This window comes from Brevibacillus borstelensis, assembly GCF_036700025.1.
Classification (GTDB): domain Bacteria; phylum Bacillota; class Bacilli; order Brevibacillales; family Brevibacillaceae; genus Brevibacillus; species Brevibacillus borstelensis.
Window position 1 is genome coordinate 3415363 of sequence record NZ_CP144922.1, and the last position, 229792, is coordinate 3645154.

Sequence of the window (229792 nt, forward strand, 5' to 3'; positions counted from 1 at the left end):
AATCGGGATAGCAGACAGAAGCGCTTGTGTATATGGGTGAAGCGGCTTTTCATACAGCTTGTCACTCTCTGCAAGCTCTACCATTTTTCCGAGGTACATAACTGCTACACGGTCGGAAATGTATTTAACCATCGACAAATCGTGGGCAATAAACATGTAGGTAAGGCCCATTTTTTCCTGCAGCTGCTCCAGGAGGTTTACGACCTGCGCTTGTACGGAAACGTCGAGGGCAGAGATCGGTTCGTCACAAACGATGAACTTGGGCTCTACCGCCAGTGCACGGGCAATACCAATCCGCTGGCGTTGACCACCGGAAAACTCATGCGGAAAGCGGTTCATATGCTCCGGATTCAAGCTGACCAGCGAAAGCAGCTCCTGGATACGCTCTTTGCGCTTTTGTCCGGCGGCAAGACCGTGGATATCCAGAGCTTCTCCGATAATATCCCCGACTGTCATCCGCGGGTTCAAGGAAGCATACGGGTCCTGGAAGATCATCTGCATGTTGCGGCGCATGGCTTTCATCTCTTGGTTGTTCAGCTTCATGATGCTTTTGCCTTCAAACAAGACGTCCCCTGCGGTAGCATCATACAAGCGGAGAATGGTCCGCCCGGCTGTCGATTTTCCGCAGCCGGACTCGCCTACCACACCGAGAGTTTCTCCACGCTTGATCTCGAACGAAATGTCGTTCACGGCTTTCAACGTATTGTCGCCGATTTTGAAGAATTTTTTCAGGTTGCGAACTTCTAACAATGTATCACGATTATCCACTTGTCTTCTCCCCCCTCTTACGATCCTGCGCGATTCTGTGCCAACGGGTGCTGGAGCCAGCAAGCAGCCCGCTGTGTCGAGCTAATGTCATTCAATTCAGGATCGTACTCCTGGCAGACGCGCATCGCTGATTCACAACGCGCGGTAAAGCCGCATCCAACCGGCGGACGAAGCAGATCCGGCGGCGTACCAAAGATCGGAGTGAGCGGTTCGTCGCGGTTCAGGTCCAGTCGAGGTACCGAGCGCAGCAGGCCTTTTGTGTAAGGGTGCTGCGGGTTGTAGAAGATATCGTCTACGGTACCGGTCTCGATTACCTTGCCTGCGTACATAACGATGACGCGATCGCACATTTCAGCCACGACGCCAAGGTCATGCGTAATCAGGATAATCGACGTATTCATTTTCTTTTGCAGCTCTTTCATCAGATCCAGAATTTGCGCCTGAATCGTCACGTCGAGCGCTGTTGTCGGCTCGTCAGCGATCAGAAGCTGCGGAGAGCAAGCCAGCGCGATCGCAATCATCGCACGCTGGCGCATCCCGCCGGAGAATTCGTGCGGATATTGATCGACACGTTTTTCCGGTTGCGGAATTCCTACCAACGTCAGCAGTTCGATGGCACGATTGCGGGCATCGGAACGCGACATGTTCTGGTGCTTGATCAAACCCTCCATGATCTGGTTGCCGATCGTTAAAGTCGGGTTCAATGAAGTCATCGGGTCCTGGAAAATCATCCCGATATCTTTACCGCGGATAGATTCCATTTCCTTGTTTGATTTATTGACAAGGTTGACTCCGTTAAAGAGAATTTCGCCTTTTTTGATCTCGCCTGGCGGCATCGGGATAAGCTTCATCAAGGTTTGGGCGGTTACAGACTTGCCGCAGCCGGACTCCCCTACGATCGCAACAGCTTCTCCGCGCTTCACGTGAAAATTGACGCCGCGTACAGCTTTGACTTCCCCCGCATAGGTATGGAAGGAGACGTGCAGGTCTTTTACTTCGAGAATGCGTTCTTCCATGACTGTGATCCCTCCTATTTCCGCAAGCGTGGGTCTACGGCGTCACGCAGACCGTCGCCAAGCAAGTTAAATGCCAACATCGTTATCGAGATGAACAGAGCCGGGAACATCAAGCGCCACGGGTAGTATTTCATCGCCGACAAACCTTCGTTGGACATCGTTCCCCAAGATGCTACCGGAGCGGATACCCCAAGACCAATAAAGGAGAGGAACGACTCGGCAAAAATGGCAGATGGAACAGTCAAGCTGAGCGTTACGATGATCGGACCCAAAGCGTTCGGGATCAAGTGTTTGAAGATCAGACGGTTGTTGTCAGCACCGAGAGAGCGGGCTGCCAATACAAACTCCTGCGCTTTCAACTGGAGAATCTGACCGCGGACGATCCGCGCCATCCCAATCCAGCCCGTTATCGTTAAGGCGATAATAATCGTCCCGACCCCGGGCTCTAAGACGACCATGAGCAAAATAACCACCAGAAGATAAGGAATCGCATACAGAATATCGGCAATACGCATCATGATTTCATCGACTTTACCGCCGTAGAAACCAGCAAGACCGCCCCAAATTACGCCGATGATCAGGTCGATAAACGCTGCGGCGAAGCCTACTTCCAAAGAAATGCGTGCCCCGTACCATACGCGGACGAAGACGTCGCGACCCAGGTCATCGGTACCAAACCAGTGTTCAGCAGAAGGTTTTTTGTTCTTACCTGCCAAATCAGTCGTAAAATAGTCATTGGAGCTAAGGATCGGAATCAGGATCGCACAAGCGACCAAAATCAAGATAAAGACAAGGGACGCCATCGCTACCTTGTTCATTTTCAATCGGCGCCATACGTCCGCCCAGAAGGAAAGGCTCGGGCGCTTAATGGATTCTGCCTGGCGAAGGTCGACAGAAATCGGCTCAAAATGCTCTTTCGTCAGTTGCATGTATCATTACTCCCTTCCTGCATCGCTTAGCTTGATCCGCGGGTCAACCAGCGTATAAGCGATATCAACCAGCAAAATTCCTACAACCAGAATGATCGCATAGAACACCGTGGTCCCCATAATAACGGTGTAGTCACGGTTTGTAATCGAGATAACGAACTCGCGACCCAAACCAGGGATACCGAAGATTCGCTCGATTACGAATGCACCGGTGAGGATGTTTGCAAGCAGCGGCCCGAGATAAGTAATAACAGGCAGAAGAGCGTTGCGAATAGCGTGTTTGACAGTAATCGTCACTGTATTCAAGCCTTTGGCTTTAGCCGTTTTGATGTAGTCTTGCCCGAGAACCTCCAGCATGTTGGAACGAGTCAGACGGGCGATGAAAGCGATCGGCATCGCGGCGAGAGCCAAGGAAGGCAGTACGGTATATTCAAAACCTTCCCACTTTGCAATGGGAAAGATGCCCCATTTGATTGCAAAGAAATATTGATAAAATGATGCCAAAATAAATCCAGGGACGGACAGGCCGAGAACGGCGATAAGCATGGCTGAGTAGTCCTGCCATTTATTGTGCTTGAGCGCTGCGACAACGCCTAGCGTGATCCCTCCGAAGATCGCGAGCAGCAAGGCCTGTGCTCCTAAATGGGCGGATACGGGGAAGCCCCGGCTGATCATGTCATTTACTGTGGAAGACTTCTCAACAAAGGATGGGCCCAAATCCCACGTAATGACACCCTTCAGATAGTCCAGATACTGCTCGTGGAGCGGCAGGTTCAATTTGTACTTTGCTTCCAGAGCTGCCTTGATTTCATCTGGTACGTTCTTTTCGGAAGTGAATGGACCGCCCGGCACCGCTTTCATAATGAAGAAGGTGGCCGTTACGATCAAGAAAAGCGAAAGAATCATGAAGATGATACGCTTACCAAGATAACGGATCAACAAACTTACCCCCTTACAATTTTTTTGCTTTCACGTCCCATCTTTACACTGCAGCATTCTGGATCCAGTGCAAAAATCGACTGTGTAAATAATTCCCCGTTGTTCGAATCTCTTGCGGATTTCTCTCTCTTTTTCTGTTGGCTATGCGCCATCTTTATATATATCGGAACGGTCGGCATAAGATAAGGTATATGGACGACCATATACCCTATCTCTGCAAACCGATTTCCTTTATGCCAATGCGGAAAACAAAATTACTCTACCGAAGCCCATTTCCAGTCGACATCGCCCAGACCGCCGATTACGACGCCTTTGACGTTTTCCTTTTGCACCCAGGAGTTTGTATAGAAGTAGATCGGCATGATCGGCATTTCATCCATGAGGATTTGCTCCGCTTCTGCCAGAATCTTCTTGCGTGCTTCCGGATCGCTTTCCGTGTTGGATTTGATCAACAGTTCCTTGTACTTTGGATGCTCCCAACGCGTGTCGTTGTTTCCGCCATCCTTGTCTCTGTACAGCTCGAGGAAGTTGATAGGGTCGTTAAAGTCACCCAGCCATCCCATACGGCCAACCTGGAAGTTTCCTTGGTGCATGTCTTCGAGGTAGACTTTCCATTCTTTGTTTTCCAGCTTCACTTCTACGCCGAGATTTTTCTTCCACTGGTCTTGAATCGCCGCAGCGATTTTTTGGTGGGCCTCAGACGTATTGTAGGACAGAGTGATTGGCGGAAGCTTGGAAATGCCGAGCTCCTTCATGCCTTCTTCCAACAGCTTTTTCGCTGTTTCAACATCATTGTCCTTGAAGTAGCCATCAGGTTTCAGCGCCATGGACGGCGGGACTGCACCTGTGGCAGGAATTTGGCCAGTTTGCAGGATATTGTCAATCAGGGACTGACGATCGATAGCATACGCGAACGCCTTGCGAATTTTCACATTATTAAACGGCGGTTTTTCTACGTTGAATTTATACCAGTACGTACCCGCGATTGGCTGAGTCGTAATTTTGTTCTGCTCTTTCAGAGCCGGGATGGCATCCGTCGGCAATGCGCTTGTCGGAGCACCAGCCCAATCGATTTCGCCGTTTTCAAACATGGACAGCTCGGTGTTCTCGTCTTCTACCATGGCAAACTCGATGCGATCAAGTTTTACAGAATCTTTGTCCCAGTAATTTTCGTTTTTGACGAGCACTAGCTTGCTCTTATGCTCCCAGCTCTCCATCTTGAAGGGGCCGTTGCCCAAGTGAGTCTTTGCTTCCCCTGCCCACTTCGGATTGGATTCAAGGAGGGCTTTGTTAACAGGGAAATAGGTTGGGAATGCAGTCAGCTCCAGGAAGAATGGAGTCGGGTTTTCCAGTTTTACTTCCAATGTTTTGTCGTCAAGTGCTTTCACACCGACTTCGTCGCGGCTTGCTTTGCCTTTGTTGTAGGCTTCACCATTCTTTACATAGTATAGCTGATAAGCGTAGTTGGATGCCGTATTTGGATCCAAAGCGCGTTTCCATGCGTATTCGAAGTCATGTGCCGTCAACGGTTCACCGTTTGCCCATTTGGTATCACGCAGCTTGAACGTATACGTCAACATGTCCTCGGAAAGCTCGTAGCTTTCAGCCACAGACGGCTGCGGCTTGTTATCCGGACCGATGCGGGTGAGACCGTCAAAGGTAGCGCGGATAATCGCGGCAGATGTCGTATCTTCGGAGAGTCCCGGATCTGCCGTTGGTGGTTCCGAATGGAGATTCAGTTTCAGCACTTGTGGCTTTTTCTCCGCAGGCGCCGCTGCTGGCTGTTGGGTCTGGCCTGTGTTCTCAGCCGGCTTCTGTTCTGTGGTAGTAGCCTGTTGGCCTCCACCGCAACCAGCCAATGCTGTACCGAGAACGGCAACGGAACTGACAAGAGCAAATACGCTTTTTTTCAACGCAATAACCCCCAATGTCATTGTCTTTTTTGTCTGTTTCTTTTTTTGTATGTTTTCAGAAAATTAGGAAAGAAAAAACCGTTTTTTCCCTCTTTGTTACCGGCGCTTACCAACCCCTTTCCTTATATGGCCACATCTTCATCACGAACGAACGAGAAGGAATCTTTATATTGTTTTAGCTCCAGCGACACATCCGCCGCCAGAATTCCTTCACATTGTGAGAGACGTTCGTTGACAAAGGTGATCAATTCTTCATTATTATGGAAACACGCTTGAATGATCAAGTCGTGCTTACCGCTGAATGCACCTACAAAGCGTACCTCCGGAAATTTGCTCAGTTCCTCAGCGACGCTGTTTTGCAGCCCGAGCTTGGTGGTCAATCCGATGATCGCCTGTACATGTAAGCCCAGCTTTTCTGGGTCAGGGTGAATAACAAACTGAAACACTCCATCTTGTAACAGGCGTGTAATCCGTGAACGGATGGTCCCTTCGCTCAAGCCAAGTTGATGAGCAATATCGGTGTATGCTCGTCTGCCGTCTTCTTGTAAAATTTGCAAGATCTGCATATCAACATGGTCTAGCTTTTTCATAAATACGATTTTTTAAGAACCTCCATTGGTTTTTTACGAAATTCGCAAAAATCTTTTACAATTTGCCTGTCACTTTAAACATAATCCGAAATGATAGCGGTGTCAACGAAATTTGACAAGTAGAATTATAAAAAATTATAAAGTGAATCCGAACAATAAATAATTTTTTAACATTTCACACTTACTATCTTTTACTCTATTGAACCGCAATTCAGTTGATTAATCAATAAAAATTTATCGAGAAAGACGTATTTTTTATCGAATGCTAGCATATTTATTTCCGAACGATGCCTTTTTTCGAGGCCTGCTCTTCGAAATGCGCATAAACCAGTGTCTTCACTCGATTTTCCAAAGTTTGGGAAAGCGTTTTCAGCAAATCTCCTGGAGAACAAACGCCGGACATTTCGTCCGACGTTATTTGTTTTACAGGAAACCTATTCGGTTATGATTTTGTAAATTAATGGTTGATCGATCAATGACTCGCTATCATAAGTATATGCGCCTTTCAACTCTTCTACCGCTTGCTTGAGCAATATCTCGTCATTGGCATGTACGGTAGCCAGTACATCGCCCTTGCGCACTTGATCGCCCCGCTTCTTGGCCAGCACGATGCCGACAGCCAGATCAATCGGCATTTCCTTGGTCAGTCTGCCCGCCCCCAACACTACCGACGCATGCCCGACTGTCTCCGCATCAATTGCAGAGATATAACCGTCCTGGCTCGCTTTCACCTCGGCTGTCAAAGACGCCTTGGGCAGTCGGTCAGGGTTGTATACATCCTCTTTGTTACCACCCTGGGCCTCGATCATCTGGGCGAGCTTTTCCACGGCTTTCCCGCTGTCCATAATCTCTTCCAGGCGCTTTCGGCCCTCTTCGACGTCTGCCACGAGCTCGCCGAGTACGAGCATATGCGCTCCGATCGCAAGCGCCAGCTCGGTCAAATCCTTCGGTCCTCTTCCAGCGAGTGTGTCAATCGCTTCTTTGACCTCTAATGCGTTGCCCACAGCAAAGCCGAGAGGTTGATTCATATCACTGATGACTGCGACCGTCCTTCTTCCTACCTGCGTGCCGATTTGGACCATGGCTGATGCAAGCGTTTCCGCCTGTTCCAGCGTCTTCATGAAAGCGCCTTTGCCGACCTTTACGTCCAGCAGGATCGCATCGGCCCCGGCCGCTATTTTTTTGGACATGATGGAGCTCGCGATCAGCGGAACCGCTTCTACCGTTGCGGTCACGTCCCGCAAGGCATATAGCTTCTTGTCTGCCGGGGTCAGATTCCCCGATTGGCCGATCACCGATACGCCGATTTCCCGTACTTGCTGCAAAAATTGTTCTCTCGTCCGTTCCACCTGGAAGCCGGCAAACGACTCCAGCTTGTCAATCGTCCCTCCGGAGTGCCCCAGGCCTCGTCCTGACATTTTGGCAACGGGAATCCCGGCCGCGGCAACGAGAGGAGCCACAACAAGCGTCGTTTTATCACCAACGCCGCCTGTACTGTGCTTGTCAACTTTGATTCCTTTCAGAGAGGACAAATCAAGCTGCTCGCCCGAACCCGCCATAGCCAGCGTCAGGTCGCCCGTTTCACGCGGAGTCATGCCGCGCAGCAGGACTGCCATCGCCCAAGCGGACATCTGATAATCCGGAATGCTTCCGTCTGTATAACCGCTAACCAGGAATTGAATTTCCTCGCTGGAAAGCTCCAGGCCATCTCTTTTTTTCGCAATGATATCGACCATGCGCATGATTATTCACCTCGTAGACAGTCTTTCCCCAAGCCCAGGGAGCAACAGGAAAGAAGGGTATGAAGCATGAACATACCCTCCTTTCCACCGCTCTTACAGCTTTGCGACAATGCCGTTAACCAGCGACAGGAACTGCGCTTTCACTTTTTCCGTCGTTTCCATGACTTCCTCGTGAGACAGCGGTTGCTCCAGAATTCCGGCAGCCATGTTGCTGATGCAGGAGATGCCGAGAACGTTCATTTTCATGTGTTTCGCCACAATCACTTCCGGTACTGTCGACATTCCGACCGCATCTCCGCCGAGAATGCGCAGCATGCGGATTTCTGCCGGAGTCTCGTAGGATGGGCCGAGCAGTCCGACATAGACCCCTTCCTGAAGCTCGATGCCTTGCTCGGCAGCTACCTCTTTTGCCAATCCGCGCAGCGCCTTCGAATACGCCTCTGACATATCCGGGAAGCGCGCTCCCAATTGCTCGTCGTTTGGTCCGATGAGCGGGTTGCGGAACGTCATATTGATATGATCGGCAATCAGCATCAGGTTTCCGGGCTGGTAGTTTTCATTAATGCCCCCTGCGGCATTCGTAACAATAATCGTTTCAACACCGAGCATTTTCATGACGCGGATCGGGAAGACGACCGCATCAAGCCCGTGTCCCTCGTAGTAATGGAAGCGGCCCTGCATCGCGACCACTTGTTTGCCCTGCAGCTTGCCGATGACAAGCTGGCCTTTGTGTCCGACGACGGTAGAAACCGTGAAGCCAGGAATCTCATGATACGGAATGATCACCGGATTTTCGATCTCGTCTGCCAGTACGCCCAGACCAGACCCGAGAACAAGCCCAATGGTAGGCTTCTCGCTCAGCTTTGGTTCGATGTAGCGGATTGCGTCTTGATATGTTGTCATCTGTCAAACTCCTCTCATACTATCGAAATGATTGCGTATTGCATGCCCGCATTTACAGTTTGGAAAGAAAGCTTTCCCCAATGGCTGGCGGCTGGACGCCAAAATTGTCCGCGATGGTTGCGCCGATGTCGGCAAATGTGCTGCGAATGCCCAAATGGCTGCCTGTGGCTATCCCTTTGTGGTAAACGAGCAGCGGAACGTATTCGCGCGTATGGTCGGTTCCGTGATGAACCGGATCATTTCCGTGATCGGCAGTGATGATCAGCAGATCTTCCTCACTCAGGGAAGAGATAAGCTCAGGGATGCGTGCGTCAAATTCCATCAGCGCCTTGCCATACCCTTCCGGATCGCGGCGATGTCCGAATTTCGCATCGAAGTCGACCAGGTTTACGAAGCTGAGGCCGGTAAACGACTCTTTCATCGTACCCAGCAATTGATCGACCCCATCCATATTGTCCTTGGTCCGAATCGCTTTCGTAACCCCTTCATCTGCGTAAATATCACTGATTTTACCGATCGCAATAGAAGCCAGTCCCGCATCCTGGAGCCGGTTCATCACTGTCGGCGCGAACGGCTTAACGGAGTAATCATGCCGATTGGCTGTACGGACAAAGGAGCCGGGCTGGCCTACGAACGGGCGGGCGATGACGCGGGTGACGGCAAACTCGTCACGCAAAGTCAGCTCCCGGGCAACCTGACAGATGCGATACAATTCTTCCAGCGGGACCACTTCCTCGTGGGCTGCCACCTGGAACACACTGTCCGCAGAAGTGTAGACAATGACGTTGCCAGTCCGCATATGCTCTTCGCCCAGCTCATCGAGAATGTCTGTGCCGGAAGCGACCTTGTTGCCCAGCACCTTGCGTCCGATCCTCTCTTCGAACTCGTGGATCAGCTCGGTCGGAAAACCATCCGGGTATGTGCGGAACGGTGTGGATACGTGCAGACCCATAATTTCCCAATGCCCTGTCGTTGTGTCCTTTCCGATAGAAACTTCATTCATTTTCCCATAATGGGCTTTTGGCTGCTGCGCAGCAGGGACATTGGCCAAAGGAGCGATATTCCCCAGGCCCAGTGCTTGCAAATGCGGAAGAGCAAAGCCTTCTACTCGTTCGGCAATATGGCCGAGCGTATGGGCACCCTCGTCTTGAAAACGGGGGGCGTCAGGCAATTCGCCGATCCCGACGCTGTCCATCACAATCAAGAAAACACGAGAAAAACGTGGCAAAAAAACCGCCTCCTACAAGTAAGTATGAAGAATGCACCCAGGTGTAAGGATAGTCGTCAGACGTCTGACGAGGAAAAAAAGAGAGACTATGCTCTCGGGTGGGTTTTTGCGTAAATATCCTTAATCCGGGTTCTGGTCACGTGCGTGTAAATCTGGGTCGTAGAAATGTCTGCATGGCCGAGCATTTCCTGCACGGAACGGAGATCTGCACCGTTCTCGAGCAGATGCGTGGCAAAGGAATGGCGCAGGGTATGCGGAGTAATTTCTGCTCTGACATTTGCTTTTTGCGCATATCGCTTAATAATTTTCCAAAAGCCCTGCCTGGTAATCTGCTTGCCCACATGGTTCAGGAACAGCGCAGTCTCCCCCTGCTCTTTTACAAGCCGGGGCCGCCCTGCCTGCAAATAATGCCGTACCATTTGAATGGCGACCGAACCGAGCGGGATGATGCGTTCCTTTGACCCTTTGCCCATGCATTTGACAAACCCCATCTCCAGATTCACATCCAAGACGCTGAGATTCACCAATTCCGACACGCGGATGCCTGTCGCGTACAGAAGCTCCAGCATCGCTTTGTCGCGTAGACCTGCGGGATGATTCATGGGCGGGCTGTCGAGCAGACGCTCCACCTCTTCCACCGATAATACCTTGGGCAGCCTTTTTTCAATTTTAGGCGTTTCCAAATGGATCGACGGGTCTTTGTCGATAAACTTGTCGCGTACGAGAAATTGATAAAAGGCCCGTATCGAAGCCATATTACGGGAAAGTGTCGCCGTAGCCCTGCCTTTTTCCTGCAAACTCATCAAATACCCGATGATCTGTGTCCGGGTAGAGTCTTCTATCCGGGTGATTCCCTGCTCCCGCAGATAGTTGGTATAGGCAACCATATCCCGTTGATATGATTCCAGTGTATTTGGTGAAAGCCCCTTTTCGACGGAAAGAAAATGGATAAAATGATCAATCAGCATGTCCATGAAGTTGTCCCCTTCAGGTGAAAAGTATCTCGTATTGCTTTCCACACGAAAAGGAAAAGTCCTCTTTTTTGGAGGAAAAATGCCCCTCTATTCCCCTGTCAGATAGAACAGCTGCAGCCTCGCCATATATCCGTCCAAATCCTTTGGAGCAGATGTATTGACGAGCTTCACGACTTTTACCGCATTGCCGTTTGGCTCCCGGTATTGGTTCCCGGACCACAGTTTATCGGTAAGCAGAGAGATAATCCCGTACGAAATCAATGTGCAGGTGACAAACAGGAGAAAAAAGCGCAAGATCTCCATGAATCGTCGAACCGGTATTCGCATGTGCCGACTTCCTCCCTGTTATCGTTCCTTCCATATATATGCGCCATTGAAAAATCCATTCAGCCCGCTTATGTGGGAAGGTCTTGGAGGACGTCGTCAAGCGGTACAAAGGGAACGTTCAAGGATCTGGCTACTGCTTCATACACGACGTGGCCGTTGAGCACATTGACCCCGCGAGCGAGCGCCCGGCTTTGGGCGATAGCAGTGCGGTACCCTTTGTTGGCAATCATCAGCCCGTAGGGAATGGTGACATTGGTCAAGGCGATGGTTGAGGTGCGGGGAACCGCTCCAGGCATGTTGGCAACCGCATAATGGACGACTCCATGCTTTACGTAGGTCGGATCGCTGTGGGTCGTAATCCGGTCGATTGTCTCGATCGATCCCCCCTGGTCAATCGCCACATCCACGATGACGGAACCGGGAGCCATCGATTTTACCATTTCCTCCGTGACCAGTTTGGGAGCCCTTGCTCCCGGAATCAGGACCGCACCGATCAAAAGGTCCGCTGATTGTACAGCCTCGGCAATATTGTAGTGATTGGACATGAGCGTATGCAGACGCCCCCGGAACAGGTCATCCAGCTCACGCAGCCTGCCTGCATGAATATCAAGCAGCGTTACCCTTGCCCCCATTCCGACAGCCATTCTGGCCGCATTCGTCCCGACAATGCCGCCACCGACAATGACTACGTGCGCCGGCGGAACACCTGGCACCCCTCCCAAAAGGATGCCCTTTCCGCCGTGAGGCTTCTCCAAAAATTGGGCGCCGATCTGTACAGACATCCGTCCTGCCACCTCGCTCATCGGCATGAGCAGCGGCAGCGACCCGTCATCGGTCTGGATCGTTTCATAAGCGATCGCCACCACTTTTTTGGCGCACAGCTCTGCTGTCAGCTCTCTTTCCGGTGCGAGATGCAAATATGTAAACAGGATCAGATTTTCCCGAAAATATGCGTATTCCTCCGGCAACGGTTCCTTTACCTTGCAGATCATCTCTGCATGCTGCCAAACTTCCCTGGCGCTGCTGAAGATTTCCGCACCGGCCGCGAGATAGTCCTCATCAAAAAAGCCAGAGCCCGCTCCAGCCAGTGTCTCCACGAGTACCCGATGTCCCGCCTGCCTGTAGGCGCTTACGCCTGCCGGGGTCAATCCTACCCTGTTTTCGTTGTTCTTCAGCTCTTTTGGGACTCCAATAATCACGCTTTTGCCGCCTCCTTCACTTGGCATTCACTTTCCTTATGATGCCTCCCGAAGTGAATCTCTAACAGCCAAAAGCGTCAAAACAAGAAAAACTTCTCCTTTTGAAAGAGAAGTTTTTTACTTGAAGTCCTCCACGTTGACCTTGTCGATACAGCGGCTGCAAATGCCGTAGAATGACAGGCGGTGATCGGTAATATAAAAGTTGTAAACATTCTTTACCTTTTCTTCTGCGGATACAAGGAGGTCCTCAAAAATTTCATCTACCGAGCCACAGTTGTTGCAGATCAAGTGATGATGGTGATACTCAGAATTATCGTCACGCAGGTCGTACCTGGCGACTCCGTCTCCAAAGTTCATCTTGTGGATGATCTTCAACTCACTCAGCAATTCCAGCGTACGATAGACCGTAGCCAAGCCTATTTCAGGGGCTTTTTCTTTCACGAGCAGATAGACGTCTTCCGCACTCAGATGATCTTCCTCGTTCTCCAGCAACACGCGAACAGTGGCTTCACGTTGTGGCGTCAGTTTATAGTTTTGGGAATGAAGTTGCTGCTTGATCTTCTCTAACTTTTCTTCCAACATGCTTGCCCCTCCCCGCTCACATGAAACCTGCTCCTATTATAGTAGAGGGGCATCCTAGAAGTCAAATACATAAGTTCTTACTTGAGAATAATTATTGATTGAGCACGATCTGCATCAGCTTCGGCGAGACAAAGGTTTCAAACATCGCCGCAATCGTCAGAACCGCCAGCATCGCAAGCACGAGCAAGGAATACCCCATGAAATGAGGCATGATCACATCTCGTTTGGATAACAACCTCGTTCTGATCAACCTGAGTGAAAAAGAAATCCCGCTTACTCCCACGATCATCAAGGCCGGAACAACCAACAGATTTTGCGGCAATACGCCCATCAGCGCAAAGGTGACTCCTTGCCATTGCAGCTGGTTGACGAGAAAACCGACCGTAAAGCCGATGACTACGCCTTTTAAAAACAGAAGGAGCAAAATCATCGGCAGGCCGATTATGGACAACCCCAGCACCCACATGATCCCGACTGTTTTTGCATAGTAGCCGAACGACTGCTGAAAATGCATGTTCGGTTCGGGAATGCCCTTTTCCCCGATACTGCTGAAAAAAAACTGGAGAAATCCGAACAGCTCTTGCCTTTGCGCGAGCGGCAGTGAATTGACGATAACCGCGCCAAAAATAATTCCCATCGTAAACAGAACGATCGTAAACCAGTAGAGTGATTGGTGCTCTTTCGCATATACGTGGATTGTTTGTCCAATTCGCGACCGCACAGCAGCTCGCCTCCCGCTTCGCTGATTCTTATACAGCTTATGCGGACGGGCTGTCGCCTATGACTTGTCCTCGCGCAAAGGGAGGATCTTGCCATACGTGCCGGCCCCACCTGCTTTTACCACCAGCCGCCCCTCTCTGGCCAAAACGATCAGCTCTGCAATACGGTCTCCTGTAATGCTCGCGAGCTCCTCCTGCCTTGTCCGATGCAAGATGGACATTTCCGTTCCAAAGCGCTCATAGAGTTTTTCCCGCAGCTTCGGACCTACTCCAGGGATAAACTCCAGCGGGACCTGCTCTATATACGGCGGCCGAAACGGAGGATGCACTCCTGCAGGCGCATCTGCCAGTTGGGCGATCCGGTCGTATACACCTCGAACCACACGCTTGAATCCGCATTGCGGACAGCGTCCCTGCTCGTTCGCCGGCTGTGTCGATTGGCACGATTGACAGGCAGTCTGATGGTACTTCCCGAGCTGGGGATGAAGGCCATAGTTTACGCTGACCCCGCGCCCTTCTTCCCTGCGCAGCGCCTTCACCCATTCCAGGAACGAGCGTTCACCCAGTGCAATGGATTGGTACTCCCTGCCGATTTTCGCCAAGGAATGTGCATCGGAATTGGTCAAAAACGTCTTTTCATGCAGCTCCAGCAAGCGATCCGCCATTTCCGAATTGGCGCTAAGCCCCAATTCCACCGCATAAATCAGGCTCGGATCCATCAATTCAGCCAGCGAATCCGTACAGCTTCCGTATAAGCCTTTATGCGGGGTGAAAATATGTGCGGGAACAACGACTCCGCCCCAATCGGCAATCACCTGCTGCAGCTCCCGCAATGTCGTACGAATGCGCTGCGAGCTGAGCTGCACATTTTTGCAGCGCTGGGAAAGCCATTTCGTAAACAGCCTCATCCTTGCCAGATCGGGCAGATAGCAGAGAAAATGCGCTTCTCCTCTGGCTGTCTCCTTGATCTCCACCTCACAGCCTAGGATCAGCATGGTCTGTTTGTACAGCACGCCTCCATCCTTGTGCTCTGCTGCATGTCCTTGGTCGATGAGATGCTGGAGCTCCTCCTGCACCTCCGGCGAATGGGCGTCGATAATCCCGATCATGTCCATGCCTTTTCGCTCCGACGCCTCTTCCAGGATTCTCGTCAAAGTCATTTGCCGCGAAGCCGTGATTTTGACGGGCTTTCCGGTCCATGTCCCCCCGACGTGGATATGCATGTCACAAAAAAACTCCGGCAGCGCGCTCTGCTTATTTTTTGCCATGCAACAACCGATTTTCCCACGCGAACAATGCCGCTACTGTTTTTGCATCCCGAATCTCCCCGAGTCGATGAAGCTCGTGGGCCTCTTCCAATGTAAGCTCCAAAACCTCTACAAACTCGTCTTCATCGGGTTGACTCTCTCCCTTTGTCAGTCCGGTTGCCAGGTAGAGGTGGAGAATTTCATTGGCAAACCCTGGAGAGGTGTAAAAAGAACTGAGAAGGGTATAATCTTTGGCCTGGTACCCCGTCTCCTCCTGCAATTCGCGCTTGGCACATGCAAGCGGCTCCTCGCCGGGCTCAAGCTTTCCAGCAGGAAGCTCGACGATCACTTGCTCCAGCGGCTTGCGGAACTGGCGGACCGCTACCAATTTTCCTTCATCGGTCAAAGCCATAACGGCAACGGCCCCCTGATGGGTGACAATCTCCCGCTTCGCTGTATGGCCGTTGGGCAGCAGCACTTCATCCACTTTCAACGTAATGACCTTGCCTTCATAAATCGTCTGGCTGGAAATCGTTTTCTCGTACAAATGCTGTGTATCCTTCATCGGTTCATCACCCTTTGCGTTTGGCTGGTTCTAAACAGGAATGTCTCTCCATATGCTTTGAGCAAGACACTTGTCCAATCCATATTGTATAGGAGGAGAGAGAGGATGAAAACCTATGTGGACGAAAAGCAGATTCGGATGGTAGGAAAAGCGTGGGAAATTCGCGCTACACTCCGCTCCTGGTCAAAAAAAGACCTAACCTTGCAAGAATATCTCGCCCGACGCAGCAATTCGTCGCGTCGCTAATGCTGTCTTTTATGTAGGGAATGCTCTTTGCCGCAAGCACCCCGGCCAAAGCAGCTGTCTGAAACGGTGCCGGGTCTTGCCGCCAGCCTCGGCCCATCGTGGAAAAGTGCAGGTCATACATGCGCTCCAGCTCATCCAATTCTTCCTCTGCTGGTGCGGCTGCACGCAGGACAAGATGGTCTGTCTGTTGGCAGATGCCGTCCATTTGCCTCGCGATACGGCTATCGCGTTCGTCATCCCATACGGGGACGGGTACGATGGCTGGACGAAGCGCAAACCTCTTCAGCACCGTAATCGTGTGATGGCTTACGCCCAGATGCCGCTCCCTAGGGTCGGAAAAACTGATGCGCGGTATAAAAAACGGGACGCCTCCAAGCAGGCTGACAGCATGCATTACTTCAGCCAACTGCATTCCTGAAAAGCCGAATGTAGTGGCCGTCCCTGCCACACCGGGCCCCAAGATGCATAGAATGATGTCAGCTTGTGCTACGTGACGGGCAGCTAATAAACCGTTGTGAATCGAAACGGTTTCCAAATCTCCGCCCCACGCATGTCCGGTCGTGACCGTGCTGCCAAGCAGCCCTTTCCGCTTTAAATGGTCTGCCTGTTGGCTCAAGCCGATTGGCAATGAAGCCGCATCGGGCATGACATAGACAACTCTCAGGTCTGAGTCGGTTTGATTGATTGCTGACGCCACTGCCGGCAGCAGACTGTGAAGCTCTCCGATCAATACAGGGGTCCCCTCCAATGAGACCTGTTCATTGTTGAACAGCGCGTGATAGGGGCTATGCTGCTCTTCCACGCTATCCACAGCTAATTGCCACGGAGCATACCGCATTTTCATGACGTGGCCCCACGTGCTCGGATATACATCGACCGGATTTTTCTCTGCCGATTTTCCTACTACAATGTGATACCCTCCCGTACCCAATTGGAGTCGAATGGCTGTCGTATTTATCAGGAGCTCCTCGCCTTCCTCGTAATGCTCCTGCGAGTATGAAATAGCGTGTTCGGTTTGGCTGGTTTCAGGCAAAAAAACCTCCAGAACCTGCATGCCTTGTCTTTTGAGCAGAACCTGCTTCACAACCCCCGATTCCAGGCGAAGCACTGCACATCCCCCCGCTTTCGCCAGCTTCCTTGATCAAAACACCAATTCGGCAAAGACCAGTACCTTTTTGATAAATTATGGGAATCAGGCAAAAAAAAGAACCAGGTCTCCCCATGGAAGACCCGGCACTTCGCGTTGTGCTTCTTCATTTTAATTGTATCGTTTTCGCTTTACTCAAGAACTTCTGCAATAACCGCCAACACGAGTTCGGACGCTTTGTTGAGCTCAGCAATCGGCATCCGCTCGTTCTTGGTATGGATGTCTTCGTAGCCGATCGCAAAGTTTACGCTCGGGATGTTGTAGCCGTTAAAGACGTTGCCGTCGCTGCCGCCACCGCTCGATACCAGCTCGGGATTGCGGCCGATGCGCTTCACTGCGCCAATCGCTTTTTGAACAACAGGCGTTTCTTCATTAAACTTGTAGCCGTGATACATAAAAATGACATCGTTTTCGCACTTCCCGCCCATTTCCGCAGCTGCCTCTTCAAAAGCGGTAGTCATGCTTTTTACCTGCGCCTCCAGCTTATCCATTACAAGGCTGCGCGCTTCCGACCATACCTCTACATAGTCCGTCACGATGTTGTATGCCTTGCCGCCTTCAAATCGGCCGATATTGGCCGTCGTATCGGCGTCAATGCGACCCAGGGACATGCGGGAAATGGCTTTGCTGGCAATCGTGATCGCACTGATTCCGTCTTCCGGATTTACCCCTGCGTGAGCGGCTTTTCCGTGAATTTTGGTCACGATACGATACTGTCCAGCCCCTGCTACCGTAATCGCTCCGACCGGACCTTCCGAATCGAGGATGAAGCCCATCTCGGCCTTCAGCAGGCTGGAATCCATGGCGCGTGAACCGACGAGACCGGATTCTTCACCGACAGTCAGGACAACCTGGATAGTCGGATGCGGCAGATTTTTTTCCTTCAGTGTCCGAATCGCTTCAAAAATCGCTGCGATCCCGGCTTTGTCGTCCGCACCCAAAATCGTAGTCCCGTCGGAGTAGACGTAGCCGTCACGAACTTGCGGTTTGACGCCGTTGCCTGGAACGACCGTATCCATGTGGCTGCTGAACAGAATAGCCGGACCTTTGGCATTTCCCTCCAGCGTGGCAATGAGGTTGTTTCCGCCGTGGCCCGTCTTGGCCGCTGCGTCGTCTTCCTCAACGGTGAAGCCCATTTCAATCAGCTTGTCCTTCAGCACTTTGTTGATTTGCGCTTCGTTTTTGGTTTCACTGTCGATTTGAACGAGCTCCAAAAACTCGTTTAGCAATCGCTCCTGGTTGATCACGACAATTCCTCCCGAATAAAGCCCCCGCAGGGCCAATACGGCAACCCGCGGGGCTTGTCTAATGAAAATGCCAGATGATAGCATTGTCTACCTGTTACAAGTATACAGCAAAAAAATTTTTTCTACCATGTCGTGCCAGCCTTTTTCTGCTTGTTTACAGGGGGATATTTCCGTGTTTCTTGGAAGGACGGCGCTCTTCTTTGTTTCTCAGCATTTCCAGCGACCGTTTTAAATATTTGCGGGTTTCCCGCGGATCGATCACGTCATCCACCATTCCGTTTTCTGCTGCCACATACGGATTGGCAAAGCGCTCGCGATACTCGGCAATCTTGGCCTGGCGGGTAGCCACCGGATCAGCGCTCTGTTCGATGTCGCGGGCAAAGATCACGTTGGCCGCTCCTTCCGGGCCCATGACCGCGATCTCGGCATTCGGCCAGGCATAGACGACGTCTGCACCGATGGCCTTGGAATTGAGGGCCACGTAAGCACCGCCGTACGCTTTTCGCGTAATGACACTGATTTTCGGCACTGTCGCCTCGGAGTAAGCAAACAATATTTTTGCACCATGCCTGATGATCCCGCCGTGTTCCTGGTTAATGCCGGGGAAAAAGCCGGTCACATCGACGAATGTAATCAACGGAATGTTGTAGCAGTCACATGTCCGGATAAACCGTGCCAGCTTGTCGGATGAGTCGATATCCAAACCGCCTGCCATCACCTTTGGCTGGTTGGCGATCAGCCCCACGCTTTGTCCGTCGATACGCCCAAAGCCGACCACGATATTGCGGGCGAAATCCGGCTGTACTTCTAAAAACTCTCCATGATCCACAATCTTTTCCAGCACTTTTTTTACGTCATACACCTTGGTGCCCGCTACCGGGACCAGGTCGATCAGCTCTTCCAGCCAGTCCCCCTCATCCCCGCTATATGCTTTTACCGGCGGTTCTTCCCGGTAATTTTGCGGCAGGAAGCTCAGCAGGTTGCGCACTTGCAGCAACACCTCTTCTTCTGTTGCGGCGGTAAAATGCGCGTTTCCACTGATGGCAGAGTGGACAGAAGCGCCGCCCAGATCTTCGCTGGATATTTTTTCGCCCGTTACCGTTTCAATGACTTTCGGTCCCGTAATAAACATCTGTGACGTCTTTTCCACCATAAAAACGAAATCGGTAATCGCCGGGGAATAGACTGCCCCGCCCGCGCAAGGTCCCAGAATGACGGAGATTTGCGGAATCACGCCTGAATAGATCGAGTTCCGGTAGAAGATATGCCCGTAACCGTCGAGGGAGACGACCCCCTCCTGAATCCGCGCCCCGCCTGAGTCGTTAAGACCAATGACAGGTGCGCCGTTTTTGGCCGCGAGATCCATAATGTTGGCGATTTTTTTGGCATGCATTTCCCCAAGCGCTCCACCAAAAACCGTAAAGTCCTGGGCGAACAGATAGACGAGCCGGCCGTTGATTTTGCCGTAGCCTGTCACTACCCCTTCGCCTGGAGCGTCGAGTTTGTCCATCCCGAAGTTGGTCGCCCGGTGTTTGACAAATGGCTGCAGCTCGACAAACGTGTCCGGATCGAGCAGAAGCGAGATACGCTCCCGTGCCGTCAGCTTGCCGCGATTGTGCTGGGCAGCGATGCGCTCGTCTCCGCCGCCCATCTCGACTTTCCGTTTTCGCTCGTACATCTCGTCGATTTTTTCGAACATCGCTTCACTCATCGTTGCCTTCCTCCTTACCTGCAGATGTATCCGGATACTCACACAATTCGAACAGAACTCCGCCAGCCGCCTTTGGATGGATAAAGGCGATTTGCGCGCCATGCGCTCCCGGCTTGGGCACTTCATTTATAAGCGGAATGCCGTTTGCCTGCAAATGGTGCAGACGCTCCGCCACGTTCTCGACATCAAAGGCGATATGGTGAATGCCTTCGCCGCGCTTGTCAATAAATTTGGCGATCGGACTGTCCGCACTCATCGGCTCCAACAGTTCGATCCGGCTTTCTCCGACCCCGAGGAAAGCGACACGAACCTGCTCGCTCTCCACCGCTTCTGTCCCGAGCAGGTTAAGCCCAAGCTGCTCGGTGTAAAATGGCAGAGCCTTATCGAGATTTTTCACAGCTATGCCGATATGGGCAATCTTTTTCGGGGCTTTTTGAAAGGTCAACTGCTTTCTTTTCACATGGGCACGGATAAAGTCAGCGGTCACACTGGTAGGCGTGCCTGGCGTGAAAACTTCCGCTACTCCGTGTTCTTTCAAGTAGGGGATATCTTCCTGTGGAATTACGCCTCCCCCAACGACCAAGATGTCATCCGCTCCCTGTTCCCTGAGCAGACGGACAACCTCTGGAAAGAGCTCATTGTGAGCCCCTGAAAGACAGGAGAGTCCCACGCAATCGACATCCTCCTGTATCGCAGCTGCGGCGATCTGGGCCGGTGTCTGACGGAGCCCCGTGTACACTACTTCCATCCCTTCGTCGCGAAGGGCCTGCGCCACTACCAATGCACCCCGATCGTGTCCGTCGAGCCCTGGTTTGGCAACCAGTACGCGAATCCTCTGTTCCATCAATAGCTCCCCCTTGTCACTAGAACCTTCCTGTTTGCTGACTAAACCGCCCGGTACTCGCCAAATACGCTTCGCAATACGCCGCAGACCTCTCCAATCGTGGCATAATGGCGGACGCATTCGATAATGTACGGCATCAGGTTGTCTTTGCCCTGTGCTGCTTCGCGCAACTGATTGAGCGTTTGTTCAACTGATTGCTGATTCCTTTTTGCCCGCAGTGCATCTAGCCGCTCTTTTTGTTTCCTGCCAAGCTCAGGGTCTACGCGAAGCAGCTCCGGCTGTGGCTCGTTTTCAAGCTGAAAGCAGTTCATTCCCACTACCTTTTCCTCGCCGGATTCTATTTTTCGCTGCGTTTCATAGGCTTGCTTGTGAATCTCCCGCTGCATATAGCCCGCTTCCACAGCAGCTACAGCGCCTCCCATTTGCTCGATTTTCTCCAAGTAGGAAAGAGCTTTGGCCTCTATCTGGTCTGTCAAATACTCCACAAAGTAGGAACCCGCCATAGGGTCGACTGTATCCGTTACTCCGCTTTCAAACGCGATGATCTGTTGTGTCCGAAGCGCGATACGGGCAGATTCTTCCGTCGGCAAGGCGAGCGCCTCGTCGCGGGAATTCGTATGCAGGCTTTGCGTGCCGCCAAGGACTGCTGCCAGTGCCTGCAGGGTGACGCGAACGATGTTATTGTCAGGCTGCTGCGCCGTCAGCGTGGAACCGCCCGTTTGGGTATGAACGCGAAATTGCCACGACTTCGGATTTTTTGCTCCGTATCTCTCTTTCATCAAGCGAGCCCACATTCTCCGGGCTGCACGGAATTTGGCAATCTCTTCGAAAAAGTGATTGTGTCCGTTGAAGAAAAACGATAGCTGTGGAGCAAAACGGTCAATGTCGAGACCGGCCTGGAGCGCAGCTTCCACGTATGCGATGCCGTCCGCGATCGTAAACGCGACTTCCTGAACGGCAGTCGACCCGGCTTCCCGAATGTGATAGCCGCTGATGGAAATGGTGTTCCATTTGGGCACGTTCTCTGCACAGTAGGCAAAGATGTCCGTAATCAAACGCATGGACGGCTGCGGCGGAAAAATATATGTGCCCCGGGCAATGTATTCCTTCAATATGTCATTTTGAATCGTACCTGACAGCTTCTCTGCCGGTACGCCCTGTTTTTCTCCTACTACGATATACATGGCAAGCAAAACAGATGCTGGTGCATTGATCGTCATCGAGGTGCTTACCTTGTCGAGCGGTATGCCGTTCAGCAGCACTTCCATGTCCTCCAGCGAATCGATGGCTACACCGACCTTCCCGACTTCGCCTGTTGCCATCGGGTCATCCGAGTCGTAGCCGATCTGTGTCGGCAGGTCAAAGGCAACGCTCAGCCCGGTCTGCCCCTGTTCAAGAAGATAGCGGAACCGCTTATTCGTTTCCTCGGCAGAACCAAAGCCGGCGTATTGCCGCATCGTCCACAGTCTTCCTCGATACATATTGGGTTGAACGCCCCGCGTATACGGATACTCTCCCGGGAATCCGACATTTTCCATATAAGCATCATCGATCTGATCCGGCACATACAGCGGATCGATCTCGATCGCGGACGAGGTGGCAAACTGCTGTTTTCTTTCGGGCGACTTGGCCAGCCGTTCATTCAGCTCTTGTTGCCACTTTCGGTACAGTTCGGTACAATCTTTAGTAGTCACCTGCAAACACCTCGTTTTCCATGTAATGACCGATCGTCTAAACGAAGGAAGGAACTTCTCCTCCTTCCAATAATTCTAGCACAGCGAGTTACACAATAACGCGACAATTTCCACTTTTCGTGCAGTAAATTTTTCAATCGCGCTATTCAGGAGGTTCGATATGCCGAAACATTCAACACTGGTAAAAATCATGGTCTTTATTATGATTGCCGCTCTCGTGGTTCCAACGTTCTTTTACTTCCGATGATCAGAGGCCCTCTGGGCAGCCAGACGGTTCATCATAAGAAAAACCCCTCCCGACCGGGAAGGGTTTTTTGCTGTTCATTGATAGACGAATACGCTGGATGTTTTGGCATCCCAGCCTACTTTGTAGCCCAGATTGTCGGTTACAAAGCGGATCGGAACCATCGGCATTCCGTTTTTCAACGCAACTGGCGCTGGCAGGGTAAATTCCTGACTTCCTACGTATGCCTTGTTGGAGTCAACTGTAAAACGGACCACTGTTCTGCCTTTAATGATCGCTACCGTCTGGTTGTTCCATTGGGTAGTCAACGCCATGGCTTCCTTGAAGAACTGAGCTGGCACCATTGTTGTATTTCCGTTCGCCAGATAAGGAGCTTCCTGCAACGGATATACTTTTCCATGCAACGTAAACGATTTGTTGTTTACTTTAAACAGTGCAGCGTTCGCCGGGACTGCTGTCTGCGGCTGTTGCGGCTGCTGCGGAGCCGGTTGAGCTGGCTGCGCCGGTTGAGGCACGCCCACTCCAACTGCACGTCCAAACAGCAAGCCTTTTTCCTCAGAGCTGAAGACATTGATCGTGTACGTGTTTTTCGCCGCAGGGTTCACGATGTTGGCTGCTGCCCCGATCACGATGTTGGCTCCAGTTCCTGCAGCGATGTCTTGAGCCGGGTAAACCAGCACGTTTTGTCCGCGAACGGCAACAAAGCTGGCGGCAACGCCGTTTACAGAAACGCTTGCCGGTGCGATGTATGCTGGCACCTTGTACCCAACCGGGAATACGACTTCAATGAAATCGCGCTGTTTCACCAGCGGAGCGCCAAATGCTTTCACGGCGATGTTGACGCCAGTTTGCTTCCCTACCGCTGTGTTGGTCAAGGTGATTGTTGCCGTGCTGTTGTTTGCCGGTGCAGGAGTGCCAGGTGTCGTTGGCGTTGGAGTTGGCGTTGGTGTCGGCGTTACCGCCCCTGCACCATTGATCCGGAACGTTTTGGACGTTGCCGTTTTGCCGTCAACCGTCATCTTGAGCGTATAATCGCCCGCAGCTTTCGGGTTGGTAATCCAAGCGTTGTAGTCGATATCTACTTTTACATTTTTGCTGGAAGAAAAGTTGGACGGCGCAGTCAATGCAATACTGTTTCCGGCAAAACCGACTCTTTTAGGCGTCTTTCCGTTGATTTTGAAATCATCTGGATTCAAATACCCTGGAATCATACCAGACGATGGGAACTCGATAATGACATCACTGTCCGCCTTCAATTCTGTCTTTCCGAAGTCAGCTTCGAAGCTGAAGCTGGTGCGAGCACCTGCTGAACTGTCAGAAAGGGATACAGTAAAATCACTCGCAGTGGAGGAGCTGGAAGAAGAACCAGATTTTTTAATGTCAAACTTCTTAGATGTATAGGTTGTTCCATCCCATTTCACATCAATGGTATATTTATCGCCAGCAGATGGGTTAGTGATTCGTGCGCTTTTGTAAAACTTAAGCGTCAGTTCTTTTTTTCCGTCTGCTTTAGACGGAACCTTGATCTCTACTTTTTTGCCGGAGACGCTTACAGAATCAGGTGTGTATTCATTAATATCGATGTCATCCTTGGAAATCTTGCTTGGCAGCATATCCGAGCTTGGGAACGTAACAGTGATATAGTCGCCTTTGGTCAATTTGTCTTTCAGCTTGATTGGACCGATTTCATACTCGGTTTCTTTCTTTTCGGTTTTGTCGTCGATATCGACAGAGTAGTCATCGGAGCTTCCTTTGCTACTGCTGCTTCCACTTGTAATTTTCACATCCTCAGACTCTTCGCTCTCAGCCGAAGTGCTGATGTCGATAGAGTATGTACCCTTTTTATCGGGGTTCGTAATTCCGTCCGTGATTTTTATCCTTAGGTCCGAGCCTTTACTAAGTTCTTCGTCGACCTTGATTGTAATTTCTCTCCCGCTGACACTAACGCTTTTCACTTCAAAATCAGCATCGATATCGTCTTCGTCCATGCTGCTGTCGACATCAAAGCCTTTTGGGAACGTGATATAAATTTTGTCTCCGGAATCCAAAGCTTTTTCAATCGTAAAGTCAATCGTATATTTGCTGTCCGCACCTTCCTCGTCATCGTCTGGATCAATCGAGATATCGGTGATTGCACTAGCGGACTGCGGAGCGATGACAAACGGCGTCGTTGCCAAGGCTGTAGCCAGCATAATTGGAAGTGCTTTTTTGCTCTTCTCCATGTTCTTCCTCCCATACTTCTCTTGAAATCGATCAAACTTTTCTTGTCGAAACGCTATCAGTTTACCATATTTACGAAATAGAGGGAATCTATTCGCATAAAAATGATAGGCATGACAGCATTCATATGGTATGACGAAGCAACATGGCAAAAGGTTACAAAGCAGTTACACGAAAAAATAAAAAGCCAGCAGCAAGAGAGAAGTCCATCCCTCCTGCTGCTGGCACAGCGTTGTTTTTGTCGATCAGTACAGCTTTGTATCCGGCCCGATCGCCTCCAGCTTTTGCTTGACGCTTTGCAGGAAACGGCCGCACACCAGTCCGTCGAGAACCCGGTGATCCAGCGAGAGGCACAGGTTCACCATCGAGCGGACGGCAATCATGTCATCGATCACGACAGGCCGCTTCACGATCGACTCGACGCTGAGGATCGCCGCCTGCGGCGAATTGATGATCGGCATCGACAGGACCGAGCCAAACGAGCCCGTATTGTTTACCGTAAACGTCCCTCCGGACATGTCATCTACGGACAATTTGCCTGCCCTCGTCTTCGCCGCCAAATCTTCGATCGACTTGGCGATGCCGAGAATCGACTTCTGATCCGCGTCCTTGATGACCGGAACGAACAGAGCATCCTCTGTCGCCACGGCGATCGAGATGTTGATGTTTTTCTTGACGATGATTTTATCCCCAGCCCAGGTGGAATTGATCATCGGGTACTCCTTCAGCGCTTCGACTACCGCCTTGATAAAGAACGGCAGGAAGGTGAGGTTTACTCCTTCTTTGCGTTTAAATTCGTCTTTTACCTGATTGCGGAAAGCGACGAGCTTGGTCACGTCTACTTCTACCATCGTCCACGCATGGGGTGCCTCGTGTTTGCTCTGCACCATGCGGTTTGCGATCGTCTTGCGAATGGGCGTGACCGGGATGATCTGATCGCCTGCGGCTGCGGGAACTTCCCTTGCTGCTGCCTGGACGGGCTGCGGGCTTTGCCCCACTGCCGCGGAAGTCGGCACCCCTACTGGCGTATTCACAACCGGCGCTGCCTCTGGGGCTGCCGCAGCCGGCTGTCCGCCGTTGTCAATGATCGCTTGAATATCCTTGCGCGTCACGCGCCCTTCCATCCCCGTTCCCTGCACGCGGGACAGATCAATTCCATGCTCCTGGGCAAGCCTCATCACGGCTGGGGAAAAGCGTTGTTTTCCGCGCTGGGCCTGTTGACCGTTCGTGTCCGGACCTACTCCGGAAACAGCCTGCCCTGCTGCAGCTGGAGCAGCATTGGCCGCCAGATTGGCCGAAACAGCCGCCCTGCCTTCTGCCGCTTGAGCAGGAACCGTTTTTGCCTGCTGGCTGGTGTCAGCACTGTTGACAGCGGGGGTATTTTGTGGCTGATCGGCCCCTCCCCCCTCTTCTTCGATGTACAAGATCAAGGTACCGATCGCAACCGTGTCACCTTCGGGCACAACGATCTCCGTCACGCGGCCGGCAACCGTGGAAGGCACTTCCGCATTTACCTTGTCCGTGGAGACTTCAGCAAGCGGATCGTATTTTTTGACCTGATCTCCCACTTTCACCAGCCACTTGGTAATGGTGCCCTCTGTCACACTTTCTCCCAGTTGGGGCATTAGCACTTTTGTCGCCATGTTCGATGGTCCTCCTTGGTTTTAAAAGTGGGCCAGGTCCCGCATTGCTTCCAGCACTTTGTCCGGATTCAACATAAAGTATTTTTCCATTGGCGGACTGTATGGCATGGCCGGCACATCAGGACCGCACAGACGTTTGATCGGAGCATCGAGGTCAAACAGGCAATGCTCCGCAATGATCGCAGCCACTTCACCGCCTACGCCGCCCTCTTTGTTGTCCTCGTGAACAATCAATACTTTTCCGGTCTTGGAAGCGGCTTCGACGATAGCTTCCTTGTCGAGCGGGTACAGTGTCCGCAAGTCGAGTACATGCGCGCTGATGCCTTCCTGAGCCAGCTTTTCAGCGGCCTGCAAGCAAAAATGCAGCGTCAGGCCGTAGGAGATGACTGTAATGTCCGTTCCTTCCCGTTTGACATCCGCCTTGCCGATCGGCAGCACGTAATCTTCTTCCGGCACTTCTCCTTTTATCAAGCGATAGCAGCGCTTGTGCTCGAAAAAGAGGACGGGATCGTTATCGCGGATGGCCGCCTTCAGCAGGCCTTTTGCATCGTACGGCGTAGAAGGCGCCACTACCTTTAGCCCGGGTACATTCGTAAACATCGCTTCCACCGATTGGGAATGGTACAGTGCACCGTGCACCCCGCCTCCAAATGGAGCGCGGATGGTAATCGGGCAGGTCCAGTCGCCATTGGAGCGGTAGCGCATTTTCGCCGCTTCGCTGACGATCTGGTTGACAGCAGGCATGATAAAATCAGCAAACTGAATTTCGGCGATCGGACGCATCCCGTATGCGGCAGCGCCAATTCCAACACCGACAATTGCCGACTCGGCGAGCGGCGTGTCAATCACGCGTTCTTCGCCGAATTCCTCGATCAGTCCCACTGTGGCCCGAAAGACGCCACCCCGAACGCCGACGTCTTCCCCCAGGACAAACACACCCGGATCGCGGCGCATTTCCTCACGCATCGCCATAGTGATCGCATCAATAAATGAGATGACTGCCATTTGGATTCCCCCTTATTCCCCGTATACGTGGGTAAGCGTAGATTCAGGTGTCGGATAAGGCGCCTGTTCGGCATAATCTGTAGCCTCGTCGACTTCCTTCTGAACACGGGACAGCAGCTCCTGTTCCTTGGCATCATCGAGAAGTCCTACCTCTTTCAGATAGTTGCCAAATACGAGGATCGGGTCCTTTTTCTTCGCTTCTTCCACTTCTTCCCGCGTGCGATAGGTGCGATCATCGTCATCGCTGGAATGAGGGACCAGACGGTACATGACTGCTTCGATCAGAGTCGGGCCCTGGCCGGAACGAGCTCGCTCCACCGCTTCCTTCGTGACGCGGTAGACCTCGATCGGATCATTGCCGTCGACGCTGACACCAGGGAAGCCGTAGCCGATCGCACGGTCAGCCACACTTTCGCAGCCCAACTGCTTTTTCAGCGGAACGGAAATGGCGTATTTGTTATTCTCACAGAAAAAGATGACGGGAAGCTTGTGCACACCCGCAAAGTTTGCTCCTTCGTGAAAATCCCCCTGGTTGCTGGAGCCTTCTCCGAACGAGGTGTAGACAACGTGGTCTTTCTTTTGCATTTTGCCGGCCAGTGCGATTCCGACTGCATGAGGTACCTGCGTGGTCACAGGGCTCGAGCCTGTCAGGATATTCCATTTTTTGCCACCGAAGTGACCTGGCATCTGCCGGCCGCCGCTGTTCGGGTCCTCGGCTTTGGCAAATGCGGAAAGCATGCAATCTCTTGCTGATTGACCAAATACCAGGACTAATCCGAGATCACGGTAGTAAGGACACAGGTAGTCCTTCCCTTTTTCCAGCGCAAACGCAGCGCCAACCTGTGCAGCCTCCTGCCCCTGGCAGGAAATGACGAATGGCACTTTTCCCGCCCGGTTCAACAGCCACTGACGCTCATCGATTTTGCGAGCCAGCAGCATGTAATAATACATTTCCAGCACTTGCGCGTCAGTCAAGCCTACTTCTTCATGCCGTTTGCTTGTCATGTTCGGATACCCTCCTTATCATTTTCGCTAGCTGTGAATTGCCTTTCCGTCTACTGCCAAAGCAGCCTCCATGATGGCTTCCGACAAAGTCGGATGGGGATGTATGGTATGTCCGATTTCCCATGGCGTCGCGTCCAGCACGCGTGCCAGCCCGGCCTCGGAAATCATGTCGGTGACATGCGGACCGATCATGTGCACGCCGAGCAAATCGTTTGTCTTCGCATCGGCTATGATTTTGACAAAGCCGTCGTTTTCACCGTGCACCAGCGCTTTTCCGAGCGGCTTGAAACTGAATTTGCCCACTTTTACGTCAAAGCCCTGACTGCGGGCCTCCGCCTCGGTCAAGCCGACATTCGCAACTTCGGGCCTGCCGTACGTGCATTTCGGCACCTTGGTGTAATCAAGCGGCTCGACAGCTAGACCTGCCATGTGCTCGACGGCGAGAATCCCTTCGTGCGATGCCACATGAGCGAGCTGCAGACCGCCGATCACATCGCCGATCGCGTAAATATGGGACTCGGCGGTCTGGAAGTATTCGTTCACGCTGATAAAGCCGTTTTCCACCTTGATTTCTGTCGCTTCCAGGCCGATATTTTCCACGTTGGCCTGTCTGCCAACGGACACGAGCAGTTTTTCGGCAGAAAAGCTCTGCACGCCGCCTGCGGTTTCAGCTTGAATGGCTACCTTTCCCTCTGATGTTTCCAGTGATTCCGGCAGCACCCTGGCTCCTGTCACGATGTTTATTTTCCGTTTCTTCAGCAGACGTGCCATTTCCTTGCTGATTTCCTCATCTTCGGTCGGCAAAATCCTGTCTGCGTACTCGACGACTGTGACCTCAACGCCGAAATCATTCAGCATCGAGGCCCATTCGATCCCGATGACACCACCGCCGACAATGGCCACCGAAGAGGGCAGCTGCTCCCATTGCAGCGCTTCGTCGCTGGTCACAACTTGCTTTCCGTCGATCGTCAGCCCTGGAAGCGTACGGGGTCTCGAACCGGTAGCGAGAAGCAAAAAGCGCGGCACCAGCATTTCCTGTTCGCCAGACGGCGTTTCGATCCGGACTGCGCCTGCCTGCGGCGAAAAGATAGAGGGACCCATGACGCGGCCAAATCCCTCGATTACCGTAATGTTGCCTTTTTTCATCAAATACTGGATGCCTTTGTGCAATTGCTCGACGATTCCCTCTTTGCGAGCTTGAACGCGCGCAAAATCAAGGCCGATCTTTTCAGCCGTGACTCCGTATTTGTCTCCCTCTTTCAGCGTAGCAAATACTTCCGCACTTCTAAGCAGCGCCTTGGAGGGAATGCAGCCGCGATGAAGGCAGGTGCCACCCATTTTGCCCTTTTCCACGACAGCTACCTTCATTCCCAGCTGTGAGGCACGGATTGCTGCTACGTAGCCGCCCGTTCCTCCTCCCAACACGACGAGATCATATTCCTGCGACATGTTTTTCTTCCCCCTCTGATGGCAAACTGCATTGCTTGTGAACGCGCCATGACCGTCAGTGGCTTGCTGGACGATCAGTAAATGGCTGCTCATATGACTAGATCATAATAACAGGTACAAGTAGGTTATGTATACCGGAACCGCCTGCTTTGCGAGCAGGTGCGGCCCCGGAAATAAGTACTTTTTATACGATCAGCTTACCGATGGTAAACCGATTTTCCATTTTGCAAAAAGGTGCTGCGCGATTTGGCCAGGCTGGCGATGCGTTCTTCGGCCATGCGGTCTGCCGCTTTGTAGGAAGGCACCCCGTCGCGTTCAGCGATTTCAAATACTTTCAGGATGTTGTCGTAAATCGTCTCTACCTTTTTCAGTGCGCGCTCGCGGTTGTAGCCTTGCAGCTCGTCGGCTACATTGATCACGCCGCCGGCATTGATGATGTAATCGGGTGCGTAGATGATGCCCATCTCATGAATCATATCGCCATGTCTTTCTTCTTTCAACTGATTGTTGGCCGCTCCTGCAATTACTTTCGCCTTCAAAAGCGGGATCGTGTCGTCGTTGACGATGGCTCCCAGGGCGCATGGAGAGAAAATATCGCAGTCCACGCCGAAAATTTCGTCCACGCCTACTGCTTTGGCGCCAAAATCGTTGACAGCGCGGTTTACGTTTTCTTCATTGATGTCGGTAACAATCAGGTGTGCGCCTTCTTCGTGCAGATGGCGGCAGAGGTTGTAGGCTACGTTCCCCACGCCCTGAACCGCTACTACGCGGCCAGACAGGTCGTCGCTGCCATACGCGAGCTTGGCAGCGGCTTTCATCCCGCGGTACACGCCGTAGGCAGTCACAGGAGAAGGGTTGCCGCTGGAGCCAAAGGCTGGAGATACGCCTGTTACATAATCAGTCTCAAGGTGGATCATATCCATATCGGCAACAGTCGTACCTACGTCTTCGGCTGTAATGTAGCGGCCATTCAAGCCTTGAATGTAACGGCCAAAGGCACGGAACAGCTCTTCGCTCTTGTCTTTGCGCGGATCGCCGATGATGACCGCTTTTCCGCCGCCGATGTTCAGGCCGGCTCCGGCATTTTTATAGGTCATGCCGCGAGCCAAGCGGAGCACGTCGATAATCGCTTCCTCTTCCGTTTTGTACGGCCACATGCGGGTGCCGCCCAATGCAGGCCCCAATGTTGTATCGTGAATGCAGATGATTGCTTTCAGTCCGGAATTCTCATCCTGGCAAAAAACAAGCTGTTCGTAGTCGTACTTTTGCATGTAGTCAAAGATGTTCATGAAGAAACCTCCCTAGTTTGTTCATTTGCGTCGATCGTGCTGCTTGTCTGAGGTCTCCTATTGGAGAATTTCCCAGCAATGTACCACGTTGCAATTATCATGCCAAAAAATCCCCAGTTTGAAAGCGCTTCATTTTTCTACAGTTGTTTTTTGGGCCTGCCCTCTATTCTGCACATTTTTGCAGGATCAAGCAATGTTTTGCATGCAAAAAATTGCAGTTATGTCTCTGTTCAGCCCGATTGCTCACAATTTGATCACGGATATTCGCCTGCACTTATTGTTCATTACGGCTGTTCATCAGATATGCCGCACTTGTCCAGCTTGTAGTAAAGACTGCGGATCGAAATCCCGAGCCTCTTCGCCGCCAGCGTCCGGTTTCCCTTTGCTGCGGCAAGCTCTCGCAAAATATGTGCCCGCTCCGCTTCATCCATCGCTTCCTTCAATGTCTTGCCGGAAGCCTGTTCCATCTGCAAATGCGGTGTCAAAGCGGCGGACTGTACGCTCCTTCTCTCCAAGGGGGGCAAGTGCTCTGGCAGAATGACTCGCTCGCCGAACTTCATGTGGATCATGGCCCGCCCCAGCACATTTTCCAGCTCCCTGACGTTGCCCGGCCACTGGTAGGCAAGCAGCATTTGCAAAGTGCCTGCCGCGATGTCCTCCACATTTCTTCCGTATTCCTGGTTGTATTTTCGCACCAGATGCTTGGCCAGCGGCTGGATGTCCTCCAATCGCTGACGGAGCGGCGGTATGTAAATGGGGACGACATGAAGCCGGTAGTACAAATCCTCGCGAAAACGGCCGGACGAAATCGCAGATTCCAAATTGACATGTGTAGCCGCGATGACCCTCACATCGATTTCAACCGCCTTCGTACCACCAACCCTGACTACTTCCCGCTCCTGGAGAACGCGCAGCAGCTTTACCTGCATGCTCATCGACAGCTCGCCGATCTCATCAAGGAAAATGGTCCCGCCGCTGGCCTCCTCGAACAATCCGCGCTTGCCGCCTCGTTTGGCTCCGGTAAATGCGCCCTCTTCGTATCCGAACAGCTCGCTTTCCAAAAGATTCTCGGAAATGGCTGCGCAGTTGACGCGAATAAACTGTTTATACTTGCGGCTGCTCGCATTGTGGATGGCGTGGGCAAACAGCTCCTTGCCCGTGCCGGATTCGCCGCGCAGCAGCACTGTGGCAGGTGTCAATGCCGCTTTTTGCGCTTGCTCGAGCGCCGCCTGCATCGGCTCGCTGTACCCGATGATGTCTTCAAAGCTGTACTTCGCTTCCAGCGTCCTGATGATCCGGTGGGCCGTCTCCAGTTCTTCGGTCAAACGCTTAATCTCCGAGACGTCATGGATGACCCCGACGCTTCCCTTTAATTCTCCGTCTACCATGACTGGAGCGACGTTTACCACCACGTCTCTGCTCTTCGGTCCCAGCTTCATATGTACGCCGCGCACAGGCTTCTTTGTTTTCAGCACCTGCATGTGCATGCTGTCGCCTTCGGAAATGTCGACAGTGGCTGGCTTGCCGATCACGTCCTGATGAGTCAAACCGGTAATCCGCGTGTACGCCGGGTTGATCAAAAGGCCGTTTCCTTTTGCATCCACAACGGAAATGGCCTCATCCGAAGAATTGATGATCGCCTGAAGCATGCTTTTCAATTCCTTCAGATCGGTTACTTCCTCGGCCAGCGCCATGATATCGGTAATATCCCGGAAGATCGCGACTGCTCCCGCCACCTCGCCCCGTTCGTTTCGAACAGGTACCCGGTTGGTGATGATCCGCGTCTGATTCGGCAGGATCTGCTCCTGGTTCAACTCTGGCTGTCCCGTCTCTAATACAATATGTAATCGGGTATTGGGTATGCGCTCGGAAACTGCCGTTCCCAATACAGCGTGGGCTTCAATGCCCATCAGGCGTTCTGCCGCTCTGTTGAAAAGAGTGACGATCCCTTCCCTGTTGACCGCGATGATCGCGTCATGGGTAGAGTTCAGCATGATTTCCCGCTCGCGCTGGTTTTGCGTCAAGGCTGCAATCAATTCGTCCCGTTCACTTATCAATTTCATGATGATAGCTGTAAATGTTCCGGGGATTAACACCGTTTTTTCCTGTTTGAGACGCAAAATTTCTTCGAATGCCGCAGAGTCTCCGGTCGCCTCCAGTATCACGTCGATGTCGCTCGACAAATACGGACGAAAGTCAGTTCCCACTTCAATTCCCAAAGAGCGGGCGAGGACAAGTCCTGGCGCATCCGCCCGCTCATCCACGACGGCCACGATTTTCATCCGCTCCATATTGCTAAGCATTTTCAAGAGCGCTGTTCCTCCCTGGCCGGCTCCAACGATGAGCAGCTTGTGCATGCAAACAATCCCTCTTTCCAGTGAATCAAACTGTTTCCATTGTAACTCAACCCGGCTGGAATGCACAGGAGATGTTGGACAAGGAGCTACCCATCCGATATGATGGAAAGGTAGCATGATGGAAAGGGGAGAAACACCCTTGATCGGTCAGAAACTGGTAGCTCTGTTGATCATGGTCGTCCCGGCACTGATCGCCATGTTTGGGATAAAGCTCATCCGCGATGCATTTTTCTACTCGGTATCATCGGAGACCGGATTTCTCTGGGGACAGTTCGTCTTGGGCGTGTTGTTGTTTGTCGTTCCGGTCCTGTTCATCGCCGGCTTTGTCCTGCATCACGACCGCAAGCGCAACCGCGTCCAACCCCGGTTTATGAAGCGTGAGCCGGAAGAAGATTAGGATATGATCGAGCAACAGACCAAACGTCAGAAACCGGGTATGCTTCCCGTTTTTTTTATTTTGTCTCCGCAGATCTTCCCCACTCATCCAATCGATTGAGCCAGCGCGTGTTTTCGATCACCCGGGAAAACGAAACGAACTCGGCCAAAAGGTGCAGCCCTGCGAAAAATAGCAAAAGCGCCAGCTGTCCACCGAACGGAACGCTTGTCACGAGCGCAAAGCCCGCAACAAACCCGAGATAATTGGCTCCCGTGTCCCCTTGCATCAAGCAAGCCTGTGCATCGTACGGAAACAAGAGGACACTTGCGGTCAAGACCGGCAATATCCAGATCCAGCAAGCTGCAGCAGCCGCGGACATCGGCATGCACAAGGCAGCTGCGGCGATCAAAAGCCAAAACACCTTAATCGCCCGGGCTGGCCTGACGTCAAACAGGTTTAACAGGTTGGGGGAAAGCGCCAAAAGACCGGTTCCGACGATAATCCCCGGTATGCCGGTAAAAAGGAACAGGCTGACGGCCAAAGCGGTCCCGCCTCCCCCGAATGCCTTCCACATGCCGCTCGTCATTCGCCGTTCCCGCCAGAGAACCCCCAGATGCCCGCGAAAGCCTTTCGGCGCTTTATCTGCCGAACAGTCGTCAAGCCAGCCGCATAATGCCACGGCGAGAGATCCGAAGAAAAGCAGCAGCCCGGATTCAAGCATTTGGTAGCTCCAGCCCGAAGCCGCTCCCCAGGCCAACAGGGCAAATTGGATTAATCCCGCATACCCAGCCAGTATCACTCCTCCAGCCGTAACCACTTGTTCGCCTCTGTAGTTGGTTCTGGTGATAGCGGCATTATGCAGCTTTTCCCATGCGGCGCGAAAATAGAACCGGTGCAACAAAAAAGGCCCTGCCACTCCCAGGACCCAGGCGCTTGTCAGGTTCGTGTCCAACGCACTCCCTCCCACCATTTTCTCCCCAATGCCTTTCCGATTTCGACGAATTCCTTTCCCCGATGCCGATAGCCTGTCCAATCATTTTCCGTCTGCCGGTGCGTAAAAGGTACAGGAACTTCGGTCAAGCGGTACCCGCAGCGGAGCGCTTCGATGGTCAGTCCCACTTCGATTCCAAAGCCTCCTTCCAATTGGCCAATGCGTTCCAGCACCTGTCGTTTCACTGCCCGTTGACCGGATAGCGGCGCCTCCGAAGAAAATCCGGTGAGTGCCCGTATCCCCCCTCGGGCCAATCCCTTTGCCAGGCCCAAGCCGACCTTCCGCCGCAGCGCCGGCAGCACGGCGACAGCCATGTCGCATTCATCGTTTATGACCGGGGCAAGCAGCAGGTTGGCTTCCCCCGCGCTCTCTTTCAAATCTCCGTCCAAAAACAAAAGCACCTCGCCGCTGGACTGTCTCCAGCCGGTTTGCAGAGCCGCCCCTTTTCCCAGATTGACCGGATGCCGGATGACGCGGTCTGCCCACTCCTCGGCCAGTAACGCAGTCTGATCCGCGCTCCCGTCATCGACAACGATCACCTCGTCGCAAACAAGGCGCTGCCGTATCGCCGCCAGAGTCGGGACAATCCACTCTGCCTCATTGTAAGCCGGGACGATGACACTAACTCTTTTCACGTTCCACTCTCATCTCCGCCATCAGTTTTTGCACCCGATCCAACAGCCCCCATTGCTGGGAGAAGGTCTCTGGCACCTTGTCCACAAATAACCAGCGGCATTCGCCCGGAAGCTGTTCCAACCAGTCTGGCTTCGTTTTCCCCAGCGCGAGAATCGGTCCATCCAACGGAACACTGCCTTGACCGTACGGAACGATCTCAACGCCGACCTGCTCAAACAACCGCAGTAGTCTGCCGATTTGGAGCTCCGGGGACTGCCAGACATACACCTTGTTGCCCTGCATGGCGTCAGCGTAACGGACTGCCATCAGATGGGCAGCCTCTTCATTGTTTCGCTCCATCTCGATCAAAAGCCGATTTAACTGCTGCTTCAGTTCATTGTTGCTTTTGAGAGCCTGGCTATACCTCGTCTCCATTTTGCTGAGCACAGCCTGCTCCTCGACGGAAAACCACGAGTGGCCTGTCATTCCTCCGAGCAAAATGCCAATCCCGAGACTAAAGAATACGGCCACAAGCGAAATCAGGTGATGACGAAAAGGAATCATGCCTACCCTCCTAAAAATGCCCAGCTCCTCCACTGCATCCACCACAACTGCATGACATGCCGGGTGATGGGATGAAGCGAGAGAACCGCCATGACCGGCACGAGTGTGGCCGCTACCAGCCACCCGGTCCAATTCCATGACCAGCGCGGCTGATACAATTGGCTGACGCCTTTGGCATCGATCAGCCTGGAACCGATTTTGGTCCTTACCAGCAGCGTGCTCGCCATGCCCTTTCTCCCTTTTTCGAGAAAATCGATCATCGTGGAATGTGTACCGATCGTAACAATCAATTTGGCTTTTTCCTCAAAGGCGAGCAGCATGGCAATGTCTTCGCTCGTCCCCGGCGCGGGCAGCAAATGGCAGCTGATCCCCAGCCTCTCCACTCTTGCCTTCCCGGGAGCCTGCCCGTCTTGAAAAGCGTGCACGACTATCTCTGCACCTGACAGCAATGCTTGATCTGTGACACTATCCATATCCCCTACGATCATATCGGGGATGTAGCCGTTTTCCAGCAAAGCATCCGCTCCCCCGTCCACCGCAATCAAAACAGGATTGTAATCGCGAATGTAAGAGGAAAGCATCCGCAAATCTTCCCGATAATGCCGGCCTCTGACGACCACGACGACATGGCGGTCAGAAAGCCTCGTACGCAGCGGGAGTTTTTTCAGCGGGCGCAAAAACCACTCTTTTTCTGCACTCGCGTATCTCAACGTATTGTCGATAAAAGCGGACAGGACGTCATCCAATCGCTCATTTGCTTCTTGCCATCGCTGGCCGATCTCCTTTGTGGTCAGCCGTCTCAGCTCAGCTTGACGAAACCAGCCCTTGTCAGAGCAAACCCACAGTTGTTCTTTCCATACAGCCCCGGGTCTGCCATCTGCTTGATCCAATATGCTTTTGTCTGCGCTGGCTGTTTCATAGAGAGGGATGCCAGCCTCCAACAGGCGTCTGGCGCCTTCAGCCGGGTATGTCCCTGTCAAAAACGGTGAGAGGTTTATGACGGCTCGCACATTCGCTCTCACAAGTGCCAGAGCGGCAATCTCATCCATATCCGGGTGATCGACGACAGCAATGTCTGAAGGATTGATCCGGTTGCAAAGGTTCTTCGTTTTCCGGTCTGCCGCAATCTTCCCGACGTATGAAAACCTGTGAGGCCATCGCTGCTTGCCCACCTGTCCCACCTCCATCCTTATTATGCGAAAAATGGAGGATGGCCATGCAGGTTTTTCCAGAAAATGAAAAAGAGACTGTGCGAGCATGCGCACAGTCTCTTGAACATATGTATCCTCCGGCTTTACGCGCCTTTCGTTGCAAAGTAAATGATCAAGCCATCTGCAAAGAGGAATACGGCGAGGGCAATGATTCCAAAGCCAACCGCGAATTTATTTTTCGCCCGGATCGAACGGAAAACACCCATCGCGATGAAGAACGTGAACACGAACATGAGAAAATCAAACAGAGTTACTTTCATGAACTACACAACTCCTTTGGCAAAAAGTAAAACGTACGGGAAGAGAATAGCACCTTCATTATATAGAATACCCCAGACGTATACAAGTCGAATCAGGAATTGTGACAGACGATTTCACAATTATGCCATTTATCCCTTTACTCCCCTCCAAATGGTCCAGCGATCCTGTTCGACGATCGGCAGCAGACCGCCCAGCTTCTCTTTGACGAAGGAGATGAGCTTTTCCAGTTCGTCATCATTCAGCTCGTGGAGGATCGAGCGTCCAGTCCTTTTTCGAAGATCGCTTTCCAGCTCCGTCCAAGTGCTGTATCTCTTCCGAATCTCCCACATCTGGCTTGTATGTACAGAGAAGAAGCCCGCATTTTTCAAAGCTGCTTGCACCTCGGTCAAAGACGGGCGGCGCTTTTCCTCCTTCTGCAGCAGACGGGGAAACGCTTCAAAGAAATACCCTCGCAAATGCTCTGTCGACCCGGGGACGGATACATCATCCATCGTCCGATCCTGAATGATGCACATCCCCCCCGGCGCCAAAATCCGGTTCACCTCGGCCACAAAGCTGTCTACACTGTCCAGGTGGTGGATCAAGGCACGGGCGAAGACAATATCTGCACAGCCGGCGGCAAGACCAGTCTGACAAGCATCCCCCCAATGAAAGGAGACTTGAGGCAAATGAGCGGTGTTCTCCCGTGCGGTTTCCAGCATGACTTGAGAAAAGTCGACTCCCATGACGCGCTCTGCTCCCAGCTCAGCCCAGCCTGCCGTATAAATGCCGCCGCCACAACCGATATCGATCACGTTCTTGCCGACAGGGTTGACGATTTCCGCCATCGCTTTCAGCCAGCCTTTGTCGGCTGAACGGCCGATATACGAGCTTCGATTTTCGGATGCATGGAAATCAATGCTCATTCTGTCGTCACCTCCATAAACTCCAGCCTGTTGCCGAAGGGATCATCTGCAAAAAAGCGAATGACACCCGGAATTTCTTCTCCCTGCTTTATCGTCACCCCCGCCTCGAGCAAACGATGGCGCAATCCCTCGATATTTTTTACAAGGAAGGCCGGATGCGCTTTTTTCGCTGGGGTGAACCCCTCCTCTGCCCCGATGTGAATGGTCTGCGGCCCGCATTGAAACCAGACCCCTCCCCGTTTGCGCAGTGCTTCCGGCTTGGGCACCTCTTTCATTCCCAATATCCCGCTGAAAAAGCTTCGCGCCTCTTCCTCACATCCGACCGGCGCTGCCAATTGTACATGATCCAATCCCAACCATGTGTGCATCTCGCATCTCTCCTCGTTTTTCCTTAGACTTCCTTTTTGCAGACTGCCATCCATTCATCGATCTCATGCCCGGCTACGCGCCCATCGATTAACGTCACACCCATATAGTCGTGAATGTCCTTGGAAGCATGTATGAGCAACTGTTCAACGGCTTTTTCCTGCTCCCGCGATTCAGACGTCCGTGCTACCCACTCGGGAAAGGAAAACCGTTTTTTTCGCTGCCGCTCCCTTTGGACCGACAGACCTGCTTGTTCCACCAGGCTGATCCATTCCGTGCGGGAGAGACAGCGGACGTGACTCGGGTCTCGCATCGCCTCAAAACGGTTGATGAAGCTGCTTATTTCCTCTGAATCGGGAACGATATTATCTATGAAGACAAACACGCCGCCGGGTCGAAGTACACGTGCTGCCTCCTGGACAAAAGCTCCCGGGTTGGGAAAGTGATGGGCGGCAATTCGGCACAAGACAGCGTCAAAGGAGTCCGCGAGAAAAGGCAGGCGTTCGGCGTCAGCCACCGTATAGCCGATGTTTCTCAACCCCGCTGCTTGATGAGCCGCCCTCGCTGCTTCCAGCATCGGTCCAGTCAGATCGGTAGCAACTACCCATTTGCAGTGAGGAGCCAATGTCTTGGCTACATGTCCTCCCCCAGTCGCGACATCCAGCACCACCCATTCCGGTTGAGGCTGCGTCCATTCGATGATGAGCGGAAGATCCTCCCCTTTTGCGTGCGTCTCGCTCGTTACATAGGCATTGGCGTTTTTGCCGAACTGCTCTTGGACTTGTCGCTTGATTTTCGCTTCTTTCTCCACGAAGACCACCTCCTGCATCCATAATATTCCCTTTTTTCAGCCATTTGTTATAGAATATCGATAGCAGGTTATCGAGAAATCAGATAACCAATCATTCTGCGGGAGGAAGCCGTATGGATCTGGACAGTCTGGAGATTTTTTTGGCAATTGCCCGGCACGGCTCGCTGAATCGAGCAGCCCACGCACTCTTTTTGGCGCAGTCTACGGTAACGCACAGGCTGAAGCAATTGGAGAGACAGGTAGGAACTCCCTTGTTCACCCGTACAAGCACCGGGGTAAGCCTGACAGCTGAAGGACGACGCCTGTTGCCTGTTGCCGCGACCGTAGTGGAACAGCTTCGCGCCTTTTCGACTCATCGCGAAGAACGTCAGTCCCTCACCGTAGTTGCCGGAAAAGCGTTTGCCTCCTACGAACTGCCCCGCCTGCTCGGGCAGTATCGCAAGGAGCATCCGCATTTTACCTGCTACGTCCGCTCTACCCTCTACGAGGAATCCATCTCTTCCCTGTTGACTGGTACGGCAGACATCGCCTTCCTCGGCCACGAAGTCTACCATCCCCACATACACCAGGAATTTTTGCCGAGCGATCGCGTCATGCTGGTCACCTCACCCGAACATCCATGGGCGGACACATTTCCCGGATTTGGGCGCTGGGGTTCGGAGCCCGTCATCGCATTTGGCAGTCAAAGCGCTCCTTTTCGCCAGCGCGTCGATCGGTTCCTCGCTCAGCATGGCGTCTTTCCCAATGTGATTATGGAGCTGGACAGCTTTAGCGCCGTCATCAAAATGGTGCAGCAGCAGTTGGGCGTGACGATGCTTCCCGAGCGGACGGTTCAGGATGAGGTGCGTGCAGGCAGACTTGCTGCACTCGATATCTCTCACGGCGAATTTACCCGCCCCACGCTAATTGCTTATCTGCATGCAAAAAAAGAGGACGAGGCATTCATGCCATTCGTCCAATGGATCAAGCAAGTCTATTAAACAAGAGTGAGTACAGTAATTTCCGGCCGGCAGAAAAGTCTTACCGGCAATATCGTCGTACCGATTCCCCGATTGATATACACCGGCAGCTTGCCATCTCCCGCGTGTTGCAGTCCCTGCACAAATTTTTGTCCCATGGGGGGCGTAATGACATGTCCCAGGAGCGGCAGCCTCACCTGCCCGCCATGGCTGTGGCCGGAAAGCTGCAGGGCAAAAGGGTGCTTGGCTGCTTCTTCCGCGAAATCAGGCTCGTGGACGAGCAAAATCACCGTATCTCCCTCAGCTATTCCGTCCAGAGCCTTCCGCGGATCGGGAACGCCGTGCAGCACGTTGTCCATCCCCGCTACAAAAAGTGCGTCGCCTTCTTTTTGTAGCTTGATGTGCTCATTGATCAGAACCGAAAATCCTGAATCCAGAAGAGCTTGACGGACGATTCCCTGTTCTCCGTATCGCCAATCGTGATTTCCGAGAACAGCAAATTTGCCGAGAGGCGCGTGCAGCCGAGCCAGGATCGGGATCGCGGTAGACAGCAATCTAGTGCTTTTGTCTACCAAATCTCCGGTAAAACAGATCAGATCCGGCTGTTGTTCATTAATCCGGTCAACAACCTTTTCAAGTTCTTCAACGCCCAGGTAGTGTCCCAAATGCAAATCGCTGAAATGAACGATACGCACGCCCTTCCATTGCTCCGGAAGATCCGGAATGGCAACCGGTTGACTGACTACCTCGAGCCTGTGTCTCTCTACACCATAGGCGTAACCAGTCGTCGCTATTCCCAGCCCAATTGCCCCAAAAAACCAGCGTGCCGCTTTTTGCATAAAGGTTCTGCGCGTAACATGCGAAGCGTTGGAATTACTTAACCGGGGTTGCCAGTTCATATCCATCTACTACCCGATCCAGTCTGCCTGTAACCGGATCGATCAAGAGGCCGTGAACCGGAACCTCTTTTGGCAGCAGCGGATGGTTTTTAATCACTTCCACACTTTGTTTCACACTATCCTCCACGTGGTCAAAGCCGCGCAGCCAGGAGTGCAGGCGGAAGCCAGAATGTTTGATGATATTGAAGGTTTCCTCTGTGATCCCTCTTGCTTTCATTTTCGCCATCATATTGTCGGCATTGATCACGCTCATCCCGCAATCGTAGTGACCTACCACGACCACTTCTTCAGCGTTCAGCTCGTAGATCGCAACCAAAATACTCCGCATGATACTGCCGAACGGATGAGAAACGACAGCTCCCGCACTTTTTACGTGCTTGAAATCGCCGTTTCGCAAATTCATTGCCTTTGGAAGCAATTCTTCCAGCCGGGTATCCATGCAGGACAGCACGACTAATCGCTTGTCAGGGAATTTCGTTGTCTGATATTTCTCGTATTCCTTGTTCTCGATAAATGCCCGGTTATGCGCCAGAATTTCGTCAATGATGTTCACTGGTCGGCACCTGCCTTTCCCGTTTTTCTCATTTTTATTTTACATGGTTCTTCCCGGTGTGCAACTGTATTGAGCATATTCATCCCGATTGCTCGAAGGATATTCCCTTTTCATTCTTCATTCGTTCAGCCGTTTTTTTGCACGATCGCCATCTGCTGTAAGAAAATCACTTTCATTCATGATGAAGCCGTTTGTATCAATTTCTTATAATCGTTGTACGGATAACGAGCCAATCTGAGAGCGTATTCATACGCTTCCACGTCCGGCATTTTCAATGCTTTTGCGGTGGCAAGCGCTTTTTCGATGTCGTAGGCAACTCTTCTGAGTTGAACGGCAATGTCCCTTTTGTTAAAGTCCACAATGGCGTAGCTTGCTCGATTATCGCCATCAAACGGCAGGCCGACACTCCCGCAATTGACGATCAATCTTCCCTTTCCCTGACGCGCATACGCATGGTGTACATGTCCAAACAGGACAAGCCTGGTATGCTCACTCCGGTTTAATATGTCCATTTCATCCAGGCTTGCCCACGGATAGACGACATTGACCAGCGAATCGGGTCCAGCATGATACATCTCCGTAGGGACGTCTTCAAATGTCCAGGCTCGCTCCACAGGAAGGTTTGCCAACCATTCCTGATCATCGTGCGCAATCCGTTTACAGTCGTACTCGTAGGCCCGCAAGACCAGCTCTTCCTTGTCGTTGCTTGGGACCCACCCAGGTGCTGGGAATCGGGTAAACATATCGTCATAATTTCCGCGAATAACGGCTAGAGGCTCCAATGACCTTATCATGTGTATACATTCGCTTGGCTGAGGTCCCCGCATGACGATATCTCCGAGAAATACGATGGCATCGGGGCTTTGACTGTTTAAGTCTTGGATAACGGCTTCAAAAGCAATTGCATTTCCATGTGTATCTGACAGGACAGCCAGTCTCATGTGGAACCTCCAGAAAGTGGGATAGTCTTGGCTTACGCCTTTACTCTCATCCTCCAGAACAGTAAATCTTAAGATTTGGATCGACACGATACACAATGTGTTATATTGGGATTGCGCGGACCATTTACACTGTGAAGGAGAATCTACTGTGCTTATTGAAGAACGTTTTAGCGATTTATCAAAAATATTCCTAAAGGTTTGGTCGATTGAATCTAGTTCAAAATGGTCCTCCCAAAACCCTGCCAATGGACAATGTGGAGTAACTGCACTGGTTGTAAACGATCTTTTTGGTGGAGAAATCTTGAAAACGAAAACCCCTGAAGGATGGCATTATTACAACAAAATTGACGGAATACGTTGTGATTTTACAGAATCTCAATTTTCTGAAATACCTCACTACCAAGACATTCCTTCCAATCGAGAGGAAGCATTCTGTGATACCAATGATAAACAGTACAGCTATTTAAAAACACAGGTACTTGAAAAACTTAATCGCTGAAAACTGGTTTATCATAGTAAGCAGTTGGTAAATACAAACTTTTCTACTTGTTTTTTCTTGGTTCTGTCTTTCATTGGCTGTCATCTTCCTCGCCCTTTCTTTAAGAAAGACGAAATAGCATGCAATCGCCCCAAGTTCGATAAAAAGCCCCGTATCAGGTCCGTTTGTACTGCAAGGCCACAGATATGCCTTCGTACGTTACGGACACCCATACGGGGTCTTCAATCGCGCAAAGCCTTCCGGTCGGCACGCCATCAAATACCATACATTTCCCGGTAACGGTTTAGCGGAATCCTCGCAATGCTCAACATAAAAGTTGCGCCAAACAGCGGAAGGCTTGCGGTCATTACCTTTTGTAATATCGCAATTATGAGATCTTCGCCTCAATCCGCAGCTTGTCCGCCACCATGGCGATAAATTCACTATTCGTCGGCTTCGCCTTGGTGTTGGAAATCGTATAGCCGAACAGGCTGGAGATGGAATCCAGATTTCCGCGGGACCAGGCCACCTCGATCGCATGACGGATGGCACGCTCTACACGGCTTGCAGTCGTATTAAACTTCTTGGCGATATCAGGGTACAGCACTTTCGTGATGGACCCCAGCAATTCCACGTCGTTGTACACCATCGTGATCGCTTCCCGCAGATACAGATATCCTTTAATATGCGCTGGAACCCCGATCTCGTGGATAATGCTGGTGATGCTGGCGTCAAGATTGCGCCCTCTGATCTGCAATGGGTTTTGCGACTTGACAGCGGTCACAAAAGAGCTTGAAGGCTTGCTATTCGTCATCTGACGGATTCGCTGTGCCAAGACCTCCATGTCAAAAGGCTTCAGGATGTAATAGGCGGCCCCCAATTCGACTGCCTTTTTGGTGATTTCCTCTTGCCCGAATGCCGTCAGCATAATAATTTTTGGTTGAGGAGTGAGTCTCATGGCTTGGATTTGTTCCAATACGGCCAATCCATCCAGATGAGGCATGATAATATCCAAAATAAGGACATCCGGAATGCGTTCTTGGAGCAGGCGAATGACATCATTTCCGTTATACGCCACACCGATCACGTTCATATCATGCTGGCTGCTTATGTACTCTTCCAGCAGGTTCACAAATTCCCGATTGTCATCCGCCAACAACACTTCAATCTTGCTCAAGGTCGTTCCTCCTTACAATCAACGGTCTGTTTGGGAAAAAAGGTGGAAGTATTCTCAGAAGTAATGAATCCCTCAACATATGCCCATACCATCTTTTCACTCCAAAAATAATTCGACAATGCCAGTGGCATTCCTGCCAATGACGAAAGATTGAATGATTTTTCCGATATTTCGACAATGATTTCCACGTTTTGCTCAAAAAGTGAAAGGCCGGCTCACCTTTTGGCGAGACGACCTCGTCTTTGCTTACGCTGCACTTCCGGACGGTTTGGATTGCTGTCCCGGACGAACCTGCAATCCTGCATCCTGCAGCATCCATTCGATATAGCAACCATAGCCGGAGGTCGGATCATTCACAAATACATGGGTAACCGCACCGACCATCTTTCCATCCTGGATAATCGGGCTTCCGCTCATTCCCTGTACGATCCCACCGGTTTTTTCGAGCAATCGCTTATCTGTCACCTTGATGATCATGCCTTTCGTGGCAGGGAAATGCTGCTTCACGACATTCACGATCTCAATGGAGTACTCTTCTACCTTTTGACCTTCTACCACGGTAAGGATTTTGGCTGGTCCCTCTTTTACCTGTTCGGCCAGAGCGATGGGAATGGGCTCGGGATAAAAGCTTCTTTTTGGCTCCTCGTTCATTTTCCCGAATATGCCAAACGGCGAATTTTTCGTAATGTTGCCCAACACTTCGCTTTCATTGTAAAAACGGGCAAACTTTTCTCCAGGATTCCCGCTCTGCCCTTTTTCAATCGAGGTCACACTCGCCCGTACGATTTGACCGTCGCCGACAACAATGGCCTGTCCAGTGTCCACGTCGGAGATGACATGGCCCAATGCTCCGTAAGCTTTCGAATTCGGCTCGTAAAAAGTAAGCGTACCGACACCTGCAGCCGAATCACGAATGTATAAACCCATCCGGTACTCCTCATCCTTCTTGTCTTTAGCAGGCCTCAGCGTCACATTTACTTTCTCTTTGCCCCGGACGATGAGGAGCTGCAAAGGTGTCTGCTTTTCGCCGGCTTCACTTACCAGCTTTTTGACATCGTTCATGTCATTGATGTACAAGTCATTCATTTTAATGATACTGTCCCCGACATGTACACCCGCTTGTTCCCCTGGTGAGACTTTTTCTTTTCCTGTGTCAACCAGATGATGACCAACGACAAGAACGCCAGCAGTCTGCAATTTGACGCCGATAGACTGACCGCCCGGAATCACCCGCAAATCAGGCAGCACATTTACCTTGACCGCTTTCAGCGGGATGTTGCGCCACTTTACCTGCAAATTGGCTTCTCCCGCCCTCTTCGGTTCTACCGAAACTGGCTGACTCAGATCCACAGAAACTTCCCGGGCTTCCGTTCCATTGACATGCAGAATTTCCGGGTTGCTGTTGACCAACGTACCCATGACGGGCATAGAGACGCGCAGTTGCTTCAAGGAGCCTTCCATCAGGCGTAATTCATGGGGAAAAGAAGACAGGTCGTGGAACGGGGTGGAACTCACGACAAGCGCCGTGATAAGGAGAAGGAGACTTCCCATCCATTTTCTTCTGTTGTGACGGATCACCAGCAATCACTCCTACCGTTCCCTACCTACACCTACAGATAACACCTCCACCTTGTGTAGTTATACTATTGCCTGCGCGGCAATGGATTATGTCAGGAAAATCTAACACCAGTCGCAAGAATACAGCACTGAAAACCTCGGTGGACAGGGAGCTGTCAATGGGTGTATCAATTGCTATTTGCTGCGTAAACCTTACCTGAAACGCTCCGCATTCGGTACAACAGCAAACAAAAAAGCTGCCCGGTTACTTGGCAGCTTTTCGTTGTCGCCCGAGCGTGATCATCTCGCGCGCGTGCTCTTCTGTTTTTGCTGTAACCTCGGCTCCGCTCAGCATGCGGGCCAGCTCGGTGACCCGCTCCTCCTCGCGTAAGCTGTGAACGAGCGTCATTGTTTCGTTCTCGCTCATCTCCTTTTGAATCAGGAAATGGGCATCCGCGAGAGAAGCTACCTGCGGAAGGTGTGTGATGCACAACACCTGACGCTGGAGCGCGACACGTGCAAGCTTTTCAGCAATGGCTTGGGCAGCCCTTCCGCTTACCCCTGTATCGACCTCGTCGAAAATCAAGGTCTGCACCTGGTCGGTACCGGCCAAAATCGTCTTGATCGCCAGCATGACCCGCGAAAGCTCACCGCCGGAAGCGATTTTGGCCAAAGGGCGCAGCGGCTCTCCCGGATTGGGCGAAATTAAAAACTCGACGGTATCGATTCCGTTGGCATCGACGCGCCATTTGGCTCCCTCGATTTCCACCCCGTTTTCATCGGGAATTTGCCGGACATCGATGGCGAAGCGGGCGCGCTCCATATGTAATTCGCGAAGCTGCTGCTCAATTTCCTTGGCAAGCCTTTCTGCACAGCTGCGGCGGATCATGGACAGCTCCAGTGCCTCGACGGCGAGATCGGCAGCCAGCTCAACCAGCCGTTTTTCCAGTTGCTGCAGACGGTCATCGTAATGATGCATTTCGTCCAATTCATCCTGAATCGTTGCCGCATATTCCAGAATATCGTCTACATTTTTCCCGTATTTTCTCTTCAGCGTCTGGATCAAATCCAGCCTTCTCTCTACTTCCTGAAGCTGCTCCGGTTCAAAATCGAGCCGGTCGGAGAGCTGTCTGAGCTGGTGCACTGCATCTTCTACCTGATAGTATGCGCTTTGGACCGTCTCGAGTATCGGTCCCAACTGATCATCATAGGAGACAATTCGTTCCAGCTCGCTCATGGCATGTCCAAGCCACTCGCTTCCGCGCTGGTCGCCGTGCAGGGCCCGGTAGGCGTCCTGGATGCCTGCAAATACCTTCTCAATGTTCATCCATTTCTTTCTCTGCTGAAGCAGCTTTTCGTCCTCTCCGGGCGCCAGGGATGCTGCCTCGATTTCGTTTAACTGGTATTGCAGCAGATCGATCCGCTGAACGAGCTCCCGTTCGTTTTTGGACATCCGTTCCAGATCCTGTCTCGTCTTTGAATAGAGGCCAAACAACTGTGCATACTCCTGTTTGGCCGATCCCATTTCTTTTTCGCCGTAGGAATCGAGCCAGTGTATGTGCTTGTCCGCCTGCATCAGCATATGAGTGTCATGCTGTCCGTGGACGGTCACCAGCCAGGGGCCCAGCTCCCTGAGCATGGCAAGGGTGACAAGCTGTCCGTTGATGCGGATGATGCTTTTTCCCTGACTGGAAATATCGCGCCTGACGACAAGCGTGTTGTCCTGCTCTACCTGAACACCGAAGCTCTCGCAAACCGAAAAGGCCGGATGGCCGCTGGGCAGCTCAAACAGACCCTCGACTTCTGCCCGCGTTTCCCCGTACCGGACAAAATCAGTCGAGGCCCGGCCTCCCAGCAGCAGGCCGAGCGCATCAATAATAATCGATTTTCCCGCACCGGTCTCCCCGGTCAAAATGTTTAAGCCTTTTTGAAAAGAAATGGTTACGGATTTGATGATCGCAAAATTGCGTATGGAAAGCTCCAGCAGCATACTGTTTCCCCACTCCTTACAGCATTTCCATGAGCCGCTTGGTCACTTCTTCAGAGTTTTCCTTGGAGCGGCAAATAATCAAAATGGTATTGTCGCCGCTGATGGTGCCCATGATTTCTTCCCAAGGCAAATTGTCGATCAGCTCCGCTACTGCATTGGCATGCCCGGACAGCGTCTTCAGCAGGATAAAGTGATCGGCGTGATCCATGCTGACAAACGAATCAACCAGCATGCGGCGCAGCTTCTGGATCGGATTGAACTTCTGCTCGACAGGGAGCGAGTATTTGTAGCGGCCATCCGGCAACGGAACCTTCACCAGATGAAGCTCCTTGATGTCTCGGGAGACTGTCGCCTGGGTCACGTTAAAACCCGCTTCGCGCAAACGGTCTACCAACTCATCCTGCGTCTCCACCTCGTTATTTCCGATAATTTCACGAATGCGAATATGCCTTTGTCCTTTATTCATGCGATTACTCCCATTCCCCTTGTAATTTGGTGCGAATTGTTTCAAAAAAGCCGCCTTTTTTCCATTTGACCAATGGGGTCACATATGGCGACTTGCGGATGAAAATCTGATCGCCACCCTCCAGCTTGTATCCGAATTGCCCATCTATAGACAAGCCCATTTCGTGATGAATGGCATCCACCTCAATCCGAATAACCTGATTGGGCGATAGCACCATCGGGCGGGCAGTCAAAGAATGCGGCGCTACAGGCGTCAGCAGCAGCATATCGACATTCGGCGCCACAATCGGACCGCCGGCAGATAGAGAATACGCTGTAGAGCCTGTCGGACTCGATACGATCACCCCATCGCCGCTGAAGGTTGCCACATACACATCGTCCAAATAAACCGCACATTGAATAATGCGGCAGAACGACCCTTTGGCAATCCCGATGTCATTCATCGCCGTATAGCGGGCAAGCGTGGATTTGTTTCGGACCAGCTCTGCCTCCAGCATGGAGCGTTCTTCAATGTAGTATTGTCCAGAAAGCAGATTGTCGACGGCGTGGGGCAAATGCTCCGGGTCGGCTTCCGAGAGAAACCCGAGCGTTCCCAGATTGATGCCCAAAATCGGCAAGGAGCGTCCTGCCAAGCGGCGCGCGATGCCAAGCAAGGTGCCGTCTCCGCCCAGGACACACAAAAGCTGAGCTTCAGAGCCGATCGCTTCCAGGCTTGTCCCGATATCCCCTCTGCCTACGTAAGAAGCCATCTGTTCATCCAGAAGGACTCTGGCTCCTTTTTCCTCCAGCAAATATACCAATTCTCTGGCCACAATGCGGGCCTCAGGTTTTCCTTTATTCGCTACGATACCAAACGTCTTCAACATGGCCCACCCCAAAACTTCGTCGGTTGGAAATCCTTATACAAGTATACAACTTTTCATGCATACAAAAAAAGCCTCGACTTCCCGCATCGAGGCTTTTTGTCCTACTTTCACTTCAATTCGCGGTGAGCGATAGCCACAGTCTCACTCACCTTTTTCAGCCATTCCTCCGAAGCGAAGCCTCCGCCTGCCTTTTTTGCGTGCAGCAAAAACTCGATGTTTCCTTCTCCTCCGGTAATGGGCGAGTAAGAAAGACCGTGCAACGAAAAGCCGATTTGCATCGCGGCTTGTCCAATGTCGATCAACACAGCCTCGTGAATGTCCGGGTCACGAACAATGCCGTTTTTCCCGACGTTTTCCTTGCCTGCCTCGAACTGTGGCTTTACGAGGGCAACGACGTCGCCGCCTTGTTCCAAAAAACGATACAAGACCGGCAATATCAGTTTCAACGAAATGAAGGACACATCAATGGAAGCGACTTCCGGCCGCTCATCTTCAAAGCTGTCGGGGTCCATGTGACGGAAATTCGTTCGTTCCATCACCACGACCCGCTCGTCCTTCCTCAGCGACCAGGCGAGCTGATTGTAGCCAACATCAATCGCATACACTTTTCTCGCGCCATTTTGCAGTGCGCAATCCGTAAATCCGCCTGTTGAGGAACCGATATCCATCATGACTTTGCCGTCTATGACGAGGTCGAATATGTTCAATGCTTTTTCCAGCTTTAATCCGCCGCGGCTCACATACGGGTGAACCTCGCCCTTTACCGTGATGGCAATATCCTCGGGAAATTTGGTGCCCGGCTTGTCGCACCGCTCCCCTTTCACCTGTACGAGACCGGCCATTACTGCCGCTTTTGCCTTTTCTCTGGTGTCATACAATCCGCGTTCTACCAGCAGAACGTCCAGCCGTTCCTTTTTCATGCCTCGACAACGCCTTTCGATACGGGCAAAAATGCGCGGACACAGGCGACGATTTGCTCAGCCGTCAATCCGACCTCCAGCCGTTGTTCTTTCACGCTGCCATGCTCGACGAAATAGTCGGGAACGCCTATTGTTTTGACTCGGATATGATGGTACCCCGCTTCAGCCAAAAACTCGCGGACAGCACTTCCAAAGCCGCCCATCTCGGAGCCTTCCTCAACTGTAATGAGGTCATAGCCTTCCCGTGCCAGCCTGGTCAGCAGCTCCGCATCAAGCGGCTTGCAGAAGCGGGCATTTACCAGCATCGGATGGATCCCTTCGCGGCTGAGCTGTTCCACCGCGTGTTCCGCGATTTCGAAAATATGACCAAATGACAGGATCGCGACGTCTCTTCCTTCGCGGACGATTTCAGCCTTTCCGATCGGAAGCGGCTTCATCTCGTCATCGATCTTTACGCCTCGGACGCTTAGGCGGGGATAGCGGAAGGATATCGGACCGTCCTCGTACGCGACCGCCGTTTTCATCATATGGCGCAGCTCGTTTTCATCCTTCGGCGCCATGATGACCATATTCGGGATGGCCCTCATAAATGCGATGTCATACACGCCCTGATGCGTCTCCCCGTCAGCACCGACCAGGCCTGCCCGGTCAACGGCAAAGATCACGTTCAGCTTTTGCCGGGCCACGTCGTGAATCAACTGGTCGTAGGCCCGCTGCAGGAATGTCGAGTAAACCGCGAAGACAGGCTTCAAGCCTTGTGTTGCCAAGCCTGCGGCAAACGTGCATGCGTGCTGCTCTGCAATCCCTACGTCAAACAGCCGATCCGGGAAGCGCTCGCCAAACGGGATCAGACCGGAGCCCGCGGGCATAGCCGGTGTTACCGCCACGATCCGCTCGTCCTCTTCGGCCAGACTGATCATCGTGTCCGCGAACACCTTCGTATACATAGGTGCCGATTTCGGGGTATCGCCAGACTCGATTTTGTACGTGCCGATACCGTGCCATTTGACCGAATCCGCTTCTGCAGGCGCGTAGCCTTTGCCTTTTTTGGTGATGGCATGGATCAGCACCGGCCCCTTCGTCTGTTTCGCCGTTTTCAGGGTGTCGAGCATGAGCTCCATGTTGTGTCCATCAATCGGACCGATATAGGTAAAGCCCAGTTCCTCAAACAAGATGCCGGAGACGAGCAAATACTTCATGCTGTCCTTGAATCGCTCCGCCATATGGGCAAGCCTTCCGCCTACCGCCGGAATCGATTTCAGCAAATGCTCAAGCTCTTCCTTTGCTCGTTTGTAATTGGTCGCGGAGCGCAATTTGCCCAAATAATTGTGCAGGGCACCCACGTTTGGCGCGATGGACATTTCATTGTCGTTGAGCACAACGATGACATTTTTGCCTTCATGGCCGATGTGGTTCATCGCTTCCAGCGCCATACCGCCAGTCAGGGCACCGTCGCCGATGATCGCCACGACGTGGTTCTTTTCCTTTTTCAAATCGCGTGCGGTTGCCATTCCCATAGCGGCGGACAGGGACGTACTGCTGTGCCCTGTTTCCCAGACGTCATGCGGGCTTTCGCACATTTTCGGAAAGCCGCACAATCCTTTATACTGGCGAAGCGTCGGAAACATTTCGCGCCGGCCCGTCAAAATTTTATGTACATAGGCTTGATGTCCTACGTCCCAAATCAACTTATCTACCGGGCTGTTAAATACATAGTGTAGGGCGAGCGTCAATTCCACTACACCAAGATTAGGTGCCAGATGGCCGCCCGTTTTGGACAGGTTTTCCACAAGGAACTGTCGGATCTCGTCTGCCAGTGCGTATAGCTCAGGCAATGAGCATTTCTTCAGATCTTGAGGATTGTTGATGCTAGTTAGCAGCATTACTATTCCTCACTTTCACTCATTCTTGGGTCATTGGGTATGCTGCAATCCGAATCACTTTCGGACAACCTTGGTTCATTTAGCTTGCTTCATTATAACGGTTTCTTCATAAAAACTCCACTTTCATCTGTTTTCAAGAGAAATCGCGTCCAGCTTCTGGTAAAATAAAATCAATCCATCAAACCTTTTATGGGAGGGTTTCGTCCATGAGCACAGCAGTACCTTTTTCACAAATCAACTATGAACGCATCCCGCTGGCAGCGATCGAAGCCCGATTTGAAGAGCAGCTTGCTGCCTTCCAGCGGGCGTCCACCTGGCAGGAGCAAGACGAGGCGATGCTCCGCATCCAGGAGATCCGTCAGGAGGTAGAGTCTGCACGTGAAATTTCTCACATCAGACACACGATCGACACAACCGATTCGTTTTACAAGGACGAACAGGATTATTGGGATGAAGCAGGACCACAGTATCAAGGATTGGTGACAAAGTATTATGAGGCGATTGTCCAGTCCCGTTTCCGCAAGGAGCTGGAGGCCAAATGGGGAGCGCAGCTCTTCCGCATCGCCGAAACCAAGATTCGCACCTTTTCTCCCGAGGTCGTTCTCGACTTGCAGGAGGAAAACCGGCTAAGCAGCCAATACATGGCTTTGATCGCTTCGGCCCGCATTCAGTTCGAGGGCGAAGAGCGGACACTGCCGCAATTGATCCCGTTCCAGACATCTATCGACCGGCAGATGAGAAAGAGAGCGCACGAGGCTCGCTACAGCTTTTTCCGCGAGCATGGCGAAGAGCTTGATCGCATCTATGACGAGCTTGTGAAGGTGCGTACCCGAATCGCCCGCAAGCTCGGCTATCAAAGCTTTACAGAGCTGGCCTATGCCCGTCTGAATCGGACGGATTACAATGCAGAAATGGTGGCCGTCTTCCGCAAACAGGTGCTGGAGCATATCGTTCCTGTCGCCAGCAGCTTGTATGAAAGACAGCGTGAAAGAATTGGCGTGGAGACTTTGCGCTACTATGACAAGCCGTTCCAGTTCGCTACCGGAAATCCTACGCCCAAGGGCTCTCCCGAATGGATCGTGGAAAACGGCAAGCGAATGTACAATGAGCTTTCCAAGGAAACCGGGGAGTTCTACTCTTTCATGCTTGAGAACGATTGCATGGATCTGTTGAGCAAGAAGGGCAAAGCGACAGGCGGTTATTGCACGTACATCAGCCAATACCGACTCCCTTATATCTTTGCCAATTTCAACGGCACTTCCGGCGACATCGATGTCTTGACACACGAGGCCGGACACGCTTTTCAGGTTTACATGAGCAGGGACTTCGCCGTTCCGGAGTACCATTTCCCTACCTATGAGGCTTGTGAAATTCACTCCATGAGCATGGAGTTTTTGACCTGGCCGTGGATGGAGCTGTTTTTTCAGGAAGATACGGAAAAGTACAAGTTTTCCCATCTCGCCGATGCGCTTCAGTTCATCCCTTACGGCGTAACGGTTGACGAATTCCAGCACGCCATCTATGAAAATCCGGATATGACTCCCGCGCAGCGGAAACAGACATGGCGCGAAATCGAGCGCAAGTATCTGCCTCATCTCAATTATGAAGACAATGATTTCCTCGAAAACGGAGGGTACTGGCAACAGCAGGGCCATATTTTCATGGACCCCTTCTATTACATCGATTATACGCTTGCGCAAATCTGCGCCTTCCAATTCTGGAAGCGGGCCCAGCATAATCCGGCAGAGGCGTGGGACGATTACCTTACCCTTTGCAAGGAGGGCGGCAGCAAGTCGTTTACCGAGCTGGTAAAAGTAGCGAAGCTGGATTCGCCGTTTGAGGACGGCTGTGTGTCTTCCGTGATCGGGGATATCAAAAAATGGTTGGACGGCGTGGATGACAAGGCTTTGTAGGTGTAACAACCTTGTCAATCTAATGACGAAAAAAAGACGCGGAAGCAACTGCTCCGCGTCTTTTACTTTTTCCGTTCCATGACGTAATCAGCCAGTGGCATGAGGGCCGAGTGATCCATTCCAGCGCTTCTCAACACTTGCTTGGCTTCGGCGACAAGCTGCAGCAAACGCGCCTTTGATTCGTCCATGCCGATCAGCGCCGGATAGGTAGCCTTTTGCCGATCCGCATCGCTTCCGACGGCTTTGCCGAGCTGGGAGGAATCTCCTTCTACATTCAAAATATCGTCCTGGATTTGGAAGGCCAGTCCGATATTTCTTCCGTATTGGGTCAAAGCATCCATCTGCTTCTCTGTCGCTTCCGCCAAATAGCCGCCGCCCCGCAGCGCAGCAATCAGCAAATCACCTGTCTTATGCTTGTGGATGTACTCCAGTTCAGCCAGACTCAGCTGTTTGCCTTCGCCCTCAATATCAGCCATCTGGCCGCCGACCATGCCGGTTGCTCCCGCCCGTTTTCCAAGCTCCGCAACCAGTCTTACCACCGTCTCCGACTTTACGTCGGGATGGTTCAGGTACCGCTCGGCAACCAATCCGAAGGCGCGCGTCAGCAAGGCGTCGCCGGCCAGGATTGCCGTTGCTTCGCCGAACACTTTGTGATTGGTCGGTTTGCCTCTCCTCAGATCGTCATCGTCCATCGCAGGCAAATCATCGTGAATGAGCGAATACGTATGTATCATTTCCAAAGCAGCCGCATAGGGGATGCCGCGCTCCACAGGCTTGTCCAGGGCTTCCAGAACGGCCAGGACCAGCATCGGGCGCAGGCGTTTTCCCCCTGCCATCAGCGAATACGCCATGGATTCGTACAGTGTAGCCGGAACACCCTCCCGCTCCAACAGCGATGTCAGATGCTGCTCGATGAAGCTTGTCTTTTCTTCCAGATAGGATTGGAGGGATACGGCCATCAGATTTCACCCTCCACACGAAACGGCTTTTGCTTCAGCTGGCCGTCTTCTTCGATCAGCTGTGTGATTTTGGCTTCGATCGCATCCAGCTTTTGACTGCAGATTCGGGAGAGCGTAACGCCTTCCTGATAAAGCTGGATCGCTTCCTCCAGAGGAATCTCGCCTTCCTCCAGCCGATTCACCACTTCTTCAAGCCGTTTCATCGCTTCTTCAAACTGAATGTCAGCCTCTTGGTCCGTCTTTTTCCGTGCCATCTCGCTTCTCCTCCCGGTAAATCTGTTCCACGCGTGCAGTAGCACTTCCATCCTTTAATCGTAACATGAGTTCTTCGCCTGGAGCAAATTGCTCAACCGATTTTACCAGTTGTCCGGAAGCGTACACGAGCGAAAATCCGCGCTGCATGACTTTCAGCGGGCTTAATGCATCCAGCTGCGCAACGGATGAAGCAAAAGACATCCTGCTCTTGACCAGACGCTGCTTCATCAACTCGTCAAGCCGGGCACGGCTCAGCCCAATCGCCTTTTTCTGTCGTTCGACCACATCTGTAAGCCGATACCGCCTGACCCGATCGGACAGCTGATTGTACCGATCCCTGCGTCCTTTCATCAGGTGTTTGACCGCTTGACCCAGCCGCAGGGAAACCTCATCGAGCCGTTGCTGCGCTTCTTCCACCCGTCTCTGTGGTCGCCGCATCGCATAGGATTGGGCAAGTCCCTCCAGACGCTTTCGCTCCGAGGCCAGCCGTCCATGCAGCGCTCGACTCATCCGGGTGTCCAGCTGCTTCACCCGCTCCAGCCATTCGAGGTAATGGGGAACAGCAAGCTCGGCTGCCGCTGTAGGCGTCGCAGCGCGAACATCTGCTACAAAATCGGCGATTGTGACATCGGTTTCATGCCCGACTGCGGAAATGACGGGAATCGAGGAAGCTGCAATGGCACGGGCGACCTGCTCCTCGTTAAACGCCCACAGCTCCTCGATCGACCCGCCTCCACGTCCGACGATGAGAACATCGATGTCTGGCTGACTGTTCATAATCCGAATCGCTGCAACGATGGAAGCAGGCGCTTCTGTCCCTTGGACGACAGCCGGGGACAAGACGATTTCCGCCTGTGGATAGCGGCGCCTGATCGTCGTGCAAATGTCGCGGATGGCCGCTCCGGTAGGCGACGTGACTACCCCGACTCTTCTCGGAAAGGCTGGCAGCGGACGTTTTCTCTCTGCGGCAAACAACCCTTCTCCCGCAAGCTTTGCTTTTAATTGCTCAAAGGCAAGATAAAGAGAACCGATTCCGTCCGGCTGCATTTCCTTGGCATAAAATTGATAAGCGCCGTCCCGTTCATAGGCAGAAATGGAACCGCGCACGATCACCTTGGTTCCATCCTTGGGCAGAAAGCGAAGAAAACGATTGTAGCCGGCGAACATGACCACCTTGACCCGCGACTGGCTGTCCTTTAAGGTAAAGTACATGTGACCGCTTGTATGATGAACAAAGTTGGAGATTTCACCGCGCACCCAAATGTCCTGCAAGCGGACATCCTGCTCCAACACCTGCTTAATGCAGCGGTTCAGGTCGCTGACTGAAAAAATTTGACGACTCGTCATGCGTACCTCCCGTTTTGGTAAGTTTCATCACGGACGCAAAAATCGCTCGCCTGAACCGTTTTTTCTGCATGCTTCGTGGTAGCTGTACCTGTAATCGTCTGCAGAAACTACCTGGCGAGATTTCTGGCCGCTTCAATTGTATTTTTCAGCAGCATTGTAATCGTCATCGGACCGACACCGCCCGGAACGGGTGTGAGGTAGCTCGCTACTTCCTTTACTTCATCAAAGCGGACATCTCCGACGAGCTTGCCGCTCTCAATGCGGTTTACCCCGACGTCAATCACCACTGCTCCCGGTTTCACGTCCTCTTTTCCGATCATGTGCGCCTTGCCGGCCGCGACGATCAAAATATCTGCCTGACGTGTGTAGGACGGCAAATCAACAGTCCGCGAGTGGCACATCGTCACCGTCGCATTTTCTCGCTGCAATAAATACGATACCGGTTTTCCGACGATGTTGCTGCGGCCGATGACGACTGCGTGTTTGCCTTCGATCGTCATGCCAGTGCGCTTGATCAGCTCGACTACACCGTTGGCTGTACAAGGCAGCAAAGAATCGTATCCGATCATCATGTTCCCGACATTGACCGGGTGGAACCCGTCGACGTCTTTTTCCGAACTTATCGCCTCGATGACTGCCTTTTCAGAGATATGAGCCGGAAGCGGCAACTGTACCAAAATGCCGTGAACGTTCGGATTTTCATTCAATTGATAGACGATCTCCAACAATTCCTTTTCGGTGATGGATACGTCCTTATAAATGATTTCCGAGCGGATTCCCACTTCTTCACAACCGCGAGCTTTCCCTCTGACATAGGAATGCGAAGCGGGATCATCTCCCACAAGAACGACGGTCAATCCCGGCACGATTCCATTTTGCTTCAGTTCTGCAACTTCGCCAGCCAATTGTTCCCGAATATCTTTTGCAATTTCCTTGCCATACAAAATAGTTGCTGCCATGGCGAAGAACCCTCCTTCGTTTGGATCACTACGTTAAGTGTACCGATTCAAGGAGATGATGTAAAGCCGAATTTTATAAAGTTAATAATTGTTTAATGTTCGTGTTTTAGTTTTTGCCAGCCCAACATGGCCACTCCGTACGCATTGTCTCCAGAATAGACTGGATCGCAAAAGTACAAGCGCGCCTTGACGGCAGGATGTTCCAAACGCTTGGTCAACCGCTCTCGTATGTACTGATTTGCCGCTACACCGCCAACGATCAGAATTTCCCGAGGAAGACCCTCCTCTACGGCATGACGGAGCACTTTTTCCAGCGTGCTTGCTATACATTGCTCCGTCGCCCTGGCAATCTCTGCGGCCGGTACGCTTCCGCCCTCAATCGCCCGCAACAGTGCCGCTTCCGGTCCAGAGAAGCTGAATGATTTCCCCTGCACTGAGGAGGAGACGCGAAAATCTCCGGACGCCTGCAAGGCGAGCTTTTCCAACTGTGGTCCGGCCGGGAAAGACATCCCCAGCGCCACGCCGATCCGATCAACCAGTTGACCTGCGTGCAGATCTGTCGTTCCGCCCACTTTCTCGATCTGGTATCCGTCTTCCTTTCTTTCGCACAAGAGCAGTTCGCTCGTTCCCCCAGACAAATGAACCGCGAGAAACCGGTTTTCACGCGGCCGCTCTGCTGCGGTATACTCGCCCGCTGCGATATGCCCCTCCTGATGAGTCGTCAAAAAGGCGGGTACCTTCATGTAGGCTGACAGTGACTTCGCCAAGCCTTCCCCCACTTTAAACACCGGCATGTACGAGCCATCCACCGGACGCGGCTTTTCGCTTGCACAGACGGCAACGATATCGTATTCGGTCCATCTCATCTCATTGCTCAGCTCGGGGAGGTTCATCACATGCTGAAAGACGGCTTCTGATTGCTGCAGACCACGCTTGCCTTCTTTTACTCGAAGAAGTCGTTTCGCTTCTGCCACAATCCGGCCGTCTTCCGCTGCCAAGCACAACGATGTCCGGTAGTTGCTCGTATCAATTCCCAACAATACCTTTGTCATGCTGCTTCACCCATCTCTACGCGTTCGCAGTTTGGCGAGCTTTCAAATAACTGGACAAAACGCCGTTAATATACCGATAAGATTGTTCGTCGCTGAACAGTTTGGCAATCTCGATCGCCTCATTCAACGCCACTTTATCCGGAATGTCCTCTTCAAACATGATTTCAAAAAATGCAAGACGAAGGATGGCCCGGTCTACATTGGCGATTCGCTCCAGACGCCAGCCGCGAAGATATTTTTGGATCTCGGCATCGATCTCTTGCAGACGATCAAGTACGCCCTTTACCAGAAAATGAAGGTAAGAGGCGTCTTCTTCGCTATCTTCCATAACCAGTTCGAGGGCAGCTTCCATACTTACATCTGCCATGTCGATCTGAAACAAGCATTGAACTGCTTTTTCTCGTGCTGTCCTACGTTTCATCACGTTCACCTACTCATAAAATTGAGGTCCCTGCCCCGCTTAGCGAAACTTCCCAGGGAGGATACGATCAAGAATTTCGCGCAAATCCTCTTTGTGATCCAGTTTGCGTCCAATGTAATAACCGGTGGAGACAAAGACGACAAACACCAGTGTATCCCAAAAACCGACGAGAAGGTAGATGATGCCGAAAAAAAGTCCGGCGGCTACCCCCAGTAGTTTCCCCTTGTGTTCCCACAACAACTCCCATATCATGACTTTCACCTACTATTCCACTCGTTTGCGAGCCGCGTAATTCTCATGCTGGGCTACTTCCGTCACAACGACCGCCACCTCGGAGATGATGACGCCGGCAATACCCTCCACCTGCTCCTTGATATCGGTCTGCAGCTTCTGGGTCAGCTCCGGCAAGGGCGTCTCTCCGTCGACAGAGACGCGGACTGTGATCGTGTTTCCGCTTTCCAGCGCCCGTACGACAGTCTTTAAATCGCGGACCCCCTTCACTCTTCTGGCCGCCCTCTCGGCGATTGTCTGAATGGTTTGCAGGGTTATGTTTACTTCACCCAAGTCGCTGCGCTGGCGAATGCCCTTCTCCGTTTTCGGTTTCTTGGAGCGGCGGAAAGAACTGAAAAAGAACCGCAAGCTGACAATTAAAAAAATCACCGCCGTGATCAGATAGGCAGGCTGGAAACCGCCAAGCAGCTGCTCTAAATAGGGGCGTATGTATTCAGCTGGGATCAGTCCGCTCGAGGCTCCGATCACGCCGACAGAGAGGACGATCAGCGCAAAACTGTACAAAGTCAGGATAAAGCGGTCAAACAAATTCACAAGCATCTCTCCTTTGGTGCAAAGGTAACAAGGAGGCCGTTACTCTTAGATGAGGAAAAATGCCCCCTGAGGCATAGGGGGCATCCAAACTTGCTGATGAACTAGCGGACGCGCTGGAAATCTTCCACGGCAGCCGGCGCTTTTTCTTCGGGCTTCAGCTCTACGTCCACAATATGTACGTTTACTTCCACGACCGACAGACCCGTCATGCTTTCGATGGCGTTGCGCACACTATCTTGAATATTTCGAGCGACATCCGGGATACGGTGTCCATATTTTACGATAATCGATACATCAACTGCCGCTTCGCGCGAGCCTACCTCTACGCGTACGCCGCGAGCTATATTTTTACGGCCGAGCCGTTCGACAATCTCACCTACGAAACCACCGCTCATTTGTGCTACACCCTCTACCTCAGAGGCAGCCATACCGGCGATTACTTCCAGGACTTCGGGAGCGATCTGCACCTTACCAAGCTCTGTTCTTTCTAGATCCGGTGTAAACTCTTCCACGCTTCGCACCTCCCTATGGTTTTGTAACCCATTATAACAAGCAGCTTCCACTTTTACAAATCAAGCTTCGTCCAGATTCAGTTCATGAATCTCCAGGAATTTCGTGTCAAACTGACCGCTGGCGAACACTTCGTGGTCAAGCACCTTGAGATGGAACGGAATCGTCGTGTGCACACCCTCCACGACAAACTCGCCGAGCGCCCGCTTCATGCGTTCGATCGCTTCCGTGCGGTCTTTGCCCCAGACGATCAGCTTCGCGATCATCGAGTCGTAATAAGGCGGGATGACATAGCCGGTATAAGCGGCGCTGTCGACGCGCACACCGAATCCGCCCGGAGCGAGATACGTCGTGATTTTCCCAGGGGATGGCATGAAATTCTTGACCGGATTTTCCGCATTGATCCGGCATTCGATGGCCCAGCCATTCAGCTTGATGTCGTCCTGTGTAAACGACAGCGGCTGGCCTGCAGCTACCGTGAGCTGTTCTTTAATCAAATCAAATCCGGTTACAAGCTCTGTCACCGGATGTTCAACCTGAATGCGGGTGTTCATCTCCATAAAGTAGAACTTCCCGTGTTTGTCCAAAAGGAATTCAACCGTTCCTGCGCCGTGGTAATTTACCGCTTTGGCTGCAGCTACGGCCGCTTCCCCCATCTCTCTCCGCAGTTCCTCGCTCAGGGCGGGAGATGGCGCTTCCTCAATCAATTTTTGATGGCGTCGCTGAATGGAACAGTCGCGCTCACCCAAATACACGACATTGCCGTGCTTATCTGCCATGATCTGAATTTCGACGTGGCGCGGTCCTTCGACGAATTTTTCGAGATAAACGCCCGGGTTGCCAAAGGCAGTTTTCGCCTCGTTTTGCGCTTGACGGATCGCCTTTTCCAGATCCTCATCGTCTACAGCAACGCGCATCCCGCGGCCTCCGCCGCCGGCGGTTGCCTTTACCATCACCGGATAGCCGATTTCATTGGCCGTCTTGATCGCATCGGCGATATCCTCGACAAGGCCATCTGTTCCCGGAACAGTCGGTACACCGGCTGATTTCATCGTATCCTTGGCGGTGGATTTATCGCCCATCTTGACGATGGCCTCCGGGTCAGGCCCGATAAATGTGATGTTGCAAGCGGCACAAATCTCGGCAAAGTCGGCGTTCTCTGCCAAAAACCCGTAGCCGGGATGGATGGCGTCTGCCCCAACCTTGGTGGCTACACTCATGATGCTCGCAATGTTGAGGTAGCTTTCTTTCGATGCTGTGGGTCCAATGCAGTAAGCTTCGTCAGCCAATTTTACGTGCAGCGCTTCGCGATCTGCTTCGGAGTACACAGCTACCGTACGAATGCCCAACTCGCGGCAGGCGCGAATGACACGGACAGCAATTTCGCCCCGGTTGGCAATCAATACTTTTTGAAACATTACGCTCTCCTCCAACCTATTCTGGCTTCACCAAAAACAGCGGCTGGCCGTATTCCACCAGCTGACCATCCTCAACCAGCACTTTCACGATCTCCCCGGATACTTCTGCCTCGATCTCGTTGAACAGCTTCATCGCTTCCACGATGCAAACAACCTTGTTCGGGGTCACCTTGTCGCCCGCTTGGACGTAGGCAGGCTTGCCCGGCTCAGGGGAACGGTAGAATGTTCCCACCATCGGGGACACGATTTTGTGCAGGTTCGACTCATCTACGGCTGCTGCTGCCGGCTTCGGAGCCTCAACCGGCGCCGCAGGAGCTTCTGCCACTGCCGGTGCAGCTGCTACGGGAGCCGCTGCTTGGGCGACCGGAGCCACTGGAGCCTGTACGACCGGTTGCGAAACGTAGACGGTTTCCCCGGCCGATTTTTTCATTGTTACCTTTGCTCCATCGATTTCAAGCTCGAATTCGTTAATGGACGACTGATCAATCAACTTGATAATTTCACGGATTTCATGAATTTTGAACACAGGTAAGCACTCCTTCATTTCGAAAGATAACCAGGGAGTATGGTATGTATCGAGGTCTAACAATCATGGTAGCTTGTCACCACCCCAACGTCAAGAAAGGATTTCCCCTCATTTCCAGCGAAAAACGAGGAGAAACCCTTACCAGCATGCCCGTTTTCAATGATCCTTAGTACCTCGTCAGGAAGCTTTGAATTGTACGGTGATATTGGTTGCCGGGACGTTCAGATGCTGTTTTACATTGGAGATGATGTCCACCACTTCATCTGCGCCCAGTTTGTCTTTTTGCACGATTACTGTCACCTTGTCATTTTGCGTGAACACGACAGCGTCTTTGTAGCCGCTTGTTTTCAGCATTTCTTCTACGGCCATTGTGGCGCTCTCCATCGTAGAGAGCTCTTCGTACTTCGCTTTCGCCTCTGCTACTGCCTGCGGGGTCGCATCCGGGCTGCCCATGATGCTCATCTGCTCGTCTTTTTGCTGCTGGAGTTGGGCTTCCCGCTTCATTTTGTACCCGGTGAAAATTTCGCTCGGGGTATCAGCCAGCGTCGCCGTTTCCTTGGTATCTGTCTGCTGCTCCTTGTTGGCATTTGCCGTATCTGCTGCCGCAGGTTCCGTTTTTGGCTTGCCCTCGACAGGAGCTGCGTCAGTGGCTGGCGTCTCTGTCTGTTTGCTCTCAACCACGACACCAGAAAGCGAGTCCTGCTCAGGCTGCAGCTGCTGCAACTGTTGCTGCCCCAGCGTCGACACTTGACTGTCCGGCCCTTTGACCAAATAGTAGCCCGAGAGGACCACCATCACGGCCAGCATTGTCAACAACCATACCGTTTGCTTGCGAAGCATCATTTGTCATTACCTCCTAACCTTTTTTAGGCAATATCGAAATTTTGTAGGCAGGCACATCCAATACTTTTTGAACCGCTTCGGTGATCCACGCTTTGACTTGTATGTTGTCGGCGCCTTTTGCCACCACCAAAACCCCTCTTACCTTTGGCTTTAGCGTTTTGAGGATAACGGGCTGATCCTGTTTGCCTCCCTGGACCACGACCACTTGTTCATCGCGGGATTGGTCATTTTGATTCCGCGTGGCTCGCTCCTTGTCCGTTTCCTGATTGGTAGAGGAACGGGTATTGGTGTTTTTCCCGACGACCAGCTCCGGCGTCGAATCCAGATTGACCATGACTTCAACCTCTCCCACACCGACTACGCTGGCCAATATTTCCTTCAGCTGCGTTTGATACATGTTTTCGTATTCTGCGATGATGTCGGGCGGATTGGCTCCTCCGAGCACCGGCGCCGACTGTTCGGTTCCAGGCGGTCCGGTCGGTTCATTGCCTCCAATCCCGAAACCCATCGGCTGATCGCGTTCAACATTCAGGAAATCGGTCAAAATCATGATGGCCATCCCGATTCCCAATATGACGATAAAATAGTGGATCGGCTTCAGCTTCTTTTTATCTGAATCTGCGGCCAACCATTGCTTCAGCTTCCCAAACACCCCTGCTCACCTCACCTTGAACGACTGCATGTCACCGCTTCTCAATCTTGTCCTGATCCCTGGTAACGACTACCATATCCTCGCTTAAGCCCCATTGCGCTGCCAGATCACTGGCAATCCGTTTGGACAAGGCATCTTTCTGCTTTGCAGCAGCCGGCAGCTCCTTTTCTTCTTGCCCCTGGCTTTGACTGTTTACCTCGATGCGTATCGGTTCGATCGGTTCGACCGGCTTGATCGCGCTTGCTGTTTCCCCGCTGCTCCCTTCTGGGGCGATCGCTACCTCGATGCGCTGCAATTTTGCCTGGTCTGCATTCTTGTTGTCCAACAGAACCTTGACTGCCGTTACCTCCACTCCGTGATCCTCCTTGAGCTTCGTTCGAATGGATGCCTCCACCTGACTTTGCACGTAGGCGTCTATTTGCTTTTCCTGCTTTCCGGCCAGCCTCTCGGCGATGCGCTTCCACTCGGTGTCGGAGGGCCGGTTCATCTGCTCCTGGTAGCGGTCCAGCTTAAGCGCCAGATCATCCTGAGAGAGCTGAAACAGGGCGAACACAGGGGAGATGATCGTCATCAAAATAATCAGTCCCATCACCATTTTGACGTAGCGCTGCATGCTGGTATTGGGCAAAATGAGGTCGAGGAACGCAGCCAGGAGAACAAGTAAGATGATCTTTTTCAGCCAGAGCGTAAGCCATGTCATCTGCTTCACCTACCGAACCATCATGGAGATATTGCCCGCCGCAATGATAATGGTGATGGCCAAAAAGAACATCAGCCCTACCGTGGCCAAAGCCGCAAAGACAAAGATTAGATTTTTCCCGATCGCTCCGAGTGCCGCGATGATCGGACTATTGCCCAAAGGCTGCAGGACGGCGGAGGAAAGATTGTAGATCATGGCCAAAATCAGGATCTTGAGGGCCGGGAATGCGCACAGGAGGAGCAGAATCAGGACCCCTGCCAATCCGACTGCGTTCTTGACCAGAAGAGAAGCATTGAGCACTGTGTCTGCCGCATCTGAGAACATCCTGCCGACAATCGGGATGAAATTGCCGGTAATGTATTTGGCCGTCCTCAGGGTTACCCCGTCAGCTACTGCCGACGTAGCCCCCTGGATGGAGATGATCGCCAGAAATATGGTAAGAAAGGACCCGAGCGCTCCCATTGCAATATTGCGCAAGAGGGAAGCAAGCTGCGTGACCTGGTATCTTTCCGAAAAGAGGCTTGCGATCGACAGCATGGCGGACAGAAACAGGAGCGGAAATATGACGTAGGAAATGAGTATCCCGCTGGTATTGATGAGAAAGATGATGAGCGGGTGAAACATCGTCGCTGACGCCAAATTTCCTACAGAAGCGAGCAGAGCGATGACCAGAGGAATCATGGCCAGCATAAAGTCGGACATGTCGCTGATCGCTTCTTTGGCGTACGTGATGGCCACATGGAAGCTGTTAATGGCGAGCACCATCAGCACGAGATAGGCAATCGAATAGGCTACCGTCGTCACGGCGTTGCGTTCAAAGGCGTTTTGCATCGTCTCCAGAATCATGGCAAAAACCGTAATAATGATGATCGAGCTGAGCAGTTTGCCATTCATCAAAATTTCATGGAAAACAAATTTGCCGAAGCCCTTGAGAAACCCGGAGAGACTAAAGTCCCCCTGCTGCATCAACAACTGGAGAAAACCGGGAGCCTGCAGATCAGGAAGATACCCTTTGTAATCGCGCTGCAGCTCTGTCCAAAACCTTTCGACCCGGTCAACCTGCAAATCGTCTACCTGCTGCTTGATCAGGTAATCGACAGAAGGTGCTGGTGTCGTCACGGCAGCCGAGAGAGAGGTTGACGGCAGGAAGACAAACAGCAGAAACAAGAAGAGCGACCAGCCCGCACGAGTCACTTGCACCCCTCCCCCAACTACGCCGGCAACAGGTCTATGACCGTTTCGATAATGATCTGAATGATCGGAACGGCCATGATCAGAATCAACACTTTCCCAGCCAGCTCGATTTTGGAAGCGATGGCTCCCTGACCGGCGTCTCTGGTCATTTGTGCCCCGAATTCAGCGATATAGGCAATTCCGATGATTTTCAAGATGGTTTCCAAAAATACGAGATTGAGGTCAGCTTGTACCGCCAGACGCTCCAGAATCCTGATGACCTCCGCTATTTTACCGATCAGAAAGTAAAAGATGACAACGCCGCTCGCGATGGCCAGCAGGTAGGCGAACATCGGTTTTTGTTCCTTGATGACCAGCGCGAGAATCGTAGCCACCAATCCCAGTCCGACGATTTGTACGATCTCCATTCGCCTTCCCTCCTCAATTAAACAGGAAGACGCGTTTTACCTCGGAAAACAGGTCGCCGACATAGTGAGCTACCATGTACAGCACGATGATAAACCCCACCAGCGTCGCCCAGTGTGCGATGTCCTCCTTGCCAGCCTGCTTCAGAACCGTGTGCAGAATGGCTGTAATAAATCCCACCGCCCCGATCTGAAAAACAGGTGTCAAATCAAAATCCACAGTGAACACCTCGCCTTTAGAACATCAGGATGACGACCAACAACCCGCACAGGAAGCCGAGGCTTTTGTACATTTTCTCGTACCTGTTTTGTTCCGCTCGCGCCTCTTCCTCCAACCCGCGAAGGTGTGTAACGGCGAGACGCAAATGCTTTTGCTGGTCTTCCCGATCAGATGATCCGAGCACCTGTCCCAGACTGGTCAACACATCCCGCTCTTGCTTGCGAAGCGACGTTTGCTGCCAGTGTCTATCGATGGCCAGTCTGAGCGCTTCGTCGGCGTTCTGTGCCCGCTCCTCGCGAAGGCTGCCCGCAGCAGTCTGGAACAGCTGTCCAATCTCTGTCGGCAGCCGGTTTCCCACTTTGAGCAGGGCAGGCTGCAACGGGGTCAGGCCGTACACGATCTCCGTCTCCAGCATCTGCAGCCCTACGAGAAGGGCTCTAAGCTGCACGGGACGATACGCATAAAACCGACCAATTTGCCACCCTACCATGGAAGCCGAGAACAGGATCAGCACGGCTCCGATCAGCTTAACCATGCGACCTCCCCCTTATCGACCGGTTCGAGACTCCGGTCGTAGACGCCTTGAATCGTCCCTACGCCCTTCGAGCGGCTCAGAACAAAATAGCGGGAGAAGACGCCGCTTTGAATCAATTTTCCCAGTGCCGGACGCCTCGCCACCTCTTCGATCTCTGCGCCGTGCGCAGAACAGATTACGGAAACACCGGCATGGACGGCTTCCCATACGGCTTCGCCGTCTTCCGGCCGCCCCACCTCATCCACGATCAGGACATCGGGTGACATCGAACGGATCAGCATCATCATTCCTGCTGCTTTTGGGCAAGCATCCAGCACGTCCGTTCTCGGGCCGACATCCCGCTGCGGAACACCGTTCAAGCAGCCGGCAAGCTCGGAACGCTCGTCCACAATGCCCACTTTGCGGCTGGAGGACCATTCGTTCCCATAGCTGATGGAGCGGGCAATATCTCGCAGGAGCGTTGTTTTTCCGCACTGTGGAGGCGAGATGATCAGGGCATTCAGGATTCGTCCGTTTTCGAACAGATAGGGCAGGACCTTCTGTGCCGTCCCTTTTTTCTCGCGAGCGATCCGGATGTTAAAGCTGGTAACGTCGCGAATCCCTTTTACTTCTCCCCGTTCCAGGACGACCTTGCCGGCAATGCCGATCCGGTGTCCCCCTGTAACAGTGATGTAGCCGCGTTTCAGCTCTTCTTCCAGAGTGTACAGAGAGTGCTGGCTGACCAGGTTCAACAGCTTGACCGACTGTTCTTCAGTGAAGGTCCACCCTTGTCTGGCATTGGCTGTCAGCTGTCCTGCGGCTGTCACGTAGCTCGACTGCTGCCCAAATCTTATTTCCAGCGGCTGATTTTGCCGTAGGCGGATTTCCTCCAGATGCTCTCTGACGGCGGAGGGCAATGCAGTCAGAATGCTGCGGATGGTCGCCGGCAAAATCGCCATGATCTCGTTCACGACTTATCCCTCCTTCGTGTCTTTGACACTTCAGCCTTTGTCCACGTCGACTTACCTCCATCCTATGCGGGTCTGGACGAGTTTTATGCCAAGAAAACGCCAGAGAAACGCTTGCTAGCGAAAGTCGCGGGAACCGCACGAGTACTACGCGTATCAACGCAATCATTTCTCAAACAAAAAAACCGGCTTCCATACCGGTCGGTCCGGATGAAAGCCAGTTCACCATTTGTTCGCTCGATGTTTTTCAGGTGGCATTGATCGGTTCATATTGCCTGTCCTGCGGATAGGGTTCGATGATGTAATGATGGTACCCTTCATCATCCTCCCCCTCTTGAAAGAACATGATCTCATGGCACGAGGGACACTCGATTTCATAAGAGGCTATCACATTGTCGTCAGAATCCAGCTCGTAAGTGGAGGCATCCTCGTCGTCCTGATCCGCAAATTTATCATAGAGGACGCTGTCGTCGTCTTCGTCACAGTCATCCACCATCTCGTACAGATCATCCTCATCGCCGAAAAGGTACAACTCCACATCGTCGAGATCATCGTCAATTGCCTCTACGTAATCTTCGGTTTCCTCGATCCTGGCGTGCAATTCCCTGAACTGACCGTACATTTCGTCCAGTACCTCAATTACTTCCGACAGTACCTTTCCCTCATTGCTGTTCTGTGTCAGGTCCAACCCATCTGCCAAGCCGCGCAGATACGAAATTCGATTAGCCAATGATTCAAGCACGAGGAACCCTCCTTTATCCGTTTACTTTCGCTATTGTTCCCGAAAGTCGGGAGGGTTACTAATGCCAAATCGTATCCGTCATTTTCTGACCCCGATGAATATACAGACGATGCCCGCAAATATCCACATGATTTTTGCGAAGCTGATCCGGTCCGACATGCCGATCAGTCCGATTGTCGTAGTCGACAGCAGTACAAGCGGACCTACAATGGCAAGTCCCGAATTGATCAGCAGCGCCTTCTCCACCTCGTTTACTTTTAAAATAAACAGGGCCGCCAGCACTTCAATGGTACCAGACATCACTCTTAGTGTAGCCATCCCTATGATCGCTTTTTCCCACATCACTCCTCGCCCTCCTCCCTATCACTCTATGCTCGTCCCGGGCAGATTCATCACTGAAAGCTGGGCAATCGCCTATAGGCTTGCGGCTCACTCCCAACCTCACCCGCACATAGACTAAAAGCAAACGCCTAGAAGAAATGAGGAAAACAGCCATGTTTAACCGCGATCTTCCCTTCTGGCCCGATGGATGGTCGGACCCGTCCCGGCGAAGACAACCCAAACCACGCGCGACCGGATTAACCATGGTCATCGATAAAGGAATGGGTCGCGCAGCATTTTACGACCTGATGGAGCTGGCTGCCCCTTACATCGACATTTACAAGCTGGGCTTTGGTACATCCGTCCTCTACCCCGGCAAATTTCTGCAACAAAAAGTGGAAGAGGCCAAAACATGGAATCTGCACATCATGCCAGGCGGAACCCTTTTTGAAATTGCCCTTTGCCAATCCACTCTGGAGGCATATATCGAACAAGTGAAAGCAATCGGGTTTAATGCGGTCGAAATCTCCGACGGAACCTTCCCCCTCCCCGCCGACCTCAGAAAAAGGGCGATCAGTACGGCGGCAGATGCCGGGCTGATCGTCTACTCGGAATTTGGCAAAAAATCGGCAGATTTCCGTGCCGAGCAAGACGAGCTGCTGCGTACACTGGAGGCTGATCTTCTAGCAGGCGCCAGCTACGTGATCGTAGAAGCCCGCGAGAGTGGGACGGTAGGCGTATTTGATGGGAAAGGAAAAGTGGAGACCAGCTTTTTGCTGGATATTCATAAGGCCGCCGGCTCCCTGGCAGACCGGCTAATCTGGGAAGCTCCCCAAAAGGAACAGCAGGTCGCCTTGATTCAGACGCTGGGCGCCAGTGTAAATCTCGGGAATATTGCTGGTGCCGACGTATTAGCCGTCGAGACGCTGCGAAGGGGGCTGAGGGGTGACACTGCCGCGATGATGGCCGAAAGGAGGGCCGCTACGTGCGAATAGATGTCGTTCCCACCGTTGAAGAAATTCGCTACGATCAGATCGGCAACCGCGTCGTCATCGTCATCGATGTACTGCGTGCGTCTAGTTCGATCGTGACCGCGCTGGGAACCGGCTTTTCGGTTGTCGTTCCCGTAGAGACCATCGGGCAGGCCAACGCGCTGCGGACAGAAAACTGCTTTCTTGCCGGTGAAAGACATTGTCGGAAAATCCCTGACTTCGACTACAACAACTCTCCTACCGAACTGGCTGGCCACTCGCAAAAAGGGAGCGTTCTTATCCTCACTACCACGAATGGAACACGTGCGATCCAAAAAGCGGAACGTGCCTCCTCCCTGTTGATCGGCTGTTTTCTCAACGCAACCGCTTGTATCCAGTACGCACTGTCAAAACGTCTGGACATCACCCTGTACTGCGCCGGAACACGATCCGAATTTGCTCTCGAAGACGGTCTGGCTGCTGGCCTCATGATTCACAGAGCAAAGCTGCTGCAGCCGCAGGTTCAACTCTGCGATTTGGGAGAAGCGCTCCGGGCCAGCTATTTGCATCTGTCGGACCGATTGCCGCAGCTTTTGCCCCACACGACGACGGGCAGAAGACTGGTCCAGCATCATTTTGCCGATGATCTTGCCTTTTGTGCACAGATTGACCACTATCGCCTGGTCCCGATTGTACGAGAGAAGCGAATACTTCCCCACCTTGTCTCATAAAGTGAAAGAAGACTAGGGACGTGGACAGGGGTTTTGATGCCGATGGTATCAGGGGAAATCATGCTTGTCATCTTGATCGTCATAGGCTTGATCGGGCGATCGCCAATTATTGCGACTGCAGCGAGCATTCTGCTTGTTTTGAAGCTGACCGCACTCGAACGCCTGTTTCCTGTAGTTGAGCGGCGGGGGCTTGAGCTGGGTCTTTTGTTTTTGACGATCTCCGTACTTGTTCCGTTCGCCAGCGAAAAAATATCGTGGCGTGACATTACTCCGCTCTTCACGACGGTGATCGGAATGATGGCACTCGCCGGAGGGGCAATCGCCACCTGGATGAACGGAAAGGGACTCGATTTGCTTCGAACTGAGCCGTCCATCATCGTTGGTTTGGTCATTGGGTCGATCATTGGAATTGTCTTTTTGCGCGGAATTCCCGTCGGCCCGCTAATGGCCGCCGGCATTACCGCCTTTGTCTTGAAGCTGTGGGAATGGTTTGGCGGACGCTGAGCGGCGGACGCTTCGTCTTGACGCAAGGTTCCCAAGAGAAACGGAAAGAGCCGTACCCATGGCAGGTACGGCTCGTTTCCGTCGCTCGCTATTCGTTCTCTCGTCTTTATGCGCGAGATACGTATGCTTCGGTACGCGTATCGATGATCAACTTGTCTCCTTGTTCTACGAAAAGAGGCACGTTTACCACAAAACCCGTTTCCAGGGTTGCTTTTTTCGTAACGTTGGAGGCAGTATCTCCTTTTACGCCCGGCTCACATTCAGTAACAGTCAGTTCAACTGTATTCGGCAATTGCACCCCGAGGGTTTCGCCGTTGTACTGCATGATTTGCACGTTCATGTTTTCTTTCAGGAAGTTAAGCTCGCGCTCGATCTGCTTGCTTGTAAAGGTGAGCTGCTCATACGTTTCTGTGTTCATAAAGGTATGCTCATCGCCGCTGGCATACAGATATTGCATGGTAGAGGTTTCGATGCGGGCAGGACTTACTTTTTCACCGCCGCGGAACGTCATCTCTGCCACGTTGCCGTTACGCAGGTTGCGCAGTTTGGAACGAACAAAGGCTGCACCTTTTCCTGGTTTCACGTGTTGGAATTCGAGCACTTGGTAGATATTGCCATCCACTTCGATGGTCAGGCCGGTACGAAAATCATTAACAGAGATCATGTTAGTCCTCCCAAATCAACAAATAACACAAATAGTATAAATTAGACGGGCAAAATGAGCAACTCTTTCGTGGATTGGGTCAAGACATCATGACCATCCGCCGTAATCAATACGTCGTCCTCGATCCGAACGCCGCCCAAGCCGCTGATGTAAATGCCTGGTTCCATCGTGACCAGCATTCCCGGCTCAAGGATAAACGGACTTGCAGTCGACAAGTTTGGCAGTTCGTGAACGTCCATGCCAAGGCCATGTCCCGCACTGTGTCCGTACGCATCTCCATAGCCGGCAGCCGTGATGATATCGCGGGTAACCGCATCGGCTTCTTTACCCGAAATTCCCGGTCTTAACGCTTCGACACCAGCGATCTGAGCCTTGAGGACAATCTCGTAAATTTCTTTCATGCGAGGATGGGGCTCCCCGACAGAGACCGTCCGGGTAATATCGGAGTTGTAGCCCTGATAGGCCGCGCCAAAATCGAGCGTCACCATTTCACCGGCTGCAATCACCTTTTCGCTCGCTCTTCCATGCGGCAGCGCACCGCGGTGGCCTGAAGCGACGATAATGTCAAACGCGGAAGCAGACGCCCCCTGTCTTCTCATGAAAAACTCCAGCTCCAGCGCCACTTCGATTTCCGTCACGCCAGGCCTGATATATCCGAGAATGTGCTCAAAGGCATCTTCGGCGATTTTCACCGCCTGTCTGATCACCTGCACTTCGGACTCTTCCTTGTACATCCGCAGCTTTTCCATAAAGCCGCTGGTCGGAACCAGCTCGACACCTTCAAAGCTCTTGCTCCAATTGGAATAGGTTCCGAAAGACAGGCTGCTTTCAAAAGCAAGCCGTTTGACGCCGGCCTTTTTCAGGACTTGCGCGATCGCTTCCAGAGGCTTGCGCTCATTGTTGACCACGGTAAAGTGCGGGCACTCCTCCTGGGCTTGATCGACATAGCGGAAATCCGTTACCAAAAACGCTTCTTTTTCGGTGACGATAACCCATCCCGTCGAGCCGGTAAAACCGCTCAGATAACGACGGTTCACCGTTTCTTCCGTAATCAGTGCGTCAGCCCCGATCTGTGCCAAGGCATCGCGCAATTTGCTCAAGCGATTGTTCATTTTCCTCTCCCTTTCTTTGTCTGCCGTTCAACCGATCTGTCGCTTCCCGAACAGACCGGCTCACTTGCCCGGTTCCGTTCATTTCTTGCCGATTTTGTTTGCCAGCGATCTCAGCGCCCACTCATAACCGTCGATGCCAAGACCGACGATTTGACCGATAACAACAGGAGCAATGACTGAATGGTGCCGGAATGATTCGCGCGCGTGTACATTGGAAATATGGACTTCAATCGTCGGCAATTCCACGGCTGAGATCGCATCCCGAATCGCATAGCTGTAATGCGTAAATGCACCCGGATTGATGATGATGCCGTCATGCACGCCTTTTGCCCGGTGAATGGCATCGATGAGAACGCCTTCATGATTGGACTGGCAATGCTCGAGGCGACCGTTCCACTCTTCCATGACCTTTTCGAGCCGAGCGACAACGTCTTGAAGTGTCTCTCTTCCATACACATCGGGCTCCCTTTGCCCCAGCAGGTTGAGGTTGGGGCCATTGAGCAACAGGACGGATAGCACGGTTCATTCCTCCCTTATGACACTTCCGCTTCCCTTTTTGTAAAAACATTTTTACTAGAGAATAATTTTACCATAAGGGAGAAGAGCTTGAATAGCTTCAAGCCTCGTCATGGCTCTCCAGCGTGATGGTCATGCCCACGAACATCCCGAAGGAGAGAAACCAGGCCGCTTCCGTGGCAAGCGTCGCCACGTCCCAATTGCCCATGCGAAAGAAGAAACCTGCCACTACTAACAGCATCAGGCCGTAGAGCAAGCCGCTCCACCACATTTTGCTCCTTTGGAACAGCAGAGAGTAGAAAAACACTGCGATCACACTTTCAAAAAACAGCAGGATCACTCCCAGGCCAGTGGCAGACCAGGAGTCCTCATCTGCCTCCCAGAGAAAGGGACGGGCATAGGCTCCCAAACCGTAAGGCGTAAAATTGAGAAAGTGTGCAGCCAGCCTGACGATTCCCCAAAATACCGTTCCCCAAAAAGCAATTTCAACCAGCTTTGCAAAAGGCAGCGTCTTCGCTTTGCCAGGCACATCGGCACGGGCAGTTCTTCTTTCCTCTGTAAACCTGCCCCGCAGGTGCCCTCTTGTCTTTGTCAAACCCATCGTCATCACCCCGTATCTAGTATGTGCCGAACCTATTATTTTCACTTACGGTTGACATTTTGACGGGGATTGGAACTGCCAGTAGCCTCCGCGCTCCGTTTCCGTTAGAATATGTAATAAGGATGGTGATAGGATTGGCGCAACAAAACGTACCTAGCTACGGCGGTCAAGCCGTCATAGAAGGCGTCATGTTTGGCGGTAAGCAGGTAACCGTCACAGCGATACGCAGAAAAAACCAAGAGATTGAATACTTCGAAGCTCCGCGGAACGAGATCCCGTGGGTCAAGGCACTGAAGAAAATTCCTTTCCTGCGGGGAATCGTCGGCCTGATTGAAGCAAGCGCCAACGGAGCAAAGCACCTTAACTTCGCCTCCGACCGATACAGCATGGAATCAGATGAAGAGGTTTCGGCTGGTCCATCCAGACTGCAGATGATTTTGGGTGTGGCCGTCGTGGGTATTTTGTCGTTTCTATTCGGGAAATTTGTATTCACCCTGGTACCCGTGTTCCTCGCCGATTTTCTGTTCGGGAAGTGGATCACCAATCAATACGCCCAAAACATCTTGGAAGGCGTAATCAAGCTGATTCTGCTCCTGGGCTATATCACCGCGATCGCGCAGGCTCCGCTCATTAAACGGCTGTTCCAATACCACGGAGCTGAGCATAAGGTGATTAACGCCTATGAATCAGGGGTAGACTTAACCGTAGAGAATGTGCAAAAATTTTCCACCCTGCACTACCGTTGCGGAAGCAGCTTTTTGATCTTCACCGTGATCATCGGTGTCGTGATCTATTCATTCTTCTCGTATGACAGCTTATGGGAGCGAGTGGTTCAGCGGATCGTGCTCCTGCCCGTTGTACTCGGTGTATCCTATGAGGTCCTGCAATTTACCAACAAATTGCGTGACACGCCCGTACTGCGGTTTCTCGGTTATCCGGGGTTGTGGCTGCAAAAAATCACAACACGGGAACCTGATGACAGCCAGGTGGAGGTGGCGATTGCCGCATTTAACAAAATGCGCGAACGCGACCATGAGATGACCAATCCAGGGTTGGTTTCTGCCGGTTAAGCATTTAGATAACGATGAGGTGAGGCGCTATGTTTCCCCGGATTCCCCCAATCATCTTGATCATCTTGTTGTTTGCTGTATACGGTCTGTTGAATCGGATCATTGAGAAGCCTCTGCAAACCTTGGTCATCATCGGTTTGTCTGTCCTTTTGTTCGTGGTGGTCAGAAACTATTTGAGGAGCGGCAAATTCCTTCCCGGAGCTCCCAAGCAGCAAAAACAGGCAAAACCGAAAACGCCGGTTTCGAGAGCTCCCCTGAAAAAGAATGCACAACAGGCAAGGCGAAACCATCCGTTCCGGGTGATTGACGGAAACAAAGGCAAATCGAAGGAAAATCAAGGCGACCAAGATCCTCATAATCATATTTCGCAATAAAGAAAACAGGCTGCCTATACAAGGTAGCCTGTTTTGTCTGTCGGGGGTGTACCTTTTTGGAATACCTCTACGTATTGTTCAAAGCTCCACTGTTCCAAAAAGCGGGTTGCGGATTGCAGTCCGGACTCGTACAGTCGATTCCGAAGTTCTTTTGAGAGCTGGAACTGCGTCGTCCGCACTCCCAATGTATTGATGAACACGGTGCGGAGAGCTTGGGCCCGATCGACGTAAAGCCGGTCATGGGCATCCAGCATAGTAGCGATCAACTGCTTGGAGAATGAAAACAATCCCCTGATCCGGTAGGCCTCCCGATCCACCTTGCTGTCATGGAGCCGGAAGCCGATGGTCGGCCAGAGGGGAACCCCCGGCACATCGAACAGCCAGACCGGATAATTGCTCAAAAGCGCTCCATCCACGATCAAATGGACTTCACCGTCTTTGGTCAAACGGGTCGGCTGAAAAAAGAAGGGGATCGATGACGACATGCGAACAGCGCGTGCGATGGAAAATCGTTCGGGGACAATATCGAAATGGCTCAAGTCCTCCGGCAATATCAGCATCTTTCCGCCCGTAATGTCAGAAGCGATGATGCGGAGCTTATCCTTTGGCAAGTCTCCAAAGGTCCGAATCCCCTTTTGGCGAAGCAAATCATCGATAAATCTCTCCAGCCTGTCAGTCCGGTATATCCCTTCACGGAATAGCAATTCGTATAAGGGTCCGACTATCGGCAGACGTCCCAATCCTCTCCGTTCAAGAAAAAACAAGTAGTCCAGCTTTTCAAAAATGGGACGCAATTCCCTGCTTGTGTAGCCGGCACTGAGCAATGCCGCCACGATGGACCCGGCCGAAGTCCCCGCCAACCTTTCCCAGACAAAGCCGTGCTCTTCCATCACCTGCAAGGCGCCAATAAAGGCTATGCCCTTTACTCCGCCTCCTTCAAACACTGCATCCGCCTTCATCCTGATTCCTCCTCGGACCTTCACTGCCCCCCTTTTACCAATATATAGACGAAGTGCTTGTCGAATGCGATTCGAAAGCTGGTTATGCATGCGCTATTTGGCGATACCTTGAACACATCCGTAAGTCATCACCGGATTTCGACTGTTCGTTCACAGAAAAAACGCAAGCCCGAAGGCCTGCGTTTCTAGGACAACTCTTCTTCTTTTTGTTCCTCTTCCTGCTGGATCCGGCGAAGATCCTCGACACGCTTCGGATCCTCCTGAAAGTAGCGGACCAGATACTCAAAGCACGAGATTGACTCCCAGCTCAGATGGTGTTCGATTCCTTCCACATCTTTATAAATATGTTCTTCGTCTACGCCGATCAAACGCATGAACTCCTCCAGGAGACTGTGGCGATCGACAAGCCGTTTTCCGATTTTCTTACCCTTTGGCGTAAGAATCAGACCGCGATATTTCTCATAGACGAGGTACTTGTCTTTATCAAGCTTTTGAACCATTTTCGTGACAGAAGAGGGATGCACCTCCAACGCTTCCGCGATATCGGAGACACGAGCATATCCTTTTTCCTCGATTAAGCTGTAAATACGTTCCAAATAGTCTTCCATGCTGGGAGTTGGCATATGTATCCCTCGTTTCCAAACGGTATTTCGGCATGGCAAAAAAAGCACGTAGATTTATCATACCGTGGATTGAGGATGAGTTGCAAGGAAAAACTCTATTTTAGCTGTTTTTCCGCACTCTTTAGATTTACGGTCTGCACGAGTTGACCGCCCAAGGTCTCCAATCGCTCCTGAAGACGCGGATCTTTCAGTTTTCCATCGGCATCAAAAGCGCTGTATGCATTCGGAACACTAGGACTTGCCGGCAGTGCCCAGGCGTGCAAATTTCTCATAATCAAATGCAGCGTGTTTACCGTGTTAGTCGCCCCCATGCTGCCCCCGGCTACACCCAGGACAGCGACCGGTTTATCCCGCAGATAACGTCCTTCCAAGAAATCGAGCGCATTCTTTAACGCTCCACTGATGGTGCCGTGATACTCGGGAGAAGCGATAATCAACCCGTCCGCTTCCGTTACCTTGCGAACGAAGCGATGGACAGTTTCCGGATAGGTGGAGAAATCATCTCTCACATCATAAATGGGCATCGGCCATTCCGCCAGATGGATCAGCTCCGTATCAGCCCCAGCTTTTTGTGCTGCGGCAAGTACGATCGCCACTGCTTTTTTTGTGGTAGAATCGGGATTCATGCTTCCAGAAATGCCGAGAATTTTCATTATTTTTCACCTCATACCCTATTATAGCTGATTACTGTTAGTATATCCCATTTATCACACTTAGTAAATAGTTATGTTTATTAAATTGCTTGATGTTCTGAACAAGCCCCCTTTCCACATACACTTGTACCAAGGTTGGGAAAAGGATGATGCTCATGGACAGAGGTTCCTGGCGAATCGCCGTTCTATTTGCAGCTGCTGCACTTGGCGGGACATACTTGGGAGGGGCTGACGGCCTGCGTTTTTTTGCATATTTCGGCTCATGGGGCATACTGGGAATCTTATTGGTCAGTGGGGGCTTGGGGTGGCTCAGCTACCGAATCCTGACTCTCAGTCATCATCTCGGTTTTCGTTCGCTTCATGATTTGCTCTGTTACTGGTTCGGCGAAAAGGCAGCACCTGGCTTGTCTGTGCTGCTGCATTTGCTCCTGCTGGCCTGGGCAGGTACTTCGCTTGGAGAAATGGCACTACTTTTAAACAACGGCAACACCGCCTGGGCTTTTGCACTCGTCCCTGTCCTTGTGGCCGTGTTTCTGTTGGGAAAAGGCTGGCCGGTATTCATTCGCGGCGTAACTATTTTTCTTGGGATCGGACTTCTCATGATCGCATCCGCCTACATCGAGCAGAGGCATATCGATGTTCCATCCCTTGGCTATCAATTAAACCTCCAGTGGTTGGTTCATTCCCTCTATTATTTTTCGCTTCACTTCATTTCGATCTTGGTCATTTGCCTTCCATTGGCTTCACGGGCATCCCGTGCACACTTCATTTCACACGGCGTTGTCCTCGGCAGTCTTCTCTTTTTCTTCACCACATTGCTGATGCAGGGGATCTTGCTCGGCTACTGGCATGATATCCACTCCTCTTCGCTGCCGCTCCAGACCGTGCTTGCATCTATCTGGCCAGGCGGACAATGGATCCATGCCCTTGCAGTTCTCGGCTACTCCGGAATCGTGCTGGCAATCACCGTTTACGCCCTCGCTTCACCTGTAGCCTTGCGTTACGACATCAGCCTGACCGCCTTGTTCGTTGTCATGATGATCGCCGTTTCCATCTTCGCTTTCCTTGGAGTCGCCTGGCCAAGCGTCGGATATGTGATTGCAAGCGCCCTCACCTACTCCGGACTTTTCCTGGTCGTTTGGCTATGCTGGAAAATGAGCAAAACGTAAAGCCCTGGATCAGACTGCATCCAGGGCTTCATCTTTTAATGGAAAAATGGGGACAGATGATAAGGCCGGCAAGATAACCTCCACCATCGTACCTTGCATCGGCTCGCTGTGTATCTTGATGCTGCCGCCATGCTCCTCGATAATCTTGTATGATACCATCAAGCCAAGTCCCGTTCCGTTCTCCTTCGTGGTGAAAAAGGGTTCCCCCAGCTTTGGTATCCGTGCAGACTCGATGCCATAACCCGTATCGCGGATTCGTACCTTGACCGTCCCATCTGACAGCGATTTCGCTTCCACATGCAGGTCGCCTCCCTCTGGCATCGATTCAATCGCGTTTTTGCAGAGGTTGATCAATACCTGCTTTAGCTGATTATCTTCGCAGGAGATCAAGGGAAGTTCCTTGTCAAAATGTGTGTGAATCTGGATGTCGTTGAGAATCGCCTGACTATCCAACAGAGAGAGCACGTTTCTGATAATGTCTCTGATGTCTCGCGCCTGATATTTGACAGCCTGCGGCTTGGCCAGCATCAAAAGCTCGCTGACGATGCCATTGATCCGGTCCATCTCCGCAAGCATGATTTCCCCGTAGCGCTTGTCCTCCGCAGTAGACTGCATCAACTGGATAAAGCCTCGTAAAGCGGTCAACGGATTGCGTATCTCGTGAGCGATGCCAGCCGCCAGTTTGCCGATGACCGAAAGCTTGTCCGACTGGCGAAGCAGCTCTTCAGCCCGCTTGTTTTCCGATATATCCCGCGTTACCATCAATGCGCCCAACAGCCGGCCAGACTCGTCGACAATCGGCTTCGTTCTCGTCTCCAGATGAACCCAGTGCCCCAGCTTGTGTTTGAAACGATATTCAAGGGTAATCATCTCGTTCTGTGTCTGTATATTTCGAAAGGCTTTCCTGACCATTTCCAAGTCGTCAGGATGTACAAGCTCAAACCGTCTGTACAACTCCTTGTACCTCTCGTTCGGGTATCCCAGGACAGCTTCATGTGAAGGCGAAGCGTACGCGACTGTACCGTCCGGCTGATAAATGCAAATCATATCCGTCATATTTTCCGTGATCAGACGATACTTCGCTTCCTTTTGCCTCAAACGCTGCTCTACTTTCTTTTGCTCGGTAATGTCTCGGGCGCTCCCTGCAATGCCGATCACCTGCCCGTTATCCGAATAAATCGGACTCATCGACAGCGATATGTGAAGAAGCCGTCCGTCCTTGTGGTAGCGGACTGTCTCAAGTCCGATGATTCTCTTTCCAGCGAGCACCTGCCGGTGATAGTAATCGACTTCTTCTTTCAAATATTCCGGGACAAATGGCATCGGTGCTCCGATCAATTCTTCTTCCGTGTATCCAAAAATCATTTCCGAAGCCTCATTTACGCGAAAAACATTTCCGTGAACGTCCAGCATGGAGATAGCGTCTGGCGTTTGCCTCATAAAGGATTCAAGCAAATCCTTTGAGGCCAGGTCGTCCCAATGCATGCTGACTCCTTCTTTGTCTCCGCCCTCTGCAGTCCGATCCTTTGATTTCATCTGGACGTCCTGTTCTGATTGACGGATGGAACGAACGCACGATCTGATGAAAAAATATGTGCCTACAACAAAACCTGTCCAAAGCACAGCCAATCCCCAATATTGAATGCCTTCCGTATGATGGACAAGCCATGCAGCAGTTAGCGCCAGCCAAGCAAGAGATGCGAACCCATACACGACAACGAGTTGGATACCAGTTCGTTTCATCCATACCTCCATGACTTAGATCTCGTAAATGATAGCTTGTAGGTCGAGATGATGAGGTTGTAAGGCATTCCATTCTGCACGATTTATTCTTTTGTCAAATTATTCGTAAAAATTATACTCCCTTGCAGCGCTTCTTACCATTCTTTACTAATCGACAGATCATGACATTCTTAGACAAAAAAACCTTCTGCAGGGGGCAGAAGGCTGCTGCTTGTTTCCCATATGCTTTTTTCAACGGGAGTCTGGCAATGGATAAGGACCCGACCCCGGATCTGTCATCGTTGTAATCGCATCGACCACGGTACGGACCGCGTCTGTCAGTTTCTCGCCATCGCTCTTTTTTTCAGGAACGTTTTTCCCGCTCTGTGAAGCTGCAACACGTACGATCTGCACCGCATTTGGGATGTTAGCTTGAGCGATTCGACCCAACCGGCTCAGCACCTCTTGCGGAGCGGCAGAGGAAAAGCCGGCTCCTTTTGCGTCCAGCAGATCTGCTGCCAGATTGCGCTTGCCATTTGAGGTGTACACCGCCAGTTCACCGTCTTGCTGCCTCACATTGCCGAGATACAAAAATGCCGCTATTTTGGTTCTCTCTGCATCCGTCAGAGACCGCACATAATCGTCGAGCCCCCGCCCTCCGTCAGAGGCGGCGCCAAGGCTGACAAAACGCACTTCGGTATCTCGCTGTTGCGCAGTCAGCAGGCGTGCCGTTTCCAGCAGCACAGCGATTCCTGAAGCATCATTTTCCTCCCGCGCGGCGAAGGAAGCGTCGTGATGGGCAGCCACCAGCACAATCTGTCCGGTGTTCCCGTTATTGGGTTTCAACTCCGCAGTGAGATTGTAGGACGTTTTCTTGATGATCGAAGCGCCCGACACCTTCAAGGTGGCTGTCAGTTTCTCCCCTTTTTGCAGCAGCTGTCCGAGCTGCTCTCCCTCGGCTGGTGAGACGGCCAGTACGGGTACATGCATATCAAGCGGTCCCCCGAGAGATGGCCTTGGTGCATTTGCTCCCTGCGTCAAAATGATCCCTTTGGCCCCCGCCGCCGCTGCGTGACGCACTTTTTCCGCCTCTGACATTCCCCCCGGACGTACGAAGACGATCTTGCCCTCGATATCGGCTCTCGCGAAATCCTGTTGTGTCCCTGTACCGACGTCGAGAACTGCTCCCGTCGCCTCTCCTGCCGGCCCGAACAAAACGCTTCTGGGGGCCCATGTCTTCCCGCGGATCTCGGGGACCTGCAAGGAGATCTGTTTGGGTTCCGTATAAACGTAATAGGAGAAAGGCAGCAGCTTTGTCTGATAACCGAAAATGCGGAGCCACTCTTCTATGTAAACTACGGCGCGAAACTCCGATTCTGTTGCTGGAATTCGCGGGGCTGTCGACAGTTTTTCCACGTGTTCGAGGAGGCGATCCGTGTCCGCTTGCCCTCCGGCTTCCGCACCCGCCGGACCTGGGAAGAACATCAACGATCCCCATGCGATGAAGACAGTGATCAACCATTTCATTTCGGCTCTCATCCCATTCCCCTTTCCAAATGGCCTCTTTTTATTATGGGCGGCAATTCAGGAAAACGTCTAGTCAGAATAGTCCGTCAAATAAAGATACGTGGCGCCATCTGACGACAGCAAGCAACCGAAGTGTGACAAGTTTCCCCTCCATTCATTTTGAAATTGACCCTCGACCCAGTATTTGTTAAGGTTGTCTCATACATCACTCGACGCTGATTTCAGGAAAAGGCGGCGGGGGCTGTACGTTTGCAACTGGCAGGTTCAAACGAAAAAAGACATAATATTTGCGTAACTGAAGAAGGAGGATTCACCATGCTTTACGTGGATGGCAAATGGGTCGGCACAGACGAGCTGACTGTTCACCCGGAAGACCGCGGCTACAATTTTGGTGACGGTGTTTACGAAGTGGTTCGCATTTACAAAGGGAAAATGTATCAATGGGAAGGTCATTTGACCAGGCTGTTCCGCAGCGCTCGCGAGATCATGCTCGACCTGCCGTGGACGGCAGAAGAACTGTCGGCGATTGCGCATGAGCTGCTTGCGAAAAACAACATTACATCCGCAGACGATGCCACCCTGTACCTGCAGGTGACCCGCGGTGTGTCTCCACGTGTACACGATATACCAAAAGGCATTCGCCCTGTGATCATGGGCTTTGTCCGCCGCAAGGAACGCCCGCTGGCCGATATGAAAAAGGGACTGAGCGCTCAGCTGGTCGAGGATATTCGCTGGCTCCGCTGCGACATCAAAACGTTGAACCTGCTTGGCGCTGTCATGGTCAAGCAGTACGCCAAAGACGCCGGCGCCCAGGAGTCGATCCTGCACCGCAGCGGCATCGTCACTGAGTGCAGCGCAGCCAACGTGTTTGTCGTAAAAGACAACGAGCTGTACACGCATCCCGCCAACCACCTGATTCTGAACGGCATTACCCGGCTGGACGTCATCGCCCTCGCGAAAGCAAACGGCATTATCGTTCATGAGGAGCCGTTTACTGTCGACTTCCTGAAGCAGGCGGATGAAGTCTTTGCGACAGGGACAACTGTCGAGGTTATGCCCATTATCTCTGTCGAAGGCCAGGCTGTAGGCGGCGGAAAGATCGGACCCGTCGTGGAAAAGCTGCAACAGCTGTTTGAAGAACATATTTACGCAAACGCATTGGTCTAATCCGAAAAAATGGCTCTCACAGGAGTTTCGCTCCTAGAGAGCCTTCTTTGTTTATCCACTTACCTTTCGCATATTGAACTATCGGCGGAGGTTCCATTCGTCGGTCGAGTAGCGCGAAGCGGCCAGCTCTTCGGCGAGCGCCCTCTCCTCTGGAGTCAATTCGCCTTTTACGAGCTCTACCTTCAAGCCTGTGGCAAAGCCGTCGCGAAATGCCTCCATCGCTTCCTGAAGCGATACCGGTCTATTGCTCACCTCGTTGATCGTCACCGCTTTTTTCCGGAAGCTCTCCATCATGCGTTCCTTTAGCCTGTCTGAGGAGAAGTGAAGCAAGGAGAACAGCAGCTCGACATCCATATCCAGCAAAATGGAGCCGTGCTGAAGGATGACGCCCTTTTGCCTGGTCTGCGCACTGCCTGCCACCTTTTTCCCTTCCACCACCAATTCGTACCAGGAGGGGGAATCAAAGCAGGCGGACGATCCCGGCGAGCTGTACTTTTCTTTTTCTTCTTCGCTTGCCAGTGAAACCATTTCCGCATCCAGGCCGAGGTTTTGAAAACCGTGTAGCAGTCCCAGACTGATCACCTTGTACGCCTCGGTGACACTGGAAGGCATCTCGGGGTGGCTTTCCGACACGACAACACTGTAAGTCAGCTCCTGGTCGTGCAGGACAGCCCTTCCTCCCGTAGCACGCCTCACAAAACCGATGCCCTTTTCTTGAACAAGCTCCAAATTGATTTCCTTTGCCGCTTTTTGAAAATACCCAATCGACAAGGTTGCCGGGTTCCATGTGTAAAACCGGACGGTTGGAGGAACCTTGCCCTCGCTGTGAAGCTGCAGGATTGCTTCATCTACTGCCATATTCATTGCCGGGGACATCCCCTCGGTCACGATAAATCGCCATTTTTCCATGCTGCGCATGTCCTCCTCTCACCCTCTCCATTGTACTTCTCCCGATGATGAAACGGCAACAATGCGGCATGCAAAAAGGCCGCCGAAACATTCGGCAGCCTCGTCTGCGTTCTTATTCCGGCTGGTAGCGGAGTACCGGCTTGCGTGCAGCAGTGGCTTCATCCAGACGCTTCACGATTGTCGTATGAGGAGCCTCCTGCACGAGTTCCGGTGTTTCTTCGCACTCGCGAGCGATCTGCAGCATTACGTCAATAAACTCATCGAGTGTTTCTTTGGATTCAGTCTCTGTCGGTTCGATCATCAGGCACTCGTCTACGATCAGCGGGAAGTAGACAGTCGGCGGATGGAACCCGAAATCAAGCAAGCGTTTTGCAATATCCAGCGTCCGCACGCCCAGCTTCTTCTGGCGAACGCCGGACAGGACAAACTCATGCTTGCAAACACGGTCATAGGGAAGCTCGTAGGCTTCTGCAAGCTTGCGCATCATGTAGTTTGCGTTCAGCACCGCATTTTGCGAAACCTGCAACAGACCTTCTGGTCCCATGGAGCGAATATAGGCATACGCGCGAACGAGAATGCCGAAGTTGCCATGGTACCCTTTTACGCGGCCGATCGATTGCGGACGGTCGTTGTCCCAGAAGAAAGTGCCATCTGCCTTTTTGCCTACGATTGGAGCTGGCATGAACGGTTCCAGAATCTTTTTCACACCGACAGGGCCGGCACCGGGACCGCCGCCGCCATGAGGGCCGGTAAAGGTCTTGTGCAAATTGAGGTGAACGACGTCAAAGCCCATGTCGCCGGGACGAGCGATGCCCAGGATGGCGTTGGCGTTGGCGCCGTCGTAGTAGAGAAGGCCGCCAGCTTCGTGTACAATCTTTGCCATCTCGACGATGTCCTCTTCAAACAATCCAAGCGTGTTCGGATTGGTCAGCATCAATGCCGCCGTGTCCGGTCCTACTGCCTGGCGCAAAGCTTCGATGTCTACCAGCCCGCGGTCGTCGGACGGAATCGTAACTGTCTCCAAGCCCGCTACAGCAGCGGAAGCCGGATTCGTTCCGTGTGCGGAGTTCGGTACGATTACCTTGGTCCGCCCTTTTTCGCCGCGGCTTTCATGGTAAGCGCGGATCATCAATAGTCCCGTCCATTCGCCTGCTGCCCCTGCTGCCGGCTGCAAAGTGACGGCATCCATGCCCGTGATCTCCGCCAGCTCGTTTTGCAGGTTATACATCAGTTCCAGCGCGCCTTGCACAGATTCTTCCGGCTGGTACGGATGGGTTTGGGCAAAGCCCGCGTAACGGGCAACGTCTTCATTGATTTTCGGATTGTATTTCATGGTGCAGGAGCCGAGCGGATAAAAGCCGTTGTCAATCCCGTGATTTCTGCGGGACAGCTCCGTGTAGTGACGAACTAGCTGCAGTTCGGACACTTCCGGCAGTTCTGCTGGGGTTTCGCGAATCAAGTGCTTCGGCAGCAAATCGGTTACCTCTACCTCCGGCACATCAAGCGCCGGGAGATTGTACCCTACGCGACCAGGCTTGCTCAATTCAAAGATCAACGCTTTTTCTTTGTCGTTATGCACGGGTGATCGCCTCCAATTCCTGCGCGAGATCGTCGATTTCTGCTTTTGTTCGGAGTTCCGTTACGGCAAGCAGCATATGGGCGGAAAGCTCGGGATAATCGATTCCAAGGTCGTAGCCGCCGATAATCCCTTTTTTCAGCAGCTTCTTGTTTACTTCCGCTACCGGTTTATTCAATTTCACTACAAATTCATTGAAGGTAGGTGCGCTGCCTACGATCTCAAGTCCTTTTGCTGCCAATGCTTGCTTGGCGTAATGAGCTTTCTGCAGGTTGAGCATGGCGATTTCCTGTACGCCCTGCTTTCCGTACGCGCTCATCGCGATAGAGGCCGCGAGAGCCAGGAGAGCCTGGTTGGAACAGATGTTGGATGTCGCTTTTTCGCGGCGAATGTGCTGCTCGCGCGCTTGCAGGGTCAAAACGAATCCGCGCTTGCCGTTTTCGTCTTTCGTCTGTCCGACGATCCGGCCGGGCATTTTGCGCATCAGCTTGGAGGTGGTGGCCAAATACCCGCAGTGCGGTCCACCGAATGAAGCGAAAATTCCGAATGGCTGCATATCGCCAACAACGATGTCTGCGCCCAAACGTCCCGGCGCTTCCAGCACGCCGAGCGAGAGCGGATTGGAGGAAACGATCAGAAGCGCTCCTTTTCCATGTGCAATCGGCTCAATGGAGGACAGGTCTTCTACTTGACCGAAAAAGTTCGGGTATTGAACGATGACAGCTGCCGTCTGGTCGTCAACAAGCGCGTCCAGTGCTGCCGTGTCGGTTCCATTGTCCTTCAGGTCTGCTTCCACGACCTCTACGCCTTGGCCGTACGCGTATGTTTTCAGCACGCTCCGCGCTTCCGGATGGACGGAACGGGAAACCACGACCTTGCTCTTGTTCGTGTGGCCTGCCGCCATCATTGCTGCCTCTGCCAAAGAAGTAGCGCCGTCGTACATCGAGGAGTTGGCCACTTCCATGCCCGTCATTTCGCATACCATCGTCTGAAACTCAAAAATAGCCTGCAGCTCCCCTTGGCTGATTTCCGGCTGATACGGGGTGTATGCGGTAAAAAATTCGCCCCGCAGCAGCATGTGGTTGACGACACTCGGGATATGATGCTGGTACACACCCGCTCCCAGGAAGTTTGCATGCGTACTGAAGTTGGCGTTTTTATTAGCAAGACCGGAAAAATATTTGACCAGCTCCGGTTCGGACAGAGCCTCGGGAATTTGCAGGGAACCTTTGAAACGAACTTCTTCCGGAATATCCGCGAACAGCTCTTCCACCCGGGAAATGCCCAGGGTGTCCAACATCTCGCGTTTATCCTGATCGGTTTGAGGCAGGTAACGGTATTTCACGAACGTTGTCCTCCTTGTTTATCGGATCTTGGATTGGTTGGTTTACTTTTTGGGACGTTTGTAGAACGGTGTGGCTGCCACGACAGCCTTCAGCCGCTTGCCGCGAATTTCTACTTCCAGTTCGGTGCCTACAGCTGCATACTCGGATTTGATCAGCGCGAGTCCCACATTCTTTTTCAACGTCGGAGACTGAGTGCCCGTCGTAACCTCGCCGATCTGCTCTTCCCCGACAAAAACAGGGTAATGCGTACGCGGGATGCCGCGGTCGATCATTTCAATCCCAACGAGCTTGCGGGGAGCGCCGTTTTCCTTTTGCGCCTTGAGGGCTTCCTGTCCGATGAACGGCACTTCTTTGTCTACCTTTACTGCAAAGCCGATACCCGCTTCGATCGGCGAGATGTCTTTGCCGAGCTCTTGACCGTAGAGCGGCAGCTTCGCTTCAAAACGAAGCGTGTCCCTGGCGCCGAGGCCGCATGGTACCAGCCCTTCCGGCTTGCCGACCTCGAGGAGGCGGTCCCATAGCTGAATCGCTTTGTCGCTGTCCAGGTAGATCTCAAATCCGTCTTCTCCGGTATAGCCGGTGCGCGAAACGAGAGTCGCAATGCCGTCGATCACGACATTCCGCTTGAAACGGAAAACACCGATTTCCGTCAGGTTCGTGTCGGTCAGCTTTTGCAGGATCGATTCGGCAAGCGGCCCCTGGATCGCCAGCTGTGCTGTTTGCGGTGAGATATTCTCGATCTGTACACCCTCGCTCAGATGCTCCTGCATCCATGCGTAGTCCTTGTCGATATTTCCCGCGTTAATCACCAAGAGGTAGTGATCGTCGGCGTATTTGTAGACAAGAAGGTCGTCCACCGTGCCCCCGTCCGGATAGCAGAACACGCTGTATTGCGCTTGCCCTGCTTCCAGCTTGGAAAGATCGTTGGTTGTAAGGCGTTGCAGGTAGAGATAGGCTCCCTCCCCTTTTACCTCAACCTCTCCCATATGAGAGACGTCAAACAAGCCTGCTTTCGTCCGCACTGCTTCATGCTCCTGCGTGATACTGGAAAATTGCACGGGCAAATCCCATCCGCCGAAATCAATCGTTTTGGCCCCGTATTTTTCATAGACAGGGAACAGCGGCGTGCGTTTCAGTGTCGTCATTTCGGGCACCTCCTGTTTTTTTCATGCAAAAAAGGACAGAACAAGAGAAATGAATACGCCAAATAAGGCGCCCATTTCTCCTCCTCTGTCCTTGGTACCTGAGAGTTGCCTCGCTTGATGCGAGCCGTTCCTTTGGCATCGCTTGCAAGTTTCCCCTTTGGTGGCTCCCGAAGAAGCTCTCTCCAGAGATGCGTCCAGTAGAGGTACTTTTGCCTGAGAGATTCACCATACCCGGCTTGCTCCTTCGGCGCTGCCTTACAAGCAGTCTCTCCCTGCTACTTTCATTCGCGGTGGATACTGGGTGATACATAAATGTTCCAAATACATTCCATACTAGTTGAATGAACTCCTTCTTTATCCTACCACGTGAGCGCATTCTTGAAAATATGCAAATTGCGAATTAACTTGGAAAATCACTAACAAATTTTTTGATCAAAAAGAATAACGTTCACCTTTGATTTACGATATAGCATTTTCATGACAAAACCCCAAAGCGGAGGTAGTCATATGCCGAACGTTCCCGTTTCCTTCGATACCGATTGGATGGATTTGCTAAATGAACGAATGAAGCAGGACGGCCCCTGGGACAAATGGGAGCTGTTCCAGCTTACTTTGGAAGCCGAAGAGGCGATGGCTATCCGCGAGTTTGACCAGCTTCAGTGCTTGCAATACCTGCCTACGCTCCAACCGTTTCCTCATCAGCTGCAGACGGCGGAGCGCGTTTTGAACGAAATGCGCGGCAGGGCCATTCTCGCTGACGAGGTGGGCCTGGGCAAAACAATCGAAGCCGGGCTGATCATGAAAGAGTACATGATCCGCGGGCTGGCGAAAAAAATACTTATCCTCGTGCCGGCATCGCTCGTAATCCAGTGGACGAAAGAATTGAATCAAAAATTCGGCATACCCGCTGTCGCCCAAAAGAAGGAGTATATGTGGCGGCAATACGACGTCGTGGTTGCCTCGATCGATACAGCCAAACGCGATCCCCACCGCCGTCACGTCCTGGACATCGATTACGACATGCTGATCATTGACGAAGCCCATAAGCTGAAAAACAAAAAAACGCGCAACTACCAGTTCGTCAAGGAGATTCGCAAAAAATACTGCCTGCTGCTGACCGCTACTCCGATCCAGAACGAGATGGATGAGCTCTACAATCTGATCAACCTCTTAAAGCCCGGCCATCTCGGACACACGTCCAGCTTCTCCACAACCTATGTGGAAGGCAAGCGGCAGGCAAAAAACAATGAGCAGCTCAAGACCGAACTGGACAAAGTGATGATCCGGAACAGACGCAGCGACGGAGGCGTGCATTTCACCAGCAGACGCGTCCAGTCCATTCCGATCGAGCTTTCCCCCGAGGAAGCCGCGTTGTATCAGGGCGTAACGCGCTTCGTCAAAGAACAGTATCACACCGGATCGGGCGGCTATAACTCGCTTGCGTTGATCACGCTGCAGCGCGAGGTTTGCTCCAGCCGGGAAGCCGCCTTTCTCACGCTCTACAACATGCATCAACGGGCAGCAGAAGACTCCCCTGTCCGCGCGGAAATCATGGAGCTCGTCGAGATGATCAAGAAAATCGAGTCACATTCCAAAGCTGCCAAGGCAGTCGAGCTCATTCAGCAAATCAACGACAAGGTCATCATCTTTACCGAGTACCGGGCCACGCAAAACTACTTGCAAAAATACTTGCACGATCACGGCATCACCTCTGTTCCGTTTCGCGGAGGATTCAAACGGAGCAAAAAGGACTGGATGACCGAGCTGTTTCAAAATCGCGCACAGGTATTGATCGCCACGGAAGCCGGCGGCGAGGGGATCAACCTGCAGTTCTGCAATCAGGTCATCAATTATGACATGCCCTGGAATCCGATGCGGGTCGAGCAGCGGATCGGCCGGGTCCATCGCTTGGGCCAGCAGCGGGACGTACACATCTACAATTTGTCTACAGTAGGCACCATCGAAGAGCATATCCTCCAGCTCCTCTATGAAAAAATCGACCTGTTTGAAATGGTGATCGGCGAGCTCGATGACATCGTCGAACGGCTGAACCTCAAGCAATCCCTGGAGGAAAATCTGATCAGCATCATCATGGACTCTTCGTCGGAGAAAGAGATGGCTCTCAAGCTGGACAACATGGGCCAAGCCATCCGTGCCATGCGGTTGGCCAGGAAAACCAAGGAGCCGCTGCCGGAAACAGCCGAACAGTAAGCTCATCTTGCAACCTGCAGTCTCGGGAGGGATAGAACGATGAACCAGCAGCGAGTCCGCAAGTATGTGGAGCAGTACTTGTCCGCCTTTTCTTCACACATCATGGAGACACATCCAGATTTTCTGACTGTCAAACTGCCGGTCGAGGTAGACAAGGATATCGGAAACCGCCCTTTCTACTGGAGCTGGGTCGAAAAGATGAACCTGCCCTACCAGCCGCTGGTGCTGACTTTTTGCTTCGATCCAGACCGCATGCCGGACGACAGGCGGGCGGAGCATTTGCATTTGGGCGCAGCTCGTCTGCAGCAGATTTTTCAGTCGACGCGCAAACACGGCAGCTTTGTCTGCATGTACGAAACGCTGCCGCAAACCCGCGCTCAAGCCTCTTCCCGCCAATCGGTGCCGCTGGTCCCCTGGCTTGGGGTGAATTGGAAGGTCTCATTTATTTGCGACAAAAAGCGTGATCTCATCCTGCATTTCGGGGTGAATTTACACCAGCCGCACATCGTACGGGACTTTTATCCGTTCCTGCTGCAGCGTCAACTTGCCCCCTCCATCCCGGATTATCACTATACGCTTGACCGCCGCATTACGATCAGCCAGGCGTTTGCGATGATGGAAGCAGAGATCCGCCGCATTCTGGCTCAGGAAGACCAGACATGGGCGGCAGCAGCGAAACAGCGACTGGAAGAAGAGCTGCAAATCCTGGAGGCGTATTACCGGGAGCTGGAGGAGAGGCAACGCCGAACGGCTGATGATGGGAATGAGGCTGCCAACGAAGCTGATAAGGGCGGGGACGAGCTGCAAGACGGGCACTCCGGGAAATCAACAGGTTCAGCAAGCAGCGCAGCAGATAATGTTGAGAGTGCTGCAGCCGAGCCAAATGGCTCCCTGAACCTTCTCCTGGAACAGGAAACCGAACGCCAAACGACTGCGATTCAAGCGGTCAGTCCGTCATTGGAGGAGCATCGCTCGGCAGGCGGAAGAATTCTCGACTTTTTGCGGGCCAACAGCTTTCAAGAGACGCCCCGCGAGAAGATCGACCAGACCGAATGGGTGGCCAGTACACCCGAGGAGGAAAAGCGGCGTCGCATGGAAGAGATGCGCTGGCAATACGAGCCGAGAATATCGGTTCAGTTCATCAATGGCGGCCTTTTTTATCTGCAATCCGCTCCGCCCTCAGCCCCTCCGCACGGCAACGGGCGAAAAATGTAAAAGGACAGCGAGAAAATACGAACGGCAAGAGACAATAACCAACAAATCTTTTCTCCCATTCTGGTTACAATAGGTACCATAGAAAGCCTTTCCACAAAGGTGGTGCTTGACTGTGACTGGAAAAACCTCCGTTTCCCGCTCTCTGTGCGCATTGCTTGTCGCACTGGCCCTTTGCTTGCCCGGACAGACAACCGTCTTGGCGGAAGAAGGGCAATGGGATCAACGTTTTCAAACACAAATCGGAGAATGGAAAAATAGCATAGTCGGACAAGATCCCCAGTTTGCCGACTGGAGGAATGCCCGCATCGACGTCCAAACGCTCGGTGCCAATCAACATCAGTGGCTGGTCAGCTTGACGCAAGGCAGCAAGCAGGTGGGGTACATGGTCGTGGGAGAAGTTCCTTCGACGGAAGGCAATCCAACGTTCGTCCTGCTCGAGTACGGGCTAGGCGAGTACATTTTATTCGACGATACATTTGCCCCGCGTGAAGTTGCCGCCGAGCCGGTGTACGACGGCTTTGCCTCGCACTGGCTGGTCTCGCTGCCAAAAGAAAAGCAAGTTGTCGATGCCAAGACGGGTGAGCGGTATCTAAGCACGACTCGTACTGAGGAATCCGTCATTCAAAGCTTGCAGGAGCAGGATTTGGCTGCTCCTGGACAGAAACTCGTGGCTACCCGTGTCATTCACGCTGAAGCAGTGAATCCGTTTGACAATATCAGCTGGTTTACTCCCCTTGTCTATGCTCCCACTCCCGGCAAGACCGTAACATGGGAAGATTTGTGGCAAAAGAACGCGAAGGACATTACGTTGGCAGTCAGCTTGTACCACTCCGAGGTGCTCTCCCCTTTCTCTGTCGGGTCTTTGCATGTGTGGAATGGGCAAAAACCGTACATCGGCGTCTGGGACGAGGGATTGCGTTTTCTCCCATACGCCTATGCGAGCAAGGTGGGAAAATTTCATATTCAAAAGTAAATGTCTGCAAACGAAAAAGCTCTCTGTCGAATCATTCGCAGAGAGCTTTCAACATTTTTCCCGAGGAGGCCTGTTTGGAAAAATCGCAGACCCGCCCCGATCATCAGTGATGTTCGGTAGGAGACAATCTGACGTGTACCGCATGAAATACTTCCTGCGGGGTCATGCCCGACGCATTGATCACAGGGGCGCCAGTAATCGTCTTGCTCTGGTCATTCAGCACATTGACATCCTGACCTGTAATGACGACGGCATCCACTGTATTTTGCCAGTTACCCAGTTCGACGACCTGATACCCATTGTCACGAAGCATCTTGGAAATTTGGGTAAGGGAACCTTCCACAGCAACTCTCGCCATTTTGCTACCTCCGTTTGGATGGTTACTTGCGCCACAGAAGCTTGATGGACATCGGAATCGCCCCAAACCAGCGGGCAGACCAAGACTCGCGCGGAGCCTTTTTCATCTTCCGCTCCGTTTTCGGCGTTTCCACGTACTGGACAAACAGGCGGGTCAAAAATTTCAGGTATTCTTGAAACGACATCGCACGTGCCTCCTTCGTACGCGCGGATCGCCCCGTACTAACAGAAGAGCGCTTCCTTTCCCTAGTCTTTCCCGATGAGACCCTTTTCAACCATCGCCAGGCGGATTTCAGCTACAATCTCAGCTACCTCTTTTCCAGTCGTATCGATCTGAACCGGTGCGAATGTGTATGAGTCCTTGCGCTGCTCAAGCAATGCTTTTACCCGCTGTGCTACTCCCCCGGCCAAAAGCGGTCGGTTTTGATCCCGCTCCAGTCTCCGCACCAGCTCTTCTTCTGTCGCGGACAGGGCGACGACCAGCCCTCCCTCGAGCATTCGCTGCACATTTTCCGCCCGCAGAACGGCCCCTCCTCCGGTCGTCAGCACCAAACCATGCTGCTTCAGGAGATCGGCGAGCACAGCCGCCTCCATGTCGCGAAAAAATGCCTCTCCCTTTTGTTCAAAGAGCTGCGGAATCGTACAACCCGCGCGCTCTACAATCGCCTCGTCCAGATCCCGATGAATCATGCCCAGCTCCTCCGACAGAGCGGCTCCTACAGTCGTCTTGCCCGTCCCCATAAAACCGACAAGAATCAGATTGTTTCGCATGGCCTACCTCCCTCCACCTGTTTTTCCGGATGGAAACCGCAATTTTACCGTCCTGGACTTTTCGTCCAATTCGGCTTCGCTGCCCAGTACCTGATCAAAAAAGGCAAGCGGCGCCAATGTTCGTCCTTCGATTTCGATCATCCGTTTCCCGAACTCCACTTTTCTTCCGTCCAGCTCGGCGTATGTACTTTTTTCCTTGATCCAGATGGTTCGTCCGTACCCCTTTACTTCAATCGCTGCCTTTTCCTCCGACCAGTTGACTTTGTAACCGAGCTCTTCGGCAACATCGCGGAGCGGCAAGTACGCAGTTTGGTCCGTTATGCGCGAAGGGACCTGCGGGTAGAAGCTCACGCCATTTACGACCGTGGTCACATAAGGAACCAAGGTTACGGGCGCAAACGGCTCGTTGTTGTGCTTTTCAATATTGGGAACGAAATAGCGGGCTTCCCCTTGCAGAACCTGTCCCAAAGCCTGATCCAGATGCTCAGGACCGATCACGCTGCCGTGATAGGAGCGCTGTACCCGCTGCAAGAAGCGTTTGTACGCGTCATCCCCCACTTGCTGACGAAGGTTTTCATACAGGAGCGCTCCTCTGGAATACCAGGTCCAATGAAATTCGTCCTGAGTCGTAAATTGATGAAGCTCTTTCCCCAGCTTGCCGTATGGAAAGCGCTGAGAGAGCCTCTCGACGTCTTTTCTGTAATCAGCAAGCAAGGATTCCGCTTGCGAATCGCCGTACCGCGCCTGCTGATAGTGGACAACACTGCGTTCGACGAGTCCTTCGTCAAGCCAGCCGTAGCGGGCCTCCAATGTTGCTACACTGTTGTACCACCAGAGATGGGCAATCTCATGGGGCAGCCAGTGCTCGATCAAGCTGTTTCTTTGCAGGTCCCTTTTAAAGATTGCCATGTTGGCGTATTCCATGGCGTAGGTCGTTCCCGTACTCGTCTCGGCGATCGAGACGCGCTGGTACGGCAGCGGACCGTACCATTCCGTATAGGTCGGAATGACCGTTTCCGCGATATTCTTGATCCGAGCGATGTTGCGTTTGTCGATCGAGGCAATATCGACGGTGAGATTCGGCGCAAACGTGACTGTCTCGATCTGGTACAGCGGGCTGCCTACCAAGGCAAAGTTAAGCAGCTTTTTCCCGTTGTAATGCACTTCCTGCCTGTTTCCTTCCAGCGGCTTGGATTCGCCGATCCCGACCGTGCTTACCCACTTGTAGCCTTGCGGAGATATGAATGAAATGTCGTAATCGCCGTAATGATAGACAAACGGATCTCCGAAGTCGATACGCTGCGGAGGCTCGTACCACTGCCCGCTTTGATTCTGAGCACCCAGCATCGGATACCAGGTGGTCAGCGTCCAAATGTCGTCCTTTACCCCAAATCTTGTACCGCGGCGCGGAACAGAGTTTTCAAACTGGATGGTGAGCGTGCCTCTCTTCTCCTGCCCCAGCGGATTTGCGAATTGGACAACCGCCTGGCGCCTGTTAAATGGCAAGGACTTGTCCTTGTATCGAATCGAGGTTATCGACATCGGGCTCCACTTATAATCGTAGATGAATAATCGGAGATCCTTCGTTCCCGGGTTGTCAAAATCAAGAGTAACGGTCCCCTTGATTTTCGCTTCCGATGTATGAAGCTCGGCTCGTATCCGGTAATGAGGCTTCAAATCCTTCACGAGTGACGGAATCGGAGGATCATAGGAAAACGGGTCTACACCGGTCTCCGGCCTTACCTCCGGTTTTTCCAGAGCGGAGATCCAGGTGGCAATCGTCTGCCAATTGAGAACCACTGCTGCCGAGGCAAACGGGATCAATATGGCTAAACAAATCAACAAGCTTGTTTTATGCAAAGGTTTCATGCCAGCCCCCAACTTTTGAGCGACAAGCGTCTATTTTTATCCTGCTATTGTATCAAATAACAATTCAACTGAGTAGAAATTTGCAGAACTGTGCAGAAATCGTAGACAATCGATTCCAGCTAGCGCGCCCGCTTCTCACCAAGTCTCGTACATAATCTTTCCGGTGGAAGCCAGATCATAGCCTCCAATCGCAGCCAATTCATTTTGAAATTCTTCGGAGAGCAGGGTTTCACGCACCTGTCGAATCAGCGCTTTGTTTTCATCTGTCTTTAGCATGACCAGATCATATCGTTCCTGAATGACAGGCAAAAAATCGACCCCGACGAGCTGCCCGGCTTTTTCAATGCCAACGCCAATGTCCGCTTCTCCCCTTGCGACAGCCCCGGCAACAGCAAGATGATTCCCTTCCTCCCGTTCATACCCTGCTACCTCATGACCGGCGATGCCGTGGAGACGGAATTGTTCTTCGATCAAGGTCCGAATCCCCGAGCCCTTCTCCCGATTGACCATGCGAACCCCGGCTCGGCGGAAATCCTCCCAGACAGACAGCTTTTTCGGGTTGCCTGGCTGGACGTAAAAACCGGCCCAGCGCGAAAGCAAATTGATAACGAGGTACCTGTGACCGATCAGCATTCTCCGTACATACGGGATGTTGTATTCTCCCGTGTCTCCATCGAACAGGTGGGTGCTGACGATGTCCGCCTCTCCTCTGTACATGGCCCACAAGCTGTTGATGCTTCCCACGTAGGAGCGGAGCGGCCTAATGCTGTCTCCATTCCTTTCCAAATGATTGGCCAGCATGTCCAGACTGACGTCCTGCCCGCTGATAATGACAGAACGTGTCGCCTGCCCGTGCTGAGTCGGAACGTGGGAGGTCGTGCCTGCCGGAGTGCTTGCCGACTGGTGCGGGTATGGATGTACACTCCGGTATTCCCCTTTGGCCCGTTGCTTGTAGGCTTCCAGATCAGACGCGTCCACGCGCATTTGTCTGCCTACCCGGTAGGCCGGAAGCTCTCCTTTTTTGATCAAATCATAGACGGTCAATTTGGATATCCGCAGCAGCTTGGCTATTTCTTCTGTCGTATATGAATTATCGTGAGTCATGCTTGCCTCCCGTATTTCATCGCTCGAACTCCCTCTTATTCCTATCGTCGTTCTTTCTATTTTCCTTTAACTTTTTGAAATTCGCAATTGATTATCCAGTTCAATTCCATATAATCTAGTTATAACTAGTTATATTTAATTATAACCAAATATGAATTGGAGGTTCTTTTATGTACCCGCAATTTAGGAAATATCTCTCGACTCTGCTATTTGCTATTCTCTTGCTTATGGCGGCCGGCTGTTCGACACAGACCGCTCAGCCGCAAAGTCAACAGCCGGATACCGCTTCCCAGCCGGCAGAAAAACCGCTCCAAATCGAGTTGATGGTCTCTGCAGCCGCTAGCTTGACGGACGCCTTAAACGAGATCAAGCCGCTGTTTGAGCAGGAGCATCCCGGTGTAACCCTTACATACGTGCTGGGCAGCTCTGGCAAGCTGGCTACCCAGATCGAACAAGGAGCCCCGACCGATGTCTTTCTTTCCGCCAGCAAGAAGGACATGGACAAGCTGGAAGAGAAACAATTGATACAGAAAGACAGCCGCACCGATTTCGCCAAAAATGCGTTGGTTCTCGTGGTTGGAAAAGAAAGTACGCTTTCTGTGGGCTCCTTCGAGGACCTGACCAAGGACGAGATCAAACATCTGGCAGTCGGACAGCCGGATAGCGTACCAGCCGGACGCTATGCAAAGGAAGCGCTGGAGCATCTGAAGCTCTGGGAGCCTCTTGCAGACCGGCTCGTATTCGGAAGCGACGTCCGCCAGGTGCTGACCTTCGTCGAGTCGGGGAACGCCGAAGCCGGTATCGTGTATGCCAGCGACGCCGCCATCTCGGAAAAAGTCAAGGTTGCGGCCAAAGCAAATGAGGAATGGCACAAGCCGATTGTCTACCCGGGTGCAATCACTTCCTCTACGGAGCATGCTGATCTTGCCAAAGCATTCATCGCTTACCTGAGCAGTGAAAAAGGAAAAGAGATTTTGCAGAAATACGGGTTTCAATAATAGATCATGCGGATTCAGCTAAAGGAGATGGACGGTACGTGGATTCCAATCTGACACCCTTGCTTCTCTCCCTAAAAGTGACCGCCATCTCCACTTCTGTTGTGTTTGTTGTTGGTTTGTTGATGGCACGGCTTCTGACGCAAAAGGAGTTCTGGGGAAAACATTTTCTGGAATCGCTCATTTTGCTGCCGATCGTCCTCCCGCCGACCGTTGTCGGTTTTGGACTCTTGCTCGCTTTTGGAAAAAACGGCTTTCTCGGCCAGCTGCTCTACGACATGTTCGGGATACAGATTGTGTTTACCCTCACCGGAGCTGTGATCGCATCTATTGTCGTTTCGTTTCCGTTGATGTATCAGAGTGCCCAGGCTGCCTTTACAGGAATTGATCGCCGGTTTGAGGATGCAGCACGGACGATGGGCTCCTCGGAATGGCGCGTCTTTTGGACCATCTCCTTCCCCCTCGCCTGGCCCGGTCTGCTGGCGGGGCTTGTCCTTTCTTTTGCCAGAGGCTTGGGTGAATTCGGAGCGACGCTGATGCTGGCCGGCTACATCCCGGGAAAAACAGACACGATCCCGGTAGCGATTTACTTTGCGGTTGAAGCCGGACAGATGGACAAGGCCATGTTCTGGGTGATCGTCATCGTCGCGCTTGGTATGGGGACAACCGTCTGGCTGAATTGGTGGAGCCGCCGAAGCATGCGCCGTTTTGCCAACACGAAGTGAGGAGAGAGGGATGGAACATGCTGCAAGTCGACTTTCAAAAAAGTCTGCCGGAATTTCAGTTGTCCGCCCGGTTTGCGGTAAAGGATGAGATTATCGTCTTGTTCGGACCGTCGGGCTCGGGAAAAACAACGATCCTGAATTGCATAGCCGGGCTTGCTCACCCCGAGTATGGAACGATCCGGCTGGCTGACCGTCTTTTTTTCGATCACAAAGACAACATCAAGCTGCCTGTACAGAAGCGGAATGTCGGCTACCTGTTTCAGGATTACGCCCTCTTTCCGCATATGACGGTGGAAAAAAATATCCGCTACGGCATGCAGCGGGATGCTCAGGGGCAAGTAGAGGAGCTGCTGCAGTCGGTAGGGATTGACCATCTCCTGCAAAAATATCCCCATCAATTGTCGGGCGGACAGAAGCAAAGAGTGGCCTTGGTCAGAGCGCTCGCGACCAAGCCCGATATTTTGTTGTTGGATGAGCCGCTATCAGCCCTGGACGCGGATACGAGACGCCAGTGTCAGGCAGAATTGCTGCGCATTCACGAAAAGTGGCGCATCCCCTTTCTTTTGGTGACCCACGACCGGGACGAAGCGGAACGGCTGGGTGATCTCATCCTGACCAATAGAGACGGCCACTGGAGCCTCGATTAAAAAAGCCATGCCAGCCCCAGCCGTCCTAAGACGGCACAGAGCAGGCATGGCTTTGCTTTTTCCAATTCTGAGCTTCTTTATGTTAGCGTGGGGTGATCGCTTCCAGCTTCACATCGTTTTGTTTGGCCCAACGATGCAGTTCGATCAAAAATTGGAGCACGTCCGGACTCTCGCAGTGCACACACAGCGTATCCGCGGCCAATGCGATGCTCGTTCCATCGACCGTCTGCACCTTTTGATTCAGAACCAGTTGCCTGGTCTGCTCCATCTGCTCTTCTTTGCTGATCAGCACACTGCCTTCCAATTCACGCGGCGCCAGTCGTCCATTTGGCAAATACGCTCGATCAGCAAATACTTCTTCTGCCACCTGGAGGCCGTATTCCAGACCAGCTTCGACCAGAGCACTTCCCGACAGGGCGTACAAAATCAGTTCTTCATTAATATCAGAAACAGCACGAGCCACCGCCTCGGCCAGCTCCGGGCTTTCCGCCGCTTCGTTGTAGAGCGCCCCGTGAAGTTTTACGTGGTGAAGCTCCCCGCCAAGCGCGCGGCTGACTCCGTCGAGAGCAGACACTTGATACAGAACCAGCTCGTATACTTCTCGTACAGACAGATTCATCGAACGGCGGCCAAAGCCCTGAACATCCGGATAGCCTGGATGGGCACCGATCTTGACTCCGTTCCGAATCGCCGCCTCTACGGTCCTGGCAATAATATGAGGATCTCCGGCATGAAGTCCGCATGCAATGTTCACGGACGTTATCCACTTCATGATCCCCAAATCTTCAGCTTGGCGTCCCCGACCGTATCCTTCTGCCAGGTCGCAGTTAATATCCAAACGTATCATCACGCACCCGCCCTTCCCTTTTCTCTCTATTTGATGCCAATGAAAGCGCAAACATTCGCATCATTACAGGGTTGTATCTATTGTTTAGCATATCACGTACGGGGGTCCAGCAAAAGCAAAAAAGCTGCCGAAATGTGGCAGCTTAGTGCACTGATTCTGTCGAGGCTCCTGCCGGCTGCAAACTGTCTTCCCCCAGAAGGGTATCGGCCAGGGCCATCAACTGATGCTTCTCTTGCTTATAATCGTATTCCTTCGCCTTGTCTGGCTTGGCATTGTTGTATTCAATCGGAATCTCGTGACGATGGGAACGCTCGATCTTCGTCACAAAATGAAGCCGTTCCATCGTGCGGATGATGTCGTCGATTTGGTCGGCATCCACATACATCGAGACGTAATTTAACCGCTTGGAGATGTAATGAATGGTTCCAAATTTGCGTAAATTCTTGGCAGCACGCGGGTTTTTTACCCATACCGCAACTCCCAGACGTCTTTCTCTCATAACGGTCGTCGTGCTCCTTTCCTTGCAAGGTAGAATAGGATGTATCGGCTCCATGTAAAACGGAGGTAGATCATCACATGCTTATCGATCAGCTTTATGCTCAACTTGTTTGCTTGCTTCGAGATGAGGGTGTCGTCCTTCATGCCTACTTTCGCGAATACGCCGGCAACCGCTTTTTGTATGTAACCAGTCCGCTCCCTCCTCCGCAGCTTGGCGATTATTTGACGGAGGCGGGGGAGCGAATTGCATCCGGGACAATCATACACCCAGAATGTACGTATGTCCGGACGGCGGGTATGGAGCGGGTCTTCCGATTTCGTTTTCTCATTCCCGAGGACAAGAAATTTTGCTGCGGAAATTTGTGTGACGATTGCTACCTCTTGCGCTCTAAATGGTCATGAATGTTTCTTGATGCTGCAGCCGCAGCTTCCGCCGCCGCCGCAACCGCTGCTCTTCGCTTCCAGAAACGGATTATTGCTGGGCACTTTAATCGAGCTCGACACGGAATCCGCGATGGTTCGGCTGACCTCGTACAAAAGCTGGTCAAGGCTGTCCTCTGCTCGTTTGAATGCCTGGACAGAATCCAGCATTTCGATCGAACGCTTCAACTGCCGGATTTCTTTCGATATTTGATCGTAATCGGGATGATATTTCCCGAACCGCTGCACATCCTCGTACTGGTCTTTTTTCCGCTCAAACAGGGCGAGCAGCCTTTGCGCTTCCTCGTCTGCCTCCATGGCCTGTTTGGCAAGGATATATTCTGAGACCTCGCGGGACTGGTTGATCATCGTCGACAGCTCATGCGAATGGATAATGAGCTCAGTCATATCCACTGTTTTCAACGCTTCCATCATCGAGACCTCCTTTGTTTATACATAAGTCGCCTCTTATTGTACCACGAAGCAAGCGGGCTAGTACAGATATTCGGGCAGTACAATGCGCACCCGATGAATGTCGTCCAGACGGCATCTTTGTTTTTTGTTTCCCACTTCCAGAAAAACATACCAATAACCCATTTCAATCGATACTTGGCGCGGAATTCCCGCCCTTACCTTTTTGTCCTGCATCTCCGCTTCGATCTCCAATCCCAGCTCGGATGCCCGCTGCAGCAGCGTGCGCATCGTCTGCGGGTGGTATGATTGAAAATGCTGGGTCCACATCTTCGGCAACGAAGAAAGCTGATGCATGCCCTCCAGGCTATCCGGGAAGGTATTTTCAACAGCAAACCCATCCCAAGGGCGGGGGATCGTGAATAGCCCGTCAGGCCCCCCTTCCGCGGCATGACTGCGAGCAGCCTGATCTTCTGTAGATTTTTTGGGCATATACGGAGTGTATCCGTATTTTCGCAACAGCGCGGTTACTTCCTTTTCCTGCTCCGGTGCGATCAGAAAATCGGTCGAGGAAATTGGGAATCCGAGGAAAGGACGAAACTGTTCAAGGGTCTTCAGCTCCTCCAAAATCCCGGGATGTGCAGTACGGACCCTGACCATCGGTTCGAACTGAATCTGACGGGCCTCCCTTCCCCACTGCCGGATCATCTGCCCGATCGATTCAGGCAGTGGATGAGCGCAATACTGCTGCAGGATGTCCATGGCATCTTCTTCTTTTCCCCCAGCCGCCAGATAGGACTGCAGCGGCTTTGCCTGCAGCTCGCCTTGAATCAAATCCCCGGTGAAGACCAGCGGGCAAAACCTGCTGACCTCCCACACAGCTTTCAGCGGAACGAGCGGCGGTATCGTCAAGACTCCTGCAGGATCGATAAACCAGCGCTCCTCAATCGCCAGGCGAGGCAGGCTGTTCCAACGCCAGTACACCTCTCCCTCGGCTGTCGTTCCCATATGCAGCCAACCGAAACCGAGCAGCAGGTGGAGCCATCTGGTTACTGCCAAGCTGGCAGCATCATCCGGAACGCGGAAGCCTGTGTCAGCTAATGTCTTGATCTGATCATTTATACTATGCCATTCGTCGGATTTACTCTCCATCATCAGTACAAGCAGTCCATCCCACCAGCTGTCATGCGGCAAATACTCCTCCGCAATCAGTTGAAAAAGCTCGTTCCACCTTGCCTCCTGGCCTTTTTCCAGCCACTTGGCAACGCTTAGCTTCTCCAGGACAAGCTGACCTCCCCGGGCGCGAATCAATCCAAGCCGGATCGCCAAGTCGATCACGACCGCAAGCGCCATTTCACCTTCCTTTGATTCGGGGATCGAATAGCTTGCCCATCCCTCGACATGTTCATCGGAAAGTGTAAGCAGCGGCGTCATTTTCTGGAGAATTCGCCGGTGAATACTGCCCTTCACGGTCAGAGGAACATCCGTTTCCCGTAAAAAGGAGAGGACGCCAAAAAGATCCAGATGTATCCCCCTGCCTGCCGTTATATAATAAGGGAGCGTCTTTGCAGGAGCAGGCGTACAATGACGTTCGGTGATGAGACAAAGGGTAAGCCTTTCTCTCACTTCCTTCGGCATCATGTAGCCGATCTCACCCCACATTTTTCGGACGGTGAGAATGAATCCGAGTCGGCGAAGCTTATTTAACCCGACCGACAGTATTCGCCCCTGATGCAAAACGATCTTTTCCCAGTCTTTTTTACGCAAAAATCCTCTTGCCGCAGTAGTGACAAAAAGACGGATTACCTTTTTTTCGCTATCGTCGGCTTGTTTCCAGTATGTATCGATAAAGAGCGGATCGGTCAACAGGTCAGTCAATGTCCGACCGTCCTTGATGCCGAAACGTTTGGCATGCTCTTCTAGCATATGCTCTTGGGTTGTTTGTGAAAGAAACTCGACACCCTGCAGGATGCGCACGCCGTTCACCTCGTTTGCTCAATTGATAAAACTACATCTAGGAGGGATGCCTGTGTTACACGCATGGTACAGTTTACTTTTGGCTGCATCTTTGTCATTGACAGGCCAACCGTTCCATATAGATCATCCTACCCCAACACAAGCTGCTGTGGTAGGCGCAGATGAATTGCAAAGCGTATCGGCCCCGTATCCGCCAGCGGTACAGGATGCGCTTCGTTCGGTTCGGAAAAACGGCGGTCACTCTGTCGTCCGCGCCGATCAAAAAACGTATGTCGTCATCGGTGCCGGAAAACGTCCTACAGGCGGGTACCGATTGGTTGCTGACAAGGTGGAACGCAAAGGGACACACGGGTATGTCATCCATGTCCGCGAGCAAAAGCCTGCTGCCGGTTCCATGGCGACGCAGGTCATCAGCTATCCGACCTTGGTCGTTTCTGTCCCAGACAAGCAAGCACAAGTAACCGTATTGTTCCGCTAGTTTTTAGGAATAACGAGAATAGAAAAGCCGACGATCCAGCGCCAGTGCCGGATGTCGGCTTTCTGCTTTTGTGCCCGATTATTTGCGCCTTCCTCTAGGGCTTTACCTCAACCCGGAACTCTTGCTTGATGCCGTATGACTCGTGATTGTTATGCGCCAGCTCTACGACGACGTCATGCGAGCCGCTGGGAATATTTTTTACGATATAATTGTCTTCAAACGCTTTGGCGACTTTTTTCCCATCCAGATAGATGTGAATATGGCCCTCGCCAGGCCGGTTTTCCTTGCCCATATTCTCGATTGAATACGTGAAGCCTGTCACCTTCATCTTCAGGTGGAGGTCGTTTTTCTGCAGACTGTGCGTCACCTCTAGCGTAGGGGCCTTCTCGGGCTGTTCCGCCGCTTGTTTGACTCCTCCCGTCTCCGCATCTCGCGTGCCGTAGAGGGCAAACTCGATCACGGCGACGACACCAATCAGGAGCAGCAGGCGATAAACCAGACGCATGGATTTTTCTTTTTTCATGGGGACACTCCTTTCAGAGACAATCATCCCCATTTTTCCCTAACCTGCGTTGCCGTATTCCTGATGGTCAGCGCTTTGGCGCACGATAGCCCGCTGCTTGCGCTTCCTCTTCTGTTGCAAACCAGACTTCCGCCTTGGTCTGGTCGTAATTTCGCGACCCAGGCACATGATAGATTTTATCCCCTTTGGAATTGATGTTTCCTTTAATCAGCTTTCCTGCAGGGGGTGTTTCCGCTTGTTCGGTATTCTGGTTGTTCGTTTCGCCGGCACTGTTTTTGGGTTGTCCAGTCTTTTCATTGGAATCGGAAGCCTTATCTTTCGATTCAGAAGCCTTGTCCTTGGAGGAATTGGCACCGTTTTTCGATGTTGCATTTCCGTTTTTGGATTCCGCTTTTCCGTTTGACAGTTCCAATCCCCAAAGCCCTCGATTGTGTTCCCGCGCTTCCCGCTCTGCTTCGAGAAACACGTCCGCTTTGGCTACATTCGGGGGGATCGTCATAATTCTGGCATAGCCTTCTTTTACCAATTTTTCATTGACGAACGTGCCATCCATTAAATAGACATAGGCGAGCAACCGTTTGTATCGGTCATGCGGCTCCACGTCAAAAACAAGGCGCACCTCTTGGCCTGTAAGCAGTTCTTTCGTAAAGTTGCTTGCTTCTTTTCCATAAGGCTCTACGGGATGGTTGGGCTTTACCGTTTCGGGTGTATCCACCCCGATCAGGCGCACCTTTTCCCCGGTTGCGATTTCGAAAGTATCGCCGTCCACTACCCGTTTTACGGTAGTTGTCATTTCGCCGTTCGGCTTTGGCCCTTCTGGCGCTGCACATGCGTACAAAAGGCACGCCATGATAACGAGCCAGGCGCTCAGACGTTTCATGATCTTGCCATCTCCTTTTCTCTGATGCTGCTTACCAGCGTACCGGAAGCCCGAAGAGTGGTCAATCATAGATTGCGAACATATGTGCATATGTCAAAAAATCGTAGAGTAGAGAACTGAAACTTTCGGGCGACCGTATGGTCGCCTCAGCCTGTAGACAAAGTTCCGTAAGGAACAGGGTCTGCAGGCTTTTTTGTTGAATATAGAACATGTTACGTTTTCAAAAGTTATTTTTTAGAGGTGGCATTATGCTTAATAAGCAAGAGGCCGAAGGGCGTTATCAGATATCTGCATTCTCGCTAGATGAGTTGGTGCCAGAAGATCATCTCGTAAGAAAAATTGAAAATGCAATCGACTTTTCGTTCATCTATGACTTGGTGGAAAGCCTCTACTGTCATGACAATGGCAGACCCAGTGTTGACCCTGTAGTCTTAGTTAAAATTGCTTTCATCCAATATATTTTTGGAATTCGTTCCATGCGACAAACGATTAAAGAGATCGAAACCAATGTTGCCTATCGGTGGTTTATTGGCTATGATTTCAGTCAGCCCATTCCCCATTTCACGACCCTAGGCAAGAACTATGTTCGCCGTTTTCGGGATACTCAACTCTTCGAGTCGATCTTCCTTCGAATATTGGAGGAGGCGGTTCATCATGGATTCGTGAAGCCTGATGTGCTTTTCATTGATGCTACGCATGTAAAAGCCAGTGCGAATAAGCATAAATACGTGAAAGAAATCGTTGAAGAACAAGCGAAGAAATATCAAGAGCTGCTGGACGAAGAAATCAATCAGGATCGTATTGCACATGGAAAGAAGCCCCTTGAAAAAAAGACAGAAACTTCGAAGAAGGAGGTGAAAGTCAGCACAACTGACCCGGATTGCGGATTGTTTGTAAAAGGGGAAAAGGAACGTGTATTTGCTTATAGTTTTCATACAGCATGTGATCGAAATGGATTTGTGCTTGGTGCCAAGGTAACGCCAGGCAATGTGCATGACAGTCAGGTTTTTGAGGATGTTTTGAATCAAGTGCGAAAGACGTTTGCACAGCCTCAAGCTGTGGCAGTGGACTCGGGATACAAGACGCCTTACATCAGTAAAACACTCCTTGATGACCAGATTCGCCCCGTTATGCCCTACACAAGACCACGCACCAAAGAAGGTTTTTTTAAAAAGCACGAATATGTGTATGATGAATATTTCGACTGCTACATCTGCCCGAACGAGCAAATCTTAACATATGAGACAACAAACAAGGATGGGTACCGTATCTATCGATCAAATTCTCAAGTTTGCCGAAGTTGTCCGTTCTTGAAACAATGCACGGAAAGTAAAGACTACACAAAGAGAGTGAGTCGCCACATCTGGGCTGATTACCTCGAAGAGGTAGACCACCTCCGGCATACCGAGGAAAACAAACAAATCTATAGCAAACGGAAAGAAACGATTGAACGTGTATTCGCTGATATGAAGGAAAAGCATGGCATGCGTTGGACGACCTTACGAGGACTGGAGAAGGTCACGATGCAGGCGATGCTTGTTTTCGCTGCCATGAACTTGAAAAAAATGGCGACCTGGCTATGGAAATCAGGTCGCCAAAAGGTGAACGATCAAAACACCTTCGGTATTTTCATCAAATTATTAAACAAACTCCCTCTGCTGTTCGTTCAGCGAGGGAGTTTGTCTGCAACCTGGGGCGACCGTATGGTCGCCTTGCTCATTTCAGCTCCCCCTCATCAAACCGTACGTGAGGTTTTCCCTCATACGGCTTTCCGATGTTCTTCTTTCTTTGGCATTCGGCTTACTTTATCCGGCTAATTTCAATAAACTACCCTGCGTGTTTTGTATGACCTTCAGCTTTCCGGCATGTTTATTCCGCTTGCTTCTTTTCTTGTTGCAGAAGATTGTAAGGCGTTCAATCACATACCAGTCTATCCGTCTTGCCCATCGTTTGGCGATGGGCGAGATGAAGTAGTAGTTCTTGAACCCCCTTAGCTTGCGATTTAGCCCTTTCACTAGCTCTTCTAGAGACAGAAACAGTTTGTTCCTTGGTGCAGTGTATTCCTTAATTTTACGTCTCATTTCCTTCATTGCTTTCTTAGCTGGTACATGAGACATAGCAAATACCTTGCTCCCCCCTTTGTTGAACACGGGGAATTTGCGATGGTGCAGCCCAAGAAAGTCAAACCCAGTGGAATTGTCCCAAATATTAACGAGTCTAGATTTCTCTTTACTGAGACTAAGCTCCAGCTTGTTTAGAATAGCCATCAGCACTTGAATGCTTTCCAATGCTTCTTGTTTGGTTCTGCACATGATAACGAAGTCATCCGCATAGCGGATAAGTGTGCCAAGATGGGAGAATTGATTTTCCCAAATGGTGTCCATGTAGTTTAGATAGATGTTTGAAAGAAGAGGCGGGGTCTGTCCAGTATTTTGTGTAAACCCTTTTGGAATAAAAAACTAGCGTAAGTATTGGCCGATCCGATCCGGGAAGAAAACGGAGAGCTGGAGGAGCATTTGCCCCCAGTTCTGCACTCGTCCAGTCCACTTCCTGGTGACGTCCATGGTAGCCAAATAGAGCATTTTGAGCAGGGCTTCATCGGTGGGGAAAATGCTCTTGCCCTTCGTCACCTTTCGGAGTTGCCGATGGTAACTCTCAATCATATTGGTCGTATAGATCAATTTACGAATCTCTGGTGGATACTTGAAAAAAGTAGCTAGCTCGTCCCAGTTGGTACGCCAAGAGCGAACGATGAGGGGATATTTGTTACCCCATGTTTCCTCAAAACGATCCAATTCCAGTAAGGCAGCCTCTTCTGTTGCCGCTTTGTAGATTGGCTTTAAATCCGCCGTCACTTTCTTAAGATCCTTGTAAGAAACATAACGGGTCGAGTTGCGGATTTGATGAATGATGCACTTTTGGATCTCCGTATTCGGATAGCAGGCAGAGATGGCCTGAGAGAAGCCCGTTAGGTTATCCACGCAGGTGATGAGAATGTCCTGAACCCCACGGTTCCGTAAGTCGTTCAGTACGCTCAGCCAGAACTTTGAGGATTCATTCTCTCCAATCCACATGCCTAATACGTCCTTGTTGCCGTCCAAATCAATGCCAATGACCATATAAGCCGCTTTGTTCACAATAGCACCGTCTTGCTTGACTTTGTAGTGAATGGCGTCCATAAATACAACCGCATAGATGCTTTGTAGCGGTCGGTTCTGCCATTCTTTGATGAGTGGCACGATCTTATTCGTCACATTGGAGATCATGGTAGGAGAAACGTCAATTCCATACAGATGGTTCAGATGGTCCTGAATATCCCGTGTGCTGACACCTTTGGCATACATGGCGATAATTTGGTCCTCAATGCCGGTAACGGTAGACTGATGCTTTTTCACGATAACGGGCTCAAATTCGCCATTACGGTCACGTGGCACCGCGATCTCCACCTCGCCGTATTCGCTTGTCACCGTCTTCTTTGTCTTCCCGTTACGGCTGTTTGTTGTTTTCTTTCGCTTCACATCGTGCTTTTCATAGCCGAGTTCCGTGTCAAGCTCCGCCTCTAGCATCGACTGCAGCGTTTCTGCAAACAGTTCCTTCAGTGCCGACTGCACATCGTCCATCGTCTTGAGGTTGTTTTCCTTCACAAACGCCTTCACTTGTTCCTTACTAAATCTCGCCATAGGTGTCATCCTCTCAAACCAACCTTTCTCTTATTGTAATAGGTTTTGAGAGTTTACACAGAATATTTTACAGTCCCAAGAGGCGAGATTACCCCTCCTTGCGGAGTTCCCAGTTCTGTTTCATGGAATTGATCATTTTCCATGACCCCAGCCTGCAGCCATTGTCGGATAAGTTTCAGAACACGTCTGTCGCTGATTCTCATTTCGACCAGTTTCATCAACTTCTCATGGTTGATGTTGTCGAAATACCCTTTAATGTCAACATCTACGACCCAATAACACCTCTTGCTTGCTTTGCGTATCTGTGCAATTGCCTGGTGAGCATTTCTTCCTGGCCGAAAGCCATAAGAACAGTCCCGAAAATCAGCTTCAAAGATCGGTTCAATGACTAGCTTAGTAGCCATTTGGACCACCCGATCCTTGATCGTCGGGATGCCGAGTGGACGTTTCTTGCCATCCGGTTTAGGGATGTAAGTTCGACGAACCGGATGTGGACGATACCGCTTTTCTTTTAAATCTAGATAGATCTCGTTAAGAAAACGGCTCTCCCCATACTCCTCCACAATCTGTGCGATGGATTGTCCGTCGATTCCTCCGCTCCCTTTATTTGCTTTTACTCTCCTCCAAGCTGTCGCTAGAATATCCGGGCGGTAGATTTTGTCATACAAGGCATGAAATCGCCGTTTTGAGTTTGCCTTGGCACAAAGATATAGGGTTGTCCAAAGTTGTCGAGCTTTTACATCGGTGTAGTTAGCAAGTTTACTTGCATTCACTCACTCTTACCTCCTTCGACCCGTGAACAAAGCAGGGCTCCTTCCCTCCATAAGGTTGTGTTGTCCTTATGTTCATCGGTACTATGAACCCCTCCGACTCCCTCTCTGCCATCCACCACTTCCCTTACGGTTATAGGTTTCCGTTTTACGCTCCTGACGGGGCGTGCAGAGTAGGGTCTCCCCAGTTCCGTTAACTACTTTCTCAACATACCGCTCCCCATACCCCGAGGGATTCATAGGTGCTGTATTCCAAGTTCTCCACACCGTCCTTGGCCTTCGCCCATATGAAACAAGCTCGGCTTCCCTTTGTCCACCTCTCGGTGGTCTTTCTTAACGAGGCTGCAGGATTCACTTTATGTTACGGCCTGCTGATTTGCTCGCACTCTTTCGAGTTACTTTGTCACAGGGCTTCAACCTTAGGATTTCTCCACCAGTTGCCTGTCAGCTACGAGGTGACTTGGCTCCTGCCTCGGTTGGACTTTCACCAACTAGCAATTAACGGCTTGCTGGGCACGCTTCAAACAAAAAACGACCTGTCTCCAAGGTCGTTTTGTTCTTCTCGTCAAACTGCAACGAGACCTATTCTTTTTTGTCAGTCGCGTTCGCTGTTAAACAAGAAAAGCAGTACCACTACAACGATGATGATCCACAGAAGCTCATCATTATCCCGGTCAAAAAAATTATCGAACAACCCCATAGCAGAGGTCCCCCTTTCCTTCTCGTTACAGCCTATGCAGCAGAAAGGGCGGATGTCAGCGGGGATGAGCCCAAAAGTTGCAGAGGATGGCCTGCAATTGCGAAGCTTGGCATGGCGTCGCGAAGGCCGACTCACATCAGCTTTGCTTCGATTAAATGGACATAGGTGGTCAATTGCCGGGCCTGGACCCTAAAACCAAGCTCTTGCAAATTTTGCACCAGCTTGCTGCGATCCGCGTAGTATTCATCCTCGATCTCTGCTACGGCCTCCTTTCGTCCGGCCTGAAGAAGCGCCCGAATGTGCAAAGCTCTATGCTCCTCGTCGGCAAACATCGAGTCGGCTATCACCAGGCGCCCCCCTGGCTTCAATACCCGCTTGCATTCAGCCAGAGCAAGCGTCTTCTGATCATCAGTCAAATGATGGAGTGCAAAGCTGGTGACGACGAAGTCAAACATGCCGCCAAAATAGGGAAAGGCAAAAAAAGTGCCCAGCTTTGTTTCTGAAGTGCACCCCTTAGAATGGACATTGGATTAAACCCCTGGTAAATCCGATGAAATTTAAGGGGTGCATTTTTTATGGTGAAAAAGGGGCAAACGTTTAGAAGTTATTCTCACGAATTAAAGGTGGAAGCCATACGACTGCATATCGAAGAAGGATGGACATACCGTCGAATCATGGAGCATCTGGGGATTCCGGACCGCCACCGGCTTAAAGTATGGATGAAAAAATATAAACAGTTAGGCGAATTTGGGTTGATGGATCAACGAGGTAGACGTGAAGAATATGTTGATCAAGATCGATATGTTAAAAAGCTAAAACGAGAGAACTCGATGCTAAAAAAGTGTTTGAAAATCTGGATGCGGGAGGTGCAGCCCATAAGTATGAGGCGATCAAGCAAGTAGCTGGTGAGTATACGACTAGTGAACTTTGCAAGCTGTTTGGAGTCTCAAGAAGTGGATACTATGCATACTTGAAACGGCAACAAGCGGACCGGGACAAGCCCGTGAAAGACCTCATCAAAGTAGTTTATAAGAAGTATGATGGTAAATATGGGTATCGACAAACCCAGCTGTTTCTCTTACGAGATCACGGGGTATGGGTCAACCATAAGAAGGTACTACGTCTGATGCAAGAAATGAAGCTCCGTTCTCGAATACGCCGCAAATATCGAGGTCACTATGCTTCAACCGAAGGTGGACGAGTCGCTGAGAATGTGATGCAGCGGAATTTCAAAGCGGATGCACCTAATCGAAAATGGGTAACCGATGTCACACAGTATCGTGTCGCGGATACGTGGCTCTACCTGTCTGCTATTAAGGATTTGTTTAATAATGAGATTGTGGCTTACCACATTGGAGTTCGCAACGACAATCAGTTGGTCCTACGGACCTTTGAGAAAGCCTTTAAAAAGACGAAAGACGTGACTGGACTGATCGTTCACAGCGATCAGGGATTCCAGTACACGTCCTACGCTTACCACGACATGTTGCCGAAGGTTGGCGCCCAAATCAGCATGTCTCTGAGAGGCAACTGTTATGATAATGCCTCGATGGAGAGCTTCTTCTCGCATCTCAAAACGGAAGGGCTCTACCCTTATGATATCCGAAGTGTGGATGAGGCACAAAGGCGAATTGAGGAATATATTCAATTCTACAACCAAAGTCGACCACAACGAAAATTAAAAAGGCTGACGCCTGTTGAATTCAGACGTCAGCTGTCGGTCTAACGGTCGGGTTTTTTCTTACTGTCCACTAAATGGGGTCTTGACCATTTCCATGCCCGGGTTTTTCTTTTGGCACTGCTTGAGCATCTGGGGAGCTTGATCAAACGCGCTCATTTGTACTCCTTTTTCCCGAAACAGCTTTGCCAGGTTGCCCGTCCCTGTTCCTGCGTCCAAACCAACCTCATCCGGGCAGGGAGCAGTTGCATGGACGACTTCCTGCAGTACAAGCTCATAGTCTTCATAAGGGTAAAAGCCCTGTTTATTCTCGTTTACCGATATATCGTAATAATCCGCAATCTGGTTGAAATTCCACCGATCCACCCAGTTGTTTCTTATCTGGCGCAGCCGTTTGTTCCCCTCAGCCAATTCGAACAAGGCTGCCGGATCGATTCCTTTCTGTTGCTTGATACGGCCAATCATCTGCTCGGTCGTTTGAATGACTCTGCTAAGCTCGATCCACCGGTCATACATGCAGGAACGTTGGATCTCCAAGTAATGAAGCAAGCTCTCTTCTTCTTTGTCAATCCGATTCAGCAGTTCCCGAATGTCTTCGATCGGCATGCCCACTTCTCTCAAGGTGATAATCGTCTGAAGCCTCCATACATCCTCTTCGGAAAATAAGCGGTAGCCCGAATGCTCTGCCTTTTTTGGCGAAATCAGCCCTTTTTCCTCATAGAAACGGATTGCCCGGGCTGTGATTTGCAAGCGTTCAGCCATTTCCTTGATCTGCACGTTCTTCTTCCTCTCATGCTTTCTCCTCTCATTGTAAACCTTTCCGCAACGGAAGAGTAAAGGGTTCTTATCTGAAATCGAGTAGGAGGGGGCGACTAACCCCCGTCCTCTCACACCACCGTACGTACCGTTCGGTATACGGCGGTTCACCAAGCTTGACGAATTTGAGAATATCGTTGCACTAAGCTTTTCAGCCCTTGTTGTTGCCAGTAGGCAATGCCGAGGGCTTTGTGTATATGCGGAGACTTTGTGGTACGCCATGCACCCTTGCGGGTATTTGCAATTTCAATGGCTTTTACGTGAGATATGCCAAGAGAACGAAGTTCTCGATATCTGGTTCTCACGCGTTTCCACTGCATCCACAAACAAAGACGGAGCCTGCGCCTTGTCCATTCCTCAATGGATTGTAGAATGCCCTTCGCGTCTGCAAGGGCGAAATATCCAATCCAGCCCATGAGGTACTGATTTATTCTTTCAATCCGCTTCTCCATCGAGATGCTCCACACCGGATTCGTGATCGTGCGGATTTTCTCTTTTAGCTTGAGGAGGGATTTGGGGTGGATGCGAATCCTTGTCTGTTTTGCAAAGGTAAAACTAAAGCCCAAGAATTTTCGTTTCCATGGTCGGTCTATCGCGCTTTTCTCCTCATTTACTTTTAGCCTTAGTACCTTCTCCAAGTGGTTTTGAATACTCTTCTTTACTCGTTCCCCTGCCCGTTTTGTTTTCACGTAGATATTACAATCGTCTGCGTAGCGGCAGAAACGGTGGCCTCTCTTTTCGAGTTCCTTGTCCAAATCATCAAGTAGGATATTTGCCAAAAGTGGGCTTAACGGCCCACCTTGCGGTGTTCCTTCACTTGATGTTGTACAGACGCCATTTATCATGATCCCCGCATTCAAGTAGGAACGAATCAGTCTTAAAATTCTCTTGTCCTGAACTTTTCGAGCCACACGGCTCATTAGAATATCATGATTTACGCGATCAAAGAATTTCTCTAGATCGATGTCCACCACGAAACGATATCCTTCGGAGATATACGCTTGCGCTTTCCTTACTGCCATGTGAGCGCTACGTTTTGGACGGAACCCATAGCTAGATTCCGAGAAGGTGGGGTCGAAGATCGGCGTTAACACTTGGAGGATGGCCTGCTGAATAAAGCGGTCTACCACGGTGGGAATGCCTAATAACCTTACACCACCGTCAGGTTTCGGGATTTCGACTCTGCGAACAGGTGAAGGTCTATAGGTTCCCCTTTCCATCTTCTCGCGGATGGCTTGCCAGTGTTCACGTAGATAATCGCGTAGTTGTTCGGTTGAAACACCATCGACTCCACCGACACCTTTGTTTTCCTCCACTCGTTGGAGTGCCATCCGTAAGTTTTCCCGTGATAAGACTTTTTCCAGCAAATCCATAATGATGTTCCTTCCTTCGCACATGCGGACTCCGTGCTTGCTGTACGATACTCAGCCCTCTTTTGTACCCTCGGGGCTTCACCCCTGCTCTTCAAAAGTAGTTCCTTGACAGAATTCTGCTTCGACGTACCGTATCAAAAGACATGGATCGCATGCTGACTTGATGTTCGGCCCTTCCCCATTCAAGCGTCCTCTACTCGGGTACTATGGCCTCTGCTGACTTCTGCATGTTCAGCGTCTCCTTACGGAGACGGTTACCAACAGTTGAAGGCGTTTCATGCAGACCTCCCCAGGTAAGAACGATAACTTTCATCCCATGTACCTGCCCAAGTTTACTACTGTATCCCTTGGCTGTATGGGGCTTTGTCTTGTTTGGCAGACTCGCCCGGATACAACAGCCTCAAATTGGGTTCGTGTACCTCAGGTCGGGATTTTGCCGCCGGCTTCCTTCAGATTCGACCTCGCGGTCGACACCCTTGCCTTGAGCTAACGGTTGGTACAGCCAACCCCCGTTCGGGACTTTCACCCTATAGCTATCGCCCATGCTGGGCGCACCAAAAAAAGAGGCTGCCGCCAGTGACAGCCTCTTTCTTTTCCCTTTATTTCCGTCAGTGTATCTGTTGGGAATCACACATTGCCGAGCGGTTCGGAGATTTGGGAGAGGGCTTCGGACGCTTCGTCATGATGCACTTGGCGGACAGCCATATCTCCGAGCGCGACGATGCCGACCAGCTTTCCGTTCTCTACGACAGGCAGACGGCGGATTTGGTGCTTGGCCATAATTTTGGCTGCCTCGTCGACAGTCATTCCTGGTTGACCCATAATAATATCGCGGGTCATTACGTTTTCAACGGCAGCGGAGCCCTCGCGTTTTTCCGCCAAGCCGCGAATTACGATGTCACGGTCTGTAATCACGCCGATCACGTCATCTTTCTCATCGACAACGGGGATGACGCCGACATTCCAGTCACGCATCTTGCAAGCCACTTCATAGACATTATCTTTAAGGGTCACTGTTGCCACATCTTTTGTCATAATTTCACGCAGCGTCCGATTTTCCACTTTTGCCATCTTTCTCTCCTCCTTTTTGCTGATAACAATTGTAGTTTGTCCGGGCAAAAAAGGTTTCATGCGTGTTGGACGAGCCGCCCCGAATTCCGACTAGGAAAGTCTCCAAGCGGTGTGGTAAGATGGTAGGGTGGTGTCTGCGAAGGCATCGCACACCGAGAGCTTTTCAAAAAAAGACCGCAGGGTGGACCAGCACCCATACGGTCGATGGATACAATAGTTGTTCCCCATTTGGGGGGCGGCTCTCACTTCTCGGTGTCGACCTCCCGGCTGTCAGGCTCAAGGGAGGTCTACTTCTTTTTACTGGTTGACAGCATTAAGACTAAGGTCCCGAACGCTACCATCAGACTTAGTGCTTCATATACTGTCATGCTATCACCCCCTTTCCAAAACGGGGATGAACCGACCACCCTTGTGGAGCTCACCTATTGTAGTTACCTAGTATACCATAAATTGGGAAAAGTGGCATCCTGCCAGAGACACGACTTATCCATTGCGCTCTTTCCGAAAACAGACTAATATAGTGTAGTGAATAACTTACCATTTGTAGGAGGAAAATCAATGGTTATCAAGGACACAGGAATCGGCAACAAGGAAGTCATGCTCGCCGATCTGGATCATTACATGAGTGACCTGGGGTTTGTTCGCGGAGCTTGGGATTACAAACACGCTACATACGATTATCAACTGAAAGATAAAGGCAACAACTACTATCTGCGAATCGAAGCCAATGCAATCGAGGGAAAACTGGAAGACAGCCACGCTGTTTTGAAGCTCGAGGACCCTTACATGGGCAGACACTTGTTCCCTCATGGATTGGATTACGATTCCCCGATTCCGGATTCGGTCGTACAGACAGCAAAACGCAAGCTGCAGGTATTGAACGAGAAGCTTTCTGCTTATTAATCCAACTGCATCCAGCTATTTGCGTCCTAAGAACAGAGAGGCATCCCCTCTCTGTTTCACGTCAAGGGGGAGGTTTCTCTCATGAAAACACGGGGAGTCCCCGACTTTTTGTTGCTGTTGTTAACCGCTCTCTTGGTAGGTTTTGGCATCACAATGGTGTTGAGCTCAAGCTCGATATATGCCCTGACAAGCTTTACATCCAACGGCTGCAAAATTTGCGGCGGCGACGAACTGTATTTCGTGAAAAGGCAAGCGATGTGGCTGCTTCTGGGCATATTCGGAATGCTGATCACGATGAACATACCGTTTTCTTTCTACAAACGGAACTTTCTGTTAATAGTCTTTGTCAGTTTTCTGTCGCTGCTGCTCGTTATCATTCCAGGTATTGGTAACGATGCGAAAGGGGCGCGGTCCTGGTTTAGTTTCGGGTCAGTCAATTTGCAGCCGGCTGAGTTTGCCAAATTGGGCCTGATTCTGTACTTGGCAGCGATTATCTCCAAAAAAGGCGATGGCTTCCGGGATTTGAAAAAGGGCCTTATGCCCCCGCTCGTTGTCACCGGCGCATTTTTTATCCTGATCATGGTACAGCCTGACATGGGATCGGCAGCGATCCTGCTCGGCACGGCGATCGTCGTCATGATTTGCGGCGGTGCGCGGATTGGCCATCTGTTTATGATCGGGTTTCCGGTCACTTCTCTTGCCGTATTCGCTTATGTCAAGAAGAAGGACCACGCCTGGAACCGGCTGACTTCTTTTCTCGATCCTTGGAGCGACCCTCTAGGTACGGGATACCATATCAAGCAATCGCTCATTGCCATTGCCCACGGAGGGCTGACCGGTACCGGATTTGGCAAAAGCATACAGAAATATTTGTATTTGCCTGAAGCGCATACAGATTTTATTTTTGCGATCATTTCCGAAGAGCTCGGCTTTTTCGGGACAAGCCTGTTCTTGCTCGTGTACCTGCTGTTCATCTTGCGGGGAATCCACATCTGTCTGAAAGTGCATGATACCTTCGCCAGCCTGGTCGGAATCGGAATCGTCAGCATGATCGGAATACAGGCGTTTGTAAACATCGGTGGCGTAACGTCCTTCATCCCTCTGACTGGCGTCACCTTGCCCTTTATCAGCTACGGCGGATCTTCCCTGCTAATGACCCTGGTATCCACGGGGATCCTTCTGAGCGTGTCCCGTGAAGTGAGTCGGCAAAAGCTGACAGAACAAGGGCAAAAGCAATTGTACGCAAACCGCTGATCGAAACGAATGGAAAAGGACCTGCCGTCTCTGCAGGTCCTCTTTGCTACATCTCAATTCCATCCACATGTACGTTTACCGCCTCCACAAACAGACCTGTCAAGGACTCCACCGTCTCCTTTACTTTCTCCTGAAGCTGGCGGCATACCTCGTGAATCTGCATGCCATACTTGATCGATACCCGCAACTCGATGGTGACAGCACCATCTGTGACGACGACATAAATGCCTTTGCCGCTGCCGCCGAACTTTTTGGCTAAATCTTGATAAAATCCACCGGAGCGCACCGAGACACCGGAAATGTCAGCCGCTACAACTCCAGCAATGACTGCCACTACTTGGTCCGCTACCCGAATCTCACCGCGCATGCTCTCCATACTCGCCCTCCTCCCTGCTCCCTTTACCCTTCTTACTTATGTGTTGACTGTCTGACTGCCTGATTCTCAGACTTTTCTTTCATTATAAACATTTGTAGCTTGGGCTTGAAAGGGGATTTCTCGTTTTCTCTCCGTTAGTGTCGGGAGAGTGCACTGAATGTCGAGCAGAATCATGTTTTGCGATTTCATCGACTCTTTCAGCGCAGGCAAAAGTTCATGAACGGCACTTACGCGGCGCCCTTCGATTCCGCAAGCCTCGGCCCATTTCACAAAGTCGGGGTTTTCCAGTCGAGTGCCAAATGGGGCAAGTCCGGTCTGAACCATTTTCCACTCTTCCAGTCCCAGCGTCTTATTGTTTACGACAATCAGCGGGAACGAGAGATTATGGGCTGCGGCTGTCATCAGCTCACCAGCCGTCATTTGCAACCCTCCGTCTCCGATGATCGCGACTACTTGACGGTCCGGATTGTTCAGCTTGGCTGCAATCGCGGCCGGCAAGCCATAACCCATCGTCCGCCATTTTCCAGAGAAAATCGGGAATTGTGCAGTCCCACGGAACGCACGGTTGAACCAGATGGAGTGTTCTCCTGTATCCAGGGCGATGATGGCATTGTCATCAACAACCTGGGACAAGGCATGCATGAGTGTTTCCGGCTTGATCAGCTCGTCTGTTCCTTGATCGACCAACTGCTCTGTCTCCTGCCAAAAAGAAGCGTGCCACCGTTTCACCTGTTGAATCCAACCGGAATCGGGCGACTTTCCTTCCAGGCGGCGCAGCCACAGGGGGAGCACATCGCCTAGCTCTGCTGTGACAGGAAACAGTCGAGGATGGGCATGGACAGTTATCGGATTGTGATCGACCTGTACGACCGGCAAACCTGCCGGAATAAAGGAGCGCGGAAACCAGCTCGCTCCCAGCGCTACGAGCAAATCTGCTTGTGCCAATGCCTCGAGTCCCGCCCTGCTGCCGCCCTCGCCCAAGCCTCCCAGAACAAGCGGATAAGCCTCATCCACCGTTCCTTTGGCACCTAAAGTAAGCAGCAAGGCTGCGCCTATTTTCTCAGCCATCTGGAGACATAGATTGGCGGATTCACGGCTTCCCGTCCCCATCAGAATGACCGGTTTTTTCGCTTGAAGCAGCAGCTCTGCCGCATGCTCCACCTCTCCCCTGTCCACTCCCACGCCAGTTCGCAGTCGCGGCAAGGTCTCTACTAACGGCCATACCGTCGTGCGTGAAAAAATATCCTTGCAGATGGCGAGATGTGCGACACCTTTTTGACTGCCGGCTGTTACGTATGCGCGGTGAAGCACGTTGCCGATGGCATCCGGGTGGGCAACGGTCGTAGAGTACAAGCAGAGCGGGCGAAGCAAGTCTTCCTGCGGCACATATTGCTTGTACGGTCCTCCCAATTTGTGCGTCTCCACCTGACCCGTGATAGCGAGAACCGGAGCGTGATCCGCATACGCATCCGCCAGTCCATTCAATAAATTCAGTGTCCCCGGGCCGCTGGTCGCAGTACAAACCGCCGGCTTGCCGGTCCATTTTGCTTCCGCCGCTGCCATCATGGCTGCTGCTGATTCATGTCTGCATGCGATATAACGGATGTCTTTCTGTTTCCCGATGACATCCAGCCACGGCAGTATGGCATCACCCACCACCCCGTAAATGTGTTTGACTCCCCACATGCGCAGCTGCTCCGTTACATATTGGGCGACCTGCATGAAGCACCTCCTGTCCTTGATACTTCTAGTGTGGCAAAATCTCCAGTATTTTACTAACTCGTATCCAGCCTTTTCGGGAAAACCTAGTGAATAGATCAGGAGAAATAAAGGAGGAACGTGAATGAAACAGCCTGTAAAATGGCTGCTTTGCCTTTTGGCCCTTGCTTTGACAGTGACAGCCTCTGTTATGATCTCCCCGGTACGGACAGATGCTTTCAGCAATCAAGAGGTTCGCGTCGGCGCTACCGGAAAAGATGTAAGAGAGATGCAGGGACGCTTGAAATACCTGGGCTTTTATACAGGAAAGGTCGATGGCGTGTTTTCCTGGCGCAGCTATTGGGCCCTGCGCAACTTTCAGTACGAATTCGGGTTAAAGGTAGACGGCATTTTAGGGCCAAAGACAAAGCTGAAGCTCTACAATGCCACAACCGGCTATCGGCCGACCGCTGAAGAGCTGGGTGTCGAACCGTCTCCTGCAGCTCCCGCGCCGTCTGCCCCAAAGAACACCAGCTACCGGAGCAAGGGCATTACAGACAACGATATTCGCCTGATGGCCAATGCTGTCCATGGCGAAGCGCGCGGAGAGCCGTACGTCGGTCAAGTCGCCGTTGCCGCCGTCATCCTGAACCGAACCCGCAATCCGGCTTTCCCGAATTCACCTGCTGGCGTCATCTTCGAACCGCGGGCGTTTACCGCCGTAGCAGACGGACAGATCTGGCTAACCCCTAACGAAACAGCAAAAAAAGCGGTACAAGACGCGCTCAATGGTTGGGACCCGACTGGAGGCGCCATCTATTACTTTAATCCGGATACGGCCACATCTGCCTGGATTTGGAGTCGCCCACAGATCAAAAAAATCGGCAAACACATCTTTTGCCGCTAGAGACAAAAGCAGGCACGGTGGGTACCGTGCCTCTTTCATTGCTCAAGCAGTCTAGATTTGCGCCAGCTACGAACGCTGCCCCTGCATGTGTTCCGCCATTTTAATAAATCGCTCTTCCTGCTCGGTCGTCCCGCAAATCCCGCATTGAATCATGTAGGACTCACCCTTATAGGGCTGATGGAAGGTGTCCAGCTCATCTCTGGATAATTCCGCGACCAGCTCCCCGGATTGGGGGTCAAGTCGGACATAGCGCGGAGTTTGTTCAATGACAGTAAATCTCATCCGATTTGATTTACATGTAGGACAGAGATACGGTTTTGCCAATAGAAGCACCTCCTAAGATGTCTCACCGAATAGTGTGAGCAAAAAAACGGTGATTTTATTCTCCAGGATTCGTTCAAAATAATGATGACATCCTTCAAAAGTTCGGTTACACTTAAAGACGAATTTTGATTTATGGTAAAAAACGGGAAAACGCAACAAACTTAACATCATGAGGTGAGCCTATGAACCAACGGCTGTTTTTCACGATTGTCGGCGCGAGCCTGCTACTGGCGGGATACGCCCATTATTTCACTGAAAATGAATTTTTTAAATTTGCAACTGCTTCCTTGGCTATCATTTTTTTGGCTGCTTGGTTGGGAAAATCGACAGAAAGTGTTGCACATTATGCAGGGGATCGCGTTGGCGGGTTTTTGAATGCGACGTTTGGCAATGCAGCCGAGCTGATTATCGCTTTCTTCCTGGTGAAGGAAGGCCTGTTCGATATGGTGAAGGCGTCCATTACGGGCGCCATCATCGGGAATATGCTGTTGGTACTCGGATTGAGCGTGTTTTTGGGGGGATTGAAGTACAAGGAGCAAACCTTTAACGGCAGGCTGGCCGGGCACAATGCATCCCTGATGATGCTCGCGATCGCCGCCCTGTTTATTCCGGCCGTCTTTATGAAGGAGCTCCCGCCTGTTGAGATCGGGACCTTGAGCACGGTGATCGCGGTTATTCTGATCGTGGCCTACCTTCTCTGGCTGATCTTCTCCATGGTCACGCACCGCGACTTCCTGTCCGACATTGAATCTCATGACAGTGAAGCAGCCTGGTCAAAAGGTGTGTCGATCCTGATGCTGGCGATCTCGACCTTTTTTGTGGCCGTCGTCTCCGAGTGGCTTGTCCACAGTGTTCAGCACGTCTCCGAAACACTTGGTTGGTCGGAGCTGTTCGTCGGGGCGTTTGTCATCGCCATTATCGGCAATGCAGCGGAGCACAGCGCTGCCCTGCTGCTGGCGATGAAAGGACGAATCGGCGCAGCTGTCGAGATCGCAGTCGGCTCCAGCCTGCAAATTGCCTTGTTCGTGGCCCCTACGCTCGTATTGGTCAGCTTGCTCCTGGGCCGTCCGATGGATATCGTCTTCACCACATTTGAACTTGCCGCCATTGGTGTCGCGACTTTTATTACCATCTCCATCACCAAAGACGGTGCGACCAACTGGTTTGAAGGCGTCCTTTTGCTGGCTGTCTATATCATCCTCGGAACCGCCTTTTTCTTTGCTTGATCCATAAAAAAGGGCGCAGCGTGTATTTCCATCGCTGCGCCCTTCTTTTTTATGCAGAACCAGTACCTGCCGGTTCTATGTTTCTTCTTCCTAAAAAACGCCCAGTGTGCTCAAAAATACGATGAAAATGGCAATCGGTGCAATGTATTTCAGCAGCATCAGCCAGATGATAAAAGCGCGTCTCCCCCACTCTGTGGACACCTGCAATTCTCTGACAAGCAGCTCCCGTTTCAGCTTGAGCGGCACAAATACGGCAATCAGCAATGCACCCAGCGGCATCAAGACATTACTTACCAAAAAATCGGCCGCATCAAAGATGGGCTTCCCAAAAACGGTCACCTCTGACCAGACTCCAAAGGACAAGGCAGACGGAATTCCTGCCAGAAAAATAAGCATCCCGATAATCCACGAATAGCGCTTCCTGTTTTCTAGTTTGCCCCTGGAAAGCGACGCTACGATTATCTCCAGCATCGAAAATGCGGAGGTCAGTGTAGCAAACAGGAACAACGCCATAAATATGAGCAGAAACAGATTGCCAAACGGCACGTGCTCAAAGACAGAAGGCAAAACGATAAACAGCAGTCCCGGTCCTTCCGTCGGCTCCATGCCCAGGGAAAAAACGGCAGGAAAAATAGCCAGACCGGCAAACAAGGAAACCATCAGATTCAGCCCGACGATCGAGCCTGCGGAGCGCACCAGATTTTCCTGTTTGCCCAGATAGGAGCTGTACGTAACCATCACAGAAACCCCGACACTGAGAGAGAAGAACGATTGACCCATCGCATACAGCACAGAATCCGCCGTCAGCCGGGAAAAATCAGGCATCAGGAAAAACGCGACGCCTTTGCCTGCTCCATCCAGTGTGAGTGAACGGAACATCAGGACAAGGAACAGTAAAAACAGTGCCGGCATTAAATACTTGTTCGCCGATTCGATCCCGGCCTGCACCCCGCGAGCCACGACCCACATCGTGATCAGCATGAATACAAATTGAGCGCCGACAGATCCGATCGGGCTGGCAATGACACTGCCAAACAATTGATCGTACGGCATGCCTGTCAGTTGTCCCGTCAAGCCGCGATACATATAAGTGAGAATCCAGCCGCCTACCACACTGTAAAACGAGAGCAGCAAGAAGCAAGTCGCCACGCCCAATCTGCCGATCCAATGCCATGCGCTTCCCGGTGCGAGAGTTTTGTAAGCCGAAATTGCCTCTTGCTGTGTGCTGCGTCCAATCACGAATTCACCCAACAATAGCGGAAGACCGATTGCGAGTGTAAATACGAGGAACAGCAGAAAAAATGCTCCGCCACCACTCGTTCCGACTACGTAGGGAAATTTCCAGATCGCCCCGAGTCCGATCGCCGAACCCGCTGCCGCCAGAATAAATCCAAGTCTGGTCGTCCATTGCTCTGTTTGCTTCATGCCCTATCCACCTCTTTCTAACTTTCCACTAGCCTGTAAAAAAGAAAACACCCATCCCCAAAAAGGGACGAGTGTTGTGCTCGCGGTACCACCCTGGTTAGGCTTTGTCAGCCTCGCTCATTTCATTGATAACGGGAATGACCCGGTTCCCTCCTACTAGGGGCGCCTTCCTTTCAGAGGACAGCTCAAGAGTGAATTCAGCGGGGCATGCCTGGAAACGACTCTCAGTCTCTGGTCGCTTCTCCCTGTCAAGCCGCTTGGCCGCTTACTGGTCTCCATCTTCGCTTTTGCCGTATTCATTTGTTCAAGGCAAGCGAGAACAAAAAAACCCGCCCCCTAAAAGGGACGAGTTGCTCGCGGTACCACCCTGATTAGACAAGCGTGTAAAGGAAAAAAAGTCAAGAGCCCTTTTACTTGCATGCCTCACTTTGTTCATTGGTAACGGGAATGACCCGGTTTTCCTTCTACTGGGCATCGAAACCGTTCAAAGGACAGCTCAGGAGTGAATTCGGCGAGGCATGCTTTAAAACTGCTTTCAGTCCATGGCAGTTTCTCCCTGGCAAGCTGCTGGTTCGCTTACTAGTCTCCGTCGACGCTTTTGCTCTTCAAAAGTTATTATTTAATCTAAAGCAGTGAGAGTGAAAAAGCAAGTATTTTTTTATGCCCTTGTAAAACTCGATCACAATAGAAAAGCGAGGAACGTTTCCATTCTCTCGCCTTTACCCCTTCTGATTGTACAGTTCGTGAAGATCAGCCAGTTTTCTTTCCAACGAACCCATTATTTCACGACCGATCTCTTCGTCAATCAGTCCCAAACGGACGGCGAACTCCACTTCACGCGAAAGCCCGAACATCTGGGTGTCAAGCACCTCTTCATACAGCGGGCACTGCGGCATGGTCAGGTTTTCCATCTGTACGTCTATGAGCTTGTAGATCTTGTCCGCATCTGCTCGCAGTAATGCTAGCGCTTTTTGTTCCAGATCGGGAATCTTAATTTCTGTCAAAACCTATCCCTCCGTTTGCCACCATCCTTACCTTACATAGTACGTTATTCTGGGCCATTTGAAAAGGGGAGACGATTTGGCAACTGTAAGTATATACGCACGAACGCTTTCGATTTGACTAAAAAATGCTCAAATCCCACATATCGGAGAGCCTTTGCAGCAGCTTGACCCCCGCTACCGAGTTCCCCTTTTCATCCAAAGCGGGACCAAATACGCCAAGTCCCATACGCTGCGGCACTGAAGCCATAATCCCTCCGGCTACACCGCTTTTTGCAGGGATGCCGACGTCGATGGCAAACTCTCCGGAAGCGTTGTACATGCCGCATGTGACCATGAAGGTTTTGCAAATTCTCGCCACTTCACGGGGAAGCAGCTGCTCGCCGCTCACAATGTCGTAGCCGTCCGCAGCCAAAATGGCAGCAAGCCGTGCCACCTCCACGGTCGTGACCTCGATCGAGCAATGCCGAAAATACAGATCGAGAGTTTCTTCCACGTCCCCGGAAAGAATCTTGCTCTCCTTCAAAAAATAGGCGAGGGCGCGGTTCCGATCAGCGGTCTGCTTTTCGGACTGATATACGTCGTAATTGACACGGAGCTCGGGATTGCCTGTCATTTTTCTAAGCAGCCGCATGATCTTCTCCAGCCGTTCTTCCACAGTTGCTCCGGGAATCATGCCTGCAACAGCGATGGCTCCGGCGTTGATCATCGGGTTTAACGGCTTGTGCGGCTTGATGGTCTCCAGCTTGATAATCGAATTGAACGGGTCGCCTGTCGGCTCTTTGCCCACACGTTCAAAGACATATCGCTCTCCATGCTCGCACAGCGCAACCATGAGTGAAAAAATCTTGGAGATGCTCTGCAAGGTAAAAGGAAGATGGGCATCCCCGGCCGAAAGCAGCGTCCCGTCTTTGAGGCACACACTGATGCCCAGCCGCCTCTTGTCCTGTCTGGCCAGCTCCGGTATGTACGAAGCTACCTCGCCTTTTTCCGCTTCGCTGACGGTCTCCTGCACCGTCTGTTCAAGCACTTGCTGAATGTTGATATGGTCCATTTTGTCCATGTAGATCGCCTCTTGCGTGAATAGAATGGAATTCTGCTGCCCCCATTGTAAGAAGTCAGAGCCTCATTGTCAAAAGCGATGCTGTTTTTTGCTTGGGAGCAAGACGCAGAAGCGAATTTTTGCTATTCAGAAAAACGCTTTTTGCAAAAATGCACGGGCGGCTCGTTTGCCACATCCTTTGCCGCGGGTTACAATGTTACCGAGACGCTAAACAGACGGAGGAATGTATCATGTCAGAGGTAATCGTATTCAAGGGAGCCGTTTCCTTCCCCATAACACTCGACCCGAGCGTATGGATTTTTGACGACCGCAAGTTTGATCTTGGCACCTATACGGGTGAGGAAGATAACGATACAGGCAATCAGAAAAAGTACCTGGAAGGAACCGGTGCCCAATGGGACAAGGAGCTTCGGGAAGGTACAGCCTTGCCGTCGGAGCGAAAGAGCTTGATCGAGGAACGGAAGGCTCTCCAGGGTGACTACGGAATCCGGCTTGCGCCGTTCATCGACAACGCTGCTCCCCATCCCGAAGTGACCCATGTACGGATCTACCGGGAGACAGGAGAGCCTATCCTCCTTCCGCTCAGCGAAGCCAGACGGGCCATCCTGCAGTTTTCAAAGGACGGCAAGCCTATACGGACGGATGGTCCTGTCTACTTTTTCCTCCCAGAAACACTGCTGGCCAAAGAAGCGCCGGTAACAGGAATTACTGCCTTTGAATTTGTCGCTGAAACCGGACAGTAAGCATACAAAAAAGCCATCCGAAGCTGCGGATGGCTTTTTGCATAATTTTTTGTACATCTAGGTTAGCCCGTTTACGCGCTCACTACCTGCGCGATACCGATGTCTCTTCTCTTTATCTCTGCACTGAGCAGTTCAATAAAAGCTGGGTCCAGTTGAAGGTCGACGGCACGATGATATACTTCTATCAGCATTTGGTCACTCAAGTATTTCACGCTTGTCACCTCCATCCCTTAACCTGAACCCATTGTAGCAGAAGAAACAGGCGCGAACAATCGTTCTGATATCCACAGGCAATGGGGATATCATGTGGGTAAGCTGTGGGCAAACTGTGTGCAACTGACAAAAAGGCAGGGTTGTCCATGTGGATTCTCCCTGCGCTTTTATCCACATGTTGTCGCAATTTGTCGAACGATTAACCTGCTTTTTCCCTTGCTTGAGTGGAGATTTGTCCGACTGACCATAAAAAGGACCATCCCCGCTAAAGGAGATAGTCCACTTTTTTGGAAGAGATCACTTATACATTTGCTGTTTCCGTTACTTGCAAGACTTGCTTGATCCGTTCGATCGCCCAATCCAGATCTTCCTTCGTAATAACCAAAGGCGGTGCAAAGCGGATTGTAGTCTCATGCGTTTCCTTGCACAGCAGCCCCAGTTCTTTCAGCTTTTCACAATACGGGCGAGCAGCCGTTTCCAGCTCCAGTCCAATAAACAGACCGCGTCCGCGAATTTCTTTGATCAACGGGTTTTTGATCTCCTTCAATTTTCCGAGGAAGTACTCACCCAGCTCTTGGGAGCGTTCCACCAGCTTTTCGTCAACCAGGACGTCCATGGCCGCTACGGCGACAGCACAGCCGAGCGGATTGCCGCCAAAGGTCGAACCGTGGGAACCAGGTTCAAAGACGCCCAGAACTTCACGGTCTGCCGCTACAGCCGAAATCGGGAACACACCGCCTCCGAGCGCTTTCCCCATAATGTACATATCCGGCTTCACGTCTTCCCAATCAGACGCAAACAGCTTGCCTGTACGGCCAAAGCCCGTTTGGATTTCGTCGCAGACGAGCAGCACATTGTTGGCCTTGCACAGCTCATACGCCTGCTTGAGATAGCCTTGCGGCGGAATGATGATGCCGGCTTCCCCCTGGATTGGCTCCAGCATGAACGCTGCCGTGTTCGGCGTAATCGCCTGTTTCAGCGCTTCGATGTCACCGTACGGGATAATCTTAAAGCCTGGGGTAAATGGACCAAACCCACGCTGGTAGCCAGGATCGGAAGAGAAGGAGGTGATCGTAACTGTACGCCCGTGGAAGTTGCCCTCGCACACGATAATTTCAGCCTGGTTATCCGGCACTTTTTTGACGTCATATGCCCAACGGCGAACAGCCTTGAGCGCCGTTTCCACCGCTTCTGCTCCGGTGTTCATCGGCAAAATCATATCCTTGCCGGTCATTTCAGCAAGCTTCTCATAAAAGTTGCCAAGCTGATCATTGTAGAAAGCCCGGGAAGTCAGCGTCACTTTGTCAGCCTGATCCTTCAGCGCCTTGATGATGCGCGGATGGCGATGCCCCTGGTTCAGAGCCGAGTATGCGCTCAGCATGTCCAGGTATTTGTTGCCTTCGGGATCTTCTACCCAAACGCCTTCTGCCTTGGAAATAACGATCGGAAGCGGATGATAGTTGTGAGCACCGAATTTTTCTGTTTGATCAATGACCCGGTTTGACTTGTTCATATGTTCATTGCCTCCTTGATTATGCGATGTCTCTCTTTTATTCAAGAATGATGCCAACTGTTTGAGCCTGTACAAATCCTTGGTTTCAGCGGGAAGGGCATTCCCACAGAGCAAAAAAAGTTTGCATCATATCCTTCTTTTGTCCATATTAGCGCATAATTATTTTGCACCTTTTCCATCCTATGTTATGATGTACCTCATACCATACCAACAGGCAGGTGCATTTTGGATGTCATCCGGGCAAAAGCTGAACTTACCCGACCATACCCTACATGTCTTTGAATCCATTTTGGACAGTGTCAATGAAGGTATCCACGTAATCGACGCATCGGGTACCACGATCGTATACAATCGCAAAATGACTGAGATGGAATCGATGAGCAAGCGAGACGTTCTCAACAAGCCACTGGACGAAGTGTTTCAGTTCCCTCCCGGCCAGGAAAGCACGCTGCTTACTTGTTTGCGTACCGGCAAAAGCGTCCGCAACGTGAGACAGACGTACTTCAACGACAAAGGTCAGGAGATCACGACGATAAACAACACGTTCCCGATCCTCAAGGATGGAGAACTCATCGGCGCAATGGAGCTTGCGAACGATGTGACAAAAATGGAGCGGCTGATCCGTGAAAATCTGTGGGAAAAGAACGGCGCGCGCTACACCTTTGACAAAATTATCGGTGTAAGTCCCGCTATTCTGGAGGTTGTGGTAAATGCCAAGCGTGCGGCAAGGACCTCTTCCTCTGTATTGGTCGTAGGGGAAACGGGAGCTGGCAAAGAGCTCTTTGTCCAGAGCATTCACAATGCAAGTCTCCGCGCCTCGGCTCCCTTCATTTCACAGAACTGTGCTGCCCTGCCTGATTCCTTGATCGAAGGACTCCTCTTTGGAACTGCCCGTGGCGCATTTACCGGAGCAGTGGAGAGACCCGGCCTGTTCGAACAAGCAGAAGGCGGTACCTTGTTCCTGGACGAGATCAACTCGCTTAGTATGCCCCTGCAGGCAAAACTGTTGCGGGCCTTGCAGGAAAAGTCCATCCGGCGCATCGGGGACACAAAAGACAGGTCCATCGACGTACGAATCGTAGCCGCGATGAATGAAGACCCGGTAGAAGCCATATCCCATCAGCGCTTGCGAAAGGATCTGTATTACCGCCTCGGGGTGGTAACGCTTTTTATTCCACCCCTGCGTGAACGGAGAGAAGATATTCCGCTTTTGATCCAGCATTTTATCGACAAGTACAATCACCTGTTCCAAATGAGCGTCGAAGGTGTAAGTGAAGACGTGCTGGCGTTTTTCATGGGACACGACTGGCCCGGAAACGTCAGGGAGCTTCAGCACGTTATCGAAGGTGCGATGAATCTGATGGTAGACGAAACCGTTATTACCTCCGAGCTGCTTCCTTACCATTTTTTACGCCGCACATCTGCACCCATAAAGGAAAAGATAACAGTACTACCCGTATCGGACGAAATCTCTCCTTTGAAACAAAAAATGCAGGAGTTCGAAACGTACTATATTCAGAAAGTCGTTGAGAAGAACAACGGCAATATTTCCCGTGCAGCCAAGGATTTGCAAATCAGCAGACAAAGCCTGCAATACCGCCTTCGCAAGTTGGGGGTTAAGCCAGTGTGAAGTGCAAATTTTTTTGGCGTTTGCCTGCTTTTTTTGCACGGAACGCCTATTTTTTTTGCACAAAACCTCTTTTTTGTCCCATAATAAACAACCGTTCCACAATTCCGACTTTGGCACACCATTTGCATAGGGAATATACACACAGTTTATGATCACAAGTTGTGCATTCACGTTAAGGAGAGGGTTACATGGCATCTACGAACGATCAACAACACAAATTAAAGCGGTCCATGAACAGTCGCCATCTCTTCATGATCTCTCTCGGCGGAGTAATCGGAACCGGTTTGTTTCTTGGCTCGGGTTATACGATCGGGCAGGCAGGTCCGATCGGCACGATTATCTCTTATTTGGTCGGCGGTTTCATCATGTATCTGACCATGCTCTGTCTTGGCGAGCTCTCAGTCGCCATGCCTGTAGCCGGTTCGTTTCAAACGTACATGACGAAGTTTGTGAGCCCGTCGCTGGGATTCGCTGTCGGCTGGCTGTATTGGTTTGGGTGGGCGGTTACGGTGGCTCTTGAGCTCTTGTCCTCGGGGCTCATGATGCAGCGCTGGTTTCCGGAGTCCCCGGTATGGCTGTGGTGTGCCATTTTTGGTGTCGTTCTGTTTCTTCTGAATGCGCTTTCCGCGCGAGCATTCGGAGAAAGCGAGTTCTGGTTTTCGAGTATTAAAGTAAGCGCTATCATCCTGTTCATCATTCTTGGCGGCGCAGCGATGTTCGGTCTGATCGAGATGAAAAACGGCCAGCCCGCCCCCATGTTTTCAAACTACGTGAACAGTCCGCTGTTGCCAAACGGAATTACCGGCTTGCTTTTGACCATGATTACCGTCAACTTTTCCTTCCAGGGAACAGAGCTGATCGGGATTGCTGCAGGAGAGAGCAAAGATCCGGAGAAAACCATTCCCAAATCCATTCGCACAACGGTCTGGAGAACTTTGGTCTTCTTCGTTCTCGCTATCTTCATCCTGGCCGGCTTGATCCCTTACCAGCAGGCTGGTGTTGTTGAAAGTCCATTCGTAGCTGTATTTGATAGCATCGGCATTCCTTACGCCGCCGACATCATGAACTTCGTTGTGCTCACAGCCCTTTTGTCCGTTGCCAACTCAGGACTTTATGCCGCCACGCGGATGCTCTACTCTCTCTCCCACAGCGGCATGGCGAGCAAAAAGCTGGGCATGACAAACCGCAAAGGCATTCCGATGAACGCGCTTTTGATCACCTTTGCCATTTCTCTGCTCTCTCTGCTGTCTGGTTTCTTTGCAGAAGAGACCGTCTTTATGGTGCTGCTCTCGGTTGCCGGACTGGGTGCGCAGGTCGGCTGGATTTCGCTCTCCGCTTCCCAGCTCGCTTTCCGCCGTCAATACCTGAGAAATGGCGGGAAACTGGAAGATTTGAAATTCAAGACTCCTCTGTATCCGTTCTTGCCATTGCTCGCCCTCGTGCTGAACATTGCCGTTCTGGTCAGTCTCGCATTCGACCCGAGTCAGCGGATTGCCCTTTATGGAGGGGTGCCGTTCGTGCTCATCGCAATTCTGATTTATCAGCTGTACTTTAAAAATAAATCCGGAAACTCATCGGAACCGAATGGAAATGCGGCCTGATCGTCCGGAAATCGAGTAGGAGGGGGCGACTAACCCCCGTCCTCTCACACCACCGTACGTACCGTTCGGTATACGGCGGTTCACCAAGCTTGACGAATTTGAGAATATCGTTGCACTAAGCTTTTCAGCCCTTGTTGTTGCCAGTAGGCAATGCCGAGGGCTTTGTGTATATGCGGAGACTTTGTGGTACGCCATGCACCCTTGCGGGTATTTGCAATTTCAATGGCTTTTACGTGAGATATGCCAAGAGAACGAAGTTCTCGATATCTGGTTCTCACGCGTTTCCACTGCATCCACAAACAAAGACGGAGCCTGCGCCTTGTCCATTCCTCAATGGATTGTAGAATGCCCTTCGCGTCTGCAAGGGCGAAATATCCAATCCAGCCCATGAGGTACTGATTTATTCTTTCAATCCGCTTCTCCATCGAGATGCTCCACACCGGATTCGTGATCGTGCGGATTTTCTCTTTTAGCTTGAGGAGGGATTTGGGGTGGATGCGAATCCTTGTCTGTTTTGCAAAGGTAAAACTAAAGCCCAAGAATTTTCGTTTCCATGGTCGGTCTATCGCGCTTTTCTCCTCATTTACTTTTAGCCTTAGTACCTTCTCCAAGTGGTTTTGAATACTCTTCTTTACTCGTTCCCCTGCCCGTTTTGTTTTCACGTAGATGTTACAATCGTCTGCGTAGCGGCAGAAACGGTGGCCTCTCTTTTCGAGTTCCTTGTCCAAATCATCAAGTAGGATATTTGCCAAAAGTGGGCTTAACGGCCCACCTTGCGGTGTTCCTTCACTTGGTGTTGTACAGACGCCATTTATCATGATCCCCGCATTCAAGTAGGAACGAATCAGTCTTAAAATTCTCTTGTCCTGAACTTTTCGAGCCACACGGCTCATTAGAATATCATGATTTACGCGATCAAAGAATTTCTCTAGATCGATGTCCACCACGAAACGATATCCTTCGGAAATATACGCTTGCGCTTTCCTTACTGCCATGTGAGCGCTACGTTTTGGACGGAACCCATAGCTAGATTCCGAGAAGGTGGGGTCGAAGATCGGCGTTAACACTTGGAGGATGGCCTGCTGAATAAAGCGGTCTACCACGGTGGGAATGCCTAATAACCTTACACCACCGTCAGGTTTCGGGATTTCGACTCTGCGAACAGGTGAAGGTCTATAGGTTCCCCTTTCCATCTTCTCGCGGATGGCTTGCCAGTGTTCACGTAGATAATCGCGTAGTTGTTCGGTTGAAACACCATCGACTCCACCGACACCTTTGTTTTCCTCCACTCGTTGGAGTGCCATCCGTAAGTTTTCCCGTGATAAGACTTTTTCCAGCAAATCCATAATGATGTTCCTTCCTTCGCACATGCGGACTCCGTGCTTGCTGTACGATACTCAGCCCTCTTTTGTACCCTCGGGGCTTCACCCCTGCTCTTCAAAAGTAGTTCCTTGACAGAATTCTGCTTCGACGTACCGTATCAAAAGACATGGATCGCATGCTGACTTGATGTTCGGCCCTTCCCCATTCAAGCGTCCTCTACTCGGGTACTATGGCCTCTGCTGACTTCTGCATGTTCAGCGTCTCCTTACGGAGACGGTTACCAACAGTTGAAGGCGTTTCATGCAGACCTCCCCAGGTAAGAACGATAACTTTCATCCCATGTACCTGCCCAAGTTTACTACTGTATCCCTTGGCTGTATGGGGCTTTGTCTTGTTTGGCAGACTCGCCCGGATACAACAGCCTCAAATTGGGTTCGTGTACCTCAGGTCGGGATTTTGCCGCCGGCTTCCTTCAGATTCGACCTCGCGGTCGACACCCTTGCCTTGAGCTAACGGTTGGTACAGCCAACCCCCGTTCGGGACTTTCACCCTATAGCTATCGCCCATGCTGGGCGCACCAAAAAGAAAAGCTTGCGGCCACCCACAGCCGCAAGCTTTTCGTCATTTACGTTTACATCGACAAACGAACGATTTCAGTTATGACCACCATGGCAAAGACGGCAAACCCAAGGGAACTGGCTACCAGCAGCATGCGTTTAACCTTATTCATGTCTTCCATTTGCGATTCCCTCCATTTCTCTATTGCCAACCATCTCTACCGTTATATACGAATGACAAATGGAAAATGTTTCAACTTCTATACAATTTTATGAACGTGCCACTTTTGTACAGCTCTTTCCGCTTTCGTCCGTCTGTACGGCATGTTCCATCCGGTACATTTGCCAAGCGACTCCGATGCCGACCACCAGACAAATCGTCCACGGCAGCCATGGGGCTCCCAACTGGCGGGAAGTATCATATACCCAGCCCCCGAGAAGCTGCCCGAAAGACCCGCCAATTGCGAGAGCATATCCGTTAAATCCATAGTAGGCGCCGACATGCTCCCGAGGCGCCAAGCGAGGAACCACTTCCACCAGGTTAGGTACGGCGATCATGGTACCTAGCGCGTACAGAAAGGCATTGATGATTAACATCCATAGGTTATCAGCAAAGGCGAGCAAAAACAACCCGGCACCCATTACCAGTGTCCCGATGCCGATCAGCGTAAAGCGCTGCGTATACCCTTCGAGCCACTTCGTCACCTTCATCTGCAGCAAAATGACGGAAAGAGAAATCGCGGACAGCACGATCCCTACATCGGCCTTTTGATGTGTCACATCCTCCACCAATTGCGGGATGGTGAGAAACAACTGCATATTCAAATAGTAATACCCCATCAGGATCATGGTGTAGCGCACGAAACGGCTATCCTTGATGACGTGGGACATACTGCTCCAGATGCTGTGAGTCGTATTTTTCGCGGCGATCGGCTGCAGGAAAAACAGCACGAGCAGCCCGTTTGCGGCAAACATCCCGCCGGCAAACAGCGACAAATACGTAAAGTCAACGGTAGCCAACGCCGTACCGACAATTTGCGACCCGACGATCCCGATATTGGTCAATACGTTTCGCAGCGAAAATACTTCTTTGCGAATCGATTCTGGCGTAAGGACTGCAAAGGCGGCAGAACCTGCAGGATCAAACAAAGAGCCTCCCAGCCCCGACAAAATCGCTGCGACAAAAAAATGCCACGTTTCCGTACAGAACGCAAACATGGCAAAGCCGATGGCCCGTATCCACAGTCCCAGTACCATGGTTCCCTTGTAGCCGAATTTATCGGCTACGACCCCGCCCAAAAAGGCAAAGCCCTGTTGCGAAAATTGCCGTACACTCAGCACCAGTCCAGCCATGGCAACCGTCCAGCCGATGCTGCCCGTCAGATGCAGAGTCAGGTAAGGAATCAACGCATAAAAGCCCAGATTCATCATGAAAGAAGTTCCCAGCAGCAGCTTGACGGAGACCGGGGTTTCTCTCCATATCTCCCGATTCATTTCAACCACTCACTCTCCTGTTTTCCGGTCCAGCAAATAAAGATACCTTCAGCTTACAAAGCAAGGTATAATTTGAGAAACGATTCTTTTTGTATAGAGTTATCAATTCTCTAGATAAGAGGGAAGAAGTGAATGGATTTTGAACAACTGCGGGCTTTTTATACACTCGCCCAAACCAAGAACTTTACCAAGGCTGCCGAAATGCTGCATCTGGTCCAGTCCACGGTAACGATGCGCATCAAGCAATTGGAAGAAAAAGTAGGCAAACCTCTGTTTACGAGGGACAAGAGAAGCGTCGAGATCACTCAGGCCGGCCTTACCTTGCTCCCCTATGCCGAACGCATTCTCAAGCTGGCAAATGAAGCGTTGAGCGAAGTAGCTTCTCTGCAGCCCTATGAAGACTACCTTTCCATCGGCAGCCTCAATGCCATCTGGACATCGACCCTGGAACCGATCTTGAAGGAGTACCACTATCGCTATCCGCAAATTGCCATCAGCACCAAAACCGGGCACTCCTCCGATGTCATCCAATATTTGCTTGATAACATGATCCAGATCGGCATTGTCTATATCCCGCCTTCCCTGCCCAATTTCGAGGTGATCCCCACATGGGAAGACGAGATCGTTCTCGTCTGCAAGGCTGGCGACTCTGTGACGGCGGCGACTCACATAGACGCCCGGGAGCTTCGGAATTTGCCGCTCTTGTACGTCAACTGGGGCCCTCCGTTTGACGAATGGATTCGTCAGACTCTGCCTCGCAACTACGTCCCCAAATTGCATGTGGACAAAGCGGAGCTGGCGATCGATCTGGTCAAGGAAGGTCTTGGCGTCAGTCTGCTTACCCGTTCTACGGTGAAAGCCGACCTCGCTGCCGGGACGCTCAAGGAAATGGTGATTGTCGGCAGCAAGCCGCCGAAGCGCTCGGCATACATCGTGCTGCCAAAGGACAAAAAAAACAAGCCCAGCGTGGAAAAATGGCTGAGCCTGATGAAAGAATTCGGCTATTCCATTTAAGCAAGTCTCTCGGAAGCTCACTTTTGCGAGGAGGCAAACGTCGGGTAGTACGATGCTTTGCCCGCCTCTCCCCATTTTGCACGTGCAAATCGGAACAAAAAGTACCAGCCTGCCGCGAAACAAGCACCGGTCGTCACATCGCTCGGAAAATGAACTCCCAGATAGACACGACTTGCAATAATGGCGACAATCAACAGATAAAGCAGCGGCGCTGCCCATTTGGCCCAACTCCGAGGGATCATAAGCGGCAGCAGCGACGCCAGGATCGCATAATAAACCGAACTGACCATGGCATGGGCACTGGGAAAGGAATACGAATCCGGTCTGGCAATCAGATTATGTCCGACTGGACGTTCCCTCGCAAACGAATTTTTCATCCCCTCATTCATACAGGCCGCCCCCAGCATGACAATCGCCACGATGACCGCTTCACGGCGGTAGCCTCTCCAGTACAGCCACAGGACGAGAAGTCCGCTAAGCGCGACGATCGCCTTGGTCCCTCCCAAACCCGTCAACACTGTCAGCACTATCGTCAGCTCATCAGAGCGCGCCTCCTTTGCCAATGCGAAACCTGCCTGGTCAAACGCTCCGAAACCATCCTGGAAATAAACGGAGACAAGAGCAGCTGCAATAAGAAAAAAGACGGCTGCGCCCCACAAATATTTTGAACTGTTCTGTTTCATCCAATCTCCCCCCCATCGTCCATCAGCGCTCTCAGCGCTTCCGCAAAACGCTCGTCATCCTGGGCGCTTCTGGCGGCTGGACCTCTTGTACGCCCGCCGCCTCTGCGATACCGGGCTTTTTCATTGCGCTCTTCCAGGTGGAAGGCAATTCGCTCTGAATGAAATATTGTTCCATGCGGTGAAACCGCCTTTGCGCGCTTTCCCAAAATCAATGCGGCAAGGCCGATATCTTGCGTGACTACGATGTCTCCTCGCTCTGCTTCATTGGCCAGTTTCATATCAACGGCTTGTGGTCCGGCATCGACTGTGACGTGATCGGCACCGGTCAATTGATGATTGAAGCTGGCAAAGGTGATGCATCGCCAGCCCCTTTCCGCACATAGCGTTCTGGCTATAGCCAAGGCTTGACGGGGACAAGCGTCGGCATCGATCAGCACCCGCTTTTCTTTCATATGCCTGCACCTCTTTTCACACTTTCCCCCCTTCTCCTTTTTTGATACGATGGACGTGAGAGGAGTGAATGTACCTTTGCGTTACGAATTTGTCTACGATGAACGGATGGGTATTCGTCTTCCCGCCCTTCAGCACGACTGGGAAGAGTATTCGCCAGGTGAAAGGGCAGACATCCTGATGGAGTGGGAAGAAATCCGTTCCACGATCCCGGATCGCATCATCAAGCTGGAAGCGATGATCATAGAAAAACAGACACAGTTGGATGTCGAAGAGGATTTCCCCCGCTCCTGTCAGCTGAACTCGGAAATCCACGAAATAGCGAGTATCATTAACGATCTTAATATATGGTTCCGCGTACAGCAAGACTACGACACCAAGATTCATGGGTAAATCCGGGCGGGCACACAAAGAAACCGGGCTGCATCCGTACTCTATGCGACCCGGTTTCTTTTTTTTTTGCTGTCACGTTTTCAAAAATCCCCTTAGCTGCCTGCCGCCTGCACCCTGCTTTTTTTCTTGCGGGCGAGCTTTAACGCAAGCATGCCGGTGACATGCGGTGCAGCCATCGAGGTCCCGTTCAGTGTACGGAAGCTGTCCCCCGGCCATGTCGACAAGATTTCCACGCCTGGCGCCTTCATGTTCATCCCTTTTCCCCGTGCACTGAAGTCTGCCAGATTGCCGTTTCGGTCAATCGCACCTACTCCAATCACTCCAGGGTACCTGGCCGGGTACTCCACCTCTCCTCCGTTGTTCCCGGCAGAAGCGACCATGACAATCCCCCGCTTCGATGCTTTCTTGACCATCCGGGCCAATGCTTCGCTGTACTGTCCCATTCCAAAACTCATATTGACAATATCCATCTCGTTTTCAATCGACCAGTTCAAGGCTCTGATAATATCGGATAATGAAGCCGTTCCATCCTCGCGAAAGGCTTTCACGTCATACAGGTCCGCTTCCGGAGAAACCCCGACGATCCCTGTATGGTTCATCTCCGCCACAATGATACCCGCTACATGGGTACCATGGCCGTTCCGCTTTCCTCCCACCAGATTGACGCCGCCCTTGACCCGATCCTTTAATTCAAAATGGTCCCGGGCGATGCCTGTATCAATTACAGCAATCTTGACTCCATTTCCCCTGCCCTTTCTCCACATGCGTTCGGCACCGATGTACTTGACTCCCCATGGCACTTCGTCTTCACCGTGCGCCTCGTCTTCTGCGTGCACGGTGACTGTGGCATTCTCTTCAACATGGGGATTGTATTTGCGGAACTCTTCCTCAAACAGCTCGAACATATCCTGCCTGACGCAAAGACAGGACAAATCATGATAGCAGTTCCACGGCTGTTTTACTGAGAGGCGGGACACCCTCTCCTGCAACTCGGACAAAATCTTGGGGAACGGCTGCTTTGGATGAAAAGAGATGATTTTCAACCCACTTTTTCCTCCTATCGTGACAAATGTCTGCATCATCTTATGTATTCGCGGAGTGGGTGGGTTGGGTATATACACAGACGAAAAAAATTGGGCGTCCATGTATCCGCTTTTGTCCATACATCTTTGTCTTGGCTGCCATATGACTGCAAATGGGGCGGTTTTGCCTTCTAGCAGACAAATGGGAAAGGGAGTGACGAAACCCGATGGCCAAAACAAAAGATTTGTTGAAGAAATTGAATAAAAAAAGCAAGAAGAAACTGAGCATGAGCGACGTCAAGTCACTGGCAAAAGGGTACAAAAAGAAAGATTTCAAGGATGACAAAAAGCTGAAGAAACTGATTAAAAAAGTAAGCAAAGCGGTGGGCATCAAGCTGTCAGACAAACAGATTTCCAAAGTCCGCAAGCAGGTAAAGGAACGGTTGCCAGGTCTCTAGGAAAAAGGAATCCAAAAAGGAGAGCATGAGCTGCTCTCCTTTTTGGTTCTGACCCGAACCGAATGTTCCCTGTCCGTTAGTCGTCGCACGAACAACCGACAATAGCCAGCAACACGAAGAGGACAAGAACCAAAGAGAAATCGTCAAAGTTGCCTTTGAACAGACTCAATCCATTCACCCTCCTTTGTCGACAAACTACTCATATGGTATGTACATAACAAAAAACGTGATTGGACTATTGCCCAATCACGTTACCCGCATATCCCTCATCTTTTGACAGTTGTGCGTATTCTCTCTTGGTCTAGCTTGCCTTGCGGTGCAGCGGCTCTGCCATACCATATGGCTTTTGCATCACCTGCTGCCAGAACGGAATCGTCCGTTGAATCAGCGGTCCCGTCAGTACAGCCACGAGAACGGTCCCTACCGATACCGGTCCACCGAGAGCAGCTCCCGCCAGCAGAACGCTCACTTCGATAATCAACCGGACTCTTTGGATACTCCATCCCATCCGTTCATTCATCGCCAGCATGAAGCTGTCCCGTGGTCCTGCTCCCAGCCGCGGCGAAAGGTACATCCCGATCCCTACGGCTGACACCAGGAGTCCGGTCAGCAGCATCAAGACACGCTGGACGATTCCTTCGACCTCAGGGATGATGTTCATCCACAGGAACATATCCAAAAAGAGTCCGAAGCAGATCATATTTAAAAACATGCCAAACGTCGGTTTGATTTTCGCCAATACAAACGACAGGAAAATGACAATGACACCGACGATTTGCGACCAGAGTCCGATGGTCAACCCAAATGTTTTTTGCAAACCGATGTGAAACACATCCCAGGGGGATACCCCCAGATTGGCTTTGATCATCAGTACGCATCCAAAAGCACCAATAAACAATCCAAGCACAAACATGGCGTAACGAACCACGATGGGGCCGCCCATCCGTATACCGGACACCTCAGCTCACCTTTCCTCTCCCGATATCTGCTTTCTTCGCGGGTCAGAAAATCCGTGATTCGCTATCCGCCATCCTGCCACCCGGCAATGACTTCGTGAAAGACGCCGTCCTTTCGAAAATAAGCTTCAGCTTTTGGCCGGTCCAAATACATGCCGGCCTCTTCCAGCCTCTCGCCTGACAAGATAACCTGGCGCTGCTTGTTCTGATCGTCCCGGTACTCGACTACCAGCGACAGCTCCTGCTCTAGACAGTATTCCTTCAGCTCCTGTGCAGAAGCAAAGGTTACCCGTTTCATGGTTTCCCTTCTTTCTTGCGATGATCATTCATTATAGCAGGGTTTCTCCATTTCTCCCACTGTGTTTCTCTCCCGTTTTACGGAGAATGAGGCAAAATCGCTGGCAAGGGCCGTCTCGGGAAAGATCTCCTGGGCTTCTCTGAGCAGATCCTCCATCGTCAGATCGCCATCCTCATTTTCATACCGAGGACTGAAATGGGTCAGACACAGGCTCTTTACGCCAGCCTCCTTGGCAAGCTGAGCCACCTCACGGGCAGTCGAGTGACCGCTCCTCACCGCCAATTCCTTGTCAGCAAACGCATAGGTTGCTTCGTGTACGAGCAGGTCGGCATTCCTGGCCAGCTCCTTGACCGCTTCGCAGGGCTCCGTATCTCCACTGAACACAACTGCCCTGCCCTTTTGGGAAGGTCCGACAAAATCTTTTCCGTCGACGACTCGTCCATCCGGAAGCATGACCTGTTCTCCCCGTTTCAGAGCAGCGTACAGCGGCCCGGCCGGAATACCGGCTGCTTTCGCCCGCTCTACCAAAAAGGGACCCGGCTTTTCCTTTTCGTGAACAGCATAGGCATAGGCTGGCACCCGGTGCTGAACCTTCCTGCAGGCGACGGTAAAGTCCCCGTCCTCAAAAATCGTTCCCTCTTCGATGATCTTGATATGGAGCTGATAATGCAGATGCACGGGGCTAACATCCATCACGGCCTTGACATATCGCTCCACTCCTGGAGGACCGTACAGCTCTACCGACGCAGCACTGTCATTTCGCAACGAACGGCTGGCGAGCAGACCGATCAGCCCGTATAAATGGTCCCCGTGAAGGTGGGTAATAAAGATTTTCTCAAGCTGACTGAGCTTTAGCCGCGAGCGAAGGATTTGGTGCTGTGTTCCTTCCCCGCAGTCAAACAGCCACCATTTTGCGCTCTGGTCAAAACTGAGGGCGATTCCGCTTACATTTCTTCTGGTGGAAGGGGCACCCGAACCTGTACCTAAAAACGTCACTTGCATGTCTGTTCACGTTCTCCTTTATTCTCTTTTCTTTCGGTGCCTGTCCGCCTATTGGGCATTCACCCTTTTTTCTCTGGGCGCATACGTTATTAAAAACTTGGCATCGCCAGGTTTATTGGCGGAGCTTCGCTGCGAAGCACAGGTTTTATCCATGCCGACGGTGCAACAGAGCTCTGTAGCCCAGCCGGCGACTTTACCCGATAGGTACCGTTGGCGTTGGTTCCTATCGAACCGTTGAAAATTTGTCAATCGTTCAGGTAACCACCTGACAGGAGGGTTGAGGATGAAGCGTTTACTTTCATTGGGTCTGGCTGCCTCCCTGGCACTGACCGCGATCATAAGCGGCTGCTCCGGGGGCACAGAAAAAATCCGAATCGGCGAAGTGACCCGTTCCCTGTTTTACGCGCCGCAATACGTTGCGCTCGAAAAGGGCTTCTTTAAAGAAGAGGGTCTCGAAGTAGAGCTGAGCACGACGTGGGGCGGAGACAAAACCATGACAGCGCTGCTATCGGACGGGATCGACGTGGCCCTGGTCGGCTCGGAAACGAGTATTTATGTCGCCCAGCAGGGTGCTCAAGATCCGGTGATAAATTTTGCGCAGTTGACCCAGACCGACGGCACATTCCTGGTGTCGCGCAAGAAAATCGACAACTTTTCGTTTGACCAATTGAAGGGCAGCGTCTTCCTCGGCCAGCGCAAGGGTGGGATGCCTCAAATGGTCGGCGAGTATGTACTGAAAAAGAACAAGATTGATCCGCATGCGGATCTGGAGCTCATCCAAAATATCGAGTTTAAAAACGTCGCTTCTGCCTTTGCCTCCGGAACCGGCGAATTCGTGCAGTTGTTCGAGCCCGAAGCCTCGCAGTTTGAACTGAACGGGATCGGCCATGTCGTTGCATCGTTCGGCAAGGAGAGCGGCACTGTGCCGTACACGGTCTTTATGACAAAGCAAAGCTACCTCGACAAGCATCAAACCGCTATTCAAAAGTTTACCAATGCAATCTATAAAGGGCAACAATGGGTAGCGTCCCACTCTCCAAAAGAGATAGCTGAGGTAATCGCTCCCTACTTCCAGGACATCAAGCCGGAAATTCTGGAGAGCTCGATCAAGCGCTATCTGGAGCAAGGCTCCTTTGCGACAGATCCGATCCTGGACGAAACCGAATGGAATCAGCTTCAGGACATTATGGACTCAGCAGGTGAATTGAAGCAGCGTATGGATTACGCCAAGCTCGTCAATACCACCTTTGCCAAAACCGCTAAAGAAGGGAAGTAAAAAACATGAACCAGCTTCTTTCTACGCCGGCCAAGATTGAGCTACGCCACGTCACGCATCTCTACGTATCGACTTCCAGGGCGTTCATGGCGGTCAGGGACATCAACCTGCGCGTGGAGGAAGGCGAGTTCATCTGTCTGGTCGGCCCCAGTGGATGCGGAAAAACGACGCTGCTTTCGCTGATAGCCGGTCTGGAGAAGCCTACTGCCGGCAAGGTGCTGATCGAAGGCGCCAGCGTGCAGGGGACCTCTCGCCAGGTAGGATACATGCTGCAGCAGGATTATCTGTTCAACTGGCGGACGATCGAAGAAAACGTATTTCTCGGTCTGGACATTCAGGGAATCCGAAATAAAGAAACAGAGGATTACGCTCTGCATCTGCTGGCTGAGATGGAGCTGGCCGATGTGCGCCACTCTTACCCTGCACAGCTTTCCGGCGGCATGCGTCAACGGGTGGCGCTCGTGCGGACACTCGCCTGTCAGCCTGATATTCTGCTGCTTGACGAACCGTTCTCGGCACTCGACTACCAGACCAAGCTGAAGCTGGAGGACCTGATTTTTTCGGCCTTGCGCCGTCACAAAAAGACTGCCATCCTCGTGACACACGATCTGTCGGAGTCAATCGCGATGGGAGACCGTATCTACATCCTTGCCCGCAATCCCGGACGCATCAACAGTGAAGTCGCTGTCCCGGCAGAAATCCGCAGCGCACTTCCCTTTGATGCCCGCAACCTGCCTGGATTTCAGGACCTGTTCCATCAAGTCTGGAAAGAGATGGAGGTGGTCTCCGATGCAACCAAAGGAAATTGAAGCGATCCACCGGGATCACATCAAACAGAAAGCGAAAGAACGAAATCTGATTCTTTTAACCCAGTTGTCGATCTTCGTCGTTTTTGTCGGTGTCTGGGAGTGGCTGGCCCGCATCAATGCCATCAACGTGCTCATTTTCAGCTATCCCTCCAAGATGTGGGAGCTGTTTTGGGCACAACTGCTGGACGGCAGACTCCTTCCCCATATCGGAATGACCGTCTGGGAGACCGTCGTGGGCTTTCTCTTGGGGACGCTGCTGGGAACACTGCTGGCCACGCTCATCTGGTGGTCGCCATTCCTCTCACGGGTTCTTGACCCTTATCTGGTCGTGTTGAACAGCATGCCTAAAGTAGCGCTAGGCCCGGTGTTCATCGTCTTCCTCGGTCCCGGCCTGTTGTCCATTATCGCGATGGGCTGCGCGATCTCAGTGATTATCACGACCATCGTCATTTACACCAGCTTCAAGGAAGTCAACCAAAATTACGTCAAGGTCGTTCAAACGCTCGGAGGGAACAAGCGGCAGATTTTCCGCATGGTAATTCTCCCCTCGACCATCCCCGCCATCCTCTCAACCTTGAAGGTGAATGTCGGCCTCTCCTGGGTAGGGGTGATCGTCGGTGAATTTCTCGTCTCGAAAATGGGGCTCGGCTACTTGATTATTTACGGCTTCCAGGTATTCAATTTTACTCTGGTCATGGTGGCTCTCGCGATCATCGCAGTCGTCGCAACACTCATGTATCAAGGTGTCGCGCTTCTCGAGAGGAGACTCACCAGCCAGTTCAAATAGATGGCAGCAAAGCGGCGTTGCTTGCGAAAATCGCGGGCAGCGCCGTTTTTTACATGGGCAGAAGAAAAAGCGAGCGACTTCATCTCTGTTATAGGTAGTTTCTATAATAATTATGGTTTTAATAGAATTTACCTATCATAAAATCCAGATTATACTGATGCAAACAACAGATGGAAGGGGCCGTATATGTCGTCATTTGTATCCGTTTTTGGACCAATCATTTTTCCAATCATCCTGTTCATCGGCGTCGGCGCCGTGCCAACAGAAAGCGCCCGGCACAGGCACGGGCGCATTGTCTGCTTCTCTATCGCCAGAACTTCCACTTGCTCTTTTTTCCCGCTTCCTCTGGCTGTTCGCTCTGGCTGCTTTTCTTCATCGCCGCTTCCACCTCGTCAGCTCCGGGTATCCTCGCGATAAAGTGGTCGATCATCGGCTTGTACTGCTCAGATATGTGCTGCTGCATTTCGCGCAAGACGGCGATCGCTTTTTCCTTTTGGTCTGTGGACAGCAGTGCATTGGCATAGTTGAAGCCCGTAAACGGGTAGGCAATCTCCTCAGGCGACCAATACTCCTCGCAAATCTGAATCAGCTGGTACACGTACCCGGCTTGCCCCAGCTCTCCCGTTACCGTCATGATGACCTCTTCCTTTTCCGGTGCCCGCTGGATCGCTTCCTTGTACCACTGCATCGCCTTCAAAAGATTTTCCTCTGTCATCGCCAAACGGGCCATGTGAAGATGGGGACGCCAAGCCCCCTCTTTGGCCATAAGGGCTTCCAGGCGCTTGCGCAGCTCGTCCCGCTTGTTGAATTGCAAAAAGCTTTCCACGTACATATTCAAGCCGTTTTCCTGGTTCGGATCTTTGAACAGTCCCGCTTCCAGCGTCTCAAAGGCCCTTGCCTCCTCCCCTTCCAGGGCGTAGAGCTTGGCCAGATTGGTACAAGCCGTACCTGAAGACGGAAAACGCTCGAGACAGTCGAGCAGCATTTTCTTGGCCCGATCGTATTCCCCTGCCTGCATGTGCACGACAGCCCGAAAAATGAGCGCGGACTCAATCGGACCGTACAATTCCAGCAGCCGGTCAGCGGCAATGGCAGCCTGCACGGGAAACTTGTCGCGGACCAGCTCCATCGCAAAGTCACGCAGCTTTTCCTTGTCCTCCCAGTACTTGTCCAAATTTTGCGGAATCACTTTCTTTTGATAGTCCTCACGCGACATTTGCACAGTCTGGCCAAACTCATTCGTAAAGGTCACAAATTCTGACATGAAACAGCCTCTCTTTCTTTTGGTCAAAGGAGCTACAGGAGCATCTCCCCAAAAGAGAACGAACGATTTCCCGTAATAGAAAACCGCCCGCTTCCTTCGTCTCCCGTTCCTAAATCCAGGCTTTTATATTCACTTTCCGGATAAATTCTTCCATTGATTCTTTCACTGGTTCGCCATTTTCCGCTGCTTCGTCCTGAATACCCATCAGTTGACGGAACAGGGCTTCGTTGCGTGTTGCCAATGCGAAGTCAAGCAGGGCCTCTTTCTGGATACGATCTGCTTCCTGTTCCAGCAGAGTCTCCTCCAGAGCGATGTCATCCTCCACTACGGCGTACTGCTTATCGATCTTGGGAATACGGACAATCCAGGAAAATGCGCTGTCCGGATTGCGGTCTCTGCCGATGAGATACCCGTATTCTCCGATTGGCATACCTTGTTCAAAGGAGTCAGCAACGATGACGACACGTTGTCCAAGCTTGAACATGAGCGTCAACCCCTTCTGAGATTCATTCTAATCATACTAAATAGTATGCATACTTGGGAAGAGCAAACAGCGCCTTTGACTTTTTATGCAAAAAGATTTGTTGGAAAGGCAAAAATGCGATACACTTCTCTAGATAGGGCTTTTTCCAGTGTAATTGATTGGAACGAGGTGTACAAACATGACGCAATTGTCCACAGGATTCTCCGTATTTATCGTCGGCTGGACGGTTGTCCTGGTCTCGCTCATGGGAATCGGCGGTTTCTTCATGTTCCGCAAGTTCCTGAAATCGATGCCCAAGCAGGACGGCAAATCGGAACTCGACTGGCAGGACTACTATATCGAGCAAACCCGCTCCATGTGGACGGAGGACGGACTGGCTCTCCTGAATGAACTGGTAGAACCCGTCCCTCAACTGTTTCGGGATGTGGCCAGGCGCAGCATCGCTGCCAAAATCGGCAAGCTTGCCCTGGATGAGAAAGCGACGTCGATCGATCTGGATCTGATCGTAAAAGGCTACATACTCGCGACGCCAAAGCGGGACCACAAATTTTTAATCGACCATCTCAAGAAAAAACAAATCGACTACTCCCCATACGAAAAGTACCTGCACATGGGCTCGTAGACGACCCAAAGCTTGAAACCATTTGCCCGGTCTGCCGTAAACGTAGATATCCCGCTCTACTAAGGAGACGATGTGTATGTCCGTACTGTTAGCGATTCTCGGAATCGGCCTGCTGCTGATCGTCATCGTGGTGGCCGTTGTTTTCGCCCTCCTCAAAAAAGGAGCAGGCTTTTTGTTCAAAGGAGGACATCGCGGGTACAAGCGCTACAGCAGCAGCGACTACCGTCATCGCGGCCTCTTCGGGCGCGGACATAAGTCTTACGGCCATTCGTACTACCGCCGGAAGCATTCCAGCCGTAGCGGTTTTTTCAGCAGCTAGGCTGGCAAACGCGGTAATTGGTTGATCCCGTGCACCGTAGATGTTTGCCTGCTATTATACGCAGATGCTGTTCGATTTGTTTTGCTTGATTCGCTTTCCTTATGAAATCAGGACCCTGCAATGGCTGCAGGGTCCTTTCATTTGAAATGGGGCCATCTGTCATCACAAATGACGGGCAATAATCCGAACCAACTTTGCAGGAAACTCATGCAAATTGGCAATATCCAAAAATCTTTCCTTTCCGTAGATGTCACTAATCACATCCTTGTCTTGCCCGATTGCGGCCGCAAGAAAAATGACTCCCTTCCGTTCGTATTCCTCGATTGTCTGCTTCATGTCAGCAACCGCATAGCTTCCGGTATACTCATCCATTGCTTTGGGCTGACCGTCGCTTATGCTGATCAACAGCTTTGTCTGTTGCGGCGAGACGGCCAATCGTTCGGCCATTATTCTCAGGGCCATTCCATCGCGGTTATTGCTTCTCGCACGAATCCTCATAAGCCTGTATCGGTCATGCGCATCCCTTTTATCAAAATCGGTGTATGCGAAAATCGACATTTGTTCCAGCTTGGAAACATCCGCAGTATCGCCGTAGATCAATACGGGAATATCGCAAAGCTGACAAAATTCATATACCGCGATGACAGCGCGCTTGGCTGCTTCCAATCTCCCAAAAGCTGACATGGATGCGGATTCATCGACCCTGATACCAACGACAAGTGAAGGGGATTCTGTTGGAGGCCGTTTCTTGGCAAAATACCTGTAATCCCTGTAAGCGACGCTTTCTGCTTGAAATTTGCTGCCGTAGCAACGGTTCCGTGCAAAGTCGGAGGACACCTCATGCTCCAAGTACGGAAGCGTCTTTCTCGCAATTTCCTTCACGGTCGGCATGAGCTCCTTGCTGAGCCGGACATATTCCTGCTGGTCTTCCTGATCGTAGTCTGGACGGTGCACAATGAGCTTTACTTTTTTATGAATGGAATCGGAAACCACCGCTCTTGCGTCTTGATTCAGCTTTTTGCGGAAATCGCGTTCCTTTTGTTTCTCAACCTCTGACATTGATTCAGGATTTGTCTGATGATATGTGGGAGAGCCATCGTCGCCCAAACCTGTACGTTCGATATGGGCGGAATCGTCTGTGACACGCGAGGAGCTCTTGTCACTATCGGCAGATTTTTTCAATGCGATTCCCTTTTCCGCGGCATGGCTGTCGGTGTCAAAACCGCTCTCGTCTATATCTCCCCATGTCCTGATCTCTATCGCATCGTCAGATTTCCGTTTTTTTTTTTTTTACGTTCGATCCGGGCTTCTTCCAAACTGGCAAGCAAACCATGATTGAGCAGAGCCTCTTCCAGAATGAGTATCTCTTCCGGATCGGTTGTGATCTTGTAGATGACCTTATGATAAAGGGATTCTTTCGCCAAAGCTCCTCCGGCAATCGCATCTACCCAGTAGAAGAAGGAACGCATGCCCGCTACGCCTTTGATCGCATTGGCTCTGGCGGTTTTGTCCAGAATCATAATGATTTCCGCTAAAGTATCCAACACCTTTTCATCGTGGAATCCGGTTTTGGCCATTACGCGTTCGATCATGACCTCTTTGGTCGGCAGGTCCATCTTTTCCGCATGCTGAACCCTGTCGCGCAGCGCTTCGTTTAACGGTCTGGTTCCCGCATAACTGCGATTCGTTGTGATCACCGCGATGAAATCGGGATGCCTGTGTATGACCCCGGTGGGCAGATTGATGCTGCCATCCAGCTCCAGGGCAGAGTTTAATGCCATCAACACCGCAGCATCGCGAATCACGTTTGGTTCCTGGATTTCCAGCAGGTACCCGTTTTGATAGGCTCTGACGATCTCCGAAGGGTAAAATCGGTACTCCACCGCTTCTCCATCCGTTTTTTCCGCTGCCAGCCTCAGCAATTGCTTCATCTTCAAGGCTGCCTGTTCCTGCGGAATCCCCAGCGCGTCTGTCAAAACTTCCGTTGCGCTTTGAAAGCCGTCGCTTTCATACAATGCCTGCAGTGCCGTTTGCTCCCAAGGCTCCATTTCGTCTAAACGTTCCGTGGAAATCACCGTAAAAATAGCGCCGATAATATCCGATTTATCCATATCGGCAAAACAGGTCACTTTCGTATACGGCAGCCCGAAATTCGCCGATAATGCTTTGGCCAGTTGTGTCTTGCCTGAACCGGCGTCCCCTTCCAACAATATGTTGGCGATTTTCATTTCCCCGCGATTCCAGTTGCGCTTTACTTCATTCGTGATGCGACGTTCTTCTTCGCTGACCTTATGAGTCCATGCCTTTTTCCAAATCAGCTTTTTTTCTGCATCGGTCAGCTGTCTTTCTGGTGACAAAACACATTCTCCATATGCAGTCATCCCATTTTTCCTCCAATCGTCATGATGCGGGTCTCCTCTCATCCAAGCTCCTTTTCTGGGCTATGAGGGGGAGCAGCATTGAGGCGCCGATCATAATCAAGACACCGCTCGCCACATATACCGCAAACAAGGAAAACGCATCCTTCAGATAGCCGGATACGAACATGCCGATCACCATCATTCCCATAAAAACAGGCGTGATCGTTCCGGATACCCGGCCAATAAATGCCCCTTCCGTATTGCGGACAATAAGCGTCTGAATTCCTCCTTGAATACAAGGGAAAAACAACCCGCTGATCACCAATAGAACAATCGTCATCCCCATTTTCGTAGAAGCGCCCAATCCGATCGTACATACGGCCGTGACAAGCAAGCCTACCATGAGCAGCAGCTGCGGCTTCACCTTTTTGGCTATCCCGACGATGACAGCTCCGCCTGCCAGCATGGCTGCCCCATTGGTCATTACCAACCACTGCAAAAATTGTTTGTCCTGTCCCAAATTCTCGATGACTAGGAAGATTTGAAGCGGTTGCGTCAGTCCTGAAGCCAACCCGACAGCCGAGAAAGTCAGGCAGAGTGTCCGCAGGGATTGATTGGAGGCGATATAGCGAAGTCCGGCCTGCAACTCCTTTTTAAAGCTGCCGGTATCGCCAGAGTTCGGCTCGTCCGTGTCACTGGGAAGCGTCGCCAATACAAGGGAAGAGCCCAGGAACAGAACGGCCGTCAAAATCAGAGAGGCTTGCAGTCCAAACTGGATGAAAATAAACGTGCCGATGACCGGTCCCAAAACCATAAAGACAGCGACAAGCGTTTGGGACATCGCCATCACGCCCTGCAGTTGTTCAGCCGGCACATGCCGCTTGTACAGCTTCATCGCCGAAGGCTGAGAAAATTGGGACAGGCTCGCAGAAATAAATGTGCCGATGAGCAGCGGAATCCACCCGCCGTTCATGAGGACAAGCATCACAGCTCCGACGGACAAGGCTGAAACAAGATCGCTCCAGACCATCGTCCGCTTCGGCCGCCAGCGGTCGGCAAAGGTCCCCCCAATAAGGCCAAACGAAAAGATCGGAGCGAATTCCGCAACCGCAATCAGCGATACGTAAACGGGATCATTTTTTGTCAGGTCGGTGACATAAAGAAGCACGGCATAATTCCTGATCCAAATTCCCAGCTGCAGCAGCACGCGGGAGAGGATAACCGTTCGTACATATGGATTCGCCAACATGTCAGTATCCCATATCCTTTAAAATTTTTGACAACATCCGGAGACGTTCGCCGATCATTTCATCGTCCTGGCTCAGCGCCAGACTGAACTGCTTGATATCTTCATGAATCCTCTCATTGTCTGTGCAAATCGCCACGTTCATGGCGTCCCCTTGCAAGCCAATCCGGTCGATGACGGGCTTTTGCGGATCGTATAAATGCTCAAATCTGTATGCTTCGCGAAAATGCTCAAGGGACCGGCAGACGAGAATGGACAAATCAAGAACGCGATGAAGCGGCAGCTCCTCCGATTGCTCTGACCATTCTTCTCCCGTGTGTCTCCATACCTTGGCCAAAATACCGGCCTTCCCTCTCTCGTTCTGTTGTGACAACCCCAACGAAAGGGCTTTTGCATCCGTATTTCGGGCGAGTCGGCCGTCAATCCGATCATAGTTTTCCGATACGATAACAGCCCTATGTTCTGCAGTCGTTGGCATTTGCATTTTTCTCCCTCCAAGTTGTTCTTTTAACAAACAAACACTTTTAGTTAAAGTTTGTTATTTGATAAACATTTTATTTTATTGTCTATAAAAGTCAATGTTTTTCTGTTTGGAATATCATTCTCCCTTTGCGCTAGCAAACAAAAAAAGGACGCAGCCATGTACGAAACGGCTGTGTCCTGCTCCTGAAAAAGCTGTCCAATATGTTCAACAAACATTGTACCGAAGAAAAGACCCATCTGCTATGATGAAGGAAAAAAGAAAGAGGGAGACATATGCAAGCACTCGTTACTCCGCAATGGCTTCGCGATCATGCAAACGATCCGAATATTCTGGTAGCAGATTGCCGTTTTGCTCTGAACAACCCTGAACTGGGCGAAGAGCAATACCGCGAGGAGCATATTCCCGGCGCCCTGTACTTTCATCTGAACCGCGATCTCTCCGGACCGAAAGAACAGCACGGCGGGCGTCATCCTATCCCAGGCGAAGAACAGCTCGCCTCCCTGTTCTCTCGCTCCGGCATCGATCAGGAGGTGACGGTGATCGCCTACGACGACCAGGAAATGTCTATGGCCGGGCGCCTCTGGTGGCTCCTCCGCTACGCCGGGCATGACAAGGTCGCTGTACTGGACGGCGGCTTTGCTGCCTGGAAAAACGCAGGATATCCCGTCACAAGCGAGATACCCGTACCGAAGCCTCGGACATTTGTACCGCGGATTCAGACGAGCATGCTTGTCGACTGCAAGGGAGTCGAAACCCGCAGCAAGGAAACGGCACTCCTAGACTCCCGAGCAGGAGAGCGTTATCGCGGCGAAATGGAGACGCTCGATCCGAAAGCGGGTCACATCCCGGGGGCTCTGCATTATTTTTACAAAGACAGTTTGTCAGCCGATGGCCGCATGCTCCCCGAAGAAGCGCTGAAACGCCGGTTTGAAGTGTTTGAAGGGAAAGAGATCATCGTGTACTGCGGCTCCGGCGTGACAGCGTGCACCAACCTGCTGGCGCTGCACGCGGCGGGACGGCCGGATGCGAAGCTGTATGCCGGAAGCTGGAGCGATTGGGTATCGTATGAGAACAATCCTGTTGCTACGGGAGATGAATAGCCGGTAAAAGAGGCCGAAAGCCCTTTCTCAGGGTAGTTTCGGCCTCGCTTCTATTTTTCCGGCAGCATTGGCGTTTCTTCCAGCGGGAATCGCAACACAATACGCGTCCCTTGCCCAACCTGGGATTCCACGTCAATTTTCCCTTTATGCGCAAGCACGATCGCTTTGGCGATGTTCATGCCAAGGCCGGTCCCGTCTGTCCCGTCTTCGGTCGCCGTTCCCCGGTAGTATCTTTCAAACAGGTTGTGCTTTGTTTCCTCGTCAAACCCTACGCCGTTGTCCTCTACGGCGATGAACGCTTCCCGTTCATCCCGCCACGTCTTGAGGGTGATGGCGACCCCTGGGGGATTGTGCTTGATCCCGTTCCAAATCAGATTGTCCAGAACGCGTTGCAGCCACTTGGCGTCGGATTTGATGAAGATAGCATCCGGACTGCTCTCAAAGGCAAAAGAGACGTGGGCAAGCGTCACATCATTCACATACCTGAGCACGGTTCTCCGCACAAACTCGTTGATCTCCAGCTTGCCAACCGGAAAGCTGAGCGCCTGGTTTTTCAATTGGAAGGCAAGTGAAAAGTCCTGCAGCAAAGCGAGCATGTAATCTCCCTTTTCCCGGATCATTTTCCCCATGCCTTGCAGCTCTTCGTCTGTCCACGTATACTGCCCGCTTTCCAGAAGATGCCCAAACCCCTGGATCGTTGACAGTGGCGTCCTGAGATCGTGCGAAATGCCTGTCATCCATTCCTCCCGGGTCTTTTCCAGTCTGCTCCGCTCTTTCTCCGTGGCAGCCAATCGCTCCGCCATCTCGTAAAATCCGCCGATCACTTCCTTGTACAGCCGATAGCGCATGCGGATGGAACCGTCTCTGCGAAATACCTTTTTCCGTTCTTTTTCAGTCAACGCTTCATCGTACCGACCTTGTCCCATTCGCTCAAACCAGTCCGTAAACAACAGCAGCGGCTGACTGTAACGGACGCCATGCCACGCGGCCAAAGCAAGCGCCATGACCAGCAAAGCCCCTCCCGCTACGGTAAGCACCAGGATGACGTCGGACATGATCGGCTGATCGGAATAGCCTGTGCCTTTCTTTTCTGCATGCAAAATCCAAAGATTCTCGGATGCTTGATCATAGTGCGTGTAGACGTCTGTGGAATAGCTTCCCGGCTCAGAGCGGATTGCGATCAATTCAAGCGGTTGGTAAGACTCTTTTTGATCGGCGCTGCCAATTGACTGAATGATCTTGCCTCGTGCATCTATGACCTGCACATACTCGCGGCTCATGTCCAGCTGCCGTTCAAGCTCAGGGATCGCCTGGGGCCGCAGCTTGCCTTTCTCGGCGTAGCTCTCAACCCACGTTTTCAAACGTTCCGAATTGCTGTCATCCGTTCCCAGCATAAAGAGCAGCGGTTCAGGCCGCAGCGCTCTCGACTGATCCAGGGAGGTTGTTACGCGAAAGGTTTGGAAACGCCCTGTTTCCGTCATCCCCAACAATTCGGTTACCGTGTAAGACTCCCTGGCCGGTCCGCTGCCAAAGGCATAAATGACCTTGCCTTTTTCATTTACAATCTGCAAAAAATACCCGGACTCGGCGAGCTGATTTCGCCACCATACCGGTATCTCGATCTGGCCCTGTCCCGGTTCCGCCTTCGCTTCCGTCACGATATTCTCCAAAGCGCCGTTCGGAAAGGTTTTTTTCAAGTCCTGATTGACAAGGTATTGCAGCAGCAGCAATAACAGGGCGGTCATCGTCACCAGAACAAACAGCCAGATAAAAAAGAACTGTGTCGCAAAATGAGCGGCCAGCCTTCGACGCAAGCTGCTCATGGCGCGATCCCCCTGACGAGCTTATACCCGAGACCGCGCACTGTAAGCAGAAGCTGCGGATGGCCCGGGTCCGCCTCGATCCGTTCCCTGATCTTTCGGATGTGGACCATCACCGTATTGTCGTCACCGACGCCATCGATTCCCCAGACCGCTTCATACAGCTGCGATTTGGAGTACACCACATTCGGATTTTTGCATAAAAAAAGCAGCAACTGGTACACCTGGGCGGGACAGGGAACCATTTTTCCCTGTACCCACAGCTCTCCCGCAGACTCGTCCAGCACAAAGCGTCCAAAGTCATGCCGCCTGCGCTCCTCCTGTTTTCCCTGGGAGCTTGCCAGAATCGAGTCCCGCCGTACTCTGGCCTTGATTCTTGCAGCAATTTCGAGCGGATTAAACGGCTTGGTGACATAGTCGTCTCCACCGATTGCAAAACCTGTCAAAACGTCCAAATCCGACGTTCTCGCTGTCAAAAAGATGATATGGGCTCGCGAAATATCCCTGATTTTGGGACAAAGCTCAAACCCCGACTGATCCGGAAGCATCACATCGAGCAGGATGATATCCATTTCTTGTCTTTTCAGAAGCTCAAGGGCTTCCCTGGCCGAATAAGCCTTGTAAATATGCCGAAATCCTTCTTTCTTTAGAACCATTTCGATCATCTGCGTAATCGATTTCTCGTCGTCGACGATGAGTATCCGCGCTTGTTGCATGACAATCCCTCCGAACAAGATTGTACCAAAGCAAGCTTAATTCCAGCTAAACAACTACAAGAATCGTTAAGGAAAAAATAAGCTCCGCTTTAGCGAGCCTTTAAGCCGCCCAGTTACACTTGCTTGCGAGGTGATAAAAATGGAACAACGAAAAAGGGCAGGTCTCGTCGACGCAGCCCGTGGACTCTGCCTGCTGGGGATCTTGCTGGCGAATATGCTCATTTTTCAATATGGAATATGGGGCAAGGATGACATGCAGTTTTACTCATTGTCGGGTTTTGATGCTTCTGTCCGAACGATACTCGGCATCGTGGTGGAAAAAAGCTTCATGCCGATTTTCACCTTCCTGTTTGGCTACGGGATGATCAAAATGAAAGAGAGCCTTGCAGCTTCTGGCAGAAAACCGGGATGGACGTTGTGCAGACGCTTTTTGCTCTTGTTTGGAATCGGGGTTCTCCATTCCGAATTTATGACGGAGTCCGATATTTTGGCATTCTACGGACTCGTCGGTTTCTTTCTGCTCATGTTCATGAACCGAAAACCAAAAACCCTGCTGATCTGGGGAACGTCTCTTCTGCTCGTGTTTGGCTTGCTGGGGCTTGTGCCGGGAGAATCCAACTCCCCCTCCAGGCAACCAGGCAGTATGGAGATCTCTCAGGAGTATATCAAAGAAACCATTGTCGTCTATGGAACAGGCACCTATTCGGAGATTAGGCACCACAGGAGCACTGCTTCGCCGATATCAGAGGAGGACTCCCTCTATCTTGTCTTTCTCCTGCTACTGGCGCCTTTTCTGACCGCGCCGATGTTTCTGTTTGGCATGTACGCAGCGAAAAAGGACCTGTTTCGGAAGCCTGAGGAAGAACAGCGGCTGTATGCGAGGAACGCTCTGCTCTTCTTGCCTGTCGGATTCTGTCTGAAAGTGCTTCCCCACCTGTTTCCCGAACAAGGATGGGCTGCTGCGGGCGAAATGATTGGAGCCAATTTGCTTGCCCTCGGCTATCTGTTCTCGTTCGCTTGGCTCTACAGCAAACGAAGCAGTTCTAGCTGGATGCAGCGTTTTCAGGCGGTCGGCAAATTGTCTCTGACGAATTACCTGGTCCAAACCGTGGTCTGTACGACTATCTTTTACGGCTATGGCCTTGGTTGGTTTGGGAAAATGGGAGTAGCGGCAGGCTGCGTTCTTGCCTTTGCTCTCTATGCGCTGCAGTTGTTTGCAAGCGAATGGTATTTGCAACGCTTTTCTTCCGGCCCGGTCGAAAAGCTGCTGAGAATTTGCACCTATCTGTCCATTCAAGGAAAAGTGAAGGCTCGCGCACCGCGAAACCGGCCAGAACCTGCACATTCGACAACGCTGTAAACAGCCGACAACGAAAGCAAACCTCCAAACCCGTTTTTTGGGACTTGGAGGTTTGCCGTTTGTCCAGGGTGCTCCTTTTTGAGCAACAGTTTTTGCATGAACGAACACTGATTGTCAACAGAGACATGTATAATAAAGGATAACATTACCTGTCTTTCAGGGAGGAGGCTCACATGGACTGGAACTATTTCAACACCTTCATTACCGTCGCCCCTGACTGCCCTGTGATCACGGGAATCATTCCGCCGGAAAAGAAAACGGGCAAAAGCAAGCACGGCATCGAATACGAGCTGATTTCCGGGGCTCCCTACTACTATACCCAGGAGGAGCTCCTCTTCGAGGTGTACGTCCGCCACCAAAATTTCCCGCAAACAGAACTGGCTGAGCGGGGCGGCGAGATTCGAGCCGAATTCTTCAGCAAACCAAAAGCGTGTATGAGAGCCTCTGCCCTTCCCAAAAAATTCGGATGGGGCATTCATTTCAACGAAGCTGGAAAAATGGCGCTGATCCCGATGGAGTCCCCGCAATACGCGGAGTATGCCCAAGGAGCAAACGGAACGCTCAAGGTGCTGGCGGCTATGCGGAACCGGCGAGCGAAGTAAGCGCTGCTCCATCTTGCATCATCAAGACGACCGGACAGTGGTCGCTGCCCATCACCTCGGAATCGATGCCAGCATCAAGCAGAAAGGGCGCAAGCCGGGCGGATGCCAGGAAGTAGTCGATGCGCCACCCGATATTCCGCTCTCTCACCTTTGGCATGTACGACCACCAGGTATAGGCGCCCGTTTGCTCCGGATAAAAATGACGGAAGGTATCGATAAACCCGGCATCCAAAAGCCGGGTCATTTTTTCTCTTTCTTCCGGGGTAAAGCCGGAGTTGTTCCGGTTGGATTTCGCGTTTTTCAAATCGATCTCCTGATGAGCGACATTCATATCTCCGCAGACAATCACCGGCTTGATGGCGTCCAACTGCTGAAGGTAGCTCCGAAAACGCTCCTCCCACTCCAGACGGTAATCCAGCCTGGACAAATCGCGCCGCGCATTGGGAGTGTAGACATTCACGAGATAGAAGCCTTCAAACTCGAGCGTGATGATCCGTCCTTCCGGTTCCCAATCCTCTTCGATGCCGTACCGGACCGAAAGCGGTTTGATTTTTGTAAAGACAGCCGTGCCGGAGTACCCTTTCTTTTCAGCGTAATTCCAATACTGGGAGTACTCTTCGTCCAGCTCCAGGCAAATTTGCCCCTCCTGCAATTTTGTTTCCTGAATACAAAATATATCCGCATCGGCTTCCTTGAAATAGTCTAGAAAGCCTTTATTCATGCAAGCCCGCAGGCCGTTTACATTCCAGGATACCAGCTTCATTTTTGTCGATCTCCTTGCAGATTGCCATGTTTCCATTTAGTTTACCATAGCCATCTGCACTTTTTGACAGATATCATGAAATGAAACGGGTTTCCTGTCTGGCTCCCTTTTGTTCAGGAGAAGAGCTGCAAAAAATTCGACGCAGAGAAACCAAAGATTCGCTTCCTGCGTAATACAGGTTGCCATGATAGGATTTTCCCTTGCTTTCTAAAAATCGAGCTGCACCCGAGGAGGAATATACTTCGTGAACCGCTTCTTCCGTTTGCTGTTTCACTTTACATACCAGGAGGCGATGTCCTGCCTGTTTCCCGTCTTTATCTTCGGCTCTCTGGCATTGTCCAAGCTGGTCGAGGTTCCCGGCATCCCGCGGTACGACCTGCTGCTGCTGCTGTGTCTCGCTTTTCAAATCTTCATGATCAAAAGCGGTTTGGAAACGAAAGACGAGTTGAAGGTGATTACGGTTTTTCACCTGATCGGTCTCGCCCTGGAAATTTTCAAGGTGCATATGGGCTCCTGGTCGTACCCGGAAGCGGCCTACTCGAAGATCTTCGGCGTCCCGCTCTACAGCGGATTCATGTACGCCAGCGTTGCGAGCTACCTCTGCCAGGCGTGGCGCAGACTGGATGTCTCTCTTGAGAGCTGGCCGCGCCACCGTTTTGTCGTGCCTTTAGGAGCAGCCATCTACCTCAACTTCTTTACCCATCATTACATTTGGGATATCCGCTGGGTATTGACGGCCGCCATTTTTCTTCTGTTCTGGAAGAGCCGTGTCTACTTTCGCGTGGACCGGGAACGGCTGTGGATGCCGGTGCCTCTGGCCTACATCCTGATCGGCTTTTTCATCTGGATTGCCGAAAATATCGCCACCTTTTTCGGAGCGTGGCGCTATCCCAACCAAAACGAGGGCTGGCAGCTGGTGCACCTGAGCAAAATCAGCTCCTGGTTTTTGCTGGTCATCGTCAGCTTTATCATCGTGGCCGAGCTGAAGCACGTCAAGGAACGGCTAGTTGGGCGCTCCTCTCATGACGATTCGGTGGAAGCCGCCCAGGACTAGCGCACCTCCCGTCACAAAAAAGACGATGAAAAACGAGTGGTTCCAGTTGCCGATCAGCCCTGCCACGATGGGAGCCAGGATCGCCCCTGCGGAAAGCACGGCGGAATAGATGCTGAACGCGCTGCCGTACAGCTCCCGCGGCGCATGCACGGTCAATATCGTGGACAGCGCCGGAAACAGCAAGCCAACGCAGGATCCGAGCAAAAACATCGATATATGCAAGGAAAGGTCCAAACCGATTGCAAAAATGTACATCATCACGCTAAGCAGGCCGAGCCCGACGAGCGTCCGCTCCTCCGGCGCTATTCGCGCCAGCCAGAACTGGCTCAAGGTAGCCATGGAGCCAAGACCTTTCAGGCTAAATAAGATCCCCGTGACGGAAATAGACAAATTTTCTCTTTGGATATAGAGCGGAATTTCATAAATGATCGTACCTTGGGCGTACATCACGGCAAAGCCGCCGAGAAAGGCCAAATACAAATCGCGGTTCTCCAGAACAGCAGTCAGCTTGGGGGAGGCAGGGCGAATCATTTGCCCCTCTTCCCCCGCTTTTTTCCGCCCTCCCGGCAGTACGAGCAGGGCAAATATACCCGCCACCCACATGATTGCACCCAGGATGACAAAAGAAGGCCCATAGCCAAACTGCACACCCAGAAAGCTCCCGACGGCCGGCGAAACGACTGCGGCCGCCGTCAGCACCATCCCGTTCTTCGCCATCAGCTCGCCCTGCTCGGCCCGCGTCCGTCCGGTTTCTCCGAGCATGGCAAAGCAGGCCGGCGAGACAAACGCCATGAGAAAACCAAGCAACAGTCTCAGAACAAGGAATGCCTCAGTTTTGGTCACGATCCCTTGTCCGGTCAAAATAAACCCGGAGAGGATCAGGGAAATAGCGATAAACCACTTTTTCGGAAAACGGTCCAAAAACGGCCCGGCGATCAGATTGCCTGTCAGATTGCTGATGCCATAGGCCCCGAGGACAAAACCGATCATCGCCGCTGAAGCTCCCAGAACATGCATGTACGGTGCCAATAGCGGCGTCTGCGCATGCATGTCAAAGGAGACGAGAAACAGGATCACAAACAAAAGCATCCGCAATGACTGCCCACTCCCTCCGGCCTTTTTGTCCCATGTATATGTCAGGAGTCGTCCTAATAGAAAGAGACTCTCCAAAAGAGGTGAGTCTCCAAGCTGTCAAATGCGGCCAAACCTTTGTCCTTCTACAGATCCCGGCGTTTTCCGGCGCTCGAAATCGTGATTCTCGGCGCGCCCCATTCTTCGTAGACGATATCCCCCTGTCCGCCCGGCTCGACGGGAAGCTCCAGCCGCACGTTTTCCCGGCTCTTCACTTCAACCGGGTACCCGGTTAGAACCGCCGCTCTTTTTCGCCCAGAAGGACCGTATACGCTGATTTCAAACCGGGCTGGCTGTTCTCCGTGATTTTGCAGCACAACCACACACGTTCCGTTGCGTACCCCTTCGGCTGACGTTTTCGCTGTGCAGCCAGACCGCTCTTCCTTGTACTCCAGCATGTAAATCCCGTCCGCAAAGTTCCGCTGGTACCACCTCACCAGCTCCTGCTGCTTCGGCAACAGGCCAACGGCAAGCAGCAAAACAAGCAGCATGATCCCTGGCCGCTTGGTTACGTAGACCATCATGGCGTATGCCAAAGCCATCATGCTTAGTGGCAAAAAAGCGGCATAGTGCAAACCCGATGTTCCGTTTGACCACGCCGGGACGCCGAAGATTTGAAACAAATTATCCACCAATTGAACTTCATGGGGAAACCGGGCGTTCATGATCCACGCCAGAAAAAATAAAAAGATGGCGGCGAGTGTGGTGCGCCACTTGCGTCCAAACATGAAAAAGCTCTCCTTCCCGTTCTTGCAAAAGAAACGCATGCAGGCGATGTTCTCCCGTTGATATACGCAGCACTCACCCTCCAGGTCACTTTTTGCAGAGAAATCGTCGGCATCCGTACAAAAAAGAGGGCCTCAAGCCGATGCTGTGAGACCCTCTTTGAGCTTCATGCCGTTTGCTGGCTCAAGCCTGGGATTTTAATCCCAGCGAGCTTTCATGAAACCTGATGTTGGAGTATTTTTCGATCGCCATGCGGAGCTGGTATTCGCTTTCGAACAGCATGACCGGACGTCCGTAGCGGTCTGTAACCGTCTTGTTCTTGAGGGCATCCAAAGCCGCCTTCTCACCCTCCAGCCAGCGCGCGATCTGATAAGGCATCCGTGTGAGCATAATATCTACCCCGTACTCGGCTTTCAGGCGGTATTCCAGGACTTCAAACTGCAGCACGCCTACTACCCCGAGAATCAGGTCCTCCATCGGATAGGTGCGGAAGAGCTGGACCGTTCCCTCTTCGGTAAGCTGCATGATGCCTTTCTGGAATTGCTTGTGCTTCATCGCGTCTTTCACCATCACGCGGGAGAAAAACTCAGGCGAGAAGTGCGGCATTTCTTCGTACTCCAGCGGCTGGCCGACACACAGCGTATCGCCGATCTGGAAAATGCCCGGGTCAAACAGGCCGATGACGTCACCTGCATAGGACTCCTCGACGATTTCCCTGTCCTGGGCCATAAACTGGACCGGCTGAGCCAGCTTGATGTCTTTGCCAAGACGGACGTGCTTGACCGTCATGCCCCGCTCAAAACGGCCCGAGCAGATGCGCAAAAAGGCGACGCGGTCGCGGTGGGCCGGGTTCATGTTGGCCTGGATTTTGAAGATAAAGCCGGAGAACGGACGCTGGCTCGGCTCGATCAAGCCGATGTTGCTCTTCTTCGGCGAAGGCGGCGGAGCCATTTGCAGGAAGTTGTCCAGGAATGTCTGCACGCCAAAATTGTTGATCGCGCTTCCGAAAAACACAGGCGTCAATTCGCCCTTGTTGATCAATTCCATGTCAAAATCGTCTCCCGCTACGTCAAGCAGAGAGATTTCATCCTGAAGCTGCTGCCACAGGTCCTGACCGACGCGCTCTCCGATCATCGGGTCGTCCGCCCCGCTTACTTCGAAAAAGCTGATCTCCTGGTGCTCGGAGCCGCTTTGATACAATTCAACGCGGGACTTCGCACGGTCGTACACGCCGCTGAAGTAATTCCCCATCCCGATCGGCCAGTTCATCGGGTACGAGCGAATGCCCAGTACGCGTTCGATTTCCTCCAGCAGCTCAAACGGGTCTTTCCCGTGGCGGTCCAGCTTGTTGATAAAGGTAAAGATCGGGATGCCGCGCATCCGGCACACCTTGAAAAGCTTGATGGTTTGCGCCTCGACCCCTTTGGCCACGTCGATGATCATCACCGCCGCATCCGCTGCTGTCAGCGTACGATACGTATCCTCACTGAAGTCCTGGTGACCCGGCGTGTCCAAAATGTTGATATGATGTCCCTTGTATTCGAAGTCCATCGCACTGGACGTTACGGAGATACCCCGCTTCTTCTCGATCTCCATCCAGTCGGAAGTGGCGTGCTTGGAGTTTTTTCTCCCTTTTACCATGCCTGCCTCGCGGATTGCTCCGCCGAAGTACAGCAGCTTTTCCGTCATGGTCGTTTTACCCGCGTCCGGGTGGGAGATAATCGCAAAGGTACGCCGTTTTGCAATTTCTTGTTCCCATTGGGGGTTCACTTGACTCATTTTCATTCTCCTGTCGCTTGCGTCTCTGTCATCTTTCACTGTTACGATTATAACGGCAAATGCACCCGTCATCCACCTAGTATTTTTTTTACAAACAGGTATAATGTTAGTTGTAAAAATTTTTTGACTGTATGTACATATGGTTAGGAGGTAACCCATGTCCACAAACGAAAACCGTTCGGCTGCCTTTCGCGCGTACGTGAAGAAAATGGCGAGCTACAATCAGGCTATCTCCGTCCTCTATTGGGACAAAAGCACGCAGGCGCCGAAAAAAGGAATGGATGCGCGCTCAGAAGTGATCGGCATGCTCGCAGGAGAGCAGTTCCGGCTGGCCACCTCCAAAGAAATGGAAGAGCATTTGGAAGCGCTGAGCGACCCGCAAGTGCTGGAGACGCTGGACGATGTGACCCGCGCGACCGTTCTCGATTGCAAAAAGGATTTTGAACGGAACAAAAAAATTCCTGCCGACCGCTATGAGGAATACGTCGTCCTCACTTCTCAGGCCGAAACCGTCTGGGAAGAGGCGCGGGCCAAGAGCGACTTTGCCATGTTCCGTCCTTACCTGGAAAAAATCGTCAACTTCCAACTGGAGTTCATCGACTACTGGGGACATGACGGCAAGAACAAATACAACACGCTTCTCGACCTGTTTGAGCCGGGGATGACTGTAGATCAGCTCGACCCGATCTTCGCTACGCTGCGGGAAAAAACAGTGAAGCTGGTGGCTGCGATCGCTGACTCCCCGGACAAGCCCGACACTTCGTTTTTGACCAAGCATTTTCCGGAGGCAGAACAGGAGGCTTTCAGCCGCTTTATCCTGGAAAAGATCGGGTATGACTTCCAGGCAGGCCGGATGGACCGCAGTGTTCACCCCTTCTGTACATCGTTCAATCCCGGTGATGTCCGGATTACGACCCGCTTTGACCCAAATGACTTCAGTTCCGCTCTGTTCAGCTGTATCCATGAAGCGGGCCACGCGATGTACGAGCAAAATATCGATCCGCGCCTGCTGGGCACGACGCTGTGCGACGGCACTTCCATGGGCATCCACGAATCCCAGTCCCGCTATTGGGAGAACATGGTCGGGCGCAGTCTGCCGTTCTGGCAGCATTTTTACGGTGACTTGCAAAAAGCGTTCCCGAACCAGTTCGCAGGGGTCAGCGTCGAGCAATTTTACCGCGCCATCAATCAGGTGACGCCTTCCTTCATCCGGACCGAAGCAGATGAGCTTACCTACAACCTGCATGTGATGATCCGCTATGAAATCGAAAAAGGCCTGATCAACCAAACGATTGAAGTAGGCGACCTGCCAACGATTTGGAACGAAAAGATGAAAGAGTATCTGGGCATTGTTCCGGAATCGGACAAAGTCGGCGTGCTGCAGGATGTACACTGGTCCGGCGGCAGCTTCGGCTATTTCCCAACCTACTCGCTGGGCAATGTATATGCTGCCCAGTTTGCCCATGTTATGCAAGAACAAATCAGCGGCTACAACGATTTGATCGCCAGCGGCCAATTCGAACCGATCCGTCAATGGCTGAAAGAAAATATTCACCAATACGGAAAGATGAAGAGCCCGGGTGAAATCGTCAAGGCAATTACGGGCGAAGGCACCAATGCCACCTACCTGATGAACTACCTGGAGAAGAAATACTCTGAGATCTACAAGCTCTAAGCAGAAAAAGCGCCTTTCCTTCGGGAGAGGCGCTTTTTCGTTCACAGTTGTGCCATGGATTCTTCACCGCACCTTCACAATCCGCCAACAATTTCCACATACATTTGGTCTATGATGAAAGTGTAAACCATTCGAGTAAGCGAGGGGTCCACAATGACAACAACCTTTTCACAGTGGCTGTGGGGCATGGTTGCCGACGAAGAGACGGCACCGTTCGAGCGGAAGCAATATGTAAAGAACGAGATGGAGCAATTCGTGCCTGCTCATCACGAGGAGCTGCTTCCTTATCCGCAGCTGTAATACCCAACCAAGACGGAAGCGGCATCGGGGTGTTCAACACTCACCTTGATAAAAGGGAGTTTCTGCCTGCATTAGAGATGCATATCATTTTATCAATGTGTTGAATATAGCCATAGCCGTGCTGCCTTCCGGGCAGCTTTTTTTTTGCTCTTCCCGAAGGAAACCAGCAGCACCCCCGCTTTTAGGCAACAGCAGGTATCACGTATAATGGAGGAGCAACCTGTCACCGCGATTACGCAAATCGTATCAAAGGAGTGGCACACATGCTTCCCTTTACGGAGAAATGGCTCCCCACCTATATCCGGCGGGATTTGACCGTCCTTTTTTGTGGAATCAATCCTGGCAGAGTCTCTGCTACGGCCGGCTTTCATTATGCCAACCCCGCCAACCTGTTTTGGCGCGGACTTTACGAGGGAGGATTGACTCCCCGGCAGTTGAAGCCGGAGGAAACCGCGTGCCTGCTTGATTTCGGCTATGGCATCACCGATCTCGTTTCCCGGCCCACCCGCTCCTCCAGCGATCTAACGGACGCGGATTTCAACACCGGGGCGGAGCAATTCGTCCACATGGTTGGCGTTTATCGTCCCCGGGTGGTCTGTTTCAACGGAATTACGGCCTTTCGGCACGCCACCGGCAAAAAGAAGGAGCCTGTTCCCCTGGGACTTCAACCTGACCGTTATTTTGGCACAGAGGACTGGCCCGGAAGCTGGGTGTTCGTCATTCCCTCTACCAGCGGCGCCAACGCATCATTTAGCCGCGAAGAACGACTGGCCATGTTTTCCGAACTGAGCCTCTTTTTGCAGGAAAAAGGCTGGCATCCGTTCCGATAAACCGGAATGCAGCAAAGCGCCCGGAGCGTCAGGCGCTTTTCGTGCGTTTGAAAAAAACGCCCGGTTCTGAACGTTGCCCCAATGGTTTGGATCAGACCAACAATGGGAATGCGGTTCAGAGAAGCGGGCGTTTTTTTTACCAAAATTTGTTATCGTTTTTTCCTTCCGTATCCGGCACAGTCAACCTCTTGGGCAGATTTATTTATTGGATGGCAATTGTTTATACCACGCAATAAAGTTGTCGACAACTTGATCCAGAAAGGCGATGGTCGGCTCGTGGTTCAAATGACCGGCTTCATCAAATTTTTCATGGACAGCGCCGATGTAGACTTCATTCCCAGGCATGATCGGAGATGAGACGCCTGGAGAGAACAAAATATCGCGCAAATGCTGCTGGGCGCGGACTGAGCCAAGCATGCCCATCGATGAGCCTGCGACCATGGAAGGTTTCCCGATCATGACCTTATCCACGCGCGACAGCCAGTCAATGGCATTCTTAAGTACACCCGGGATGGAGTAATTGTATTCCGGCGTTACCCATAGTACCGCATCGGCAGCGGCAACCTTGCTTTTGAATTCCTTTACGGCTTCAGGCGGATCATTCTCGATATCCTGGTCGTAATGCGGGAGATCCCGGATCGGCAAAATTTCGATCTCCAGACGGCCGTGGTAGCGTTTTTGCATAAATTTGGCGAGCTTCAGGTTGAAGGATTCCTTGCGAATGCTTCCTACGAGAGCAACTACTTTCATGTGCGATACCTCCAAGCGGTTTTCTTCGATTTAGTTGACTTTGGTTTCGCGGCTGCGAATCACTCTGATTCGGACGAAACCGTAAAACGCTCGTTTCGATGCTGCGGATTCTCGATTTCATCCAGTACTGCAATCGCAAAGTCCGCATAGCTTACATAGCTTTGCCCTTTCGCATTCACCAAAAGATGATCTTTTCCTTTTTGGTAAGCTCCGGTTCTCTTCCCTTGCGGATCAAAAAAGGCGGATGGACTGATAAACGTCCATTGGATGCCCGTAGATTGCTGCAAGTCCTCCAGGTTCTTTCCTTGGTTTTGCGCGGTCGCCAGATACTCCTTCGGAAAGTCCGGCGTTTCCATGACACGTGTTGTCTTTGCCTCGTCGACGAACAGGCTTCCTGCTCCGCCGACAACGATCAGTCTTGTAGATGGGACAGCTTTCAACGCTTCGATCAATACTCTGCCTGCTTCAACATGGAGATGCTCACTGCCCGGCGCTGCACCGAATGCATTTACCACCACATCAAAAGCTTTCAGGTCCTCTGCAGTCAATTGAAAAACATCTTTCTCCAAGACGGCCGTCTTTGGCGCTGTCAGCTTGGATGCATTTCTCACGATTGCCGTAACCTCATGGCCTCTTTCAATCGCTTCTTTCGCAATGAGGCTCCCCGCTTTCCCTGTGGCACCGATTACTCCGATTTTCATTATGATTTCCTCCTACCATTTTTTATTAGCGTAACCATAAAAAAATGATTGTTGCGGATGAGGATTTGCCATCAGCAATACCATCCGGTCGAAACGAAAGGAAGGATGAATGCATCGTTGTAACGTTGTAAACCACAACATTACAACCAGTCTAAAAAAAAATCATTTAGCACCGCTCTTTATCTTTTGCGTGAGCTGATTCACTACCTCGTCCACCGTTATATCTGCCAGGAACTGCTCCATTACATTTTGGGCGCGGGTAAATATGAGCTGCAGGACGGCTTGTATGTTCGCTCCGACCGGACAATCCGGGTTTGGCTGCTCATGCAGGTGAAAGAGCTGGTCTTCCTCAACTACGTCAACCGCTCGAAAGACATCCAGCAAACTGATTTCATCCAGACCTTTCAACAAGTAAGCTCCGCCAGTTCCGGCGCGGACATTGACCAATCCCGCTTTTTTTAGCTGTCCCAATATCCTGCGAATCGTTACAGGGTTTGTATTTACACTCCCTGCAATCCATTCGGAAGTTCCATGTGCATCCTTGGCGATTGCCAGCAAAGACAGGATGTGGACAGCAATGCTGAATCGACTGCTGATTTTCATTTTGTTTCATCCTTCCGTTGTAATCATTATAGCTACAACGAATTCCAAATGTCAACACTGTCTTTGCGTCTCCACAGCCTGGTGACCTCTTTCAGCTCTGATCCGTCAAAGGACAGCTTGTATATATCCGGCATATCGAGCTGTTTCCAAAAATCAAAACCGTAGCGGCTGTCAAAACCATTCATAATCAACACCATGAGATTGCCATGGGTGCCGATTACGATATTTTTCCCTTTTAGCCTGCGTAAAACTCGTTTAATGGCCTTTACTCCGCGATCCTGCGCCGCTTTATTGGACTCCCCTCCATCCCAGGAAAACCCCTCGTCTTCCCAAACTCGCGTGATCGCAGCATGAAAATCCTCCACGGGTTTCTCGCTCAACACTCTCTCCTTGAAGTCTTCCTCGATCACGATTTCCTTCTCAAGGCTTACGGCAATCCCTTCAACTGTTTGAATGGCTCGCCGGTATGGACTTGAAAGCACGTGGTGAATATTCTCTTTTTTTAACAGCTCACTCACTGTTTGGGCATCGCGCAAGCCTTTTTCCGACAACGGTCTTGTCCGCTCCTCCGGCGTATAATCGGAATGGGCATGTCTAGCGAAAATGATATTGGTTCGCATCGTCTCTCACCTGCATGATCATCAGTAATTACTGCTTTGTGCCAAAGTATTTCTCCATCTCGCTGTTATCCTTCAGAACGACCAATTTTTCGCTGTATCGATCCAACATTTTTTCAATTTCCGGCTTGCTCTCGTTCTCAAAATGGGCATTCCAGACAAACATGTTGCGAAAAATCCGGAAAGTAGGCTTGTAGTTTGCCCGCTCCAGCCCAAGCTTTTGCCGGACAAACCTTTTGATGATCCGAAAAGTCCTTGTGCGATAGCTTGTATCTAAAAAGATAATCAAATCGGCCCGCTCAAAGCTTGGGGTGTACCCATTTATGGTGTACGCCTTCGACAATCCAAACGTCCGCGCTTGTGATCTCGCCCAGAAGCTCGTCTCTTTCCTCGTCCGTTCTTCTTACATCTCCCGTTTTGAACCGCTTCCAGACAACGTTGTCCAATTCGTAAAACGGAACATCCAGTTTGGCTGAAAGCAATCGTGCCAAAGTTGTTTTTCCGCTTCCGACAGAGCCGATAATATGGATTTTGGTTGGACCTTTTTTAGCCATGAGACCACCGTTTTTGCCATTATTTTTTAACCTATCTTCTCCGCAAGCGTCGCTTTTTCCTTTACCTTTTACGCCCGTCCTGTTACCGGCAGCACGCGATTCCAAGAAACCTGCCTCGATAAACCGTCTGTGTTTTTTTCCCCTCTGACAAAAGCAGAACCCTTGCTGTCGAATGCCGAAATGATCGGTCCGCCAAACAAGGGCTCCTTATTACATTGCATGCTGCCTGTCAGGCCTGGGCAGAAGCTTGCAGCAGGCTGCTCTTTTGCCGTACGTACTGGATCAGCTCTACACTCATTGCGTAATAGTTGAACGGCGTAATCAGATAGATGCCATTGAAGATCGGGATCGCTGCGTCGAGCAATTCTTTTGCCATCTTGATCCCCTCTTGTCTGGCCTCCTCGCCTTGCACCTTGCGCATGCGCGCCAGCGCTTCGTCCGAGAGCTTGATCCCCGGCACTTCATTGTGCAGGAACTCGGCATTCCGCTGGCTGGTCAGCGGCATGATGCCGATGAAGACCGGGATGTTGATGTGCTTCGTCGATTCGTAGACAAGCCGGATCGCTTCCGCATCGTAGACAGGCTGCGTCATGATAAAATCGGCACCGGCCTCCACTTTTTTCTCCAACCGTTTGATCGCCGCGTCGATCTGGCGAACATTCGGGTTGAAGGCTGCGCCCACGATAAACTGCGCCTTCTGTTTCAGCGGACGTCCCGAGAAGGATATGCCTTCATTCAGCTGCTTCACCATGCGGATCAGATCAAATGACGTGACATCGAACACCGAGCTGGCCCCTGGCAAATCCCCGAACCGGGACGGGTCCCCGGTCACGACAAGAACCTGGTCAATGCCGAGAGCGTGCAAGCCCATCAGATGCGATTGCTGCCCGATCAGGTTGCGGTCGCGACAGGCGATGTGAATCAGCGGATCCATCCCGTACTGGCTTTTCATGATCGCGCCGAGCGCCATATTGCTCATCCGCACATTGGCCAGCGAGTTGTCGGCCAGCGTTATCGAATCGGCCCCGGCCTTGTGCAATTCACAGCACCCTTGCAGGAAGCCCTCGGTATCGAGGTCCTTCGGCGGGTCGAACTCGACGATAATCGTCGTACCTGTTTTCACTCGCTCGACGATGCTGGGCTTTTGTCTGTCCCTGACATTGTAAGACGACAGGGAGGGCCGTTCATTTTCCGTCTCCGAAGGATTCACCCTCACCTGCGGTGCGAGTCCATGCAGAGCGTCGGCCATCGCCTTGACGTGCTCCGGCGTCGTACCGCAGCAGCCCCCCAAGAGACGGACGCCTTGTTCTCTGAGCCGCTTTGCGCTTTCCGCAAAATACTCCGGCGAAGACTTATACGCGTACTCTCCATCGGTCAAGCCGAGCCGTCCCGCATTGGGAAACGCGGAAAGAAGCGCCCCCTCCGGCACCTGGACCCGCTCGTATGAACGCAGGATTTCGGCCGGACCCAAGCGACAGTTCAAACCGACGATGTCAGCTCCAGCCTTTTGAAGCAGCGAGAACGCCTCTGTCAGGGTGTAGCCATCGCGTGTACGGCCCACCTCCAGCGTTGCCAGTTGGCAGATCAGCGGCTGATCTGTCAGCGGCCGGATGACGTCGATTGCCAGCAGCAGCTCCTCGACATCGAGGAACGTCTCCAGAATCAGGCCGTCGACACCTGCATGAATCAGGGCAATTGCTTGCTCTTCGAACTGGTCGCGGAACTCATCCATCGCCTTCTGTCGGACCCGCCCCGCCAGAATCGAGCCAATGCTGCCGACCACAAAGGCATCTTCCTTCGCTGCTTCGCGGGCAATCGCCACAGCAGCCCGGTTGATCCGCGTTACTTTATGCTCCAGGCCATAACGGGACAACGCATCCCGATTGGCACCGAATGTGTTTGTTTCCAAAAGCCGCGCACCGGCGTCGTAATACGCCTTGTGCACATCATGCACGAGCTGGGGGTTGGAGAGGCACAGCTCTTCGAAGCTGACGCCGACCGGCACACCTGTCCGGTACAACTGCGTCGCCATCGCCCCATCCCCGATCAGCAGATTGTCTTGCAAATATGCGCGCAAATCTTTTTTATTCGCTGACAAAATCCATCCCTTCTCTCCATAACATCTCGACCTTACAATTCAAAAACGGATGGGCCCGCATTGAAATACCGCGCTTCCGGATGAGAAAACACCATCGCTGTTACAGAGGCCTCCGGTTCCATCATGAAGCCTTCCGTCAACTGAATGCCGATGTCCTCCGGCCGCAGCAGGCGGAATAACTGGGCCTGATCTTCGAGGTTGGGGCATGCCGGGTATCCGAAAGAAACGCGGATGCCCTGATAACGCGCGCCGAATCTCTCCAGCATCGTCATTTCCGCAGGGTCCGGGAAGCCCCAGCTATCCCGCATCACGTGATGGACCCGCTCGGCAAATGCCTCGGCCAGCTCCAGCGCCAGCGCCTGCAAGACGTGGGATCGGAGATAGTCGCCCTTTTGTTTCAAACGTTCCGATTGTTCTCGAATGCCGCTGCCCGCCGTGACCGCCAGGAATCCGACATAGTCCATTTCGCCGCTTTCCACGGGCCGCAGGAAGTCCGACAGACAAAGGTACGGCTCCTCTGGCTGGCGCGGGAACTGGAAGCGTTCCAAGACCCGCGAATGATCCTTGGCGTCGTAGATCAAGATCTCGTCTCCATTCGCCTGTGCGGGGAAGAACTGATAGATCCCGTTTGCTGTTATCGAGCCTGCCTGTACTGCTTCCGCAAGCAGCTCCTGCACCAGATCGTGAAGCTCCGTCACCTTCTCGTCTCCGCTCTCCAGCAATTTGTCTACATTTCCGCGAACGCCGAGATGCTTTCCGAGCAGCATCCGCAAATTGAGATACGGCCGGAGATGGCTCAGCGGATAGTTGCGGAGCACATGCCGTTCACAATCGGGCGGGAGGTAGATCGGCTGTGTGCGGCTGACGGCGGAACGCTTCGGTTTGGACGGTTTTTCAACTTCGGGCGGGGCCTGGGCAGAAGCCGCAGCCTCGATTGCCTCCTGCTGCTCGGCCCGGAGCTTTTCTCTTGCTTCCGGGTCCTGCAGTCGATTAAACAGCTCCAGCCCGTCCATTGCATCCTTGGCGTACAGAACGATTCCTTTGTATTCGGGTGCAATCCGGTTGGACGTAAATTTACGTGTCAGTGCCGCTCCGCCTACCATCAGCGGCACGTCGATGCCAGCCTCGCGCAAATCCTGCGCGGTAATGACCATTTGCTGGGCCGATTTGACCAACAGACCGGACAGACCGATCGCATCCGGCTTCTCTTCGCGGCAAGCGGCGATCAGCTGCTCCGGCGGAACCTTGATCCCCAGATTGACGACTTCATAGCCGTTGTTGGAAAGGATGATCTCTACCAGGTTTTTTCCGATATCGTGGACGTCGCCTTTTACGGTGGCCAGCAAAATCTTCCCTTTTGCCGCCGACTCCGTTTTTTCCATAAACGGCTCCAGGAATGAAACGGATGCTTTCATTACTTCGGCGCTCTGTAGTACTTCGGCCACGATCAGTTGGTTGCTGTTGAACAGGCGGCCCACTTCTTCCATCCCGGTCATCAGCGGCCCGTTGATAATTTCCAGCGGCGCGTATTTTTCCAAAGCAAGCTTCAAATCTTCTACCAGTCCGTCTTTGGAGCCTTCGACGACATACCGCGCGAGTCTCTCTTCCAGTGGAAGCGAGGACACCTCGACTTTGGCTTCCTTTTTCTTTTGCCGGTAAAAATCGGTAAAGGAGGCAAGCGTTTCGTCCTTTGTCTCGAACAAAAGAGCTTCAGCCAGCTTTCTCTCTTCTTCAGGGATGGAAGCATAGCGCTCCAGCTTCTCCGTATTGACGATGGCATAATCGAGACCAGCGACTGTCGTATGGTAGAGGAAAACGGCATTCAGCACTTCCCGACCTGCGGCCGGAAGACCAAACGACACGTTGCTGACGCCGAGAATGGTCTTGCACTCGGGCATCGCTTCTTTGATCAGGCGAATGCCTTCTACTGTCGCCTTGGCAGAGCCGATGTACTGTTCGTCTCCTGTACCGACAGGAAACACGAGCGGGTCGAAGATGATGTCCCGCGGATTGACGCCAAACCGGTTTACCAAAAGGTCATAGGAGCGTTTTGCCACTTCCAGCTTTCGCTCGGCGGTGACAGCCATGCCGGTCTCGTCGATAGTTCCGACGACAACTGCGGCCCCGTATCTGTGGATCAAGGGCACGACTTGCTCGAACCGTTCGAGCCCGTCTTCGAGGTTGATCGAGTTGAGAATCGCTTTCCCTTGGGAATATTTCAACCCCAGCTCCATGACGCGCGCATCCGTGGAATCGATCATGAGAGGCGCCTTTACTTTTTTCACAATATATTGAAGGAATTTTTCCATATCGCCGTACTCGTCGCGGTCCGGGTCGGCCAGACAAATATCGATGACATGAGCCCCCCGCTTCACCTGTGCCCTTGCGATATCGGAAGCCTCCTCGTATTGTCCGGCTGCGATCAGATCGCGAAATTTCTTGGACCCGATGACGTTCGTGCGCTCCCCGACCAGCAGCGGGCGGTTGTCCTGTTCCACGTAGACGACATCGATCCCGGACACGGCGCTGACTGCATGCTCTTGCCGGGCACGCGGCTTGCAGTCTTTCAAGGCTTCGGCCATCGCCCGGATGTGGTCGGGCGTGGTTCCGCAGCATCCGCCCGCCACATTGAGCCATCCTTGCTCGGCAAATGCCTTGACTTTTGCCGCCAGCCCTTGCGGAGTTTCGTGATAGTGGCCGTTCTCGTCCGGGAGACCGGCATTGGGATAACAGCTCACGGCACAGTCTGCAAGACCGGATAGCGTGCGGATATGGTCGCGCATGAACTCGGGACCGGTCGCACAGTTCAGCCCGATGCTGACAGGCTTGAGGTGCTCAAGCGAGACGTAGAACGCTTCGATGTTTTGTCCCGCCAGCGTCGTGCCCATCGGCTCAATCGTCCCCGAAAGCATGACCGGCACTTCCGTCCCCAGCTCATCAAAAGCCTTGCGTATGCCGATGCCGCCCGCTTTTACGTTCAGCGTATCCTGCGAGGTTTCCAGAAGCAGCACATCCGCTCCCCCGATCAAAAGCCCTTTTGCCTGGCGGTAATACGACTCGACCAGCTCGTCAAAGGTGACCCCGCCCGTCAAAGAAAGCGTCTTGGTCGTCGGGCCCATCGCCCCTGCCACAAAGCGAGGCCACTCAGGCGTGGAATAGGCATCTGCGGCCTCGCGAGCGATTTTGGCAGCGGCGATGTTGATCTCCAGGTCCTTTTCCGCCACGTCATACTCGGCCAGGACGATGGACGTAGCGCCAAATGTATTCGTCTCGATAATATCGGCACCCGCCTCCAGGTACTTTTCATGGATCGAGCGAATGACGTCCGGCCGGGTCAGGTTCAACAGCTCGTTACAGCCGTCGTATTCCTCTCCGCCGAAGTCCTCGGCAGTCAGGTTGGCTTGCTGCAGCATTGTTCCCATCGCGCCGTCCAGTATCAGAATTTTTCGGTAAAGCTGTTCGCGAAAATTCGGTTTCATGGCAGACTCCTTTTCTCAAAGCAGATCATCTCAGATAAACAAAAAACCTCTTCTGTGTGCAGAAGAGGATTTGTCCGCGAATACGATACGCCTGACGCATCCTCTCATCTTTCAAAGCACACGGCTTTGCTGGAATTGGCACCTGAAAATTCCGGTTGCCGAGGCTTCATCGGGCCAGTCCCTCTGCCTCTCTGGATAAGAGATGTCGCTTTTTTATTCGATTCGTTCCAGTAATTGCAAGGTTTGAAAGTATCTTAACACCCCCCCCTCCCCCGCGTCAATGAAGAAATTGTCCGTATCCACGCAAGTCCGGCGCCCATATTTGCCCCATATAGTCAATCGCCCACACTCTTCATGACTCCCGTGTATAGACTAAAGCATATCGGAAAGGAGGAAAACGACATGAGTACATCCTACTGCGGAAACAATATCTTCGGTGACAGCTTCGCCCTAGTGCTCGTTCTGTTTATCCTGCTGGTCATCGTAGGGTGCAATAACGACTGCTAAGCAGCTGCTTGAAAAAGGGGCCTGGAATCCAGGCTTCTTTTTTCTTGTCCAACAGGTGCACTTTGAAGAAATCAAGCAATCACTTGCCAAATCGGCACAGATTATCAAAAAACATCGTCTTCCCGGCTGTACAATAGGAGTAGCACATCTGGGAAATGGAGGCAGGTATGGATCACTACGAGCGGATTCAATGCGCAATCGAATTTATCGAAAAGCATCTTCAAGAGGAGGTGAATATCGCGGATATTGCCGCGGAAGCCTGTTTTTCCGCCTTTCATTTTCAACGGCTGTTTCAAGCGATCTCCGGTTTTTCGGTTCACGAGTACATACGAAAAAGAAGGCTGAGCGAGGCCGCCGTTTTGTTGAAACAGACGCAAACAAGCATCCTTGATCTGGCTATCGCCTGCCAGTACGGCTCCCAGGAGGCGTTTACCCGTGCTTTTGAAGCTACTTTCGGCATCACCCCGGCCAAGTTCCGAAAGGCGAACATACCTATTTCCCTGCAAAAGAAGCTGGATTTTTTGGATGATCAAAAACGAGCAAAGGGAGAAATAAGCATGAACAAACCAAACATTGTGCAATTAAACAGCATTGCCATCGTCGGGTACGCCTACAAGACAAATCTGAACAACGAACGCTACTTTGAGGACATTCCCCGCTTCTATGCCGATTTCGGAAGGAATGGACACTATATGCGGATTCCCAACAAAGCCGCCCCTGACATGGCATACGGCATTTAGTGCGATTTCCAGGATAACGGCGACTTTACGTTCATCGTCGGCGAAGAAGTAAAAAACTTGGATGGCGAGCTGGAGGATGGCTTTGTCCACTGTCTGCTTCCGGCAGGGAAATACGCCGAATTCAGGGTGATTGACTCTGTCCAAAATACAAGAACCTATATTTACGGCACCTGGCTTCCGAATTCCAACTACGAGCGAAGAGAAGGACCTGATTTTGAAATAACCGATGTCCGCCAGTCCGTGTACCCGGATCAAATGAAAATAAAAATTTACATACCGATCGACTAGTGTTCCAGCTCCAGTCCGCCCGCTGTCCCCGCTCATTGTCAATCCATGCCCCTTTTGCTATGATGAGGTCGAAGCCAAGCAAAGGAGCGAAACGCTTTGGATCCACTACACCCTTGTGACAAGCACGAATTCCTATCGCGTATCGAAACGGTAAAAGAACTGGAACAAACCGACTTCGAGACATATTCTGTCGTGAAAGACAGCGAAAATGGCCAACACTATCTCCGGTATTCCTTTACACATATCAATCTGTCCGAAGGGGGCAGGCGCGACGAATTCGACCACTTCCTGCCGCTTGAATCGGACGATGTTCTCGCGATTCTGTTCGGAGAGCAGGCTTATCAGTTTCCGGACAACTGGAAAACCGCCTATCTTCGCAGCGGCACGGATGAGCGGTTGATGCCATTCGACCCGAGTGAAAATCACGATCTGGAAAAGGACGCGGAGGCGGAGTTGGCTCTGCTCGAGAAGCTGCAGCAGTTCAAGCAGCAATGGAATGCTGCCGAAGACAAAGAATCGCTGACCCGCGACCTGTTTCGCGATCTCGATGCGATCATAAAAAAAGCGGATGATTGAGTTGCGAAAGCCGCATCCTTTTCGCTATAATGGATGAATCATAAAGGATCGATGATGAGGAAAGTACTCCGTCAAAATGCCCAAGCGAGCCGGGGATGGTGTAAGCCCGGTGCAGGATGGCGGCAGGAATCGCACCTCGGAGATGCTGTCTGATTGCCCGGTTTATCTCTGGAGCAAGTAAGGCAGCCGGGTCTGCCCGTTATCGCAGAACAAAGCGGCTGTGCTGCCCGAAGTGTAAAGGCTGCATGGCAAAAAGAGTGGCACCGCGGGAGAATACCTCTCGTCTCTTGATCAATCAGAGACGCAGAGGTTTTTTTATTTTTCATGATGAAGGGAGTTTGCATCGCTATGAGTTACAAGCATCAAGTGGCTGAGATGATTTCTGCAGCCCTTTCCAAGCAAGGCGTAGATACGCTGGGGGCCGAGCAAGTGCGCAACATGCTGGAGACGCCTCCGAATCCGGCCATGGGCGATATCGCCTTCCCTTGCTTTCAACTGGCAAAGGCACTTCGCAAAGCGCCTCCTGTGATTGCAGCCGAGCTTGCCCCGCTTATCTCGGGTACGCCGGTTCGCGAAGTCCAGGCAGTTGGCCCGTACGTCAATATTTTTCTCGATCAGCAAAGTGTCGCAGCAGAGGTAGTAGGCACCATCCTCTCCGCAGGAGCCGCTTACGGCAGCCGCGACATGGGCAAAGGGCGGAAGGTTCCGATCGATCTTTCTTCTCCCAACATTGCCAAGCCGTTTTCCATGGGGCATCTGCGCTCTACCGTGATCGGAAACGCGATTGCCAACATCATGGAAAAACACGGTTACCAGCCGGTCCGCATCAACCATCTGGGCGACTGGGGCACGCAGTTCGGCAAGCTGATCGTGGCGTATCGCCTGTGGGGCGACGAGGCAAAAGTAAAAGCGGAGCCGATCAAAGAACTGCTCAGCCTCTATGTGCGCTTCCACGAAGAAGCGGAGAACGATCCGTCTTTGGAGGATCAAGGGCGCGAGTGGTTTAAAAAGCTGGAGGACGGAGACGCAGAAGCGCTCCACCTGTGGCAGTGGTTCCGCGATGAATCTCTGAAGGAGTTCATGAAGATTTACGATCTGATGAACGTTTCCTTTGACTCGACACACGGCGAAGCATTTTACAACGACAAGATGGATCGCGTCGTCGCCATGCTGGAGGAAAAAGGCCTGCTGACGGAATCGGACGGCGCCATGGTCGTGACGCTGGATGAATACGACATGCCGCCAAGCCTGATCAAAAAATCGGACGGCGCCACGCTGTACGCGACGCGTGACCTTGCTGCTGCCCTCTACCGCCATGAAACCTACGACTTCGCCAAAGCGCTCTATGTCGTCGGAAACGAGCAACGCCTTCACTTCCAACAGCTCTACAAGGTACTGGAGAAAATGGGCTTTGAGTGGGCAAAGGAAATGCATCACATTCCGTTTGGTATGATGCTGAAGGACGGCAAGAAAATGTCCACGCGCAAGGGCAAGGTCGTCCTGCTGGAAGAAGTGCTGTCCCAGGCGATCGAAGACGTCAAGAAAGTGATCGAGGAAAAGAATCCTGGTCTCGCCAACAAGGAAGAAGTCGCCCGCCAGGTTGGCGTCGGGGCCGTCATCTTCCACGACTTGAAAAACTATCGTCTCAATGACATCAATTTCTCCTGGGAAGAGATGCTCACCTTTGAAGGCGAAACCGGTCCTTACGTCCAATACACGCACGCACGTGCTTGCTCCCTGCTGAGAAAAGGCGGCTATGTACCGTCCGCAGCGGTAAGCTTGCCTCAGGATGCGCTGGACAGCAAGGAAGCCTGGGCAGTCGTTACGCTTCTGAATGCATTCCCGGAAGTGATAGACCGCGCTGCCAACGGCTTTGATCCTTCGCAAATCGGGAAGTACGTGATCGACCTCGCGCAGGCCTTCAACAAGTTCTACGCAAACGTCCGCATCCTGGCCGAGGAGGACGCTGTGAAAAATGCGCGTCTCCAGCTCGTAGCGGCTGTTGTTACGGTCTTGAAGGAAGGGCTCCGCATTCTCGGACTCGCAGCACCGGAAGAAATGTAAGAAAACAAGCAAAACCGCCGATGCATTATGGGATCAGTCCCATGCAATGCGTCGGCGGTTTTTTTTCGATTGCCGGCCTTCCATCCGGTGCTAGCCTTCCATCCGGCTTGTCAGGAGTCTTGTCGCGGGGCTGGTCCGGAACTTGTAAACGTACCCGCCCCTTTTAACAGTACATGTCTTTGATCGGCCAGCGCTGCTTTTTTATTCTTCTTTCTTTGCATTTTTCCCAAACCAAGTCTTGCCCAGAAGCTCGACGACTTGTTTGGAGAGCGACACCGGCTGTTCCTTTTCATTTCCGGACGCATCCACGAGGCGGTACAGCATCGCCTTGTCATCGGCCGGGTCGGATTTGGTTTCCAGTGTGCAGTCTCCGATATTCCCTGCCTTGGTCCACTCTTCGATCATGATCTGATATTCGCCGGGGGCAAGCTCGATATAGTCATCCTCGGTTACATCAATGATGGCATAGCCATCGTGCTCAATTTCCGCATCGTATGTATGTCCGTTGGCTCCCTGGTAGAGGGCGAGCTCTTCGGGATTGTTCAGGTTTTCCTGCAGGGAAGAAAAATCTTCGATTGTTACTTTCACTCGTCTTTTCACGTATGTTCCTCCTTGGTTCGACACACAACTCTTCATTCCTCACTCTACCACACGGGTCGCTCCTTTTTCCACACCGAAGACTCCATCTCTCTGCTCTGCCAGCCGGCGAACCAGCGAAATTTCCTCCTGGTGACCTCCATCCGCCGGTGCCGGGGTTTCCAAAATGAACGGGATGTCCGCTAGCTCAGGAGTTTGCAGGAATGCTGCGAACGCCTCCAACCCGATCTCACCCTTGCCGATAGGAGCATGTCTGTCGCGGAAGGAGCCGCTCGGATAAACGGAATCGTTCAAATGAACAGCGACAAGTGATGAAAAATACCCCGCGTTTCGCATGTGAGCGCAAACCTCGTCCCAATCGTGTCCCCGCCACAGCCCGCTGGCAAAAGCGTGACAGGTGTCCAGACAAAAACCCACCCGGTCAGGTGACGCGAGCAAGGAACGCACCTGCACCAGCTCTTCGATGGTCGTCCCCATCCGGGTTCCCTGCCCTGCATTGTTTTCAAGCAGTATTTTCGCCTCTCCCCGCCAATCGCAGAGCAGCTCATCCAAAAGCCGGATCATCCGCTTGTATCCCTCGAGCGGGTCGCCACCCTTGCTGTGCCCGAAGTGAACGACTACACCGAGTGAACCGCATGCTTCCGCTATCTCCAGATCATTGCGGAGGTGTTCGACAGTCCGCTCGTATAGCTCCTCCTCTTCCACTGCAAGATTTGTCGGATACGACGTATGACTGATGGATAGCATGCCGTGTTCCTTTGCAAAGCGCCTGCACGAAGCTGCATCTTTGGCATCAAAGGTTTTTACGCCCATGCTCCTTGGATTCTTCGGGAAGTACTGAAAGCAGTTCGCTCCGATCGCCATTGCTGCCTTTGCCGCTCCTGCGTATCCGTTTCTGATACTGACGTGACAACCGACAAACATGTAGCATCTCCTTCCCTCTGCTGATTAGTTGCAGTTTCCCCCACCTTTGTTTTTTTCAGTCTGCTGTCCTCTACGGGACCCGGTTTGTCATGCGCCTGCCTGTTGGATCATCTATCATTTTCGTTTCTTTTCCCCTGCAAGAAATGACTTGGGCTGAGGTCCTTATTTTGAGCAGTATTTGCAAGATTGACATTTCATTTTATTTCGATTAATATCCATCTTCAAATCCTATCAAAATGTTTCAGGAGGTACCCGATGCCGTCTCCATTTCCTGCTTCGAGCCAGCACCTGCTTTACTTTCCCGTAGAGGAGAGCGATTTCGATGAGCTGCTCTCCGTCTACAATTCCAACCCCGATTACATGGAGTATGCGTACGGCAAGCGGGAAGTCACTGTCCAAACAGTGGAATCGGACCACGCCGAGAATCTGGCGATGGAAGACTCCTACAGCATCTTGCTCCGTTCCCGCTCCACCCGCGATCTCGTCGGCATTGCCCAATTCATCCTGCGAAATCCTCGCGATGGCAATCCATGGCTCGGGCTCATCATGCTGCACAAGGACCACCAGGGAAAAGGATACGCTCAGCATTTTCTGGACACCTTGATTGCATGGTATAAAGAAAACGGCTACACGTCCCTTCATCTGGGCGTGTTGGATAAAAACCGAGGGGTAGTCCCGTTTTATGAAAAATGCGGATTCCGCGTCTATGAAGAACGGATGACCGAAAAGCTGGGACTGGTCATCTGCATGGCTTACGACATCAAATAGTGAGTGCAGCGGGAAATGTTGACTTTGACTTCGCATGGAAACGAAAAAGATGTATTTCCCTTGCCAAATCCGCGAAGTTGTTTTACCTTTAATCTATACCGAACGTTCAGTCTAGAAAAAGGAGTATCCGCCATGACACGCCGCCGTCTCGAAGGCGAAAAGACAAAGCAACATATCGCCGAAAAAGCAACAGAACTATTCGCCCAAAAGGGGTATGCCGCAACTTCCATCGAGGACATTTGCCTTGCAGCAGACGCAAGCAAAGGAAGTCTCTACTACCATTTCAAAAACAAGGAGCAATTGTTTCTCTATCTGCTGGAAAAGAATCAGCAGGAATGGGAAGAGAAATGGGCAAGGTACTCCGCTCCCTACCCCACAGCGACGGAGAAGCTGTATGCATTGGCTGACTTTTTCGTAGATGATTTTTTAAATCACCCGTTGAAAAAGGCTGCCGAGGAGTTCAGCGGCAGCAAGCTGGCTGAACCCGAAATTCTGGAGCAGGTCATCAATCTGACAAAAACAGCCCATCAAGTCTACATCCCCATTTTTGAAAAGGGCATTGAGGCAGGCGAGTTTGAAGCAGACGATCCGGCGGCCCTGGCCTATCTTCTGGACGGCTTTCTCAGCGGGGTATGCAGCGCAGCATACTACGACCACCCGGACCAGCTTCATACGTACATGCGAAAGTCTATTGATGTGTTCATAAAGGGGACGGGGAAAAAATAGCCCCTTTTTTTCGGCTATCATTAGACCGACCGTTCGGTTTGCAAAAGTTAGGAGGAACCTGAATGAAGGAGCTTTGGCGCAATCGCGTCTTTCTCATCGTCTTTTCTACCGATTTGCTGGAAAACATCGGCATCTGGATCCGAAACATGGCGCTGCTCTTCTTCGTCATGGAAATCAGCGGCAACAACCCGACCGCCGTCTCGCTGCTGACTGCTATCGAGTATGTTCCCATTTTGTTGTTCTCCGTGATCGGCGGGGCACTGGCAGACCGCTGGGACCCGAAGCGGACCATGATTTCCGCCAATCTCCTCAGCTCGCTCTCCGTCTGCGTGATTGCCGTACTGCTTTGGAAAGGCTATTGGTCCGCTGTTTTTTTCGCTACCTTTGTCTCCGCTGTCGTTTCCCAATTCTCACAGCCCGCTTCCGCCAAAGTCTTTAAGATACACGTTCCGGAAGAACAGGTAGGTTCCGCCATCTCTGTTTCCCAAAGCATGGGGTCGCTGTTTATCCTTTTTGGCCCGATCGTGGGGACGTTTGTCTATGAGGCTTCCGGCGTCTATGTCTCCTTGTTTGCGATGGCCCTCTTGTTTCTCTTGTCCGCGTTCATGCTCTTGGGTTTGCCCTCGTCAAAGCGCGCTTCTTCCGTTAGTGACTCTCATGAAAAAACCTCGCTTCTGGCTGAGATCAAGGACGGCATTCGCTACGTCAGGCACCACTCGCATCTTAGGGGGATTGTGTGGCTGTTTGCCATGCTTGGACTCGGCTCGGGTCTGATCAATCCGCTGGAGGTCTTTCTCGTGACAGACCGCCTGCAGCTTCCGAAAGAATCCATCCAGTGGTTTACGGCTCTGGAGGGTGTCGGCATGCTGCTCGGAGGCATCCTCGCCTCCGCCCTGCACAGGCAGTTAAACGGAAAGCTGGTCATTCACGGCGCCATTGTCTTTTTTGCCGTCTCGGTTGTCGTTGAGGCACTTTCCACCTCTGCTCCGCTGACTGGGACGATGCGCCTGCTTTCCGGAGTGCTGCTGGCATTTTTGCAAATTGTACTCAGCATGAAGATGATTCATTTGGTAGCCGAAGAGTACGTGGGGCGTGTGAATGGCACCATGACACCGCTCTTTGTGGCACTGGTAATGATCAGTTCGTTTGTGGCCGGCCCGCTCATGGAGTTGACCTCTCTGATCACGGTCTTCTGCCTGTCAGGCTTCTTCCTGCTGCTTGGCTCCCTCGGGGTCAACAAAATTATGGAGGCAGAACCGCCACAATCACAATCAAACCAAGAACAACAACATCCGCTCTCGAAACCGAAACACCAGCAGTCTCTTGAAACCGAGCAGTTGTAACGCCAACAATAAAAACAGACTGTCCGGGATATGAAATGCTCCCATCGAGCAAACAGGTTTCATTAGCCGCTGCTCGATGGGTAGTCTTCAATCCGTACAGCCTTCCCTTTGGTAGGATTACCCTGTATTTCCTTTATTTCACGACCGATAGAGGCGTTTTCGTCCGGTAAATCACCTTGAAGGTGACACTGCCCATCAGCGTTCCGGCAATGCCGCTCATGCCGTGGTGGCCGAGGACGATTACATCTGCTTCTGTCTCTTGGGCAACTTCCTTGATCAGCGTAGCCGGGTCTCCGATCAACACTTTGCTCTCGTAAGGGACCTGTGCTTGCTCAAACAGCTCCTCGTATGGACGGATCGTCTGTTTCCCCCACGATTCCAGTGTTGCTGTATCCTCCCAGCCAATCCCGTAAACGCCTGCGTAAGCGACCGGAGGAATCACCGCGGTCAGAAGAACAAACCGGGTGCCATCCTCTTTGCCCATCCGGATGGCTTGCTGCGCTGCCTTCATGGCGTGGTCGGAGCCGTCGACTGCGATCAGTACCGTTTTCCACTTGTCGTTGATCTTCGCCGCCTCGGGCACTAAAAATACGGGAATCTCCACATCGTGGATTGTTGGATAGCTGACGCTTTGCATCAAATAACCGGTCATCCGGCCATATCCGTGTGTCCCCATGACGACAGCCGTATGGCCTTCGCGAGCTGCTTCCACAATTGCCTCGTGCGGTTCTCCAAACTGAATATTCAGTTTGTACGGAACCTTTGCCTGCTCGACCAGCTCCACGATTTCTTTCAGGTCCTCTTTCGCTTCATCCAGCTGAAATTCTTGCACAGTCTTGTTTCCCAACTGATTGACAGCAAATCTGGATGAAAACGGTGGAATGACATGCAAGAGAGAGAGTTCGTTATTTCCGTTCGTAAAAGCCAATGCAAACTTTACAGCTTGCAAAGACTGTGGAGTAGCATCTACCGGCACCAGAATCGACATTGTGCACCATCCTTTTCCTCGTCATCAGGCAATCGTGTCCGCCCTTTTCTGACTTCATTCTAGGAAAAACAAAGGATGGTGTATGTAGGGAAACTCCCCTATATCAGGCAAACTTTTCCCTGATTTCTGTCTGTTCGCCTTATTCTAATATGCCAGTAATAAATATCGTCGTCTCTTCGCTCAAGTCGACATCCCGAATCTCGTGGTCGTCCCCCACTCGCTCATTGGCAACTCTGTCCTTGCGAATGATTCGAACCACTGGTCGCGAGGGCAATCCCCTGTTTTGATCAATCACGATCCCTACCTCGCCTGTGCTCAGCTTCAGGGATGTACCTGTCGGATACATGGCAATTGTCCGCAAAAACTGAATGACCATCTGGTGGTCAAACCTTTTTTCCGCCAGTCCCATGATGCGCTCGCAAGCTTCATAAGGCGGGAGCGTCTCCTCTTCTTCAGAAAAAGGAGAGATGAAATTGTCGTATGCGTTGCAGATCGCGACGATTTTCCCGAACTCATGGATTTCGTGGCTCATCAGACCTCTGGGTATGCCGCTGCCATCTACCCACTCATGGTGCTGAAGGGCGATATGAGCAGAAACGATGCTCATCTCGTGCTTTTTGCGCAGCAGGTTAAATCCCGTCCACGTATGGTGATTCTCGATACTGTTTTGCTTGTAGGGCGAAGCGTCTCCCTCCTCTTTGACGACCTTCCCGATGTCATGGAGCAAAGAGCCGATCGCCAGCTCCTTTAGCTGGTTGACGGAATATCCAAGTCCAACCCCCATGACGACAGCCATCATGCAAACATTCAGGGAGTGTATGTACAGGGCATTGTCATTCGTGCGAATTTCACCCAGGTTTAACAAAACTCGCCGGTTTCGCAAGGTCTCATCCACGATATTGTTGACGGATTTTTGGACTCCGCGCACATCGATTCCTTTTCCTGCCTGAATGCACTGGATCGCCGCGGACAAATTGCGGATGGCGTCTTTTCTCGTCGATTCGCTTAAAACCTCTTCCGTGTTCACGTCCTGCAGGTTTGGGTCCTTGAGGCTTACCATCGTAACGCCAAAACGGCGCAATTTATTGATCATTCCAACGGTTAGCTGTACGTTGGCCTGCAACAAGGTCAGACCGTCGCTCGTATAAATGCTTCTGCCCAGGACATCGCCCGGTTCTACCTGATCGATGTTGACATATTTCATGGGGTCTTCCTCCTGCCTGCTCCCCTGCTGCTATTCCCACCTATCTTACCATGAAATAACCATCCGGTAGACAAGAAAACTTTCATGCAGCAAGCAAAAAAGACCCGCCAGACGGGTCTTTTAACTCTTTTCATGATCATCCATCTTCATAATACTGTAAGGGCCTCTGACCATCGTTACCTGGTCGCCCTGCTGGGTCATTTCCAGCTTGTGCAAAATATCTTCGAGAACAGCGGCACAGGTGAGAGTCAATTCACCAGTATGTACGGGCGTCTTGTAATACTGGCCGATCATCTCATAGCCTTTTCGCTTGTATGCCTCCGCATCGGTCTCATCCAGCGCCTCGCACAGCTCCTGGATCAATCCTACCAAGGAAATCCGGGCCTGCTCGTAGACATCCACCTCGGCAGATGTCCGAGTCTCTTTGTCCGTACTCATATCGCTTCCCCCCTGACCTATAGGGTGGGCCGGATTGCAGCAGATTATTCGCTTTTCGCTGCCACGCTGTGACGCAGTCCCTGCCGCGTGCCGGTGTGTGCCTGAAACAATACCGCATCGTAGTGATCGGACGCGCCGGGAGCCGGTCTGCTTGCAAGCGAACCGACGATGGCTCCGAAAAATCCGAGAGGGATCGAAACCACGCCGGGATTGGCGAGAGGAAACAGCGGTTCGGCGAGAATCATGCCGCTTTCGGGGTCCATGACCGACGGCCCGAGACAAACGAGGATGAGGGCGGACAGTGCCCCTGTGACAATCCCGGTCAACGCTCCCTGTAGGGTGAAACGGCGCCAGTAGATGGTAAAGAAGATCAGGGGAAAGTTGGCCGATGCCGCCACAGCAAAAGTCAGCGCCACGAGAATCGCAACATTCATTTTTTGCGCGCCAATCGCAAGCCAGATGGAAATCACTCCTACTCCCACCGAGGATAATTTGGCGACCCATACCTGTTCCCGTTCCGAAGCCATCCCATTGCGAATGATATGGCTGTACAAATCGTGGGCAAACGCCGATGAGGCCGACAGCACAAGACCTGTGACCACCGCGAGAATCGTCGCAAAAGCCACGGCCGAGATGTAAGCCATCAAAAATTCTCCGCCAAGCGCTTCCGCAAGCATCGTCACCGTCAGATTTCCTCCGAATCCGGCGTCCTGGATAAACTCCCATCCGATAAAAGCAGATGCCCCGAAACCGAGCAAAATCGTCATCAGGTAAAACGCACCCATCACCCATGTCGCCGTAATGATGGATTGTCTCGTCGTGGGGGCATCTTTTACGGTAAACAGCCTGACGATGATATGCGGCAGTCCGGCTGTCCCCAATATGAGAGCCAGATTGAGCGAAAGGATGTCCAGCGGCTGGTTGAATTTGTTTCCCGGGTGCAAAAAGCGCTCTTTCATCGGTGTCGCTTCGCCGACATATACAAACAGCTCCGCCAGACTCCAGTGAAAGCGCGACAGGACGATCAGGCAGATGATCAGCGTCCCCGTCAACAGCAGAATCGCTTTGATGATTTGCACCCACGAGGTAGCCTCCATCCCGCCAAATACGACGTAGATGGTCATCAGTGTTCCCACGACCATCACCGCAGCAGCGTAATCAATGCCGAGCAGGTAGTGGATCAGCGCCCCCGCACCGACCAATTGCGCAATCATGTAAAAGACGGTGATCAGAAGCGTGACGGCGGCAATCGCACCCCTCAGCCATTTGCTCTCAAACCGGACGGAAATCGCATCCGCCAGCGTATATTTGCCCAGATTGTGCAGCGGTTCCGCGATCAAAAACAGCATGACCAAATACGACACAAAGAAGCCGATCGCATAAAGAAAGCCGTCAAAACCGTACATTGCTATCGTCCCGGCGATTCCTAAAAACGAAGCGGCACTCATGTAATCTCCGGCGATGGCCACCCCGTTCTGAAGCCCGGTCATCCGGTTTCCCGCAGCGTAGAACTCTCTCGTATTGAATGTTCGGCTCGCCGCTGAATACGTGATGAACAGCGTGCCGATAATGACGCTGCAAAAAAAGATGACCGATGACATATCGCCGCTCCCCCGTTTCATAGGAAAGATGCCGGAGCCTCCCCCGACACCTTTCCGTTGCTTTTACAATTGTACAGAGACTACGCGGATTCCTTCATCCCGGTATTCGCTTTGACAACAATTTCATCGTATTTCGCATCGTCTTTGGTCTTCGAGAAGTAGGTACCCAGCCAGGCTGCAAGGAAACCGAGCGGAATCGAGACGATCCCCGGATTCGAGAGAGGAAACAGAGCTTCTCCGACCAGAATGGCCTTGCCCGCCTCCGGATTCCAGATGTTCGGGCTGAGGAAAACGAGGATCAGCGAGCTGAACAAGCCTACCAGCATACCGACAACAGCCCCGGTCGTATTGAATCGACGCCAGAAGATCGTGTAGATAATAACCGGCAAATTTGCGCTGGCGGCTACCGCAAAGGCAAGAGCAACGAGGAAAGCGACATTCAGCTTCTGCGCGAACAGGGCAAGCAGGATCGAGATGACCGAAACGCCGACAGAGGCCCATTTGGCCATGACCATCTGCTCTCTTTCCGTAGCCTTCCCCTGGCGAATGACATGGCCGTAAAAATCATGGGCAAACGCTGATGCAGCCGTGAGTACGAGACCAGCCACTACCGCCAGAATGGTAGCGAAGGCGACGGCAGACACAAACGCAAAGAGGAAATTGCCCCCTAGGAATTGGGCCAGCAACGGCGCTCCCATGTTTCCGGCAGGGTCCATCTTGTCCGCCCCGACAAATGCGGCTGCGCCGAATCCGAGGAAAATCGTCATGACGTAGAACAAGCCGATAATCCAGGTGGCGTACACAACAGATTTCCGCGCCGTCGGGGCGTCCTTTACCGTAAAGAACCTCATCAAAATGTGCGGCAGTCCGGCAGTACCGAGAACGAGCGCCAGATTGAGCGAAATCGTATCGAGGCCGTCCTTGAACTTGTTCCCCGGATTCAGGAACTTTTCGCCCAGCGGCGTTGCCGTTTTCATTTGCTCGAACATCTGCGTCACGCTGAAGTCAAACTTGGCAAACACCATTACGGAAATAATGAAGGTACCGGCCATCAGCAGAACCGCCTTGACGATCTGCACCCAGGAGGTTGCCGTCATGCCGCCAAACACGACGTAAACCGTCATCAGAACGCCTACGATCAGAACAGAGGTCGTGTAGTCGAGACCGAGCAGCAATTTGATCAGGGCGCCGGCCCCTACCAACTGGGCGATCATGTAAAAAATGGAGATCGCGATGGAGTTCAGAGCCGCTACTCCGCGGACCTGCTTGTTTTCAAACCGGGCCGCAATCATGTCCGCCATCGTGTACTTTCCGAGATTGCGCAGCGGCTCGGCTACGATGTACAGCACGACGAGATAAGCGACGAGAAAGCCGATACTGTAAAAGAAGCCGTCAAAGCCGGAGAGAGCAATCATTCCGGCGATCCCGAGGAAAGAGGCCGCGGACATGTAATCGCCGGCGATGGCAAGGCCGTTCTGCCAACCGGTCAGTCCTCCTCCCGCCGTGTAAAACTCGCTAGTGCTATTGGTCCGTTTGGAGGCGTAATACGTAATAACAAGCGTTAACACAACAATTGCCAAAAAGAGTAAAAATGCCATTACATTCATGCGCTTTTGCCTCCCGTCTCTTGCTTGATCTTCTCTACCAGCTCATCAAACTGCCGCGATTTCCTGGAATAGATGATGCACAGTCCCCAGGTCATGATAAATTGGCAGAAGGCAAATACCCAGGCCCAGGTAATCGCCCCGAAGGCGGGTTTGTTCAACACTTGAAAGTAGGAGGTCATGATGGGAAGAGTAAAGTAGAACAAGAAAAAGAAAATGGAGTAGGGTACGATGAATGCTTTTTTTCGTCTAAGCAGCTCCTGAAACGTCGCCGACCGGATGATAGACGTGTACTGGACAGACGTCTGCTTCTCAGACATGGCCTTCGCTGTCGAGCTTGTATTTCCCATTGTGGAATCTCCCCTTGTCAAGAATGTGTAACCGCGCCATTGAAAGCGCTTCCTTATTTTACAAAAAAATTCCCAATATTGTTTACATTTGCGCGCGACATGCAAAAAGTAGCGCGTCAAAAGCAAAAAATACGGGATCAAAGTCAAGCTCTACCCTTCCAGGCGTTTCAGCAGATCTTTTGCTGCGGTCCGGGAGACGGGAAGCCGAACCGGATTGGGCCCTTTCAGGATCAGATTGTACGCGCCGTTGAACCACGGCTGAAGCTCGCTTACATACTGCAGGTTTACCAGGTAGCTTTTATGCGTCCGAAAGAACGGGTAAGCCTGGAGCTTTTCCTCCAACTGCTGCAATGTCATGCGCGTCGTATACACTTCCGACTCCGTCCAGATTTGAACGACTCGCTCATCCCGGACAGCGTACATCACGGTGCTGGGATCGATCACCACCAAACGGTTGTTGTCCTCGATGATCATCTTCGCTACCTTCGAGGGATTCGGCAAAGCAGATGGCGGAGCCGTTTCCGAAAGCCGTTTCCTCAACCGTTGCAGTGTTTCTTTCAGCCGCTGCGGTTCTGTCGGCTTTAACAGGTAATCGACCGCATTCAGCTTGAACGCTTCGACAGCGTAGTCTTCATGTGCAGTGGAAAATACGAGCAGAGGCCGTTTCTTGCGGGCGGCCAACATGCGCGCGGCCTGGTCCCCCTCCAGCTCCGGCATTTTGATGTCGAGAAACACCACGTCCGGTTCGTATTCCTCTACCAACTGCAGAAGCTCGCGGCCATTTGTCGCACAGGGCAGTACCTCCACATCGGCCTCCTGCTCCAGCAAATAGACCAGCTCCTCCCTCGCCAGCCTTTCATCCTCTGCGATCATGATTCGGATCTGCATCAGGCATCTTCTCCTCGTCTATGTGGAATTGCAAACTGGATGCGGCAGCCTCCTTCCGGCAGGTTGGAAAAATGGAGCTTCGATTCCGGACCGAGAAGGCTGATTAAACGCTGGTTGACATTGTATACGCCGATGCCGTTGCCGTCTTTGCTCTCAAGCGGCGTATTTCCCAGCTTGTCCAGAAGCGGCTCCGGAACGCCTGCACCATTGTCCTCGACCACGACGGAGATGCAGTCACTCTCCTCTCTGACCGCAATGGCGATACGTCCGCCGCTCGGCTTTCCGCTAAGGCCGTGCTGGATGCTGTTCTCCACCAACGGCTGCAAGGTGCCGAACGGAATCAACGCCTGCTCCACACCCGGCTCTACCTCGCGCGAAACCGTAAATTGCTCTGCAAAGCGTATGCTGATAATTTCCAGATACGCATTCAGGTGCTGCAGCTCCTGCCCGACGGATACGAGCGGCGTCGAGGTCATTTTCAGGTTGAGCCGCATGAAAACCCCCAGCTGAATCGTCATGTGGCGGGCGAGATCGGGGTTGATCCGAATCAGCGTAACGATCGAGTTTAATGTATTAAACAGGAAATGGGGATGAATTTGAGCCTGAAGCATTCGCAGCTCTGCGTCCTTCATTAACCCCTTCATCTTCTCTGCGAGGGTCAGCGTCAATTGGTTGGACAACAGGTTTCCCAGACCTTTAGCCAGCGCCCCCTGAATTTTGCCGATCTGCTGCGGCCGCTTGAAATACAGCTTGATCAGCCCGACGACGCTCTCTCCTTCTCGGATCGGGACGACAATGGCTGCCTGCAGCGGACAATTGTTTCGCTCGCACGGAAGATGCTCGCGGGAAAGACTCGTCTGTATCCCTCCGGTGTAGATGACGCGGCGGGCCAGCTCACTGCGTATCGGCTCCCCGGCTACATGGTGGTCCGAACCGGCGCCTACGTGGGCTAGCAGCTGCTCTCTGTCTGTCACGGCGACTGCGCTGGCCTTCGCCTCTCTGAGCAGGATATAGGCTACGGATTGGGCCGTCTGGGGAGTCAAGCCCATCTTCAGATGGGGCAGGATGCGCTCGGCAATCGTGAATGCCCTCTCCGCCTCCATCGCGGCAGAGCGTTCTTCTTCGCGGAGAGCGACGCGGATCATCGTCGTGAAAATGGCGATGGAAATGCTATTGGTAAGCACCATGGGGATGCCGATAATATTCACAACCGTGCGGACGAGCTCGGGAGGCTGAGCCAATATGAGCAAAAGCGACATCTGTATGATCGGGGCAAACATTCCGATGAACAGCGCTTTGGACGGAGAAATTACGCGCTCTTGCGAGAAAAAGCGGGCAACATATCCGGCCAGAAGGCCCGTAATCGGGCTGGACAAGCCAAACGCCCAGGCGCCAAGGCCACCCAAGCTGAACAAATGGCAGCCCGCGATCAGTCCGGCCCCCAGTCCCACGAACGGCCCTCCGAGAAGGCCGCCAATCACGACACCGACAAGCGTTGAGTTTGCGATCACTTCACTTGACTGAAGCGGAAAGATCCAGAAAGCCGGGTTGTACGTCTCCTCGTGGACGACCACTCCCGCATACGTGCCTGCAATGCCAAACAGCCCGAATAACAAAGAGTACGCCACCGACGTCCACAATTGCAGCTCGCGGTCGAGTAATTGGCGAAACAGCGGAATTCTCGTCAGGATAAAGGCGATGGTAAGCAGGATGCCCATCCTCTCGATCAACAGCAGCGTCAAATGCTCCAAGGCCCCTACCTCCGAAAAAAGTCATAAATAGGCATATTCTAACAATTCCGCTTTTTCCCCCGCTTTCCCTGCCGGGACAGACAAACGGGACGGGTGATTTGCATATGATAGCTTTTGCCTAAATTTTCTACAGCAGGAAGGGTGAAGACGAATGTGCGGAATTACCGGCTGGATCGATTGGGAGAAGGATCTTACCCAAGAACACGCTGTTTTGCAAGCAATGACGCGGACTTTAACGGATCGGGGACCGGATGAAGAAGGATATTGGTGGGCAGACTCCAAGCATGCGGCCTTCGGCCATCGCCGTCTGGTCGTCGTCGACCCTGCCGGTGGCCGTCAGCCTATGTCACGACAGCAAAATGGGCGGGCGTATACGCTCGTTTACAATGGGGAGCTGTACAACACGGAAGATATTCGACGGGAGCTGATTGCCCGCGGCCATTCTTTTCGCTCCCACTCGGATACAGAGGTTCTGCTCGCCGCTTATATCGAATGGGAAGCAGACTGCGTGCACAAGCTCAATGGCATATTCGCCTTCGCTGTTTGGGATGAGCAGAGGCAACAGATGTTTTTGGCGCGTGACCGTCTAGGGGTAAAACCGCTCTTTTACGCGAAAAGGGGAACCGCTTTTTTATTCGCATCGGAGTTGAAAGCTTTATTGGCTAATCCTTTGGTAAAACCCGTCTTGTCGCGGGAAGGGCTGGCAGAAATTTTTGTGCTCGGACCCTCGCGCACCCCTGGGCATGGCGTCTTTCATGACGTCCATGAGCTGCGGCCTGGCTGCCATTTGACCATTTCTCGCGAAGGCGTTTCGATCAGGCGCTACTGGAGCCTGGAGAGCCAGCCTCACGAGGATGATGTCGAACAGACGGCTGCCACCGTGCGCCAGCTTTTGGCCGACTCGATCAAACGGCAGCTTGTCTCGGATGTCCCGATCGCCACACTGCTGTCCGGCGGTCTTGATTCCAGCGCAATCACGGCGGTCGCTGCAGCTGTGTTTCAGGAGGAAGGCCGAGGCGCTCTCCATACCTACTCCATCGATTATGTGAACAACGCTTCTCATTTCCAGCAAAGCGACTTCCAGCCGACCGATGACGCTCCTTTCGTCCGCTTGATCTCCGAACGGTTCGGCACCGTTCACCACACCCTCGAATTCGATACCCCTGAATTGGTCAGCGCCCTGCATACCGCACTTTTCGCCCGTGATCTTCCGGGGATGGCCGATGTCGACTCCTCTCTCTATCTGTTCTGCCGGGAAATCAAGAAAGAGACAACTGTCGTCTTGTCGGGAGAATGCGCCGACGAAATGTTCGGGGGCTATCCGTGGTTCCATCGGGAAGAGCTGCTTGGCGCGAATACCTTTCCCTGGGCGCAAGCTACCCGGGAGCGTGCCGGCTGGCTTTCCGCCGAGATGAGAGACTGGATCAGGCCCGAGGAATATGTAGCCCAACGCTACGAGGAGACGCTCGACGAGGTGCCCCGCTTGCCTGGCGAAAACCCGCTTGCGGCTAGAAGACGGGAGCTGTTTTATCTGAATCTCACCTGGTTTATGAATACCCTGCTGGATCGGAAAGACCGAATGAGCATGAAGGCAAGCCTGGAGGCGAGGGTTCCGTTTTGCGACCATCGACTGATGCAATACGTCTGGAATATTCCTTGGGAGCTAAAAAACTGGGGTAATCGCGAAAAAGGGATTCTCAGAAAGGCACTGGAAGGAATCGTTCCGGAAGAAGTGCTGTACCGCAAAAAAAGTCCATACCCGAAAACACATAACCCGGCCTATACGAAAGCAACGCGCTCCTGGCTCTTGAACGTGCTGGAGGACAGCTCCTCGCCATTGCATCAAGTCATTGACCAAACCCGGGTCAAAGCCTTCGCGATGTCAGAAGCTCAGGCCTCGGGAAAACCCTATTTCGGCCAACTGATGGGCAGCCCGCAGATGTTTGCCTACCTGGCATCGATTGACCTGTGGATGAGAGAGTACAACATCACCATTTCTTCGTAAATTAGCGCAAATGCCAAAAAAACCGTCTGAATGAACTCAGACGGTTTTCGTTGTTTCGTGATAAGCAAGGAATGCTGTAAGCCAGGTTCTGTCTCTCCCGTGCTGCAAACGGATCTGCTCCTCGCACCAAGAGCGGTAGTCATCTATCTATGGCATCCGAGATGCCATCCGTCCCTCCGTTCAGTTCCTTCGGGACGGTTCCCCTACCAAATTTGGGTTTCTCGCTCGCAGGGTTTACCGCGTTCCATCTCCCCTGTCGCCAGGGAAGCTACGTTTCTGTGGCACTTTCAGCGTACTCGGGTCTCTGGAAGAGAACCCTTTCCACGCCGTCAGCGAAGCAAATGCCTCGCTGCCCTGGTTTGCACCAGGTACGAACACTCCAGACATCTCAGTCTGGGCGAGCCTGGACTTTCCTCTACCGCCGACCATAAAGGCCGCGGCAGCGACTACCCGCATTCCTTGCCCACTCGTATGAATCAGCAATAAATAATGTACCATATCTGTGTTTCCCGGTCAACCGAAAGCCGCTGGAAGCACTGGAAATTGTTAATGCAGCAGCGTTGTAGTACAATATGGGATGTCATTTGCAAGCCATACCCCAAGACAGGAGAGATTTCGATGCTGCTGTTACCTTTTGAGAATCACGTCCCCCGCATTCATGAGTCTGTCTTTCTTGCAAAAGGCGTCGTCATCTCCGGCGATGTTACGATTGGAGAGGATACGTCGATCTGGTACAATACCGTCATCCGCGGAGATATTGCTCCCACCGTCATCGGGCGCAGGGTAAGCGTGCAGGACAACAGCACGCTGCATCAAAGTCCGGGAAACCCGTTGATCGTGGAAGACGAAGTGACGATCGGACACAATGTCGTTCTGCACAGTTGCGTGATTCGCCGCGGCGCCTTGATCGGCATGGGCTCTATCGTGATGGATGGAGCGGAGATCGGCGAGCAAGCAATGGTTGGAGCGGGAGCGCTCGTCCCACCGGGTATGAAGGTCCCTCCTCGCACTCTCGTCATCGGCTCGCCCGCCAAAATCAAGCGCGAGCTCACGGAAGACGACTTCAAGGAGCTTCGGCGCATCCGCCAGTCTTACGTGGACAAGGGCAAGATTTACCGCAAATTGGAAGAACAACCGCTCTCCAGATGATGATGGAGAGCGGTTTTTTCTTATGCTGCCTCGGTTGCTTGCAATTCCTTGCTGCGAATGTACTCAAATTGGCGATAGGAGCGGATGGCTGTCTCCAGATGGAGGCGGTTTGGTTCTTTGGTGGTCAAGTACCGCTGGAAGAAAGCCGAAATGCGGTACAGGAAGCCGCAATATTTTCGCAGCAGCTTATCCCCTACCATCCCGATAAAAATTCCCGCACATCCGGCAGCTACGCCAAAAGCGAGCGGAACGAACGGAATGGCCAGAAGAAATCCGGCAAAAAAACAGACGACGAGGTTCGTTGAGCACCCGGCGTTCACGATGTCCGCCCGGGCGATTTCCTCCCACGACTCCAGCCGCTTCTCTCCTCTGTAGCTGAAGACTTTATGCTCGGCACCGTGAAATTTTTTCAATTCACGTGGAAACACGAAGTGGAAACCGGCCACATAAATGGCTGCCCACCACGGATCGACTACAGCTGCTTCCGGGTAGACCAGCGCCGCGAGCACATACAAGACAAGACCCAGATGCAACAGTTGGTAGTACCAAGGGAAAGAGAAAAAGATCCGCACCCACAGCTTGCCGATCGTACGCAGGCTGATTTTCTCGGCCCATACTTCAATCACACCGTTTTTGACTTCCGCACAAGCCAGGACGTTCCGATCATGAAACAGGACACCGCGAGCAAAAGAAATCCCCATAATCATGTTTTATCTATTCTCCTTCCGTTCCATCATCAGTATAATTAGAGGAATGTACGCAGAATGAAGGAGGGGTCAATCCATGATCCGTATGGTACCAACTACACCGCTTACACCTCAGCACGACCCGTGGGAGCCGCTTTTTCATGCGACGCCGCCTGCCTACAAGCTGACAAGTGTCGAGTTTACGGTTACCAACCTGTGCAACCTCCGCTGCGAGCATTGTGCAGTTGGTGACACCCTTCGTTTCAAAGACGATCCTGCCCTGCCGATCCAGACCATCCTGAATCGTCTGGATGAAGCGCAGGACCTCGCTACTATCAGTATAACAGGCGGAGAACCAATGTACAGCGAGCGCACCGTCAAGGAAATCATTCTCCCGCTGCTTCGCTACGCGACGGACAGAGGCCTTCGCACCCAGATCAACTCCAATCTGTCGATGCCATTTTCCAGGTATGAAATGATATTGCCTTACATAGATGTGATGCACATGTCCTGGAACTGGGCGACGCCCGAAGAGTTCCGTACCATTGTTTACGCAAAAAGCAGGCAGATGGTTTCTTCCAAACAGGCTGAACAGCAGTTTGCCACGATGTGGTCCAATGCGCAGAAGCTTGCCGACGCCGGCGTTTTTGTCTCTGCCGAAACAATGCTAAACCCCCGAACATACCAGAAATTGGATGTCCTTCACAAGCAGATTCAGGAAATGGGCTGCCTCCGTCACGAAGTGCATCCCATGTACGCCAGCGATTTCGCACGTGAACTGGATGTTTTGACTTTGGATGAGCTTCGTCAAGCTGTTGCACACATGCTGGAAATCCGCAATGAGAATTTGTGGATGCTCTTTGGCACCTTGCCGTTCTTTGCCTGCAGTCCATTGGAGGCGGACAGAGAGCTGATCCTGAAGCTGCGGGAGGCCAAAAACGTAACGGTACGCAACGATCCGGACGGCCGAAACAGACTAAACGTAAACGTCTTTACCGGAGACGTCATCGTCACTGATTTCGGAGATGTCGCTCCTTTGGGCAACATCCAGACCGACCGTTTGGATACCATGTTCAGCCGCTGGCAGGAGCACCCGCTGAACCAAAACATCAACTGCTACTGTCCGGCTGCCTCTTGTGCCGGCCCCAACCTGCTGGTTGCCAACACCTACTATGCAAATGAAAACTTTAAAGAGAGAAAAGCGCTGATTTAATGGGCAAACTACCTGTGAGGTGATTTGCATGAGCAGGCGTAGAAGACGTCCTCTCGTACCGCAAGCACAGGCAGGACTGGACCAGTTGAAGGCCAGGGTGGCCGGTGTCAATCAACCCGAGCAGGCGAAATTTGAGGTTGCCCAGGAGCTGAATGTCCCTTTGCAAAACGGATACAACGGCCAGTTGTCCGCTCATGATGCTGGGCGTATCGGCGGTCAGCTGGGCGGGGGCATGGTAAAGGAATTGGTTCGAATGGCGATGGAGCAGCTTCCCCGCAAATAACCTGACCAAAAAGAAAGAACCGCATCGTATGCAGATGCGGTTCTGCTGTTTTTCATCATCCGGTTATTCGTTTCAGCGAAGCCGATCTAACTGCTTGACGCTTGATTTTCTCGGCCCAAGCATGGAGCGGCTGATGTTGTTTACTTTGTGAAACGAATCAAACATTTGGTCCAGGACCTCGATCAGCTCCCGTACCTGCACCACTTTTCCGTATACACCGTCAAAATGGTGACGAACGTTTTTTCCATTCAGCCGAAACATGACCGCACCTCCTCTGTTCCTCTCCTACCACCGTATGCGATACGGGCGTCAACGGAGAGAGGGAAACGCCGGTCCATCCGCCCATTTTTTGAGAAATTCTAGAGGCGATACAGGTCCGGACGGCGATCAGCAATTACAGGAATTCGGCTTCTCACTTCATCTACGAGGGTGAGGTCAATCTCCGCCCTGATGATCTCTTCCTGCTGCATGCCTTCGGCGATAATTTCCCCCCAGGGGTTAATCACCATGGAATGCCCGCAAAATGTATTTCCGTCGCCCTCCCCGACGCGGTTGCAGGCGATGACGTACATCTGATTCTCAATCGCGCGTGAAATCAAAAGCTGGCGCCAGTGATGAAGCCGGGGATGGGGCCATTGGGCACAAACAAACAGAGCCCGTGCTCCTTGCAAAGCATGCACCCGCACCCACTCCGGAAAGCGAATGTCATAGCAAATGACGGAACTGACTGGCTGACCATCCAATATGTAAACGCCTGGGCGATCTCCGGCGGCAAGAAACTTTTCCTCTTCCATCAGTCGAAACAAATGCGCCTTTGAATAGCTGCCTGCAAGCTTCCCGCTGCGATCAAACACAAACGTTGTATTGTACATCCGACCATCCCTGTTTTCCGCGACGGAACCGCCGATTACATGGGCCTGCAGCTTTTCTGCCGCATCGCTCAGCAATTGCTTGGCTCGCTCGCCGTTTTTATCAGCGATTTCATCCAGCCGCTTCAAATCATAGCCTGTATCCCACAACTCCGGCAAGAGGACCACATCCGGTCTTTCGTCTGACGATTGGAGTTGATTGACAAAATTCCGAATCGCCTCTACATTTTTTTCCGGCTGTCCAAAAGCAATATCCATCTGCAGCAAGGCAACATTCCACTTCATCTGTTTCCCCCCTGACTTTATTCTCTTAATCGTAGCCTTCACTCCACAGGAGTTCAAGCATAATTGTCGATTTTGCCAGGGGTGCCATCGGGCAACCGGAAAGAAAAGAGAGGGCCCGAGGCTAACCCCGGGCGGGCTTGAAAAAGATTACGTGCGTGGACGCGGCCGTGCCTCCAGACGAGTTACCCGTGTTTCGAGACGATCGACGCGCCGATCCAGTTCACGAATATTGCGCTCGGCACGGTCCATGCGCTCATTGAGACGGCGGATACGGCGATCTACATCGTCGCGCGGCGGTTGAGGCGGACCCGGCTGTCGAACGGGCACCCAGATCGTTTGACCGATATAGATGTAGTACGGGGCGGGGATGTTGTTCACTCGAATCAGTTCCTGTACGGGAACCCCGAAGCGGGCGGCAATCGCATTTAATGTATCCCCGGGTTGGACTACGTAGTTCACGTAAACCACTCCTTTTTGTATTTGATTCGTTATTAACCTATGCCCGCCCGCCTGCCTGTGAAATAAGCGATCACCCATTTTCCCAAGATTGGTCAAACACCTACGTCATTCGCCGTGACAGGCTCTTACGCATTAAAACATTCAGAGAGCCACAGGGTTACAGCAAACCAGGTTTGTTCTGCTTGATTTGATCGAGAATATCCAGCATGATCAAATCTATGCATTTTTGACGATATTGCAATAATCTTCGCAGAAATTCCTTTTTTCGTTTCGTCAACGCGAGCTGTTTGGGAACAGTGTCGATGGCACGAGTAATCTCCGCTTCAGGCAGCCCTTGAATTCTATTTACCATTTCGTCTACAGCCGACCTGTTGCTTAAAACAACCTTCTTCATGCCAGTGGGAATTCTCATGCTTTTTTTTAACTGAGGGTGCTTGAATCCCTTCACACGAGCAAATGGAGAATTGGTAGGCGAGCCAAGCAGTGCGCTCCCATGGTCGATTAAATACCAGTTGTACTTTTCCTTCGTACTGTCCCGATAGAGTACGAGATTGACACTCGTGCGGTCCTTGTTCAATATCCATGCGTCAAACACGATCACTTGAGCCAAACGCTTGATATCGTTCACAAACCACTCCGGACAGTATTTCACCTCTTTTTTTGCCCGCTCCCACGTGATGACTTCTTTTGCGTTCACACGCCTTGAAATATAGCCCCTCACCTTCCTTCTGTCGGGGCCTGACACCATGGCCGGTTTAAAGTTTGCTACCGGAAATCCCAGGCTTTTTGCAAGGGAATTCGCAAGGTATTCGTTCACGATCATTTGGCGATGCTTCCTGCTTTTTTTAGTCCTTTTGTATGGATACTTAAAAAAACCGATGTTTCCTCGTTTATCGCGAACTTTCCAGACTTTTTTTCTCGTTTCTCTCTTCATGCGCCCTGCATATTTCCACCTCATTCGGTAAATGTTCCTTTCTGCTGATCATAGGTACTGATACAGAATATGGAATTTACACAGATTTGAACCGGGCATACATTTCAAAAAGCACCAGTTCCGTCTGTGTACGCTGTCACTTCCTTTCTACACGGTTCCTAATCCAGCAAAAAAGTCACCGGCAGCGTTTCCACTGCTGGTGACTTTTTGTCCCATACTCGTATTCTTTTTATTTAAAAACAGGCTCCGCGAACTGTGCCAGTTTTTCCATCGAGCTCTTTTCTACATCTGCATGCAGGCTGTTTCCATGGGAGTCCATCGTAACGATGGCAGCAAAGCCTTTCACGCGAAGGTGCCACATCGCTTCTGGAATACCGAATTCCATAAAGTCGACACCTTCAACCTTTTCAATACAGTCTGCATAATACTGAGCTGCTCCCCCGATCGCGTTGAGGTATACAGCACCGTGCTCTCCCAGCGCCTTCAGCGTTTTTGCGCCCATGCCGCCTTTTCCGATGACAGCCCGAATGCCAAATTTCTTGAGGATATCGCCCTGGTAAGGCTCCTCGCGGATAGATGTTGTCGGTCCGGCTGCTTTTACGTGCCACTCGCCTTGCTCGTCTTTCAGCATAACAGGACCGCAGTGGTAAATGACGCCGCCATTCAGGTCAACCGGGCAATCGTGATCCATCAGGTATTTGTGCAGGGCATCGCGTCCGGTATGCATGATACCGTTGATGATGACGACATCCCCTACCTTCAGGCTGCGAATTTGCTCCTCGGTGATTGGTGCCTGAAGCACAACCTCACGACGCTCTGCCTTTGGCTGGTCGGTTTCCGCATCGAGGTTCATGGCAACCGGCTCATCCTTGTACAGGTAACGAATGATTTCGCCCGTTTCTGCATTGAGGCGGACACCTTGACGGCGGAACGCCCAGCAGTTGTAGGCTACAGATACGAAAAAGCTGGCTGGCAATCTGTTTTCAACGCCGATTTTGCAGCCGAGCAGCGTGGAAACGCCTCCGAAGCCCATCGTACCGATACCGAGCTCGTTGGCTTTTTCCATGATGTATTTCTCCAGCTCGGCCAGCTCGGGAATTTCGTTCACATCGTCGACGCGACGGAACAGCTGGTGCTTGGCCAGCGCATAGCCGGACGTCCGGTCGCCACCGATGCCCACTCCGATGAAGCCGGCACTGCAGCCTTGTCCTTGCGCCTGGTAAACCGAGTGCAGGATGCACTTGCGAATGCCGTCAAGATCGCGGCCTGCTTTTCCGAGGCCTTCGAGCTCACAGGGGAGGGAGTACTGGATATTCTTGTTTTCACACCCGCCGCCCTTGAGGATCAGCTTGATTTCGATTTCGTCTTCTTCCCACTGCTCAAAGTGAATGACGGGCGTTCCCGGTCCCAGGTTGTCCCCGCTGTTCGCACCAGTGAGCGAATCTACAGAATTAGGGCGCAGTTTTCCGGTTTTCGTCGCTTCCACGACGGCTTCATAAATCGCTTTTTTGATAACGAGCTGATTTACGCCGACCGGGGTCTTGATTTCAAAGGTCGGCATTCCAGTATCCTGGCAAATGGGGGAAACGTTGTCTTCCGCCATCTTGATATTTTTTGCAATGGTTGACAATGACAGAGCAGCGCGTGTGCCCATGTCTTCTTTTGCTTTCGCGTCGTTGATGGCGCGGCGCACGTCCGGAGGCAGGTTCGTCGAGGTTTCGGTAATCAGCTCCAGGATGCTTTGCTTCAATGTATCCATCTTTGTCGCTCCTTTTTAACCATCTGTAGTATCGATATCCTAAACCGCCTCTCATTATATCACACTGCTTCGCTTTCGTCCGTAGAATGTGCTTCCCGGGGTGTGAAACATTTCCCCCCACCCTCCGTCTAAAGGATAGAAAAAACTGGTTCTGCCGGTTTGCCGGAACGAATGATAAGGGGCGTATTCAAATGAAAAAATGGATGAGTGGAATGTTGGCAGGCGTAATCGCCATAGCTGCTGTACCTGTTTGGATGAGTTTCGAGAGCCTGGGGGAAAAGGAAGCGGCGGCTTCAGCGAAAGTGGCTGTCGCTTCTGCAAAAGAATCCACACCTACCGATCAATCAGCACTGCCAAAGGGGGCCGACCAGCCTCTTCCGGTCGTCGGTTCCTACGAGAAGCTAAAGAAGCTGTTGAAAGATTATGAAAAAGGCCACGGCATCCAGTATGGGGTAACTGAGACAGAAGCGATGGAAGCCGTACCGGCGATGGAGGGAGCACCGGTGCTCAAGGCAAAAACGGCAGCGGCTCCAACCCCGGATTCCTCTTCCTACTCCTCTACCAACGTTCAGGTACAGGGAGTCGACGAAGCGGATATTGTCAAAACGGACGGGACGTATTTGTATCAGGCGACCCCCGAAGAAGTGCGGATCATTCGGGCAAAACCCGCAACAAGCATGGAGCTCGTCAGCAGATTGAGCTTTTCCGGCGATGAATTCTCCCCGCAGGACATGTACATCGATGAAAAGCGGCTGATTGTGATCGGACAATCGCGTCCGAAAGCCGTGCGCGACCATATCATAACCAATGAAAAACGGTTCATGCACGGCCACTCGAATACAATGGTGCAGGCGCTCATCTACGACATCTCGGATAAGCACTCTCCCCGTTTGACCAGAGCACTGGAAGCAGACGGCTACTACGTGTCCTCCCGGAAGATCGGCTCCAGCTTCTATCTGGTGACCAACAAGGGGATTGATTGGTATGCGCTCTCCAACCAGTCTCAGGAAGTCCCCGGACCGCGTTACCGGGATACAGCACAAGGGGATGATTACAAGACGATCGGCTACTCGGCGATTCGCTACTTTCCTGAAGCGATTCAGCCTGGCTACCTGATCGTCGCGGGAGCCAATCTCGATAACCCCAAGCAAGCCGCTTCCATCCATACGTATCTGGGCTCAGGCGAAAATGTCTACGCTTCACCGAATAACCTGTACGTGGCAGTCACTCAGCAAGAGGTGGAGTCAGCGGGCAAAGCAAAGAAATCGCTGATCGCCGGCGGCCCCGTTCCAATCATGAAGAGCGAAACGTCTCTCTACCGCTTTTCCATGAAAAACGGAAATCTTGCCTATACGGGAAAAGGGACTGTTCCGGGCCGCATGCTGAATCAGTTTTCCCTAGATGAGCACAACGGCTATCTGCGTATCGCGACAACCTCGGGAGACATGTGGCGAACAGACGAGAATACCTCCAAAAACAACCTGTATGTGCTCGACTCACAATTGCAAGCAATAGGAAAGCTGGAAGGAATCGCCCCTGGCGAAAGAATCTATTCTGTGCGGTTTATGGGGGACAGAGCCTATATGGTTACCTTTAAACAAGTGGACCCGCTGTTTGTAATCGATGTCAAACAGCCGGATTCACCCAAAATTTTGGGCGCTCTGAAAATTCCCGGCTACAGCGACTACCTGCACCCGTATGATGAAAACCATATCATCGGATTTGGCAAAGACGCCGTGGCCGACAAAGAGACCGCTTTTTACCAAGGAATGAAGCTGGCTTTATTCGATGTCACGGATGTGAGCAAGCCGGTGGAGAAATTCCAGACAGTCATCGGGGATCGCGGAACGGATTCCGAGCTGCTGTATGATCACAAAGCGCTGCTGTTCTCCAAGGAGAAACAGCTTTTGGCCTTCCCTGTGTCGGTTCACGAGCTGACAGCGGAGCAAAAGGCGGAAAAAGATATTCGCGCTTACGGAAGCTTCTCTTTTCAAGGAGCCTATGTTTACAGGCTGAATGAGCAGGATGGATTTGTCTTGCGCGGGACCATTACCCATCTGAATTCCGACGATATGAAAAAAGCCGGCCAGGATTGGTACGACAGCGCAAAAAACGTAGAGCGGATCGTCTACATCGGCGATACGCTGTACACGATCTCACGAGATCAGGTGAAGGCAAACAGCCTGCAAACCCTGACCGAAACGAACACACTGATGTTGTCCAAATAGAAGCAACCATCTGTCAAGGCTGTCCATTCTGTGCTAAGATAAAAAAGAGACACAGCAGAGAGAGGGTGTCACCCGCTTGGAATATTTGGACCTAAATCTGACATCGACGCTTTCAGGCGTGGCCGTCGTGCTGGTAGTAGCCTTTTTGCGACTGCACTGGCCGTTTCGCTACCAATACATCGGACATTTTTTCAGGCAAAATCCGGAAAGACGCAAGCGCTGGCTAGACGCTTCCTATCGGCGCAATCGCACGCGGACGGTCGCCATGCTGGATAAGTCAACATTGGAAATCCTGTCGGGAAACTATGAATTGGCAGAGAAATATATTGTACAGGGCCTGAATGTATGCAAGGAACGCCCGTCCCTGTTTAATCAGGCAATGGTGCATTACCTCTTTTACAACCTTGCCTTTGTCTACTTTACGAGCGGCAAGTACTCGGAAGCGCTGGAAATCGCTTTTCGCGTCTATCAGCGGGATCAAGGCATGACCGACTCGCTTGGATTGATTGCCTGCTCACACGCCCGGCTGGGTGAGATCGAGAGCGCGATCGAAGCCTACAGCCTGATACCAGGAAAGCGTTCAACCCGAGAATGGAAGCTCCTCTGCCTGGCCGAAATCGAAGCAGCCAAAGGCAACTACGAGAGAGCAATTACTCATTTGCATCAGCTCATGACAAAATCCGGCCTTTCACTTTGCCTGAATCGCGCAGAACTGGAGAAGCGTCTGGAAGAATGGACGAAAGCTTCCACACAAGCTGGATAACTAGTGATAGGCGTCATCGAAAAAGAAGAACCGTACCAACGTTTGCCGTTGCGCGGTTCTTCTTTATTTCCATGCCATTTTGTTATCCCCGAACAATCCCGATCAATTCCTGAAAAAAAGGGGCAATGTCGCCGCGCAGGATCGGGCCATGCCCTGTAGCCAAATACTCAATCGGCCAGTCCAGCAGAATTTCCAATCCTTCCGCAAAGCCTGCGGCCTTTTCCGGTTCCTCGTCCTTGCATCGCTGGATGAATTGCCTGCAAGCGTCACGCTGCAGCGTGCCGTAGTCGACAAGTTGTTCCCATGGCGTACTGCCGAAGTGGATGTGATCCCCGATAAAGCAAATTTTCGTATCCGGATCAAAGAAGGCGACAGATCCCTCCGTATGGAAGGGAAGCTGCCGAAATCGAAGACACGGCAGGTCTCCTCCAGTCCCCGTGAACGTATGACCGAAAAAAGTCTGGGAAAAATCGTCTAGCTCATAGTAGTCTTCGAGATGAATCCAATTATGCCGTGAGGGGAAAAGATCGGCGTTTCCGATATGGTCAGCATGACAATGCGTGAAGTATACATAGGCAATCTGCTCCGGTTTGACTCCGATCTCCACAAGTGCCTGCTGGAAGTAGGGGCGGTGCTTGCGAAGATGGGAGTCCACCAGCACAAACGCATCGTCTTTCGCAATCACATAGCTGTTGATATAGCTTTTCCACGCTTCTTCATAGGTCAGGATCGCCCACGTGGACTCGGCGATTTGTTCCGTTACGTTCGTCAAGCTACCATCTCTCCTCTCCTTCCAAGAGTATATTCCTAATCTTATTATACACGAATGCCCGAGGGTGTGGCTGAAAAGTCGCGCTTACCTGGCAGGCGAAGCTTCACCCAGACTCACCCACACCCGTCCGCTAACCTCGCGAAGCTCCAAAGGAACGCCAAAGAAACCGCTCAGTACTTCTTTTGTCAATACATCCAATGATTGTCCAGCTCGCACGACCTGCCCTGCCTTTAACAGCAGGGTATGAGTAAAGCATGGCAGAATTTCCTCGATATGGTGGGTCACATACAGTAAAGTGGGACCGTCCGGCTGCTCGGCGACCCGTGCGATCATGGACAAAAGCTGTTCCCGTGCCAGCAGATCCAGGCCTGTACAAGGCTCGTCCAGAATCAGCAGTCGCGGAGAAGCCATCAAAGCACGGGCAATCAGGACTTTTTGCCGCTCCCCTTGGGATAGTGTCCGAAATGGCGAATGACGCAAATGCCCGCAGCCAAACTCCTTCAGCAAGGCATCGGCCCGGTCAATATCCTCTGCCGACGGTTTTGTGTACAGCCCGATCGTAGCCTCGCGTCCGCTCAACACCACCCTCTCGGCAGTCTCATTCTCATGCAGTTGAGACATCAGCGAGGAACTGACCCAGCCGATTGATTTGCGCATGTCGCGCAGGTCCACTTCGCCGTATCGGTGACCCAATACAGACACTTGCCCCTTTGTCGGCCAAGTATAGCCGCAAATAAGATTGAGCAGGCTCGTTTTACCTGAACCATTTTGGCCGACCAGACACCAGTGCTCCCCTTTTTTTACCTGCCAATGAATATGGCGCAAAATATGTTTCTCTTCTCTCTGCCAGGAAACATCGCTGATATCGATGACGAATTGATCTAGCATGTCCCCTCACTCCTCCCTATACTCCAATTGAAACGATTACTACGAGTATACATGGAGTTCAGAAAAATGGCACGAGTTCAATTGTTCACGACAGTCTGCTTCTTCAAAAGTTCCTCCGCCTGCTTGGCCGGCACCGGCTTGCTGAACAGATATCCCTGCATTTCGTCACACCCTCGCTCTGCAAGGAACTGCCGCTGTTCCTCCGTTTCCACCCCTTCTCCCAGCACCTGCAGCCCCAGGCTGTGCGCCATCACGATAATCGAGGAAGCGATCGCCGCATCATCTGCTCGGCTCGGGATTCCCCGGATAAACGACTGGTCGATCTTCAAACGCTTGATCGGGAAATGTTTGAGGTAACTGAGCGATGAATAGCCTGTTCCAAAATCATCCATGGATACTTGAATGCCTACCTTATGCAACTCCCGGAAGGTCTCAATGACGCGGTCGACGCTGTGCATTGCAATGCTCTCCGTAATTTCCAGCTCAAGGCATTCCGCAGCAAGGCCGCTCGTTTCCAAAACGCTCTTTACCTTGTCTACGATCTCTTCCTGATAAAACTGTGCCGCCGATAGATTGACAGCCACGCGGACCTTGGGCGCCCCCGCTTCCTGCCAGCTTTTATTTTGCCGGCAAGCCGTCTCCAGAACCCACTCCCCAATCGGAATAATCAATCCCGTTTCCTCGGCCAGCGGGATAAACACTCCCGGAGAAATCACTCCCTGCTCCGGATGATTCCAGCGGATCAACGCCTCCATCCCTACAATCCTGCCCGTTTTTGTCTCAATCTGCGGCTGGTAGTAGAGCTCGAGCTCGTTGCGTTCCAATGCATGGTGAAGGGCATTTTCCAAGGCGAGGCGCTCCGGGGTAAGGGTATTCATCTCTTCTTTGTACAATTGGTAGTGATTGCCGCCAAGACGCTTTGCTTTGTACATCGCAACATCGGCAAGCTTGATCAGCGTTTGGGGATCTGTCCCGTCCTTTGGAAAAAGACTAACCCCGATGCTGACCGTCGTAAACAGTTCATGCCCATTGATGAAAAAAGGCTGGGACATCTCTGCGATAAGCGATGAGGATATGCGCATGACTGTATTGACATGGTCTATTTCTGAAAGCATGATGACAAATTCATCTCCGCCAAAACGGGCAACGCTATACTTTCCTTCTATGCACTTCTGAATCCGCTCGGCAGCGCTTTTCAGCAGCTCATCTCCGATCCCGTGACCCAAGGAATCGTTAATTGTTTTAAACCGGTCAAGATCCACAAACAAAACCGCGCCCAGCATTTTTTTCTCCCGAGCCTCTCTAATCGCTTCAGCCAACTGCTTCTCCAGCAAAAAACGGTTTGGCAGGTCGGTAATGTTGTCGAAGAAAGCGAGCTTCTCAATGGTCTCCTCCGCTTTTTTGCTGTCCGTGATGTCCCGAAAGGCCGTTACAGCTCCGATCACCTGATTGTCCTCGATAATGGGAGAGGTGATATAGGCCACAGGAAAGGAAGAGCGGTCTTTTCGGAAAAACATCGCGTCTTCTACACGCCGTTTCTTTCCGTTTGCGAGTACCTGCAAAATGGGACTTGTCTCGTATGCAACCGCTCCGTCGCAGGGTGGCTTGTACTGGGCAATCCAGCGAATATCCCGGCCGAGCAACTCTTCCTTCATCCAGGACAGCAAGCGTTCCGCCTCCGGATTGACAAATGTGATGCTGCCCGCGCGGTCGACGACGATGACTCCTTCTCCAAGCGTGTTCGTGATCGTTTTCAACTGCTTTTCACTTTTGCTCAATGCGAGCTCTGCCTCGCGACGGCGGCGAAAGGGCTCTTCGATCGTGGAGACATAGATCGCCTTCATAATGGTGTAGTACCCGCAAAATTTGAATACATGCCCCATGATGGTATACCAGTCATCTCCAGTCTGATTCTGGGTGAAGACGAGACCGCCGAGCATGAGATAAACAGAGGCAGTGGCAAATCTCAGCATAGTCGGGTTTTTGTCTCGGCGATAAAGCAGCGCAAAAAGAACGGCCCCGGCGAGGTTGAAGAACGAAGCTGCATATTCCATTCCTGCCTTCAGCAAAGTCACTTCCTGCTGCTCTGTGATAAGAAGCGGCAGGCGCTCCGATTGCGTGCCGAGCCATGTAAAAATGAGAATGAGAAGCAGAATCACGAAGCTGAATACGGGCTTTCTTTGATATACGCTGATCTCCTTGTCCTTGGTCGATAAAATGACGAGGATAAAGATTGAACAAATGAAACGGGACAAAACCCAACACCACGTCGCTTTCTGAACGGAGCTTTCGCCTCCAAAAAAAGACAGCCCTTGGTAATTGATCGTGTGCTGCAAATCCAACACGCCGACAACCAGGAACAGGGCGCCGATCAAAAGGCGATGACGGGACATCGTCACTGGAAACAGCATCCATCCCTGAAACGCAATCGAAATGGCCACCATAATGCTGAAAAACTCGAGCATGCGGTACAACGATTGAACTTCTTCAGACGTCATCGTCATAGAAAAAGGTATCTCCACCAGGGAAACCAGTATAAACAAGGCGATAGCCAGAACGGCATACACCATCGTCTTCCTCTCAATATCAACTGGCCATACATCGGCCGATTTCTTTACCTGTTGTTGCATACCTTCACCCCAATACCAAACCTGCGCTATACTTGCGATTCCTGTTCACGTTTCACATCCGTGAAAAAAGACTACTTTCTTTTCCCCTTTTCCTGATACATCGAAAAGTCTGCCCGTTTAAGCAGTGCTTTCAGGTCACCCCCGTCATCCGGGTATATACTGATTCCGGTACTGCCCGAAACCGCAATCTCGGTCTGATCAATGATAAAGGGCGACTCGAGTAAGCGAATGAGATCATCTGCCACTTTTTCTGCTTCCCGCTTTGAAGAAAGGTTCGGAAGCAAAATGTTAAACTCATCCCCTGCCATCCGGGAGACCGTTACTCCCTCCTGAAAATGACCCTGAAGACGTTTGGCGACTGCTTGGATTAATTGGTCCCCTACATCATGCCCGAATGTGTCGTTAACGTGTTTAAAGCCGTTTAAATCGAGAAAGAGCAGCGCGAAAAAAGTATGCTCCTTCTGAGCCACTCTGATCTGTTCCTCTACTTTCTGCTGAAACAGCAATCGATTCGGCAGTCCGGTCAGGTAGTCATGATACGCATAGTACTTGATTTTTTCCTGGTGCTTCTTCTGTTCCGTAATATCACTGAAAGCCGCCGTATAGTACTGAATGTCGCCATTCTCCCCACGAACGGCACGTATGCTGATGTATTCAAGAAACAGCTCGCCAGTCTTGCGCCGATTCCAGATCTCGCCTTGAAATTCTCCTTCTTTGGTCAATTTGTCCCACATTCTTTGATAAAAATGCGGATGATGACGCCCGGAGCTTAAAAGACGCGGATTTTTTCCTACGATCTCTTCTTTGGAGAAGCCTGTCACCTCACAAAAAGCTTGATTGACGAGCAAGACCGTTCCATTCGCATTGGTTAAAAGAAGTGGATTTGGCGCTGTTTCAAAAGCAATCGCTACGAGATATAATAGCTCCTCATCCTGCCGGATCGTGCTGATCGATTTCCGGCCCGTCTCGAACCCACCCGGCCATTTCTGGTCACCTTTCATGCTCCCCCTCCTTTCTCTCTCGAACATAATCTGTGTATATGGTCTCGATCATCAGATGGGCCGACAGCTTGACTGTTTCTTTTTTCCTATTCCCTCTTTCCTCCCGAACATAACCTATCTTCACAAAAATACCAAATTTCGACAATAACCTACACGATATTGTCAAATTCTCAGAAAAGCGAACTGGCATAAAAATAGCCTGGCATCTAGCTGATACCAGGCTCAGGCTGTCGAGAAACCCCACAATATGTTGGAGTTTCTTCTTTCATAACAATAAAATTGAGCACGAAGTGCTGGAAGTCTTAGATAGCACCACACCTAACATGCCTTTGCAAGGTGGAGTGCTATCTTTTTTATATTTTGAACGGTTGCTGTCAGCAACGCTTGCTCTTGGACATTTTCACGTCCGCGCAACCTACAATAGCGAAGTCCATGCAGTTCTTTGGCATCTGCAAAACTTCGCTCTATCGTTTGGTATCTCAACCTGTATAGGTATTTTCCTGACTTACTTAAGCGGTTCTGTCGAACCCATTCTTTACTCTCTTCCCATACATGCCTGGTTATCACCTTTTGGTGATTTTTTGACCGTGTACACATAGTGAGCATCGGACATGCCTTACATATTTCTTTATTTGACTTATACATTCTGTATCCGTTACGGTCAGTTGTCGAATAAGCAAGCTCATGTTTTTGGGGGCAAATATAGACATTCTTTTCGGGATCATATTTAAACCGCCATTTGGCGATAAGGCCTTTAACAGGTGAAAAAGCTCGATGGCCAATGACGGCAAAGATATTTAGATCGTGCAGAGCCTTGCAGATTGGAGTAGTTAAATAGCCAGCATCCAATGCAACGGCTTCAATGGTATCTGTAAACCCAAACTTCTCAATTTGGTGTTGTAGCCGATCTACATAAGGAACAGAATCATGAACGTTACCCGCAGTCACGTGTACATCAGTTATGATATTGTACTTATGATCGACTGTCCGATGATCGAGATAGAAAAAGCCTTCAGGCTTTCCGTCACGAACCATGTAACCACTGTCCGGATCAGTAGTACTCACCTTGATTTCCTTTTCTTCCTTCACATCCTCTCTAGGCTTCAATCCTTTTTTCCGTGTGCTTCACGGTCTTCATTAATGGCTGCTTCTAAATCACTAAGGTAGGCTCGACTAGATTTTTCAATAACATGCTTCTTAAATTTACGTTTGTTCGCATTTGCTTTCAGATGAGTGGAATCACTTATCAAAACACGTCCGCCAACCATGCGATGTTGGATAGCAAGGCGAACGATTTCATCAAAAATCTCTTGGAAAACATTTGTGTTTTTAAAACGAGTTCGACGATTCCAACTGATGGTAGTGTGGTCTGGAACTCGATCTGTTAGTGAAAGGCCAAGAAACCAGCGGTAAGCAATATTCGTCTGAATTTCCTTTTCGAGTTGTCTTTCTGACCGGATACCGTAAAGGTATCCAATGAAAATCATTTTAAATAAAACCACCGGATCAATGGCTGGTCTACCGTTATCTTCACAATAGTATTGGCGTACTTTTTCTCGGATGAAAGAGAAGTCTACATGCTTTTGAATAACTCGTAGCAAATGGTCCTCCGGGACCAACTCATCAAGGCATACAAATTCATATTGCATTTGTTGCTTTTTTTCATTAGAGGAAAGCACAATAATCACCCGCCAGTAAATGTAATTACAAGAATATTATAACACATTAACGCGGTGTCGTCACAAAATACAGGGAAATAAAAATGGCTGTCGACTTTCTCGACAGCCTGAGCCTGGCATCTAGCTGATACCAGGCTTCGAGAACTTTTCTTTCAAATAGCTTTCCATATCTTCCTTTGTCAGCGGATGGCTGAAGAAAAATCCTTGTACCTCCTCACACATCTGCTCCTGCAAAAAATCGAGCTCGTCTGAAGTCTCTACCCCTTCAGCGATTACGTGCAAATCCAGATTTTTGGCCATCGAGATGATCGTCGCGACGATTGCTCTATTGCCTGGACTTTTTTTCAGGTCACGAATAAAGGAGCGATCGATTTTCAGCCTGTCCAACGGAAAATCTTTCAGGTAGGAGAGAGAGCTGTAGCCTGTCCCGAAATCATCGATTGCAATGTGCACTCCCAGTTTTTTCAAATCATAGAGGGTTTGCGTCGCCCGCTGCACGTCGATCATCGTACTTTCTGTTACTTCCAGCTCTAAATATTCGGGTTGCATGCCGGTCTCCCGCAAAATTCTCTCAACTGTCTGAACAAAATCCTTTTTTAAAAATTGACGGGCGGACAAATTGACGGCAACGCGAACCGGCGCATACCCCATTTCCTGCCATTCTCTGTTTTGTTTGCACGCTGTCCGCAGGACCCATTCCCCTATTGGAACAATCAGCCCCGTTTCTTCTGCAATCGTAATAAACTGATCCGGGAGGAATAACGCCACGCTTCGGATGATTCCATCTGACGAGCGCCTCCATACCTGACAATTTCTTGTTTGTGACATTGACTTGCGGCTGGTAATAGACCAGCAATTCGTTGCGAACCAAAGCGCGATTCAGTTCGTTTTGCAGGTACATCCTCTCCGATGCCGCCTTCTGCATATGGGCCGAGTATTTGTGATAGGCGTTTTTGCCTCGTTCCTTGGCCGAGTACATGGCAGTATCTGCCGTCTTCATCAATGTCTGATAGTCATTCCCGTCCTCTGGAAAGCGCGAGATTCCGATACTGGTCGTAATATACAGCTCATGCCCCTCGATCAAAAAGGGCTGCTCGATGATCCGGATCAATTGATCCGCCATCTGTATCAGCTCGCTCTCTGGCACCTCCGGCATCAAGACAATAAATTCATCGCCGCCGAGTCGCCCTACGATACCCGATTCTCCGACGCAGTTGACGATCCGATGCGTCGCTTCTCGCAAAAGCAGATCGCCAAAGTCATGTCCCAAAGAGTCATTGATCAGCTTAAAGCGGTCCAAGTCGAGAAACATCACAGTGACAGTCTGTTCACGATTCTTTGCATTCCGGATCGCTTTTTCAAGCTGTTCTTCGATAAATCGCCGGTTGGGCAAACCCGTCAATGCATCGTGGTAAGCCAGGTAATTGATTTTGGATTCAGCCTGCCTTTGCTCGGTTACATCGCGGGCAATAAAAAACACGCCTGCCGCCTCTCCGTCTATGATAATGGGAACATTGGTCATATGCAGGATGACTTGCTTTTCCGGCTCGGGATACAGCTTTACCTCGTATGTATTGGCTCCTCCGAGAACGGCCTGCAAAAAATGTTTCCGAATCATCTCCGCATCCGCTTGGTCACACATGTCCACGAAGTCTGAAAGCGAAAGCAATTCCCTGCCCGTCAGCTCCTTGGCAGCAGGATTCATGCCAATCAATTGGCCGTTCACACCATACGATATGACACCATCCCGGTTGTACTCGAACAACGATTTGTACCGCTGGTCGCTCTCCATCATCCGCAATGTCTTGGTCATCAAGAGCTTTTCTACATATACCGATAACAGCGTAATCCCGAGTATGATCAGAGTTGCTATCCCGATCGCATAAGCCAGCCAGATCGTGCTGACAGCCGAGGATGGCGACGGATGATGATTGCCATGCGTTACAAACGAGGTGGCTAGCATACCTGTGTAGTGCATTCCAGCAACTGCCGCCCCCATCACCATGCCAGCCAGTATTTTCAGTCCTATTCCGCGGACGTCTCCTGCTTTTCGCAAACGATACGTAATCATCAGCGCAACAGCAGATACGAGGACAGCAACGAGGATGGAGATCGCGAACAAAACCGGATCGTAAACGATTTGCGCATCCAACCTCATCGCGCTCATCCCGACGTAGTGCATCAAGGCTATCCCTGTTCCCATGAACAGCGAGCCGATTGCCAGCCGTTTTTTGGACATGTGTTTGCTGCTGACCACATGCAAGGCGATACCTGATGCGCACATCGCAAATAGGATGGAAATCAAAACGATCCAGAAATCGTAATCAACATGAATCGACAGATGCAGAGCAAGCATTGCGATAAAATGCATTGCCCAGATTCCCAATCCCATCGCGCCTGCTCCGGCCATTAGCCAAATTCTCTGAATGTTTCCCCGAGAATGACTGACGCGTCCACCGAGATCCAATGCCGTGTAGGAAGCCAAAACAGCGATAAAATAGGACAGGATGACTAAACCAATGCTGTACGATTGTGATAACGTATTCATAAATACCCCTCGAGCACGGATGAAATGACTTCCTCATCTTATAGCTTTTTCCTCCCTATCGCAATATAAGAAAAAGCAGCCCTTCCCCAAATACCAGGAAGGGCTGCAAAGGGATGTTTACTGAATCCCCTGATTCTTTTCCTCCATTACTTCCTGGATCAAAATGACACCGTGAGAGAGTGTCGTTCCTCCGCCAAACGCCCCTGCAACTGCGACCGTTTCCGCGATTTCCTGCTTGGATACGCCTTCTTCCAACAACGCTTCCAGGTGAAACACGATGCAGTGTTCATTTCCGGCGTACAAGGCAATCGCCAAGGCTGCCAGGTGTTTCTGCTTGGAAGACAGCGTACCGGAAGAAAAACACTTGCTGGTGAAATCGTTATACGCCTGCAGTGCGTCCGGCATCATTTGGCCAAATGCCTGCAGACCTTCTCGATACTGTTCCGCTAAATAATGCTCCATGGTCGTCTCCTCCTGATGGAATATCGCTGTTAGCTTCCCACCAAAAGGAAACGCTCATGCACGCCCGCAAGCTCGTTTCGGGGAAATACTAGGAGTAAGCCTAAACCGAAATGGAGGGTTCCGGATGATACGACTTGGGTATGCATGCATCCGTCTGGACAGCCCGAACAATCCCAATAAGAAAACGACGGTAGCTCAGGTTCAAAAGCTCTCGCCGGATGCGAGACTAAAAAAGCTGAGGCAAGTTTTGCAAACCAACTTTTTTAACCTGATGGACCTGCTTGCTTACAATGTAGAGAATCGTATTTTTCTCTACCGGCTCCCTTCCGAGTTCGTGCCGCTGGCCACCCACAAGGTTACGGAGGATTGGGATTGGGCCAAGGAGTTTAGCTGGGATTTCGACAAGGCCGGTGCCTATATAAAAAAGCACGGCATCCGCATGACCTCGCATCCTGGCCACTACAGCATTTTGAATTCAGACAATCCGAAAGTGCTGAAAGCAACGATTGCGGATTTCTCCTACCATGCCCGCGTTTTCGATCTGATGGGCCTCGACGACAACTCCGTCCTGGTTACCCATGTAGGCGGTGTCTACAACGACAAAGAAGCCTCGCTTCGACGCTTCGCCGATCAGTTCGAGCTGCTCCCAGAGAACGTAAAGCGCAGGCTGGTCGTAGAGAATGATGACACCTCCTTTTCCATGATCGACGTGCTGACACTCTGTGAGCGGATTGGCATCCCGATGGTACTGGATGTCCATCACCACGACTGTCTCAACAATGGCGAAGATCTGTTTGAATACATTCCCCGAATACTCAAAACGTGGGGCACGCGAACTCCGAAGATGCACTTTTCCTCTCCAAAATCGGAAAGCGATTTTCGTTCCCATGCAGATAAGATCGATCCGGTGAAGTTCATCGAATGGGTCACAAAGCTCAGCGACTACGACATCGATGTGATGCTCGAATGCAAAAATAAAGATGACGCTCTTCGCACATTGCGGCGGGACATGCAAAAGGCGGGCATTTCACCCGAAGGTCTGCCTGTTTGAGAAAGCAACAACCTCTGCCCGCAGGCTTATGCATAAAAAAATGACGCTGCTCACAGCAAGCAGCGTCATTGCGTATGCTGTTATTGACAACATGGTCCGCCACAATTGCATGCGGAGGAAGAGGAACCATGTCCTGACCTTCCATATCTGGAGGAACCGTATTTGGAGGAACTGTAGCCGGAGGATCCATAATCGGAGGAACCGCTGCCAGAACAACCGCAGCCGGAGGAACTGCTCCCTGAGTCATGCTGCGGATAGCAGCTGTCGTAGTAGTAGCGCATTCTCTTTTTATGATGATCGTAAAAGCGGTAGTACGTATTGTATTTTTTGCGGTGATGACGGTACTGTTCACATTTTTGCTTGTAGTGATGCATACGCTCCATATGCATTCTGTACTTGAACAGGAGCATTTCGAGGTCTGCATGAGCCCCGGACTTTGGTCTGCGTTCCCTTCTCCTCGGCGGAGCTGGCGGTCTGCGGTTTGACGGTCTTTTCGGGAAAGGTCTGTTTGGTGATGGCATGTTCGGTGATGGCATATTCGGAGACGGCATGTTCGGCGATGGCATCATCCGATGCGGCCTGTTTGGTCTTGGCATGTTCGGTGACGGCATGTTTGGCGATGGCATCATCCGATAAGGCCTGTTTGGTCTTGGCACCGCCCGATACGGCATATTTGGCGATGGCATATTCGGCGATAGATTCGGTGATGGCACGTTTCGCGATGGCATATTTGGCGACGGCATGATCGGAGACAGGTTCGGTGATGGAATGTTTGGTGATACATTTGGCGACGGCAAATTCGGTGAAGGTTTGGGCATCTCTTTGGGCCTGCGTGAAGGCATCGGCAACGCTGGAGGCATAGGTGGCATATTTCGGCGTCTTTCCAAACTCACACGTCCTTTCTAGTGAAATAGCACAGTACATGGTATGACATTCACCCGTCTAGAGAAACCGCACTTGCCCATATTTCAAAAAAATAAGCGCCCTTTTTTGGTTTGGGCAGGAAAACGCATTCTGCCGGGTGAAAGAATATGATACGGATGATAACGTTTTCACTTGACAGCTCATAAACTAGTATTACAATAGGGAATAGAAAAAATCATCTGAATAATAAGCAGACGGAAGCGGGGAAAAAAATGCAGAACTTGACGCTTACTCGTTTTGTTAATTTCATACCCGCATGGGAAGAGGGGCTAGGATAACAATCCTAGCCCCTCTTCCTTTTTGTCCTCTGCTATGCTAAAGGAGGAAAATACTCATGAATCAACGCACAATTTCTATCCGTCTGGACGGACATAAGCTGACCATTGAACAAGTAGCTGCCATTGCCAGGAAATTCGAGCAGATCGAACTGACGCCGGAAGCCGTTGAAAAAATCCGCAAATCCCGCTCGATGGTTGAACAAATGGTTCAAAACCAACAGGTCGTTTATGGGATTACGACTGGTTTTGGCAAGTTCTCCGACGTAGTGATTCCTCAAGAAGACGTCAGCCAGTTGCAGGAAAATCTGATCATGAGCCATGCGTGTGGAATGGGCGATCCCTATCCGACCGAGGTGGTCCGTGCGATGATGGCCCTGCGGATCAATGCACTGGCCAAGGGATACTCCGGCATCCGGGAAGAGACGATCAACCTGCTGATCGAAATGTGCAACCGCGGCGTCCATCCGATCATCCCGCAGCAGGGCTCTCTGGGAGCAAGCGGCGATCTGGCTCCCCTCTCCCATATGGTGCTCGTCATGCTCGGGAAAGGAGAAGCGGAGGTAAACGGCACAAGAATGCCCGGCAAAGCCGCCTTGGAGAGCGCTGGCTTATCCCCTATTCGGCTGGAGGCAAAAGAAGGTCTGGCATTGATCAACGGTACGCAGGCGATGACCGCTCTCCTTTGCCTGGCTGTGGCTGATGCTCATGCGCTGATCGAAAATGCCGATGTCATCGCCGCCATGACCGTGGAAGCGTTGCACGGGATTCCAAAAGCGTTTGATCCACAGCTTCACCTCGTCCGCGCCCATCCCGGCCAACAGGAATCTGCTCGCAAGCTGCTTGCCCATCTCGCAGGAAGCGAACGGACGACAGCGCAAGGGGAGCTCCGCGTGCAAGATGCCTACAGCCTCCGATGCGTCCCGCAGGTGCATGGCGCTACACGCGATGCCTGGGAGTATGTACGTGCTGCTGTAACCAGAGAGTGCAACAGTGTAACCGACAATCCCATTCTCTTCTCCGAGACCGGCGATGTTATTTCCGGAGGGAATTTCCACGGTCAGCCGATGGCATTGGCAGCCGACTTTTTGGCCATAGCAATAGCTGAGCTTGCCAATATTTCCGAGCGGCGGACCGAGCGTCTGGTCAACCCGCAATTAAGCGGACTCCCCGGTTTTTTAACGGAAAAAGGCGGCCTGCATTCCGGATTTATGATCACGCAATATGCCGCTGCTTCTATCGTTTCGGAGAACAAGGTGCTGTGCCATCCGGCTTCCGTCGATTCTATCCCTTCCTCTGCCAATCAGGAGGATCACGTAAGCATGGGAACGACGGCGGCCCGCAAGCTGAGAACCGTCATCGCCAACTCCATGAAGGTACTCGCCATCGAATATTTGGCGGCTGCGCAAGCAATCGAATTTGGCAAAGGAAAATTGGGAATCGGCACGGAGAAAGCTTATGCCAAGCTTCGTGAGGTCATACCGCCACTCTCCGAAGACCGGGAAATGCATGTGGACATGGCAAAAGCGGCAGAGCTCTTGGCAAGCGGCTGTCTCGTCCCTGAAATTTGATTGCTTCAACGTTTTCCTCCCTTGACCCGGCGGACCTTCCTGTTATGATGGAGGTAACATTGCCAGATTTCATGCTCAACAGGAGGCGTCCGCCATGTCTACTGCTTCCCATCCAGACACAATCCTGTTATTCGACGGCGTCTGCAATTTCTGCAACGGCGCTGTCCGCTTTATCATCCCGCGTGATCCGGCGGGGCGGATTCACTTCGCCTCACTGCAGTCAGAGACAGGCCAAAGCTTGCTGGAGCAGTATGGACTGGCGACTCACGACCTGTCATCTGTCGTACTGATCGACCAGGGAACCGTGTACGTCTATTCTGATGCAATCCTGCGCGTTGGCCGGCTTTTGCGCGGAGCCTGGCCGATTTTCTCAGCGATCGGCTTTTTCTTCCCAAGGCTTGTCAGGGATAGACTGTATCGGTTCATCGCTCGCAACCGCTATCGCTGGTTCGGCCGGTCGACCGTATGTCTGCTCCCCACAGCCGAAATACGAGCACGCTTTTTGGACTGAAAAAGAGGCATGCCTTATGGCATCGCCTCTTCTTGTTTTAACCTTATATATTCTTTGTAATATTTAATTGGCTGACAAATGCTTCCGTGCTCCGTTTCCGCTCTTTGCGCATGTTTTTGCGCTCCTCTGCCGTTTCAAACAGATAGCGTTCCTCGTCGGTTTCCGGGATGATGGGCGGTACTGGAGTCGGCTTGCCGTCTTCACCGAGCGCTACGAACGTGAGAAAAGAGGTAGCGGTCAAGGTTCGCTCCCCTGTTCGCAAATTTTCCGAGATGATTTTAACAAATACCTCCATCGATGTTTTTCCCGTGGAGGAGATGATCGCTTCCAGACAGATGGAATGGCCCATTTTTACGGGAGTAAGAAAATCGATCGAATCAATCGACGCCGTGACAACGGGACGGCGGGAATGCCTCATCGCCGCAATGGCAGCCACTTCGTCAATATAGGCCATCATTTTCCCTCCAAACATCGTGCCGTGAAAGTTGGTGTCTGAAGGTTGTACGAGGGAAGCCTGAATCGTACGGGATTCTTTTGTCGTCTTCGCGTTCATCACTGTTGCTCCTTTGCCAATCTACTTATCTGACCTAGCCATCATACCACATCGTTACTAGAGGATGTTCAAAAACTCTCGGAAACATACGCGGGGAATTGCTCTTGCCCCTATGTGACGAGATTTTCCTGCTCGCTGATGTATCCCAAGAGCTCCAGCGACTGGGCTGTATCCGGGCCCAGCAGCGCATGCAGCAACGGCAGATTCCATAAATAGGCCGGCTTATAGCCCGTTAGCGAAAACAGATTCTCATCCAAATGTACTGCTGCTTTCCGCCGTTCTATGCTTGCACAGTAGAAATGCTCCAAATAATCGGTGCCCCATCTGGAGAAAGAAGCCGTTTCCTCGGTCAAAGCGGTCAGAAGTATTATTTCGCCCGTATCAATGACCTCTAAAGGGTAAAGCTGGCAGCTAAACGGCTTGAGTGAAACAACATCCACTCCCGACTTCTCGGCGTATGCGTGAATGGAGCACCCGTACCTTCCGTTCATCTCTTTATAGAACAGGCAGTTCCCGTGGTCCATCCGGATCGTGCCCAGACCATAGTGTTTGTCCCAGATCCCTTCGGCAGCCCATCCTCGCTGCTCCCGCTCGCTCCAGAATTGGCTTGCGATCGCACCCGATTCCCGCTCCAGCAGATCGGCCTGCTGGTTTTCTACGGCATAGGGTTGTCCGCCTTCACAGCAAGTCTCCCGGTGAACGAGACGGCAATTTTCGCAATCCAAGTGAAATGGCGTCAAGAGCGCCGGCAGATCGAGCAGAACCTTTCCCATTTGTTTCATCGCAGCGCGATGCTTCCTGATGTACTTTTTGCAGGCGTACACCTCTCGTTCATTCATCTTTTCCGGTGTACCCAGGTAGCGATAGAGACCTCTGCCATTCATTTGGACAAGATGAGCTCCGCTTCCGTTCCGAAGATAGAGAGACGCCCCTCGGCAAATACCGCCAGATTGTCTTCATCCGCAGGGATCTCCATCAAAATTTCTACGGTTCCTTCTGTATCGGACTCCAGGACGATCAGCAAATCCTTCTCTCCAAATTCGTTGTCCGTCAGCTTCCACGAGGCAAGTGTGCCTTGCAGCTGAGTCACCTCTTCATCTTCGCTGTCCGAGTCCCACTGTGTAAATTGCGCCTGAATCTGTCCTTTGGCATAATGCTCTTCGATCAAGCCGAGAAGTTGATCGTGTTTATGGATGTCCATGGAAAAATCCCTCCACTTTGTTCTTTTTCCTCTATGATAACAGACAGATGCGCTTGCACAAAAAAAGCCGCCTCGTCCGAACAAGGCGGGAATCCCCTCTTCAGCTTACCTTGCTGATCGTCTGTGCCAGGGCAAAGTCTTTCCCGGTCAAACCGTGCGCTTCTCTCGTCGTCACCGTAAAGGTCACTGTCGATTGACGAATCAGGATTTCGACATGGTGACTATCCTGGTCAAGCAATTCCGCTACACGATTGACAAAGCTGACGGCAGTGGAGAAATCGCGGCACTGATACGTACGGGACAGCGCCATCCGATCCTCCATCAGTCTCCAGCCGGGCACTTTGTTCAAATACAACTTCACTTGTTCCAGCGAAAGCTTGCTCACTCAGCGCACCCCCATCATCGATGAATGACATCGTTTTCACCATCATATTCACCTTGATAGCGGGTTAGTCACGCTTATCCGCGACGTCCTATTTTTTGACTGCGAAAAAGATCATCCGAGGCGAGTCAGCCGCTTGATACGGTTCAAACTGGTAATTGCCAAACGTCTGAATGTTGACAAAGCCAGCTTTCTGCAGCATTGCGGTCATCTCCTCAACCGTAAAGAGGCGGACCTGCTCCTGGTAGACTCTCGTTTCCGCTGCGCCTTTATCCTTAACGACGATCCGCTTCTTCACAAATCCTGCTTCCAGCCACCGCTCCTCCTCGATCAGCAGTCCGCCGACTTCCTTTTCGGAGTGCGGTACGAGATTGGCCTCTACAAACGCGGGATTCAAGTAGTCAATGACCACCTCTCCCCCCGATTTCAGGGCAAGGGCCATGTTTTGAACGACCTGCGCATTTTCCTCGTCCGAAGAGAAATACCCGAAGCTGGTAAACAGATTGACCACGATATCGAACTCTTCCCGAAACGGTATATGTCGCATGTCATATTGGTAAAAATGCAGATTAGGGAGAATCTTTTGCTCATTGGCGAGCTGAAGCAGGACGTTTGATAAATCTACCCCGACAACTTCATACCCGCGTCGGGCCAGTGCACGCGAATGACGTCCGCTCCCGCAACAAAGATCAAGAACTCTTCCGGATCGCTTGATGGGCAAACGCTCCAGGAGGTTGGCTATCTCTTTATCAGCTGACGCGTCATCCCTGTGTTTGTACACCAACACGTAGTCCTCGCGAAAGCTTCGTTCAAACCATTCTTCTGCCATGTCTGTGCTCCTTTTTCCTTCCAAGATGCACCTATTATACCACAGCCTATTTTGATCAGAAGCCGTTTTCCGCGACAGAAATGTGCAGGAAGGGCAGCCCTCTTCACCGCTGGCGCGAATACACAGCATTGCCCTCTGCCGCGGACAATCGGATGTCACCCTCGGCCAAATCGAGCGGTTCCCAACGCTTCCTTCGATCATCCCAGATTTGATACCGCAAACCGTCATTCGTTACAAGATACGGTCCAAACGGCATCACTTCCGCACGGGTCACATGCAGCTCCCGCTGTCTCCCTCCGATTTGCCACCATGTATACGTCCCGGCTTCCTCGTCACTCTTTCGCTTTAAGACAGCCTGGCTGTGGTCATTGGCCCAGACAACCTCGCCTTCGGCCGTCCAGGATTTGCCCTTGCGCGATACAAAGACGGTTTTGTTTTCCGTAGGACCCGGTATTGTGTAATAAATGCCGTCTTTTCGTACCCTGATCGGAAAGGCTGGCAGCTTCTCCCGAGGGTGAAGCAATGCCTCTCCCAACGACTCCGTTTTCTCCAGTACGAGATCATGGAGGCGATACGTTCGTTTTTCCACCCGATACAAATTTTTGTCGCCTGCTGGACGCACGAGCACGATATAGAGATAGCCATCCACATCGTCTACAGCCATTTCCAGCGCAATCGACCCGGTCGACGTCTCATCGAAAAGCGGCGTTTTTTCTCCCGTAGCCAAATGATACACTGTTCCAAGCTTCTCTTCGACATAGAGAAATCTCCCTGCATCCAGCCAATCGATTGTCGCATGGGAGAGTCCGCTGCCTTCCAGCATCGGCTCGATCAATAGCGGATCACGTCCTCTCTGCTCCAAAACGAGGGCAACCTGTCTATCTCCCCGTCTGCTCTTGCTTCGCCCTCTGTCAATCACGCCGAGATAGCTTTCGCGGTCAGGAGAGAGTATCAATCGGTCGTAAAAGGAGTCATAGGGACTAAAGCCGACCACCTCGCTGTCAGGGTAGGAGAGCCAGGACAACGGCTGTTTTTTGTATAATGCCACATAGCGATACTCTTCGGGCAGATAGTTCCCGCTTTGCGAATGGAATTGCGTCAAGTCCAGCGCCGCCCGATTGACCCTTCGCACATCAAGAGACATCGTCCGATCATCCAGCCAGACTGCCGGGTAGCCGTTGACTGACCGTCCCGCTTCTTCCTTCCTGATCATAGGCTCTGAAAATCGCAGCAGAATCGTTCCCAATCCTTCCGTTATGTACAAGGATCGGGATTCTCTGCTCTCCGGAAGCATGAGCACCGCTCCCTCTGCCTTGCCGGGCTGAATGGTAAGAGCAAGGGGGGCCATTCTTCGGAGAGTGATCGTCGGAATATTCCCAAAACGAAACCCGAACTCGTCTTTGATTTCCGAAAAGGTCATCGTCAATTGATAATTGCCTCGTGACACCTCGCGGACGGACGTGCTGTACTTCACATCGCCGATAAGCTCCACTTGGGAAAGGAAGCTTTCCGCTGCCTCCAAGGATTGGTTCGTTGTCACATCAATATGTATAAAGGCTTCTTTTTTATGCAGTCCAAGTTGAATCGGCTGTTTTGGCATCTTGCCTCGTTCAAACTCGGCTATCCGAAAGCTGGCCTGATCGTCTTGCTGTCCAATCAATAATCGCTGAAAAGCTTGCTCAAAGGCATACGTTTCTCCGGCCGTGACGGAATTCAACGTTTTCTCCATCATTTGCGACCGGTAGAAGGCAGTAATAATCCAGATGGAAGCCAGGCAAACCGATCCGAGGGTAACAATCAGCATCCACCGCTTCACTTGAACGCCCCCTGAATAAACACGCTTTTCTCCATGATATCATAAACCTTTGTGTCCGATCAGATAAAAGCCCCTTTGCTGACGAGAGTTCCTATCATCAAAGGGGCATGGCATTAGCGGTGGAAGGACCGCCCGAGTCTGATTTTTTCTGCTACCCGGGACAGTACAACTTCGACGGAAGACGAATCTTCTACGACGTCGTATTCATTGATGTTGATCCGAAGAACCGGACAGGTCGAAAACGAGGAGATCCACTTTTCATAGCGGTTGTACAAATCCAGCCAGTAATCGGTCGGCGTCTGCTGCTCCATCGGACGGCCGCGTTCCTGGACGCGGTCCAGAATGTCGTCAAAGCTTCCTTTCAAATAGATCAGGATGTCCGGGTGCGGAAAATACGGAGTCATGACCATCGCTTCGAACAGTTGCGTATACGTTTGGTAATCCTCTTCCGTCATGTGCCCTTGCTCGTACAGCATCCTGGCGAAAATGCCGGTGTCCTCGTAAATAGAGCGATCCTGCACAAAACCGCCCCCGTATTCAAACATCCGCTTTTGCTCTTTAAACCGCTCTGCGAGGAAAAATACCTGCAGATGGAAGCCCCAGCGGGACAGATCTTCATAAAATTTCCCCAGATACGGGTTGTTGTCCACTTTTTCCACGGATACCCGAAAGCCGAGCAGATCGGCCAAAGCATATGTAAAGGTGGACTTTCCGACACCTACCGTTCCCCCGATCGTAATGACAGCGTTGCTAGGTATCCCGTACTTTTCTCTCAAATCACTGTTTTTAAACCCAGACATGAACGTAACTCCTTCTAAAATGATCAGGCCGTGCGCATGGAAAGATTAAGCCCCCTGGAGCGAACGGATATATGGTTCGATTTGCTTCAGAACATGCTGCAGATCTTCCGGCTTATGTACAAAATCAAGCTCGTCGCACTGAAACTTGATTACGGGCGTATCTGGATGGCGTCTTTCAAACGCTTCCATAAATTCATTGTAATCAGCGATCAGATTTTTCATATAGCCTACATCCATTTTGCGTTCCACATCGCGATCGCGCATCTCGATACGCTTCATCACCGTATCGATCGATGCTGTCATGTAGATGACCAGATTCGCCTGTGGCAAGCCTTCCGTAAGGATATCATAAATCTTCAGATACTTGGGCAGGTTCTCCTCATCCAATGTCCGCTTGGCAAAAATGGTGTTTTTAAAAATATTGTAATCTGCCACTGCCGATATCCCCTGTTTCAGATAGTCCCGGTGCAAATCCTGCAATTGCTTGTACCGGTTGCAAAGAAAAAACATCTCCAGCTGAAAGCTCCATTCGGCAATGTTTTCATAAAACTTTCCCAGAAACGGATTTTCATACACGATCTCTTCCAGCAGTTTCAGATCAAAGGCTTTGCTGAGTTCACGGGACAGCGACGTTTTGCCAATGCCAATCGGTCCCTCGATAGTTACAAATACGGGCTTCATAATTGTCACAACAAATCCTTTCCCAGATATGAGAGCCTCCATATTGTAGCATGGACATGTCAATTTTGTCGAAAAGATTCGGATAATGTCAGGCGCAGAAAACTGTGCCGCTTGAGGCTTTGCGCAGAACATTTGCACCTGATTACGACAAGTCTTCCTCTCCGAAATGTGCTCGCAGCTTGGCTGTTGTCCGCAGGAATCCGTTCGACCAAGAAAACCGCTCAGCATGGGGGCTGGCGGTTCATTGTTTTACGGTCTATCGATCAAAAATTTTTTTGTTCATCTCGTTCTCACGTAAAATACTCGATTTTCGCTTGCGGGAAAAGGCGGGTGATTTCCTTTTCCAAATGCTCACGGAGCGCTTTTGCCTGCACGTCCGGATAAACGTATTTGCCTTTCCCGTATTTGCCCCATTTGTACTTGCGCTCTTCCTCGTTCATTTCCAGCTTTGTCTTCGGATAGCGCTGCAGGATCAGCTTCTTGGCCACCTTGGTGAAGCGGTGCTGGATCAGTTCGAACGTAAGGTCTTCCATCGCCTCCGGCACCAGCTGTTCCCGCAGACGTTCCAGCAACTCGGTATATCCTTCTTCCCATCCCTCAAACCAGTACAGCGGCGCGAGAATGAAGCCGAGCGGATACCCCGCTTTGGCCACTTTTCCCGCCGCTTCCAGGCGCTGGGCGAATGTGGAAGTCCCCGGTTCAAAGTGCTTGATGACGTAATCAGCGTTCATGCTGAAGCGAAAGCGGGTGTGTTTGTTGTGGGCGGCGTCCAGCAGGGAGTCCACGTGATGGAACTTGGTTACGAAACGAAGCCGTCCCAGCGGCTGCTTCCCCATGAACTCAATCGCTCTCCGCAAATTTCCGGTGATATGCTCGATACTGACCGGGTCCGAGGTGCAAGCCGCCTCAAACCGGGTAATTTCCGGCTCCCGTTCGCGAATGTAGGCTTCCGCCTGCCGGAGTATGTCGTCTGTATTGACATATACGCGGATATACGGCTTTGTGCCGATATTTGTGTTCAAATAACAGTAATGGCAGTGCGCGGCACATCCTGTAGCCAGCGGGATGGCGTATTCGGCAGACGGCTTGGACTGCTCGAATTTGAGCGTCTTGCGCACGCCCACGACCAGCGTCCGCTTCGCATTGCGATACTGCTCCACGTCCGTTTCTCCGGGAATCCCGCGGACCTGGTTGTGGCTGGTCGTCATTCGGATCGGGATGCCCTGCTCCTGATACCGCTGATAAAGCTCTTTCCCTAACGGATAATGGAGTGCGTCGGGCTCGAAGAAAACAAAATCAGGCAGAAACAGCTTTGACTCTTTATTCGCAACTGTTTCCGGTTTTTCTGTAAGCGTCGTCGCCATGTCGATCCCCCCAGAGATAGTATCTCCGAACCCGAGCGAGGGGTTCGATGGAGGAAAATGGCTGTCGCTGTCCTGATGATCAGCTACAGGCGGTTTTTAAACTGGTGAAGCCACTCCAACGCCTGATCCCTCTGCTTCTCGGGTACCTGCAGCACATAGACGTGCCCCGTTCGCTGCGTTTTCCGTGACAAGAGGCGGACACGAATGCCCTTCATTTCCAAGTAGTGCCTGCACTCATTCGCCATTCTTGGCAAACCGTACGACTCATGAATCGTCACCCATTTGATCCACATCCCCGTTTTGACCGTCCTCTCTAGGTGCTATACGATACGATAAGCGAAAAGAAGGCGTCCGGTTCCCCCCAGACAAGGAGAAAAATGCGATTTTGAAAACCGTTTCTTCCCCGTCGCCGTCTAATAAGAAGGAGGGGTGAGCGTGAATCTGGAACAACTCGTCTCGTCTGCCCAGCAGGGGGATGATGACGCCTTTTACAAACTGATGCAGACACATAAAGAAAAGCTGTACAGAGTCGCATACGCTTTCTTTCGCAATGAAACCGACGCCCTGGAGGCTATGCAGGAAGTCACATGCCGTGCTTATCTCAAGCTGCCCAAGCTCAAGCAGCCGGCCTATGTCTCCACGTGGCTGACGAGGATCATGATCCATGTCTGTGTGGATGAGCAAAAACGAAAAAAACGGTCGCTGGCAAGTGATATGGGCAGCGATGCGCCAATTCGGGATGACACGGATACAACCGACCTGCGGCTTGAGCTGGAAGACGCGATTTCCCGGCTGACTGGCATGCATCGGCAGGTTATTATTTTAAAGTACTTCGAAGACTTGACCATACGCGAAATCGCCGCCCTGCTCGACCATCCCGAGGGAACGATCAAGACATGGCTTCACAAGGCGTTGGGCGCGTTGCGCAAAGATTTGGGAAAAGGTTGGTGAGATGATGAATCGACGCGAAGAAACGGACGCTTTTTTCTCAGGAGAAGAGTCGGAATCGCGCCCCGGCGAGGATCGGATCGAGCAACAATTAACAGAGAAGAAGGTACAGTACGAAAAGACTCAGGCTCCTCCGGAGGCAGACGCCTTTATTCTGGCCGGTATGACCCAAGCAAAGGGGCAGTTGCGGAAGCATCAGCGTATATGGCGCATCCGCTGGTCGCTCATTGCCGCGTGCTCCCTTGTTGCGGGCTTGTTGTTCACGATCCGCCTCTCCCCCGCCTTCGCGGCTTATGTGAGCGATATTCCCGGAATGGAGCCGATCGTAAATTTGGTCCAGGCGAAGAAAGGCTTGGAAAGGGCTGCGAAGCACGGGCTGGCACAAGAAATCGGCGCATTTGCGGAAGCGGATAACGTCAGCTTCACGATTGATCGGGTAATCGGGGATCAAAGGCGGATGCTGCTGCTGTATACGATCAGGCACAGGGAACCAGGGCATGTCGTTCGATTGGAGGGCATCGATATTACGGATGACAAGGGCAACCAAATACCGCTCAGCTACTCGCTGTCCAGCGGGAGCTTTAAACCTGTCAGCCATGCGCAGGAAGCGATTGAGATATACCCGACGGATGAAAGTCTGCCGCTCCCGGATCATCTGGTTGTAAAGGCAACGATCTACGTGGATGCCCTGCCAATGGATACTCCGATCAGCGTAACTGTCCCCATCGACAAGTCCAGGTATGCCGACCTGAAAGAAAAAATATACCCGGTCAACCAGACGATTACTGTCGACGGACAAAAACTGACGGTTTCGCAGGTCGCCGTTTACCCTACCCAGGCGGAAGTCACGGTTCGGTTCGCTCCCGAAAATACAAAGCACATCTTCGGTTTCGACAATTTGCGGCTGGTGGATGAAAAGGGACAAACCTTTGCTTTTTGGGGGAATGGCATTCCTTCCCATAAAAATGGCGAGTTCGAGGTGATCTACCATCTGGAGAGCAACTATTTCGACACTCCTCAGCAACTCTATCTGAAAGCAAGCGGCATCCAGGCATTGGACAAAGACAAGCTGGTCGTGGTAATCGACGCAAAGAACAAGGTGCTATTGAAAGCGCCGGATGACAGGCTATCGCTGGAAGCGCTTAGGCAGAATGATGACGTAGTCGGCATGGACTATCACCTTCGCGTCGATGAGCAGGACTTCCACAAGTACGGCTCGCACATTTCAGAGCTGACAGACGATCTGGGAAATCGATACGAATTTGTCCAAGGGACTTCCACCCCATCAGAAACCGAAACCATTCAAAGATATGGCGTCTTGTTCAAGCGTACGGAACCGGCTCGCAAGGGCACCCCCAGCACGTACAAATTTACGCTCAACTACTACCCGACCAGATTGAAGGGGGATCTGTCCATTCCGATCGAGATAAAGTAAAGCAACAGTTGGGAACCTTTTGCACCAGCACAAAATGCCCGCAGCAGGACCCCGATGCACCCTCTTGCATCTAGGTTTTGCTGCGGGCTTTCTTGCTTTGTTTCCCCTGCCAATTGTTGCAAAATCCGTTGTTTTTATTTCACAGCCGCCCAGTGATTGGTCGGCCCATGACCGCCGCCGATCTGCGGTGCCGTTCTGATCGCTTCCACGATAAACCGGTTGGCCCGGTCCACCGCTTCGACGAGCGGCGTGCCTTTCGCCAGCTCGGCAGTAAGCGCCGCCGAAAACGTGCAGCCTGTCCCATGCGTATGACGGGTCGGTACCCGTTCATGCTCCATTTCAAAAAAATCCCGGCCGTCATAGAGGATATCCACGATGGCATCCCCTTGAAGATGGCCCCCTTTCATCATCACATGGCGCGGGCCCATCTGGTGGATCGCTCTAGCCGCTTCGCGCATTTGCTCCGGGGTTTCGATGCGCAGCCCGCTCAAGAACTCGGCTTCCGGCAGGTTGGGAGTGATGACCTCTGCCAGTGGAAGCAAAAAGCGCTTGAGGGCCGCAATCGCCTCATCCTGCAGCAGCTTCGCTCCCCCCTTGGCGATCATGACCGGGTCTACGACCAGCTTTTTTACGTCAAAATGGCTGATTTCCCGGGAGACTGCTTCAATGATCTCCGCGTTAAACAGCATCCCTGTCTTCGCTGCGTCCGTCCCGATATCCCGGAGCACTTCATGCATCTGCTGGGCTACCGCTTCCGTCGGCAGCGGATACACGCCTGTTACACCCAATGTATTTTGCACGGTAACCGCTGTGATAGCGCTTGTCCCGTAAACGCCGAATTGGTGGAAGGTTTTCAGATCAGCCTGAATCCCCGCTCCTCCTCCGCTGTCCGATCCTGCGATTGTCATCGCTTTTGCAAGTCGGTTCACGTCTGCTCCTCCTATCCTCTCTGTCTTCTGTTATGAGTATATCATCAGCCCGTCTCCTCCGGTATACTGGGAATGTACCATCTGGTCAAAGGAAAGGGATGTAACTATGACGTACCGTGTCTTATACTGGTTGACTGTACTGCTCCCGCCAATCGTCATCGGCGGTTTTGAATTTGTACGCCACGACTTTTTGCTGCCTTATTTATCCATGGAAACAGGCAATGTCTACATCACAATATTGACTCTGCTGCTCTCCTTTCTCTTCGCTACCTGGATGTTCCGCAAGATTGACCGGATGAATGCCCGGATCGTGGAGGAACAAGCTCGCCGCGCCGTCTACGAAGAGCGGGAACGGCTGGCCAGAGAGCTGCATGACGGTATTGCCCAATCACTGTTCTTCCTCAACGTCAAGCTGAAGCAGGGCCAATTGGAGGACGCCCGCGCTGCAGTCTCCGCGATTGACAATGACGTACGCCACGCCATTTTCAACCTGCGCTCTCTCCCCGAAGAAGGCAGCAGCCTGACCCAGCGGCTGGAAAACTGGCTGGCACAGTGGAGCGCCCTCTCCGGCGTTGATGTCACTCACCAGATCGAAGTGCCTGACGGCTTCTTTTCCCCTGCCGAAGAAGTTCAGCTATTTGGCATTGTCCAAGAGACCTTTGCCAATATTCAAAAGCATGCAGGGGCCAGACACGCTTGGCTGACATTAAAAGCGTTACGTGCAGACAATTGGTGTCTGTCTGTCGAAGACGACGGCATCGGAATCAGCCTGGACGAGCATGAAGCGAAAAAATACGGCCTTAAAATGGTTCGGGAACGAGCCAAGCAGCTGGGCTCCACTATCGAAATTACACAGAGAACGGAGGGCGGCACTTCCATCCGCCTGGTGTTCGATCGAGGAGGTAACAAAGCGTGAATGCGTACCGCGTTCTGATTGCAGATGATCACCATATGGCGAGGCTGGCTATCCGCAGTCTCCTGGAGCAAGACCCTTCCTTTTACGTCATCGGTGAAGCGACCAATGGCGAAGAAGCCTATCAAATGTGCGGAGCACTGCAGCCGGACCTGGTGCTGATGGATATCAACATGCCGCGTTGGACTGGTCTGGAGGCAAC

General features: G+C 51.8%; 232 protein-coding genes, 1 other RNA gene, 4 pseudogenes, 3 riboswitches and 3 other annotated features (2 of these 243 running past the window's edge). Of the genes and pseudogenes, 65 read left to right on the top strand and 172 right to left on the bottom strand.

What is annotated here, in order from left to right; all coding sequences use genetic code 11:
- From V5G20_RS16245 to V5G20_RS16320, 16 genes are all read right to left on the bottom strand, one after another.
- Positions 1-768: the 5' portion of an ABC transporter ATP-binding protein gene (locus V5G20_RS16245; protein WP_003387192.1), read on the bottom strand. 192 nt of this gene lie to the left of the window's left edge; the window shows 768 of its 960 coding nt (coding positions 1-768); its start codon is at positions 766-768; the stop codon falls past the left edge of the window.
- Positions 769-785: 17 nt separating this feature from the next.
- On the bottom strand, positions 786-1784 hold the full coding sequence (locus V5G20_RS16250) for an ABC transporter ATP-binding protein (RefSeq protein WP_003387193.1): 999 nt from the start codon (positions 1782-1784) through the stop codon (positions 786-788).
- 14 nt (positions 1785-1798) lie between these two features.
- On the bottom strand, positions 1799-2713 hold the full coding sequence (locus tag V5G20_RS16255) for an ABC transporter permease (RefSeq protein WP_003387194.1): 915 nt from the start codon (positions 2711-2713) through the stop codon (positions 1799-1801).
- A 6-nt stretch (positions 2714-2719) separates the two neighbouring features.
- A complete protein-coding gene (locus tag V5G20_RS16260) occupies positions 2720-3652 on the bottom strand; it encodes an ABC transporter permease (protein ID WP_003387195.1) in 933 nt (310 codons plus the stop codon).
- Positions 3653-3906: 254 nt separating this feature from the next.
- Positions 3907-5565, bottom strand: a complete 1659-nt coding sequence (locus V5G20_RS16265) for a peptide ABC transporter substrate-binding protein (protein WP_003387196.1) — start codon at positions 5563-5565, stop codon at positions 3907-3909.
- A 122-nt stretch (positions 5566-5687) separates the two neighbouring features.
- Complete coding sequence (locus tag V5G20_RS16270) at positions 5688-6155, bottom strand: Lrp/AsnC family transcriptional regulator (RefSeq protein ID WP_003387197.1); 468 nt, start codon at positions 6153-6155, stop codon at positions 5688-5690.
- A gap of 434 nt (positions 6156-6589) precedes the next feature.
- A complete protein-coding gene (locus V5G20_RS16275; RefSeq protein WP_003387198.1) occupies positions 6590-7897 on the bottom strand; it encodes a pyrimidine-nucleoside phosphorylase in 1308 nt (435 codons plus the stop codon).
- A gap of 93 nt (positions 7898-7990) precedes the next feature.
- Positions 7991-8800, bottom strand: coding sequence for a purine-nucleoside phosphorylase (locus tag V5G20_RS16280; RefSeq protein WP_003387199.1), 810 nt, complete (start codon positions 8798-8800; stop codon positions 7991-7993).
- A gap of 52 nt (positions 8801-8852) precedes the next feature.
- The gene (deoB, locus tag V5G20_RS16285; RefSeq protein WP_338461321.1) at positions 8853-10028 is read right to left on the bottom strand and encodes a phosphopentomutase; all 1176 of its coding nucleotides are present in this window, start codon (positions 10026-10028) and stop codon (positions 8853-8855) included.
- Between the two features lie 86 nt (positions 10029-10114).
- Positions 10115-11002: a site-specific tyrosine recombinase XerD gene (xerD, locus tag V5G20_RS16290; protein WP_003387201.1), complete on the bottom strand. Its 888-nt coding sequence runs from the start codon at positions 11000-11002 to the stop codon at positions 10115-10117.
- 87 nt (positions 11003-11089) lie between these two features.
- Positions 11090-11329 carry a DUF4227 family protein gene (locus V5G20_RS16295; RefSeq protein WP_003387205.1) on the bottom strand — a complete coding sequence of 80 codons (240 nt, stop codon included), beginning with the start codon at positions 11327-11329 and terminating at the stop codon, positions 11090-11092.
- Positions 11330-11397: 68 nt separating this feature from the next.
- Complete coding sequence (ald, locus tag V5G20_RS16300; RefSeq protein ID WP_039070856.1) at positions 11398-12528, bottom strand: alanine dehydrogenase; 1131 nt, start codon at positions 12526-12528, stop codon at positions 11398-11400.
- Positions 12529-12645: 117 nt separating this feature from the next.
- Complete coding sequence (locus tag V5G20_RS16305; RefSeq protein ID WP_003387207.1) at positions 12646-13110, bottom strand: Fur family transcriptional regulator; 465 nt, start codon at positions 13108-13110, stop codon at positions 12646-12648.
- 91 nt (positions 13111-13201) lie between these two features.
- Positions 13202-13831: a stage II sporulation protein M gene (spoIIM, locus tag V5G20_RS16310; protein ID WP_003387209.1), complete on the bottom strand. Its 630-nt coding sequence runs from the start codon at positions 13829-13831 to the stop codon at positions 13202-13204.
- 57 nt (positions 13832-13888) lie between these two features.
- Complete coding sequence (locus V5G20_RS16315; RefSeq protein WP_338461325.1) at positions 13889-15097, bottom strand: endonuclease Q family protein; 1209 nt, start codon at positions 15095-15097, stop codon at positions 13889-13891.
- Entirely contained in the window at positions 15084-15641 is a 558-nt protein-coding gene (locus tag V5G20_RS16320) for an NUDIX domain-containing protein (protein ID WP_003387212.1), read from the bottom strand. The genes V5G20_RS16315 and V5G20_RS16320 overlap by 14 nt, the downstream gene beginning before the upstream one ends.
- Between V5G20_RS16320 and mciZ the strand changes: the two genes are divergently transcribed.
- Positions 15624-15887 carry a Z-ring formation inhibitor MciZ gene (gene mciZ / locus V5G20_RS27135; RefSeq protein ID WP_081787855.1) on the top strand — a complete coding sequence of 88 codons (264 nt, stop codon included), beginning with the start codon at positions 15624-15626 and terminating at the stop codon, positions 15885-15887. The two genes, V5G20_RS16320 and mciZ, sit on opposite strands and share 18 nt — an antisense overlap.
- On the opposite strand, the gene V5G20_RS16325 is transcribed toward mciZ, so the two are convergent.
- From V5G20_RS16325 to V5G20_RS16380, 12 genes are all read right to left on the bottom strand, one after another.
- Entirely contained in the window at positions 15808-16995 is a 1188-nt protein-coding gene (locus tag V5G20_RS16325; RefSeq protein WP_338461327.1) for a DUF3866 family protein, read from the bottom strand. The genes mciZ and V5G20_RS16325 overlap by 80 nt on opposite strands.
- 170 nt (positions 16996-17165) lie before the next feature.
- A complete protein-coding gene (locus V5G20_RS16330) occupies positions 17166-18287 on the bottom strand; it encodes a M20/M25/M40 family metallo-hydrolase (RefSeq protein ID WP_085974950.1) in 1122 nt (373 codons plus the stop codon).
- Between the two features lie 148 nt (positions 18288-18435).
- On the bottom strand, positions 18436-19992 hold the full coding sequence (locus V5G20_RS16335) for an acyl-CoA carboxylase subunit beta (protein ID WP_024984920.1): 1557 nt from the start codon (positions 19990-19992) through the stop codon (positions 18436-18438).
- Entirely contained in the window at positions 19985-20836 is an 852-nt protein-coding gene (gene mce / locus V5G20_RS16340; protein WP_003387216.1) for a methylmalonyl-CoA epimerase, read from the bottom strand. Before mce ends, V5G20_RS16335 begins: the two co-directional genes overlap by 8 nt.
- A 41-nt stretch (positions 20837-20877) precedes the next feature.
- Positions 20878-22530, bottom strand: a complete 1653-nt coding sequence (locus V5G20_RS16345; RefSeq protein ID WP_024984919.1) for an acyl-CoA mutase large subunit family protein — start codon at positions 22528-22530, stop codon at positions 20878-20880.
- Positions 22531-22851: 321 nt separating this feature from the next.
- A complete protein-coding gene (locus tag V5G20_RS16350) occupies positions 22852-24996 on the bottom strand; it encodes a copper amine oxidase N-terminal domain-containing protein (protein ID WP_338461331.1) in 2145 nt (714 codons plus the stop codon).
- Positions 24997-25239: 243 nt separating this feature from the next.
- Positions 25240-26637 carry a dihydrolipoamide acetyltransferase family protein gene (locus V5G20_RS16355; RefSeq protein ID WP_338461333.1) on the bottom strand — a complete coding sequence of 466 codons (1398 nt, stop codon included), beginning with the start codon at positions 26635-26637 and terminating at the stop codon, positions 25240-25242.
- A 21-nt stretch (positions 26638-26658) separates the two neighbouring features.
- A complete protein-coding gene (locus tag V5G20_RS16360; RefSeq protein ID WP_003387220.1) occupies positions 26659-27642 on the bottom strand; it encodes an alpha-ketoacid dehydrogenase subunit beta in 984 nt (327 codons plus the stop codon).
- 12 nt (positions 27643-27654) lie between these two features.
- Positions 27655-28647, bottom strand: coding sequence for a thiamine pyrophosphate-dependent dehydrogenase E1 component subunit alpha (locus V5G20_RS16365; RefSeq protein WP_003387221.1), 993 nt, complete (start codon positions 28645-28647; stop codon positions 27655-27657).
- A gap of 27 nt (positions 28648-28674) precedes the next feature.
- Positions 28675-30096, bottom strand: coding sequence for a dihydrolipoyl dehydrogenase (gene lpdA, locus V5G20_RS16370; protein WP_251237463.1), 1422 nt, complete (start codon positions 30094-30096; stop codon positions 28675-28677).
- A 197-nt stretch (positions 30097-30293) separates the two neighbouring features.
- On the bottom strand, positions 30294-31385 hold the full coding sequence (locus V5G20_RS16375; RefSeq protein WP_003387224.1) for a Glu/Leu/Phe/Val dehydrogenase dimerization domain-containing protein: 1092 nt from the start codon (positions 31383-31385) through the stop codon (positions 30294-30296).
- A gap of 284 nt (positions 31386-31669) precedes the next feature.
- Positions 31670-33742 (bottom strand): sigma-54 interaction domain-containing protein, encoded by a 2073-nt coding sequence (locus tag V5G20_RS16380; RefSeq protein WP_003387225.1) that lies wholly within the window; start codon positions 33740-33742, stop codon positions 31670-31672.
- A gap of 118 nt (positions 33743-33860) precedes the next feature.
- Here V5G20_RS16380 and V5G20_RS16385 point away from each other — a divergent pair, with 118 nt between their 5' ends.
- Complete coding sequence (locus V5G20_RS16385; RefSeq protein ID WP_003387226.1) at positions 33861-34139, top strand: DUF2627 domain-containing protein; 279 nt, start codon at positions 33861-33863, stop codon at positions 34137-34139.
- A gap of 55 nt (positions 34140-34194) precedes the next feature.
- On the opposite strand, the gene V5G20_RS16390 is transcribed toward V5G20_RS16385, so the two are convergent.
- From V5G20_RS16390 to V5G20_RS16425, 8 genes are all read right to left on the bottom strand, one after another.
- Positions 34195-35070 (bottom strand): hypothetical protein, encoded by an 876-nt coding sequence (locus V5G20_RS16390; RefSeq protein ID WP_081787854.1) that lies wholly within the window; start codon positions 35068-35070, stop codon positions 34195-34197.
- Positions 35055-35744 (bottom strand): glycosyltransferase family 2 protein, encoded by a 690-nt coding sequence (locus tag V5G20_RS16395; protein ID WP_338461339.1) that lies wholly within the window; start codon positions 35742-35744, stop codon positions 35055-35057. The genes V5G20_RS16390 and V5G20_RS16395 overlap by 16 nt, the downstream gene beginning before the upstream one ends.
- On the bottom strand, positions 35731-36288 hold the full coding sequence (locus tag V5G20_RS16400; RefSeq protein WP_003387229.1) for a copper transporter: 558 nt from the start codon (positions 36286-36288) through the stop codon (positions 35731-35733). Before V5G20_RS16400 ends, V5G20_RS16395 begins: the two co-directional genes overlap by 14 nt.
- A 2-nt stretch (positions 36289-36290) precedes the next feature.
- Positions 36291-37460 carry a putative cytokinetic ring protein SteA gene (steA, locus tag V5G20_RS16405; protein ID WP_003387230.1) on the bottom strand — a complete coding sequence of 390 codons (1170 nt, stop codon included), beginning with the start codon at positions 37458-37460 and terminating at the stop codon, positions 36291-36293.
- 122 nt (positions 37461-37582) lie between these two features.
- The gene (locus V5G20_RS16410) at positions 37583-37759 is read right to left on the bottom strand and encodes a DUF2759 family protein (protein ID WP_081607723.1); all 177 of its coding nucleotides are present in this window, start codon (positions 37757-37759) and stop codon (positions 37583-37585) included.
- A gap of 129 nt (positions 37760-37888) precedes the next feature.
- Entirely contained in the window at positions 37889-38665 is a 777-nt protein-coding gene (locus V5G20_RS16415; protein ID WP_171506312.1) for a class I SAM-dependent methyltransferase, read from the bottom strand.
- Positions 38662-39033: a VOC family protein gene (locus V5G20_RS16420; RefSeq protein WP_039070841.1), complete on the bottom strand. Its 372-nt coding sequence runs from the start codon at positions 39031-39033 to the stop codon at positions 38662-38664. Before V5G20_RS16420 ends, V5G20_RS16415 begins: the two co-directional genes overlap by 4 nt.
- A gap of 23 nt (positions 39034-39056) precedes the next feature.
- Complete coding sequence (locus V5G20_RS16425; RefSeq protein WP_024984910.1) at positions 39057-39842, bottom strand: class I SAM-dependent methyltransferase; 786 nt, start codon at positions 39840-39842, stop codon at positions 39057-39059.
- A 113-nt stretch (positions 39843-39955) separates the two neighbouring features.
- Here V5G20_RS16425 and V5G20_RS16430 point away from each other — a divergent pair, with 113 nt between their 5' ends.
- Positions 39956-40822, top strand: coding sequence for a LysR family transcriptional regulator (locus V5G20_RS16430; protein ID WP_031931810.1), 867 nt, complete (start codon positions 39956-39958; stop codon positions 40820-40822).
- On the opposite strand, the gene V5G20_RS16435 is transcribed toward V5G20_RS16430, so the two are convergent.
- The 3 genes from V5G20_RS16435 to V5G20_RS16445 form a co-directional block, all read right to left on the bottom strand.
- On the bottom strand, positions 40819-41700 hold the full coding sequence (locus V5G20_RS16435) for a metallophosphoesterase (protein ID WP_243014072.1): 882 nt from the start codon (positions 41698-41700) through the stop codon (positions 40819-40821). The genes V5G20_RS16430 and V5G20_RS16435 overlap by 4 nt on opposite strands.
- On the bottom strand, positions 41675-42253 hold the full coding sequence (locus V5G20_RS16440; protein ID WP_003387239.1) for a beta-class carbonic anhydrase: 579 nt from the start codon (positions 42251-42253) through the stop codon (positions 41675-41677). Before V5G20_RS16440 ends, V5G20_RS16435 begins: the two co-directional genes overlap by 26 nt.
- A 176-nt stretch (positions 42254-42429) precedes the next feature.
- Entirely contained in the window at positions 42430-43194 is a 765-nt protein-coding gene (locus V5G20_RS16445) for a metallophosphoesterase family protein (RefSeq protein ID WP_338461346.1), read from the bottom strand.
- A gap of 148 nt (positions 43195-43342) precedes the next feature.
- Here V5G20_RS16445 and V5G20_RS16450 point away from each other — a divergent pair, with 148 nt between their 5' ends.
- On the top strand, positions 43343-43693 hold the full coding sequence (locus V5G20_RS16450; protein WP_243014071.1) for a YunG family protein: 351 nt from the start codon (positions 43343-43345) through the stop codon (positions 43691-43693).
- Positions 43694-44060: 367 nt separating this feature from the next.
- On the opposite strand, the gene spo0A is transcribed toward V5G20_RS16450, so the two are convergent.
- From spo0A to dxs, 7 genes are all read right to left on the bottom strand, one after another.
- Positions 44061-44849 carry a sporulation transcription factor Spo0A gene (gene spo0A, locus V5G20_RS16455; RefSeq protein ID WP_024984907.1) on the bottom strand — a complete coding sequence of 263 codons (789 nt, stop codon included), beginning with the start codon at positions 44847-44849 and terminating at the stop codon, positions 44061-44063.
- 246 nt (positions 44850-45095) lie between these two features.
- Complete coding sequence (gene spoIVB, locus V5G20_RS16460; RefSeq protein ID WP_003387243.1) at positions 45096-46427, bottom strand: SpoIVB peptidase; 1332 nt, start codon at positions 46425-46427, stop codon at positions 45096-45098.
- 244 nt (positions 46428-46671) lie between these two features.
- Positions 46672-48396, bottom strand: a complete 1725-nt coding sequence (recN, locus tag V5G20_RS16465; RefSeq protein ID WP_338461350.1) for a DNA repair protein RecN — start codon at positions 48394-48396, stop codon at positions 46672-46674.
- A 16-nt stretch (positions 48397-48412) separates the two neighbouring features.
- Positions 48413-48862, bottom strand: a complete 450-nt coding sequence (ahrC, locus tag V5G20_RS16470; RefSeq protein ID WP_003387250.1) for a transcriptional regulator AhrC/ArgR — start codon at positions 48860-48862, stop codon at positions 48413-48415.
- 4 nt (positions 48863-48866) lie between these two features.
- On the bottom strand, positions 48867-49724 hold the full coding sequence (locus V5G20_RS16475) for an NAD(+)/NADH kinase (RefSeq protein ID WP_024984906.1): 858 nt from the start codon (positions 49722-49724) through the stop codon (positions 48867-48869).
- 110 nt (positions 49725-49834) lie between these two features.
- Complete coding sequence (locus V5G20_RS16480; protein ID WP_172920381.1) at positions 49835-50647, bottom strand: TlyA family RNA methyltransferase; 813 nt, start codon at positions 50645-50647, stop codon at positions 49835-49837.
- Positions 50644-52530 carry a 1-deoxy-D-xylulose-5-phosphate synthase gene (gene dxs / locus V5G20_RS16485; RefSeq protein ID WP_024984905.1) on the bottom strand — a complete coding sequence of 629 codons (1887 nt, stop codon included), beginning with the start codon at positions 52528-52530 and terminating at the stop codon, positions 50644-50646. The genes V5G20_RS16480 and dxs overlap by 4 nt, the downstream gene beginning before the upstream one ends.
- Positions 52531-52736: 206 nt before the next feature.
- Between dxs and V5G20_RS16490 the strand changes: the two genes are divergently transcribed.
- Positions 52737-54443 carry a M3 family oligoendopeptidase gene (locus tag V5G20_RS16490; protein WP_039070837.1) on the top strand — a complete coding sequence of 569 codons (1707 nt, stop codon included), beginning with the start codon at positions 52737-52739 and terminating at the stop codon, positions 54441-54443.
- Between the two features lie 62 nt (positions 54444-54505).
- On the opposite strand, the gene V5G20_RS16495 is transcribed toward V5G20_RS16490, so the two are convergent.
- From V5G20_RS16495 to V5G20_RS16595, 21 genes are all read right to left on the bottom strand, one after another.
- Positions 54506-55402: a polyprenyl synthetase family protein gene (locus V5G20_RS16495; RefSeq protein WP_338461354.1), complete on the bottom strand. Its 897-nt coding sequence runs from the start codon at positions 55400-55402 to the stop codon at positions 54506-54508.
- Positions 55402-55656: an exodeoxyribonuclease VII small subunit gene (xseB, locus tag V5G20_RS16500; RefSeq protein ID WP_338461356.1), complete on the bottom strand. Its 255-nt coding sequence runs from the start codon at positions 55654-55656 to the stop codon at positions 55402-55404. The genes V5G20_RS16495 and xseB overlap by 1 nt, the downstream gene beginning before the upstream one ends.
- Entirely contained in the window at positions 55625-57004 is a 1380-nt protein-coding gene (gene xseA, locus V5G20_RS16505; protein ID WP_003387259.1) for an exodeoxyribonuclease VII large subunit, read from the bottom strand. Before xseA ends, xseB begins: the two co-directional genes overlap by 32 nt.
- A gap of 107 nt (positions 57005-57111) precedes the next feature.
- Positions 57112-57963 (bottom strand): bifunctional methylenetetrahydrofolate dehydrogenase/methenyltetrahydrofolate cyclohydrolase FolD, encoded by an 852-nt coding sequence (folD, locus tag V5G20_RS16510; RefSeq protein WP_338461358.1) that lies wholly within the window; start codon positions 57961-57963, stop codon positions 57112-57114.
- 92 nt (positions 57964-58055) lie between these two features.
- Positions 58056-59015, bottom strand: coding sequence for an O-sialoglycoprotein endopeptidase (locus V5G20_RS16515; RefSeq protein WP_024984903.1), 960 nt, complete (start codon positions 59013-59015; stop codon positions 58056-58058).
- A gap of 16 nt (positions 59016-59031) precedes the next feature.
- Positions 59032-59436: a transcription antitermination factor NusB gene (gene nusB / locus V5G20_RS16520; RefSeq protein ID WP_003387262.1), complete on the bottom strand. Its 405-nt coding sequence runs from the start codon at positions 59434-59436 to the stop codon at positions 59032-59034.
- Positions 59437-59475: 39 nt separating this feature from the next.
- Complete coding sequence (locus tag V5G20_RS16525; protein ID WP_003387263.1) at positions 59476-59688, bottom strand: DUF2273 domain-containing protein; 213 nt, start codon at positions 59686-59688, stop codon at positions 59476-59478.
- Positions 59689-59700: 12 nt separating this feature from the next.
- Positions 59701-60261, bottom strand: a complete 561-nt coding sequence (gene amaP / locus V5G20_RS16530) for an alkaline shock response membrane anchor protein AmaP (RefSeq protein WP_003387264.1) — start codon at positions 60259-60261, stop codon at positions 59701-59703.
- Between the two features lie 101 nt (positions 60262-60362).
- Entirely contained in the window at positions 60363-60773 is a 411-nt protein-coding gene (locus V5G20_RS16535) for an Asp23/Gls24 family envelope stress response protein (RefSeq protein ID WP_003387265.1), read from the bottom strand.
- Positions 60774-60833: 60 nt separating this feature from the next.
- The gene (gene accC / locus V5G20_RS16540; RefSeq protein WP_024984902.1) at positions 60834-62189 is read right to left on the bottom strand and encodes an acetyl-CoA carboxylase biotin carboxylase subunit; all 1356 of its coding nucleotides are present in this window, start codon (positions 62187-62189) and stop codon (positions 60834-60836) included.
- A gap of 16 nt (positions 62190-62205) precedes the next feature.
- A complete protein-coding gene (gene accB, locus V5G20_RS16545; RefSeq protein ID WP_003387267.1) occupies positions 62206-62715 on the bottom strand; it encodes an acetyl-CoA carboxylase biotin carboxyl carrier protein in 510 nt (169 codons plus the stop codon).
- A gap of 177 nt (positions 62716-62892) precedes the next feature.
- A complete protein-coding gene (locus tag V5G20_RS16550) occupies positions 62893-63558 on the bottom strand; it encodes a SpoIIIAH-like family protein (RefSeq protein WP_003387268.1) in 666 nt (221 codons plus the stop codon).
- A gap of 13 nt (positions 63559-63571) precedes the next feature.
- On the bottom strand, positions 63572-64210 hold the full coding sequence (gene spoIIIAG, locus V5G20_RS16555; protein ID WP_003387269.1) for a stage III sporulation protein AG: 639 nt from the start codon (positions 64208-64210) through the stop codon (positions 63572-63574).
- A 31-nt stretch (positions 64211-64241) separates the two neighbouring features.
- Complete coding sequence (spoIIIAF, locus tag V5G20_RS16560; protein ID WP_031931802.1) at positions 64242-64910, bottom strand: stage III sporulation protein AF; 669 nt, start codon at positions 64908-64910, stop codon at positions 64242-64244.
- A gap of 9 nt (positions 64911-64919) precedes the next feature.
- Positions 64920-66104, bottom strand: coding sequence for a stage III sporulation protein AE (gene spoIIIAE, locus V5G20_RS16565; protein ID WP_422387973.1), 1185 nt, complete (start codon positions 66102-66104; stop codon positions 64920-64922).
- Positions 66105-66121: 17 nt separating this feature from the next.
- A complete protein-coding gene (spoIIIAD, locus tag V5G20_RS16570) occupies positions 66122-66511 on the bottom strand; it encodes a stage III sporulation protein AD (RefSeq protein ID WP_003387273.1) in 390 nt (129 codons plus the stop codon).
- Positions 66512-66524: 13 nt separating this feature from the next.
- Complete coding sequence (gene spoIIIAC / locus V5G20_RS16575) at positions 66525-66728, bottom strand: stage III sporulation protein AC (RefSeq protein ID WP_003387274.1); 204 nt, start codon at positions 66726-66728, stop codon at positions 66525-66527.
- A gap of 16 nt (positions 66729-66744) precedes the next feature.
- Complete coding sequence (spoIIIAB, locus tag V5G20_RS16580; protein ID WP_003387275.1) at positions 66745-67263, bottom strand: stage III sporulation protein SpoIIIAB; 519 nt, start codon at positions 67261-67263, stop codon at positions 66745-66747.
- On the bottom strand, positions 67251-68213 hold the full coding sequence (gene spoIIIAA / locus V5G20_RS16585) for a stage III sporulation protein AA (protein WP_003387276.1): 963 nt from the start codon (positions 68211-68213) through the stop codon (positions 67251-67253). The genes spoIIIAB and spoIIIAA overlap by 13 nt, the downstream gene beginning before the upstream one ends.
- A gap of 244 nt (positions 68214-68457) precedes the next feature.
- Positions 68458-68952 (bottom strand): CD1247 N-terminal domain-containing protein, encoded by a 495-nt coding sequence (locus tag V5G20_RS16590; protein WP_031931800.1) that lies wholly within the window; start codon positions 68950-68952, stop codon positions 68458-68460.
- 78 nt (positions 68953-69030) lie between these two features.
- Positions 69031-69294, bottom strand: coding sequence for a YqhV family protein (locus V5G20_RS16595; RefSeq protein WP_003387278.1), 264 nt, complete (start codon positions 69292-69294; stop codon positions 69031-69033).
- A 152-nt stretch (positions 69295-69446) separates the two neighbouring features.
- Here V5G20_RS16595 and V5G20_RS16600 point away from each other — a divergent pair, with 152 nt between their 5' ends.
- From V5G20_RS16600 to V5G20_RS16610, 3 genes are read left to right on the top strand one after another with little or no spacing between them, the layout of a single operon-like run.
- A complete protein-coding gene (locus V5G20_RS16600; protein ID WP_003387279.1) occupies positions 69447-70268 on the top strand; it encodes a phosphosulfolactate synthase in 822 nt (273 codons plus the stop codon).
- The gene (locus tag V5G20_RS16605; RefSeq protein ID WP_024984898.1) at positions 70259-70975 is read left to right on the top strand and encodes a 2-phosphosulfolactate phosphatase; all 717 of its coding nucleotides are present in this window, start codon (positions 70259-70261) and stop codon (positions 70973-70975) included. Before V5G20_RS16600 ends, V5G20_RS16605 begins: the two co-directional genes overlap by 10 nt.
- 42 nt (positions 70976-71017) lie before the next feature.
- Positions 71018-71479, top strand: coding sequence for a DUF441 domain-containing protein (locus V5G20_RS16610; RefSeq protein ID WP_003387283.1), 462 nt, complete (start codon positions 71018-71020; stop codon positions 71477-71479).
- A 106-nt stretch (positions 71480-71585) separates the two neighbouring features.
- Here V5G20_RS16610 and efp read toward each other — a convergent pair whose 3' ends face one another.
- The 4 genes from efp to V5G20_RS16630 all read right to left on the bottom strand — a co-directional run bounded on the left by efp (position 71586) and on the right by V5G20_RS16630 (position 74372).
- Positions 71586-72143 carry an elongation factor P gene (gene efp, locus V5G20_RS16615; protein ID WP_003387284.1) on the bottom strand — a complete coding sequence of 186 codons (558 nt, stop codon included), beginning with the start codon at positions 72141-72143 and terminating at the stop codon, positions 71586-71588.
- A 41-nt stretch (positions 72144-72184) separates the two neighbouring features.
- The gene (locus V5G20_RS16620) at positions 72185-73255 is read right to left on the bottom strand and encodes a M24 family metallopeptidase (protein WP_024984897.1); all 1071 of its coding nucleotides are present in this window, start codon (positions 73253-73255) and stop codon (positions 72185-72187) included.
- Positions 73256-73333: 78 nt separating this feature from the next.
- Positions 73334-73774, bottom strand: coding sequence for a type II 3-dehydroquinate dehydratase (gene aroQ / locus V5G20_RS16625; RefSeq protein WP_003387286.1), 441 nt, complete (start codon positions 73772-73774; stop codon positions 73334-73336).
- 97 nt (positions 73775-73871) lie between these two features.
- Positions 73872-74372 (bottom strand): YqhR family membrane protein, encoded by a 501-nt coding sequence (locus V5G20_RS16630; protein WP_003387287.1) that lies wholly within the window; start codon positions 74370-74372, stop codon positions 73872-73874.
- Between the two features lie 122 nt (positions 74373-74494).
- Between V5G20_RS16630 and V5G20_RS16635 the strand changes: the two genes are divergently transcribed.
- Together V5G20_RS16635 and V5G20_RS16640 are read left to right on the top strand one after the other, a co-directional pair.
- Positions 74495-75442, top strand: a complete 948-nt coding sequence (locus tag V5G20_RS16635) for a DUF1385 domain-containing protein (protein WP_081787853.1) — start codon at positions 74495-74497, stop codon at positions 75440-75442.
- Positions 75443-75471: 29 nt separating this feature from the next.
- On the top strand, positions 75472-75816 hold the full coding sequence (locus V5G20_RS16640; RefSeq protein ID WP_003387289.1) for a hypothetical protein: 345 nt from the start codon (positions 75472-75474) through the stop codon (positions 75814-75816).
- Between the two features lie 14 nt (positions 75817-75830).
- On the opposite strand, the gene V5G20_RS16645 is transcribed toward V5G20_RS16640, so the two are convergent.
- From V5G20_RS16645 to V5G20_RS16655, 3 genes are all read right to left on the bottom strand, one after another.
- On the bottom strand, positions 75831-76775 hold the full coding sequence (locus V5G20_RS16645; RefSeq protein WP_003387290.1) for a patatin-like phospholipase family protein: 945 nt from the start codon (positions 76773-76775) through the stop codon (positions 75831-75833).
- A gap of 185 nt (positions 76776-76960) precedes the next feature.
- A complete protein-coding gene (mntR, locus tag V5G20_RS16650) occupies positions 76961-77398 on the bottom strand; it encodes a transcriptional regulator MntR (RefSeq protein ID WP_003387291.1) in 438 nt (145 codons plus the stop codon).
- 95 nt (positions 77399-77493) lie between these two features.
- Entirely contained in the window at positions 77494-78051 is a 558-nt protein-coding gene (locus tag V5G20_RS16655; RefSeq protein ID WP_003387293.1) for an NADPH-dependent FMN reductase, read from the bottom strand.
- A gap of 155 nt (positions 78052-78206) precedes the next feature.
- Between V5G20_RS16655 and V5G20_RS16660 the strand changes: the two genes are divergently transcribed.
- Positions 78207-79220: a hypothetical protein gene (locus V5G20_RS16660; protein ID WP_003387294.1), complete on the top strand. Its 1014-nt coding sequence runs from the start codon at positions 78207-78209 to the stop codon at positions 79218-79220.
- 9 nt (positions 79221-79229) lie between these two features.
- On the opposite strand, the gene V5G20_RS16665 is transcribed toward V5G20_RS16660, so the two are convergent.
- Both V5G20_RS16665 and V5G20_RS16670 read right to left on the bottom strand, forming a co-directional pair.
- Positions 79230-80963 (bottom strand): PAS domain-containing sensor histidine kinase, encoded by a 1734-nt coding sequence (locus V5G20_RS16665; protein ID WP_024984892.1) that lies wholly within the window; start codon positions 80961-80963, stop codon positions 79230-79232.
- Positions 80964-81194: 231 nt separating this feature from the next.
- Entirely contained in the window at positions 81195-82469 is a 1275-nt protein-coding gene (locus tag V5G20_RS16670) for a PA domain-containing protein (RefSeq protein ID WP_003387296.1), read from the bottom strand.
- Between the two features lie 315 nt (positions 82470-82784).
- On the opposite strand from V5G20_RS16670, the gene dat reads away from it, so the two are divergent.
- Positions 82785-83636, top strand: a complete 852-nt coding sequence (gene dat, locus V5G20_RS16675) for a D-amino-acid transaminase (RefSeq protein WP_338461373.1) — start codon at positions 82785-82787, stop codon at positions 83634-83636.
- A 78-nt stretch (positions 83637-83714) separates the two neighbouring features.
- Here the strand turns inward: dat and V5G20_RS16680 are convergent, their stop codons facing one another.
- The 4 genes from V5G20_RS16680 to gcvT form a co-directional block, all read right to left on the bottom strand.
- The gene (locus tag V5G20_RS16680) at positions 83715-84545 is read right to left on the bottom strand and encodes a lipoate--protein ligase family protein (protein ID WP_003387298.1); all 831 of its coding nucleotides are present in this window, start codon (positions 84543-84545) and stop codon (positions 83715-83717) included.
- 112 nt (positions 84546-84657) lie between these two features.
- Positions 84658-86124 (bottom strand): aminomethyl-transferring glycine dehydrogenase subunit GcvPB, encoded by a 1467-nt coding sequence (gene gcvPB / locus V5G20_RS16685; protein WP_031931795.1) that lies wholly within the window; start codon positions 86122-86124, stop codon positions 84658-84660.
- Positions 86117-87466 (bottom strand): aminomethyl-transferring glycine dehydrogenase subunit GcvPA, encoded by a 1350-nt coding sequence (gene gcvPA, locus V5G20_RS16690; RefSeq protein ID WP_338461376.1) that lies wholly within the window; start codon positions 87464-87466, stop codon positions 86117-86119. The genes gcvPB and gcvPA overlap by 8 nt, the downstream gene beginning before the upstream one ends.
- A 42-nt stretch (positions 87467-87508) precedes the next feature.
- A complete protein-coding gene (gcvT, locus tag V5G20_RS16695; protein ID WP_024984889.1) occupies positions 87509-88612 on the bottom strand; it encodes a glycine cleavage system aminomethyltransferase GcvT in 1104 nt (367 codons plus the stop codon).
- A gap of 75 nt (positions 88613-88687) precedes the next feature.
- Positions 88688-88803: riboswitch (glycine riboswitch) on the bottom strand.
- Positions 88804-88897, bottom strand: a riboswitch (glycine riboswitch).
- A gap of 222 nt (positions 88898-89119) precedes the next feature.
- On the opposite strand from gcvT, the gene V5G20_RS16700 reads away from it, so the two are divergent.
- From V5G20_RS16700 to V5G20_RS16710, 3 genes are all read left to right on the top strand, one after another.
- Positions 89120-90823 (top strand): DEAD/DEAH box helicase, encoded by a 1704-nt coding sequence (locus tag V5G20_RS16700; RefSeq protein WP_003387302.1) that lies wholly within the window; start codon positions 89120-89122, stop codon positions 90821-90823.
- A 39-nt stretch (positions 90824-90862) separates the two neighbouring features.
- Complete coding sequence (locus V5G20_RS16705) at positions 90863-92038, top strand: YqhG family protein (RefSeq protein ID WP_003387303.1); 1176 nt, start codon at positions 90863-90865, stop codon at positions 92036-92038.
- A gap of 112 nt (positions 92039-92150) precedes the next feature.
- Positions 92151-93011, top strand: a complete 861-nt coding sequence (locus V5G20_RS16710) for a hypothetical protein (RefSeq protein ID WP_003387305.1) — start codon at positions 92151-92153, stop codon at positions 93009-93011.
- Positions 93012-93114: 103 nt separating this feature from the next.
- Here the strand turns inward: V5G20_RS16710 and V5G20_RS16715 are convergent, their stop codons facing one another.
- The 5 genes from V5G20_RS16715 to V5G20_RS16735 all read right to left on the bottom strand — a co-directional run bounded on the left by V5G20_RS16715 (position 93115) and on the right by V5G20_RS16735 (position 97112).
- Entirely contained in the window at positions 93115-93369 is a 255-nt protein-coding gene (locus tag V5G20_RS16715) for a YkuS family protein (RefSeq protein WP_003387306.1), read from the bottom strand.
- Positions 93370-93391: 22 nt separating this feature from the next.
- Entirely contained in the window at positions 93392-93553 is a 162-nt protein-coding gene (locus V5G20_RS16720) for a YqzE family protein (protein WP_003387307.1), read from the bottom strand.
- 61 nt (positions 93554-93614) lie between these two features.
- Entirely contained in the window at positions 93615-94139 is a 525-nt protein-coding gene (locus V5G20_RS16725; protein ID WP_122958429.1) for a shikimate kinase, read from the bottom strand.
- A gap of 3 nt (positions 94140-94142) precedes the next feature.
- Complete coding sequence (locus tag V5G20_RS16730) at positions 94143-96008, bottom strand: stalk domain-containing protein (protein ID WP_003387309.1); 1866 nt, start codon at positions 96006-96008, stop codon at positions 94143-94145.
- 135 nt (positions 96009-96143) lie between these two features.
- Positions 96144-97112, bottom strand: a complete 969-nt coding sequence (locus V5G20_RS16735; protein ID WP_003387310.1) for a helix-turn-helix transcriptional regulator — start codon at positions 97110-97112, stop codon at positions 96144-96146.
- Positions 97113-97282: 170 nt separating this feature from the next.
- Between V5G20_RS16735 and modA the strand changes: the two genes are divergently transcribed.
- The 3 genes from modA to V5G20_RS16750 are packed head-to-tail and all read left to right on the top strand — an operon-like array spanning position 97283 to position 99479.
- Positions 97283-98110 carry a molybdate ABC transporter substrate-binding protein gene (gene modA, locus V5G20_RS16740; RefSeq protein ID WP_243014062.1) on the top strand — a complete coding sequence of 276 codons (828 nt, stop codon included), beginning with the start codon at positions 97283-97285 and terminating at the stop codon, positions 98108-98110.
- 38 nt (positions 98111-98148) lie between these two features.
- Positions 98149-98832, top strand: a complete 684-nt coding sequence (gene modB / locus V5G20_RS16745) for a molybdate ABC transporter permease subunit (RefSeq protein WP_338461384.1) — start codon at positions 98149-98151, stop codon at positions 98830-98832.
- Between the two features lie 17 nt (positions 98833-98849).
- Positions 98850-99479: an ATP-binding cassette domain-containing protein gene (locus V5G20_RS16750; RefSeq protein WP_024984886.1), complete on the top strand. Its 630-nt coding sequence runs from the start codon at positions 98850-98852 to the stop codon at positions 99477-99479.
- Positions 99480-99561: 82 nt separating this feature from the next.
- Here the strand turns inward: V5G20_RS16750 and V5G20_RS16755 are convergent, their stop codons facing one another.
- Together V5G20_RS16755 and V5G20_RS16760 are read right to left on the bottom strand one after the other, a co-directional pair.
- On the bottom strand, positions 99562-100326 hold the full coding sequence (locus V5G20_RS16755; RefSeq protein ID WP_024984885.1) for a 5-oxoprolinase subunit PxpA: 765 nt from the start codon (positions 100324-100326) through the stop codon (positions 99562-99564).
- A 142-nt stretch (positions 100327-100468) separates the two neighbouring features.
- Complete coding sequence (locus V5G20_RS16760) at positions 100469-100825, bottom strand: YlbG family protein (RefSeq protein WP_003387315.1); 357 nt, start codon at positions 100823-100825, stop codon at positions 100469-100471.
- A gap of 77 nt (positions 100826-100902) precedes the next feature.
- Here V5G20_RS16760 and V5G20_RS16765 point away from each other — a divergent pair, with 77 nt between their 5' ends.
- Positions 100903-101226: a hypothetical protein gene (locus tag V5G20_RS16765; RefSeq protein ID WP_024984884.1), complete on the top strand. Its 324-nt coding sequence runs from the start codon at positions 100903-100905 to the stop codon at positions 101224-101226.
- Here V5G20_RS16765 and V5G20_RS16770 read toward each other — a convergent pair.
- Together V5G20_RS16770 and V5G20_RS16775 are read right to left on the bottom strand one after the other, a co-directional pair.
- Positions 101221-101676, bottom strand: a complete 456-nt coding sequence (locus tag V5G20_RS16770; protein WP_003387318.1) for a YlbF family regulator — start codon at positions 101674-101676, stop codon at positions 101221-101223. The two genes, V5G20_RS16765 and V5G20_RS16770, sit on opposite strands and share 6 nt — an antisense overlap.
- 60 nt (positions 101677-101736) lie before the next feature.
- A complete protein-coding gene (locus V5G20_RS16775; RefSeq protein ID WP_243014061.1) occupies positions 101737-103632 on the bottom strand; it encodes a helicase-associated domain-containing protein in 1896 nt (631 codons plus the stop codon).
- A 46-nt stretch (positions 103633-103678) separates the two neighbouring features.
- On the opposite strand from V5G20_RS16775, the gene V5G20_RS16780 reads away from it, so the two are divergent.
- Positions 103679-104110 carry a protease complex subunit PrcB family protein gene (locus tag V5G20_RS16780; protein WP_194246904.1) on the top strand — a complete coding sequence of 144 codons (432 nt, stop codon included), beginning with the start codon at positions 103679-103681 and terminating at the stop codon, positions 104108-104110.
- Between the two features lie 94 nt (positions 104111-104204).
- Here the strand turns inward: V5G20_RS16780 and V5G20_RS16785 are convergent, their stop codons facing one another.
- Positions 104205-104633: a hypothetical protein gene (locus V5G20_RS16785; RefSeq protein ID WP_003387321.1), complete on the bottom strand. Its 429-nt coding sequence runs from the start codon at positions 104631-104633 to the stop codon at positions 104205-104207.
- Between the two features lie 67 nt (positions 104634-104700).
- Entirely contained in the window at positions 104701-105513 is an 813-nt protein-coding gene (locus tag V5G20_RS16790; RefSeq protein ID WP_122958433.1) for a thermonuclease family protein, read from the bottom strand.
- Between the two features lie 248 nt (positions 105514-105761).
- On the opposite strand from V5G20_RS16790, the pseudogene V5G20_RS16795 reads away from it, so the two are divergent.
- Positions 105762-107099 (top strand): annotated as a pseudogene (locus V5G20_RS16795) (IS1182 family transposase); the annotation flags it as partial.
- Between the two features lie 219 nt (positions 107100-107318).
- Here V5G20_RS16795 and V5G20_RS16800 read toward each other — a convergent pair.
- The 4 genes and pseudogenes from V5G20_RS16800 to V5G20_RS16815 all read right to left on the bottom strand — a co-directional run bounded on the left by V5G20_RS16800 (position 107319) and on the right by V5G20_RS16815 (position 111154).
- The gene (locus tag V5G20_RS16800; protein WP_338461391.1) at positions 107319-107897 is read right to left on the bottom strand and encodes a reverse transcriptase domain-containing protein; all 579 of its coding nucleotides are present in this window, start codon (positions 107895-107897) and stop codon (positions 107319-107321) included.
- Between the two features lie 75 nt (positions 107898-107972).
- Positions 107973-109193, bottom strand: a complete 1221-nt coding sequence (locus V5G20_RS16805) for an IS256 family transposase (protein ID WP_025845625.1) — start codon at positions 109191-109193, stop codon at positions 107973-107975.
- 77 nt (positions 109194-109270) lie between these two features.
- A pseudogene (locus V5G20_RS16810) lies at positions 109271-109966 on the bottom strand (reverse transcriptase domain-containing protein); the annotation flags it as partial.
- An 828-nt stretch (positions 109967-110794) separates the two neighbouring features.
- Positions 110795-111154, bottom strand: a complete 360-nt coding sequence (locus V5G20_RS16815; protein ID WP_327957030.1) for a class I SAM-dependent methyltransferase — start codon at positions 111152-111154, stop codon at positions 110795-110797.
- Between the two features lie 84 nt (positions 111155-111238).
- On the opposite strand from V5G20_RS16815, the gene V5G20_RS16820 reads away from it, so the two are divergent.
- Positions 111239-111565, top strand: coding sequence for a helix-turn-helix domain-containing protein (locus V5G20_RS16820; protein WP_024985204.1), 327 nt, complete (start codon positions 111239-111241; stop codon positions 111563-111565).
- A complete protein-coding gene (locus V5G20_RS16825; RefSeq protein WP_338461395.1) occupies positions 111505-112389 on the top strand; it encodes an IS3 family transposase in 885 nt (294 codons plus the stop codon). The genes V5G20_RS16820 and V5G20_RS16825 overlap by 61 nt, the downstream gene beginning before the upstream one ends.
- A 15-nt stretch (positions 112390-112404) precedes the next feature.
- Here V5G20_RS16825 and V5G20_RS16830 read toward each other — a convergent pair whose 3' ends face one another.
- From V5G20_RS16830 to V5G20_RS16845, 4 genes are all read right to left on the bottom strand, one after another.
- The gene (locus V5G20_RS16830) at positions 112405-113118 is read right to left on the bottom strand and encodes a MerR family transcriptional regulator (protein WP_338461397.1); all 714 of its coding nucleotides are present in this window, start codon (positions 113116-113118) and stop codon (positions 112405-112407) included.
- Between the two features lie 146 nt (positions 113119-113264).
- Positions 113265-114530, bottom strand: a complete 1266-nt coding sequence (gene ltrA / locus V5G20_RS16835) for a group II intron reverse transcriptase/maturase (RefSeq protein WP_024985202.1) — start codon at positions 114528-114530, stop codon at positions 113265-113267.
- A gap of 627 nt (positions 114531-115157) precedes the next feature.
- Entirely contained in the window at positions 115158-115601 is a 444-nt protein-coding gene (locus V5G20_RS16840) for a CBS domain-containing protein (protein WP_003387324.1), read from the bottom strand.
- A 287-nt stretch (positions 115602-115888) separates the two neighbouring features.
- Positions 115889-115969, bottom strand: a complete 81-nt coding sequence (locus V5G20_RS16845) for a putative holin-like toxin (protein ID WP_221175483.1) — start codon at positions 115967-115969, stop codon at positions 115889-115891.
- Between the two features lie 190 nt (positions 115970-116159).
- On the opposite strand from V5G20_RS16845, the gene V5G20_RS16850 reads away from it, so the two are divergent.
- Complete coding sequence (locus tag V5G20_RS16850) at positions 116160-116504, top strand: YugN family protein (protein ID WP_003387325.1); 345 nt, start codon at positions 116160-116162, stop codon at positions 116502-116504.
- 81 nt (positions 116505-116585) lie between these two features.
- On the top strand, positions 116586-117758 hold the full coding sequence (gene ftsW / locus V5G20_RS16855; RefSeq protein WP_327927277.1) for a putative lipid II flippase FtsW: 1173 nt from the start codon (positions 116586-116588) through the stop codon (positions 117756-117758).
- A gap of 46 nt (positions 117759-117804) precedes the next feature.
- Here the strand turns inward: ftsW and V5G20_RS16860 are convergent, their stop codons facing one another.
- Both V5G20_RS16860 and V5G20_RS16865 read right to left on the bottom strand, forming a co-directional pair.
- A complete protein-coding gene (locus V5G20_RS16860) occupies positions 117805-118134 on the bottom strand; it encodes an Asp23/Gls24 family envelope stress response protein (RefSeq protein WP_003387328.1) in 330 nt (109 codons plus the stop codon).
- A 66-nt stretch (positions 118135-118200) separates the two neighbouring features.
- Positions 118201-119856 (bottom strand): thiamine pyrophosphate-binding protein, encoded by a 1656-nt coding sequence (locus V5G20_RS16865; RefSeq protein WP_338461402.1) that lies wholly within the window; start codon positions 119854-119856, stop codon positions 118201-118203.
- A 121-nt stretch (positions 119857-119977) separates the two neighbouring features.
- Here V5G20_RS16865 and sleB point away from each other — a divergent pair, with 121 nt between their 5' ends.
- The gene (sleB, locus tag V5G20_RS16870; RefSeq protein ID WP_327927280.1) at positions 119978-120739 is read left to right on the top strand and encodes a spore cortex-lytic enzyme; all 762 of its coding nucleotides are present in this window, start codon (positions 119978-119980) and stop codon (positions 120737-120739) included.
- Between the two features lie 66 nt (positions 120740-120805).
- Here the strand turns inward: sleB and V5G20_RS16875 are convergent, their stop codons facing one another.
- Positions 120806-121063 carry a hypothetical protein gene (locus V5G20_RS16875; RefSeq protein WP_003387331.1) on the bottom strand — a complete coding sequence of 86 codons (258 nt, stop codon included), beginning with the start codon at positions 121061-121063 and terminating at the stop codon, positions 120806-120808.
- A gap of 182 nt (positions 121064-121245) precedes the next feature.
- On the opposite strand from V5G20_RS16875, the gene cax reads away from it, so the two are divergent.
- A complete protein-coding gene (gene cax, locus V5G20_RS16880; protein WP_172920705.1) occupies positions 121246-122289 on the top strand; it encodes a calcium/proton exchanger in 1044 nt (347 codons plus the stop codon).
- Positions 122290-122379: 90 nt separating this feature from the next.
- On the opposite strand, the gene V5G20_RS16885 is transcribed toward cax, so the two are convergent.
- The 3 genes from V5G20_RS16885 to glsA all read right to left on the bottom strand — a co-directional run bounded on the left by V5G20_RS16885 (position 122380) and on the right by glsA (position 125769).
- Positions 122380-123714, bottom strand: a complete 1335-nt coding sequence (locus V5G20_RS16885; protein ID WP_172920704.1) for a sodium-dependent transporter — start codon at positions 123712-123714, stop codon at positions 122380-122382.
- Between the two features lie 60 nt (positions 123715-123774).
- Positions 123775-124005 (bottom strand) — a binding site (T-box leader).
- 47 nt (positions 124006-124052) lie between these two features.
- Positions 124053-124316: a binding site (T-box leader), on the bottom strand.
- A 117-nt stretch (positions 124317-124433) separates the two neighbouring features.
- Positions 124434-124718, bottom strand: coding sequence for a YlaN family protein (locus V5G20_RS16890; RefSeq protein ID WP_003387335.1), 285 nt, complete (start codon positions 124716-124718; stop codon positions 124434-124436).
- Positions 124719-124836: 118 nt separating this feature from the next.
- Entirely contained in the window at positions 124837-125769 is a 933-nt protein-coding gene (glsA, locus tag V5G20_RS16895; RefSeq protein WP_031931787.1) for a glutaminase A, read from the bottom strand.
- Between the two features lie 239 nt (positions 125770-126008).
- Between glsA and V5G20_RS16900 the strand changes: the two genes are divergently transcribed.
- Complete coding sequence (locus tag V5G20_RS16900) at positions 126009-126521, top strand: hypothetical protein (RefSeq protein ID WP_311067584.1); 513 nt, start codon at positions 126009-126011, stop codon at positions 126519-126521.
- A gap of 71 nt (positions 126522-126592) precedes the next feature.
- On the opposite strand, the gene V5G20_RS16905 is transcribed toward V5G20_RS16900, so the two are convergent.
- A complete protein-coding gene (locus V5G20_RS16905) occupies positions 126593-126733 on the bottom strand; it encodes a sporulation histidine kinase inhibitor Sda (protein ID WP_003387338.1) in 141 nt (46 codons plus the stop codon).
- Positions 126734-127035: 302 nt separating this feature from the next.
- On the bottom strand, positions 127036-128247 hold the full coding sequence (locus V5G20_RS16910) for an ornithine--oxo-acid transaminase (RefSeq protein ID WP_003387339.1): 1212 nt from the start codon (positions 128245-128247) through the stop codon (positions 127036-127038).
- 229 nt (positions 128248-128476) lie between these two features.
- On the opposite strand from V5G20_RS16910, the gene V5G20_RS16915 reads away from it, so the two are divergent.
- Both V5G20_RS16915 and V5G20_RS16920 read left to right on the top strand, forming a co-directional pair.
- The gene (locus V5G20_RS16915) at positions 128477-129877 is read left to right on the top strand and encodes a sigma-54 interaction domain-containing protein (RefSeq protein WP_338461408.1); all 1401 of its coding nucleotides are present in this window, start codon (positions 128477-128479) and stop codon (positions 129875-129877) included.
- A 188-nt stretch (positions 129878-130065) separates the two neighbouring features.
- Positions 130066-131478, top strand: a complete 1413-nt coding sequence (locus V5G20_RS16920; protein ID WP_003387341.1) for an amino acid permease — start codon at positions 130066-130068, stop codon at positions 131476-131478.
- 80 nt (positions 131479-131558) lie between these two features.
- On the opposite strand, the gene ltrA (V5G20_RS16925) is transcribed toward V5G20_RS16920, so the two are convergent.
- Together ltrA (V5G20_RS16925) and V5G20_RS16930 are read right to left on the bottom strand one after the other, a co-directional pair.
- Complete coding sequence (ltrA, locus tag V5G20_RS16925) at positions 131559-132824, bottom strand: group II intron reverse transcriptase/maturase (protein WP_338463478.1); 1266 nt, start codon at positions 132822-132824, stop codon at positions 131559-131561.
- A gap of 804 nt (positions 132825-133628) precedes the next feature.
- Complete coding sequence (locus tag V5G20_RS16930; protein WP_003387343.1) at positions 133629-134852, bottom strand: MDR family MFS transporter; 1224 nt, start codon at positions 134850-134852, stop codon at positions 133629-133631.
- A gap of 132 nt (positions 134853-134984) precedes the next feature.
- On the opposite strand from V5G20_RS16930, the gene V5G20_RS16935 reads away from it, so the two are divergent.
- Positions 134985-135866, top strand: a complete 882-nt coding sequence (locus tag V5G20_RS16935) for a LysR family transcriptional regulator (protein WP_003387345.1) — start codon at positions 134985-134987, stop codon at positions 135864-135866.
- A gap of 17 nt (positions 135867-135883) precedes the next feature.
- On the opposite strand, the gene V5G20_RS16940 is transcribed toward V5G20_RS16935, so the two are convergent.
- Both V5G20_RS16940 and V5G20_RS16945 read right to left on the bottom strand, forming a co-directional pair.
- Positions 135884-136549 carry a phosphatase PAP2 family protein gene (locus V5G20_RS16940; RefSeq protein WP_172920703.1) on the bottom strand — a complete coding sequence of 222 codons (666 nt, stop codon included), beginning with the start codon at positions 136547-136549 and terminating at the stop codon, positions 135884-135886.
- Complete coding sequence (locus tag V5G20_RS16945) at positions 136546-137001, bottom strand: DUF188 domain-containing protein (RefSeq protein ID WP_003387348.1); 456 nt, start codon at positions 136999-137001, stop codon at positions 136546-136548. Before V5G20_RS16945 ends, V5G20_RS16940 begins: the two co-directional genes overlap by 4 nt.
- Before the next feature lie 49 nt (positions 137002-137050).
- On the opposite strand from V5G20_RS16945, the gene V5G20_RS16950 reads away from it, so the two are divergent.
- A complete protein-coding gene (locus V5G20_RS16950; RefSeq protein WP_031931783.1) occupies positions 137051-137392 on the top strand; it encodes a hypothetical protein in 342 nt (113 codons plus the stop codon).
- Positions 137393-137484: 92 nt separating this feature from the next.
- Here the strand turns inward: V5G20_RS16950 and V5G20_RS16955 are convergent, their stop codons facing one another.
- Complete coding sequence (locus V5G20_RS16955; protein ID WP_003387350.1) at positions 137485-138435, bottom strand: S8 family peptidase; 951 nt, start codon at positions 138433-138435, stop codon at positions 137485-137487.
- Positions 138436-138641: 206 nt separating this feature from the next.
- Here V5G20_RS16955 and V5G20_RS16960 point away from each other — a divergent pair, with 206 nt between their 5' ends.
- The gene (locus V5G20_RS16960) at positions 138642-138872 is read left to right on the top strand and encodes a stage VI sporulation protein F (RefSeq protein ID WP_003387351.1); all 231 of its coding nucleotides are present in this window, start codon (positions 138642-138644) and stop codon (positions 138870-138872) included.
- A 76-nt stretch (positions 138873-138948) separates the two neighbouring features.
- Here the strand turns inward: V5G20_RS16960 and yjcZ are convergent, their stop codons facing one another.
- The 4 genes from yjcZ to rnz all read right to left on the bottom strand — a co-directional run bounded on the left by yjcZ (position 138949) and on the right by rnz (position 141128).
- Complete coding sequence (gene yjcZ / locus V5G20_RS16965; RefSeq protein WP_122957726.1) at positions 138949-139050, bottom strand: sporulation protein YjcZ; 102 nt, start codon at positions 139048-139050, stop codon at positions 138949-138951.
- A 123-nt stretch (positions 139051-139173) separates the two neighbouring features.
- Entirely contained in the window at positions 139174-139815 is a 642-nt protein-coding gene (locus V5G20_RS16970; protein WP_003387352.1) for a YczE/YyaS/YitT family protein, read from the bottom strand.
- A gap of 77 nt (positions 139816-139892) precedes the next feature.
- Positions 139893-140126 (bottom strand): hypothetical protein, encoded by a 234-nt coding sequence (locus tag V5G20_RS16975; protein ID WP_003387353.1) that lies wholly within the window; start codon positions 140124-140126, stop codon positions 139893-139895.
- Positions 140127-140150: 24 nt separating this feature from the next.
- A complete protein-coding gene (gene rnz / locus V5G20_RS16980; protein WP_003387354.1) occupies positions 140151-141128 on the bottom strand; it encodes a ribonuclease Z in 978 nt (325 codons plus the stop codon).
- Between the two features lie 283 nt (positions 141129-141411).
- Between rnz and V5G20_RS16985 the strand changes: the two genes are divergently transcribed.
- Genes V5G20_RS16985 through V5G20_RS16995 form a run of 3 tightly spaced genes read left to right on the top strand, consistent with a single transcriptional unit; the run spans position 141412 to position 144000 of the window.
- Positions 141412-142404 carry an ABC transporter substrate-binding protein gene (locus V5G20_RS16985; RefSeq protein ID WP_003387355.1) on the top strand — a complete coding sequence of 331 codons (993 nt, stop codon included), beginning with the start codon at positions 141412-141414 and terminating at the stop codon, positions 142402-142404.
- Between the two features lie 5 nt (positions 142405-142409).
- The gene (locus V5G20_RS16990) at positions 142410-143213 is read left to right on the top strand and encodes an ABC transporter ATP-binding protein (RefSeq protein ID WP_003387357.1); all 804 of its coding nucleotides are present in this window, start codon (positions 142410-142412) and stop codon (positions 143211-143213) included.
- A complete protein-coding gene (locus V5G20_RS16995; RefSeq protein ID WP_003387359.1) occupies positions 143194-144000 on the top strand; it encodes an ABC transporter permease in 807 nt (268 codons plus the stop codon). Before V5G20_RS16990 ends, V5G20_RS16995 begins: the two co-directional genes overlap by 20 nt.
- Positions 144001-144304: 304 nt before the next feature.
- On the opposite strand, the gene V5G20_RS17000 is transcribed toward V5G20_RS16995, so the two are convergent.
- Both V5G20_RS17000 and V5G20_RS17005 read right to left on the bottom strand, forming a co-directional pair.
- Entirely contained in the window at positions 144305-145264 is a 960-nt protein-coding gene (locus V5G20_RS17000; RefSeq protein ID WP_172920663.1) for a tetratricopeptide repeat protein, read from the bottom strand.
- Positions 145265-145373: 109 nt separating this feature from the next.
- Positions 145374-145748, bottom strand: a complete 375-nt coding sequence (locus tag V5G20_RS17005) for a hypothetical protein (RefSeq protein ID WP_003387361.1) — start codon at positions 145746-145748, stop codon at positions 145374-145376.
- A gap of 178 nt (positions 145749-145926) precedes the next feature.
- Here V5G20_RS17005 and V5G20_RS17010 point away from each other — a divergent pair, with 178 nt between their 5' ends.
- Together V5G20_RS17010 and V5G20_RS17015 are read left to right on the top strand one after the other, a co-directional pair.
- Entirely contained in the window at positions 145927-146370 is a 444-nt protein-coding gene (locus V5G20_RS17010; protein WP_003387362.1) for a DUF2621 domain-containing protein, read from the top strand.
- A gap of 76 nt (positions 146371-146446) precedes the next feature.
- On the top strand, positions 146447-146689 hold the full coding sequence (locus tag V5G20_RS17015; protein WP_003387363.1) for a hypothetical protein: 243 nt from the start codon (positions 146447-146449) through the stop codon (positions 146687-146689).
- A gap of 162 nt (positions 146690-146851) precedes the next feature.
- Here the strand turns inward: V5G20_RS17015 and V5G20_RS17020 are convergent, their stop codons facing one another.
- From V5G20_RS17020 to V5G20_RS17035, 4 genes are all read right to left on the bottom strand, one after another.
- Positions 146852-147871, bottom strand: coding sequence for a vWA domain-containing protein (locus V5G20_RS17020; RefSeq protein ID WP_024985177.1), 1020 nt, complete (start codon positions 147869-147871; stop codon positions 146852-146854).
- Positions 147872-147945: 74 nt separating this feature from the next.
- Positions 147946-149070, bottom strand: a complete 1125-nt coding sequence (locus V5G20_RS17025) for an AAA family ATPase (protein WP_338461420.1) — start codon at positions 149068-149070, stop codon at positions 147946-147948.
- Between the two features lie 19 nt (positions 149071-149089).
- Complete coding sequence (locus V5G20_RS17030) at positions 149090-150298, bottom strand: MFS transporter (RefSeq protein ID WP_122957727.1); 1209 nt, start codon at positions 150296-150298, stop codon at positions 149090-149092.
- 1 nt (position 150299) lies between these two features.
- The gene (locus tag V5G20_RS17035) at positions 150300-150779 is read right to left on the bottom strand and encodes a DUF6530 family protein (RefSeq protein ID WP_003387368.1); all 480 of its coding nucleotides are present in this window, start codon (positions 150777-150779) and stop codon (positions 150300-150302) included.
- A 272-nt stretch (positions 150780-151051) separates the two neighbouring features.
- On the opposite strand from V5G20_RS17035, the gene V5G20_RS17040 reads away from it, so the two are divergent.
- On the top strand, positions 151052-151879 hold the full coding sequence (locus V5G20_RS17040) for a sulfurtransferase (RefSeq protein ID WP_039071093.1): 828 nt from the start codon (positions 151052-151054) through the stop codon (positions 151877-151879).
- A 50-nt stretch (positions 151880-151929) separates the two neighbouring features.
- Here V5G20_RS17040 and V5G20_RS17045 read toward each other — a convergent pair whose 3' ends face one another.
- On the bottom strand, positions 151930-153702 hold the full coding sequence (locus tag V5G20_RS17045; protein WP_039071092.1) for an ATP-binding protein: 1773 nt from the start codon (positions 153700-153702) through the stop codon (positions 151930-151932).
- Positions 153699-154415, bottom strand: a complete 717-nt coding sequence (locus V5G20_RS17050) for a response regulator transcription factor (RefSeq protein WP_338461423.1) — start codon at positions 154413-154415, stop codon at positions 153699-153701. The genes V5G20_RS17045 and V5G20_RS17050 overlap by 4 nt, the downstream gene beginning before the upstream one ends.
- 139 nt (positions 154416-154554) lie before the next feature.
- On the opposite strand from V5G20_RS17050, the gene V5G20_RS17055 reads away from it, so the two are divergent.
- The gene (locus tag V5G20_RS17055; RefSeq protein ID WP_003387372.1) at positions 154555-155775 is read left to right on the top strand and encodes a DUF418 domain-containing protein; all 1221 of its coding nucleotides are present in this window, start codon (positions 154555-154557) and stop codon (positions 155773-155775) included.
- Positions 155776-155948: 173 nt separating this feature from the next.
- Positions 155949-156377, top strand: coding sequence for a DUF6157 family protein (locus V5G20_RS17060; RefSeq protein WP_003387373.1), 429 nt, complete (start codon positions 155949-155951; stop codon positions 156375-156377).
- Here the strand turns inward: V5G20_RS17060 and V5G20_RS17065 are convergent.
- The gene (locus tag V5G20_RS17065; protein ID WP_024985171.1) at positions 156352-157140 is read right to left on the bottom strand and encodes an exodeoxyribonuclease III; all 789 of its coding nucleotides are present in this window, start codon (positions 157138-157140) and stop codon (positions 156352-156354) included. The genes V5G20_RS17060 and V5G20_RS17065 overlap by 26 nt on opposite strands.
- A gap of 292 nt (positions 157141-157432) precedes the next feature.
- Here V5G20_RS17065 and V5G20_RS17070 point away from each other — a divergent pair, with 292 nt between their 5' ends.
- The gene (locus V5G20_RS17070) at positions 157433-158194 is read left to right on the top strand and encodes a DUF817 domain-containing protein (protein ID WP_194247008.1); all 762 of its coding nucleotides are present in this window, start codon (positions 157433-157435) and stop codon (positions 158192-158194) included.
- On the opposite strand, the gene V5G20_RS17075 is transcribed toward V5G20_RS17070, so the two are convergent.
- From V5G20_RS17075 to V5G20_RS17085, 3 genes are all read right to left on the bottom strand, one after another.
- A complete protein-coding gene (locus V5G20_RS17075) occupies positions 158144-159289 on the bottom strand; it encodes an MFS transporter (RefSeq protein WP_003387376.1) in 1146 nt (381 codons plus the stop codon). The two genes, V5G20_RS17070 and V5G20_RS17075, sit on opposite strands and share 51 nt — an antisense overlap.
- 122 nt (positions 159290-159411) lie before the next feature.
- On the bottom strand, positions 159412-160053 hold the full coding sequence (locus tag V5G20_RS17080; RefSeq protein WP_031931773.1) for a hypothetical protein: 642 nt from the start codon (positions 160051-160053) through the stop codon (positions 159412-159414).
- Positions 160054-160234: 181 nt separating this feature from the next.
- Positions 160235-161830: a peptide chain release factor 3 gene (locus tag V5G20_RS17085; RefSeq protein ID WP_003387378.1), complete on the bottom strand. Its 1596-nt coding sequence runs from the start codon at positions 161828-161830 to the stop codon at positions 160235-160237.
- 157 nt (positions 161831-161987) lie between these two features.
- Between V5G20_RS17085 and V5G20_RS17090 the strand changes: the two genes are divergently transcribed.
- The 3 genes from V5G20_RS17090 (at position 161988) to V5G20_RS17100 (ending at position 164635) form a co-directional block, all read left to right on the top strand.
- Positions 161988-163505, top strand: a complete 1518-nt coding sequence (locus V5G20_RS17090; protein WP_003387380.1) for a carboxypeptidase M32 — start codon at positions 161988-161990, stop codon at positions 163503-163505.
- A gap of 153 nt (positions 163506-163658) precedes the next feature.
- A complete protein-coding gene (locus V5G20_RS17095) occupies positions 163659-163805 on the top strand; it encodes a hypothetical protein (RefSeq protein ID WP_170208359.1) in 147 nt (48 codons plus the stop codon).
- Between the two features lie 263 nt (positions 163806-164068).
- A complete protein-coding gene (locus tag V5G20_RS17100) occupies positions 164069-164635 on the top strand; it encodes a mismatch-specific DNA-glycosylase (protein WP_031931771.1) in 567 nt (188 codons plus the stop codon).
- Between the two features lie 198 nt (positions 164636-164833).
- Here V5G20_RS17100 and V5G20_RS17105 read toward each other — a convergent pair whose 3' ends face one another.
- The 7 genes and pseudogenes from V5G20_RS17105 to metH form a co-directional block, all read right to left on the bottom strand.
- Positions 164834-165385, bottom strand: a complete 552-nt coding sequence (locus V5G20_RS17105; protein ID WP_003387382.1) for an NADPH-dependent FMN reductase — start codon at positions 165383-165385, stop codon at positions 164834-164836.
- 59 nt (positions 165386-165444) lie between these two features.
- On the bottom strand, positions 165445-166086 hold the full coding sequence (locus tag V5G20_RS17110; RefSeq protein ID WP_172920660.1) for an NAD(P)-dependent oxidoreductase: 642 nt from the start codon (positions 166084-166086) through the stop codon (positions 165445-165447).
- A gap of 162 nt (positions 166087-166248) precedes the next feature.
- Positions 166249-166689: an Rrf2 family transcriptional regulator gene (locus tag V5G20_RS17115; protein WP_003387384.1), complete on the bottom strand. Its 441-nt coding sequence runs from the start codon at positions 166687-166689 to the stop codon at positions 166249-166251.
- 32 nt (positions 166690-166721) lie between these two features.
- Positions 166722-167309 carry a histidine phosphatase family protein gene (locus tag V5G20_RS17120; RefSeq protein WP_327970261.1) on the bottom strand — a complete coding sequence of 196 codons (588 nt, stop codon included), beginning with the start codon at positions 167307-167309 and terminating at the stop codon, positions 166722-166724.
- Positions 167310-167337: 28 nt separating this feature from the next.
- Positions 167338-167860, bottom strand: a pseudogene (locus V5G20_RS17125) (AAA family ATPase).
- A 229-nt stretch (positions 167861-168089) separates the two neighbouring features.
- On the bottom strand, positions 168090-169958 hold the full coding sequence (locus V5G20_RS17130) for a bifunctional homocysteine S-methyltransferase/methylenetetrahydrofolate reductase (RefSeq protein WP_172920658.1): 1869 nt from the start codon (positions 169956-169958) through the stop codon (positions 168090-168092).
- 32 nt (positions 169959-169990) lie between these two features.
- Positions 169991-173437 carry a methionine synthase gene (metH, locus tag V5G20_RS17135; RefSeq protein WP_031931767.1) on the bottom strand — a complete coding sequence of 1149 codons (3447 nt, stop codon included), beginning with the start codon at positions 173435-173437 and terminating at the stop codon, positions 169991-169993.
- Positions 173438-173538: 101 nt separating this feature from the next.
- Positions 173539-173639: riboswitch (SAM riboswitch) on the bottom strand.
- 200 nt (positions 173640-173839) lie between these two features.
- Between metH and V5G20_RS17140 the strand changes: the two genes are divergently transcribed.
- The 4 genes and pseudogenes from V5G20_RS17140 (at position 173840) to argS (ending at position 177612) form a co-directional block, all read left to right on the top strand.
- The gene (locus V5G20_RS17140; protein ID WP_003387390.1) at positions 173840-173944 is read left to right on the top strand and encodes a YjcZ family sporulation protein; all 105 of its coding nucleotides are present in this window, start codon (positions 173840-173842) and stop codon (positions 173942-173944) included.
- A 167-nt stretch (positions 173945-174111) separates the two neighbouring features.
- Positions 174112-174972, top strand: a pseudogene (locus V5G20_RS17145) (AraC family transcriptional regulator).
- Between the two features lie 96 nt (positions 174973-175068).
- Positions 175069-175548: a hypothetical protein gene (locus V5G20_RS17150; protein ID WP_031931765.1), complete on the top strand. Its 480-nt coding sequence runs from the start codon at positions 175069-175071 to the stop codon at positions 175546-175548.
- Positions 175549-175590: 42 nt separating this feature from the next.
- Positions 175591-175839: a binding site (T-box leader), on the top strand.
- Between the two features lie 57 nt (positions 175840-175896).
- Complete coding sequence (gene argS, locus V5G20_RS17155; protein ID WP_338461434.1) at positions 175897-177612, top strand: arginine--tRNA ligase; 1716 nt, start codon at positions 175897-175899, stop codon at positions 177610-177612.
- A 201-nt stretch (positions 177613-177813) separates the two neighbouring features.
- Here argS and V5G20_RS17160 read toward each other — a convergent pair whose 3' ends face one another.
- Together V5G20_RS17160 and V5G20_RS17165 are read right to left on the bottom strand one after the other, a co-directional pair.
- Complete coding sequence (locus V5G20_RS17160) at positions 177814-178212, bottom strand: hypothetical protein (RefSeq protein ID WP_003387394.1); 399 nt, start codon at positions 178210-178212, stop codon at positions 177814-177816.
- Positions 178213-178251: 39 nt separating this feature from the next.
- Positions 178252-179133, bottom strand: coding sequence for a deoxyribonuclease IV (locus V5G20_RS17165; RefSeq protein ID WP_338461436.1), 882 nt, complete (start codon positions 179131-179133; stop codon positions 178252-178254).
- A 255-nt stretch (positions 179134-179388) separates the two neighbouring features.
- On the opposite strand from V5G20_RS17165, the gene V5G20_RS17170 reads away from it, so the two are divergent.
- The 3 genes from V5G20_RS17170 (at position 179389) to V5G20_RS17180 (ending at position 181970) form a co-directional block, all read left to right on the top strand.
- A complete protein-coding gene (locus V5G20_RS17170; protein ID WP_003387396.1) occupies positions 179389-179901 on the top strand; it encodes a GNAT family N-acetyltransferase in 513 nt (170 codons plus the stop codon).
- A gap of 132 nt (positions 179902-180033) precedes the next feature.
- A complete protein-coding gene (locus tag V5G20_RS17175; RefSeq protein ID WP_024985154.1) occupies positions 180034-180627 on the top strand; it encodes a TetR/AcrR family transcriptional regulator in 594 nt (197 codons plus the stop codon).
- Between the two features lie 62 nt (positions 180628-180689).
- Positions 180690-181970, top strand: coding sequence for an MFS transporter (locus V5G20_RS17180; RefSeq protein ID WP_338461439.1), 1281 nt, complete (start codon positions 180690-180692; stop codon positions 181968-181970).
- A 133-nt stretch (positions 181971-182103) separates the two neighbouring features.
- On the opposite strand, the gene V5G20_RS17185 is transcribed toward V5G20_RS17180, so the two are convergent.
- From V5G20_RS17185 to V5G20_RS17220, 8 genes are all read right to left on the bottom strand, one after another.
- Entirely contained in the window at positions 182104-182958 is an 855-nt protein-coding gene (locus V5G20_RS17185) for a universal stress protein (protein ID WP_338461441.1), read from the bottom strand.
- Between the two features lie 139 nt (positions 182959-183097).
- Positions 183098-184162: an HD-GYP domain-containing protein gene (locus V5G20_RS17190; protein WP_338461443.1), complete on the bottom strand. Its 1065-nt coding sequence runs from the start codon at positions 184160-184162 to the stop codon at positions 183098-183100.
- Positions 184163-184282: 120 nt separating this feature from the next.
- The gene (locus V5G20_RS17195; protein ID WP_003387403.1) at positions 184283-184600 is read right to left on the bottom strand and encodes a hypothetical protein; all 318 of its coding nucleotides are present in this window, start codon (positions 184598-184600) and stop codon (positions 184283-184285) included.
- 44 nt (positions 184601-184644) lie between these two features.
- On the bottom strand, positions 184645-186201 hold the full coding sequence (locus tag V5G20_RS17200; RefSeq protein ID WP_338461445.1) for a cation acetate symporter: 1557 nt from the start codon (positions 186199-186201) through the stop codon (positions 184645-184647).
- Between the two features lie 80 nt (positions 186202-186281).
- Positions 186282-187808 (bottom strand): solute symporter family protein, encoded by a 1527-nt coding sequence (locus V5G20_RS17205; protein WP_024985150.1) that lies wholly within the window; start codon positions 187806-187808, stop codon positions 186282-186284.
- A complete protein-coding gene (locus V5G20_RS17210; RefSeq protein ID WP_003387406.1) occupies positions 187805-188155 on the bottom strand; it encodes a DUF485 domain-containing protein in 351 nt (116 codons plus the stop codon). Before V5G20_RS17210 ends, V5G20_RS17205 begins: the two co-directional genes overlap by 4 nt.
- 150 nt (positions 188156-188305) lie before the next feature.
- Positions 188306-189043 (bottom strand): LytR/AlgR family response regulator transcription factor, encoded by a 738-nt coding sequence (locus tag V5G20_RS17215; RefSeq protein WP_003387408.1) that lies wholly within the window; start codon positions 189041-189043, stop codon positions 188306-188308.
- A complete protein-coding gene (locus tag V5G20_RS17220; RefSeq protein WP_003387409.1) occupies positions 189043-190794 on the bottom strand; it encodes a LytS/YhcK type 5TM receptor domain-containing protein in 1752 nt (583 codons plus the stop codon). Before V5G20_RS17220 ends, V5G20_RS17215 begins: the two co-directional genes overlap by 1 nt.
- Before the next feature lie 151 nt (positions 190795-190945).
- Between V5G20_RS17220 and asnB the strand changes: the two genes are divergently transcribed.
- Positions 190946-192799: an asparagine synthase (glutamine-hydrolyzing) gene (gene asnB, locus V5G20_RS17225; protein WP_024985149.1), complete on the top strand. Its 1854-nt coding sequence runs from the start codon at positions 190946-190948 to the stop codon at positions 192797-192799.
- Positions 192800-192871: 72 nt separating this feature from the next.
- Here the strand turns inward: asnB and rnpB are convergent.
- An RNA gene (gene rnpB / locus V5G20_RS17230) (RNase P RNA component class B) lies at positions 192872-193257 on the bottom strand.
- Between the two features lie 160 nt (positions 193258-193417).
- Between rnpB and V5G20_RS17235 the strand changes: the two genes are divergently transcribed.
- Positions 193418-193948, top strand: coding sequence for a gamma carbonic anhydrase family protein (locus V5G20_RS17235; RefSeq protein WP_039071080.1), 531 nt, complete (start codon positions 193418-193420; stop codon positions 193946-193948).
- A gap of 20 nt (positions 193949-193968) precedes the next feature.
- Here the strand turns inward: V5G20_RS17235 and V5G20_RS17240 are convergent, their stop codons facing one another.
- Positions 193969-194655, bottom strand: coding sequence for a DUF1385 domain-containing protein (locus V5G20_RS17240; RefSeq protein ID WP_003387413.1), 687 nt, complete (start codon positions 194653-194655; stop codon positions 193969-193971).
- 76 nt (positions 194656-194731) lie between these two features.
- Here V5G20_RS17240 and yfkAB point away from each other — a divergent pair, with 76 nt between their 5' ends.
- Entirely contained in the window at positions 194732-195847 is a 1116-nt protein-coding gene (gene yfkAB, locus V5G20_RS17245; RefSeq protein WP_031931754.1) for a radical SAM/CxCxxxxC motif protein YfkAB, read from the top strand.
- 28 nt (positions 195848-195875) lie between these two features.
- On the top strand, positions 195876-196130 hold the full coding sequence (locus tag V5G20_RS17250; protein WP_003387415.1) for an alpha/beta-type small acid-soluble spore protein: 255 nt from the start codon (positions 195876-195878) through the stop codon (positions 196128-196130).
- A 72-nt stretch (positions 196131-196202) separates the two neighbouring features.
- Here the strand turns inward: V5G20_RS17250 and V5G20_RS17255 are convergent, their stop codons facing one another.
- The 5 genes from V5G20_RS17255 to V5G20_RS17275 all read right to left on the bottom strand — a co-directional run bounded on the left by V5G20_RS17255 (position 196203) and on the right by V5G20_RS17275 (position 200436).
- Positions 196203-196391 carry a hypothetical protein gene (locus tag V5G20_RS17255; RefSeq protein WP_003387416.1) on the bottom strand — a complete coding sequence of 63 codons (189 nt, stop codon included), beginning with the start codon at positions 196389-196391 and terminating at the stop codon, positions 196203-196205.
- Between the two features lie 98 nt (positions 196392-196489).
- A complete protein-coding gene (locus V5G20_RS17260; protein ID WP_031931753.1) occupies positions 196490-197284 on the bottom strand; it encodes a carbon-nitrogen family hydrolase in 795 nt (264 codons plus the stop codon).
- Between the two features lie 147 nt (positions 197285-197431).
- Positions 197432-197743 carry a LysM peptidoglycan-binding domain-containing protein gene (locus tag V5G20_RS17265; RefSeq protein ID WP_003387418.1) on the bottom strand — a complete coding sequence of 104 codons (312 nt, stop codon included), beginning with the start codon at positions 197741-197743 and terminating at the stop codon, positions 197432-197434.
- A gap of 157 nt (positions 197744-197900) precedes the next feature.
- Positions 197901-198566 (bottom strand): HipA family kinase, encoded by a 666-nt coding sequence (locus V5G20_RS17270; RefSeq protein ID WP_338461454.1) that lies wholly within the window; start codon positions 198564-198566, stop codon positions 197901-197903.
- Positions 198567-198906: 340 nt separating this feature from the next.
- Positions 198907-200436, bottom strand: a complete 1530-nt coding sequence (locus V5G20_RS17275; protein WP_003387420.1) for a fumarate hydratase — start codon at positions 200434-200436, stop codon at positions 198907-198909.
- A gap of 191 nt (positions 200437-200627) precedes the next feature.
- On the opposite strand from V5G20_RS17275, the gene V5G20_RS17280 reads away from it, so the two are divergent.
- Positions 200628-202664, top strand: coding sequence for a beta-propeller domain-containing protein (locus V5G20_RS17280; RefSeq protein ID WP_338461456.1), 2037 nt, complete (start codon positions 200628-200630; stop codon positions 202662-202664).
- Between the two features lie 76 nt (positions 202665-202740).
- Positions 202741-203427: a tetratricopeptide repeat protein gene (locus V5G20_RS17285; RefSeq protein ID WP_003387422.1), complete on the top strand. Its 687-nt coding sequence runs from the start codon at positions 202741-202743 to the stop codon at positions 203425-203427.
- A gap of 82 nt (positions 203428-203509) precedes the next feature.
- Here V5G20_RS17285 and V5G20_RS17290 read toward each other — a convergent pair whose 3' ends face one another.
- The 8 genes from V5G20_RS17290 to V5G20_RS17325 all read right to left on the bottom strand — a co-directional run bounded on the left by V5G20_RS17290 (position 203510) and on the right by V5G20_RS17325 (position 213407).
- Positions 203510-204199: an MBL fold metallo-hydrolase gene (locus V5G20_RS17290; RefSeq protein WP_171506774.1), complete on the bottom strand. Its 690-nt coding sequence runs from the start codon at positions 204197-204199 to the stop codon at positions 203510-203512.
- Positions 204200-204283: 84 nt separating this feature from the next.
- Positions 204284-205087 (bottom strand): ABC transporter ATP-binding protein, encoded by an 804-nt coding sequence (locus V5G20_RS17295; RefSeq protein ID WP_031931750.1) that lies wholly within the window; start codon positions 205085-205087, stop codon positions 204284-204286.
- A 77-nt stretch (positions 205088-205164) separates the two neighbouring features.
- Positions 205165-207717, bottom strand: a complete 2553-nt coding sequence (locus V5G20_RS17300) for a bifunctional diguanylate cyclase/phosphodiesterase (protein WP_081607726.1) — start codon at positions 207715-207717, stop codon at positions 205165-205167.
- Positions 207718-207788: 71 nt separating this feature from the next.
- Positions 207789-208718, bottom strand: a complete 930-nt coding sequence (locus V5G20_RS17305; protein WP_003387427.1) for a GGDEF domain-containing protein — start codon at positions 208716-208718, stop codon at positions 207789-207791.
- Between the two features lie 318 nt (positions 208719-209036).
- A protein-coding gene (locus V5G20_RS17310; protein ID WP_122958896.1) for an IS1182 family transposase occupies positions 209037-210367 on the bottom strand; the annotation gives its coding sequence in 2 pieces (ribosomal slippage) (positions 209037-209827 and positions 209827-210367; 1332 coding nt in all).
- A 150-nt stretch (positions 210368-210517) separates the two neighbouring features.
- Entirely contained in the window at positions 210518-211087 is a 570-nt protein-coding gene (locus V5G20_RS17315; RefSeq protein WP_409240970.1) for an EAL domain-containing protein, read from the bottom strand.
- Positions 210969-212945, bottom strand: a complete 1977-nt coding sequence (locus V5G20_RS17320) for a diguanylate cyclase domain-containing protein (protein WP_409240969.1) — start codon at positions 212943-212945, stop codon at positions 210969-210971. Before V5G20_RS17320 ends, V5G20_RS17315 begins: the two co-directional genes overlap by 119 nt.
- 117 nt (positions 212946-213062) lie before the next feature.
- A complete protein-coding gene (locus V5G20_RS17325) occupies positions 213063-213407 on the bottom strand; it encodes a carboxymuconolactone decarboxylase family protein (RefSeq protein WP_003387429.1) in 345 nt (114 codons plus the stop codon).
- Between the two features lie 124 nt (positions 213408-213531).
- Here V5G20_RS17325 and uvsE point away from each other — a divergent pair, with 124 nt between their 5' ends.
- Positions 213532-214458, top strand: coding sequence for a UV DNA damage repair endonuclease UvsE (gene uvsE / locus V5G20_RS17330; RefSeq protein ID WP_338461464.1), 927 nt, complete (start codon positions 213532-213534; stop codon positions 214456-214458).
- Between the two features lie 348 nt (positions 214459-214806).
- On the opposite strand, the gene V5G20_RS17335 is transcribed toward uvsE, so the two are convergent.
- The gene (locus V5G20_RS17335) at positions 214807-215382 is read right to left on the bottom strand and encodes a hypothetical protein (protein ID WP_003387431.1); all 576 of its coding nucleotides are present in this window, start codon (positions 215380-215382) and stop codon (positions 214807-214809) included.
- A 334-nt stretch (positions 215383-215716) separates the two neighbouring features.
- On the opposite strand from V5G20_RS17335, the gene hutH reads away from it, so the two are divergent.
- Both hutH and V5G20_RS17345 read left to right on the top strand, forming a co-directional pair.
- The gene (hutH, locus tag V5G20_RS17340) at positions 215717-217228 is read left to right on the top strand and encodes a histidine ammonia-lyase (RefSeq protein WP_338461467.1); all 1512 of its coding nucleotides are present in this window, start codon (positions 215717-215719) and stop codon (positions 217226-217228) included.
- A gap of 94 nt (positions 217229-217322) precedes the next feature.
- The gene (locus V5G20_RS17345; RefSeq protein WP_003387433.1) at positions 217323-217739 is read left to right on the top strand and encodes a thiol-disulfide oxidoreductase DCC family protein; all 417 of its coding nucleotides are present in this window, start codon (positions 217323-217325) and stop codon (positions 217737-217739) included.
- Between the two features lie 43 nt (positions 217740-217782).
- On the opposite strand, the gene V5G20_RS17350 is transcribed toward V5G20_RS17345, so the two are convergent.
- From V5G20_RS17350 to V5G20_RS17395, 10 genes are all read right to left on the bottom strand, one after another.
- Positions 217783-218292, bottom strand: a complete 510-nt coding sequence (locus V5G20_RS17350; protein WP_003387434.1) for an acyl-CoA thioesterase — start codon at positions 218290-218292, stop codon at positions 217783-217785.
- Between the two features lie 110 nt (positions 218293-218402).
- On the bottom strand, positions 218403-219176 hold the full coding sequence (locus V5G20_RS17355) for a DUF3109 family protein (RefSeq protein WP_024985138.1): 774 nt from the start codon (positions 219174-219176) through the stop codon (positions 218403-218405).
- Entirely contained in the window at positions 219173-219493 is a 321-nt protein-coding gene (locus V5G20_RS17360; protein WP_003387437.1) for a hypothetical protein, read from the bottom strand. The genes V5G20_RS17355 and V5G20_RS17360 overlap by 4 nt, the downstream gene beginning before the upstream one ends.
- 100 nt (positions 219494-219593) lie before the next feature.
- Positions 219594-219878: a 4a-hydroxytetrahydrobiopterin dehydratase gene (locus tag V5G20_RS17365; protein WP_003387438.1), complete on the bottom strand. Its 285-nt coding sequence runs from the start codon at positions 219876-219878 to the stop codon at positions 219594-219596.
- Between the two features lie 88 nt (positions 219879-219966).
- Positions 219967-220704 carry a class I SAM-dependent methyltransferase gene (locus V5G20_RS17370; RefSeq protein ID WP_024985137.1) on the bottom strand — a complete coding sequence of 246 codons (738 nt, stop codon included), beginning with the start codon at positions 220702-220704 and terminating at the stop codon, positions 219967-219969.
- A 103-nt stretch (positions 220705-220807) separates the two neighbouring features.
- Complete coding sequence (locus V5G20_RS17375; protein ID WP_003387440.1) at positions 220808-222520, bottom strand: hypothetical protein; 1713 nt, start codon at positions 222518-222520, stop codon at positions 220808-220810.
- Between the two features lie 113 nt (positions 222521-222633).
- Entirely contained in the window at positions 222634-223320 is a 687-nt protein-coding gene (locus tag V5G20_RS17380) for a deoxynucleoside kinase (protein ID WP_338461471.1), read from the bottom strand.
- Between the two features lie 45 nt (positions 223321-223365).
- Positions 223366-224001 carry a deoxynucleoside kinase gene (locus tag V5G20_RS17385; protein ID WP_024985136.1) on the bottom strand — a complete coding sequence of 212 codons (636 nt, stop codon included), beginning with the start codon at positions 223999-224001 and terminating at the stop codon, positions 223366-223368.
- A 290-nt stretch (positions 224002-224291) separates the two neighbouring features.
- A complete protein-coding gene (gene splB / locus V5G20_RS17390) occupies positions 224292-225365 on the bottom strand; it encodes a spore photoproduct lyase (RefSeq protein WP_338461473.1) in 1074 nt (357 codons plus the stop codon).
- Positions 225366-225448: 83 nt separating this feature from the next.
- Positions 225449-225658 (bottom strand): hypothetical protein, encoded by a 210-nt coding sequence (locus V5G20_RS17395; protein WP_003387444.1) that lies wholly within the window; start codon positions 225656-225658, stop codon positions 225449-225451.
- A gap of 142 nt (positions 225659-225800) precedes the next feature.
- On the opposite strand from V5G20_RS17395, the gene V5G20_RS17400 reads away from it, so the two are divergent.
- Together V5G20_RS17400 and V5G20_RS17405 are read left to right on the top strand one after the other, a co-directional pair.
- The gene (locus V5G20_RS17400; RefSeq protein WP_024985135.1) at positions 225801-226316 is read left to right on the top strand and encodes a sigma-70 family RNA polymerase sigma factor; all 516 of its coding nucleotides are present in this window, start codon (positions 225801-225803) and stop codon (positions 226314-226316) included.
- Between the two features lies 1 nt (position 226317).
- Positions 226318-227748 carry a DUF4179 domain-containing protein gene (locus V5G20_RS17405; RefSeq protein WP_338461476.1) on the top strand — a complete coding sequence of 477 codons (1431 nt, stop codon included), beginning with the start codon at positions 226318-226320 and terminating at the stop codon, positions 227746-227748.
- Positions 227749-227882: 134 nt separating this feature from the next.
- Here the strand turns inward: V5G20_RS17405 and thiD are convergent, their stop codons facing one another.
- Complete coding sequence (thiD, locus tag V5G20_RS17410; protein ID WP_003387448.1) at positions 227883-228677, bottom strand: bifunctional hydroxymethylpyrimidine kinase/phosphomethylpyrimidine kinase; 795 nt, start codon at positions 228675-228677, stop codon at positions 227883-227885.
- A gap of 106 nt (positions 228678-228783) precedes the next feature.
- Between thiD and V5G20_RS17415 the strand changes: the two genes are divergently transcribed.
- Positions 228784-229593: a sensor histidine kinase gene (locus V5G20_RS17415; protein ID WP_003387449.1), complete on the top strand. Its 810-nt coding sequence runs from the start codon at positions 228784-228786 to the stop codon at positions 229591-229593.
- Positions 229590-229792 carry the 5' portion of a response regulator gene (locus tag V5G20_RS17420; RefSeq protein ID WP_003387450.1) on the top strand. The gene runs 460 nt beyond the window's last position, so the window shows 203 of its 663 coding nt (coding positions 1-203); its start codon is at positions 229590-229592; its stop codon lies beyond the right edge, outside the window. The genes V5G20_RS17415 and V5G20_RS17420 overlap by 4 nt, the downstream gene beginning before the upstream one ends.

Bases quoted from the DNA above. Each gene is read 5' to 3' on its own strand.
- V5G20_RS16735 (WP_003387310.1), bottom strand. From the start codon at position 97,112: ATGACTCACGATAATTCATATACGACAGAAGAAATAGCCAAGCTGCTG.
- V5G20_RS16415 (WP_171506312.1), bottom strand. From the start codon at position 38,665: ATGAGCATTGATTTCCATGCATCCGAAAATCGAAGCTCGTATATCGGC.
- argS (WP_338461434.1), top strand. From the start codon at position 175,897: ATGAGTTACAAGCATCAAGTGGCTGAGATGATTTCTGCAGCCCTTTCC.
- V5G20_RS17050 (WP_338461423.1), bottom strand. From the start codon at position 154,415: ATGCAACAAGCGCGGATACTCATCGTCGACGACGAGAAATCGATTACG.
- V5G20_RS16780 (WP_194246904.1), top strand. From the start codon at position 103,679: ATGCCTGTGTTACACGCATGGTACAGTTTACTTTTGGCTGCATCTTTG.
- glsA (WP_031931787.1), bottom strand. From the start codon at position 125,769: ATGGACCATATCAACATTCAGCAAGTGCTTGAACAGACGGTGCAGGAG.
- V5G20_RS17110 (WP_172920660.1), bottom strand. From the start codon at position 166,086: ATGAAAATCGGAGTAATCGGTGCCACAGGGAAAGCGGGGAGCCTCATT.
- ahrC (WP_003387250.1), bottom strand. From the start codon at position 48,862: ATGAATAAAGGACAAAGGCATATTCGCATTCGTGAAATTATCGGAAAT.
- V5G20_RS17115 (WP_003387384.1), bottom strand. From the start codon at position 166,689: ATGAAAATCAGCAGTCGATTCAGCATTGCTGTCCACATCCTGTCTTTG.
- V5G20_RS17005 (WP_003387361.1), bottom strand. From the start codon at position 145,748: ATGTTCAAGCTTGGACAACGTGTCGTCATCGTTGCTGACTCCTTTGAA.
- ftsW (WP_327927277.1), top strand. From the start codon at position 116,586: ATGAAAACACGGGGAGTCCCCGACTTTTTGTTGCTGTTGTTAACCGCT.
- V5G20_RS16660 (WP_003387294.1), top strand. From the start codon at position 78,207: ATGGACAGAGGTTCCTGGCGAATCGCCGTTCTATTTGCAGCTGCTGCA.
- V5G20_RS16495 (WP_338461354.1), bottom strand. From the start codon at position 55,402: ATGGCCGTATCCCTCCAATCCTATCTGGAAGAAAAGACAAGCTTCATC.
- V5G20_RS16635 (WP_081787853.1), top strand. From the start codon at position 74,495: ATGGTGATAGGATTGGCGCAACAAAACGTACCTAGCTACGGCGGTCAA.
- V5G20_RS17120 (WP_327970261.1), bottom strand. From the start codon at position 167,309: ATGCGAACCAATATCATTTTCGCTAGACATGCCCATTCCGATTATACG.
- V5G20_RS16945 (WP_003387348.1), bottom strand. From the start codon at position 137,001: ATGAAAGAAAAGCGGGTGCTGATCGATGCCGACGCTTGTCCCCGTCAA.
- V5G20_RS17030 (WP_122957727.1), bottom strand. From the start codon at position 150,298: ATGTTGGCGAATCCATATGTACGAACGGTTATCCTCTCCCGCGTGCTG.
- V5G20_RS17085 (WP_003387378.1), bottom strand. From the start codon at position 161,830: ATGAGTCAAGTGAACCCCCAATGGGAACAAGAAATTGCAAAACGGCGT.
- V5G20_RS17210 (WP_003387406.1), bottom strand. From the start codon at position 188,155: ATGGGAAATACAAGCTCGACAGCGAAGGCCATGTCTGAGAAGCAGACG.
- V5G20_RS16800 (WP_338461391.1), bottom strand. From the start codon at position 107,897: ATGGACACCATTTGGGAAAATCAATTCTCCCATCTTGGCACACTTATC.
- efp (WP_003387284.1), bottom strand. From the start codon at position 72,143: ATGATCTCTGTTAATGATTTTCGTACCGGCCTGACCATCGAAGTGGAT.
- V5G20_RS16805 (WP_025845625.1), bottom strand. From the start codon at position 109,193: ATGGCGAGATTTAGTAAGGAACAAGTGAAGGCGTTTGTGAAGGAAAAC.
- modA (WP_243014062.1), top strand. From the start codon at position 97,283: ATGTACCCGCAATTTAGGAAATATCTCTCGACTCTGCTATTTGCTATT.
- V5G20_RS16840 (WP_003387324.1), bottom strand. From the start codon at position 115,601: ATGGCAAAAGTGGAAAATCGGACGCTGCGTGAAATTATGACAAAAGAT.
- V5G20_RS17070 (WP_194247008.1), top strand. From the start codon at position 157,433: ATGTCCTGCCTGTTTCCCGTCTTTATCTTCGGCTCTCTGGCATTGTCC.
- cax (WP_172920705.1), top strand. From the start codon at position 121,246: ATGAACCAACGGCTGTTTTTCACGATTGTCGGCGCGAGCCTGCTACTG.
- V5G20_RS17180 (WP_338461439.1), top strand. From the start codon at position 180,690: ATGAAGGAGCTTTGGCGCAATCGCGTCTTTCTCATCGTCTTTTCTACC.
- V5G20_RS16355 (WP_338461333.1), bottom strand. From the start codon at position 26,637: ATGGCGACAAAAGTGCTAATGCCCCAACTGGGAGAAAGTGTGACAGAG.
- V5G20_RS17045 (WP_039071092.1), bottom strand. From the start codon at position 153,702: ATGAGCAGCTTGCGTCGAAGGCTGGCCGCTCATTTTGCGACACAGTTC.
- V5G20_RS16930 (WP_003387343.1), bottom strand. From the start codon at position 134,852: ATGAATCGGGAGATATGGAGAGAAACCCCGGTCTCCGTCAAGCTGCTG.
- V5G20_RS17325 (WP_003387429.1), bottom strand. From the start codon at position 213,407: ATGGAGCATTATTTAGCGGAACAGTATCGAGAAGGTCTGCAGGCATTT.
- yfkAB (WP_031931754.1), top strand. From the start codon at position 194,732: ATGATCCGTATGGTACCAACTACACCGCTTACACCTCAGCACGACCCG.
- xseA (WP_003387259.1), bottom strand. From the start codon at position 57,004: ATGACGAGTCGTCAAATTTTTTCAGTCAGCGACCTGAACCGCTGCATT.
- V5G20_RS16725 (WP_122958429.1), bottom strand. From the start codon at position 94,139: ATGCGAAACAATCTGATTCTTGTCGGTTTTATGGGGACGGGCAAGACG.
- V5G20_RS16715 (WP_003387306.1), bottom strand. From the start codon at position 93,369: ATGGCGAGAGTTGCTGTGGAAGGTTCCCTTACCCAAATTTCCAAGATG.
- V5G20_RS16860 (WP_003387328.1), bottom strand. From the start codon at position 118,134: ATGGAGAGCATGCGCGGTGAGATTCGGGTAGCGGACCAAGTAGTGGCA.
- V5G20_RS17010 (WP_003387362.1), top strand. From the start codon at position 145,927: ATGACGCAATTGTCCACAGGATTCTCCGTATTTATCGTCGGCTGGACG.
- V5G20_RS17015 (WP_003387363.1), top strand. From the start codon at position 146,447: ATGTCCGTACTGTTAGCGATTCTCGGAATCGGCCTGCTGCTGATCGTC.
- V5G20_RS16915 (WP_338461408.1), top strand. From the start codon at position 128,477: ATGTCATCCGGGCAAAAGCTGAACTTACCCGACCATACCCTACATGTC.
- dat (WP_338461373.1), top strand. From the start codon at position 82,785: ATGCTTTACGTGGATGGCAAATGGGTCGGCACAGACGAGCTGACTGTT.
- spoIIIAD (WP_003387273.1), bottom strand. From the start codon at position 66,511: ATGGAGATCGTACAAATCGTCGGACTGGGATTGGTGGCTACGATTCTC.
- mciZ (WP_081787855.1), top strand. From the start codon at position 15,624: ATGCTGTGTATCCTTCATCGGTTCATCACCCTTTGCGTTTGGCTGGTT.
- nusB (WP_003387262.1), bottom strand. From the start codon at position 59,436: ATGAAACGTAGGACAGCACGAGAAAAAGCAGTTCAATGCTTGTTTCAG.
- sleB (WP_327927280.1), top strand. From the start codon at position 119,978: ATGAAACAGCCTGTAAAATGGCTGCTTTGCCTTTTGGCCCTTGCTTTG.
- recN (WP_338461350.1), bottom strand. From the start codon at position 48,396: ATGCTGCTGGAGCTTTCCATACGCAATTTTGCGATCATCAAATCCGTA.
- spoIIIAB (WP_003387275.1), bottom strand. From the start codon at position 67,263: ATGGTTAAGCTGATCGGAGCCGTGCTGATCCTGTTCTCGGCTTCCATG.
- V5G20_RS16305 (WP_003387207.1), bottom strand. From the start codon at position 13,110: ATGTTGGAAGAAAAGTTAGAGAAGATCAAGCAGCAACTTCATTCCCAA.
- V5G20_RS16960 (WP_003387351.1), top strand. From the start codon at position 138,642: ATGGCCAAAACAAAAGATTTGTTGAAGAAATTGAATAAAAAAAGCAAG.
- V5G20_RS16790 (WP_122958433.1), bottom strand. From the start codon at position 105,513: ATGAAACGTCTGAGCGCCTGGCTCGTTATCATGGCGTGCCTTTTGTAC.
- V5G20_RS16295 (WP_003387205.1), bottom strand. From the start codon at position 11,329: ATGCGAATACCGGTTCGACGATTCATGGAGATCTTGCGCTTTTTTCTC.
- V5G20_RS16755 (WP_024984885.1), bottom strand. From the start codon at position 100,326: ATGATACGTTTGGATATTAACTGCGACCTGGCAGAAGGATACGGTCGG.
- V5G20_RS17275 (WP_003387420.1), bottom strand. From the start codon at position 200,436: ATGGATACATTGAAGCAAAGCATCCTGGAGCTGATTACCGAAACCTCG.
- V5G20_RS16705 (WP_003387303.1), top strand. From the start codon at position 90,863: ATGAACCAGCAGCGAGTCCGCAAGTATGTGGAGCAGTACTTGTCCGCC.
- gcvT (WP_024984889.1), bottom strand. From the start codon at position 88,612: ATGACGACACTGAAACGCACGCCGCTGTTCCCTGTCTATGAAAAATAC.
- V5G20_RS17320 (WP_409240969.1), bottom strand. From the start codon at position 212,945: ATGAATACGTTATCACAATCGTACAGCATTGGTTTAGTCATCCTGTCC.
- V5G20_RS17040 (WP_039071093.1), top strand. From the start codon at position 151,052: ATGCAAGCACTCGTTACTCCGCAATGGCTTCGCGATCATGCAAACGAT.
- V5G20_RS17095 (WP_170208359.1), top strand. From the start codon at position 163,659: ATGACAACAACCTTTTCACAGTGGCTGTGGGGCATGGTTGCCGACGAA.
- V5G20_RS16935 (WP_003387345.1), top strand. From the start codon at position 134,985: ATGGATTTTGAACAACTGCGGGCTTTTTATACACTCGCCCAAACCAAG.
- V5G20_RS16375 (WP_003387224.1), bottom strand. From the start codon at position 31,385: ATGAACATCTTTGACTACATGCAAAAGTACGACTACGAACAGCTTGTT.
- V5G20_RS16865 (WP_338461402.1), bottom strand. From the start codon at position 119,856: ATGCAGGTCGCCCAATATGTAACGGAGCAGCTGCGCATGTGGGGAGTC.
- V5G20_RS16280 (WP_003387199.1), bottom strand. From the start codon at position 8,800: ATGACAACATATCAAGACGCAATCCGCTACATCGAACCAAAGCTGAGC.
- mce (WP_003387216.1), bottom strand. From the start codon at position 20,836: ATGGAACAGAGGATTCGCGTACTGGTTGCCAAACCAGGGCTCGACGGA.
- V5G20_RS16900 (WP_311067584.1), top strand. From the start codon at position 126,009: ATGTCAGAGGTAATCGTATTCAAGGGAGCCGTTTCCTTCCCCATAACA.
- V5G20_RS17300 (WP_081607726.1), bottom strand. From the start codon at position 207,717: ATGCAACAACAGGTAAAGAAATCGGCCGATGTATGGCCAGTTGATATT.
- V5G20_RS17200 (WP_338461445.1), bottom strand. From the start codon at position 186,201: ATGTCATCGGTCATCTTTTTTTGCAGCGTCATTATCGGCACGCTGTTC.
- spoIIIAF (WP_031931802.1), bottom strand. From the start codon at position 64,910: ATGACATGGCTTACGCTCTGGCTGAAAAAGATCATCTTACTTGTTCTC.
- V5G20_RS16850 (WP_003387325.1), top strand. From the start codon at position 116,160: ATGGTTATCAAGGACACAGGAATCGGCAACAAGGAAGTCATGCTCGCC.
- V5G20_RS17105 (WP_003387382.1), bottom strand. From the start codon at position 165,385: ATGAAAGTAGTTGCTCTCGTAGGAAGCATTCGCAAGGAATCCTTCAAC.
- V5G20_RS16670 (WP_003387296.1), bottom strand. From the start codon at position 82,469: ATGAAATGGTTGATCACTGTCTTCATCGCATGGGGATCGTTGATGTTC.
- V5G20_RS16420 (WP_039070841.1), bottom strand. From the start codon at position 39,033: ATGCACACATGGTTGGGATTGGATCATGTACAATTGGCAGCGCCGGTC.
- V5G20_RS16360 (WP_003387220.1), bottom strand. From the start codon at position 27,642: ATGGCAGTCATCTCATTTATTGATGCGATCACTATGGCGATGCGTGAG.
- V5G20_RS17055 (WP_003387372.1), top strand. From the start codon at position 154,555: ATGGAACAACGAAAAAGGGCAGGTCTCGTCGACGCAGCCCGTGGACTC.
- V5G20_RS16700 (WP_003387302.1), top strand. From the start codon at position 89,120: ATGCCGAACGTTCCCGTTTCCTTCGATACCGATTGGATGGATTTGCTA.
- V5G20_RS17025 (WP_338461420.1), bottom strand. From the start codon at position 149,070: ATGACTGCATATGGAGAATGTGTTTTGTCACCAGAAAGACAGCTGACC.
- V5G20_RS17280 (WP_338461456.1), top strand. From the start codon at position 200,628: ATGAAAAAATGGATGAGTGGAATGTTGGCAGGCGTAATCGCCATAGCT.
- dxs (WP_024984905.1), bottom strand. From the start codon at position 52,530: ATGCTGCTAACTAGCATCAACAATCCTCAAGATCTGAAGAAATGCTCA.
- V5G20_RS16985 (WP_003387355.1), top strand. From the start codon at position 141,412: ATGAAGCGTTTACTTTCATTGGGTCTGGCTGCCTCCCTGGCACTGACC.
- V5G20_RS16315 (WP_338461325.1), bottom strand. From the start codon at position 15,097: ATGGCAAAAAATAAGCAGAGCGCGCTGCCGGAGTTTTTTTGTGACATG.
- V5G20_RS17255 (WP_003387416.1), bottom strand. From the start codon at position 196,391: ATGTTTCGGCTGAATGGAAAAAACGTTCGTCACCATTTTGACGGTGTA.
- V5G20_RS17395 (WP_003387444.1), bottom strand. From the start codon at position 225,658: ATGTGGATCAAATGGGTGACGATTCATGAGTCGTACGGTTTGCCAAGA.
- V5G20_RS17240 (WP_003387413.1), bottom strand. From the start codon at position 194,655: ATGATTATGGGGATTTCTTTTGCTCGCGGTGTCCTGTTTCATGATCGG.
- V5G20_RS17415 (WP_003387449.1), top strand. From the start codon at position 228,784: ATGACGTACCGTGTCTTATACTGGTTGACTGTACTGCTCCCGCCAATC.
- V5G20_RS16920 (WP_003387341.1), top strand. From the start codon at position 130,066: ATGGCATCTACGAACGATCAACAACACAAATTAAAGCGGTCCATGAAC.
- V5G20_RS16950 (WP_031931783.1), top strand. From the start codon at position 137,051: ATGGACGTGAGAGGAGTGAATGTACCTTTGCGTTACGAATTTGTCTAC.
- V5G20_RS16760 (WP_003387315.1), bottom strand. From the start codon at position 100,825: ATGAGAGAAAGACGTCTGGGAGTTGCGGTATGGGTAAAAAACCCGCGT.
- V5G20_RS16640 (WP_003387289.1), top strand. From the start codon at position 75,472: ATGTTTCCCCGGATTCCCCCAATCATCTTGATCATCTTGTTGTTTGCT.
- V5G20_RS16525 (WP_003387263.1), bottom strand. From the start codon at position 59,688: ATGATATGGGAGTTGTTGTGGGAACACAAGGGGAAACTACTGGGGGTA.
- V5G20_RS16665 (WP_024984892.1), bottom strand. From the start codon at position 80,963: ATGAAACGAACTGGTATCCAACTCGTTGTCGTGTATGGGTTCGCATCT.
- V5G20_RS16995 (WP_003387359.1), top strand. From the start codon at position 143,194: ATGCAACCAAAGGAAATTGAAGCGATCCACCGGGATCACATCAAACAG.
- V5G20_RS17380 (WP_338461471.1), bottom strand. From the start codon at position 223,320: ATGTCTGGGTTTAAAAACAGTGATTTGAGAGAAAAGTACGGGATACCT.
- mntR (WP_003387291.1), bottom strand. From the start codon at position 77,398: ATGCCAACTCCCAGCATGGAAGACTATTTGGAACGTATTTACAGCTTA.
- lpdA (WP_251237463.1), bottom strand. From the start codon at position 30,096: ATGTCGCAGGAATATGATCTCGTCGTGTTGGGAGGAGGAACGGGCGGC.
- V5G20_RS17000 (WP_172920663.1), bottom strand. From the start codon at position 145,264: ATGTCAGAATTTGTGACCTTTACGAATGAGTTTGGCCAGACTGTGCAA.
- V5G20_RS17170 (WP_003387396.1), top strand. From the start codon at position 179,389: ATGCCGTCTCCATTTCCTGCTTCGAGCCAGCACCTGCTTTACTTTCCC.
- V5G20_RS16750 (WP_024984886.1), top strand. From the start codon at position 98,850: ATGCTGCAAGTCGACTTTCAAAAAAGTCTGCCGGAATTTCAGTTGTCC.
- V5G20_RS17370 (WP_024985137.1), bottom strand. From the start codon at position 220,704: ATGGCAGAAGAATGGTTTGAACGAAGCTTTCGCGAGGACTACGTGTTG.
- V5G20_RS16785 (WP_003387321.1), bottom strand. From the start codon at position 104,633: ATGAAAAAAGAAAAATCCATGCGTCTGGTTTATCGCCTGCTGCTCCTG.
- V5G20_RS17385 (WP_024985136.1), bottom strand. From the start codon at position 224,001: ATGAAGCCCGTATTTGTAACTATCGAGGGACCGATTGGCATTGGCAAA.
- rnz (WP_003387354.1), bottom strand. From the start codon at position 141,128: ATGCAAGTGACGTTTTTAGGTACAGGTTCGGGTGCCCCTTCCACCAGA.
- V5G20_RS17350 (WP_003387434.1), bottom strand. From the start codon at position 218,292: ATGAACGCGAAGACGACAAAAGAATCCCGTACGATTCAGGCTTCCCTC.
- V5G20_RS16620 (WP_024984897.1), bottom strand. From the start codon at position 73,255: ATGAACAATCGCTTGAGCAAATTGCGCGATGCCTTGGCACAGATCGGG.
- ltrA (WP_024985202.1), bottom strand. From the start codon at position 114,530: ATGGATTTGCTGGAAAAAGTCTTATCACGGGAAAACTTACGGATGGCA.
- splB (WP_338461473.1), bottom strand. From the start codon at position 225,365: ATGGCGACGACGCTTACAGAAAAACCGGAAACAGTTGCGAATAAAGAG.
- V5G20_RS17205 (WP_024985150.1), bottom strand. From the start codon at position 187,808: ATGAATGTAATGGCATTTTTACTCTTTTTGGCAATTGTTGTGTTAACG.
- V5G20_RS16550 (WP_003387268.1), bottom strand. From the start codon at position 63,558: ATGATGCTTCGCAAGCAAACGGTATGGTTGTTGACAATGCTGGCCGTG.
- V5G20_RS17250 (WP_003387415.1), top strand. From the start codon at position 195,876: ATGAGCAGGCGTAGAAGACGTCCTCTCGTACCGCAAGCACAGGCAGGA.
- V5G20_RS17345 (WP_003387433.1), top strand. From the start codon at position 217,323: ATGTCTACTGCTTCCCATCCAGACACAATCCTGTTATTCGACGGCGTC.
- V5G20_RS17080 (WP_031931773.1), bottom strand. From the start codon at position 160,053: ATGTTTGGACGCAAGTGGCGCACCACACTCGCCGCCATCTTTTTATTT.
- V5G20_RS16655 (WP_003387293.1), bottom strand. From the start codon at position 78,051: ATGAAAATTCTCGGCATTTCTGGAAGCATGAATCCCGATTCTACCACA.
- V5G20_RS17100 (WP_031931771.1), top strand. From the start codon at position 164,069: ATGCTTCCCTTTACGGAGAAATGGCTCCCCACCTATATCCGGCGGGAT.
- V5G20_RS16610 (WP_003387283.1), top strand. From the start codon at position 71,018: ATGGTATCAGGGGAAATCATGCTTGTCATCTTGATCGTCATAGGCTTG.
- V5G20_RS16600 (WP_003387279.1), top strand. From the start codon at position 69,447: ATGTTTAACCGCGATCTTCCCTTCTGGCCCGATGGATGGTCGGACCCG.
- V5G20_RS16720 (WP_003387307.1), bottom strand. From the start codon at position 93,553: ATGTCGTTTCAAGAATACCTGAAATTTTTGACCCGCCTGTTTGTCCAG.
- V5G20_RS17195 (WP_003387403.1), bottom strand. From the start codon at position 184,600: ATGAGTACGGACAAAGAGACTCGGACATCTGCCGAGGTGGATGTCTAC.
- V5G20_RS17260 (WP_031931753.1), bottom strand. From the start codon at position 197,284: ATGAAGTGGAATGTTGCCTTGCTGCAGATGGATATTGCTTTTGGACAG.
- V5G20_RS16445 (WP_338461346.1), bottom strand. From the start codon at position 43,194: ATGAGACTGGCTGTCCTGTCAGATACACATGGAAATGCAATTGCTTTT.
- V5G20_RS16250 (WP_003387193.1), bottom strand. From the start codon at position 1,784: ATGGAAGAACGCATTCTCGAAGTAAAAGACCTGCACGTCTCCTTCCAT.
- V5G20_RS16770 (WP_003387318.1), bottom strand. From the start codon at position 101,676: ATGGAAGCGTTGAAAACAGTGGATATGACTGAGCTCATTATCCATTCG.
- V5G20_RS16365 (WP_003387221.1), bottom strand. From the start codon at position 28,647: ATGACAAGCAAACGGCATGAAGAAGTAGGCTTGACTGACGCGCAAGTG.
- V5G20_RS16410 (WP_081607723.1), bottom strand. From the start codon at position 37,759: ATGAAAGTAACTCTGTTTGATTTTCTCATGTTCGTGTTCACGTTCTTC.
- V5G20_RS16380 (WP_003387225.1), bottom strand. From the start codon at position 33,742: ATGCACAAGCTGCTCATCGTTGGAGCCGGCCAGGGAGGAACAGCGCTC.
- uvsE (WP_338461464.1), top strand. From the start codon at position 213,532: ATGATACGACTTGGGTATGCATGCATCCGTCTGGACAGCCCGAACAAT.
- V5G20_RS17405 (WP_338461476.1), top strand. From the start codon at position 226,318: ATGATGAATCGACGCGAAGAAACGGACGCTTTTTTCTCAGGAGAAGAG.
- V5G20_RS17065 (WP_024985171.1), bottom strand. From the start codon at position 157,140: ATGAAGCTGGTATCCTGGAATGTAAACGGCCTGCGGGCTTGCATGAAT.
- hutH (WP_338461467.1), top strand. From the start codon at position 215,717: ATGAATCAACGCACAATTTCTATCCGTCTGGACGGACATAAGCTGACC.
- V5G20_RS16350 (WP_338461331.1), bottom strand. From the start codon at position 24,996: ATGGAGAAGAGCAAAAAAGCACTTCCAATTATGCTGGCTACAGCCTTG.
- V5G20_RS16990 (WP_003387357.1), top strand. From the start codon at position 142,410: ATGAACCAGCTTCTTTCTACGCCGGCCAAGATTGAGCTACGCCACGTC.
- V5G20_RS16270 (WP_003387197.1), bottom strand. From the start codon at position 6,155: ATGAAAAAGCTAGACCATGTTGATATGCAGATCTTGCAAATTTTACAA.
- V5G20_RS16730 (WP_003387309.1), bottom strand. From the start codon at position 96,008: ATGAAACCTTTGCATAAAACAAGCTTGTTGATTTGTTTAGCCATATTG.
- V5G20_RS17175 (WP_024985154.1), top strand. From the start codon at position 180,034: ATGACACGCCGCCGTCTCGAAGGCGAAAAGACAAAGCAACATATCGCC.
- V5G20_RS16515 (WP_024984903.1), bottom strand. From the start codon at position 59,015: ATGACAAAGGTATTGTTGGGAATTGATACGAGCAACTACCGGACATCG.
- V5G20_RS16630 (WP_003387287.1), bottom strand. From the start codon at position 74,372: ATGGGTTTGACAAAGACAAGAGGGCACCTGCGGGGCAGGTTTACAGAG.
- V5G20_RS16275 (WP_003387198.1), bottom strand. From the start codon at position 7,897: ATGCGCATGGTCGATATCATTGCGAAAAAAAGAGATGGCCTGGAGCTT.
- V5G20_RS17060 (WP_003387373.1), top strand. From the start codon at position 155,949: ATGGACTGGAACTATTTCAACACCTTCATTACCGTCGCCCCTGACTGC.
- xseB (WP_338461356.1), bottom strand. From the start codon at position 55,656: ATGGCACGGAAAAAGACGGACCAAGAGGCTGACATTCAGTTTGAAGAA.
- metH (WP_031931767.1), bottom strand. From the start codon at position 173,437: ATGAAACCGAATTTTCGCGAACAGCTTTACCGAAAAATTCTGATACTG.
- V5G20_RS16385 (WP_003387226.1), top strand. From the start codon at position 33,861: ATGGAAAGGGGAGAAACACCCTTGATCGGTCAGAAACTGGTAGCTCTG.
- V5G20_RS17355 (WP_024985138.1), bottom strand. From the start codon at position 219,176: ATGAATGGCAGAGGTCTCTATCGCTACCTGGGTACACCGGAAAAGATG.
- V5G20_RS16430 (WP_031931810.1), top strand. From the start codon at position 39,956: ATGGATCTGGACAGTCTGGAGATTTTTTTGGCAATTGCCCGGCACGGC.
- V5G20_RS16480 (WP_172920381.1), bottom strand. From the start codon at position 50,647: ATGAAAAAGGAACGGCTGGACGTTCTGCTGGTAGAACGCGGATTGTAT.
- ltrA (WP_338463478.1), bottom strand. From the start codon at position 132,824: ATGGATTTGCTGGAAAAAGTCTTATCACGGGAAAACTTACGGATGGCA.
- folD (WP_338461358.1), bottom strand. From the start codon at position 57,963: ATGGCAGCAACTATTTTGTATGGCAAGGAAATTGCAAAAGATATTCGG.
- V5G20_RS17090 (WP_003387380.1), top strand. From the start codon at position 161,988: ATGTCCACAAACGAAAACCGTTCGGCTGCCTTTCGCGCGTACGTGAAG.
- V5G20_RS16320 (WP_003387212.1), bottom strand. From the start codon at position 15,641: ATGAAGGATACACAGCATTTGTACGAGAAAACGATTTCCAGCCAGACG.
- xerD (WP_003387201.1), bottom strand. From the start codon at position 11,002: ATGGACATGCTGATTGATCATTTTATCCATTTTCTTTCCGTCGAAAAG.
- V5G20_RS16845 (WP_221175483.1), bottom strand. From the start codon at position 115,969: ATGACAGTATATGAAGCACTAAGTCTGATGGTAGCGTTCGGGACCTTA.
- V5G20_RS16595 (WP_003387278.1), bottom strand. From the start codon at position 69,294: ATGTGGGAAAAAGCGATCATAGGGATGGCTACACTAAGAGTGATGTCT.
- V5G20_RS17270 (WP_338461454.1), bottom strand. From the start codon at position 198,566: ATGATCGTGAACGAATACCTTGCGAATTCCCTTGCAAAAAGCCTGGGA.
- V5G20_RS16940 (WP_172920703.1), bottom strand. From the start codon at position 136,549: ATGAAACAGAACAGTTCAAAATATTTGTGGGGCGCAGCCGTCTTTTTT.
- V5G20_RS16645 (WP_003387290.1), bottom strand. From the start codon at position 76,775: ATGAAGGCGGATGCAGTGTTTGAAGGAGGCGGAGTAAAGGGCATAGCC.
- V5G20_RS16885 (WP_172920704.1), bottom strand. From the start codon at position 123,714: ATGAAGCAAACAGAGCAATGGACGACCAGACTTGGATTTATTCTGGCG.
- V5G20_RS17295 (WP_031931750.1), bottom strand. From the start codon at position 205,087: ATGCTAGATCAATTCGTCATCGATATCAGCGATGTTTCCTGGCAGAGA.
- V5G20_RS16975 (WP_003387353.1), bottom strand. From the start codon at position 140,126: ATGAAACGGGTAACCTTTGCTTCTGCACAGGAGCTGAAGGAATACTGT.
- V5G20_RS17360 (WP_003387437.1), bottom strand. From the start codon at position 219,493: ATGGACATCCATAAACACGATCAACTTCTCGGCTTGATCGAAGAGCAT.
- V5G20_RS16255 (WP_003387194.1), bottom strand. From the start codon at position 2,713: ATGCAACTGACGAAAGAGCATTTTGAGCCGATTTCTGTCGACCTTCGC.
- asnB (WP_024985149.1), top strand. From the start codon at position 190,946: ATGTGCGGAATTACCGGCTGGATCGATTGGGAGAAGGATCTTACCCAA.
- V5G20_RS16435 (WP_243014072.1), bottom strand. From the start codon at position 41,700: ATGAACTGGCAACCCCGGTTAAGTAATTCCAACGCTTCGCATGTTACG.
- V5G20_RS17185 (WP_338461441.1), bottom strand. From the start codon at position 182,958: ATGTCGATTCTGGTGCCGGTAGATGCTACTCCACAGTCTTTGCAAGCT.
- V5G20_RS16910 (WP_003387339.1), bottom strand. From the start codon at position 128,247: ATGAACAAGTCAAACCGGGTCATTGATCAAACAGAAAAATTCGGTGCT.
- V5G20_RS17305 (WP_003387427.1), bottom strand. From the start codon at position 208,718: ATGAAAGGTGACCAGAAATGGCCGGGTGGGTTCGAGACGGGCCGGAAA.
- V5G20_RS17335 (WP_003387431.1), bottom strand. From the start codon at position 215,382: ATGTACTGTGCTATTTCACTAGAAAGGACGTGTGAGTTTGGAAAGACG.
- V5G20_RS17035 (WP_003387368.1), bottom strand. From the start codon at position 150,779: ATGCAAATGCCAACGACTGCAGAACATAGGGCTGTTATCGTATCGGAA.
- V5G20_RS17140 (WP_003387390.1), top strand. From the start codon at position 173,840: ATGAGTACATCCTACTGCGGAAACAATATCTTCGGTGACAGCTTCGCC.
- V5G20_RS16970 (WP_003387352.1), bottom strand. From the start codon at position 139,815: ATGGGCGGCCCCATCGTGGTTCGTTACGCCATGTTTGTGCTTGGATTG.
- accC (WP_024984902.1), bottom strand. From the start codon at position 62,189: ATGTTTCAAAAAGTATTGATTGCCAACCGGGGCGAAATTGCTGTCCGT.
- V5G20_RS17215 (WP_003387408.1), bottom strand. From the start codon at position 189,043: ATGCAGATCCGAATCATGATCGCAGAGGATGAAAGGCTGGCGAGGGAG.
- V5G20_RS16335 (WP_024984920.1), bottom strand. From the start codon at position 19,992: ATGAGTGAAGCGATGTTCGAAAAAATCGACGAGATGTACGAGCGAAAA.
- V5G20_RS16400 (WP_003387229.1), bottom strand. From the start codon at position 36,288: ATGATTCCTTTTCGTCATCACCTGATTTCGCTTGTGGCCGTATTCTTT.
- V5G20_RS16765 (WP_024984884.1), top strand. From the start codon at position 100,903: ATGCTTATCGATCAGCTTTATGCTCAACTTGTTTGCTTGCTTCGAGAT.
- V5G20_RS16490 (WP_039070837.1), top strand. From the start codon at position 52,737: ATGAGCACAGCAGTACCTTTTTCACAAATCAACTATGAACGCATCCCG.
- V5G20_RS17165 (WP_338461436.1), bottom strand. From the start codon at position 179,133: ATGTTTGTCGGTTGTCACGTCAGTATCAGAAACGGATACGCAGGAGCG.
- V5G20_RS17235 (WP_039071080.1), top strand. From the start codon at position 193,418: ATGCTGCTGTTACCTTTTGAGAATCACGTCCCCCGCATTCATGAGTCT.
- V5G20_RS17190 (WP_338461443.1), bottom strand. From the start codon at position 184,162: ATGAAATATGTCAACATCGATCAGGTAGAACCGGGCGATGTCCTGGGC.
- V5G20_RS16820 (WP_024985204.1), top strand. From the start codon at position 111,239: ATGGTGAAAAAGGGGCAAACGTTTAGAAGTTATTCTCACGAATTAAAG.
- V5G20_RS16680 (WP_003387298.1), bottom strand. From the start codon at position 84,545: ATGGAAAAATGGCGATTTATCGTGACCGAGGGGATGTCCCCGGCAATG.